This is a genomic window from Pseudomonas sp. FP597 (assembly GCF_030687435.1).
GTDB lineage: Bacteria > Pseudomonadota > Gammaproteobacteria > Pseudomonadales > Pseudomonadaceae > Aquipseudomonas > Aquipseudomonas lactucae.
Genome location: NZ_CP117432.1, coordinates 5,332,480 through 5,563,165, shown reverse-complemented (window position 1 = coordinate 5,563,165; position 230,686 = coordinate 5,332,480). Strand labels below are relative to the sequence as shown.

Here is a 230,686-nt window from a genome sequence, read left to right as displayed (position 1 = left end):
TCGTTGCGGTACGCGGTAGTGTTTTCTGAAATTGGGCTGGTCCGACGCTCCACCACATGACTCACGAAGAAACTCTGGACGATTGCACAACGAAAGATGCCCAAGCACGCCTATCGCGTACCGGTAGCACCCAGTTGTTTATTAGCGTGTATGCCGGCTCAGGCATGACACCGAATGAAGACGCATTTTTAGCCGCCCTGAGTGAATGACCCTAGCCTTTAGCAATCTCGCCGATTGGGTTTCTCGGTAGATCATGTCTAACCTAAACTCATGCTTTGCAGCATTTCAGGGAAACGCGTATGCGGTACCATCGAGCGGAAGAGCTGGAGAGGGAGTTCGAAGTCTTGATTGGACTGATGGCAGAGATGATCACAGCCCAGGCAGAGAAATACGACCCCACAGCCGACAACCCGACATGGATGTTCAGTCAGCATGATTTGGCCAAGAAGCTTTTTCGGCACATGTGCTCGGTGCGTACGCTTTTAGAGCCCTCGCCATTTCGTAACGAGACCATCCCGCCTTACAGCTTCATCGATCATTCATCAATGGCAGTGCTGACGCGCTCTGCGCTCGAAAACTACCTGGTGATGACCTGGCTTCTCAGCGGCAGTGATGAGTCATTACGAGCGTTCCGACATAACGTTTGGGAGTACTGCGGCTGGAAGAAGCGAAGCAAGATGGCTGCGACCACTGACGATGCGCGGGAGGCCCGCGAGAAAGCTGAGTCGGACGCAGCAGCACTGTGACCAGCTATTCATGGCTCGTCGCACTACCAACGTTACACAGCCCCACAGCAAGATCGCCTCCGCAAAGGAAGCTGGGATGTAGGGTGGCATTGGAACGATCTGGCCGTGGACGCAGGGCTACATAAAACCTACTTCACCTCCTACTACCCTTTCCTCAGCGGCCATGCACACAGCGATTTCATCGGTGCAATGCAGAGTGGTCAAGCGATCCACCTCGCTGATCAGTACATGCTTAGGTCGGGAAATCTGCAGGTGATCCTGATGTTGATCGGGCATTTCGCTCATCACTATGCGAGCCTCTTTCCTCCAGCCAACGAGGTGTTTCTCAACGCCGGAGCTGCCCGAGAAGCTGCGGAAAAGTGGAATTTCCGGGCAGAAGACATGGATTTCCTCTATCAGCCAGAACGCTGATTACCGGGGGCGCCACGGGAAAGCTGCGCCCCACGCGAGCGCCTGGTCAAGTCGATGCAAACGGGTGGTCACGTGGAATGCAAACAAGTGGTCAAGCCGAATGCAAACGAGTGTTCAAGTGACTGCAATTACGCAAGTACGCACAATTGCGCAATCATCTCTTCTTTTTAAGCTGTGAAACCGGCCGCTCCAACATCGACTGCGTCAGCCCATGCATATCCGCATTGGCTTGCCAGATCAAAAACCGGCTATGCATATCTCGAACAGCAGCTAACAGCTTCTGATTGGTAGCTGTCAGTTCCTCAATGCGCTCGTTGGCTGCTTGAATATCGGCAATCCAGCCCGGCTTTAGCTTCTTAGCCTTCAATGCCGCCTTGGAATTCTTCATCGCTAAATCCACGGCAGGTAGATTCATCAGGGACTGGCGAACACGACTGATACCCAGTTTTTCTTTGCAGGCCTCAACGAGCAAAGGCCAGGTTAACTTCGGGTCCGACCATTCCTCAATTAGCTTAATGATGCGTTTCTCATCCTTTGGCGTTAAATGCCCCATCGTTAGCCCTCGATCTCATCTAGCAAAGCCAAGACGTCATCCAACGATGGCAACGCCTTTTGCACCTGGTTCTCTTCAATTACTTTGACCTCGATCAGTCTCGACATAGCGGCGGCGTTCTTGTTCAGCGTCCAACCGTTATCGGCGTTCCACACAATGGCACCGTTTTCGAGCTCCGGGTTTTCCAGCATTTGGATGAGCGCCTCGCACTTAAAGAGCTTCTCACCCAGTTTTTTGGCCGACTCCGGCGCCCCAAACACACCCCGAGACTGCGCATCCAGGACTTTATCGAAACGGCGTTTAAGGTCGTCGCGTTCTTCCTTGAGGTTGGCCAGCTTCACGTCATCCCCCTTGACGCAGCCAAGCCGCCCGCATTCCAAACAGGCACCCATTTTCGGGCAGGGCTCGGACGCAAAGTTGTGCACACAGACGCCGACATGGGTTTGATGGATAATGCGGTCCTGCTCACCCTCGCGCAGTTCCCTTACATCAGCAAGATTCAGAGGCTGATTGGTTTTTACCTTGTCCAAACGCTGAGCAGCGGTGCTGTTCTTCGTTTTGGGGTGGTAAGCCGCAACTCGTTGGGTGCGCTCCTCGATGGTCTCGTGGTTGTAAACCGATCCCATCGTTGTGCGCCCGGAGAAGGCGTCAATCAGAAGCTGCGACAGACCGGCCTGTTGCATCCGCGTGTTCAATTCGTGTCGAAACGCATGCGTGTTGACCTTGACACCGGGGTAGCCATGGCGCTCGAACAGACTTTTCCTTGCCGCAGTGTTCGTACTGCCTAATTGTGCCTTCATTCGGTTAGGGTTCGCTGCGATCTCTACGCCAAACCCGTGCGTCACAGCAGTGCCACCTGCGTCTTCAGCCAGCGCTCCCGTGCGCACGGTGAACAAGGCATCACGAAACTTCACCCGCGCCTTGCCCTCCGTGTACGGCGTGGTGTAGGGAAAATCCTTTGGGAGATACTTCTCACGTAGCAGCACATTGAGCGTGCGCAGCGTGATCACACACCGATCGTCAAACTCAACACCCTGGACTCCTGGCTTGTCCTTCACGTATATCCGCGTCCCTTTACTGGCATCAAAACCATCGCGAATCTCGGCCAAGAGGACTCGGGCGGCGGGGCTGAGTGCTTTTTTCTGCTCCATGGGTTTTAGTAAACCCCTTTGGAATGTACTTCGCGGGTTGTGGTTCTCATGAACACTGAGTTTCAGCGCGGCACAGGCTTCGGCATAGGTGAGCGGTTCATCGGGCCCCTTCAGTGGCAGCCCTTCATGGGGCGGAAACTCATCGGGATGCTCTTCCAGCCAGGCGGCGTAAGCCCGCGCCTCATCGGTGATCGGTTTCAGTAAGGTGATGACCCGCTCGACGACCGGCTCCATCTCGGGCTTGATGACTGGCTTCAGCGTGACCTGGTTTGTCTTTTCCGAGTACCAGCGCAGGAACATGCGCCGGTTGCCGTGGGTATCCTCTTTGAACACGCGACAATCCAATTCAACATCCGCCAACTCACCCACGCGACTCGGGGCGCTCAGCAACAGCGCACAGGCGGTTGTCACAATGATATCCAGAGGGCGGGTCAATTCGTTAGTGAACACTTCCCCGAGCGCTTTGATCGCTTCGGGGTTGGGCAGTTTCTGTTCCCGATCCGCTTTTTGCTGCTTGAGCGTGCCACGCGGCTTCAACGTCAGCGGAGAGGTCCACCGAAAATCGGTCTTGAGCAGTTTTTTGGCCTGCATTAGGGTGATGAGGGCCTCAAGCGCCTTGCTGCTAGCGTATGCGTTGTTGCCTTTTGCCCAGTGACGACTCAGGTGCTCGCACGCTCTATTGCAGACAACGGCGGACACCTGCGTCACATCCCGCGTGCCGGTCAGCTCGACCAACGCGGCTTCCAGCACCCTCAGGGCACTCAGCCAGTCTCTAATTATCTTTTTCTGCAAATACACCCGTCGGTACACCATGATGGCCTTGGCGAACTCCGTGAAGGGTGCCTGTATCGCCCTTGGGGCTGCGTTGGTCGATCCCAACGCTGTGAAGCTACAGCTTTGGACGCCATGCTTGTGCCAACTGCCGTCCTCCCAGCAAATACTCGAGTGCACGCGACTGGGAATGCCTTTGGGCAGGGTTTGTTTTGCCCATTCGATAAACGCCGAGAGCTGAGCCTCCGCAGCCAGTTGGCTCCTGGACTTGAAATCAACAATGTTGTTCGTCGGTTCAGAATCAAACGCATCGGTCATTCGCCTTTCCTCCCTGATTGGAGCGTGGCCTCACAATCCAGAATCACCTTGCGGCATGCCAGAATGGCCCGATCCCAGAGCACGCCGGTCGTTTTATCCGTGGCAATGGTTTGCGCTCGCCGACGTTCCAATCGCTCAAGGACCGCGCGGTGATTGGCGTACAGAAGGGGTTGGAATTTTCCGCATGCGTAACAGGTAAAGGGCGTATCGAGATGGCAGGCGGCAGTGGCACCGCACACTGCCAGATCCTCGATTTGTCGATCCGCTCGGTCCCCGTTTTTTGCTGAGGTGCGATCCGTGACGATCATCCCGGTGAACGCATTCACAACCAAGGCCAGATGGTCGCTCATCTTCGCGTCGATCAAGGCCAGCAGCTCCGGCGACACCTGGCGGTACTTTCGCACTGTCCGAGTATTGTTGTGCATCAATGCGCTGGCCATCGTCCACTCATCCAGCCCGGCATTGGACAGGTCCGTGCCGAGGGTGTGCCTGAACCGGTGCCCCCGCGTCACTTTCAGCGGCTGATGAGTGCGAGGCGAAATCGGAAAGCCCTCCATCCGCTCGATGCGATCAAGCCATGCCTGAACCGTGCCTGCTCCAACATGAAATATTGGCTGCGCCGCCTCTTCGAGCGCTTTTTGCAGGGGGCTATCGAGTAAAACGGGGGGATTCACCCGATCCGGAAGTTTTGCTTCATTATCCAGCTTCCGACGAAAGAGCGGCAAATTCTCAATGGCTGCATCCCAGTCGGCGCGGACTGGATAGGTTTGCCAGAGTTGCGCCAGAACCATGGCCTTGTAGGCCTGCACGGTGTTGTACATGTCCTCATCCAGACTGAAGGTTTCGGACTTTGCTCGCCAACCCGCCTCGCCGTCCTTTTGCTTTGCCCAATGAAACCTGACCTTGCAGCCCTGATCGCTCTTCGTGAAATCACCAAAAACCATCATGCGCACCTGAGCGCCACGCTGCCCGTAAATCATCAACAGACGCAGATACAGGTATTGCTCGGGGTCTAGCTGACCCTGACAGAACTGCTCATGTATCCATTGGTGCAGCGCGTCCTGCTCCACTTGGGTGAGCGGGCCCTGTTCGGGGTCCAGGCTGAGGATCACATCGTGGCTGGATCTCTTTTTTCTGGGCAGTGCCTGGTAGGCCTCGATCAGGGATTGCGGCGGACGTTGTTCGAGGGATTCGCAGGCGCTCCAAAATGCCATGAAAGCGGCGAGCTGACTGAACTCGCTCACGTTAAAACGCTCCCGCAGAGCGATCAGGTGATCGTAGTTGAGCGGGTCGAGACCGGCCTGAGCAGCCCGCGACAACACACTGGCGACTTTAGCAACCGAGCTCGTTGCATGATCAGCCATTCGATAGGCAAGGGCGGCGTGCAACCAGGGTTGCCAATCCGGCGAGACGCAGGCAAGGGCCGCTTTCCAGTTGACTGGGTTTCTGGCCGATTTATCGGGTTTCCACATGGGGTGAGACGGTGTGAACACCTCCCCACATTTCGCCAGGCGAGGCGTGCTCAGCCATGCATCGAGGCTGTCCTTCGTGGGGGCCTGAAGTGCTTCGACGGCGATGTTCACGCTGAACCTCCTGGTGTCGTGCCGGCCAGCTGACGGCTGGACGTTAACCGCTCGGCCCGTTTCTGTATCGCTTTGTCTGCCTCCTCCTTCCAGAACTTTGCGCCGTAGAGGCCGGGCATGTTCGACTCGGGACTCCAGCCGAACATCCATGTCAGAGTCTTTTGAACTTGCGTGGTACGATCCTCCGGCGTGAGCGCTGCCAGTTCCTCACGCATGCTTTCCAGCATGGTGTAGACCGCGTCATGCCTGAGAATATGCGGGTGGACATGATCCAGTTCCGGCGCTATTACTCGAATCCTCGACAGAACGCCATCCACTGCCTTGATGGTCAGAGGCCCGCCCTCATTTCGCTTGTGCGCCACCAGAAAAAACGGATGCTTCCTTGCTTGCGATGTGCCGCTACGGGCCTTTCTGTGGCGATATTTCGATTCGTACTCAGTGATCGCGACATACAGGTCATCGGTCATCACCAGCATGCGCTCGTGGGTTTTGAATTGCGGGGCCGTGGTTCGTGGATCGATGCTCTCATCCTCCAGGTTGACCACCGCCAGTTGACGACTGTGCCAGTGAATATCTTTGGTCTTGATCAGCAGCATCTCGGAGCGCCGCAGCCCCATATCGAGACCCAACAGCAAAATGATGTAGTTACGCAGCCTGATGGCGTCATCTGAAAAGGGATTCTCGGCGCTATTCGGATGCATGATTTCCAGCAACCGCTTTCGCTCCTGGGCAGTAAGCCCCTTCATTTCGTCCGTTCGCGTTTTTTTCCACGCAGGGCTGGCCGCTTTGACCTTGCGGTTGATGCGCTTCTTCAGATCGTCAACCGCCTCATATCGTGTTGAGTGATCACCCAACTTGTCATAGATGAAGGCCAGGTAGTCGCGTACCGCCTCGATTCGCTGCCGCGCATGGACTTTGCCAACGGATTTGTAGGCGGTCGGATGCAAGCGGATCCCCGCATACTTCATGGCCAAGGTTTCCTTGCTGAACCCCGCGTCCGACACAAACCTGGAAAGCTCACTGTCTGTCAGGTACCGGCTGTGAGGGCGCTGTTCGATGCGAGGAATCAGATCAATAGAGGAGTAAGCGAGAAACTCCTCAAACACAGCCAGATGCTCAAGGTACTTCTTGGTCGTGTCGAGGGCTCTGCCTGAATGCTCCATGGTTATGTACAGATTGGGGTAGTACGCAGGGATGCAGTCTTGCACCAGCAGCTTTCTTCGAGCAGCATTCACCACCTGCTCTATGATCTGGAAACCCATTTTTTTCCCTCATAAAACATAACTTTTTCTAAGAATGGTCAGGGGTATCGGATGGTCGGCGCAAAACCTAACGTTTTACGTTCCAGAGTTTAGGCGTCTACCGTTACCCTTAACGCACTGAAAAAAACAGGATTAAAGGCGAGTAAAAACATGTCAAAAAGTGACAAAGCAGGAAAAACAGGCTCATACGTCTTCACCATGCATCGGCTGGGCAAAGTTGTCCCACCGAAGCGGGAAATCCTGAAAAACATCTCGTTGTCCTTCTTTCCGGGCGCCAAGATCGGCGTACTCGGCCTCAACGGTTCGGGCAAGTCGACGCTGCTGAAAATCATGGCCGGCGTCGACACCGAGTTCGAAGGCGAAGCCCGCCCGATGCCCGAGCTGAATATCGGCTACCTGCCGCAGGAGCCGCAGCTGGATCCTTCCAAGACCGTGCGCGAAGTGGTCGAAGAGGCCGTCAGCGTGATCAAGGACGCCCAGGCGCGTCTGGACGAGGTCTACGCCGCCTATGCCGAGCCGGATGCCGACTTCGACAAGCTGGCCGCCGAACAGGCCAAGCTCGAAGCCATCCTGCAGGCCGGCGACGGTCACAACCTGGAGCGCCAGCTGGAAGTCGCTGCCGACGCGCTGCGCCTGCCGGCGTGGGACGCCAGGATCGAGCACCTGTCCGGTGGTGAAAAACGTCGTGTGGCTCTGTGCCGCCTGCTGCTGTCGGCTCCCGATATGCTGCTGCTCGACGAACCGACCAACCACTTGGACGCCGACTCCGTCGCCTGGCTGGAGCATTTCCTTCACGATTTCCCAGGCACCGTGGTTGCGATCACGCACGACCGGTACTTCCTGGACAACGTCGCCGGCTGGATCCTCGAGCTCGACCGTGGCGCCGGTATCCCTTACGAGGGCAACTACTCCGGTTGGCTGGAAGCCAAGTCCGACCGTCTGGCCGCCGAATCCAAGCAGCAATCGGCCCACGAAAAAGCCATGAAGGAAGAACTGGAATGGGTGCGCAAAGGCGCCAAGGCCCGCCAGTCCAAATCCAAGGCCCGTCTGCAACGCTTCGAAGAAATGCAATCGCAGGAATTCCAGAAGCGCAGCGAGACCAACGAGATCTACATCCCGGCCGGCCCGCGCCTGGGTGACAAGGTCATCGAATTCAAGAACGTGTGCAAAGGCTATGGCGACCGCGTGTTGATCGACAACCTGTCGTTCTCCATGCCAAAAGGCGCGATCGTCGGCGTTATCGGCGGTAACGGTGCGGGTAAATCCACGCTGTTCCGCATGCTGATGGGCAAGGAAACCCCGGACTCCGGCAGCATCGAGATCGGCGAAACCGTGCAACTGGCGTGCGTCGACCAGAGCCGCGACGACCTCGACGGCAGCAAGACCGTGTTCCAGCAGATTTCCGACGGTTCCGATCAGATCCGCATCGGCAACTATGAAATCCCGTCGCGCACCTACGTCGGTCGTTTCAACTTCAAGGGCGGCGATCAGCAGAAGTTCGTCAAGGACCTGTCCGGTGGTGAGCGCGGTCGCTTGCACCTGGCCCTGACCCTGAAAGAGGGCGGCAACGTGTTGCTGCTCGACGAACCGTCCAACGACCTCGACGTTGAAACCCTGCGTTCGCTGGAAGAAGCCCTGCTGGACTTCCCGGGCGCCGCCATTGTGATCTCTCACGATCGGTGGTTCCTTGACCGCGTCGCGACCCACATCCTGGCGTACGAAGACGACTCGCAAGCGGTGTTCTTCGAAGGCAACTACACCGAGTACGAAGCCGACCGTAAGAAGCGCTTGGGCGACGCGGCGGCCCAGCCGCATCGCGTACGTCACAAAAAACTGGCCTGATTGGGCTGGTTTGAACAAACGGAGCCCTCGGGCTCCGTTTTTTTTGGGATATTTTCAGGAATACCGCGTTGAATTCATTCGCGAGCAAGCCCGCCCCCACATGTGATCGGGTTCCAACCTTGAAATGCGGTCGAATGTGGGAGGGCGCTTGCCCCCGATAGCGGTCTACCTCTTGGTGCGTCCCTCAGATTTTAAATCCCCTTTTAAGTGCATAAACCCAAGTAAAACTGGATACAGTTATATCCAATGCACCATTTAAATTCACAAAGGCGACATTTTGCCCTGTCGCGGTGCGAAACGAATTGATAAAGTCCGGCCCAATCTCTGTTTGACAACAATCAATTTGCCGAGACTGTTCATGACCGAATCCGTCGAATCCTTCCTCGCCCGCCTCAAGAAACGCGACCCCGACCAGCCGGAATTCCACCAGGCTGTAGAAGAAGTGCTGCGCAGCCTGTGGCCGTTTCTTGAAGCCAACCCGCACTACCTGAACTCCGGCATTCTGGAGCGCATGTGCGAGCCGGAACGCGCGATTACCTTCCGGGTGTCGTGGGTGAACGATCATGGCAAAGTCCAGGTGAACCGTGGTTTCCGGATCCAGATGAACAGCGCCATCGGCCCCTACAAGGGCGGCCTGCGTTTCCATCCGTCGGTGAACCTGGGTGTGCTGAAATTCCTCGCCTTTGAACAGACCTTCAAAAACTCCCTGACCTCGCTGCCCATGGGCGGCGGCAAAGGCGGCTCGGACTTTGATCCAAAAGGTAAGAGCGACGCCGAAGTCATGCGCTTCTGCCAGGCATTCATGAGCGAGCTGTACCGCCATATCGGTGCGGACGTGGACGTACCCGCCGGCGATATCGGCGTGGGTGCCCGCGAAATCGGCTTCCTGTTTGGCCAGTACAAGCGGCTGAGCAATCAGTTCACCTCAGTGCTGACCGGCAAAGGCATGACCTACGGCGGCAGCCTGATTCGCCCGGAAGCGACCGGTTTCGGTTGCGTGTACTTCGCCGAAGAAATGCTCAAGCGCGACGGCCTGCGCATCGAAGGCAAGCGCGTGGCGGTGTCCGGCTCCGGCAATGTGGCGCAATACGCGGCGCGCAAGGTGATGGACTTGGGCGGCAAGGTGATTTCCCTGTCCGACTCCGAAGGCACGCTGTACGCCGAAAGTGGCTTGACCGAAGCGCAATGGTCGGCGCTGCTGGAATTGAAAAACGTACAGCGCGGGCGCATCAGCGAACTGGCCGAGCGTTTCGGCCTTGAGTTCCGCCAGGGCCAAACGCCTTGGGAGCTGGCCTGCGATATCGCGCTGCCCTGCGCCACCCAAAACGAGCTGGATGCCGACGCTGCCCGCATCTTGTTGCGCAACGGCTGCATGTGCGTGGCTGAAGGCGCCAACATGCCCACCACCCTTGAGGCTGTGGATATCTTTATCGCGGCGGGCATTCTGTTCGCACCGGGCAAAGCGTCGAATGCCGGTGGCGTGGCGGTGAGTGGTCTGGAAATGTCGCAGAACGCCATGCGCCTGTTATGGACCGCCGGAGAAGTGGACAGCAAGCTGCATGGCATCATGCAGTCGATCCACCATGCTTGTGTGCATTACGGCGAAGCAGACGGCCGGATCAACTACGTGAAAGGTGCGAACATCGCAGGGTTTGTGAAAGTGGCCGATGCGATGCTGGCGCAAGGCATCGTTTAAACCTCGGGTTCGACACGCAGCACCTCGATCAACTGATCGCCGACGGGGCGTTTCCACAGTACCTCGTCGCCGACCTGGGCCCCGAGCAATGCGCGACCCAGGGGCGATCCCCAGTTGATCAGGCCGGCGTTGGCGTCAGCCTGGTCTTCGCCGACCAATTGAACACGCTGCTGTTCATCCTGTTCATTGGCAAACGTCACCCAACTGCCGATCTGCACCTTGTCGCATGAGGTCGCCGGCGGCACGACCTGAGCGCTTTGCACCCGTTGGTTGAAGTAACGCAAATCCCGCTCAAGATCCGCCTGGCGCTGCTTATCGGCCTTTTCGCCCTTGGCGGACTCGGCGCTGTACTCGAGTTGCAACTGCGCAACCTTGGCTTGCAACTGCGTCAACCCTTGCGCGGTGAGGCGATTGGGCTGCTCACTGACCTGGCGCTCCACCGGCTGATCGGCCTGGGCGGCGGCGTTGTCTTCATTTACAAAAGCTCGGCTCATGGTGTTCTCCCTCTATGGAGCTTGGGCCATGGTCGCCGCGCTTTAGTTTCGACGGATGTCTGAGAGCGACCTATTGCGAGCGATAGGCCCGCGCCGCATCTCGATCCTTCTCCTGCTGCCAGGCGCGTTCGCGGTCGTCCCAGTGGTTGTTCTTGTAGTCGCGCAGTTCCTCGTTCTCGCGCATGGCCTTGCACTGGCGGAAACCGTCCTCCCAGCCTTCGGCGTAAAGCCGGTCCTTCAGATAGCGCGGTACGTTCTTGCGAAACACCCCGGTAATCACTCCGGCTGCCTGACGGCCGCTGCTGCAACCGTCGTCAAAGCCATCGGCAAAAGCGGGTGGATAACCGCGGGCGAGTAATTCCTGATGGGTGGACTGGCAACCCGACAATCCCATCACCGCACACAGCAATACCGCATACCGCCACATGACGTACTCCCTGGCCGTTTCACGGCTGATAAGGGAAGTTTAGAAGGGGATTTGTCGGGAGGGTGTGAAGGCGAGGTGATAACGGTGTTGGGTCTACGCTGTTTTCGAAATCAACGCCGTACCTGTGGCGAGGGAGCTTGCTCCCGCTGGACTGCGCAGCAGTCCCATTCTTTCTAAACAAAGAGCGGGGCCGCTTCGCGGCCCAGCGGGAGCAAGCTCCCTCGCCACAGAGACCGTGTTGTTCCTTAACTTGCCCCCATAGCGGTGCGTCAGATACGCCGCAAACGCAGCCTCGCCAAGTTTGCGTCAGTAGTGATACCACTTCACTTCAAGCATCACTTCATTCACCGGTGTCGACAAGTGGCTGTACTCACGCTGGGCGCTCAGGCGCAGGCCGAGGTTACGCGACAGTTCCCACTGTTGGTTCAGGCTGAGGCTGCGTCGCACTTCGCCATTGGTGAAGAAATCGCCTTTGGCTTCCAGGCTCAGGTTGCCCAGCGGGTTTTTCCACAGCACGCCGGTGTTGAAGCCGGCGGCGGGGGAGATGGCTTCGCTGAAGTCGTTGTTGTGCTCCACACGCACGGTACCGAGGGCGAAGCCGAGCATGTCGTCGCGCAGTTGCCAGGTGCCGCCGGCGCCGCCGTTGACGTGGGCCACCAGCGTTTCGTCGTCGTGTTTGCCCGGCACACGTTCCAGGCCGCCGGTGACTTGCCAGGACCACGGCTGCAACAGGGCATTACGCGGCGTCAGGGAGCGGATGGTGGCCAGGTCCAATTGTTGCAGTTGCCAGTGGTTGCCTTCGTACTGGCGCAGCTTCATTTGCAGGATTTCGATCTGCGCGCCCAGGGGGAAGCCTTCGGCGTTGTCGTTGAGGTCGTGATAGGCCATGCGCAGGCCGTATTCGCCGAAGGCCTTGTCGCCACGGGTGCCGATGCCGGCTTGCCAGGTGCGTGATTCATGGCCGTTTTCCGGCAGGCCGGGGGGCGTGATCTTAAGGTCCGGCGCGGGGTTCTGGTTGATCGCACGCAACAGTTCGAAGCTTCGTTGGGAGCGTGCGGTGTCACGCTCAAGACCATTGGCGCGGTAGCGGCCCAGGCGATAGGCGGCGTCGATGATCAGCGCCTGGCGGTCGCGTGGCAGGGCCTTGAAGGCGGGCGCCTGCAATTGCGTCTGGTCGTCGCTGACCTTCAATACCCATTGTTGCTCGTCACCGTCCAGCGGCTTGGCGCGTTCCAGCAGTTCGCGCTCGCGTGAAGGCCGGTAGTCGATTCTCTCGACCAGGCCCGCATCTTTAACGGCTTTGACCGTGTCGGTCGGGATGGCGGTGAGCGGGAATTGTTCGGTCAGGCGCAGGCCGGGGCGGGCCACTTGCAGCAGTTCCAGCAGGCGATAGGAGCAGTTTTCGTCGAAGAAGAAGTAGTCGAACTGGATCTGCTTGAGCTCCCAGACGTGCTCGACCATGCGCTCGGTCTCGACCTGGGTGAGGTTGAGGCGGTATTCCCACAGATCGCGGTTTTCGAGGCTGCGGTACTCGGAAAGTTTTTCCTGGTACGGCACCAGCGCGAACAGGCCGGGGTAGCCGCCCATCAGGCCTTTCCAGGCGTAGAGTATGCTGTTGTCGGAGCCTTCGATGTAGGCGCCGAAGTTGATCGCGTAGCTGAGCAGCGCCGTGTTGTTGCTCTGCACGTCAGCCTGGTCGATACGCAGCAGGGTGTGGCCGAACATTGACGATGGGCTGTTGAGGTAGGCCGCCGGGAAGATCATCACCGCGCTGTGGGGGGCGACGTCCTTGAACCATTGCTTGAATTCTGTGCAGTCCACGGCCGGCAGGTCGGTCAGGTGCAACTGATCCTTGAGCCAACGGGTACGTGCGGGGTAAACGCATTGGGCGTGTTTTTCACCCAGGCTGGCCGGAGCGTAAAGCGCTTCAACGGTGGCCTTGAGTTCGGCGTCCGGATGGTGGGCACCCTCGGTGGCGAGGAAAAACTTCTTTTCGCTGACATAACTGCGCCAGCCTTTGAGCTTGCCGGCTTCGTAATGGCCCAGGGACAGCCAGAACGGATCGTTGGCCAGTTGCTGCAAACGTTGATCATCAAGATGCGGTGCCGCGTACAGCGGGGCGCAGGCGAAGAGTGCCATCCAGGCAAAGCGTTTGAGCATAGGGGCAACTTAAGTCGGAAATTAGAGAGACCCAAAGGGGGGGCGGGTCCAAAAATAAAACCCGCGCCTGGGGAGGCGCGGGTGGGTCGAGCTTAAGCCTGGGTGGCGTATTTCGCCAGACGGGCGTCACCTTTCAGTACTGCCAGGGTGTTGTTGTGCACATCATCAGCGGTTACGTCGGCCTTGCTGAAGATTTGCTGGAAGTGTTCGTGAGTCACGGCAGCAAAGTGCTCGCGATCTTCCGGCGCAACGCCCAGTACCACGGCGTAGGTGGTCAGTGCTTCACCATTACCCTTGGCCATGTCTTCGGACAGTTCGTTCATCATGCCATTCATGGCAATCCAGGACTTGCCGCCGTAGGTCAGCGCGCTGTTGGTGCTGCAACCGTTGGTGCCCGAGGTCATGCCGAAGGTGGCGTTACCCGAAGTGCCGTTGGTGGTGGACGCCAGGAAGTGAGCTGGGGTACCGCGCTGGCCTTCGAACAACATGTTGCCCCAGCCGCAGTTCGGGCCACCTGGTGATTCAGCCATTGCATTGAGGGAGACAACGGTGAAGAGAGTACCGAGAAGGATCCGTTTCATAGCTTTGTTCTCTTTGTGTGCAAACCAATGGACAAGGGTTCAGGCACTTTCATAGCGCCCTAGGGGCCAGTTATTAGTCCAACCCGCGCAGTTTGGAGTTTAGGCACGTTCCAAGGGTTCCGTGGTTTTTTATAAAACAATCAGCATTGTCGCGATTTTTTTGTAGGACGCATCCCGTGTCCAGGCTTTCCCAACGGCGCGCCTTGCCAGAGCGCGCAAGGGGGAGCCAGAATGCCGACATCTGCCCCGCCTGATGTAAGGAAGCCCGATGCCTGATCCTGTTGCTGCCAGCTTGCGTCTAGCGCCCGAAGCGCTGACCCGTCCTTTCTCCGCTGAACAGTTCAGCTTCTCGACCACCAATGATTTGGAGCCCTTTCGCGGTGTGCTTGGCCAGGAACGTGCGGTCGAAGCGTTGCAGTTCGGTGTGGCCATGCCACGCCCCGGTTACAACGTATTTGTGATGGGCGAGCCGGGAACCGGTCGCTTTTCGTTCGTCAAACGCTACTTGAAGGCTGAAGGCAAGCGCATGCAGACCCCGGCGGACTGGGTCTACGTGAATAATTTCGATGAGCCCCGCGAGCCCCGCGCCCTGGAATTGCCAGGCGGCGCGGCGGCGGCGTTCATCGCCGACATCAATGGCCTGGTCGACAACCTGGTCGCGACCTTCCCGGCCGTGTTCGAACACCCGACCTATCAGCAGCGCAAAAGCGCCATCGACCGCGCCTTCAACCAGCGTTACGACAAGGCCCTGGACGTGATCGAGCGCCTGGCCCTGGAAAAGGACGTGGCGCTGTACCGCGACAGTTCCAACATCGCCTTCACGCCGATGCTCGACGGCAAGGCGCTGGACGAAGCCGAGTTCTCGCAGCTGCCGGAAGCCGACCGCGAGCGTTTCCACACGGATATTTCCGAGCTGGAGGAACGCCTGAACGAAGAGTTGGCGAGCCTGCCGCAGTGGAAGCGCGAATCGAACAACCAACTGCGCCAGTTCAACGAAGAAACCATCACCCTGGCCCTGCAACCGTTGCTGGCGCCGCTGTCGGAAAAGTACGCCGAGAACGCAGCCGTTTGCGGTTATCTGCAAGCCATGCAGGTGTACTTGCTGAAAACCGTGGTCGAGCAACTGGTCGATGACGCCAAGACCGACGCCCAGGCGCGCAAACTGCTCGAAGAGCAATACTGCCCGAGCCTGGTGGTGGGCCATCCGGTCAACGGTGGTGCGCCGGTGGTGTTTGAACCGCACCCGACCTACGACAACCTGTTTGGCCGTATCGAATACAGCACCGACCAGGGCGCGCTCTATACCACTTATCGCCAGTTGCGCCCCGGCGCCTTGCACCGTGCCAATGGCGGGTTCCTGATTCTCGAAGCCGAAAAAATGCTCAGCGAGCCGTTTGTGTGGGACGCCCTCAAGCGGTCTCTGCAATCGCGCAAACTGAAGATGGAATCGCCTTTGGGCGAGCTGGGCCGCCTGGCCACCGTGACCCTCAACCCGCAGATGATCGCGCTGCAGGTCAAGGTGATCATCATCGGCTCGCGCCAGTTGTACTACGCGTTGCAGGACGCCGATCCGGACTTCCAGGAGATGTTCCGGGTGCTGGTGGACTTCGACGAAGACATCCCGATGGTCGACGAAAGCCTGGAGCAGTTCGCCCAGTTGCTCAAGACCCGCACTTCGGAAGAAGGCATGGCGCCGCTGACGTCGGACGCGGTGGCACGGTTGGCGACCTACAGCGCACGGCTGGCGGAGCACCAGGGGCGTTTGTCGGCGCGCATCGGCGACTTGTTCCAGCTGGTCAGCGAGGCGGACTTTATCCGTCACCTGGCGGGCGATGAGATGACCGACGCCGGCCACATCGAGCGCGCGCTCAAGGCCAAGGCCACGCGGACCGGGCGGGTATCGGCACGGATTCTCGACGACATGCTCGCCGGGGTGATCCTGATCGATACCGCCGGTGCGGCCGTCGGCAAGTGCAACGGGCTGACGGTACTGGAGGTGGGCGATTCGGCCTTCGGCGTGCCGGCGCGGATTTCCGCCACGGTGTACCCGGGCGGCAGCGGTATCGTCGACATTGAGCGCGAGGTCAACCTCGGCCAGCCGATCCACTCCAAGGGCGTGATGATCCTCACCGGCTACCTGGGCAGTCGGTATGCCCAGGAATTCCCGCTGGCGATCTCGGCGAGTATTGCGCTGGAGCAGTCCTACGGTTATGTGGACGGGGACAGTGCGTCCCTGGGCGAGGCGTGCACGCTGATCTCGGCGCTGTCGAAAACTCCGCTCAAGCAGTGTTTTGCCATCACCGGCTCGATCAACCAGTTTGGTGAAGTGCAGGCGGTGGGCGGGGTCAACGAGAAGATCGAAGGCTTCTTCCGCCTCTGCGAAGCGCGCGGCTTGACCGGCGAGCAGGGGGCGATCATTCCCCAGGCCAACGTCGCCACGCTGATGCTTGATGAGAAGGTGTTGCAGGCCGTACGCGCCGGGCAGTTCCATATCTACGCCGTACGTCAGGCGGACGAAGCCTTGAGCCTGCTGGTGGGTGAGGACGCCGGTGAGCCGGACGCCGAAGGGCAGTTCCCGGAAGGCAGCGTCAACGCCCGCGTGGTCGAGCGTTTGCGTGCAATTGCCGAGATGATCAGTGAAGAAGACTTGAAGGAGGCGGAAAAGGAGTTGGCGCAGCAGGCGTTGGCTGAGGCCAAGCCGAGCTGACGGGTGGCGGTGCTGATCGGGCTATTCGGTTAAAACACCGAATTTGCAGAATGAATCAGATCCCAATGTGGGAGGGGCGGTGCGACGATTCGACCTGCTCCCTCCCACAATGGAAACTCGGCGCTTCCAGGCCTGTGGCCGCCATAAAATTGACTCTGTTCTGGGGGCCGACACCGTTGGTCCCTACAGCCTTGGTTTGTCGTGTTTTTCTTCTATTCTTTACTTCAGGGATATCCACAGGAGTCGCTGGATAGAAACAGCCTCGCCATGGGCCGGGGTTGAACACCGATCTACCGAGGGTCGCCGCCATGTCGCGCAACCTCTGTCTTACCCGCCAGTGCTTAGGCCTGGTCACCCGTATCGAATGTTCCATTCGCCCGCTCGCGGGGGATACCGGAATGTGGACCTTGTTGTTTGCCGCCGGCATGTCCGGTGAACAGCCTTCCACCATCAAGTCCGAAGGTCCGTTTCATGGGCCCTTTGCGGCACAGGCCATTCTGGCATCCATCGTCGACAGCTTGACGATGTACGGCTATGAGCCGGCGTGCGATCCGCCGATCTGGTGCCTGCACATGCAGGCCCATCTACGACGGCTCAATGGCAACGCTGAGCGGCTTGCGCTGTAGGCCTGGTCATTTGCTTTCGGGCTTGTCCAACGTGACCTCGAAGCCATATTGCACGGTGCTCAGGTCGGTGCGCTGGTAGCTTTCCAGTGCCGTCGGCCGGCCGTAGAAATAATGCACGTCAAACATCGCCGTGCCGTATTCCTCTGCGCGGTGGCTGACGCCGAGGATTTCCTTGAGGTACTGGCCGCTGGCGTCCTTGGCGTAGAAGCGCCAGCTGTCGGCGGGGAACGCCTTCTGATCGACGATCAACGCGTTGTCCTTGATCGACAGGCCCTTGGGCAGCTTGGCCGCATCCATCTCGCCCTTCTCGATGGTTGCCAGGAACAGCGGGATCGAACCCACCACGAAGGCCGGGTTTTCCGGGAATAGATTGAGATCGTAGGTGAGCGTGCCGCGGGCCGGGTTCAGCTCGTAGGCTTCGGTGGGCAACTCGATGGGTTCACCGCGTTCGCCTTTTTCGTCGGCGGCAAAGAAGGTCACCGGCGATTCGCTGCTGTTGCGCTCGGCGCCCACCAAGTCATCGTTGAACGTGAACGGATGGTCGAACACGATATGCGCGGCGCTGGCATCGTCGATGGACTGGCTGATGGTGACGCTGCTTTTGAGTTGCTCTTCGGTCATGGACGCGTCTTTGAGCCAGCCGGCGGCGCTGTCGTCGTACACGGTCACTGGCATCGGCAGCGGTTGTACGGTCTTTTCCAGGCTGTTTTTGTCGAAGCGCCGCACCGGCAGGTCGAGGTCTTTGCGGGTCACGGTGGCGTTGGAAAAGTCCAGTACGTTGACCTGCAGGTTGTCGATCAGGCCGTTGAAGTAGACCTTGGCGTAATGGGTAGTCTGTGTGTGCTCGAAGGCTTTTTGCTCGTCGGAGAGCTGTTTTTCGAACGCGTCGGACCAGGCCTTCTGTTTTTGCATCTCGGCCAGTTGTTTCTCATAGAACGCCACCTGCGCGGCGCTTTCGTTGATCGAGCCCGAGCGTGTGAGAAATTGCCCGGTGGTGTCCCGTGCCTGAACCAACAGCGGGTTCGGCGATTCGTCGGCCACCTCGGGGGCGAGCGCGGCGCTATTGGTCAGTTCGATCTCGGCGTAGTTCTTTTCAAGCAGCAGCAAATGGACGGTGACATTGCCCTCGGTGCGTGGGTGGCCTACGTCTTTTTTCGACAGGTCGAACGTCAGCACCTTGCTCGGCGCGACCACTTCGACCACACCTTTAAGGTTGACCGGCTGCGGCTGGCTCTTGTTTTCCGTCTCGATGCCGTCGATGAACGGGTAGGTCACCGTCAGGTCATCGGGGTTGGTCAGGTTGGAGCTGCTGGGGCTCAACTGGATGCCGGGGTCGGTTTCCGACCATTCCGGCTGGAAGGGAATGACTTTGTTGTTGCTCAACGTGACTGACTGCCATTCCAGCCCGTGGGGGAAGGGGAACTGGTCCGGCATATTGAAGTTGAACGGGAAGACCGGCTGCAGATCCGTGAGGTAGTCAGAGTGCGAGTTTTTGCGCAGCACGAACAGGCCATTGATGTAGGTATCCACCAGCGCTTGCGGCGTGGGGTAATGCTTGAGCAGGGCCAGTGCATCTTCGCCGTACTCGGGTTCGATGGGCTTGGTGGCGAGCTTGCCCCGTGCGCGCTCCAGCAACAGCAGCGAACCGCCGAGGTCGGCGATGGCGTCGCGCAGCTTGGGGTCCTGAATGCTGTCCAGGGACTGTTCGAATTTGGTGGTTTTCTCTTCAAGGGTCGACTGTTTCTGCTCATCGCTGGGAGAGCAACCGCCACCCATCAACAATGCCGCACACAGGCCGATACCGGCCAAGGGAGAGCGCACATCCATCATCTGAGTTTTTTCCTGTCCGACATCATCGAGCCGAGTTGATGGGCTCGACACTAGCAGAAAAATTCTCTTACAGATGCCGCCCAGGTCAGTTTTCTCGTGATGACAGGCGTCTTGCGGCGGCTGGTATACTCGCCGCCATTTCTAGCCAAGCTGTGTGAGACCCCATGGAACGCTTTATTGAAAATACGATGTACGCTTCACGCTGGCTGCTGGCGCCCATTTATCTGGGGTTGTCCCTGGGCCTGCTGATCCTGGCGCTGAAATTCTTCCAGGAAATCATCCACGTGCTGCCCAACGTGTTTTCCATGCTGGAGGCGGACGTGATCCTGCTGCTGTTGTCGTTGATCGACATGGCGCTGGTCGGTGGCTTGCTGGTGATGGTGATGATTTCCGGCTACGAGAACTTCGTCTCGCAGCTGGACATCGATGACAACAAAGAGAAACTCAACTGGCTGGGCACCATGGACTCTTCGTCGCTGAAGATGAAAGTGGCGGCCTCCATCGTGGCGATTTCGTCGATCCACTTGCTGCGCATCTTCATGGACGCCAAGAACGTCGATCCGCAGCACCTGATGTGGTACGTGATCATCCACATGACCTTCGTGATCTCGGCGTTCGCCATGGGTTACCTGGACAAGCTCACCAAGCACTGATGCCCTGGGCCGGCCTTACTGCTCGACGAAGTAGTAAGGCTGGCGATTGATGGCCATCTGCTTGATCACCTTGACCTGAGGGTCCAGCCCATTGGTGTGGTCCAGCAACGCAACGTTGCCGGGCTTGGCGGCCAAGTAGTGTTGCAACTCGGCCTCGGTTTGCAGGATCGGCAGATAGGCCTGCAGGTAAAACACGCTGGCCCCGGCGATACGCTCATTGGGCTGAAACAATACGACTTCCTTGCCTTCATCCTTGAGCGCCTGTACCTGGCTGATCACCGGTACGAATGACTGGCGCACATCGGCCTTGGGCGCGAACCAGAACGCCGCGATCAGGTAGCAACCCACCGCCAGTGTGAACACGCCGCCCACCAGCGGCCTGTGGTGTTTGTAGAGTGAGGGTTTGCGAGCTTTCAGCCATTGCAGCAACACCCGCGCATATTCCGCGCCCAGCACCGCGGCGGCGGGGGTGAGTGCCATCAAGTACACCGTGCGTTTGCTCGACGCCAGGGTCAGCAACGTAAATTGCGCCACCAGCCAGACGCTGAAAAACAGGCGATAGCGGTCGCGTACCAGGCTTTTACGGAAATGCCACAGCCCCAGGTACACCAGGATGTTCCACGGCAGGAACGCCTCGGGCAGCTTGGCAATGTAGTAATAAAACGGCTCGTAATGCCCCGCCTCGACGAACGAGCCGCTGAACCGCCCGACGCTGTTGGTCCACAACACTTCGCCGACCGCCTGCATGCCGCCGCGCTGGAACAGAAAGCCCAGCCAGATCAGCAGCGGCACCAATGCCAGCAGCGTGAACACTGCCGGTTTGAGCCAGTCGCCAAGGCGCAGGCGCTTGTCCATCAGACTGGTGCTGGCCAGGTACACGAAGATCACGATGCCCGGCAGCGCCAGGCCCAGCACACCCTTGCTCAGGGTGGCGATCACCATGCCGGCGGTAAACAGCGCCCATGCACCGGTATTCGGACCTTCGCGCTCGGGTCTCACGGCCTGATAGAACGCCAACAGGGCCGTGGTCACGCCGAGGCTGAGCAATGAATCTTCACCCACGCCGCGCACGTTGCTCCAGTAACTGGCCATGGTCGCCAGCATCAGGGCCGCGCTGAACGCCAGCGTCTGCGGGCGTCCAAACCGGCGCAGCATCCCGTAGAACAGCAGCACACTGAACAATCCGGCAAACGCCGACGCCAGGCGCACGGCCCAGGTGGTCGCGCCAAACAGACGTATCGCCCCAGCGTCCAGCCACAGGCTCAAGGGCGGCTTTTCCAGGAAGGGCTCGCGGAACAACTGCGGCACCACCCAGTTGTTGTCCAGGTGCATGGCCATGGCGATCCCGGCGACCCGGGCTTCGGTGGAGCCTTGCAGTTCGTGGTTGCCCAGGGCAAAGAAGAACAATAGAGCGGCGAGCAGGAGCAGCAGGGAAACGGGGCGTGTCATGGGGTGTGGCTACCGAGGCAGTGGGCCGCTCGGGGGAGCGGCCGTGGCAGTCGGTTAGTATCTGTTGGTGTTTCTGAACGTTTCGTGAACGGGTGTTGGTTTTTTTGTTATTCAGGTATTACGGCGCCTTCAAGCTGGGCAGCGCCGCTTTACCCTGGGCGGTCAATACCGGTTCCAGTTGCTCCCAGGTAAAGGTCAATTCGTTGTCGCACCCGTCGCCGTTGGCGCGTGTCGAGAGCTGCATGCCCTGGGTGTTGAAACTCAGGTCGAACGTGGAATAGCTGGTGACCGCCGGGCATCCCTCATCGGTGCTGGTTTGCTTGGCCAGCCATGTCTTGAATGACGCTGGCAGCGTCACTTCGCCGGAATAGGCGTCATACCATCGCTGATGCCCGCCCAGCCAGGTCCAGGGATCAACCGACTCGCCCGTCTGCACGTTCCAGGAATGCAGCCCCCAACTGATGCCCCGGGCACCCATGCCTGCGGTCCAGCGGTAGAACTTCACGGTGATCCACTGCGACGACCAATACGTCGGCTCAACCGTGATTTCACTGGTGAGGGCCGAGCCGTTTCGGCCCAGGTACTCGCGACGTTCGCGCAAGTAGTCGACTTGATCGTCGTCATTGATGGCCAGCGCCGCGAGTTGCTGATTGATTTTCTGCACTGGCGCGCTATCTCCCTCAAGCTTGAGCGTGACGCGGGCACCTTGGGTCTTGAGCACATAGCGGTGATCGGCGAAGGATTTTTTCTCCGTCTTGACCGGCAGCGGCGCCGCCTCCAGAGGCGCGTTGTAGGCATCACTGCCGCAGCCGTCGCTTGGCGTGCCGACACGTTGCAAGGTGATCGGCAATGGCTTGCCGCCTTTCGTTTTGCTCCAAACGCCCGCCAGCGTATCGCCGGGGCGATTGTCCAGCGTCCAGAACCCGGTATTGCCTTCTTCGGCCCACGGCGCGTTGTCGCTGGCCTGGGTCAATTGAATCGGCGTGAGGATGCGCTGGTAGTAATAACTGCCATGCTCCCCGTCAGCGCCGTTGAAACAGGCGGTAATGGCGGACTTACCCAGGGTGCCGGTCCAGACGCCGGCCAGGTCGGCAGCGTTGGCGAGCAAGGGCGCGCAGGCGAGCGCGATGACAGCGAAGGGCTTGAACACGGGTATCTGACTTCCGGTTGTCTGATGGGGCGCTCAGGGTAATGGGAAGTCGGGTGGACTCCAAGGGGGGGAGGGGGTTGCGGCGTCTCGCCCCCTGGGGGTTTTAGGGGGGAAGAGCTTGGGTGTCAGTGAATGACTGGGTGTCCAGAATGCGGTTGATCAGCAGCTCGCTCAACACGATCAGTTGCTGAGTCCCCAGTAGTTTGTGACGGTGTGCGCCGTCGAGTTCGAAGGCCAGGTCGGTGGTCATTGCGTTCAGGGAGGCGAGGGTTTCGCTGGTTTGGACCAGCAGGGTTTCGAGCGGGACATCCGGTGCGACGGAGAAGAGGGTGGCTGAAGGCGGATTTGGTGTGATCTTTTTCATGGCTGAAACTCCTTGATTGATGGAGTCGCCAGACATCGCTGCTAAACGAAAAGGGTGGCGACTGTACGCGGGTTAGCAGACCAGGAATCAAGGAACCCAGCGCACCCGAAAGTGCCCCACGCACAGCCGCCATAACGCGAACCAGTCGACGCCATTGGCATCGTTGGAGCGGAGGGTGGCTTTGCAGGCCTTGATATTAACCGAGCTGCTAAACCCGGTCGCTGATTTTGCAGCGACCGGGGAAGGCTATCCGTGTCGGTCAATGCGCGCCAGTTCACCAGTGGCGCGACATCTTGAAGGAAAATTCTGAAGCGCCGTCCCTGCGGCTCCCAATCCCAAGTTAACCCACTCAAACCTGAGAAATAAACAGGCAGAGTCCGGCCGTAAAGCAAATACGAGTCTGCAATGATTTGAATTTCATGATGTTCCCGCCCACGCTCATAAAGCCAAAATAATCGGATGTCGACATTCCAGTGTCTTTGTATTCGCACGACTTATCGGGTCATCGGCTGCTTTGGCATTGGCATGCTGTACAGCGCTGTATATTGCTTAATGCGCTTTGGGTGCATCGTCGTCGAGCCATAAACGCTCGATATTTTTGAAACCATAACGTTGCGGCGGCACCCGCGCAATAATACGATCGGGTTGGTTAGGGGTGCTCAGGTCTATTATTTGGTGGGGGATATAGATATTTAACGCCGGCAGGAAAAACACTTTTATTTTTGGCGTCAATAATGAGTCGGCATGTTGTTCTATCACCACACCGATACCGCCGCTTTGCAATTGCACGATAGAACCGACGGGATAAATACCCACGGATTTTAAAAACGCGCGGAATACGTCATCGTCAAAATGCCCTTCCCATGTCGACATTTGCTGGATAGCGACGGCAGGGTCCCAGGCCTGGTTATACGAACGGTCCGAGGTAATTGCGTCGTAGACATCGCAGACCGCGGCCATCCGCGCAACAAGGCTAATCTGGTTACCGGACAACTGATGGGGATAGCCGGTGCCGTCGATTTTCTCGTGGTGATGCAGGCACACATCCACGACCATCTCGCACATCTGCGCAGTGGCCAATAGTGTTTTTTCACCTTCAAGCGGATGGGTTCGCACCACCTGTAATTCGTCATTGCTCAAGCGACCAGGCTTATTGAGGATGGCGCCGGGAATCGCCATTTTGCCGATATCGTGCAGCAACCCGGCCAGCCCTACATTGTGAATCAGGGCGGTGGACAGGCCCATCTGATTGCCCAGTGCGATCATCAACGCACACACGGCGACCGAATGCATGTAGGTGTAGTCGTCGATGCTTTTCAGGCGTGCCAGGCTGATAAAGGCATTGGGATGGCGTGCGATGGAGCTTGAAATATCGTCGACCAGCGCGCCGATATGCTCCAACTCCAGCGCCCGGCCCATGCGGGCATGGCCGAACATTTCGACCACCGCTGACTTGGCGCGGCCACAGATCGCCTGCGCGGCAATCAGTTCGTCTTTCATGGATGTTGGCGGCGCCAAGGTGGCCGGTTCTGCCGGGTCAGAGGCGGGTTGAACATCGCACTCCTGGGTGCAGGGGGCCTCCATGCGATCCCGCCAAAATGGCTTTGCCTCGCCGGGTGCTCGATCCTTGAGTTCATTGCCCTTCAAAATGGTATGCCTCTGCTGATGGACTTCTTATTACGCATCTAGAAGAGGATGCGCGCGCCTCGGATACTGGTGACCCCACCGATGTTGTTATAAGACTTTGGTAGTAAAGGTAGTGTGGGAGCAACGAATAACCTCCCGGGCCAGTTGAAGCGGCACTGGTGTCGTAATGACATTAGCATGGGTGTGGTATTTGAAGGGCATTTGAAAAAAAATAACGAGGGGGTTTATCGTTAAAGCAATGGGTGGTTTGTGTTTGTCTATCCAGTTGATGGGGTGGAATTGATAGTTCGCTAACTTGCTAGTTTGGATGTTGAGAATGATTAAGGTTGAAAGGGGGTTGTAATAAGTAAGACGTCCGTGGACGTCTTTAAATGTTAATTTGGCGGGCCTCTGTCTGCTGGCAATCCTTGATCAGATCGCCCGCTCGAGCAACTGCGCCTCGGCGATTTGGCCATCTTGATAACGCAGCAACACCTGGTGTTCACCTTGATTGAATAGCGATTGGTGCAACTGGCGGGTGTCGAATGGACCCTGCGCCAGCGTACCGGCAACGCTGTCCAATTGCGTCGTGAAGTTTTGGCTTAGCGAGGCGTCGAGACTGAAGACGCGTGAGCTGGTCAGTTCCATCTGCGAGCTGTACACACTGCGACTCTGGCTGGCGATAGCGTCGAGCGGCCCCAGACTTTCAAGTACCTTGGCTGCAGCGCTGCAGTGACGTTGCTGCGGATCAGCCATATAGCGCAAGGCGCTGCTCACAACCTGCAACTGAGTAGCTTGCAAGTATCCACTCACCCAACTTTCCATCTTCGTCAGGCTGCCTTTCAGCGCTTGGCGGGCACTGTCTGCCCCGAACAGCTTGTCGGCCTCGACAGCCTGGGCGACGTCCAGCTCTTCTTTCATTTTGCGGTCGAAGAATTGCCTCAGAGCCGTGATCTGGCTGTGCTGGCTTTCGAGGGTCTGCACAGCGTAGTGACTAATGCCGTCTTGCGCGTAGTGGTCGAGCAGGTCCTGGGTATAGTCGACCATTCCGGCGAGCGATTCCCAGCGGGCTTCGTCCAGTTCGTGCAGCACGCTGTCGAGCTGGCGTTTAATGGCGTTCAGCTTTTCGTTGATATCGTGCAAGTGCTTCTGCCCCACGGCTGAGGACACCGCGTTCCACACCGCGCCGCTGAGCAGTACATTCTGCAGGTCTTCAGGCAATGACAGGCTGGCCTGCTCGCTGATCTTGCTACCGGTACGCACGAAAGCTCTGACGCTGCCATCATTGTTGGCGTTTTTGGTCAGTGTCTCGAAGGGCAGGCTACACACTACATAGTTGCCCCTGGACACCTCTCCTAGCGCGGCAAGCCCCGGTAAATTGGCCAGCAACGGGCTGAGCGCGTTGATCTGGTCGGTGGGTAGCGCACGATGTACGCCTGCAGGTGGTCGCTGCAGCACGTTGAGTTTCAGCAGTGTTTCGCCTTGGCCGTTCTGCACGACCAGCTCCGAAGCGCCCGGCGTGGAGTCGGGGGCGACAGTGGTCGTCGCAGGTGAGCATGTCACAGGCGCTTCGTGGCGCAGGCGAATCCAGCCCATCTGGGCCACAAATGGCACGGTCACCCGGTAGGCTTCGGCAATGCTGCTATGCAGGCCGAAGCCTAACGTGGCGACGGCGCCTATGGGGTTCAGGCGAAACCCCGTAGTTGCCACAGTGAACAACGCCGCGCTGCTTGCCGCCGACAGACCGACTGCAGTGCCAGAACTGACTGAGAGCGCGTCCTTGAGGTTGAACAGCCCGGCCAGCACCTTGGTACTGGTGGCGCGCTCAAAGCGATCTTCGGGCGCCAACTCACGCCAACCGGCACCGAACAGCGCCAAGGCGATCTGACGTTCCTTGTCGGCGACGGAGCGGCTCGCTGCATCGCTGCCATTGAGCTTCTGAAAAACGTCGTTGACGATTTCGGCATAGGGCACAGCGGACTTTTTCAGGAAGCGGCGCGTCAGGTTCATCGCCGAGTGTCCGCCGAATTGCTGCAGTTCGTGTCCCAGCAGCTCGAGCTGCTGTTGTTCGTAGCCGGCAGGTCGGGAGCTGTGTTTGGCTTGTACCAGCTGCTTCTTGATGTCCGCGTCCAGACCGGCGCGGCCTCTTGAGAAGTCGGTGATGATGTCCACCAACATGTCCACTTCATCGGGCTTGGCGCTGAGCAGGCTGGCGAAGAGTTCGTCGTCGCAATCGATTCCTGTAGTTGCCATCGTGTTCTTGCCTCTCGGTGTCTAAATCAGGTTCAGGGGAGTCGCCGGCCAATATGAAGCGTGGGCTGGATTGCGCTAATTTGCCGTCGGCGGCTGCGTGGCCACTACCAGTTGAACCTCCACTCGACGGTTGAGGGCACTGGCGGGGTCTATGCCCGGTTTGGGGCGTGAGTCACCGTAGCCTGCCACCACCACGCGCCGTGCCTGCTGTGGCTCAATCGCCTGAATCAGCAGCTTGCGAGCCTCGCGTGCCCGTGCGGCAGACAGGGTGTAGTTGTCGTCATACACCGTGCAAAAACGCTCATAGTCGGTGACCGGGCGGGAAACCGGCAGGTTGTCGGTATGCCCCTCTACCAGCACTTGTCCCTGGCCGTAATCCTTGATGAAGGTGGCCACCCGTGCGCTGAGCAGGGTCAGTGCGCCCTGGGCGGCAGGGGTAATGCAGGCGCTCCCTCGAGCGAAGGCATTGTCGGGGAGGGTCAGACGGCGGTTCTGAATGTCGATGTCCACCAGATCCGTTTCGCCGGTGCGCTGCAGGTCCGACTGCATAGCGGCCAGCAGTTTGCTCAGGCTTGCCCGCTGGGCTACGTCGCCTTTGCTGCGCTCTTCTTGACGAGCGGCCTCCATCTGCTGCTTCTCAACTGCCATCGCAGCCTCGGCCGCTTTGTTTTGCAGCACCGACACCACAAGCATCAGCATCACTACGGCCATTACCCCAGCCATAAGGTCGGAGATCGAGACCCATTCATTGGGTTTTTCTTTCATGGCCGCCTCACGCTGTCAGAGGCTCGTCGGAAGGCTTGCGTGCCAGCGGCTGCTGGGCTTGATCGGCCATCTGCTGGAGCAGGGCAACCGTAGAGCCCGCCGCTTGCTGCAGGGGTTGCAGGTGGTTGGAGAACTGCTGCCCGACCTTTTCCGCCAGCGCTTGGGGCAGGTTGGCGGCCTGCTGCGTGCCTTGCTGCGTGCTGGTTGTCAGCGTCTTGAGTTGGGAGGACAGCTGCGCCAGGTTTTTCACCGCTTCGCTGAGCAGTTGGCCGCGCTGGTGCGGGTCGCTGCGCAGCTCACCTGCCAGTTTTTCGAGCACTAGCAGGGTTTGCGTGCCTTGGGCGAGTAGTTCCTGGAAATGCCCATGCAACTTGTCAAAGCTATCAGGCAGCTCTTTCAACTGTTCGAGCTTCTTGCCCGTGGCTCGCATGTTCCTATTACTCTCAGAGATATCAGTCAGCCCTTGAGTGATCTGTTCTCCCAGCGTCCTCATGTTTTTTTCCATCTGACTGATGGCGCCGTTGAGCTCGTCGTTGGTCGTCGTGAACATCGCGCTGGCGTTGGTCTGAGCCCTGTTGGCCCCTTCGATGTTGCGGCTCACGCTCGCCATCACCTCATTGACCTCGCCAGAGAGCCGGACCACGGCCTCGGAAATATTGTCAGTAGCCGATCGCAGGTTCTCCGACATCGTAGTGGTGTTGTGAGTAAAGTCCTGGCTCATCCGGTTGACGTTATCCATCATCCCGGTCTGCAGCTCGTTCATTACGTCACTCAGGCGTGAGATGTTGGCATCGAGACTGCCCTGCATCGTCTGCAGATGGGCATGGAAGTCATCGTTGAGCTTGTCGATGGCCGCACCGACGCTCTTCTCCATGGTTAATACGCTGCCTTCCAAGGCGCTTGCGGATTGGGCCAGCTGCTTCGCGGCTTTACCCATGGTAGTGCCGGCTTGCTCGAGCGTATTGAGGTTGTTGGTACTGGCGGTGACGAACAACTCCAGGCTCTGCTGGCTGGCTTGTGTATGCGCGCCAACTGCCTGTGTCGCTTCGATACCTTTAGTCGAAAGTGTGGCCAACTCATCAAACCGCTCTTGCAGATGAGTCGCCTGCGCGCGGTCTGCGTCGAGTTGCGCGCCATGCTGCTCAGTCAGGGTCGCCAGCAAGGTTTGGCTGTGGCGCTCACGGCGCTCACTTTCATCTCGCACGTGCTCCCATTGCAGGTTAGCGGTCTGTTGTAGGCGCTCCGTCAACTGGTGGCCGTGTTCGAGTGTTTGCCCCAGCCCGGTGAGCTGCTGGCTCGACTGTTCCAGTTGCGCCTGTAGGCGGCCGAGGCCAGCGTCGAGGCCCAACAGGGTTTCTCCTTGGCCCTCAAGCAGGTCCAGGCGCGGCAGGTGGGCGGCGTAGCGAGCCAGTGCCGCGAGATAACCTTCCGCTCCGCTGAGTTGTTGCAACTGCTGCAGTTGCCCCTCCAGATTGGCGGCGGTGCGCGCGAACTGCTCATCGCAGGTTTGTCCACGTTTCAACTCGATCAGCTTAAGCTGCTTGAGTTCATTGCCCAGCAATTGGCTCTGACCGGCAATGGCCTGTACCAGTTGCTCACCGACGGTTGCCAGGGCCTTCCGGGTGAGTTGGTCACGGAGCTCGGTTGCGTTCTTGTGCTGATCCCGGCGGTTGTCGATGTCGCGCTTCATGCGGTCGACGCACCAGCCGGTCCGGCGGCTTTCAGCGGACCAGCGGGCGGAGTCCCACAGTTTCAGCGCGATAAAAGCGATGATCCCCCAGGTCGAGGTTTTGAACTTGGTACCCAAGTCTTTCATCATGCCCGTGAGCTGGCCCAACGAGTCGCTCATTGCGTTCAGAGAATCGGCGTTTCCCTGAAGGATTCCAGAGGCTTTGTCCAAGGCCATGCCCAGGCCCAGGAAGGTTCCCAGCAAGCCGACGATTAACAGCAGCCCGGGCATATTGGCGACGATGCGTTCGGGTAGAGTGGCCACTGCCTGGTTCAACTCACCAAGTGCCCCGTGCTCAATGTCCAGCGCGCCCTTGTGCGTGCCGCCTTGCCAGTTGCGCTCCCAAGCCGGAGCGCGGCCGAACACCTCGGCGGTGATCAGTGAAACCAGCATGCCACCTATGATCACCGTGCAGAATACCAACTCCAACGGGTTCCCCAACGATGGCGATAGGAACTCCAGAACCGTGCCACTCACGCTGCCACCTCAACCTGGGTGAATTGCTCGGCACGCTTGCGGCAGTCGGCTTCGAAGATGTTGGCGAAGCTGATGATCAGCGATTGTTCCTCGCGCTTGAGGTTCTCCCACCTCTCGCCGTTTTGGGCGCAGCGAATCAGCAGTTCACCCACCTCAAAACCGTCGTCGATAAGGTATTCACGGTCCTGGTCGATCAGGCACTGCTCGTCATTTTCCAGTAATTGCAGGAAGCCCTCGGCTGCATAGACATAGTTGCGCTTGGCGAGGACATCGCTGGCAAGTTTGTCCAAACGGGCCTCGTCGGTAGGCAACAGTTTTTCGAGGTCGGTGAGCACCTTGGCCTCCTCGACCGGCAGTGGTTCCAGCTTCGCTAAATTGTTCAGGCGCTTGACGATCACCTGGTCGCGGGACACGCGCTTGCCCAACTCCTCCCAGGTGTCTTGATGCTGCTTTAGGTCCAAGCCCCACACGTTGATCATCTCTTCGAACACGAACGGGATCACCGGCTTGCCGAATCGAGCGGTGGTCAAGCCGTCGAGGCGCTCCATGGCATCGTCATCGAGTTCGGCGTGGCCTTCTATCAACTGGCTGGCGATCTGAATGATGAACAGCGGCTCATCCAGCACATTGTGAATTTCTTTAACGTGCTCCATCTGCTCTTCGTACAGGGGCAGCAGTTTCTGCACGGCTCGAATGCGCAGGTAGTGCTCGAAGTTGACGAACGCTTCATCCTCGACCAGTCGGCTGATCCGAGCACGAACCAGCTCGTAGCGGTTGCTCATGGCCAGGCCTTCGAGCGCTTGGCGTCCCGTTTCATCCACGTGCTCCATCGCGGCTTCGAGGTCGGCGGCACGCTGTTCGGCTTCTTTGACTTCCTGATCGTTAAGCAGATGGCGCTTGATGTCGCGGGCGCGGGCGATAACCCATTTGATCGCCGCATCGACCTTGGCTACAAGCGGATGGTTATCCAGATGCTCCAAGACAGCCAGTGCCTTGTCGAGCGCCATGCTGATGCCCTGAACCCAAGGGATTGGCACATTCGCCGCGATGGTTCTCAGTACCATACGGGCTTTGGAGATATAGGGCTTGGCGGCCTTGTATAGACGCTTGACTTCACCAACGAAGGTTTCGGCCTTGTCAGCCAGCCAGTTGACCGCCTCTACGACCTTCTCCTTGACCACCTGAACCGCTTTGCTGACAAAACCTTTGATCTTGCTCAACCAGCCCATTACCCGTCACTCCTTGAGTTCACGCCCAACAATTTGCGTGCGATATCGGTACGCCCGGTCTGTTCGCCAGGTGTAGAAACTTGTATGTCATTGCGTGCCAGGAGCAATTGCTCGATGGCGCCGAGCACATGCTCAGGCGTCAGCCGTCCACCGCCGCCTTCCAGCAAGGGTTTGGGTAACGCCAGACGCAGGCAGGTGCGGATTTCCCGGCCAGAGAGACCGGCAGAGGGCTGTACTAGCGCCTCAATCAGATCTTCGCGCACCAGGCTCAGAGGGATACCTTGGACCAGCAGCTTGGCCCAGATCGCTCGACGTTCATCATCACCTGGAAGCTCGAAATGAATATGCTGAGATATGCGGCTGACGAACGCCGAGTCGTAATTGCGAGCGAAGTTGCTGGCGAAAATCACGATCCCGGGGTGTTTCTCCAACTCGATCAGCAGGGTCGAGCGCATCGCGTTGACTTCATTGTCGATGCCCTGGGTCACTGAGGATAGGCGACGACCGAGCAGCGTATCGGCTTCATCGAGAAACAGCACCGCGTCCTCGTTGCGCGCTGCGGCAAACAGGCTGACGATGTTCTTCGAGGTGTCCCCCATGAACTTGCTTTCCAGGTCAGCGATGCTGGCATTGATCAGCCGCTTGCCGATACTGCCGGCGAACGCTTCGGCGGTGAGGGTCTTGCCGGTCCCTGGAGCGCCATGAAAATTGAGCAGCGTGCCTCTGCCGTTTGGGTCGACCTGCGCGAAACCCCAGGTCTCATAGATGACGTCGTGATAGCGAATCTTGACTAAAGCCTCATCCAGTTGCTGACGATTACTGGCCGAGAGCACCACGTCCCGCTCAAGGGTGAAGCGCGGTTCGCTGCTGCGTTGCGGTGCACACGCGTCAGCTAGGGCGTCGGGAGCGACGAGTTCAGGACGAAGGTTTTTGTACAGGTATTCTCTGGAAGACATGCTCAGCTCTGCCTCAGGTTAGGGGGCAGGCAGATGACCAGGCCTGAGGGCGAATGGCTGAGCAGAGCAAATGTGCGGCGCAGGGGAATGTTCACACGAGAATTCCATTTGTCGAGGTGATGGGTGCGAAATGAATTGTGGCCATTTGCCTGTATCGACCCGCTGCGACGGTACTTGAGGTGGATGTAAAAGAAAAGCGCGTCGGATTCTGAACAAAGCAGGGTTGTTGACTATCCCGAGCAAGGGCATGGTGCAAATCACCGACCGTGGTCGGCAAGCGCTGGCCAACGGCCCTGCGCGCATCACCGTGACTTGGCTGAAGCAGTTTCCTGAGTTCGCCGATTTCCATACCGCCAAACCCCAGACCACCGAGGTGCTGAGCGTGATGGGGGGGGGCTGTGGATCGCGCCGAAACGACCTCGGATGAGCAACTGGCTGATGCCCACCAGGCACTTATTCAGTCGCTCGCCGAAGACCTTCTGGCACAGGTGAGGGCTGCCAGTCCGATTTTCTTTGAGCAGTTGGTGGTCCATTTGATGTTGGCCATGGGCTATGGCGGCTCGCGTAAGGAAGCCGGCAAGGCAACCCAGGCTACTAATGATGATGGCATCGAGGGGATTATCCATGAGGATAAGCTCGGGCTGAACGTGATCTACCTGCAGGCCAAGCGCTGGAGCAATACAGTGCATCGGCCCGAGATTGATAAGTTTATCGGTGCGCTGACTCGGCAGCGGGCGCGTAAGGGGGTGTTTATCACCACCTCGGATTTTTCCGTGGGGGCCCGGGAGGCGACGCATGGGCTGGATATCAAAGTAGTGCTGATCGATGGGGTTGAGATGGCTCGGTTGATGGTTGAGAACAATTTGGGGGTTAGTGTTAAGTAGGTTTATGAGGTGAAGCAGCTGGATAGTGACTGCTTTTCTGGGGAGGCCGGGGTAATCTGAACTGATGGCCTAGCTAGTTGATTTAAAATAAAAAATATCGATTAAAAGATTCTTTGGAATACCATTTGGAATACCATTTGGAATACCTGGGCTTTTGGGTTGGCGGTGTTAAGGAATGGAGGATGTCCGTGTAATAGCAGTCGTTTCAGCGAGCCTACGATTCTGACGCAGAGTCGACATGGAGGCCTGCTTAATTGTTTACCTGTGCGCACGTCCAGCCTTGGTGACGGCGGGTCAGGGCCTAATGTGCGCGGAGAGCCGTAAATATGGGGCTAGAGCCTGACTATAATTATTGATCTGAACGATCGATGTCGATGCGAATAGAAGGATCCAGCAAATTGTATGAAACCTTCAAAATACTGGGGAGCAACGTTTGATGCGACGATGGATGAGTTGCTGAGTAAGCGACGGGCGTTGGCGCAGGATATGTTGAGTGGAGCTTCGGATATTCAGGTTTCGGATTTTGAGTCGTCACAGAAGGCGCGCCGAGCCCCGCCTGCTGAAAACCAGCACTGGGCGATATGTCTATTATGGGTACAGGTAAGCGGATCCTCAGCGTTGCAAATGATCAACAGCCAGCGAAGTGGTGCTTTCCTGGTGGCATAGTGGTATCGGTGCGTGAGCGGATTATTTATTTGTGCACACATCCAGTATTGGCGCCGAAAGCTCAGCGGATTATTGTGCGTGACATCCAAGTCTGCCGCCTACTTTCTGCGACTTCCCGGTTGATTGACTTGTGGTCGCGCGTGAAGACTAGAAATAAGGGCGAAATGCTAGCCCGACGAAACCGAAGTAGATAAGGTTCACCCATTAACCGCAGGTAAAGCTCCGCTTCGCTACAAGTATCTGTCGACCCCCGTCTGGCGTTGGCGCCATGGGTATTTCCCGAGGGCGTAACAGGGGGCGCCTGTGCACTTACTCTTTACTCCAGTCAGGATTGCCAATGGCCATCAAGAAATCCGATCTTTACTCCTCTCTCTGGGCCTCGTGCGACGAGCTGCGCGGTGGGATGGATGCCAGCCAGTACAAGGACTACGTCCTGTTCATGCTGTTTATCAAGTACATCTCCGACAAATACGGCAACTCGGATGACTTCGCGTCACCGGTCAACATCCCGGCGGGAGCCAGCTTTAAAGACATGATCGCCCTCAAGGGCAAGGCCAATATCGGCGATAAGATCAACACACAGATCATCCAGCCGTTAATCAATGCCAACACCCGGCTTGCGCGCAGTGACTTCCCCGATTTCAACGACCCGAGCAAGCTTGGCGAAGGGAATGACATGGTGGAAAGGCTTACCAATTTGGTGGCCATCTTCGAGAAGCCCGAGCTAGATTTCTCGAAGAATCGTGCAGACAACGACGACATCCTCGGCGATGCGTATGAGTACCTGATGCGCCATTTTGCAAGTCTGAGCGGGAAGAGCAAAGGGCAGTTTTACACTCCCTCCGAGGTCAGCCGTATCATCGCAAAGGTCATTGGTATCAACCCGGACAATGCAGTGGCTGCCACGACTGTGTATGACCCTACTTGTGGTTCAGGCTCACTGTTGCTGAAAGTGGCTGACCAGGCGGGCAAGCACATCACCCTGGAAGGGCAGGAGATGGACGTGACCACCGCCGGTCTTGCCCGTATGAACATGATCCTGCATGACTTTCCGACCGCAAACATTCTGCCGGGCAACACGTTGTCCTCGCCGAAATTCAAGGATGGCGAGCAACTGCGTACATATGACTACGTAGTGGCTAATCCGCCATTTTCGGTCAAGACCTGGAGCGTCGGCCTGACGCCTTCCAAAGATCCCTATCAGCGCTTTTCCTGGGGAGAGCCGCCGGCCAAACAGGGTGACTATGCGTTTTTGTTGCACATTATCCGTTCGATGAAAAGTACCGGAAAAGGCGCCTGCATTCTGCCCCACGGCGTGCTGTTTCGAGGCAATGCCGAGGGGGTGATCCGTGAGCAGTTGGTACGCTCTGGCTACCTCAAGGCCATTATCGGTCTGCCGGCCAACCTGTTTTATGGTACCGGTATTCCCGCCTGTATTTTGGTGCTGGACAAGGAGAATGCTAGCTCCCGCGAAGGCATTTTCATGATTGATGCCGCCAAGGGCTTTATCAAGGACGGCCCGAAGAACCGCCTGCGCGATCAGGATGTGCACAAGATCGTCGATACCTTTATCCGAATGGCCGACGTGCCGCGTTACGCACGCATGGTCTCCTTCAACGAGATCAGCGATCCGAAGAATGACTTCAACCTGAACTTGCCGCGCTATATCGACAGCACCGAACCGGAAGACATTCAGGACATCGACGGTCACTTGCGTGGCGGCATCCCGGAGCGTGATATCGATGCGCTCCATAGCTACTGGCAGATCATGCCAGCCCTGCGCGCGGCCCTGTTCAAACCGGCCAGTCACCCCGGTTATTTTGAGCTGGTCAGCCTTGGAGTGAAGCCGGTTATTTTCGGCCACCCGCAGTTCACAGCCTTCAAGGCTGGTGTGGATACCCTGTACCGCCAATGGCTTACCAGTAGCGCCCCGCAACTGAAAGGTTTTGCTGCCGATGAGGACAGTAGCCATCCTAAGGCGTTGATCGCCACGCTGTCCGAAGACCTGCTCAGCGCCTTTGCCAAAGCGCCCTTGCTCGACTATTACGACATCTACCAGCACCTTATGGATTACTGGGCCGAGACCATGCAGGACGACTGCTACCTGATCAGTGCCGACGGCTGGAAGGCCGGCGCTCAGGTGCGTGAAATCCTCAAGGTAAAAGATAAGAACAACAAGCTAGCCTGGGCCGAGAAACATGATTACTGCCAAGGCAAGCGCCGCTTTAAGTCCGACCTGATTCCGGTCGAGATACTGATTGCCCGTTATTTCATGGCCGAGCGCAGTGCCATTGAAGGCCTTGAAGCCCAGTTGGCCAGCGTTGAGCAGAGCATGAGTGAAATGCTCGAAGAGTATAGCGGTGAGGATGGCTCGCTTAGCGAGGTGATCGAGGGAGAGGGTGACAAGCAGAAGGTCACCGCAAAAGCGATTCGAGCACGTCAACGCGAGATCGGTAAAGATCCGGATTATGAGGATGAACTCAAAGTATTGGCCGAGTACGATGCGTTGCTTGATAAGCAAAGCATCCTCAAGGCCAGACTTAAAAAGGAAGAGGAAGGCCTGGACAACAAGATCCATGCTAAATACCCGCTGCTTCGCGAGGACGAAATCAAAACCCTGGTGGTGGACGATAAGTGGCTGGCTACCCTGGCCGTTACGGTACAGGGTGAACTGGATCGCGTTTCGCAAACTCTGACTGGGCGCATCCGCGAGCTAAGTGAGCGCTACGCCATCCCGTTGCCGCAGCTCACCGTTGAAGTCGCTATGCTGGCTAGCCGTGTGGAAGAACATCTGAAAAGGATGGGGGCTGTATGGCACTGAAGCCAGGCTATAAGAAAACAGAAGTGGGTGTCATCCCCGAGGAGTGGGAGGTGAGGGCTCTAGGTGAGCTCGCCGCTGTCACCGCAGGTGGAACACCTAGTCGGACGAATAGTCAATACTGGGGCGGTGATATTCCTTGGGTTACAACCTCAGAGGTTGATGCCTGCACGATCACTCATGTTGAGCAGTTCATTACTAAGGAAGGACTCAGCAATTCTGCAGCAAAGCTGCTGCCACGTGGAACGCTTCTGATGGCGCTATACGGTCAAGGAAAGACACGTGGAAAGGTCGGCATTCTTGGCATTGATGCCGCCACGAACCAAGCGTGTGCAGCCATTTCCCTACATTACGGAGTTTCTCGTGAGTTCATCTTCTACCTTCTTGCGAGCCAATACGACACCATAAGGAATCTCAGCAATACAGGGAATCAAGAGAATCTCAACGGATCACTCGTCCGTTCGATTTCTCTCCTTTTGCCAACTGAGGCCGAACAACAGGCCATCGCGGTAGCGTTGGGTGATGTGGATGCGCTGCTAGGTGCGCTGGAGCGGCTCATCACTAAGAAGCGAGACCTCAAACAGGCCACCAAGCAACAACTCCTCACCGGGCAAACTCGTCTCCCCGGTTTTAGCGGGGAGTGGGAGGAAACGACTTTGGGGGCGATTGGTGAGTGCATCATTGGTTTAACCTACGACCCGAATAATGTTGTCGAACATGGACTTCTGGTTTTGCGATCGTCGAATGTTCAAGGAGGACGACTGGCTTACGACAACAACGTTTATGTTGATATTGAAGTTAATGAGCGCCTCATCACGAGGCCAGGCGACATCCTTATTTGTGTGCGAAATGGCAGCCGAACGCTCATAGGTAAGAGCGCCGTGATCGACGAATACGCTGCGGGGACAACCTTTGGAGCTTTCATGACGGTGTATCGTACGTCGCATTGGCGATTCATTTCACACGCTTTTCAATCTGAAAATATTCAACGGCAGATTCGCGACAATATCGGTGCAACTATCAACCAGATTACGAACAAGGATATGAAGGCTCTTCGTCTGAAGCTTCCATCTTCCTGCGAGCAAACCGCCATTGCAGCCGTGCTGTCTGATATGGACGCAGAGCTTGCCATGCTGGAACGGCGCCTGGCCAAAACCCGCGCCCTCAAGCAAGGCATGATGCAAGAACTGCTCACCGGAAGAACCCGACTGCTATGACCAACCCGAGCATGGAAGCGATTCAAACGCCGCCGGCTATTGTACTATCGAGCAAGATCATCAGCGTTTACGAACTGCCCAAGGATTCTGCGCTGGATATCCCACAGTATCAGTACCCCTACAAGTGGGCTGGCAAGCATATCAATCAGTTGTTCTCCGATATTGCCATCCATAAGGACAAGTCTGCCTACCACTTGGTTACCATCTTGTTTCATCATGATCGTGAGATAAAAAACATCGTCGATGGCCAGCAGCGGACCATTAGCCTGCTGCTGGCGGCCCGTGCGTTGATTCAGCGGAACAAGGAAAAAAAGCTCGAACGCAAAGACTTGCAGGAGAGCTTGCTCACGCTTGAACAAGCGCTGGTAAACCCCTGCTTTACCAGCGAGATATCGCAGAAGAACATCCGTAGCAATTACCTTGAGGTGGCCCGCATTGTTTCCCGTGCGGACTTACCGAGGCGCATATCGACTTCTTCCTTAACAAGTGTCAGGTCGTGATCGTGGCGCTTAACGATATATCGGAAGCCTTCCAGTTTTTCGAATCGCAGAAAGCGCGTGGCCGGGACCTGGAGCCCCATGATCTGCTCAAGGCTTACCATATACGTGAGTTCAGTCAGCGTGACGAACAGTTGAAGGCGGCCACAGTAGCGCGCTGGGAAAGCAGTGATACCAATGTGTTAGTCGCGCTGTTCTCGCAGTACCTGTACCGTAAATCCTACGAATTCACCTTCCCTAGTTCGGTTGAGCATTACTATCCGCTGCATCCGCTAGATGGACAGATTCCTCCGGATGCTGACACGCTTAACTCGTTCGGCAATCTGTGCCAGATCAGCCACAGGAAGAATTTTCGCTTGAGAAATTTCGTGCCTGCGGCGAAGAAAGAGTTTTATAAGAATAACTCCATCGATAGCGTTAAACAGTATCTTATGATGGAAACAGAATCTTGGGGTGTCGGCGTCATACGTGCTCACTCCGAACAAATGAATAACGTATTGCTCAACAGTCTCGTCAGCAAACACGAGCCCGAGTAAACCCTGCAGGATGCATCTGATGACTCAACAACCTCGCTCCGAACGTCGCACCCAGAATCGTATTGTGGCCTTGTTTACGGATAAGTCGCGGTCTGATTGTCTTGATTACAACTACCTGGGCGAGTGGAGCAAGCGTGGGCAAAATCGCAACATTGAAGTTGAGCTGTTGCAGGCAAACCTGAAGCAGCGGGGTTACTCCGATGCGAAAATATCAGCAGCGTTGCAAAAGCTTATGACTGCAGCTGATTCCACTGGCATCACGCTGTATCAGGCTAATTTGCGTACCTACCAGCTGCTGCGTTACGGCGTACCGGTACAGGTAGCCGTTGGGCAAGCCCACGAAACGGTGCATCTGATTGATTGGGAGCACCCTGAGCACAATGATTTTGCCATTGCTGAAGAAGTGACTTTGCGCGGTGGCTATGAGCGCCGCCCTGATTTGGTGATTTACCTGAACGGTATCGCCATCGGCGTGATTGAGCTCAAGCGCAGTTCGGTAGAGGTGGCCGATGGTATTAACCAACTGATCACCAACCAGGAGGAAATCTTCAACAAGGGTTTCTTCAGTACAGTGCAGTTGGTCTTCGCTGGCAGTGACTCTCAGGGCTTGCGCTACGGCACCGCGACTACCCGCGCCGAGTTTTTTGTCGAGTGGAAGGCGCCTTCCCTGAACGCTGGGCCTGAAGAGCTGAATACCCTGCGGGAGATGCCTGCTCGCTACCAAGTACCAACGGGTGCAGAAGTGCCACGGTCTGGTTATTTGCTGGACGACCCGCTGGCACAGATGTGTGAGAAGTCTCGTGTTCTCGACCTGATTCGCAACTTCATCATCTTCGATGCGGGTATCAAAAAGGTGCCGCGCCCTCACCAATACGCTGCAGTGAAGGCCGCGCAGGATCGGGTTCGACGTAAAGAGGGGGGGGTTATCTGGCATACCCAGGGTAGTGGTAAGAGCATTCTGATGGTGCTGATCGCCAAGTGGTTGCTGGAGCATGATCCTGAGGCGCGCATTCTGGTCATCACGGATCGCGATGAGCTGGACAGGCAAATATCCGGGGTGATGCGTAATGCTGGGGTAATCGGTAACGACTCGCCCTCGCCACGCATTACCTCCCGCGCCGATCTTGTACAGAAGCTCTCAGCTGCCGCACCGCGTTTGCTTTGCGCATTGCTGCATAAGTTTGAGCCTGATTTGAGCGTACCGCCACCGCTCATGCATGGGTGCTTCTATGTATTCGTAGATGAATGTCACCGCACCCAGGGCGGTGACATGAACAAGCAAATGAAGCAGTGGCTGTCCAATGCCCTGTTTATTGGCTTTACCGGTACACCGCTGTTGCGTAAGGACAAACAGACTACGCGCGATGTATTTGGCACTTACATCCATACCTACAAATTCCACGAAGCCGTGGCGGATAAGGTCGTGTTGGACCTTAAGTATGAAGCGCGCGACGTACCGCAGCGATTGACTTCGCGGGACGGAATCGATGCGTGGTTTGAACGAGCAACCAAAGCGCTGAACAATTACCAGAAATCGATCCTGCGCAAACGATGGGCCACCATGGAGTCGCTCATGAGTGCTGGTGAGCGTAAGCAGCGCATCGTCGCTAGTATCATTGAGGATTTTGGCCTAAAGCCTCGACTGAACAATGACCGAGGGACGGCCATTCTGGTGGCCGCCAGCATCTACGATGCCTGTCACTACTTCCGGTTGTTTAAGAACACCTATTTCGGCACGTATTGCGGCATCGTTACGTCCTATGAGCCGAACCACAACGCAATTTCCCGCGAACCGAAGCAAAGCGATGAGCGTTACAAGTTCGATACCTACACGCAGTACGTGCTGAAGCCGAGCCAGACCACCACCGCTTATGAAGAAGAGATCAAGCGTCGCTTCATTGAGGAACCGGCCAACCTGAAGCTACTCATCGTGGTCAGCAAGCTGCTGACTGGCTTCGATGCACCTAGTTGCTCCTACATCTATCTGGATAACGAGCTGCGCGACCATAACCTGTTCCAGGCAATTTGCCGCACCAATCGGCTCGACGGTGATGACAAGGACTTTGGCTATATCGTCGATTTCAAAGAGCTGTTCGGCGACGTACAAGATGCCATTTCGGTGTACACCTCTGACGAGCTGGATGTCGACGCAGGCAGCGGGGGCAATAACAACGTTGAGTTGAAGAACTGGCTGGTCGAAGGGAAAAAGCAACTGGACGCCTCCCGCGAGGCATTGAGTTACTTGTGCGACCCCGTGGCACCACCGCGCGAGATTGAGCAGTTTATCCACTACTTCTGTGGTGTTGCCGCTAACACCAATGGGCTGGATGAGACCGAAGCACTGCGGGTGTCCTTCTACAAGGCGGTGGCTTCATTTGTGCGGGCGTTTGCCGACTTGGCGCAGAACCTCATCGAAGCCGGTTACTCGGCTGCTGAAGCCGGCATGCTTCAGACAGAAGTGCAGTTCTACGCTGACCTTCGTGAGGCTATAAAGAACCATTCCGGCGAGGAGCTGGACATCAAGCCTTTCGAAGCGGACATGCGGCATCTGCTCAATACCTATATTCAGGCAGACCCTGCCGACCCGATGAACACGGCCGATAATTTCTCACTGGTTGAGCTGATTGTTCAGACTGGCGTTCACGATGCCATCGCCAAAAAGCTCAACGCCAAAGGCAACCTCCCCAAGGGGGCGATTGCCGAAGGTATTATCAACAACGTACGGAAGACCATCATTCGAGAGCAACTGACAGACCCGAAGTTCTACGAGGGTATGTCCCGGTTGCTTGAGGATCTGATCAAACAGAGCCGTGACGATGCAGCCGCTTACGAGGAATTTTTGCGCAAGGCTGAGGCGCTGGTTAAACAGTTGGGACAGAAAGGGCCAGGTAACTCCCCAGCTGCACTTAACGGCCATCGGGAAGCGATTGTGCTTTTTAATAACCTGGACAGCATTGCAACGACCACCTTCCTGTGCCCGAAAGATGAAGGGGCAAAGGTGAAACTGGCTCTGGATATTGATCTGGCCATGCGCGGATCGGCTCCTGCATCCTGGCGGGGAGATCCTGCGCGGGAAGCGCAGGTTCTTAATGCGCTGTTCCCGCTGATGGGGCGTGACCGTGTAGCGACTTCGGCAATATTCGAGATCATCAAGAACCAACAAGGATATTGATGTACGAGATTATTGAGCTGGGTGACATTTCAATTTCTGTAACCAGGAAAGACATTAAGAATGTCCACCTGAGTGTGCACCCGCCCGAGGGGCGGGTAACGTTAGCCGCCCCAACAAGCACGCGGCTTGAAGTCGCTCGAGCTTATGCTATTTCTAGGCTAGGTTGGATTCGCGAGCAGCAGCGGAAACTGCAGGCGCAGGCGCGTGAAGCGCCGCGTCAGTTTGTGGAAAGAGAAAGCCACTATGTCTGGGGTCGACGCTACCTGATGGTGGTTAACAACCGGGACGCCAAACCATCAGTGGTGCTCGACCACAAACGCATTACCTTAACTGTTCGCCCAGGCAGCGATGCACAAAAACGCGCAGAAGTGATGCATGAATGGCAGAAGCTGCAAATGCACGCCGTTGTGCCTGCACTGATCAGGAAATGGGAGTGCAAGCTGAAGGTGAAGGTGGCTGGTTATTACCTGCAGCGGATGAAAACCAAGTGGGGCAGCTGTAACCATCAAGCAGGTAACATTCGACTGAACACCGAGCTGGTGAAGAAGCCGAAAGACCTGCTTGAATACGTGGTCGTCCACGAGATGGTTCACCTGCTCGAACCCACCCACAACGATCGCTTTATCTATATCCTAGGGGAGCATTTTCCAACGTGGCGTGAGGCCCGTGCCGAGCTGAATGAGTTGCCGTTGGCTGCTGAGGTTTGGAAAGAGTGAGGTTGCACCAGCCTGATTGTAAGTGCGACTGGTGGGCTAGGCTAGGACTCGCCGAATATCACATCGAGCAGCTCTCGAACTCTCCCTAATCGCTTCCAGAGCAATAGAGTTGTTAGTCGATAGTAATACCGGGCGGCGTCGGTATGTCTTTCAGGTGCTGAGTGAGAAACCAGCGCAAATGCTTGAGCTGCCAGGTCCAAGGATTATCTCGCTGCCATCGCTGTTGAATGGCAACTTGCATGATTCGGGCTTGTCGTAGGTGGCGTTGCTGAGTGGCATTGGAGCCAGTCAGTACGCCGCTCAGGAACAGCGCCATATCGAAGGGCTTGATCACGCCCGACCTCCAATGTAGGCCGAAACCACATCGATCCGGTTGTGTCCAAGCTCAAGGCTGATCTGTTGGCGCGCCAGTTGATCAAGGTCGCGGTCAACGCGATAGCAGTGGCCACGATTCACCGGGGCGGCAAGGCCCGTGAGCTGCTCGTAACGCTCGCAAGCGTAGGCCCTCGACCGGGGCAATCTGAATTGCCCCTTTATGCTTTTGATTATTATGACATTATTATTTTTGTATTTTTGTGGGAGTACCATTTGGAATACCTCGCCAGACAGCGGTGCCATGACCCGGCACCTACAATTTTGCTTCGTATTCATTATTAGCGATGATCTTTCGTTGCGGTCGTTATACACGCTGAGGTCGAAAAAAGCTCGAAGGTGGTGACAGGCCGTGGCGGACAAAGTTCGAACTTTCTCACAAAGCGGAACGAATATTTCGATTCGTTAAAATATCGATGTAATATATAAGAGTTACATATTTTGTGATCTTGTGTTATTTATTCAGAGCTTCACTAATGAGTGCTGTCGAGAAATAAATTCTAGTGTTTCAGTACTTAAATATAAAAAGCTCATTGGAAAACTGGATTTCTCATGTAGCGTTGTATTAGATCGTCTAGGCTCTCAATTGAGTTATACCCGGAGCTAAAATTCTGATTGATCATATCTAATTGTAAAAAACGACCGTCATCTGTTGTAACCCTGCCGAGCCCAGTAGTTCCGCTTCCCAGCTTGGTCAAGGTGTAACCACTTAATGAACGCTCAAATTCATCCTTTGATTCAGACGGCACTAAACAAGCGAGCTGCCAGTCTCCGAAACTGTAACACGCGTTCTCCACTTTAATCCCGTTACTAGATAAAAACTCTAAAAGCTCCTGCCGCAACGGCCATATAACATTTGAAGTAAGCTGAATGTCGAGTTGGTTAATCCGGGCGAGTTGGTATAGCGAGTTTGCGGGGCCGTCTGAGCAGTCCATACAAGCTACACTGAAGGGTAAGTTACTCAGTAGGCGACCTGCACTAACCTGTGGCACGGGAAAGCACATAGCTCTATCAATAGACGTAACTGTTTCACTTCGAAGATTTCCTGCACCATAACGATTCGCCACGACGGCAGCCCAAAAATCTCCGCATGGCCCGATGAGATACAAAAGAACGTCTTTAGAGGTGGTTTTTCTTGTGACAGGGTTCTTACCGGGAGTTCCAATAATAGTTCCCGTGGCAGAAAATCTTGTTGAGCTCTTAACGTTGCCGCCGTATAATTTCGCATCAACGCTATTTAACATTGACAAAAGACCATCCTGAAAGCCTTTTATGAAAGATACAGGCGTGTTATCAGGCATTTCTATCGATACCAACATTCCTAAGGGAGTGCCTCCAGAAGCAGCAATGTCCGATAGGTTGATCGCCGCTGTATAGCAACCCCAAACCTCCGGTGTTGCTTTACCAAACCAGTTCGCTACCGGTGTAGGACAAGGATCCATTGACCAGAGTAGTGTCTTTCCCGCCATAGTTAAGTGAGCGCAATCATCATTAAGGGAATTTTCACCACTGGTCACGCAGGGCAAAATTATCTCATTTAGCAATCTGATCTCGCCAAAATCTGAAACTGTTTCTATTCGCTCTCCCATATCCGCGCCCCCATCTTGGTTAGTCCAATTAACGTCCAAATTGGCTCCATCTCTACCATGCTACTAAGTCCCAAGGTCACTAAAAACATACTAGAGAAATAGTGAATGTCTACAGATTTAAATAATCCTTCATAGTGGTCATTGCAATATTGTTTAAGTGAGGCATTGGCGGCGCGTCTTATGGTTTTTATGCAAGTGTAAACTCTAGTTATGACGTGGATTTGCTCGTGATGTAAATAATTGAATTCGTCAAAAAAACTAGAAAAATCAGTTATGTCAGGCAGTGTCATTCCATGTTTGCAAAGATAGACTTCGAAAGCTTCATAAACGGACGGTGGGAGGTGTAAAGATTCTCTTGTTGTTTTGGTTCTTAGTGCCAAAAACTCATTCATTAACATGAGTTTAAGCGTCACTTCCATCAAAACATAGTCTTTAGCAGGGTGTCCATAATCCACCCATCCAAAATCAATTAACTCTGTCTTAGCAGGTTCATTGAAATTCACCATCAGGTTGCGAGCATGTAGGTCGCCATGGATTAGACACGGGGCAACATCGAAAACAAACATTTCTGAAATTTTCTTGTGCGCAGCTAGAATCTCTCCAGCCAGAATATCAATTCCTAAGCGGCTATCGCCTGATTTATACAGTGATTCAAGACGCTCTAGAGGTTTGTTTGATCTACTTACGTAGCGATTAAAGTCAACCAGGAATGATTTTTTAGGAGTTGCGTTGTTTAACTTAATTCCCATATCTCTAAATATAGATGCTAAGGCTTCCGCGCAATCCTCACTCGATTTGTCACTTAAGAAAAACTTTCTGAACTCGCAATGATTTCCTATTTTAGCTAGGTCGCAGATTAAAACTCCAAACTCGGTGTTTGAATCTATGTACTTGCTAACTGGCGGCACCCACTGGGCCCACATTGCATTGTGTGCGGCATCGTATTCTCGTTCAGTGTTTTTTATATTTTGAAATTTTGCGATGAATCGCCGTGGATATTGAATGCTGCTCGAGAAAACATCTAAGTAGAAAACTTCGCTTCCGCTTTTGCCTGCTCGCTCTACAGGGTAAAGTTGCAAAGAATCATATACTGTATTGGAGGGCGCTTTCTGTTGAAGTTCGTTTGCAAAAGCTGCCATAAGACCACGCCGGCTTTTTAAAGCATTCTCATGCTCTTCAGGATTAGAGCTAAATCTGTATTCAAAGCTGATAGTTTCTTCATGAGAGAGAGTGGACATTAGGCAAAATTCCTAGAAAGAAGCGATTGCATTTTTTCCTCTGAGCCAAATTTTCGCCAGTCCCATTCGAGTGCACCTAAGCAATTAGCGACATATTTACGTATTGTTTGGCTTTCCAGTGGCTTGGATAGTTGCCAGCGGTAGAAGCCCATTTCATTACTGCCGATTATGGCGTATGATTTTTCCGGCACGGTTTCATTATAAATCTTAAACAGATCCCACTCGTTGGAGTCGCTAGATTGCGAAAAAAGGTCTCGGCAATTTACATTCCCCGCATTTGGTAATACATGAAGGTGTGCATGATAGATTCCGCATCCTCCATGTTCTGCTCCATGAGCGCCATGCTCAAAGTATAAGCTTTGCTCTTGCCTCACATTAATGAATTTATGTGCTTCGGATAAGATTCTCTGTAGCTCATCCTTCAAGCTATTGGCCTTAAATAACGACTGAGCCATTGTGGCCTTATGAGTTTTAGGAATAACCAAAAAATGCCCATCTATTAATTGGCCAATGCATGGAAATGCAATAAAAGATTCTGTTTCAGCAATTACCCGGCTAGGCAGTTCAGGGTAAAGTTTCGCAAAATTAGTTTCCCTACTTCCATTGATTTCACGGCAGAAGACACATTCTTTAAGCATTACACCCTCCAAGGCTCAGAAACAGTTTCCTGTAGTGAGTGTAAAGAATAGACTAGCTAACCTCAATCCTCTAGAACATCACCTTCTAAGGGGGTGCGGCTGAGCAGATTCGCTTCGTGAGACAGCTCGAAACTGATCGGCAGGGTTCAGTCAGGAGCGGTCAGTGATGTACAGTCGATGTCGGTCAAAGCCATACCTTCGGCCTGCCTTGGAAATCAGGGGCGCCTTAGTCTTGTTCACTTCCTCGGCCGCATGAGGAGTAGCGCAGGCAGAAAGATCACAGAACGTATCCGTGTCCTTTTTCGAAGAATTGACTAATTTAGGCAGGGAGGCTGCGCAAGTTTCATGAGCCTAAAAAATGTATTCGAGCCGCCGCTTCTCAGCGAGGCTTCGTTCAGACGGTAGAGCCCATGCCAGACAAATACACGAGCTTTGTAGATCTCATGACATCCGAACCAGAAGGCTCCTATCGCATCGAAATGAGATCGGCAGGCACCGCTGTGGCCCTAATTGCACCTCACGCCGGCAAGATCGAACCGGGAACGTCTCAGATTTGTAGAAGCGTAGCTGGTGACGACCTCGCGTATTATTTGTTTGAAGGTTGCAAGGCGAACAACAATCGAGATCTACATATTACAAGTTCACGCTTTGACGAGCCGCAGGGTATCGGTATTGCTCAAGCGGCGCATGTGGTTGTGACGTTTCATGGCCAAACCGGTGAAGATCTTTTCGTCAACGTCGGTGGATTAGCTGACCAACTCTGTGCCTCAATGATTGAGCTTCTTAATGCTGCGGGCTTCTCCGCAAGTCGGCATAGCAATCCAGAGCTCCAAGGGCGCGACGCTAATAATATCTGCAATAGGGGCTCCAAAGGACAAGGACTTCAATTGGAGCTTTCTCGAGGTTTAAGAAATGCGCTGATAGCAGATCATCAAGCAATGGTTCGTTTCTCATCAACTGTTAGATTTGCACTGACTAGCATTACTTGGAACTAATATTTTGCATTGGGCCGATTGCACACAGGCGCGGCTGTCCGCCCCGGCCTGACACAAGGTGGCCCACCGGACGGATTGTTATATTGTTACCTTAGCCAATCTGCACTGCTTCATGCAGTCTGCAACGAACCTGAACCTCCAATCAATGCCGGAGCCAGTGTTTATTGTGGATGCGCTATCCTAAGGATGGGCAATCTGAATTTATTACGGTTGGCATGCCAGGCACGGGGCCTGTGTGAAAGGTCTACCTCGACGACGAACGGACGTCAGTTTACCGTCAAGACTGAAGCGCTAATATGGCTAGAAAAGTCAAGCTAATTCCCCTATTGTCCTCTAGTACGGTCATGTCGCTATGGGGATGGTCATAATGTTGACTAACTGACTGAAGTATAAGGTTTTCTAGGCTTAATAGTAAAAACCGTTAATCATGGAAGTTTGATAAAAATATATGGATCATCAAATTGAAACTACCAGATAGCGCTTCAAATTTCGTTGAGTCTGTGAAGTCAGACAGCCGCAACCTAATTAATCGTGGGTTGTGGGATGTACCCATGGCCCGTCTCGATAGTTGGCTGAATCAGTTTGTCGGTTCGGAAGAAGAGTTTTTCGCCGCTTGCCTGTTGGATCATTTGATTTTCCGAACTTCCTCCCAGTTTGAGGCTGGACTTAGGGCATTATTTCGCAGCAACCTTCAAGGTCAGATTTTCTCCGGTTGCGATGATGATGAGTTGATGGTCAAGCTGGCGGGGCGGCCTGAAATACACCTACGCGTTGTTCCTGTAATATGTGAAACAGATCCGCCAACAAAGTCAGGACCGCTGGTCCTTAGACGTCTTCAAAGAATAATGCACATTAGACATAAGTGGATATGCTGGCCATGGCAAGCTGCAGAAAATATTCGAAATTCTGAAATTAATACGGTGATATTCGTAGATGATTTTTTAGGCTCTGGAAGACAGTTCGAGAAGTTTTTCAATCAATGGGGATTCGGTGCGTTACGTGAGGGAGTTAATTATTATTACGCCCCAGTTGTCGCTCATGAAACAGGGTTGGAGTATTTAAAAAATAATTTATCTACAGTCAAAATAGTCTCCGCAGAGCAACTTGATAAAACACATGATTTCTTTTCTGAAGAAGTATGGGGGCGGCTAGGCCAGGGGGTTATATCCGCTGACGAAGCTAAAGAGTGGTATATGGCATTTGCTAAAGAGAAGGGGCTTGAGCCGAGGTCAACAGGAGCGCTGGGAACGGGTGATCTTTCATTGGCGTTCGGCTTCAGCCACTCCACGCCAAATAATTCACTTCCGATTTTTTGGTACGAGAACGAATCTACGGGCTGGCAGCCTTTATTGGAGCGTTAAGGATGATACAGAAGCTTCCCGAAATTTTTTCAAAAAATCGAAGTGAAGAAACTAAAGAGGATAATTGGTCAGACTTTGTAGTTCCGGGGTTCCTAAATGAACTTGAAATAAAGTCTCAGAGTAAGGCGCTTGCAATTATTGGCGGACGCGGCACGGGGAAGACGACTCTACTGCGGTACTTTTGCCATGCGACTCAATTTTCTTCAAGACGACCTTACCTGCCGGACGATATTCTGAAACATATCGGTCTTTATTGGCGAGCGGACACCAATTTCTTGAATTCTTTTGCAGGCGGAGAACAGTCCCCTGAGGTGTGGCGATCTGCGTTTGAACACATGCTGGCGTGTGAGTTCGGCAAAGAAATAATACGAGCGTTAAAGAACCTAAACTGCAATCCAGAGCGGCAGCAGCGATTTGGTTTGCCTTCTAGTTTAAATGTTTCGGTTCTCAGGGATTTTGATGAGGCTTTGGGCGAAACGATCTTCGACTTAGAGAAAAGTCTACAAAAAAGCCGAACTAGGCTTTCGATGTGGGTAAATAATCTAGATACCTTTCCTCGACCAATTTTTCTCCCGGCGGAAGCATTTTTAAAAGCCCTGATTGAAACGCTAAAGAACCAGTTGCCTTATTTGTCAGAGTCAACATTTGGGATTTTTATTGATGAGTATGAAAATCTTCGTGACGAGCAGCAACGATTTATCAACGGTCTTTTAAAACATGGATCGCCTCCTCTTATATATAATATTGCATTAAAACCTAAGGGTTGGCATACCGAGCAGACGATAGGTGGCGAATCGATTCAGGAGATATCCGACTATCGCGTGATAGATTTAGAGTCTCATATAGCAAAGGATTTTGATGTTTTTGCTGCTGAATTACTATTCTTTCGTCTGGCCGAACATGATCCTGAATTGCAGAATAAACTCCCCATAGTTCCTGAACACCTGAGATCAATAGATCATATCCAAGAACGATATGACAATCCTCAGTATCGCGAAGCTGTTGTTAACGCGGCTGAGCAAATGTTGCCTCGAGTTTCGTTGGGGGCGGCAGCAACGGTGGTATTGACGGATACAAAGCTGCGTGAGCGCTTAGCTAATAAACTTCGCCATGCATTACAAAAAAAAGGTAGCGATCTGGACCCAGAGTGCTTCATAGATATTGAGCATCCAGAAGTTTCCGTTATCATGCCCGCACTTATTAATAGAGATCGAGAAAATGCCGCAGCACTACTGAAGGAGTTTGTAGCATTTAAGCAAGGGGTAGGAGTCCGACTGTCCCCAAGGGGGACCTTAGTTGGGAATAATTTGTTTGGTTGTATAAACTCTATTTTTATGGATGCGAGGCGAACATCCATATTGTTTTCGGGATTTCCGGTGCTCATTATGATCGCGAGAGGAAATGTACGATACCTGCTAGAGCTTATTCATCGCATTTTCAAAGAGTATCAACCGATAGACGATGAAGTACTCCCTATTGTTCCCGCACCCGTTCAGGCTCACGCAATTTATATGGCTAGTGAGTCTATTATTAATACTGTTAGTGGATTTGGTGTGTATGGCCCACAGCTTTATGCACTGGCATTATGTTTAGGATCGATTTTCAGGCTGCGCCATAGAAGTGACAAACAGAGCGAGCCGGAAATTAACCATTTTACAATCGCAGGGGGAGAGCTTGGTGAGAGTCTGAATCGATACCTTCTTGAGGCGGAGAAATGGTCAGTTCTGTTTGTTTCAAGGGAAACAAAAATGAAAACGTTAGGGGTTATCGGCTCTGACTACACCCTCAATCCTATATTTTCGCCGTACTTTCAGATTTCATACAGAAAGAAGAGAAGTCTGCATTTTAACGCGTCCCAGCTTTTACAAATGCTCGAAGGTGAACAGCAAGTAAGAGATGCGCTTGTGAGGGAGCTCGGAAAGCAAGATTCAAGTGAGCCTGAGCAAATAGATTTATTTGGTGGGCCTAACTATGAATGATAGTCGGGATGGGCAGTACCAGTTTACATCCAGGATATCTTTGGATGCGCCTTCCAGCTTACAAAGTGTGGATGTAGCCTTCGTCGGTGGCGGAGTTGATCATCGTGGAGTTGCGAGCATTTCTGCACTGCAGGGCTTTGCCTCAACAGTTTACCGATTGAGATTTGATGCGGTAAATCAACAGACTTACATTAATGAAAAACCTGTGCTTAGGGAAGCTTTTACTAGGATCTTTCATCAGCAGAAACGCATTGTTCTAGATGCAACTACTCTTGGCCTCGGTGAAATTCTACAAGTATTACTTGTGGCCAAACGATTAAGGTGCCCTAGAGTTGAGTTTTTGTATGCGGAGCCAGCACGATATACTAGAAGAGAAGGTGCCGTCGACTATCGTATGCGAGACTTTAGCTTAACTCAAAATTGCCACTTTCAGTCAGTTCAAGGTTTTGCTCATGAATATGATCCTTCTATGAGGGCGGCTCATATTTTTCTCCTTGGTTTTGAACCTGGGCGTATACGCAATGCAATTGAGCAGCGCGGAGACTATGATCCGGATCGATATAGGTTTCAAATGGTAATAGGAGTGCCGGCGTTTCAGGCTGGATGGGAATCTAATTCAATTCGCCCCCATTTAGCTGTTTTGGAGGACTTAGAAATTTCCGAAAGATCTATTATATATTGCCAAGCCAATTCGATCCGAGAATCGTACTTGACGCTTTGGGACTTATATCGTCAATTAGGGGATGAGCGGGGGTGCTTCTTTGTTTCCCCCCTCGGAACAAAGCCGCATGCGGTCGGCGCAGCTCTGTTTCTGCTTGAAACTAAAGGCAACGAGATCTCTACGTCGCTTTATTACGATCATCCTGAACGTGTTATTAAGAGGAGCTCTGAAATCGCTGCCTGGCATCACGTAGATGTACAATTATCACATTAAAGTTTGGGGGGGTTATTAAGTGAAAGTAATCTTCATGTTTAGGATGCCGTCCATAGTGATGAAACTCGCGCCAACTCCATGGGCGATGCTCGCTAAATTTTCACGTCCTGTATTGCTGACCAAATAATCGAACACCCTATCCACATAGATAGGGTCTACTCGAAGCAAAAGCACGCAGTCAGTAATTATTATTGACCCTGTTTTCACTCTCCAAATTTTCTGATTAAGATTTCGGCCTACACGCGCAATTAAAATATCACCAGATTGAGCGAATACAAAATTTGTCTTCTCAACAATACTTCTATTTGTTATAAATTTTCGCGGCACGCTAAGCCGGTCATCCTCAAAGTCTGTAGTATGTAAAATATTTAAATTTAACTTCTTTCGCTCAACAGAATTTAATGTGCCTCTCTTTAAGACTTTTGTTATATCTTTTAGCTTTACTTCGCTTGTGGGTGCTGTCGCTCGTCGCATTGCTAGGTAAGAATAATCAAGTCTGGAGCTGGCCATCTCCGATGGCAGTTCAATTATCTTGGAAAGCTTGCCTGACGACTCAAGTTTTTGAATTTGGATGGTTTCACTTGGAGATAGATTTTTTGACAGAACCATAATATGCGCTTTTGCATCAGTATTTCGAAAAATACGTCTCGGAAGCTCAATAACTCGCTCTATTCGATGCGTCGTCGTAAGGGCTTCACGAAGCTTAAAGAACTTTTCACCAGAGATTATTCCATCAGGTAAAATTAAACCGAGTTTGCCGCCGACTTTCAAAAATCTGAGATTTTGCGCTATAAATAATACTTCTGCAGGCATGCATCCAAACTTCGGAAGTATGCTCTGAAGACCTGCTTCCTCTAAAATGCCACTAAAGTGTTGTCGCCATTTTGGCCGTATGTAAGGAGGATTGCAAACAGCGGAGTCGATGGTTCCAAAATCAACACCTATTTTTTGGTCGAGACCATACTCTAGCGCATCTCCTACATGGTGCTGGATGAGCTCGGGCGAAGAATTTAAAGGCAAATATTTCTTGGCGCGCTCATCAATGTCGACAGTAATAAATTTAGCACTTTTCCATTTTTGAGTTGCTTCACGTATAAGGGCACCATCTCCAACACCCAGCTCAATTACCGTTGTTGGGTACTCGACTGACATAGTTTGTATTAGCAGTCCAGCAACCTCCTGTACGGTATAGTATCGACCCAATTTGTCAGACGTTTTTGGGATTCGCGACAGTTGCATAGGGGCTTCGTTTACCTGAGAGGACATGGACGGTGTGATACGCGAATTAGCCAACGCAAAGGTATCTGATCAGGGCAGATGGTACAGCCACGACGATCATTTCAGTCGTCAGCATATGCCAGCGCTCGACCTAATGCGAGTCTGTCCCCATCAATGGATTACTGGTAGGGCAAATTTCATTAGTGAATATGAACTGCCGATGTCGGCAGGAGGCCGTCGGAGGCTGGCGCTTTCAAATCTGTGGGAGCCACCTTGGGCCGAGCGACTCCTTTCGGCAGGTTCTGTCTGTCGAGACCCTAGGCTGCGGAGAGAGCTGACGTCCGTTACGGTCTAAGGTGGTGGATGGAGCGTACTGTTGAAATTTGCGAACAGCCGCTGTAATTGAGATTCGGGCCTCATTAAATACGCGCTGGTCGGCGGGATGAATCGGTCGAGTGAAATGCTGTTTGATGGAAAGTTAGCAGGCCGCTTACATCGACTTGACCGAGATAACTTCCACAAACTTGAATTTTTTCCTGGCTATCTTAGTGGCTTCTTGCTCCGCAACGAGGAAGCTCAGTGTGTCGGCCTCATGCACCAAATCGTGCATCTTTCCTTCGAATTCATTTCCCACACGCAGCGTGACTCTCAGCCTAGGCGTAAAGGATTTTGAGACTTTCTTCTTCGCCGCTTTTACCGATTGCACCATCTCGACATCCCGAACGGTGCCTTGCAGGTGTGAGTTATTTGTTGGTGTAGGCGACTCAGGTTCACCGAATAGCGCCAGGCGCATTTCTTCTTCCATCAACTCTGCATTCATGCCTTTTCTCCTAAGGGCGTTGTGTCTAACGGGCCTAATTCTATCAGCAAGACCGGATTCCGTAGTGAAGAGAGTGAGGGGGACGCCTAAGGCGCTAAAGGCTCTGGATGCCGGCGAGCGTTAGTTTCTGCCAAGCGCTTTCATTCCAATGTGGTGCTTATTGACACTCATGCTTGTGTTGTTGCGGCTTCACATTTACGCTTTGCCCCGTCGCGGTCAATCCCGTGACCGGGTGTGACAACCTGAAGTGTTCGAGGCGCATGGCGCCATAGCCAGTACAAAGTGCTTACACAGGCTTAGCTGCTGCTTTTCTATGGTGGATCGTGCGGGGCAGGCTTACGCCTGGCCGGTACCCTCGGACGCCGGTTTGTCACCCCCGTACGGTCTGCCACCCAGCCGCGTGACAACGGTTGATGGCAGTTTTACTTGTCCGAGGAGATAAGGAAAATGGCATGCCCACCTTTTAAGCTCGCGCGCCACCCCGGGTATATGGTTCAAGCTGCGAACTATCTCGGAGGATTCCGCGATGTTTGATCTATCGCTTCTAATCGACCTCCCAAAACCCAATACCATCGATACTGCATCGCTTAGTCCTGAAGATGCAGCGATTAAATTGCGGCAAGCGGCCACGCTTCGGTTAAATGGAGCGCAGAGTATCCTGCTTCATTTTCCTCAAGACGTTGAGCTGGCAGTAGAGCTGTTGGATGACGCCGCCGTGTTGTACGACAAGGCGTTCCGGAGTCTAACTGGCATCCCAGCTCAAAGCGTTCATCAACAGATCCATGAATATGTCTCTGTCCCGTCCGCGGAAGGGTATCCCGCGATCCAAACGCCGTGGGGCGATGAGTTCGCTCCGGTAATCAAGGAGGGTGTTCGTTGCGCAGAAACTTGGCTTGAGGGCTCATCATTACCATTATGGTGGGCGCTGTCTCAGAGCCGAAAACGTCATCGTCCGGGGGACCCACAAGAGGCATTTGAAGCAGGTTTTTTGCTGCGGTTGCAGCAGGCGCTGATAATGCGCCGTGAGGCCGTCACTTCCCAATCAACCCGCTTTGATGCCTGAGTCTGTAATTGACGTTTGAGATTTGCTTTTCCCGCCAAACCCTCCGATCAAGCGATCTTTGATCGCGCCGATCGGAGGGTTCACTCGCTTTTTCTTGAAGCCGCCGCGTTCTACCCTCCCATGTTCAAATTTGATTAACGCCACGCTTGCTTTCACCCTTCGGTAATTCCCTGCAATCTCTAACGAGCGCAGCGCCATTTCAGTGTGTGTGCGAATCTTTTCGTTGGGCATGGAGGTAGGTGTGGCGACAGCGGCGACGCCGGCGACAACCCACATAGAGCATGGCCTGGAGCATGGCGACAAAAGTGGCGACAGTCGCCATTTTCTGAGCACTTCGGCCCTGACGCTTGACCGCCTTTTCGAGTGGGTATAAAAATTGGCGCACGGATCGCTGTCGTTGACAGCACCTGCCCAGGTAGCCAGAACCTTTAAGGCTACGCCACTTGCGTGGTGGTTCTTCCCCAAGTGCGATTAGCGTCCGGCGGCTCGCACGGTCACTCCCCAGGAGTGATGGATGCCCACTCGACCAATCTGCTCACTGCGGCAGACGATGGACCTACCTCGCTGCATTGTGGCAACCTCACCTCTTGGCACACTTCGCTGCGCCAGACCTCACCCGTCTCTTTCTCCCGGAAAGAGACGGGCGCTCGTACCACTGCTGCAAGCCACGTCGTACAAGGCATTGCCGCAACTCTCCGCGTGACAATTGGCCTGACAAATCTGATTTATCGCTATCCGCAACGACACAGATAGCCATAGCGATCGTGTAGAAGTCATCAACCTGCGCCCGCGTTTGGGCTTCGAACGCAACCATCGACCCGTTACGTGGTGTCGCGCGTTCGCCATTTAGAGGGCTATAGATGCAGAACGCCGTACCTAAGTCAGTCGTGCATTGGGTGAATAGAGCGCGTTCAGGATTGTGGTTGAGGGCAAGCAGCGTGATGCCTATCGCTGGATAGGTGACTTCGCTGGACGCTCATACTGCGGCCACTTAGCCTGCAAGAAGTCTAGAACCGTTGTATACCACCTCGAGTTGCCGGCCCTGTAGGGTCAGTGAGGTCGCTGCATAACACCGGGCCAAGCTTTCACTTCATAGGCGGTGATAGGTGCCGGGTGTGGCCTCCAAAGCTCGAACTGTGGTGAGCCATCCCAAGCCAAACCATGGCCTCTTTGAATAGAAATATACCGCTTTGAAGCGAGTCTCTGGTTTGCGTAGCTGAGGGGCATAATGGGCTTGTGCTTATTTGCGATGCAGGGCAATAACGTACTCGCAAGTTACCGGCGTGGCGTTTTCGAACGTGCAAGCCTCTTCAGGTAGGCCCAGCTGTAGGCAGTCGCCCTGTTCCAATATGTAGAGGGTAGCGCCTTTGGTAAACGTTAATGTGCCTTGCGTGATCCATACCTGCTGATGAAGAAATACGTAGGCGGTGGCAGGGTAGCTGACACGAACTCCCGGCGGCAGTTTCACGCTGATCAGCTCCAGTGGCCACCCCTCCCGCGGAGATATTTGCTGGCGTGTGTAACCCGTTTCCGGGTCCACCCAGCGCGGTTGCTCCGCGGCTCTTGAGAGAAGTCCCGAGCGCCCCTCGGCGCGATGCAGAAGGGTGGAGAGGGGCAAGCCGAAGGCTCCCGACAGCCGACCTAGAATCGTCGAGGTAGGGCTGACCTGGGCATTTTCAATTTTGCTAATCATTGCCTTTGATACACCGGAGAGCTGGGCTAGCTCGCTGATGGACCATTCGCGCGCGGTGCGCTCGGCTTTGAGGGTCAACGCGATATCAATGGGTTGATTGTTCACTATAAGAAAATTCCAGATGGAGAATATTTGACTCTAAGCTTAGCGTCCGATGTGCATTTGATTGGTGCAAAAAAATAAATAATGCTCTTCTTTAGTGCGTAAAATTCATTTTAGGTAATAGATCATTGATATTGATCGTAAAATTACATTTGTCGTTTTTTGTTTCAAAATAAATCTATTGCTCTTGGCGTCTTTGATTAGAAGTATTAATTTGTGCCCGCGGGTCGATTGTTTACTATATGAAACAGGTGGTGGCATTCTGTCACTGTCTTCTAAGCTACCTTATCGTATTTGGGGGTATCTATGCCGGCTCAGCAAATGGAACAAGGCTATCTGACGGGTGAGCAAATCATCCATTCGATTAAGGAAATGATCACGGCTTCGGGGATCAATACCAACGCATTCTATAAAACGTTTCGCCAGGCCCCGCTGCCTAAGGCAACGTTGAAAAAAGTATTCCAGCAGTACTTTTATTACATCCGTACTTTCCCGCAGATCCTGGCAGGTACTTCGCACCGCACCGACAGCGAAGTGATTCGAATGAAGTTGGCGCGCACGGTAGTGTCTGAGCTTGGTGATGGAGTGGGCGAAGCACACTTCATTATGTTTGAGCGTGTACTTGCCGGCGTCGGCATCACGTTGGATGACTGGAAGAAGGTTGAGTACATTCCCGAGGCCAGCGAGCTGGTCGATGGCCTGCGTCGAATTTTCCTCGAGGGTTCGACAGAGCATGCCATTGGTGCTCATTACGTTATCGAAGAGTTTGGCTTTCCGATGATCGCCAACCTTTACGAAGGCTTCCGCCTCTACAGCGGGTGGAAACACGAAGACTTCACCTACTTCTATCTGCACATGCTGGTCGAAACCGATCATGTGCAATGGATCAGTGATGCGGTCATGGAGGCCGCCCGGGACACTGACAACGGCAACGATATCCTGGAGGGCGCTGCCGATGTGCTGAACTTGTTGACCCGATTCTGGCAAGGACTCAACCGAGTAGCCACTCACGCTTGAACGATCAAGACAAGGGGGCGGGAAGCCATGGATGATTGGACATTGATTGGTCGAGTGGCGCCCTTCCGGGATGCCAGTGTATATGCAGCATCCTCAGGGGCCTTGAACCTGTCGCAAGGACTTCCCGAACCCCTGTTTGACAATGCCATGAATGCGGCGTTGGCCCGCCAGGTACGGGCGGGCTGGCAGTACGCCGACCCTCGCGGCGAAATGATCTTGCGCGAAAGCATTGCGGGCCACAATGCCGGCTATGCGCCCGACACCGAGGTTCTGGTGACCAGCGGCTGTACCGAGGCCTTGTACTTGGCCCTATACGCAGCTTCCACGCAATACGGCAGCAAGGTCACTTTTTTTGAACCCTTCTATCCCTATTACCCAGGAATGGCCACATTGTTGGGGTTGGAGTTTGTTGCAGTGCCGTTGTCGGTGGGGCATTCAATCGGTCCCGACTGGGCAATGCTCGAACAGCAATTGCGTGCCGGTGTTCGCATTTTGCTGCTCAATACGCCCCACAACCCGACCGGATGGTGCATGTCCGCCGATGATTGGCAGCATCTGGTGGAGTTGGCAAAAAACCATGACTTCATGGTGATTGTCGACGAAGCCTACCGTCACTATCAGTACGACGCCGACGCACCGACGCAGTACCCCCATCAACAGATTCCCATGATGGTGGCAGGCAGCGCTTCGAAGTTGTTGTCCATGACCGGAGTCCGGATCGGCTGGTTGTGCGCGCAGGCAACCTTCATGGCGCGAGCCTATGCCCATCACCTGTACCTGAGCTATTGCCAACCCACCCCCATACAGGCAGCCGTCGCGGTTTTGCTCGATGAGTTGACCATCGGGCGACTCGAAAGCCTGCGCGAGCACTACAAGCACAAACGCGATCGCCTGGCAGGTGCGCTGATGGCCGCCGGGCTGGATATCCAGTTACCGGCGGGCGGCCATTACCTCATGGCCGACTATTCACGGCGGGCGCCTTCATTGTCCCCGGTTGAATTCAGTCAACACCTGGCCGTTCGTTGCGGGGTCATGCCATTGCCCGCGACGCCCTTCTATCTGGGGCAGTGCCCCACCTATGTCAGATTTTCTTTCTCGGTAGCCAAACCCATTGTTGATCAAGCTTGTGCCCGCCTGGAGGATTTTTGAAATGGAGCAGCATGTGTTCGACGTCATTGTCGTAGGCGGCGGTCCCGCAGGGCTGAGCGAGTGTATCCGGTTGATCGATCTGGGCCTGAAAGTCGCGGTCATCAGCGATGTATTCGGGGGATGCATGGGCATGATGGGGGACCATCCATTGCAGTCGTACTGCAATGAACTGGAGATCGAAGGGGCCCCCTATCCCTTGCATCGGTTCATGCGCAAGTTGTGCGTCAGCCCCACTGGCGAGGAATACGCCGCCTATATCCGGAGCAACTTCGAAGCCTTGCCATTGACCAGGATCCAGCAACGGGTGGTCACCGTAAGCAAGGCGCAGGGGCTGTTCGAGGTAAACCTGGCCCCGGGTTCCCAGGGGCATCCCTTGCGTGCGCGGCAGATTATCATCGCGACCGGGATTCGCCCGAAGGCGCCGCCCTTCGAAATGCCCAATGCGCATTGGCTCAATTGCTTTGACGTCTACCAGATGGTTGCGCGGGGCCAGGTCCAGCGCTTCCTGCAGCAGGACGTCGTCATCTTCGGCAGCGGTAACAGTGCGTTCCAGATCGCACTGCTGCTTGCCCCGTTCGCCCGCAATGTGTCGATCCTGATCAAATCCTATCTGGGGCTGTATCCCCAGGAGACCGATGATCGGTTTGCCCTCAGGTCCCTGAGCCAGCGCACGCTGGAGATGATAGCCAAGACGTCGTCCAGTTCCTTTCAAGGGCCGCTCAACAGCGCCAACAGTACGGGCCGGGCCAATATCTGGCTGCATGCCTACAACAGCATTCGCCAGGAAGGCGACAAGGTCGTCCTGGATCTTCCGGCGTCACTCAACGGCAATTCGCTGCTCCAGGCTTCCTGCCGCAAGGCTCAAGAGGCCGGCCGGCTGGTCGAAGCCCAGGCATCCGAGGGGTATGAGCTGCACTTGGATATATCGGCGAAGGATCAATGCCTGGTTTCGGCCATCGGCGTCACCGCACAACTGCCCGCCACCGACTGGCCGCAACTGCTCAACCCACAGACCGGATTCACCTGCCACCAGGATGGGAAAAGCCCTGTCGCAGGCCTGTATTTCGCGGGGGCAGCCTCAGGTTATGCGTCGATCAACACGATGGTGCCCGCAGCAGCGGAAATGAGTGCCACGCCATCGCTGCAAGAAGGGCTGCGGTCATGGGCGTGAGGATGTTCCAGCCGCTGCGCATGGACCTTGGCGATGTGCTCGAGCAATCGACAGCGGAGCTCAAGCAGGCCATCGCCCGGGCCAAGGTGCTGGTCATCGCCAACCAGGACGTTAGTGTTGCCCCTTATGTGCAGTTGATGCGCAGGCTGGGTTCGCCTGTGCACCATGTGTTGGCCAAGTACTGCCTCGAGGATTATCGGGAAGTGCTGACCGTGACCAATCTCCATCGCAACGGCCAGGCCTTGGGCGTGCATGAAGGAGGCGGGTATTGGCACACCGACATGTCGTACAAATCGGCGAATACGGTGTTCACGTCACTGCTGTCCGTGCAGGTGCCGGACCAGCACGGCGAGACTCAATTCATCGATTGTGTCGCAGGCCTGCACCAGGTTCGCCAGTGGCTGGCAAGTCCGGGTTGCCCGCAGCACCTGAAGGGCCTCGACCTGGAAAACCTGCGGATTCACCACCGTTTCGGTAATCGCGACGCACTGCGCAATGCCGACGCCGCGGTGCAGCAGCTCAATTCCCAGGAGGCTGGCGCGCTGGAAGACACCGTGGTCCACCCCCTGGTGCTCAAACACCCGCTCTCCTGTACGACATCGCTTTATGCGCCGGCCGCCACGGCCATGCAAATAGAAGGGGTAACGCCTGCACTGTCCCATCGCATTCTCGACAGTCTGGTCGATTTTCTCGTTCAGCAGGCGCCGCGCTATCGGCATGCCTACCGCCCAGGCGACATCGTGATCTGGGACAACCTCTCAACGCTGCATAAAGGTCCGCCAATCCCCAAAAGTGAAGGGGGGGCCGATGCGCGCCTTCTCTATCGCATGAACGTCGACTTCCAGTGAGGCATTACCATGATCAAGACTATCGTTTTCCTGACGCCCCATTACCTGAACTTCGCCTCCGAGAAGGCCTTGCAGACGCTGGGACGAGACTGTCGCACCGTACTGATCGCCTATCATGCTGATGTCCTGCCGCCCGTGCTCGAGCGCAACGTCTCGCAGGTAGTGCGCGTCGATGCCGACCTGCAGCGCAACATTCGCCCGTTGCTCGATCATGACCAATGTCGAGATGTCATCAGCGATGAGTTGCGCGCCGTGCAGGGCAACACGTCGTCATTGCGTATTTTCTGCCAGGAAGAATGCCACGTTGAGCTGGCGGCCCAGTTACGCGAGGAGTTCGGATTAGAGGGCGATACACAGGCGATCGTGGCGAATTTTCGCGACAAGGTGCTGATGAAGCACGCCGTCAGCCAGAAGGGGATACGCATTCCCGAATTCGTACCACTGGATCACGTACGCCTATCGGCCGAGCCACAGGCTTACTACGCCGAGCTGACGGCGCGATTGGGCTTGCCCCTGGTCCTGAAACCGGTGAACGCGGCAGGCAGTTTCGAGGTGTCGATCATTCGCAACGAGGCCGAATTCAACAAGGCCCGCGAGCAAGTATTGGCGTCACCGTATCATTTCGATTATGAGGTGGACGAGTTCATCGACGGCGACATGTTCCAGTGTGATTCGTTTGTGGTTGACGGCCAAATCCGCTACTGCGGCGTCCTGGAACTGGGTTGCACCAACTTCGACTTTGTCCAGGGCAAGCCCTTGAGCGTGATTCCCGTGGCCGACCCTGCGCTCAGGGCGACCCTGGAAGCCTTCAACCGGGACGTGATCGCAGCCCTGAACTTTCGCAACGGCTCGACGCACCACGAGGTTTTTGTAGACCGCAAACGCGGTTATCCGGTGTTTCTGGAAATTGCCGCACGCGTACCTGGCGGCATCGGCGTGCCGTATCACGAGAAAAACAGCGACATCAACCTGATCGACGCCAATCTCTACCTCGTGGCCGGTGCCGCGGCGCTCGATGACATCAAGCCCAACGAGAAGAACAACGTGGTGTCCGCCTTGTTGCCCTTGCGCAAAGGCCGGATCAGCCAACTCAACGAACCACCCATTTCCAGTGCCTACGACATCGATTGGCGGGTCGCCCCGGGCATGGTGGTGGACTCCCGATCCCTGGCCGATACCGCAGGCATCCTGACGTTGTACAACGCGGATCCACTGGTACTGCGCGCCGACTTCGAAGCCTTGCAGCAGTACGTGCCAACCCAGGTGGAAGTGCTGGAGCCGGGAACCGCATGATCAATCCAGTGGGCGGCAGGCAACAGGTTTTTCTCAAGGAGCAGGCATGAAGACAGGAATACTCGGTGCCGTCAGCATGGCGGTCTACTGCATCTCGACGGCGCTCTCGGCCGTCTGGGTCATGGTGGCGTTCACCCGTATCAGTGGGGCGGCGCTGACATTCATTACCTTCCTGATGGCCTGGGCGGTATTTTTCCTGGTGCATACCTTGCGTGGTCATGACCCGTTTCGCCTGCTGCGCGAGGAGTGGCGCGGCGTGCTGCTGCTCAATGTGCTGACGCTGTTCAGTTGGTGGCTGATGTTCATGGCCCTGCAGCGCATCGAGGCGTCGGTGGAATCGGCCATCTATCAGGGCTGGATGCCGCTGGTGGTGGTGGTCTGCGAAATGCTGGTGGCGCGGTCCTCGGTCAGTCGTTCCCGGTGGCTGGGCGCGCTGCTGATCCTGTTATCACTGATGGCCCTGGTTCTTATGCGTCTCGCGCTGGGGGTCACCGCCCAGGTCAGTCTTGTCAATTTGCATGAGGGCATTGCCCTGGCCTCTGTCGCCGGGATCACTGGCGGGATCTACGTGTTCTGCTCGGCTCGACTGAACCGCGACAGCAAGTACAGCGCCATGGATATTCTGTGCGTCAGGTTCTTCCTGCTCTTGATTGTCACGGGATGGGTCGGCCGGGAAAACCTGCACCAGTTGCTCACGCTTGATACCGCCATGCTCGGCCAATTGATCAAGCTGGCATTCGTCAGCGTGCTGATTCCGGTGTTCACCCTGCAGTTTGCCATTCAACATTTGGGGGGCGGGCGGGTGTCCATTCTCACACCGTGCGTGCCGGTCATTGCCTTGGCGGCCGAGTTCGTGCTCTCCACCTGGCACAGCCCCTGGGTGCCGGTCCTGGTTACGGTGGTGTGCGTGGCGGTGTTGTTGTCCAACGTCTGGTTTTCGCGAGACAGGCAGGTTGTTCGCTCGGGCCCCATGCCTGTCGCCCTTCAAAAATAGACTTCGGTTTACTGGAGCATCCCATGACTCTTTCCTTGGCCTTCGCACAGGGGGCGGCAGACGCTTGCTCGAATGACGGCCGCAGCGTGCTCGCACGCACGTTGGAAATCGCACGAACCCTGATTGGTTTCCCTTCGGTCAGCGATCGTTCCAATCTGGACCTTATCGAATGGGTGAGCGGGTACCTGCACGGCGTCGGGGTGCAGGCCCAGATTCTACCGGACGTCACCGGGCGCAAGGCGAACCTGTTTGCCAGTCTCGGACCGCCGCGCCCCGGGGGCATCATCCTGTCCGGACATACCGACGTGGTGCCCGTCGCGGGCCAGGCCTGGGCGCAGGACCCGTTCAGCGCCCACCTGGACCACGGACGGCTGTACGGTCGCGGCAGTTCGGATATGAAAGGGTTTATCGCTGTCGTACTGGCGATGGCTCCCGAGCTGATGGCGTCTGCACGGCAAAGCTTTCACCTGGCCTTGTCCTATGACGAGGAGGTGGGCGCGATGGGTGCGAAACATCTGGCGCCCTTCATCTCGCAGGCACAGCTGGAGCCCGCCGGTTGCATTGTCGGCGAGCCGACTTCAATGGAGCTGGTGATCGGCCACAAAGGGCGTCATGAAATCAATTGCTGTGTCCATGGCAAAGTTGCGCACTCATCGTTGCCGAGTGAGGGCGTCAACGCCATCGATTATGCCGCGCGGGTACAGATGCAGCTTCAGCAAGTGGCCAGACGGCTTGCACAGGGGCCGTTGGACAGCGGGTTTGATGTCCCGTACACCACCGTCCAGGTCTGCCGGGTCAACGGTGGTGTCGCTGGCAATGTCATTCCTGGTCAATGCAGCTTCGACTTCGAGATTCGCTACCTGCCCGGCTGCGATGCCGAGCAACTGCTGGTACAGATCCAGGACGACGCCAAGCAGGCCATGCACGGTGAGATGAATGATCGCGCTGCGACGGCGTCCATCGAGTTTTCCCACACGTTGCATACCCCGGGGTTGGATGAGAAGGGCAACCAGGCCTTCGCGCAATGGGTCCGTGAGGCCAGTGCAATGGCCCATGACCGACAACGAGTGGCATACAGCACTGAAGCCGGGTTGTTCCAGGCCGCAGGAATTCCAACGATCGTCTGCGGCCCAGGGAGTATCAAGCAAGCGCACAAGGCGAACGAGTATGTGGAGCTGGCTCAGCTTGAAGCCTGTGAACAGTTCCTGCGCCGCCTGGCGTGTTGCGAGCCATTGCCCCCGATGCCCGCCGGGGGAGAGCAATGAGCGCCACAGCCCTGGATAGCCAGGGGCGCGAACGCAGGAAACTGGTTCTGGCGGTGAGCGTGGGCGCCGCATTGGAATGGTTCGACTTTACCCTGTTTGCAATCTTTGCCTTGCAGATCGCCGTCGCGTTCTTTCCGGCGTCCGACCCATTGATGTCGTTGCTCGCTTCCTACCTGGCGCTCGCCGTTGGCTTCGTGGCCCGCCCGTTGGGCGCGCTGCTGATGGGGCGCTATGCCGATCGCCGGGGGCGCAAGGCCGCGCTGACCCTGTCCATCATGTTGATGGGCGCCGGGACCCTGATCATGGCCGTATGCCCGACCTATGAGGCCATCGGATGGTGGGCGCCGTTGAGCATTGTCGTCGCGCGCATATTGCAGGGGGTGGCAGCCGGGGGGGAGATCGGCGGCGCGCTGGCCTATCTTGTCGAAACGGCACCTGCGAACCGCCGCGGTCTATTTGCGTCCAGCCAACAAGTGGCGCAAGCCGGATCATTCCTGCTATGCGGTGTAAGTGCGAGTCTGTTGTCGAGCGTGCTGACGCCCGCTCAGTTGGATGAGTGGGGTTGGCGCGTGCCCTACGTCTTCGGACTGCTGGTCGTGGTGGCAGGTTTGAAAATTCGTCGCAGCCTTGAGGAAAGCGAGCCGCTGCGTCGCTTTCTCGATAATCAAGACAAGCACGCGATGGCACGGAAGGGGCCGAGCCTTCGCCCTTATCTGCCCAATCTCGTGATGGGGGTGTTGATCGTCGTTCTCTGGACGGTCGCGACACAATTGATCAATTTCATGCCGACCTATGCATCGATGGTGCTTGAACTTCCGCGCAACAAGGCCTACCTGGGGTTGGTTTTGGTCGGCCTCATCACGCTGCTGTGCCCCTTGACGGCACTACTGTCGGACCGCATCGGGCGCTACACCGTCATGCTCATTGGTGCTGTGGGGATCGCGCTCTGTGCCTACCCGGGGTTCGTATGGTTGAACAACAACCCCAGTCTCCAGGCGCTGATCAGCTTCCAATGCGGGCTGGCAGTGCTGATGGTGCTTTACACCGGGCCGGCTTCGGCGGCATTGGCAGAGCTGTTTCCGGTGCAAGTCAGGGCGTTGGGCGTCTCGCTGGCTTATGCCTTATCGGTGACTATTTTCGGCAGTTCCACTCCGACGCTGACTACCCTGATTTACCGCCAGAGCGGGGATCCCTTAGCGGCCGCTCATTGGTTATTTACAGCGGCATGCCTGAGTGCGACACCGCTGGCCTGGATGTGCCTATCGAAAAGTCGGGCGAGTTCCAGCATGAGGATAGCCATCCAGAGAAAGTATGAGTGAACAAAAATTGTCTTGCCGGTCCCGATCCGCGCCTACTCGGTGATAAAAATCAGAAAGCAGGATTCGTAGTGAATAGTTCTGCGTTGCTGCTTGTGTGAGCTTGGGTCGGATCAGTGAGAGATTATTGTCCAATTACGCGTGGGATCCAGCGAGTCTCGGTGCTGGGCCTACCCCCTTGAAAGAAGGGGGGCTTGAGCTCACGTCCAACTCACCGTTGGGGCAGTGACCTCTCAATCAACCAGCTTTGATGCCTGAATCTGTAATTGACGTTTGAGTTTTGCTTTTCCCGCCAAACCCTCCGATCCAGCGATCTTTGATCTCGCCGGCCGGAGGGCTCACTCGCTTTTTTTGAAGCTGCCGCGTTCCACATTCTCATTTCAGATCTGATTGGCGCCGTTCCTTTGCCCATCAGCAATTTCCCACAATCTCTATCGTGCGCTGCGCAGTTTTCAGCGTCAGAGTCGAGCTCGTCGTAGTGCTATCTTTAAGGAGATGGCGACACTGGCGACACCTGCGACAACCCACGCAGAACGGGGCTTGGAGCGTGGCGACAAAACTGGCGACAGTCGCCAGTTTTTTGCGCGCCTTGGTCGTTAAGCTTGACCGCTTTTTCGAGTGGGTATAAAAATTGGCGCACGGACCGCTGTCGTTGACAGCACCAGCCCAGGTAGCTAGAACCTTTAAGGCTACGCCATTAGCGTGGTGGTTCTTCCGAAGTGCGATTAGCGTCCGGCGGCTCGCACGGTCACTCTCCAAGGGTGATGGATGCCTACTCGACTTATCTGCCCACTGCGGCAGACGATGGACCTTCCTCGCTGCGCTGCAGCAACCCCCTCCCTTGGCTCACCTCGCTGCGCCAGACTGCGCCCGTCTCTTTCTTCTGGAAAGAGACGGGCGCTCGTACCGCTGCTGCAAGCCATATCGTACAGGGCCTTGCCGCAACTCTCTTCGTGACAATCGGCCTGACAAATCCGATTCGTTGCCATCCGCAATAACACAGGCACCGGTGCCGCAGCCTAAAGAACGGCTGCACCTGACTGACAGTCAGGCATGCCCCAGGTGCCGATGTTGTTGCCTTCTCCCACCCATGATCTCCAGGTGCCGAACTCGTCAGTCGGCACAGCCTCCACCCGCCCGCATCTTCGGATGCGTCTAAGGAGGCCAGATTCATGGGGTTATGCCCTCGCTCCCGGTCGTAAGGAGCCGTTCGTTCCGCGTCAGTGAACACCTCACAGGCGGCAGGAGCCTTGATCCCTGATAACACTCAATAGCCGTGGCGGGACTACGTGAGGACAACTAGCAATGATCGAGGAGAGGGCCCATGCAGCAGTTAGATCCGAAGCTTGAACTACCACGACCACCTCGACCGCTGATTGAGTCGAATCCTCTGGCCCAGCCTTATCCGGTGCAGGCACTGGGTGGGATTCTTGGGCCTGCGGTTGAGCGCATGGCCGAGGTCATCGGCGTGCCCCAGGCACTGGCTGCGCAATCGGTGTTGGCCGCCTCGGCGCTAGCGACCCAAGGTCACGCGGGCTTACAGCTCGACGGGAGAAATTATCCCCTGTCGCTGTACTTGATCACTGTGGCCGCGTCAGGAGATCGCAAGACGGCGGCAGATCGATTTGCATTGCTGCCCGCACGGCAATGGGAGCGTGAGCAGTGGCAGCGCTATCGCGAACAACTCGCCCGGTACCGTGTCGCGCAGCGACAGGCGCAGCGTATCAACCCTGGCGATCCCAACCTCACAAACGGCGTACCGCTTGAAGCGGCGCCCTCTGCACCTAGGCTGATCACCATGGATCCGACTATCGAGGCCCTGATCAAGGGACTCTGCCATGACTTACCGAGCATGGGCCTGTTCTGTGACGAAGGAGGGCAGTTCCTCGGTAGCAGCACCATGAGTAGGGATAACCGTTTGAAGGCGGTCACAACCTTGTCGTCACTCTGGGACGGTAGCCCGATAGATCGCGCGCGCTCCATGGTTGGTGAAAGCTTGCGAGCTTACGACCGGCGCTTGAGCCTGCATCTGATGCTGCAACCATATTTAGCCATGCAGTTACTCAGTGACCCGTTGCTGCAGGGGCAAGGCATCCTCGGTCGCTGCCTGATGACCTGGCCTACCAGTCTGGCCGGACAGCGTAGTTACCAGGCCGTCGACTTGTCCAAAGACGCCGCACTAAACCGCTATCACCGCCGCCTTTCGGGCCTATTTCATCAACCGTGGTCACTTTCCGCTGACGGTGCTCTGCAACTGTCAACGCTGAGTCTCAGTCCGTTGGCCCGTCGTCGCTGGATTGATCTGCATGATGCTATCGAAGCCCAATTGGGTGAGTTTGGGGAGCTGGCCAGCGTACGGCCTAGCGGATCGAAGGCCGCCGATAACCTGCTGCGCGTCGCTGGTGTCCTGGCAGTCGTGGAGGAGAGCGGTGTTGTGGAGGTCGACCATATCCAGCGGGCCTCCGCTTTAGTCGGCTACTACCTCACCGAGATCCAGCGCCTGACCGAACAGGAACCGGTGTGCCGGGTAAAGGAGGAGGCGGACCGGCTGCTGCGCTGGCTGCAGGTCAAGGATTGGAAGCGCTTCAGTATTCGGGAGCTGAATCGCAACGGTCCTCGCTTTGCCCGCAAGAGCAGCCGTCATGCCGCCAAGCTGCTGGTCGAGTTGATTGATCATCAGTGGTTGATCACCGATGGCCAAACCTTCGAGGTGCGTCATGTTCAATCTTGATGAAGCGCTGCGTAACCATCTGGCTCAGCGCCAAAATGAACCGAAAGTGCAATTTGTCGCCGCGAGTGTCGCCACTTTGTCGCCACGCTCAAAGCCAGACAAGGCAAGGGTTGTCGCCGGTGTCGCCGGTGTCGCCACCATCGGTAAATCTATCACCTCGACGACAGCCATCATCCAATGGTTGAAAAAGGAGGGCGCGCATCTATACGTCGTCGGCAACACGCTGTGTTTTCGCCCGACTGATTGGGCCCAGTTCGCTATTGTGAATGCGCACTGGCGAGCCCTTTTGCATGATCTCGCGGCAGTCGATCAGGAACAGAAAAATGGCTCGGGTCGGTAAGCGGTCTGGGCGCAATTTCGGCTTCGGTCGCCAGCTCAGCTACGCTGGACCGCAAGCACTGAAAGATCTGTTTGGAGACGGCCATTTTGCGACCGTTAAAGCCCATAGCGATCGGTGGCAGGCCTTCGTGAATTGGTGTCGATCCGATGAAGGTCCGGAACTCAATGACGCGCGACAGATCGACCGTGAGATCCTCATGCGGTACGCCACGTATGTGCGTGAGCAGGTTGATGGGGGCAACATCGGCATTGCCACCGCGCAGAACCGACTGTCCAGCGTGAACCGAACGATGGCTGCGCTGCGCGGTGATCAGTACGTCAAAATCCCGAGTCCGAGCAAGGCGCTGGGTTTGCAGCGCTCAAGCGTACGCGGGGAGGCACCGCAAGGCCAAGATCGTGCTCAGATCGAATTGATTGCACGCGCGCTGTCAGAGCGAAGTCAGCAACGAGTGGCCGCAATAGTGCATTTGGCTCGGGAGACAGGTATGCGCCTGCGCGAAGCGATCCTGGCCGATCTGCCCCGACTGCAACGTGAGGTTCGGCAACTGGGCAAGATCAACATCCAGGACGGCACCAAAGGCGGTCGTTCAGGCGCATCTGCACCGCGTTGGATTACGGTCACGGATCAAGTCCGCGATGCCCTCGAGAGGGCCTACGAAGCGTCTCCTACTAGAAGTCGGAACCTGTTAGCCCCTGATGAAAGCTACAAAGATTTCTTACAGGCAGTGGTTCGACCTGCTCGGAACATTCTGCATGAGCATGGATTGAAAGGCTTTCATGAACTGCGAGCGGCTTACGCGTGTGAGCGCTATGAGCAACTGACTGGCTTTCCTGCACCCGTCAACGGCGGTCGTGTTTATCGAGAAGATCGAGAGCTTGATCAGCGTGCACGACAGCAGATCAGCTACGAATTGGGACATAACCGCATCGATGTGGTGAGTGCCTACATCGGAGGTCGGCGATGACATCCGAGTTCGACATGGCGTTGTTTCTGCGCCCCGTGCTCAAAGGTGCGCATTCCACGCAGCAGCGGCACATCAGGCAAGCAGAAAGGATGCACGAGGTAATTCGTGAGCGGTGGGGTTGTGCGACGCCTTGGTCCTGGAGAGAAAAACACGTGAGATGGTTTTTGGATCACTACCTGCGATGCTCAGCACCAGCGACCGTCTATTACTATGCGTTAACAACAGAGTTGATCCGCCGCAGAAAGGCAAAAGTCGTGGTTGCCCGATAGACCTTTAGGCGTGAGCCCCTGAGTATGGGAATGCGGAGCCTTCCCATACTCAGGGGCTTGGCTGAAGAAGCGCAGCCATGCGAGAGATTTATCCACCGTCGTCAATCTCGTCGCCCTGCTGCATGACACGGATTGTAACCGGCGTCGCGTACCTTGGATGCTCAGCGAATCGGTACGACGTTGCGGCCCCTGCCTTGATTGATGGCAGATGCCGAAAGGCTGCCAGTGGCCGCTTTTTGAATATGTTCACTCCACCAGGCCATCATCGGACGCCGGCGTTCGATGTAGTCCGCCCGGTTGTAGGCGCTACGAACTTCGTCCTTGTCGACATGCGCCAGTGCAACTTCGATTAGTTCCGGATCCCAGCCATGCTCATTCAGGATGGTGCTGGCCATGGAGCGCATTCCGTGGCTGACCAGCCGGTCTTGGAAGCCCATACGTTTCAGCGCCATGTTGGCCGTCTGGCTGTTGGCGTGGGTGCGGGGATTTCGGTCTGCCGGAAACACGTACTCTCTGTGTCCGCTGTGGGGCTTGAGTGCCTCCAGCAGTGCGAGTGCCTGTTCAGACAATGGGATGGTATGCGGACGACGCTTTTTCATGCGCTCCGGCGGAATGGTCCAGATACGCCTGTCGAAGTCGATGTCTGCCCATCGTGTGGTTGCCGCTTCGGCAGGACGGGTCATGGTGTGCAACTGCCATTCGATCAAGCAGCGGGTCGTTCTTTTGATGGCGGCGTTGGCGATTTCCAGCATGAGCTCGGGTAGCTCATCAGGGTGGAGTGCAGCCATGTTCTGTTTCTTGGGTTTCTTGAATACCGCGCGAATACCGCTGAGGGGGTTCGCGAATATGAGCCCGGAATTGACCCCATAGGTCATGATCTCATTGAGCCTTTGGCTCAACCGTTTCACGGTCTCGAGGCTGCCTTTTGCCTCGATTGGCCGAAGCAGTTCGATAATCATCGGTGCGGTAATTTTCGAAAGCGACGTTGTTTTCAGGTCCGGGAATACATGCAGTGTGAGCGACCGCCAAATGTCCTCGGCGTACGCTGGAGTGACAGCGTCCTTCTTCAGCTCAAACCAAGCTGTAGCGACGTTTTCGAATGTGTGTTCTGTCTCCGTTCGTTTGGCTTCAATCTGAATGTTGCGTTGCACCTTGGGATCTATGCCTTGTGCAAGTAGCTCACGTGCTTCAACAACTTTCTTTCGAGCATTTGCCAACGAGAGCTCTGGATAAGTGCCCAGTCCCATGTTGATACGGTTCTTGGTTATCGGATCGCGGTAGTTGAAGTTCCACAGCATTGAGCCGTTGCTCCTGACCCGGAGCTGGAGGCCGTCACCATCGCTGAGAACGTAATCCTTGTCTTTTGCCTTGACTGTCTTGAGCTGGCGGTCGGAAAGGCGGAGTGCTGGAGCGGGCATGAGAGCTACCTCTGACACCGTTTTGGTATTCCAAAAAATAGCACCGGATGCCTTGGAATACCATTTGGAATACAAAAAACTCTGGAACTCAAAAAACCTCGAAAGCCCCCGGTAGTCCTGAAACCCTTGTATTTACTGGATTTAAGGCACAAAAAAAGACGTCCGTGGACGTCTTTAGATGATGAAGTGGTGGAGCCGGGGGGATTTGAACCCCCGTCCGCCAGTACTCCGCTGTCGGTACTACATGCTTAGCCGTTTCTATTAAGTTAACCCTCAGCGACCCGAAGGGCAGGGTGCTTTGGGCGAGTTGTGTAAGTTTTAGCCGCTTCGTCCACAACGTACTGCACGGCGATTCTGTTCTATATGACAATCACTTTGGGTTTACAGACATCCCCTGGTGATTGCTGGACCCGAAGGTACCAGAAGCTCAGGTCTAAGGCTGCTTACGCAGCGATAGCGAATTCCTGGCCGTAGTTTTCGTCATTGGCAACTATAAGTAGTTGCAACAGTGGATTTACGAGTTCTGTTACCAACTCGGCATGCACCTAAAGTTTCGCGACCGGCGTCGAATCCTAAACGGCCCCGTGCTTGTAACTCGTTGTTTCTTAGTGAGTGACAAGCCTGTGCAGTGTACGCCAAATGCTCACGGAAGGCCAACCCGTAGGTTGGCCCTGGCGTTTACTGGCCGCCTTTCTCGTTGTTCTGCAGGTCCTGCAGGGCCTTGGAGGTGATCTCGATGCACTTCTTGTCGTCACCGGCGGCGTGGGCGGCCTTGGCCTGGGAGACTGCGGTGTCGATTTCGCCGCTTTTGCCACTGGTGTCGGTCGCGAGCAGTGCTTTGCCGTTGTTGATTTTGTCCAGGTTGATCTGGCACAGGTCTTTGTCGCCGGCCGCGAAAGCGGGGGAGGCCAACATCGCAGCGGTAATGAACAAGCCAGCAAAAGTGGAACGCTTCATAAGAATGTCTCCTTGCGAAAAAGGGCTCGACGTTGCTGGCGGTCATAAAGTTTGCCAGCGACATCACTGCTGAGCCCCGTTCGCCGGGGCCTATGCAAGTGACTGCGTTGGCGCGCTGGGGTTCTGTTTTTTTCCGGATTAATGGATACGAGGCTGGGTGACGCGGTCCACGAGGTATACCAGGCCGTGATAATCAATGCCGCCATGCTGGCTCAGGCCTATTTCGCAGGTGCGGCTGGTCGAGATGCCTTCGCTGCAATATTGCACCGCATCCTTGAGGGAGCGCAGTGCGTGGGCGTTGAGTTGCGGCGTGGTAAAGCCTTTGTCGCCGGCAAACCCGCAGCAGTGGATGCCTTCCGGGATGACCACGGTTCTAGCGCAGCGTCGAGCCAGGTCGATCAATGCCTGGCTTTCGCCCAGGTGTTGGGTGCTGCAGGTGACGTGTACCGCGATCGGCGCTTCTTGAGGTGTGAAATCAAGACGGTCCATCAGGTGTGTGCGGATAAAGCGCACCGGGTCGTAGAGGTCCAGGCGCGTGTCGCCGAGGTCTTGCGCCAGGCGCAAGGTGCACGGGCTGGTGTCGCAATAGATGGGGTCCAGGCCGCCGCGGCTGGCGTGGAGCAGGGCGCCGATCAGTTCCTGGCGTTTGTGCTCAGCCTGTTCGGCGTAGCCCTTGGAAGCAAAAGGTTGGCCGCAACATAGGCTGTCCTGGTTGTCTGGAACGACAACCTGGTAACCGGCTTTTTCCAGCAGGCCGCGGGTTTTGTCGTACAGCGACATTTGCTCTTTATCACTGGCGGCCGGGCCCATTGCCCGCGACACACAGGCTGCCAGGTAAACCACTCGCGGACGTTCGTCGGTCATCGGCGGGCTGAAGCGGATGGCTTTTTCCGGTTGTGGCATGGCGTTGGTCCACTGCGGGATTTGTCCTTTGGACAGTCTGCTCACGGTGGCCGACAGCTTCGTCAGGCGAGGGGCGCCCAGCAGCATGCGCGCACCGTTGGCGACATGCAGGGTAAAGCGCGCACCTTGCAGGGCGGTGGCGAAATGGGTGGCGAGCCAATCGGCGGTTTTCGTACGGTTGGCGTCGCGACTGCGTAGCTTTTTCACCAGGTCGCCGGTGTTGATGCCTACAGGACAGCGTTGGGCGCACAGACCGGTGGCGGCGCAGGTGTCGATGCCTTGATAGTGATAGGCCGCTTCCAGGTCCGTGGTGTCGACGCCAGCGCGTTTTTTCGCCTGGATATCGCGCCAGATCACGATGCGCTGGCGCGGGCTCAGGGTCAGTCCCTTGGACGGGCACACGGGCTCGCAGAAGCCGCACTCGATGCACTTATCCACCAGCTCATCGGCGGCAGGCAGTGGCTTGAGGTGCTTGAGGTGGATCTGCGGGTCTTCGCTGAGCACCACATCCGGATTGAGAATGCCGGTGGGATCGAGCAGGCGCTTGAGCTGCCACATCAATTGGTAGGCATCGCTGCCCCACTCCAATTCCACGAAGGGCGCCATATTGCGGCCGGTGCCGTGTTCGGCTTTCAGTGAACCGCCGAACTCCACCGCCACCAGTTGCGCTACGTCGTCCATGAACGCCTTATAGCGTGCGACTTCCTGCGCGCTATTGAAGCCTTGGGTGAACACAAAGTGCAGATTGCCTTCCAGGGCGTGTCCGAAAAGGATGGCTTCGTCGTAGTGATGTTTGTCGAACAGTTCGATCAGGCGGTTCACGCCGATTGCCAGTTGCTCGACCGGGAAGGTCACGTCTTCGATGATCACCGTGGTACCGGTTTTGCGCACGGCGCCGACGGCGGGAAAGGTGTCTTTGCGAATTGCCCACAGCCGCGCGTTTTCTATCGGGTCTTCGGTGAAGTCGACCTGTTTTTCAACCGGGAAAGCGGCCAGGGACGCCATGATCAGCGCCAGTTGTTCATGCAGTAACGAGGGCGACGCAGCGCGGGATTCGATCAGTAATGCGCAGGCATTTTCCGACAGTTGCTGTACGAAAGCGGGCATGCCGGGTTTGTTCTGCACTGAGCGCATGCTGCGTCGATCCAGCAACTCCACGGCCGATACTGGCTGGGTTTTCAGCACCGTGACCGCGTTGCAGCAGGTCTCGACGTCCGGGAACACGATCAGCGCCGACGCTTTGTTTGGGTGATCGACCACCGTGTTGTAAGTGACTGCGCTGATGAATCCCAAGGTGCCTTCGGAGCCCACCAGCAGATGACTGAGGATATCCAGCGGTTCATCAAAATCCACCAAGGCATTGAGTGACAGGCCGGTGGTATTTTTCAGGCGGTATTTGTGGCGTATTTTCGCAGCCAGCTCGGCGTTTGCCCGCGTCTCGCGACCCAATGTCGCCAGGCGCTCAAGCAGTACGCCATGCTGCTCACGAAAGGCCCTGACGCTGGCCGCATCTTCAGTGTCCAGGCGGCTGCCGTCGGCCAGCACCAGACGAATGCCCGCCAGGGTGTGATAGGTGTTTTGCGCAGTACCGCAGCACATTCCGCTGGCATTGTTGGCGACAATACCGCCGATTTTGCAGGCATTGATCGATGCCGGGTCCGGTCCGATCTTGCGGCCGAACGGTGCCAGCCATGCGTTGGCCTGCGCGCCGATGACGCCTGGTTGCAGGCGGATCTGCGTGCCTTTCCCGCGAATTTCGCGGCCGTTCCAGTTATCCCCCAGCACGATCAGCACCGAGTCGCTGATCGCCTGTCCGGACAGGCTGGTGCCGGCCGCGCGAAAGGTCACCGGCACGTGGTCACGTTGGGCCAGTTGCAACAGTGCGACCACTTCGTCTTCCGACTCTACGCGGATAACCAGCTGTGGGATCAGTCGGTAAAAACTGGCGTCAGTGCCGAATGCGAGGGTGGAAAGCGGATCATCGAAGCGCCGATCGTTCGGGATCAGCTGTGCGACGTCAGTCAGGAAAGCGGCAGGCAGGCTCATGGGTCCTCCAGAAATAGCTGACGCCGGAATAAGGGTCCAGCGTCGGTTCTTACCCTATTACGTGCGGGGCTCAGTGCACCAGCATGCCGGTAAACCAGTAGGCCTGGGCCAGGGTGATCAGCCCAACAATGGTGGCAAAAAACAGGCTGTGCTTGAGGGTGAAGCGGAACAGGTCGGATTCCTTGCCCACCAAACCGGTGGCGGCGCAGGCCACGGCGATCGATTGCGGTGAGATCATCTTGCCGGTCACGCCGCCGCTGGTGTTGGCGGCCACCAGCAGGGTGTCGTTGACGCCGATCTGGTGTGCCGTGGTGGCTTGCAGCGAGCTGAACAGGGCGTTGGACGAAGTGTCGGAGCCTGTCAGGAAAACCCCCAGCCAACCAAGGAATGGCGAGAAGAACGGGAATGCCGCACCGGTGCCGGCCAATACCAACGCCATGGTCGAGGACATGCCGGAGTAGTTGGTGACAAAGGCGAATGCCAGCACCATGCCGATGGATAGGATCGGCCAGCGCAGCTCGTAAAGGGTCTCTTTAAAAGTGGTAAGACCAGTTTTTACGTTGATCTTCAGTACCAGCATCGAAATCACGGCAGAGAAGAAAATCGCGGTGCCGGTCGCTGAAATCGGGTCCAGCTTGAACACTGCCGGAATGGCGGTCGGGTTGGTGACGATGGGTGCGACCTTGACCACCAGTTGGTCCAGGTGCGGGATCGCGAAATTAAACACCCAGCTGTACATCGAACCGCCCGCGGCAAACATGGCCTTGAACGGTTTGAGTGTCCAAATGGTGACCAGTACGGTGAGGATCAGGAACGGCGACCAGGCTTTGAAAATCTGCCCCAGGCTGTAAGGCGATGCAACGGTGCTGCGTGGCAAGCCGAAGCCGCCGGCGCTGGCGGTGATCGCTACGCCGGAGGTGGCGCCGGCAATCTGTGCGCCGGCGGTGCGCTTGGGTTGCCAGACTTTCAGGAACAGGGTCAGGGAAATCAGGCTGGCCAGGGCCGAGGTGATGTCCGGCAGTTCCGGGCCGATGAAGTTGGATGTGAAGTACTGGGTGACGGCAAAGCTCAAGCCGGCCACCAGTGCTGCCGGCCAGGTTTCGCGCACGCCGCGCAGGCCGTCCATCATGAATACCAGCCAAAACGGTACGAACAGCGACAGCAGGGGCAGTTGACGGCCAGTCATGGCGCCGATCTTGAACGCATCGATGCCGGTCACCTGGCCTGCAACGATGATCGGGATGCCCAGGGCGCCGAAGGCAACGGGTGCGGTGTTGGCGATCAGGCACAGGCCGGCGGCATACAGTGGGTTGAAACCCAGGCCTACCAGCAGGGCGGCGGTGATCGCTACGGGGGCGCCGAAACCGGCGGCACCTTCAAGGAATGCACCGAAGCAGAAGCCGATCAGCAGCACTTGCAGGCGTTGGTCGTCAGTGATCGACAAAACCGAGCTGCGAATGATTTCGAACTGGCCGCTCTTGACGGTGAGTTTGTAGAGGAACACCGCCGCGACGATGATCCACGCGATGGGCCACAGGCCATAGGCAAAGCCGTAAGCCGCGGCGGCGAACGCCATGTCCACCGGCATCTGGAACGCAAAGATCGCCACCAGGATCGACAGCGCCAGCGTGATGCTGCCGGCCACATGACCTTTGAGGCGAAACACGGCCAGGGCCAGGAAGAAGAACACGATCGGAATGACGGCGGCCAGTGCGGAAAGGCCGAGGCTGCCGAGTGGGCTGTAAAGCTGTTGCCAGGTTTGCATATGGGGTGGCCCCTGATTGTTGTTGTTTGGTCAGCTTGGTTAATTGGTAATACCAATTTACAATCGCTGTGGGCTAGGTTAAAAGCCTTCTGGGGATGTGTCAATTTGCCGCCTGCGAAACTTTGGTCGTAAGCCGGTGGCCGAAGGCATCTGATCGGGTAAAGCGAAGGCGTTCTGATAGGTGCTGGAAGGGCGGCGATAGGCCAGAATAGAGGCCCGGCGCGTGGTCGGGATGCGGGAGGGTGAGTGATGGGGTTTGATCTGGTGCGTCAGCGCCGTTTGTCTGACGATATTGTCGAGCAGCTTGAGGGCATGATCCTTGAGGGCACGCTGAAGTCGGGCGAGCGATTGCCGGCAGAGCGTGCGTTGGCTGAGCGGTTTGGCGTGTCGCGTCCGTCGTTGCGCGAGGCTATCCAGAAGTTGGCGGCCAAAGGGCTGCTGGTGAGTCGTCAAGGCGGTGGCAATTATGTTGCAGAGTCTTTGGGCTCGACGTTCAGCGATCCGCTGCTGCACCTGTTGGAAAACAATCCCGAGGCGCAGCGTGATCTGCTGGAGTTTCGACAAACTCTTGAAGCGTCCTGCGCTTATTACGCAGCCTTGCGTGCGACCGAGGTCGATCGCGAGCGGCTGACCGCTGCGTTTGATGCGCTGCAGGATTGCTACACACGCGTCGATGAGGTGAGCCGAGCGGAAGAGGGCGCGGCGGATGCGAGGTTTCACCTGGCCATTGCTGAAGCCAGTCATAACGCAGTGTTGCTGCACACCATTCGCGGCTTGTTCGACCTGCTCAAGCGTAACGTGGTGACCAACATTGGTGGCATGTACCAGCAACGTACGGAAACCCGCGACATGCTGATCAGTCAGCATCGGGATTTGTACCTGGCAATTATCGAGGGGCGGGCCGAGCAGGCGCGGGAGGTCTCAACACGTCACCTGGAATATGTGCAGGAAGTGTTGGAGGAAGTGCGTCAGGAGGTTCAGCGTGTGGCGCGTGCGGAGCGGCGCAAAGGGATGTAGCCGGGGAAAATTCCGAGGCTACACCGTTACAAGTACTACTCTTCCTTGCCTTTGTTGCGCACCGCGCGATGCAGTTCGCGGTTGGAATCACGCTCGCGCTCGGTATCACGCTTGTCGTATTCCTTCTTGCCCTTGCCCAGCGCAATCTCGCATTTAACCAGGTGCTTGCTCCAATACCAGGACAGGCAGATGCAGGCATAGCCCTTCTGCTGTACGGCGGCGGCGAGCTTTTCCAGTTCGCGTGCGTTGAGCAACAGCTTGCGCGTGCGTACCGGGTCGGCAATTACGTGGGTGCTCGCGGTGGTCAGCGGGGTGATATGACTGCCGAGCAGCCATGCCTCGCCATCCTTGAGCAGCACGTAGCTGTCGACCAGTTGCAGCTTGCTGGCGCGCAGACTTTTTACTTCCCAGCCGGCCAGGACCAGACCAGCCTCGAACCGATGTTCGATGAAGTAATCGTGTCGCGCTTTTTTATTTTGCGCGATGGTCCCTGTGGGGTGTTTCTTTTGTTTAGCCATAGGGGCGGCATTATAGGGAGTTGCGAGCGAGTCGGCTACGGTCAACCTGCGTGCTTGAGCGTGTTGGACGAATCCCGGACAATGCGGGCAGTTCTTTGGTTTTTTTCTCTCGCGAATCGGTCTGTTCTTTCGCGATGTTTGCTGCTCAGCTGTGGAAATAACGCACACATGACGACGCATATTCAACGTTCGGCCCTGCTGCCTTATCCGGCGCAGGCGCTCTATGACCTGGTCAACGACGTGGCGCGTTACCCGGAATTCCTGCCGTGGTGTTCCACGGCTGAAGTGCTGGAGAGCGGTGATGAGCACATGCGTGCCCGTGTCGGCGTGGCCAAGGGCGGGCTCAGCCAGCATTTTGTAACGCGAAATGTGCTGATCCCCGGCAAGTCCATTGAAATGAATCTGGAAGAAGGGCCGTTTACCGAACTGCACGGTGTTTGGGCATTCAAGGCACTGACCGACAAGGCCTGCAAAATCAGCCTGGACCTGTCATTCGATTACGCAGGGCCGATTGTTCGGGCGACGTTGGGGCCCTTGTTCAATCAGGCGGCCAATACGCTGGTGGATGCGTTTTGTCAGCGGGCCAAGCAACTGCATGGTTGAGATTGAGGTGGTGTATGCGGCCGAGGATCGTCAGGTTTTACTGGCGGTGATGGTGGCGCAAGGGACTAGCCTGCGGATGGCGGTGCAGGCGTCGGGGATAGCCGAGCACTTCCCTGGGGTGGATCTGGCTGATTGCCCTTTGGGTATATTTGGCAAGGTGGTCGCGGACGCCGAGGTGCGTGCCGTGCAGGCAGGTGACCGTATCGAGATTTACCGGCCTCTGTTGGCCGATCCTAAAGAGGTGCGCCGACTGCGCGCGGCCAAGGCGGCCCTGGCCAAGCAACAGAATTCCTAGGCCAGCCAAAGGGCAGGCAACAAAAAGCCCGGCGTGCCGGGCTTTTTGTTGAGCGCCGCAAGTTTACTGCGGGCTGGTGTCCAGAGGCTGTGGCGTCGGGACGGGAACTGTTTCTACGCCGTCGACGTCTTTCTGGATCTTGTCCAGCAATGAGCCTGGCTTGGCCGGCACTTCAGACTTCGGCTTCTCGCTTTCCTGCGCTGGCGCAGTCACGTTGGTGCCGTTGTCCTTGCCGAGCAGGGCGTCATCACGGCTTACGCCAGGCATGAAGTCACCCGACAGGCTGACCAGCTGGTCATTGCCATTGAAGATGACGCTGACGCGTTCCTGCTGGCGCTCACCGCCGCCAGGCTGGAGGCTGTAGAGATAATCCCAACGATCGGCATGGAAAGTGTCGGTCAGCAGGGGGTTACCCATGATAAACCGTACTTGCCGTCGGGTCATTCCCGGGCGTAACTGGTCTATCATGTCCTGCGTGACGACATTGCCCTGCTGGATGTCGATTTTGTAAACCCCGGGGAATGAACAACCGGCGAGTGCGAGCAGTCCCACAAAGGTGAAACTGGTTAGCAAGAGCTTGGTGTTTTGCATCGGTGGGCGACTTCCACTATCTTGGCTGGGACAACGTAAACGCCGATCATACCCGTATTAAGAGAAGCTGCGAAGCAGCATCCGCGAGAAAGCTAACCATGGTTGAAAATAGCGAACTACGCAAAGCCGGTCTCAAAGTGACTCTGCCACGAGTCAAGATTCTACAAATGCTCGATTCTGCTGAGCAGCGCCATATGAGTGCCGAGGATGTTTACAAGGCGCTGATGGAGTCTAACGAGGACGTCGGCCTGGCCACGGTTTACCGTGTGCTGACCCAGTTTGAAGCCGCAGGGCTGGTGGTTCGTCATAATTTCGACGGCGGTCATGCAGTGTTCGAATTAGCCGACGGTGGTCATCACGATCACATGGTTGACCTGGATACCAATGAGGTTATCGAGTTCACCAGCCCGGCAATCGAAAAGCTCCAGCACGAAATTGCCGAGGAGCATGGTTTCGATCTGATCGACCACAATCTCGTGTTGTACATCCGTAAGAAAAAGTAAAAAAACGCAGATTTGCGCTGCGAAACGATCGAAGGCGACCTCAGGGTCGCCTTCGTGCTTTCTAGCTAATGGGGAAAACTCGATTCAGGCCTTGGCAGCGACAACCATTTTCTTTGCGTGGGCCAAAGACTCCTTGGTTAAGTCAATGCCACCGAGCATGCGCGCCACTTCTTCCACGCGTTCCGACTTGTTCAGCTTGGATACCGCAGTGTGTGTTGCATCACTGCCTCTGACTTTATGTACAAACAAGTGTTGGTGCCCTTGGGCCGCCACTTGTGGCAGGTGAGTGACCGTGAGGACCTGGCCTCGGTCCCCCAGGCGGCGCAGCAGCTGGCCAACGATCTCTGCGGTCGGCCCGCCGATGCCGACGTCCACCTCGTCGAAGACCAGTGTCGGCACGCGGGAGGTTTGCGCGGTAATCACCTGGATTGCCAGGCTGATCCGCGACAGTTCGCCGCCGGACGCCACTTTAGCCAATGCCTTGAGCGGTTGCCCAGGGTTGGCGCTGACCAGTAGCTCGACCTGTTCCAGGCCGTGGGGCTGCAATTCATTGCTGGTGTTGGCGCGCAATTCAATGGTGAAGCGTCCACCCGGCATGCCCAGGCGTTGAATTTCCAGCTCAACGGCATTGGCCAGGCCAGTGGCGGCCTGTTGGCGCAAGTCGCTTAGCTCGCGGGCCTTCTCTTGATAGTGGCGGGCAAACGAGGCGAGTTCGTCGCCCAATCGCTCAATGGATTCGTCGTTGGCGTTCAGTGTCTCGATTTCATCCAGCAGTTTTTGCTGCATTGTTGCCACTTCGGTGGGCTGGATTCGATGTTTGCGCGCCAAGGTGTAGATGGTGTCCAGGCGCTCCTCGATTTCCTGCAGGCGTGCCGGGTCGGCATCGAAGTGGTCCAGGAAACGGTTCAGCTCACCGACGGCCTCCTCAACCTGAATCTGTGCGCTGGTCAGCAGCGTGGTGGCTTCACTCAGGGAGCCGGAGGCGTTGTTCACGCTGGACAGGCGATTGAGGCTGGCGGTGAGGGCGTTGAGCACATTACCGGAGTCGCTCTCGCTGCATTGTTCGACGACCTGGCGGCAGATGCCTAGGAGCGTCTCGGCATTGGTCAGGTTCTTGTGTTCCTGCTCGAGCTGCTCCAGCTCGGTTTCGCCCAGGCCCAGGCTTTCGAGCTCCTCAAGTTGATAGCTGAGCAGTTGATGACGAGCGCGCTGCTCATCGCCGGAATTGGAGAGGCGCTCCAGCTCCTGACGCGTCTGGCGCCAGCGCTGGGCGGCAAGTTGTACCTGGCGCGCCAGGTCGGTGGCGCCGGCGTATTCATCGAGCAGGCGGCGATGGGTATCGGTTTTGAGCAGCGACTGGTGCTCGTGTTGGCTGTGGATGTCGATCAGCAGTTCGCCTAATGCCTTCAGGTCGCCAAGGGGGCAGGGCGTGCCGTTTATATAGCCGCGGGAGCGTCCTTCGGCGGTGATCACCCGGCGCAGGATGCATGGCCCTTCATGATTGAGGTCGCGCTCGGCCAGCCAGGTTTCAGCCTCGGGAATGTCGGCCAGGTCGAACGTCGCCAGGATATCGGCTTTGTCTGCGCCGGGGCGTACCACGCCGCTGTCGGCGCGATCACCGAGCGTCAGGCCCAGGGCATCGAGCATGATCGATTTGCCGGCGCCGGTTTCGCCTGTGATTACGCTCATCCCGCGATCCAGTTCAAGATCCAGATGTTCAACGATGGCGTAATTATGTACGGACAGGTGCACGAGCATGACGGACGCTCCCAGGCTTTAGGTCTGTTTATTTATACAGTGTTTTGTTCGAGGCTGACAATCCTGATGCTTAGCTCGATTTGCTTGTATCGGCGCTTTTTTTAGCGCTACGAGGAATGAATCGGTAGGAATTGATCAGCGTCAATGGAAGACTTTTGGACACACTCGTGCCCTTGAACCTGAAAATTGTGGCCCCATATACCGGATCAGAAGCGCGAGTTGAGTTCGCGCATGATTTTGAAAGGAGAAATCTATGGCTGACGAACAGACTCAGGATACGCAAACTCCAGAAGCCAATCAGGCTGCCGGCGATGAACTGGCGACTCGTGTGCAAGTGCTCGAAGAGCAGTTGGCCGCTGCGCAGGATCAATCTTTGCGTGTTGCTGCCGATCTGCAGAACGTCCGCCGCCGTGCCGAGCAGGATGTGGAGAAAGCTCACAAATTCGCGTTGGAAAAATTCGCCAATGACTTGCTGCCGATCATCGACAGCCTGGAGCGTGGCCTTGAATTGTCTAACCCGGACGACGAAAACATCCGTCCGATGCGCGAAGGTATCGAGCTGACGCTGAAAATGTTCCAGGACACCCTGAAGCGTTACCAGCTCGAAGCGATCGATCCGCAAGGTGGCGAACCATTCAATGCCGAGCATCACCAGGCGATGGCCATGCAGGAAAGCCATGACCTGGAGCCTAACAGCGTATTGAAAGTATTCCAGAAAGGTTATCTGCTGCACGGCCGCCTGTTGCGTCCGGCAATGGTGGTAGTGAGCAAGACGCCTGCGCCTGTTGCACCTTCTATTGATGAGCAGGCTTGAAATCCGCCGCAAGGCCCCCATTTATAAGTCAAGCGTTTAAGTGCTACCGCAGTTAGCCACCACTGCTGCGGCAACCAAATTCAAGTTTCGGGAGAGTAAATCATGGGCAAAATTATCGGTATCGACCTGGGGACCACCAACTCGTGCGTCTCGGTCATGGAAAACGGCAAGGCTAAAGTTATCGAAAACGCTGAAGGCGCGCGTACCACGCCGTCGATCATTGCGTACGCCAACGATGGCGAAATCCTGGTTGGCCAGTCGGCCAAGCGCCAGGCAGTGACTAACCCACATAACACCCTGTACGCGGTAAAGCGCCTGATCGGTCGTAAGTTCGACGAAGAAGTCGTGCAGAAAGACATCAAGATGGTGCCGTACAAAATCGCCAAGGCTGACAACGGTGACGCCTGGGTTGAAGTAAACGGCAACAAGATGTCCGCGCCTCAGATCTCGGCTGAAGTCTTGAAGAAGATGAAGAAGACTGCCGAAGATTACCTGGGCGAAACGGTCACCGAGGCGGTGATCACCGTTCCGGCTTACTTCAACGACAGCCAGCGCCAGGCGACCAAAGACGCCGGCCGCATCGCGGGTCTGGACGTAAAACGTATCATCAACGAACCTACCGCGGCCGCACTGGCTTACGGTATGGACAAGGCCAAGGGCGATCACACTGTAATCGTTTATGACCTGGGTGGCGGTACCTTCGACGTTTCCGTGATCGAGATCGCTGAAGTCGACGGCGAGCACCAGTTCGAAGTGTTGGCCACCAACGGTGACACCTTCCTGGGTGGTGAAGACTTCGATATTCGTCTGATCGACTACCTCGTCGACGAATTCAAGAAAGAAAGCGGCATGAACCTCAAGGGTGACCCGCTGGCGATGCAGCGCCTGAAGGAAGCCGCTGAGAAAGCCAAGATCGAACTGTCGTCGAGCATGTCGACCGACGTGAACCTGCCGTACATCACTGCAGACGCTACCGGTCCTAAGCACTTGAACGTGAAGATTTCTCGCGCCAAGCTCGAAGCGCTGGTTGAAGACCTGGTTCAGCGCACCATCGAGCCTTGCCGCATTGCACTGAAAGACGCCGGCATCGACGTTGGCTCGATCAACGATGTGATCCTGGTCGGCGGCCAGACCCGTATGCCGTTGGTACAGCAGAAAGTCACCGAGTTCTTCGGTAAAGAAGCTCGTAAAGACGTGAACCCGGACGAAGCGGTTGCAATGGGTGCTGCCATCCAGGGCGCGGTATTGGCCGGTGACGTGAAAGACGTGCTGCTGCTGGACGTCAGCCCGCTGACCCTGGGTATCGAAACCATGGGCGGCGTGATGACCGCGCTGATCGAGAAAAACACCACGATTCCTACCAAGAAATCCCAAGTGTTCTCGACGGCCGACGACAACCAGGGCGCTGTGACCATTCACGTGCTGCAAGGCGAGCGTAAGCAAGCCGCGCAGAACAAGTCCCTGGGCAAGTTCGACCTGGCTGAGATCCCGCCAGCACCACGTGGCGTGCCGCAAATCGAAGTGACCTTCGACATCGATGCCAACGGCATCCTGCACGTCGGCGCGAAAGACAAGGCGACTGGTAAAGAGCAGAAGATCACCATCAAGGCCAACTCCGGTCTGTCTGATGAAGAAATTCAACAGATGATTCGTGATGCTGAAGCCAACGCTGATGCGGATGCCAAGTTTGCAGAACTGGCCGGCGCACGTAACCAGGGTGATGCGTTGGTTCACTCCACACGCAAAATGGTCGCGGATGCAGGCGATAAAGTGACCGCTGAAGAGAAGACCGCGATCGAAGCTGCCGTGGTTGCCCTGGAAGCTGCTGTCAAAGGCGACGACAAGGCTGCCATCGAAGCCAAGATCGAAGAGCTGTCGAAAGTCTCCGCACCGGTTGCTCAAAAAATGTACGCCGAGCAAGGCCAGCCGGCTGACGGTGCTGCGCAACAGGCAGAGCCTGAAGCCAAGCACGATGATGTTGTCGATGCCGAGTTCGAAGAAGTCAAAGACAACAAGTAAGTTGGTCGTCCGGTTGACCGCTCACAAGCGGTGACTGGTAGGATGTCGCCGCGCGGGAGCTTGCTCCCGCGTTGGTGTGTCTGGGGTACGCGAATTTTTACAGCATGCGACCGCGTTCGGGTGCTGGCGGTGTGATCGGAAATGCTCCTGCTTTTCGAGCAATAAATACCGCGTTTTTGGCCGGGTTCCTGGCTAAAAAGTAGTGATGACCAGGATCGTTGAATTGACGTGAGTTGGGTCCGGGCCTGTATTGGGGCTCAACGAGTTTGGCGAGGCTCAGGAGGGTCTGGCTGAACGTCCTTAAGAGTGCAAAGACTTATGGCAAAGCGTGACTATTACGAAGTGTTGGGTGTGGAGCGCGGCTCCAGCGAGGCGGACCTGAAAAAGGCTTACCGTCGCCTGGCGATGAAGCACCACCCGGACCGTAATCCGGACAGCAAAGAATCCGAAGAGATGTTCAAGGAGGCCAACGAGGCCTACGAATGCCTGTCTGATCCCAATAAGCGCGCGGCTTACGACCAGTATGGTCATGCTGGTGTCGACCCAAGCATGGGCGGCGGCGGTGCCGGCTTTGGTGGTCAGAATTTCTCCGATATTTTCGGCGATGTATTCAGCGATTTCTTCGGCGGTGGCCGTGGTGGTCAGCGTGGTGGTGCCCAGCGTGGCAGTGACTTGCGCTACACCCTGGAGCTGAACCTGGAAGAGGCCGTGCGCGGCACCAGCGTCAATATCCGTGTGCCGACGCTGGTCAATTGCAAGCCGTGCGACGGTTCGGGTGCCAAGAAAGGCTCCTCGCCGATTACCTGCCCGACCTGTGGTGGTATCGGCCAGGTGCGTATGCAGCAGGGCTTTTTCTCGGTGCAGCAGACCTGCCCGCGTTGCCATGGCCAGGGCAAGATCATTTCCGACCCGTGCGACGCCTGCCACGGCGAGGGTCGTGTGGAAGAGTACAAGACCTTGTCGGTCAAAGTGCCGGCCGGTGTGGACACCGGTGACCGCATTCGCCTGTCGGGCGAAGGCGAGGCGGGAACGCAGGGTGGTCCGACTGGCGACTTGTACGTGGTGATCAATGTGCGTGAGCACTCGATCTTCCAGCGTGATGGCAAGCATTTGTTCTGTGAAGTGCCGATCAGTTTTGTTGACGCTGCCTTGGGCGGCGAGCTGGAGATTCCGACGCTTGATGGGCGTGTGAAGCTCAAGATTCCTGAAGGCACGCAGACCGGCAAGCAGTTCCGTATTCGCGGCAAGGGTGTTGCGCCGGTGCGCGGTGGTGGCGCCGGGGACCTGATGTGCCGTGTGGCGGTGGAAACGCCGGTCAACCTGAATCGCCGTCAGCGTGAATTGCTTGAAGAGTTCCGCAGCTCGCTGGAGGGGGACGAATCCCACTCTCCGAAGACCACTGGCTTCTTCGATGGCGTGAAGCGCTTCTTCGGCGATCTGTAAGGAAGTGAATATGCGACGTATAGCCGTAATGGGCGCTGCAGGGCGCATGGGCAAGACGCTGGTCGAGGCGGTGCAGCAACGCTCGCCTGCTTCGGGGCTGACCGCGGCGATCGTTCGCCCCGGCAGCACCTTGATCGGTGCGGACGCCGGTGAATTGGCCTCGTTGGGGCGTATCGGCGTTTCGCTGTCCGGCAATCTGGAGCAGGTGGCTGACGAGTTCGACGTATTGATCGACTTCACGCTGCCGGAAGTGATGCTGAAAAACCTGGCGTTTTGCCGCAAGGCAGGCAAGGCCATGGTGATCGGTACGACAGGGCTGACGGCCGAGCAGAAGCAGGTGTTGGTGGAGGCGGGCAAGGATATCCCCGTGGTTTTCGCCGCCAACTTCAGTGTCGGTGTGAATCTGTCGCTCAAGTTGCTGGATATGGCTGCTCGTGTATTGGGTGATGAGGCGGATATCGAGATTATCGAAACCCATCATCGCCACAAGATCGACGCGCCCTCCGGTACGGCGCTGCGCATGGGTGAGGCTATTGCGGATGCGCTGGGTCGCGACCTGTCGAAGGTGGCCGTGTACGGCCGTGAGGGTCACACCGGTGCGCGTGCACGTGACACCATTGGCTTTGCGACCGTGCGCGGCGGCGATGTCGTCGGTGATCACACCGTGTTGTTTGCTACCGAGGGTGAGCGCCTGGAAATCACGCACAAGGCGTCCAGTCGCATGACATTCGCCAAAGGTGCGGTGCGTGCCGCGCTGTGGCTGGAAGGTCGTGAGCCGGGCCTGTACGACATGCGTGATGTGCTGGACCTGCACTAATCAGTAGCTAAACCGGGGCCTCGGGATTATCCTTAGGCCCCGTTTTTACCCGCTAAGCGACGTCCTGTCGCATTCTCCTGCCTTTAAGGCTTATTAGCGGTGGACCCAAAAAGCCTTTTTCTGTAAGCTACAGCTTTAGTGTGTCCACTAAAAGCGCGCAGAATAATTCAGTGAAGAAGCGGGGTGACGTGTCCATACGTCACTCCGCTTTTTTGCAACCTGCGATCGCCCTTTCAGGCTTTATTTACGGGAGGTCTTCTTGACTAAGCCAGCCATACTCGCCCTTGCTGATGGCAGCATTTTTCGCGGCGAAGCCATTGGAGCCGACGGTCAAACCGTTGGAGAGGTGGTGTTCAACACCGCCATGACCGGCTATCAGGAAATCCTTACCGATCCTTCCTACGCCCAACAGATCGTTACCCTGACCTATCCGCACATTGGCAACACCGGCACTACGCCGGAAGACGTCGAGTCTGATCGTGTCTGGTCGGCCGGTCTGGTGATTCGTGACCTGCCACTGGTTGCAAGCAACTGGCGTAACACGATGTCGCTGTCCGATTACCTGAAAGCCAACAACGTCGTGGCGATCGCCGGTATCGATACGCGCCGCCTCACGCGCATCCTGCGTGAAAAAGGTTCGCAGAACGGCTGCATCATGGTGGGTGACGCTATCTCCGAAGAGGCGGCGATTGCCGCAGCGCAAGGCTTCCCAGGCCTGAAGGGCATGGACCTGGCGAAAGTCGTCAGCACCAAGGAGCAGTACGAGTGGCGCTCCACTGTCTGGGACTTGAAGACTGACAGCCACGCGACCATCGAGTCCGCGGACCTGCCTTACCACGTGGTCGCTTATGACTATGGTGTGAAGTACAACATCCTGCGCATGTTGGTCGAGCGCGGCTGCCGCGTTACCGTGGTGCCGGCGCAAACCCCGGCCAGCGATGTGCTGGCCATGCAACCGGACGGTGTGTTCCTGTCCAACGGCCCGGGTGATCCGGAGCCATGCGACTACGCCATCCAGGCCATCAAGGACGTATTGGACACCGAAATTCCGGTATTCGGTATCTGCCTCGGTCACCAGCTGCTGGCCCTGGCCTCCGGCGCCAAGACCCTGAAAATGGGCCATGGCCACCACGGTGCCAACCACCCGGTGCAGGACCTGGACACAGGCGTCGTGATGATCACCAGCCAGAACCACGGTTTTGCGGTGGATGAAGCGACTTTGCCGGGTAACGTCCGCGCCATTCACAAGTCGCTGTTCGACGGCTCCCTGCAAGGCATCGAGCGCACCGACAAGAGCGCGTTCAGCTTCCAGGGCCACCCTGAAGCGAGCCCGGGCCCGAACGACGTAGCGCCGCTGTTCGACCGTTTCATCAATGAGATGGCCAAGCGACGCTGACTGAGCGGCTTGCGGGCGGCCCCGAACTCCGGTGGCTCCCGCGGGCTCTTCAAAGATTGTTCAAGACGGCTTGCCGACTGACCTGCGGATTTGAGTGACAAACCCATGCCAAAACGTACAGACATAAAAAGCATCCTGATTCTCGGCGCTGGCCCGATCGTGATCGGCCAGGCCTGCGAGTTCGACTACTCCGGCGCCCAGGCCTGTAAAGCCCTGCGCGAAGAGGGCTATCGCGTCATCCTGGTAAACTCCAACCCAGCCACCATCATGACCGACCCGGCCATGGCGGACGCGACCTACATCGAGCCGATCAAGTGGCAGACCGTTGCCAAGATCATCGAGAAAGAACGTCCGGACGCGTTGCTGCCCACAATGGGTGGCCAGACTGCTCTGAACTGCGCCCTGGACCTGGAGCGCGAAGGCGTACTGGAAAAGTTCGGCGTAGAGATGATCGGTGCCAACGCCGACACCATCGACAAGGCTGAAGACCGTTCGCGTTTCGACAAGGCTATGAAGTCCATCGGCCTGGCGTGCCCGCGTTCCGGTATCGCCCACAGCATGGAAGAAGCCAACGCGGTTCTTGAGACCCTGGGCTTTCCGTGCATCATCCGTCCGTCCTTCACCATGGGCGGCACCGGTGGCGGCATCGCGTATAACCGTGAAGAGTTCGAAGAAATCTGCGCCCGTGGTCTGGACCTGTCGCCGACCAAAGAGCTGCTGATCGACGAATCCCTGATCGGCTGGAAAGAATACGAGATGGAGGTTGTTCGCGATAAGAACGACAACTGCATCATCGTCTGCTCCATCGAAAACTTCGACCCTATGGGCGTGCACACCGGTGACTCGATCACTGTTGCCCCGGCACAGACCCTGACCGACAAGGAATACCAGATCCTGCGTAACGCCTCCCTGGCGGTGCTGCGTGAGATCGGTGTGGAAACCGGCGGTTCCAACGTTCAGTTCGGCATCTGCCCGGACACCGGCCGCATGGTCGTGATCGAGATGAACCCGCGTGTTTCCCGTTCTTCGGCGCTGGCCTCGAAAGCCACCGGCTTCCCGATCGCCAAGGTCGCGGCCAAGCTGGCTGTGGGCTACACCCTGGACGAGCTGTCGAACGACATCACCGGCGGCAAGACCCCGGCGTCCTTCGAACCGTCCATCGATTACGTTGTGACCAAGCTGCCACGCTTTGCTTTCGAAAAGTTCGCCAAGGCTGACGCGCGCCTGACCACCCAGATGAAATCGGTGGGTGAAGTCATGGCCATCGGCCGGACCTTCCAGGAATCCCTGCAGAAAGCCCTGCGCGGCCTGGAAGTGGGCGTTTGCGGCCTGGATGAGAAGCTCGACCTGAGCAATCCGGAAAGCATGAGCATCCTCAAGCGCGAGCTGACCGTGCCGGGCGCCGAGCGCATCTGGTACGTGGCTGACGCCTTCCGTGCCGGCATGACTGTCGAAGACATCTTCGGCATGAACATGATCGACCCGTGGTTCCTCGTGCAGATCGAAGACCTGATCAAGGAAGAAGAAAAGGTCAAGACCCTGGGTCTGGCCAGCATCGACCGCGACATGATGTTCCGTCTCAAGCGCAAGGGCTTCTCCGATCAGCGCCTGGCCAAGCTGCTGGGTGTGACCGAGAAAAACCTGCGTACCCATCGCCACAAGCTGGAGATCTTCCCGGTCTACAAGCGCGTTGATACCTGCGCGGCCGAGTTCTCCACCGATACCGCCTACCTGTACTCCACCTATGAGGAAGAGTGCGAAGCCGCGCCATCGGGTCGCGACAAGATCATGATCCTGGGTGGCGGTCCAAACCGCATTGGCCAAGGTATCGAGTTCGACTACTGCTGCGTACACGCCGCGCTCGCCCTGCGCGAAGACGGCTACGAAACCATCATGGTCAACTGCAACCCAGAAACGGTTTCCACTGATTACGACACCTCCGATCGCTTGTACTTCGAGCCGGTCACCCTGGAAGACGTGCTGGAAATCGTGCGCGTCGAGAAGCCAAAAGGCGTGATTGTGCAGTACGGCGGCCAAACCCCGCTGAAACTGGCGCGCGCTCTGGAAGCCGCCGGTGTGCCGATCATCGGTACCAGCCCGGATGCTATCGACCGTGCCGAAGACCGTGAGCGCTTCCAGCAAATGGTCGAGCGCCTGAACCTGCGTCAGCCGCCTAACGCCACCGTGCGCAGCGAAGACGAAGCCATCCGTGCAGCCAGCAAGATTGGCTACCCGCTGGTGGTGCGTCCGTCCTACGTGCTGGGCGGTCGTGCGATGGAAATCGTCTACGAAGAAGAAGAGCTCAAGCGTTACCTGCGTGATGCGGTGAAAGTGTCCAACGATAGCCCCGTGCTACTGGATCACTTCCTCAACTGCGCCATCGAAATGGACGTGGATGCAGTTTGCGACGGTACTGACGTGGTGATCGGCGCGATCATGCAGCACATCGAACAGGCGGGTGTTCACTCCGGTGACTCCGCTTGCTCGCTGCCGCCGTACTCGCTGCCGCTGCACATCCAGGACGAGATGCGCGAACAGGTCAAGAAAATGGCCCTGGAACTGGGCGTTGTCGGCCTGATGAACGTCCAGTTGGCGCTGCAAGGCGAAGACATCTACGTCATCGAAGTCAACCCGCGCGCTTCGCGTACCGTACCGTTTGTTTCCAAGTGCATCGGTGTCTCCCTGGCCATGATCGCTGCTCGCGTGATGGCTGGTAAGACCTTGAAGGAAATCGGCTTCACCAAGGAAATCATTCCGAACTTCTACAGCGTGAAAGAGGCGGTGTTCCCATTCGCCAAATTCCCTGGTGTGGACCCTATCCTGGGCCCGGAGATGAAGTCCACGGGTGAAGTGATGGGCGTCGGCGATACCTTTGGCGAGGCGTTCGCCAAGGCCCAGATGGGCGCCAGCGAAGTGCTGCCGACCGGTGGTACCGCGTTTATCAGCGTGCGTGATGACGATAAGCCACTGGTTGCAGGCGTGGCGCGTGATCTGATCAACTTGGGTTTCGAAATCGTGGCCACTGCCGGGACCGCCAAGCTGATCGAAGCGGCCGGCCTGAAAGTGCGTCGCGTAAACAAGGTAACGGAAGGTCGTCCGCACGTGGTCGACATGATCAAGAATGACGAAGTCACCTTGATCATCAACACCACCGAAGGTCGCCAGTCGATCGCGGACTCCTACTCCATTCGTCGTAATGCCTTGCAGCACAAGATTTACTGCACCACCACCATTGCTGCTGGCGAAGCTATCTGCGAAGCGCTCAAGTTCGGTCCGGAAAAGACCGTGCGTCGCTTGCAGGATCTACACGCAGGATTGAAGGCATGACCAAATACCCAATGACCGTCCAGGGCTTCAAGGCCCTGGAAGAGGAGCACGCCCATCTGACCAAGGTCGTACGTCCAAAGCTGAGCCAGGACATCGGTACGGCCCGCGAGCTGGGCGATTTGAAGGAAAACGCCGAATACCACGCTGCTCGCGAGCAGCAAGGTATGGTTGAGGCGCGCATCCGTGACATCGAAGGCCGCCTGCAGAACTCGGTGGTGATCGACGTGACGACCATTCCTCACACCGGTAAAGTGATTTTCGGTACGACTGTGGAAATCGCCAACGTCGAAACTGACGAAAGCGTGGTCTATCACATCGTTGGCGAAGACGAAGCTGACTTCAAGCTCGGCAAGATATCTGTGGGATCGCCGCTGGCCCGTGCCTTGATTGCCAAGGAAGAGGGAGATGTGGTGGCTGTCAAAACGCCAGGCGGCGTGATCGAGTACGAGATTGTCGAAGTTCGTCACGTCTGAAAGGCGGCGCCCGCTTCGTGCGGGCGCCATGCTTTGGCAGCTCTCCCAGATGCTTTGGGTGGGCGGCTTGTGGTTATTGCACATGGGTGTGCTTCCGGCGCTGGGCCTGATTGGCCTGGCGCCATTGCTCATCGATGAGCTGGACGGATTGCTGAGTGCATTGCTGGTGGGTTTTTCAGCAGCGTGCGTGACAATCCAGGCCGTGGTGCTGGTCAAGGCCGAGGGTTTGGGGAGTTTGTGGCGGGATATTCGCGGCCAACTGCTGTTGATGGCGCTGTATGCGTGCGCAATGTTTGGCGTCGTGCATGTCTGGCTGCCGGAAGCGTTGCGCTGGCAGTTATTCAGCTATCTTGTGCTAGGGTTCTCTGGTCTGGTGCTGGTCATGCAGCCTGCGCCGGGATGGAGTGGCGGGGCGCGCGAAGCACGCCCGTGACCCTTTTCATCATTTGAAGCGATGAACGTTCGACAATTGCTTGTTGACGCTGAAGTTCTTGCGATACAGCAGCGCCATCTTGCCGATGACCTGAACCAGGTCCGCCTTGCCCACCTTGCACAGTTCTGCAACGGCAGCCAGGCGTGCTTCGCGATCAAGGATATTGACCTTGATCTTGATCAGTTCATGATCATTGAGTGCGCGTTCAAATTCGGCTAACACACCTTCAGTCAAACCGTTGTCTGCCACAATCAGAACTGGTTTCAGATGGTGGCCAATGGATTTGTACTGTTTCTTCTGCTCTTGAGTGAGCGGCATAATCTGACCCCTGCGTCTGATCTTGTAAAAAGCGGCGGCCAGTTTACCCGAGCGAGTCCGGGACCGCCCAGTTAATCACGACCCGTTTTATTTTCGAGGTGGCCCGTGGCCCGTTCCAAAACCAGCCTTAAGTGGCTACAAGAGCATTTCAACGATCCTTACGTCAAAAAGGCGCAGAAGGACGGTTACCGTTCCCGGGCCAGTTACAAGCTGCTGGAGCTCCAGGACAAGGACAAATTGTTTCGCCCCGGTATGAGCGTGATCGACCTGGGCGCCGCCCCGGGTGGCTGGTCCCAGGTGGCCAGTCGTCTGATTGGCGGGCAAGGCCGGTTGATTGCTTCGGACATCCTTGAGATGGACAGCATCCCGGATGTGACCTTTGTGCACGGCGACTTTACCCAGGACGCGGTACTGGCGCAGATCCTGGAAGCCGTCGGAAATTCACAGGTAGACCTTGTGATTTCCGACATGGCCCCCAATATGAGTGGATTACCGGCTGTTGATATGCCGCGCGCGATGTTCCTCTGCGAGTTGGCGTTGGATCTGGCGGGTCGGGTATTGCGTCCGGGTGGTGATTTCCTGGTCAAGGTCTTCCAGGGTGAAGGCTTTGACGAGTATCACAAGAACATCCGCAAGCTGTTCGACAAGGTGCAGATGCGTAAACCTGACTCTTCGCGGGACCGGTCGCGTGAGCAGTATCTGTTGGCTCGGGGGTTCCGTGGCATCGAAGGCGCCGCCAGTGATGAGCGTCTTTGAAGGTTTGAGGTGAGTCGATAGGTTTTTTTATATCGCTTTCGTCACGAAGCTTTACGAATATTGTGTAGTCAAAGTTTCACAAAGGGTTACAGACGGCGCCTGCCAGTGTTGTAGGTAATGTAGTAAGTTAGGCCGGTGAATATCATGCGAAGCGCGCGCCACTAGCGGAGCTTGCTTCAGAGGGTAGTTAATTGAACGATATGGCAAAGAATCTGATCCTGTGGTTGATCATCGCGGCAGTCCTGGTGACGGTGATGAACAACTTCTCCAGCCCTAACGAGCCGCAGACCCTCAACTATTCCGACTTCATCCAGCAAGTTAAGGATGGCAAGGTCGAGCGCGTAGCGGTTGATGGCTATGTGATTACCGGCAAGCGCGTTGACGGCGATAGCTTCAAGACCATTCGTCCGGCTATTCAGGACAATGGCCTGATCGGCGACCTGGTGGATAACAAGGTCGTTGTGGAAGGCAAGCAGCCTGAGCAGCAAAGTATCTGGACCCAGCTTCTGGTGGCCAGCTTCCCGATCCTGGTGATCATTGCCGTGTTCATGTTCTTCATGCGCCAGATGCAGGGCGGTGCGGGAGGCAAGGGCGGGCCGATGAGCTTCGGCAAGAGCAAGGCTCGCCTGCTCTCCGAAGATCAGGTGAAGACGACCCTGGCGGATGTCGCCGGTTGCGACGAAGCCAAGGAAGAAGTGGGTGAACTGGTCGAGTTTCTGCGCGATCCGGGCAAGTTCCAGCGCCTGGGCGGTCGCATTCCTCGCGGCGTACTGATGGTCGGCCCGCCGGGTACCGGTAAAACCTTGCTGGCCAAGGCGATCGCTGGTGAGGCCAAGGTGCCGTTCTTCACCATTTCCGGTTCTGACTTCGTCGAGATGTTCGTCGGCGTCGGTGCCAGCCGTGTTCGCGATATGTTCGAGCAAGCCAAGAAGCACGCGCCGTGCATCATCTTCATCGACGAAATCGACGCCGTCGGTCGCCATCGTGGCGCCGGTATGGGTGGCGGTCACGATGAGCGTGAGCAGACCCTCAACCAATTGCTGGTGGAAATGGATGGTTTCGAGATGAATGACGGCATCATCGTCATCGCCGCAACCAACCGTCCGGATGTATTGGACCCTGCGCTGCTGCGTCCAGGTCGCTTCGACCGCCAGGTGGTAGTGGGCCTGCCGGACATACGCGGTCGCGAACAGATCCTCAAGGTACACATGCGCAAAGTACCAATGGGCGACGACGTGGCTCCGGCTGTGATTGCTCGTGGTACCCCGGGTTTCTCCGGTGCCGACCTGGCCAACCTGGTGAACGAGGCTTCGTTGTTTGCAGCCCGTACCGGCAAGCGCATTGTTGAAATGAAAGAATTCGAGCTGGCCAAGGACAAGATCATGATGGGCGCTGAGCGCAAATCCATGGTCATGTCCGAGAAAGAGAAGCAGAACACCGCTTATCACGAAGCCGGCCACGCCATTGTCGGTCGCGTTGTGCCTGAGCACGATCCGGTCTACAAGGTGTCGATCATTCCGCGTGGTCGGGCCCTGGGTGTGACCATGTTCCTGCCTGAAGAGGACCGTTACAGCCTCTCCAAGCGCGCATTGATCAGCCAGATCTGCTCGCTGTACGGTGGTCGAATTGCAGAAGAAATGACCCTGGGCTTCGACGGTGTCACCACGGGCGCTTCCAACGACATCATGCGTGCCAGCCAGATCGCACGAAATATGGTGACCAAGTGGGGACTCTCGGAAAAACTCGGTCCGTTGATGTATGCCGAAGAAGAGGGTGAAGTATTCCTGGGGCGTGGCGGTGGCGGTCAAAATGCGAGTTTCTCCGGTGAGACAGCCAAGCTGATCGACTCCGAAGTGCGCAGTATCATTGATCAGTGCTATGGCACGGCCAAACAGATCCTGACCGATAACCGCGACAAGCTGGATGCAATGGCTGACGCGCTGATGAAATACGAAACCATTGATGCCGACCAGATTGACGACATCATGGCAGGGCGCGAGCCGCGTGAGCCTCGCGATTGGGAAGGCGGTTCGGGCACCTCTGGCACCCCGCCAGTCATTCAGAGCGAACGCCCTGAAACCCCGATCGGCGGCCCTGCAGCTGACCACTAAGGTTTGAAATGACTTCAGTGTTGACCTCCACCCGGTTGCCTTGCGGCAACCGGGTTCTTGATTTGGCCCATACGCATGTCATGGGCATTCTTAACGTAACCCCCGACTCCTTTTCCGACGGTGGCCGCTTCAGTCAGCGGGATGCCGCGCTGCGTCATGCCGAGGCCATGGTTATGGCCGGCGCGACCTTGATTGATATCGGGGGCGAGTCGACTCGGCCGGGTGCTCGTGTTGTGTCTCCGCTTGAGGAATTGGAGCGGGTGGCACCGGTCGTTGAGCGTATTGCTCGAGAGCTGGATGTGATCATATCGGTTGATACCTCGACACCTGCCGTGATGCGCGAAGCTGCGCGCCTGGGAGCTGGGCTGATCAACGATGTGCGCTCCCTTCGACGAGAGGGAGCCCTGGATGCGGCGGGGGCCACTGGGCTGCCGGTGTGCCTCATGCATATGCTGGGTGAGCCCGGCAACATGCAAGACAGCCCCCACTATGATGACTTGGTCGGCGAGGTGAGTGATTTTCTCTCTGGTCGCATTGCTGCATGTGCAGCGGTGGGTATTGCGCCGGAAAAAATCATCCTTGATCCGGGGTTTGGTTTCGCCAAGACCCTGCAGCACAATTTAAGCCTGTTCAAGCACATGGAATCCTTGCATACCCTTGGTCGGCCCTTGTTGGTCGGTGTTTCGCGCAAGAGCATGATAGGGCTGGCCTTGAATCGCCCGGTGGGTGAGCGGCTGTATGGCGGGCTCGCACTCGCCGCTCTTGCGGTGACCAAGGGCGCGCGTATTCTGCGGGTGCATGATGTAGCCGAGACGGTGGATGTAGTACGCATGATTGCCGCAGTAGAATCAGCCGAATAAGAATGATGGAGCACCTATGACTAAAAAGTATTTTGGTACCGACGGCATTCGTGGTCGGGTCGGCGAATATCCCATTACTCCTGATTTCATGCTCAAGCTGGGTTGGGCGGCAGGTATGGCGTTCCGCAGCATGGGCGCCTGCCGCATCCTGGTGGGTAAGGACACGCGAATTTCGGGTTATATGTTTGAATCTGCGCTTGAGGCGGGTTTGTCTGCCGCCGGTGCTGACGTCATGCTGCTGGGGCCGATGCCGACGCCCGCAATCGCTTACCTGACGCGTACCTTTCACGCTGAAGCCGGTATCGTGATCAGTGCCTCGCACAATCCTCATGATGACAACGGCATCAAGTTCTTCTCGGGTCAGGGTACCAAGCTGCCCGATGAGATCGAGCTGATGATCGAAGAACTGCTGGATGCGCCGATGACGGTGGTTGAGTCCAGCAAGCTGGGCAAGGTATCGCGTATCAATGATGCGTCGGGTCGCTACATCGAGTTCTGCAAGAGCAGTGTGCCGAGCAGCACCAGCTTTGCCGGGCTCAAGTTGGTGGTCGACTGTGCGCATGGCGCGACCTACAAAGTCGCGCCGAGCGTATTCAAGGAGTTGGGCGCTCAAGTCACGGTGCTGTCGGCTCAACCTAATGGGTTGAACATCAACGAAAACTGCGGCTCCACCCATATGGAACAATTGCAGGCCGCTGTTCTGGCTGAGCATGCGGATCTGGGGATTGCATTCGACGGCGACGGTGATCGGGTCCTGATGGTGGATCACACGGGTGCGATTGTGGATGGCGACGATCTGCTTTTCATCATCGCGCGCGACATGCATGAGCGTAATAAGCTGCAGGGCGGCGTTGTCGGCACCCTGATGAGCAATTTGGGTCTGGAACTGGCCTTGGCGGACCTGGGGATTCCCTTCGTGCGTGCCAATGTCGGTGATCGCTATGTCATCACTGAGTTGCTTGAGCGCAACTGGCTGGTGGGCGGCGAGAACTCCGGCCATGTGGTCTGCTTCCAGCACACCACGACAGGTGATGCGATCATTGCCGCGCTGCAGGTGCTCATGGCCCTGCGTCGCCGCAATGAAAGCCTTGCCCAGGCGCGTCAGGCGTTGCGCAAGTGCCCACAGGTGCTGCTGAACGTGCGTTTTGGTGGCGGCGAAAACCCGATCGATCATCCGGCTGTCAAAGAGGCGTGCGAGCGTGTGACCCTGGCAATGGCGGGGCGTGGTCGGGTATTGCTGCGCAAGTCCGGTACAGAGCCTTTGGTGCGTGTCATGGTCGAAGGTGACGACGAAATGCAGGTTCGCGGCCATGCCGAAGACCTGGCAAAACTAGTAACTGAAGTTTGCGCCTGAATTCGGCTTGCCAGTAATGATGTGGTTGGGTAACATCTGCGCCCACTTTGACCGACGGGGTACAGCATGCGTCGCACTATGGTAGCTGGTAACTGGAAGATGCACGGTACCCGCGCCAGTGTCGCTGAGCTGATCAATGGCCTTCGTCACTTGGCCTTGCCTAGCGGTCTTGATGTTGCGGTTTTCCCGCCTTGCTTGCATATCACCCAAGTGGTTGATGGCTTGAAAGGCAAGTCGATTCAGGTCGGCGCGCAGAATTCCGCAGTGGAAGCCATGCAAGGTGCTTTGACCGGTGAGATTTCGCCGAGTCAGTTGGTTGATGCGGGTTGTTCCTATGTGCTTGTCGGGCACTCCGAGCGCCGTCAGATGATGGGTGAGCGGGATGGGACGCTCAATCGCAAGTTCGCAGCCGCACAGGCCAGTGGCTTGATTCCCGTGTTGTGCATAGGGGAAACCCTGGAGCAGCGCGAGTCGGGCAAGACTATTGAAGTTGTCTCGCGTCAGCTGGGCAGCATCATTGAAGAGCTGGGTGTTGGTGCGTTTGCAAAGGCAGTGATTGCTTACGAGCCGGTCTGGGCCATTGGTACCGGGCTGACTGCTACACCGCAACAGGCGCAGGATGTGCATGCAGCCATCCGTGCCCAGTTGGCGGCAGAGAATTCTGAAGTCGCACAAGGTGTGCGTCTTCTATACGGCGGCAGCGTGAAGGCGGCCAATGCGGTCGAACTGTTCGGCATGCCGGATATCGATGGGGGGCTCATTGGTGGAGCTTCCCTGAATGCAGATGAGTTCGGTGCGATCTGTCGCGCCGCGGGAAACTGAAAAAATGCTGGAAACAGTCGTAGTCGTTTTTCATCTGTTGGCTGCCCTGGGCGTAGTTGCCCTGGTTTTGTTGCAACAGGGCAAAGGTGCGGATGCTGGTGCGTCTTTCGGTGCAGGTGCTTCAAATACTGTGTTCGGAAGCCAAGGTTCCTCTACCTTTCTTAGTAAGTTTACTGCTATACTTGCCGCCGGTTTCTTCATAACCAGCTTGGGGTTAGGTTACTTTGCTAAAGAGAAAGCTCATGTGCTGACTCAAGTAGGTTTGCCAAACCCAGCAGTGTTGGAAGTACCAAAAGCAAAGCCGGCTTCTGATGATGTCCCGGTGCTTCAAGAGCAAAAGTCGGCTACTCCAGCGACTGACGTACCTCCAGCTCAAGAGCAGAAGTAAGAAGGGTTGTAAGCGCTGTATTGCCGAGGTGGTGGAATTGGTAGACACGCAACCTTGAGGTGGTTGTGCCCATAGGGTGTAGGGGTTCGAGTCCCCTTCTCGGTACCAATTATCAGGAGAGCCCGCTGTTGCGGGCTTTCTTGTAGGTGGAAGGTTACATTGACCCTGCAAGGGATCGGTCGTATACTTCCGCCCCAGCTTTGTCGCGGGGTGGAGCAGTCTGGTAGCTCGTCGGGCTCATAACCCGAAGGTCGTCGGTTCAAATCCGGCCCCCGCAACCAGTTTTAGCGGAGCCCCTTTTAAGGGGCTTTTTGTTAGCTGGACACTTTCAACGCCGCTGTTCGACGGCGTTTCAAGGATGGGCGTTTCGCCCATTTTTTTATTTTGCACAGCATGCACATACATGCACGAGGGGGTTCAGGTGTCGAGCAAGCTAGAAGAGTTGCAGGCCTTGCTGGCCCCGGTGGTCGTGGCCCTAGGCTATGAATGCTGGGGTATTGAGTTTTCGGCTCAAGGTCGCCACTCAATGTTGCGCGTTTATATCGATAAAGAGGGCGGTGTGCTGGTGGACGATTGTGCCATTGTCAGCCGTCAAATCAGCGGTGTGCTGGATGTTGAAGATCCAATCTCCGTTGAATACACCCTCGAAGTTTCCTCGCCAGGCATGGAACGCCCACTGTTCACTATTGAGCAGTTTGCAAAATTTGCCGGTGAACAAGTGAAGATCAAGCTGCGCTCCCCGTTCGAAGGGCGACGCAACTTTCAGGGCCTTCTGCGCGGTGTAGAAGAGCAGGACGTCGTGGTGCAGGTAGAAGACCATGAGTTCCTGTTGCCGATCGATATGATCGACAAGGCCAACATTATTCCCAGTTTTGACTGAGACGCGGATCCCGCGGATCCAATGGCTTGCGAAAGGCGAGGCGTACGATGAGCAAAGAAGTACTGCTGGTTGTTGAGTCGGTATCCAATGAAAAGGGTGTACCGGCAAGCGTGATTTTTGAAGCGTTGGAGCTGGCCCTGGCCACTGCCACCAAGAAACGTTTTGAAGACGAAGTAGATCTGCGTGTGGAAATCAATCGCCACACCGGTGCCTACGAGACTTTCCGTCGCTGGACGGTGGTCGAAGAGGACGATCTTGATGATCCGGCTATCGAAACCTGGCCAAGCAAGGTTGCACAAACGCATCCTGGCGCCCAGGTAGGTGATGTCGTCGAAGAAAAGATCGAGTCGATCGAGTTCGGCCGTATTGCTGCACAGACCGCCAAGCAGGTCATCGTGCAGAAGGTTCGCGAAGCCGAGCGCGCTCAAGTTGTTGACGCTTATCGTGAGCGCCTGGGCGAAATCATCTCCGGCACCGTGAAAAAAGTGACCCGCGACAATGTGATCGTCGACCTGGGCAACAACGCTGAAGCGTTGCTGGCCCGCGAAGACATCATCTCTCGCGAAACCTTCCGTGTCGGCGTGCGTCTGCGTGCGCTGCTCAAGGAAATCCGCACCGAGAACCGCGGCCCTCAGTTGATTCTGTCGCGTACCGCGCCGGAAATGCTGATCGAGCTGTTCCGTATCGAAGTGCCGGAAATCGCCGAAGGCCTGATCGAAGTGATGGCTGCGTCCCGCGACCCGGGTTCGCGCGCCAAGATCGCGGTCCGTTCCAAGGACAAACGCATCGACCCGCAGGGCGCTTGCATTGGTATGCGCGGTTCGCGCGTCCAGGCAGTGTCGGGCGAATTGGGCGGTGAGCGTGTGGACATCGTCCTGTGGGACGATAACCCGGCGCAGTTCGTGATCAACGCCATGTCGCCAGCTGAAGTGGCGGCAATTATCGTTGACGAAGATGCCCATGCAATGGACATCGCCGTTGGCGCAGACAATCTGGCTCAGGCCATCGGTCGTGGTGGTCAGAACGTGCGTCTGGCCAGCCAGTTGACCGGTTGGACCCTGAACGTGATGACCGAATCGGACATCCAGGCTAAGCAGCAAGCTGAAACCGGTGACATTCTGCGCAACTTTATCGAAGAGCTTGAAGTCGATGAAGAACTGGCGCAGGTGCTGGTGGACGAAGGCTTCACCAGCCTGGAAGAGATTGCCTACGTACCGGTGGAGGAGATGCTCAACATCGACGGCTTTGACGAGGATATCGTCAACGAGCTTCGCGCTCGGGCCAAGGATCGTTTGTTGACCAAAGCCATCGCTACTGAGGAAAAGCTGGCAGACGCCCATCCGGCCGAAGACCTGCTCTCGCTTGAGGGTATGGACAAGGATTTGGCGATGGAACTGGCGGTGCGCGGCGTAATTACCCGCGAAGACCTGGCCGAGCAGTCTATTGACGATCTGCTCGACATCGACGGCATTGACGATGATCGTGCCGGCAAGTTGATCATGGCCGCCCGAGCCCATTGGTTCGAGTAATTAGGCGCGGCCTGAGGAGAGAAGTGCATGACGCAAGTCACGGTGAAACAACTGGCCGATGAGGTCAAAACACCGGTAGAGCGCCTGTTGCAGCAGATGCGTGAGGCAGGTCTGCCGCACACCGCCGCCGATGAAGGTGTGAGCGATAGTGAGAAACAGTCTTTACTGACTCACTTGAAGAGCAGCCACAAGGCGAAAGTGGAAGAACCGCGCAAGATTACATTGCAGCGCAAAACCACCAGCACCCTGCGTGTTGCTGGTAGCAAGAGCATCAGCGTTGAAGTACGCAAGAAGAAAGTCTTCGTACAGCGCAGCCCGGAAGAAATCGAAGCCGAGCGCAAACGCGAACTGGAAGAGCGTCGCGCAGTAGAAAATGCTGCTCGTCAGAAGGCTGAAGAAGAAGCCAAGCGTCGCGCCGAAGAAGAAGCGCGTCGCCAGCCTGCTGCTGCGCAACCTGCTGCCACTGAAGCGGTCGCCGCTCCTGTAGAAGCAGTGCGCGAGACCGCTCCGGTTGCCGCCGCACCAGCGCCCGCCGCTGATGCGCGCAAACGCGAAGAGCCTCGTCGTCCGGACAAACCACGTGCCGACGATAACAATCGTCGTGGCGGTGGTGGCGATGGCGAGCGCAAAAACGCTCCGCATCGTGCTTCGGTCAAAGAGAAGGCGCCTGCGCCACGCGTTGCCCCACGTACTACCGACGAAGAAAGCGATGGCTTCCGTCGTGGTGGTCGCGGCAAGGCCAAGCTGAAAAAGCGCAACGCCCACGGTTTCCAGAGCCCAACCGGCCCTGTCGTGCGTGATGTCCAGATCGGCGAGACCATCACCGTTGGCGACCTCGCCAATCAGATGTCGGTCAAGGCTGCTGAAATCATCAAGTTCATGTTCAAACTGGGTACTCCAGCGACCATCAACCAAGTGCTTGATCAGGAAACTGCTCAGCTCGTGGCTGAAGAATTGGGCCACAAAGTGACCCTGGTCAGCGACACGGCCCTGGAAGACTCCCTGGCCGAGTCCCTGAAGTTTGAAGGTGAGACGTTCTCCCGTGCGCCAGTTGTGACTGTAATGGGTCACGTTGACCATGGTAAGACATCGCTGCTCGACTACATCCGTCGTGCCAAGGTAGCTGCAGGCGAAGCCGGCGGCATCACCCAGCACATCGGTGCTTACCACGTTGAAACCGAGCGCGGCATGGTCACCTTCCTCGACACCCCGGGTCACGCCGCGTTTACCGCGATGCGTGCCCGTGGTGCCAAGGCGACTGATATCGTGATCCTGGTCGTTGCAGCGGACGACGGCGTGATGCCGCAGACCATTGAAGCTGTCCAGCACGCCAAGGCTGCCGGCGTTCCACTGGTTGTTGCAGTGAACAAGATCGACAAGCCGGGCGCGGACCTGGATCGCATTCGTAGCGAACTGTCGGTTCACGGCGTGACTTCCGAAGAGTGGGGCGGTGATACGCCGTTCGTTTCGGTTTCGGCGAAAGTCGGTACTGGCGTAGACGAACTGCTCGAAGCGGTCCTGCTGCAAGCTGAAGTCCTTGAGCTCAAAGCAACCCCATCGGCGCCAGGTCGCGGTGTTGTGGTTGAATCGCGTCTCGACAAAGGCCGTGGCCCGGTTGCAACCGTACTGGTTCAAGACGGTACCCTGCGCCAAGGCGACATGGTGCTGGTCGGTTCGAACTATGGCCGTGTACGTGCCATGCTCGATGAGAACGGCAAGCCAATCAAGGAAGCCGGTCCTTCCATCCCTGTCGAGATCCTCGGCCTGGACGGTACCCCGGACGCTGGCGACGAGATGAGCGTGGTTGCGGACGAGAAGAAAGCCCGTGAAGTGGCTCTGTTCCGTCAAGGCAAGTTCCGCGAAGTCAAACTGGCTCGTGCCCACGCCGGTAAGCTGGAAAACATCTTCGAAAACATGGGCCAGGCAGAGAAGAAGACGCTCAACATCGTCCTCAAATCTGACGTCCGTGGTTCTCTCGAAGCGTTGAACGGCGCCTTGAACGGCCTGGGTAACGACGAAGTGCAAGTGCGAGTCGTGGGTGGCGGTGTCGGTGGTATCACCGAATCCGATGCCAACCTGGCGCTGGCTTCCAACGCTGTACTGTTCGGCTTCAACGTGCGTGCCGATGCTGGCGCTCGCAAGATCGTCGAGCAGGAAGGCCTGGACATGCGTTACTACAACGTCATCTACGACATCATCGAAGACGTCAAGAAAGCCCTCACCGGCATGCTTGGCAGCGACGTTCGGGAAAATATCCTGGGTGTTGCCGAGGTACGTGACGTGTTCCGTTCGCCGAAATTCGGCGCGATCGCCGGTTGCATGGTTATCGAAGGTGTTGTGCACCGTAACCGTCCAATCCGTGTACTGCGTGAAGACATCGTTATCTTTGAAGGCGAGCTGGAATCCCTGCGCCGCTTCAAGGATGACGCTTCCGAAGTGCGTGCCGGCATGGAATGCGGTATCGGCGTCAAGAGCTACAACGACGTCAAAGCTGGCGACAAGATCGAAGTCTACGAGAAGGTTCAGGTTGCTCGCAGCCTCTGACTCGCGCACTTCAGGAGCCACGCAGTGTGTGGGCATGCACATGCCCCGCGCCGCGTAAGGACTCTAAACGCAACGCCCGGTCTGGCTTTTGTCAGGCCGGGCGTTTGCCGCTTTCAGACCCCACGGGTTTCACCGTGTGGCAGTAACAGGTAACAAGACATGGCAAAAGAATACAGCCGTACCCAGCGTATCGGCGATCAGATGCAGCGCGAGCTGGCCCAACTGATCCGTCGCGAAGTCAAAGATCCGCGCGTCGGCCTGGTTACCATCACCGCTGTTGAAGTGAGCCGTGACGTAGGTCACGCCAAGATCTTCATCACCGTGATGGGCCAGGACAACAGCGAAGAAATCGCGCAGAGCATCAAGGTGCTCAACTCGGCCGCAGGCTTCCTGCGCATGCAGTTGGCCCGTGAAATGAAGCTGCGCAGCGTGCCTCAGTTGCATTTCCACTACGACGAAAGCGTCGTGCGTGGCGCGCATCTGTCAGCGCTGATCGAGCGCGCGGTGGCTGAAGACAGTCAGCACCCGTCCACACCTGAAGACGCCAAGGAGTAAGCGGTGGCTCAGGTCAAACGTATCCGTCGCAACGTCAGCGGCATCATTCTGCTCGACAAACCCATTGGTTTTACCTCCAATGCCGCCTTGCAGAAGGTCCGCTGGCTGCTCAATGCCGAGAAGGCCGGGCACACCGGCAGCCTCGACCCCCTGGCCACCGGCGTGTTGCCGCTGTGTTTCGGCGAGGCCACCAAGTTCTCGCAATACCTGCTCGATTCCGACAAGGGTTACGAAACGCTGATGCAACTGGGCAAGACCACCACCACGGCAGACGCCGAAGGTGATGTTTTGCAGGTTCGCGACGTGACCGTTGGTCGTGCTGATATCGAGGCGGCTTTACCCGCTTTTCGTGGGCAAATCAGTCAGATACCGCCGATGTACTCGGCGCTCAAGCGTGATGGACAGCCTCTTTACAAGCTGGCACGTGCAGGCGAAGTGGTGGAGCGTGAACCGCGTTCTGTTACTATTGCCCGGCTGGAATTGCTCGCCTGTGAGGGTGACACTGCCCGATTGGCGGTGGACTGCAGCAAAGGCACTTATATCCGTACCCTGGTGGAGGATATTGGTGAGCAACTGGGCTGCGGCGCATACGTTGCCGAACTGCGACGTACACAAGCGGGCCCTTTCACCCTGGCCCAGACGGTCACGCTGGAAGAGTTGGAAGCGGTACACGCCGAAGGCGGCAACGAAGCGGTTGATCGCTTCCTGATGCCTTCGGATAGCGGTTTGCTTGATTGGCCATTGCTGCACTTCTCGGAGCACAGCGCGTTCTACTGGCTCAACGGCCAGCCGGTACGCGCCCCGGATGCCCCGAAGTTCGGCATGGTGCGAGTACAGGATCATAACGGTCGCTTTATCGGTATCGGTGAAGTGAGCGAAGACGGGCGCATCGCGCCGCGTCGACTGATTCGGTCAGAATGACCGAACGAGTGTGGCTGTTAACAGGCATGGTCAACACTCATTTTTAGATACAGGGATTTGTCCCTGGCCTGTTGAAACTGTCCTTTGGGTGGTTTCCTGAAAAAAGGATTGCCTCATGGCTCTCGACGTTCAAGAAAAAGCACAAATCGTAGCTGACTATCAGCAAGCTGTTGGTGACACTGGTTCGCCAGAAGTGCAAGTTGCACTGCTGACCCACAACATCAACAAGCTGCAAGGTCACTTCAAGGCCAACGGTAAAGACCACCACTCCCGTCGTGGTCTGATCCGCATGGTAAACCAGCGCCGTAAGCTGCTGGACTACCTGAAAGGCAAGGATCTGGGTCGTTATCAGGCTCTGATCGGTCGCCTGGGTCTGCGTCGCTAATCAGCGATTGCGCTAGAGGTTGGTTGTCTGCCGTGTGTCATCGGGATTCCCGTTGGCCCATGGCAGGCTCCCAGCCTCAAGTTTTATCTGGATACACGTTTTACCCTGGACAAGGGTTGGGCCGATTCCCGACATTGCCCAAGAATTTCGCAAGAAGACAAGTTCCCCAAGAGCCACAAAGAAGGTAGGACACCGTGAACCCGGTTATCAAAAAATTCCAGTTCGGTCAGTCGACCGTTACCCTCGAGACAGGCCGTATTGCCCGTCAAGCCTCCGGCGCAGTGCTGGTTACCGTTGACGACGACGTGACCGTATTGGTGACCGTTGTTGGCGCCAAGACCGCTGATCCGAGCAAGGGCTTCTTCCCTCTGTCCGTTCACTACCAGGAAAAGACTTACGCTGCCGGTAAGATCCCTGGCGGTTTCTTCAAGCGTGAAGGCCGTCCTTCCGAGAAAGAAACCCTGACTTCCCGACTGATCGACCGTCCGATCCGTCCGCTGTTCCCAGAAGGCTTCATGAACGAAGTGCAGGTCGTCTGCACCGTCGTTTCCACCAGCAAGAAGACCGATCCGGACATCGCTGCGATGATCGGTACGTCGGCGGCCCTGGCCATCTCCGGCATTCCTTTCGATGGCCCGATCGGCGCCGCCCGCGTAGCTTTCCACGAAAGCACCGGCTACCTGCTGAACCCGACTTACGAGCAACTGAAAGCGTCGAGCCTGGACATGGTCGTTGCCGGTACCTCGGAAGCCGTACTGATGGTTGAATCGGAAGCCAAAGAGCTGACCGAAGACCAGATGCTGGGCGCGGTACTGTTTGCTCACGACGAGTTCCAGTCCGTGATCAACGCGGTTAAAGAACTGGCTGCCGAAGCTGCCAAGCCGACCTGGGCCTGGGCTCCACAAGCCGAAGCGACTGAACTGCTGGGTGCTATCCGCTCCGAGTTCGGCGCTGCTATCTCCGATGCCTACACCATCACCGTCAAGGCCGACCGCTACGCTCGCCTGGGCGAGTTGAAAGAGCAGGTTGTAGCCAAGCTGTCCGGTGAAGAAGGCCAGCCTTCCGCCAGCGACGTCAAAGCTGCATTCGGTGAAATCGAATACCGCACCGTTCGCGAAAACATCGTTAACGGCAAGCCACGTATCGATGGTCGCGACACCCGCACCGTGCGTCCGCTGAACATCGAAGTCGGTGTTCTGCCCAAGACTCACGGTTCGGCCCTGTTCACCCGCGGTGAAACCCAGGCGCTGGTCGTTGCGACGCTGGGTACTGCTCGCGACGCACAGCTGCTGGACACCCTGGAAGGCGAGAAAAAAGACCCCTTCATGCTGCACTACAACTTCCCTCCGTTCTCGGTGGGCGAGTGTGGTCGCATGGGCGGTGCCGGTCGCCGCGAAATCGGTCACGGCCGTCTGGCCCGCCGTTCGGTTCAGGCCATGCTGCCTGCTGCTGACGTGTTCCCGTACACCATCCGTGTTGTGTCGGAAATCACCGAGTCCAACGGCTCCAGCTCCATGGCTTCCGTTTGCGGTGCTTCCCTGGCCCTGATGGACGCCGGTGTGCCGATGAAGGCACCGGTTGCCGGTATCGCCATGGGTCTGGTTAAAGAAGGCGAGAAGTTCGCCATCCTGACCGACATCCTGGGTGACGAAGACCACCTGGGCGACATGGACTTCAAAGTAGCCGGTACCGCTAAAGGTGTTACCGCGCTGCAGATGGACATCAAGATCAAAGGCATCACCGAAGAAATCATGGAGATCGCCCTGGGCCAAGCCCTGGAAGCGCGCCTGAACATCCTCGGCCAGATGAACCAGATCATTGGTCAGTCGCGTACCGAGCTGTCGGAAAATGCTCCGACCATGATCGCGATGAAAATCGACACCGACAAAATCCGTGATGTCATCGGTAAAGGCGGCGCAACCATTCGTGCGATCTGTGAAGAGACCAAGGCTTCGATCGACATCGAAGACGACGGCTCGATCAAGATCTTCGGCGAAACCAAGGAAGCAGCTGAAGCAGCACGTCAGCGCGTTCTGGGTATTACCGCTGAAGCCGAGATCGGCAAGATCTACGTCGGTAAGGTTGAGCGCATCGTCGACTTCGGCGCATTCGTCAACATCCTGCCAGGCAAGGACGGTCTGGTGCACATCTCGATGCTGAGCGACGCTCGTGTTGAGAAAGTGACCGACATTCTGAAAGAAGGTCAGGAAGTGGAAGTGCTGGTACTGGACGTGGATAACCGCGGCCGTATCAAGCTGTCCATCAAGGACGTAGCAGCAGCCAAGGCTTCGGGCGTTTAATCACCCCGGCCTTACGCTGAAAAAGAGGACTCTTCGGAGTCCTTTTTTTATGGGCGCGGGAAAGTCCCTAAAAATCAGTCGCTTAAATAGACGCGAAAAACCGCAACTTGCATGCAGGCACGACCGGCTTCATGCAAGTTGCACGATTCCAAAAAACTGCCTAATTTATAACTTGTTGTTTTTTATAGGTTTTGTTTGTATTCGAGAGTTGGCACACCGCCTGCAATAACCCTGTTAACGCTGCAGCATCAAGGTTCACACGCCGCAGACTTTTAATAAAACAGGAGTTACTCGTATGAAGAAGTTCGCTCTCGCTACCGCCACTGCTACTGCCCTGACCCTGGCCATGGCTAACGCTGCCTTTGCCCAGCCTACCCAAGCGCCAATGACCCTGGCTGCTGGTGAAATGACCAAGGCCAAAGAGTCCACTTCCGATACCTGGATCACCACCAAAGTCAAAGCTGACCTGCTGACTGAAAAAGGCATCCCTGGTTCGGACATCAAGGTTGAGACCAACAAAGGTGTGGTTTCCCTGTCTTCGGACGTAGCTATCTCGGACTCGCAGAAAGCGACTGCTGTAGCCATCACCAAGAAAATCAAAGGTGTGACCGCGGTATCCGCTGATGGCCTGCTGGCTGGCGGCGCTACTAAAGCTGACGGTATCGACAAAACCAAAAGTGCAGCTCATGACGCTAAAGAAACCACCAGCGACACTTGGATCACTACCAAAGTGAAAGCTGACCTGGTGACCGAGAAGGGCATTCCTGGTACTGACATCAAGGTCGAAACCAACAAAGGTGTGGTGTCCCTTTCGTCCGCTACTGCTGTGACTGAATCGCAGAAAGCCACTGCTGTTGCGATCACCAAGAAAATCAAAGGCGTTAAGGCTGTATCGGCTGATGGCCTGAAAGCCGAGTAACGCTGGACAGTTCGTTTGAACAACTTAGCGGCGGCGGCGCGTGAGTCAGATATCCACTCAATGCACCTCTGAGGTTCATGCGACCGACCACACGGATGTGGTCATTACAGGCCCCGGCACTTGTGCCGGGGCCTGTTCTATTGTGGGCGGTTATTCGGCATCCAGATGCATCGGCGTCACCACCCGGCCATCTTTCTCAGCCTGGCCCAGGTTGGCATCGATGAAGTACACCCTGTCATCTTCCAGCTGCCCCTTGTCTACCAGGTAATCCTTGATCGTGCTGGCACGGTCCTGGCCGAGTTTGCGCAGCAGCACGTCGCTGTTGCTCCAGAACGCGATCACGCCGTTACGCAACTTGGCGCTGCGTTCATCGCTGCTCAGGTCTTTCCATTCTGCCGGTGGCTGTTGTTTCACGCGGGTACGGTAGATGCCCTCGAGCAATGGTGCTTTTTCGCGCTCCGGAACCTCCAGCAAGGAGGCTTGGGCAGGCACCTTATCGCCACGGCGCTGCAGGATTTTGTAATAGTTGTACTGGTATTCCCGTTCCAGGCGTTGGGCGGCCAGGAATGGGCCGTCGCTGCTGGCGGCCGCCGTCCCTTCAATTTCCAGGCGCAGGGCAGGGCGTTCTTTCAGCGCCTTGGCCAGGGTGTTCAGTGCGCCCTCGGCGTCTTTATCCAGTTCACTGGAACCTGCGGCAAACGACACATTGCCCAGGTCTTGCGCGCCGCCTCCGGTGACCAGCCCGCCAATGAACTTGAACGGTGCGGTGGCCGCGCGGACCACCAGGTTACGCAGGGTCTGCCATACAATCGGCATCACGCTGAATTGCGGGTTGTTCAGGTCGCCGGTGACCGGCAGTTCGATGGAAATCTTGCCGTCGCTGTCTTTGAGCAGGGCAACGGCCAGACGAATCGGCAAATCCACGGCATCGGCGCTGTCGACTTTCTCACCCAGTTGCAGTTGCTCGACCACCACTTTGTTTTCGGCCTTCAACTGCCCCTTGGTGATCACGTAGTGCAAGTCCAGGTTGAGCCGGCCCTTGCGGATACGGAACCCGGCGAACTTACCCGAGTAAGGGGTCAGGGTGGTCAGTTCGACCCGTTTGAAGCTGGTTGCGATGTCCAGGGCTGCCATCGGATCGAATGGGTTTACGCTGCCCTTGATAGTGACTGGCGCGTAGCGGTCCACCTTGCCTTTGATATCCACGCTTGCAGGTTTGGCCTGGCGGCTGTCAATCGTGCCGATCTGCCCGTTGAGCTGCTGAATCGCGGTGGCGAAGTTGGGGGTAAGGCTGAAGTCGGCGAAGTTGGCCGAGCCGTCATTGATTGCGATCTGCCCGATAAGAATGCCCAGCGGTTTTTCTTTGCTTGCGGTCTTTTGCGCCGGTGACTTGGCGCCACTGTCGGCCGGCTGCGGTATCAGCAAATCGTCGACGTTGGTGGTGCGGTCATCGTTGATCATGAAACGCGCATAAGGCTGCAGCAGGCTGACTTTGGCGATCGACAGGCTGTCGCCGTGCTGGTAGTTCAGCCCTTCTATCATCAGGCGCTGCCATTTGACGAAGTCGCGGGTCTTGAGGGTGTCGAGAGTATGCAGTTGGTCGACTTGTGCGCGGCCGGTGATCTGCAATGCCAACGGCTCGGTACTTTTGAGGTTCACATCGAGGTCGCTGCCGAGCATGCCGCTGCGCAGTTCCAGGCGGATAAACGGGCTGATGTAGGACTGGGCGACCCGCAGGTCGATGTCCTTGGTGTTCACTTTCAGCCTGGCGCTGACGGGGTTGAGGTTGACCTCGCCAGCAGCCTGGATCTTGCCCTGCTTGCCCAGGCCGCTGTCGACCTTGAGTGTAAAGGGGCTTGCGTTGAGGCTGTCGAAGTTCTGCACATCGACGTTCAGCGGGCCCAGTTCCAGCGCGACGGCCGGTTTGGCCTGACGGTCAGCCAGGTGAACCTGATAGTTGCGCAGTTGCACATCCTTGAGCAGTACCTGCCAGGGTTTGCTGGGCGCTGCGGGTGCAGGCTTGGGGGAGTCGGCGGTTGCCGGTGCGGTCGCCGGCGCCTTGCTCGGTTTGCTCGGTTGGCCGGCGAACAGTTTCTGCCAGTCCAATTGCCCATCGGCTTCACGGGCGGCCCAGGTTTCCAGCTTGTTGCTGCGGATTTTGCCGACCACCACGTGCTGCTTGGCCAGGTCTACCGTGGTCTCGCTGACATCCAGACGCTCCAGGCGCACCAACGGACGTCCGTCCGGCGCCTTGATGGCAAATGGCGCGATGCTGGCGGCGGTGTTGGTCAGGTTCAGTTCGGTTTCCTTGGCCAGGCTGAAGGTGTAATCGGTGCTGAAATTGAGCACGCCGTCTTCGAGCACCAAGGGCAGTGCGTCACGCACATAGGGCCACCAGGCTTTCATCTTGCCGTCGGTGACTTTCAGGGTGCCTTTTGAGGTGATGGGTATCAGGCTGAAATTGCCTTTCCAGTCAATCTGCCCACCTTCGGGGCCGGCTGCGACCAGGGTCATGTCGGCATTGTCCTCAGGCAGGGTGCTGAGGTTTTTCAGTTCAAAGTCGAGAGTGTCGTAGAGAAACTCGATGGGCTCGCTGGGACGCAAATCTTGAAAGTGGACGTAGCCGCCCGCCAGCTTGATGTTGTCGATGCGCAACGGGAACGGTTTGGCCTCCGGGTCTGTCGGAGTGGGTTCACTCGGCGGCAGTTTGAACAACTGCGCAAGGTTCAGTTGGCCTGATTTGTCGAACAGCAGTTCGGTCTTGGGCTGGTCCAGTTGTACATCGGCCAGGTGCAATGCGCGGGTCCACAGGCTGTCGATCTGCAGGTTGGCGTAGAGGCGCTCGAAACCCACCTGTTCCTTGCCAGGGTCGCCGATCTTCAAGCCCCATGCTGTCACTTCCAGGCTGAACGGGTTGAGTTCGATGCGCTCGATCCGTGCCGGCACCGTGGCGTAATGGGCCAACTGTTGGTTGGCGATACGAAGGGCAATGCCCGGCAGAATCAAGAAGCCCAGCAAGCTGTACAGGGCAAGGGCGGTCAACAGGGCGCCAACGGCGCGGATCAATCCTTTGGGCATGGGGCGGCGCCATCTATGTCGAACAGGAGTGCCTTGGAGTATGGCACGGGTTTTCGGTTCCGAAGAGCAGGGGCTTTCGGAAGTTACTTACAGTTGGAGTATCAACGTCTTCAACGGCGGCTGTTGATCCTGGGACGGGAAATCCGCGCCGGGTGTCATGATTTTCCAGTCGCGTACCGGGCGTCCGGCTTTTTCCGCACAGCGCAGCACCTGTTCGCGCCAATCTTCCATGCTGACCTTTGCCAGGTTGTTACAGCAGATCAGCACGCCATTGTCGGCCGTGGCGAGGAGCGCGGGCTTGAGCAGGCTCTGGTAGTCGCGCAGCAAGTCGACGGTGCCGAATGCGCTCTTGGCCCACGCCGGTGGGTCGAGCAATACCAGGTCGTATTGACGCTGCTCCAGGCGTGGATAGCTCGGCAATTTTTGCCCGCGGCGCTGGGTGATCGGCAGGCCGGCCAATTGGCGAATGGCCGGAAAATAGTCGGACTGAACGAACTGCATGGTGGGAAACGATGGATTGAGCAGGCCGTTCTCGCGACCGACCGCCAGGTTGCCCTCGGCAAAATCCAGGTTACACACCTCACGTGCGCCACCGGCGGCGGCGCTCAGGCCCACGCCACAGGTATAGGCAAACAGGTTCAGCACGCTTTTGCCGGCGCTGTGATCCTTGACCCAGCCGCGGGTATTGCGCAGGTCCAGAAACAGCAGCGGGTCTTGCCCGGCATGCCGCCCGCGCACACGGTAGTTCAGACCCCATTCGTGACCGATCAGATCTTCCAGCGCAGCCGGTTCGGCGCGGTATATCGAATCTTCGCGGTCGATGCGCGAGTTGCCGCGGGAGCGGTCGTTGTACACCAGCAGCAGCTCCAGGCCCATGTACTGATTGATCAGTTGATGCAGGTCCAGCAGATCGGCGGTTTCCAGCGACTGGTGGAAGCTTTGCACCAACAACTGCGGGCCGTAACGGTCGATGGTCAGGCCGCCGGCGCCTTCCTGGCTGCCGTGGAACAACCGGTAGCAGTCGGTGCCTTGGGCGTGCAGTTCGTTGATCAGGTCTTGGCGTTGATCGAGGGCGGCGCGCAGCGCCTGATTCAGGGAAGACATGGAGCGCGCCTTGCTGGGTAAGTGAGAGCAATAAGGCCGCGGAGTTTAACAGCTATGGGGGCGCTGCCTATATCAACCCCATCCGCCGGTGCGCGCGTTGTACCGAGCCGTTGCGCATCGCCCAGCGCAGGAGCGGCGCACTGCGCCTGACCCCGGCGCGGATCACTTGGCGTTGCAGCGGGCTTTGGTGTTGCTCAAGCATCGCGCTGGCCCAGTCCGGCAGCAGGTCGATCCCGGCTTGCATCATCAGCGCGCCAAAGGGCTTGGCCAAGGTGCTGGGGGAGGGCGCATTGAGCAGCAGCCGAAGTACTTCGCGGCTGCGCTCGTCGCACAGCAATTGCGGGCGGATGCGCGCCAGGTAATCAGAAATTTCCTGCCGTGAACGTGGCACATGCCGCGCGCCCAAGCGTTCTGCCACCACGGCGATTTCGCTGTAGTAACGGTCCTGGTCGTGACTAGAGAGGCGCGGGTTGCGATAGCGCAGGTGAGCGGCGAGAAAGTTGCTCACCTCCGCCACATGCACCCAGGTCAACAGCTCGGGATCGCTGGCCGCATACGGCCGTCCGTCAGGCGCGTGGCCGACCACCTGCAGGTGAATGGTGCGCACTTTTTCGATCAGCCAGTCGGCATCTTTGCGCGAGCCGAAGGTGGTGCCGGAAATGAATTGCGAGGTGCGGCGCAGGCGCCCGAGCATGTCCTGGCGAAAATTCGAGTGGTCCCACACGCCTGCCAGGGCCAGTGGGTGCAAGGCTTGCAGCATCAAGGCGCTGATACCGCCGATGAGCATGCTGCTGAAGTCGCCATGGACCTGCCAACTGACCGAATCCGGTCCGAACAGGCCTGGGTCGCCCTTGGGGTTTTCCAGGTCCAGCTGGCCCAGCGACAAACCGGTAAGGCTCATCAACTGGGTTTCGATACGGCTGCGGATAAATTCCATGGCGACTCGGGGGTTCCTAGCGGTTCAGGCGTTTTTCGATCAGGCCGTCCACCACGCTGGGGTCGGCCAGGGTCGAGGTGTCGCCGAGGCTGTCCAGTTCGTTGCAGGCGATCTTGCGCAAAATCCTGCGCATGATTTTGCCGGAGCGGGTTTTCGGCAGGGCCGGTGCCCATTGGATCAGTTCCGGCTTGGCAAAGCTGCCAATTTCCTTGCTGACCAACTCCAACAGGTGTTTTTTCAGTTCATCGCTGGGCTCCACGCCGTTCATCGGCGTGACAAAGGCGTAGATGCCCTGGCCTTTGACATCGTGCGGGTAGCCCACCACTGCGGCCTCGGCGACCAGATCATGCAGGACCAATGCGCTTTCCACCTCGGCGGTGCCGATGCGGTGGCCGGACACGTTGATCACATCATCGATGCGCCCGGTGATCCAGTAGTCGCCGTCCTCGTCGCGGCGGGCGCCGTCACCGGTGAAGTAGTAGCCAGGGTAGGGTTTGAAATAGGTGTCGATCATGCGCTGCGGATCACCGTAGACACTGCGGATCTGCCCCGGCCAGCTTGATTTAATGGCGAGTACGCCGCTGCCGGCGCCAGTGATGACTTTGCCTTGCTCGTCGAGCAGCACCGGCTGCACGCCAAACATCGGTTGGGTGGCGCAACCCGGTTTTATCCGCTGGGCGCTGACCAGGGGGCTGAGCATGATACCGCCGGTTTCGGTCTGCCACCAGGTATCCACAATCGGACAGCGCTGCTCGCCTACGGCGTTGAAATACCAGTCCCAGGCTTCCGGGTTGATCGGTTCGCCCACACTGCCTAAGAGCCTCAGGCTCGCGCGGGAGGTGTTCTGCAACGGGCCATGGCCCTCGCGCATCAAGGCGCGCAAGGCGGTTGGCGCGGTGTAGAAGATATTCACCTGATGCTTGTCGATCACCTGCCAGAAACGTGAGCTGTCGGGGTAGCTCGGCACACCTTCGAACATCAACGACGTCGCGCCATTGGCCAGCGGGCCGTAGACGATATAGCTGTGGCCGGTGACCCAGCCCACATCGGCGGTGCACCAGAACACTTCGCCATCACGGTAATCGAGCACGTACTTGAAGGTCATCGCCGCCTGCAGCAGATAGCCGCCGGTGGTGTGCAGCACGCCCTTGGGTTTACCGGTGCTGCCCGAGGTGTACAGAATGAACAGCGGGTCTTCGGCGTCCATCGGCTCGGGCGGGCAGTCGTCGCTGGCGGCGTTCAGGGCTTGCTGGTAGTGGAGGTCGCGACCTTCGCTCCAGTCCACGGCCGCACCGGTACGCTCCACGACCAGCACGGTGCTGACACTCGGACAACTGGCCAAGGCCTTGTCGACGTTCTTTTTCAAGGCCACTGGCTTGCCACCACGTACGCCTTCATCGGCGGTAATCACGGTGCGGCAATCGGCATCCAGTATGCGGTCGCGCAGGGCATCCGGCGAAAAGCCCCCGAACACCACCGAATGCACCGCGCCAATTCGCGTGCAGGCTAGCATGGCGTAGGCCGCTTCCGGGATCATCGGCATGTAGATGCAGACGCGGTCGCCCTTCTTCACGCCACGGCTTTTCAGCACATTGGCCAGACGACAGACGTTCTGGTGCAGTTGGCGGTAGGTGATGGTGGAGGATTTTGTCGGATCATCGCCCTCCCAGATGAAGGCCGGCTGATCGGCGCGTTGCGCCAGGTGACGGTCGATGCAGTTATAGCTGACGTTCAGTTGGCCGCCGGCAAACCATTGGGCGGCGCCGGTGTTGATATCCGAGCGATGCACGGTATGCCAGGGTGTGATCCAGTCGAGAAAGCCCTTGGCCTGTTCGGCCCAGAACGTATCGGGTTGCTCAATGGATTGACGATAGAGGCGCTGGTAGTCCTCTTGACTGAGTTGCGCAGCCCTGCGGACGGCATCGGCGGTAGGAAACGTGCTGATATCGAACATGAGCGTTCCTTATTCTTGTTTTTGCGACAAGTGATAAAGATGCACCCTGTGGAAGGAGGGTTCAAGACCAACGTCCAAACGGACGTTGGCCTTGCGTTACCGGTATCAGCCGCGGTGACGACCGCGGAAGTAGTTGATCAGGCCCTGGGTCGAAGCGTCTTCGGCCAGGGTTTCTTCAGCGCCGGTCAGACGGTTGTACACGCCCTTGCCCAGCTCCTTGCCCAGCTCCACGCCCCATTGGTCGAAAGCGTTGATGCCCCAGATCACGCTCTGCACGAACACTTTGTGCTCATACATCGCCACCAGCGCGCCCAGGCGACGCGGGCTGATGCGCTCCACTACCAGAGTATTGCTTGGACGGTTGCCCGGGATCACTTTGTGCGGGGCCAGCTTCTGCACGTCTTCTTCAGCGATGCCCTTGTCGCGCAGTTCGGCTTCGGCTTCGCTGCGGGTCTTGCCGAGCATCAGCGCCTGGCTCTGGGACAGGCAGTTGGCGTACAGCCACTGATGGTGGTCGGACACGGGGTTGAAGCTGACGATCGGCACGATGAAGTCAGCCGGGATCAGCTGGGTGCCCTGGTGCAGCAACTGGTGGTAGGCGTGCTGACCGTTGCAGCCCACGCCCCCCCAGATCACCGGGCCGGTGTCGGTGGATACGGGCTTGCCGTCCTGGCGCACGCTCTTGCCGTTGGATTCCATATCCAACTGTTGCAAGTGCTTGGTGATGTTACGCAGGTAGTGGTCGTACGGCAGGATCGCGTGGCTCTGCGCACCCCAGAAGTTGCCGTACCACACGCCCAGCAGGCCCAGCAGCACCGGCATGTTCTGCTCGAACGGCGCGTTCTGGAAATGCTGGTCCATGGTATAGGCACCGGACAGCAGTTCCTTGAAGTTGGACATGCCGATAGCCAGCGCGATAGGTAAGCCGATGGCAGACCACAGCGAGTAACGGCCGCCGACCCAGTCCCACATCGGGAAGATGTTTTCTTCGCGGATACCGAACGCCACGGCCGCCGCATTGTTGCTCGATACGGCGATGAAGTGGCGGTACAGCTCGGCTTCCGAGCCACCCTGGGCCAGGTACCAGGCGCGTGCGGCCTGGGCGTTCTTCAGGGTTTCCAGGGTGTTGAAGGATTTCGACGAGACGATAAACAGCGTGGTCTCGGCGCGCAGCTTCATGGTCAGCTCGTGGAACTCGCTGCCATCGATATTCGCCAGGTAGTGGCAGCGCACGCCTTTATGGGCGTAGGACAACAGCGCTTCGGAGACCAGCTCCGGGCCGAGGAACGAGCCACCGATGCCGATGTTCACCACGTCGGTGATTGGCTTCTCGGTGTAACCACGCCACAGGCCGTCGTGGATGCGGCCGACCAGGTCAGTGATCTGGTTCAGCACCTTGTGAACGTCCGGCATGATGTTCACGCCGTTCACCGACAGCTTGTCGCCCACCGGGCGGCGCAAGGCGGTGTGCAGGGCAGGGCGGCCTTCGGACGAGTTGACCGGCTCGCCGGCGTACAGCGAGTCGATCGCGTCTTTGAGACCCACTTCCTTGGCCAAGCCCACCAGCAGGTCGCGGGTTTCGCCGGTGATGAGGTTTTTCGAGTAATCGAGGAAAAGTCCGCAGCTGCTCAAGGTGAACTGGGAAAAGCGCTGGGGATCGGCATTGAACGCGTCGCGCATGCTGAAATCCTGCATGGCTTGGCGGTGTTGGTTAAGCGCTTGCCAGGCAGGCAGAGCGGTAACGTCATGAGGGGTGCGGTAGTACGCCATCGCTGCGGGTTTCCTTTTATTACGGGGACTGCCTTTAGGACACTTCAAATCCCGGAACATCCAGTCTTATATCAAGGATTGGGTTCCAGACAGCGCTAACCTTAGCGCCGGGCGATTACATTAAACCTAGCGTGTCGATATGTCTTGGCTTTGTCTGCGTTGTGGCCGGTACTTTTTTATACCGGCACAGCGTGAAGGGCAACAGGCGGGCTGTTCAGCGGGGGTTATTCGAGGTTCAGGTGCAGGTTGTCGATGAGGCGAGTGGCGCCCAGATACGCCGCGACCAGAATCACGATGTCCCGATCTTCGGCCGTGGCCGGCTGCAGGTGCACGCCTTGGCGGACTTCAAGGTAGTCCATGCGCAAACCGGCGGCTTCGATCTGGCGGATCTGTTCGGCACGCAGCTTGGCAAAATCGCGGTCACCGTCTTTGATCGCAGTCGCCATCTGGCTGAGCGCGCGGTACAGCACCGGCGCGATGGCGCGTTGCTCCTCGGTGAGGTAGCCGTTGCGCGATGACAGCGCGAGGCCATCCGCGGCACGCACGGTGGGCTCGCCGATGATCTGGATCGGCATGTTGAGGTCGTGGACCATGGCGCGGATCACCGCCAGTTGCTGGTAGTCCTTCTGGCCAAAAACGGCCATGTCCGGCTGGACCATGTTGAACAGCTTGCTGACCACCGTGGCCACGCCTTCGAAGTGCCCGGGACGGCTGGCGCCGCACAAGCCTTCAGACAGGTGCGGGACGCTGACGCGGGTCTGGCCGGTCATGCCGCCGGGGTACATCTCCTCGACGGTGGGGGCGAATAACAGGTTACAGCCGGCCTGCAGGAGTTTTTCCTGATCGGCGGCCAAGGTGCGGGGGTATTTGTCCAGGTCTTCGCCCGCGCCGAATTGCAGCGGGTTGACGAAGATGCTGGCCACGACGAAGTCCGCCTGTTGTGCGGCCTTGGTCACCAGCGTGGCGTGGCCGCTGTGCAGGTTACCCATGGTGGGCACGAAGCCGATGCGTTTGCCGGCCTTGCGGGCATGGGCGACGGCCGAGCGTAGTTCGCGTACGGTTTTTACGGTGTTCATGCAGAGAATCCGTGTTCGACACCTGGGAAAGTAACGGCTTTGACTTCGCTGACATAAGCGCCCAGGGCGGCATGAATGCTGTCCTGGCCAGCCATGAAGTTCTTCACGAACTTGGGCACGCGGCCGGTGATCGAAAGGCCGAGCATGTCGTGCAATACCAGCACCTGGCCATCGGTGTCCGCGCCTGCGCCGATACCGATCACTGGCACTTTTACGGCCAGGGTGATTTCGGCAGCCAGTTCGCTGGGCACGCATTCAAGCAGGATCATCGCCACGCCCGCTTGCTCCAGGGCGATGGCATCGGCGCGCATCTGGCGCGCCTGGGCTTCATTGCGACCTTGCACCTTGTAACCGCCGAGGATGTTCACCGACTGGGGCGTAAGGCCCATGTGCGCGCATACCGGCACGCCGCGTTCCGCCAGCAGGCGGATCGATTCGGCGAGCCATACCGCCCCTTCCACTTTGATCATGTGCGCGCCGGCCTGCATCAGTTTTCCGGCGTTCAGGAAGGTCTGTTCGAGCGTGGCATAACCCATGAACGGCAGGTCGGCGATGATGAAGGCGCCCTCGTTACCGCGCTTGACGCTGGCGGTGTGGTAGGCGAGTTCATCCGTGGTCACGGGCAGGGTGCTGTCATTCCCTTGAAGAACCATGCCCAGGGAGTCGCCCACCAACAACACTTCGACCCCGGCCTGGCAGCAGGCGTGGGCGAAGGTGGCGTCGTAGCAGGTCAGCATGGTGATTTTTTCACCTTTGAGCTTGAGGCTCTGCAAGGTGGTCAGGGTAATGTCTGGCATGAAAAGGGTCCTCATTCAGGCGCTTGGAAACAGCGAGAAACGCGCGTGAGTCTTTGTTTATACAGGCGCACTGTCTTGAAAGCAGTGCTTATAAGGCCTGATTGCGCCCTTTAGCGCCGGTTGGCGGCAGCGGGACGCCTATAGTCGTGAGGAGGACACGGGAAGTCAATTGGATGTGTTACCGCATTGTTACGATGACGGTGTTACCGCTGTTACTGATGCGATTCAGCAACGGGGAGCCGTTCCAGGCCGACAAACGGGCAGGCTTCAAGCAGGGCACTGAGGCGGTTGCCGTCCGGCAGTTGCAATGCCGCAGGCGCCAGTTCGGCCAGCGGATACAGCACGAACGCACGCAGGTGCATCTGATAGTGGGGAACCTTCAGGCGCGGTTCATCGATCAGGTGATCGCCAAATAGCAGGATATCCAGGTCAAGCGTGCGTGGGCCCCAACGTTCCAGGCGTTCGCGGCCTTGGTCGTTTTCGATCGCCTGCAGCGCGTCCAGCAGTGCTAGGGGCGCAAGGCTGCTGTCCAGGGCGGCAACCGCGTTGGTGTAGCGCGGTTGGCCCGGGAGCAGGGAGTCACTTTGGTAAAAAGCGGACACGCCAGCGAGGGTCGTGCCGGGCAATTGCGCCAGCGCTTGGAGAGCGCTGCGCAATTGTTGCTCCGGGGCGGCCAGATTGCTGCCCATGCCAATGTAGATACGTTCCACGTTTATTCGCCTGCGGCGCCCGAGGCATCGGCTGAGCTGCGTTTGCGCTTGGTGCCACTGCGGCGACGTTTTTTCGGCCCTTCGCCGGTTCCTTCACCCTTGCTGCCCAGCTCACGAATCATCTCGCGACGTCCGCTGTCATTGGCGTCCTGGTAATCAGTCCACCATTCGCCCAGGCCGTCGGTCTGCTCGCCGGCGCTTTCGCGCAGCAGCAGGAAGTCGTAGCCGGCACGGAAGCGTGGGTTGTCCAGCAGCAGGTCGGCGCGCTTGCCGCTGCGGCGCGGCAGGCGTTCCTGCATGTCCCAGATCTCGCGGATCGGCATGGTGAAGCGCTTGGGTATCGCAATGCGCTGGCACTGTTCGGCGATCAGCTCGTGAGCGGCTTCCTGCATGGCCGGGATCGGCGGCATGCCACGGTCCTGCAAACGCAGTACACGTTTGGGCAGGGCGGGCCACAACAGCGCGGCAAACAGGAACGCCGGAGTCACCGGTTTATTCTGCTTGATGCGCAAATCGGTGTTGATCAATGCCTCGCTGATCAACGTATGGGTATAGGTCGGGTTGTGTTCCAGTGCTTCGGCGCTGGCCGGGAACAACGGGTCGAACAACTGCAGGTCGACGAGCATCTCGAAGGTATCGGCGGCGTAGCCCGAGAGGAACAGCTTGAGCACTTCCTCGAACAGGCGCGCCGAAGGAATTTCGCGCAGCATCGGCGCCAGTTCGCGAATCGGCGCAGCGGTGTGTTTCTCGATACCGAAGTTCAGCTTGGCGGCGAAACGCACGGCCCGCAGCATGCGTACCGGGTCTTCCTGGTAACGCTGCGTCGGGTCGCCGATCAGGCGGATCAGGTTGTTGCGGATGTCGTGCACGCCGTTGGCGTAATCGAGGATGCGCTCGCTGACCGGGTCGTAATACAGGGCGTTAATGGTGAAGTCACGGCGCTGCGCGTCTTCTTCCAGGGTGCCATAGACGTTGTCGCGCAGGATGCGTCCGCTTTCGTTGCGGGAAGACTGATTAGTGTCTTCCTCTTCATCGTTTTGCGGATGGCCGGCGCGGAACGTTGCGACTTCGATGATTTCGCGACCGAAGTGGATGTGCACCAGCTTGAAGCGCCGGCCGATGATGCGCGCATTGCGAAACTCGGCGCGCACCTGCTCGGGCGTGGCACTGGTGGCGACGTCGAAATCCTTGGGGGTGATATTGAGCAACATGTCGCGTACGCAACCGCCTACCAGATAGGCCTGGTAACCGGCGTTCTGCAAACGCTCGACGATATTCACGGCATAACGGCTGAATTGAGCGCGTTGCAGCGAATGCTGGCTGCTGTTGAGCACTTCAGGCGTGCTGCGTTTGTGTTGCGTACGACGCAAGGGCGAACGGAATGACTGGAACAACTTCTTCAGCATGGGATGCACTGTTTGAAGGAATGTTCGGCCATAACGAAGAATGACCGCATGATGGGCCGGGATTCTAGCATTTAGTCGGGGGATGGTGTAGGAACAAGCTGCAGGCTTTGCGCCATAAGCTTTTGAGCAGCAAATCCTGTGAGGATCTATCGGAAACTACAAGGGGAGCCGAAGCTCCCCCAGAAGTAGTTGCGTGCTCTATTTTTATTATTGGTTTCGGGCTTCTTGTTTTTGTTGATCGCCCTCGCCATGAGCTTTGACCTTCATGGCACTCTCAATCGAGAGTCAAGAGCAAACGGATTGCTTTGGTCGCTGTGTTGCTGATCTACGATCCAACCAGTTCAGGCTCTGCCTTAGGGCAGTTTTTGTTGTTCTCGGCCTGGTTGCGGGGCAAGCCCCAAATGCAACGCCTCTCCAAAAGAATCAGTTAGCTGCGCCTCCGCCGTGTTGTTTTTGTTATGCGTGAGTCGATTCGTCTTATTTTTATTGTCTTGTACAAAGCTTGTTATTGTTTTTGTACTAAGCATATAGCAGGGTGCGTGCCAACTTTTGTGCCACCCAGTAAAACCGGGGGGTTGAGGCGGATTCGGCTTTTTGACGGGCGAAAAAAAGCCGGGGGTTCGTTACCGTAAGCCCCGGCTTTTGTTACGCAAAAAATCAGCGGTAACAGTTTTTTCACATCTGTGGGTGTTACCTGTGGGCGCGCGCCTCAGCTTTCGCTGGCCACACCGGTCTTGCGCCGTGGGATACCCAGGCGCTGACGGCGCTCCCACAGGCATTTACGGCTCACGCCCAGTTTGCGCGCCAGTTCGGTTTCGGTCATATGGTCCTGATGCTCCAGGACAAAATGCTGGAAGTAGTCTTCCAGTGACAGATCCTCGGTCGGCTCATGGCTGGTATTGCTACCGCCCTGTTGCGGGGCCAGGCCGATGAAATCGTCGTCCTCCAGGTCACTGAGTTCGATATCGATACCCAGCAGCTCGGCGGAAATCTCCGGGCTCTCGGACAGGATCACCGCGCGCTCGACCGCATTCTCCAGCTCCCGCACGTTACCCGGCCACGAGTAATGTCGGATTGCCTGCTCGGCGTCCGGGGCGAATTTCAGGTCGGTACGGTTGATACGTGCGCTCTGGCGCAGCAGGAACGCTTGGGCGATCTCGTTGACGTCGGCGCCACGCTCACGCAGGGCCGGCAGCTTGAGGGCGATCACGTGCAGGCGGTAATACAAGTCTTCACGGAACTGGCCGATCTTGGCCAGGCTCTTTAGGTCGCGGTGGGTGGCCGCGATCAGGCGAACATCGACCTTCTGCGATTGCACCGAGCCCACGCGGCGAATCTCGCCTTCCTGCAACACGCGCAGCAATCGCGCCTGCGCTTCCAGCGGCAGCTCGCCGATTTCGTCGAGGAACAATGTGCCGCCGTCCGCCGCCTCCACCAGGCCCGCACGCCCGGCGCTGGCGCCGGTAAACGCGCCTTTCTCGTGGCCGAACAGTTCGGACTCGATCAGGGATTCGGGAATCGCTGCACAGTTCACCGAGATCATCGGTGCCTTGGCGCGCTTGGACAGATTATGCAGCGCGCGCGCCACCAGTTCCTTGCCGGTGCCGGATTCACCTTGGATCAGCACATTGGAATCGGTTGGCGCCACTTTGCGGATCTTGCCGTACAGGTCCTGCATCGGCGGGCAGGAGCCGATGATGCCAATCTCGCCATTGCTGTTGTCGACGCCCGGCTTGTCGGCTGCGCTGGCGGTTTTACCGGCGGGACGTTGTTCGGCCGGTGCGCTGCTGGCCGACTGACGGTCGCGCAGGATGCGCGCCACGGCCTGAAGCATCTCGTCGTGGTCGAACGGTTTGGCGATGTAGTCCACCGCGCCCATCTTCATGGAGTCCACCGCCGAGCGCAGGCTGGCGTAGCTGGTCATGATCAGCACCGGCGTGCCCTGGCCAAGCTTGATCAACTCGGTGCCAGGCGCACCGGGCAGGCGCAGGTCACTGACAATCAGGTCGAACGTGGGAATGCTGAAACGCTCTTGTGCTTCCTGCACCGAGCCGGCTTCGCTGACCTGGTACTGGTTACGTTCAAGCAGGCGACGCAAGGCAGAGCGGATAATGGTTTCGTCTTCGACGATCAAAATGTGCGGCATTGATTCAATTCTCTCGACGGTCTCAGTTCACAGCGGACGTCGCTTCGACATGACGCGGCAAGGTCACCCGAATACGGGTGCCGCGTTGGCTTTCGGTGTCAGCCGGGCTGTCGATGGTGATTTGTCCATAATGCTCTTCAACGATGGAATAGACCAGTGCAAGGCCCAGACCGGTACCTTCGCCTGGGTCCTTGGTGGTGAAGAAAGGTTCGAACAGTCGGTCCATGATGTTCTGTGGAATACCGCTACCTTCATCTTCGACGATCAGATCGACCGTATGCTCGAAACCCTCGGTCTTGACACGTACCGCGCCACCGGCCGGCGTGGCGTCGCGGGCATTGGAAAGCAGGTTGATCAGCACTTGGGCAAGGCGTTGCGAATCACCGTCGACCCAATGGTCGGGGTCGCACAGGTTAAAGAACTGTACTTCGAAATTACGTCGGTTCAAGGCCAGCAGCCCAATGGCATCCTGCGCCACTTCGGCCAGGCACACCGCCTCATCGAGATTTTGATGGGCGCCGGCGTGGGCAAAACTCATCAGCGACTGCACGATCCGCGACACGCGCTTGGTCTGTTCGAGGATCTGCCCGCTGATTTCGATGATTTCACCGTCTTCTTCGCGCTCCTCCCGCAGGTTTTGCGCCAGGCAGGCAATGCCGGTAATCGGGTTGCCGATCTCGTGGGCCACGCCCGCCGCCAGGCGCCCGATACTGGCCAGGCGCTCTGAGTGCACCAGTTTGTCTTCGAGCATCTGGGTTTCGGTCAGGTCTTCGACCAGTAACACCAGGCCGCTGTTACCGGGGGCCAGGGGTTCGTCGATCGCGGCTTTGTGCAGGTTGAGCCAGCGGGTCTGGCCGTCGAGGGCCAGGTGCTGCTTGTGCAGATGTTCGTCGGGCAGGTTGATGAAGCCTTGCAACAATTCTTTCCAGGGCTCGCCCAAGGTATTCAGGCGCGACCCCACCACCCGCTGCGCGGCGATGCCGGTGAGTTCTTCCATGGCCTTGTTCCACATCAGGATCTCCTGATCCTTGGCCAGGGAGCACACCCCCATCGGCAATTCCTGCAGCGTCTGGCGATGGTAGCGGCGCAGGGCGTCGAGTTCGGCGGCAAGCCCGGTGAGGCGCGAGTGGTAGTCCTCCAGCCGGCTCTCGATGAAGTGGATGTCTTCGGTCACGTAGTTTTCGCCGCCGGCCTTGTAGGGCAGGAAGGTTTCCACCATGTCCTGGGACACGCTGGGGCCCATCAAACCGGACAGGTTGGCTTCGATGCGGTCACGCAGGCGGCGCAGTGCGTAAGGACGGCGCTCGTCAAAGGGCAGGTACAGATCGCGCAGCGCTTGTTCGACTTCCTTTTGCGCGGCCTTGGCGCCCAGCGGCTTGGCCAGTTGCGTGGCGAACTCCTGGGGTGAGGCGGCATGCAGTTCACGGCGTTGCGGACGGCGTACGTTATCCACGGCGCAGGCTTCGGCGGCGCTGGTTTCCTCGGGGCTGGCGTTGGTGAACAACGAAATCAGGGTGAACATCAGTACGTTGGCGGCCAGCGAGGCAATCGCGGCCATGTGCCAACTGGTGTCGTCCAGCACATAAATCATGTTCAGCAGTGGGATGTAGAAGCCCTGCAGGTTACCGACCAGCGGTAGCAGCATGGTCACGACCCACACCAGGATCCCCGCCAGCAACCCGGCGATGAAACCCCGACGATTGGCGGTCGGCCAGTACAGCACCGACAACACCCCCGGCAGGAACTGCAAGGTGGCGACAAACGCGACGATGCCAAGGTTGGCCAGGTCTTGTCCGGCACCCAGCAGCAGGTAGAAGCCATAGCCGGCCATGATGATCGCGACGATCAGCGCACGGCGCGTCCATTTCAACCAGCGGTAGATATTGCCTTCGGCCGGGGGCTGGTACAGCGGCAGCACCAGGTGGTTGAGCGCCATGCCCGACAGCGCCAGGGTGGTGACGATGATCAGTCCGCTGGCTGCCGATAAGCCGCCGACATACGCCAGCAGCGCCAGGGCCGGGCTATTGGCGGCAATGCCGATACCGAGGGTGAAGTATTCGGGGTTGGTGGTGGCACCCAGTTTCAGGCCGGCCCACAGGATCAGCGGCACCGCCAGGCTCATCAGCAGCAGGAACAGCGGCAAGCCCCAGCTGGCGCTGACCAGCGCGCGCGGGTTGAGGTTTTCGGTAAACGTCATGTGATACATGTGCGGCATCACGATTGCCGAGGCGAAGAACACCAGCAGCAGGGTGCGCCACGGGCCTTCCTGCAAGGGCGTATGCAAGGCGGCGAGGGCCGTCTGGTTTTGCAGCAGCCACAGTTCCAGCTGTTGCGGGCCGTCGAACACGCCGTACAGCGCATACAGGCCGACGCCACCAATGGCGATCAGCTTGATCACTGACTCAAAGGCAATCGCAAACACCAGGCCTTCGTGCTTCTCGCGGGTGGCGATATGGCGCGAGCCGAAGAAAATTGTGAATAAGGTGATCAGCGCACAGAAGGCCAGGGCGACGCGGTGCTGCACCGGCTCGCGGGTAAGAATGCTGATCGAGTCGGCCACGGCCTGGATTTGCAGGGCCAGCAAGGGCAGCACGCCAATCAGCATGAATACGGTGGTCAGCGCCCCGGCCCAGGTACTGCGAAAGCGGAACGCGAACAGGTCCGCCAGGGATGACAATTGGTAGGTACGGGTGATTTTCAGGATCGGGTACAGCAACACCGGTGCCAGTAAAAAAGCGCCGGACACGCCGAGGTAGCTGGACAGGAAACCGTAGCCGTACTGATAGGCCAGGCCCACCGTGCCATAGAAGGCCCAGGCACTGGCGTACACGCCGAGGGACAAGGTGTAGGTCAACGGATGGCGAATGATCGCCCGCGGAATCATTCCGCGCTCACTGATCCAGGCCACCCCGAACAACGCAGCCAGGTAGGCGGCGCTGATCAGCAGCATCTGGGTGAGGCTAAAGCTCATCGGCATCTTTTTGGCTCTGCAGGATGAAAGTCACGACGATCAGGATCAGCCACAGCAGATAGGGGCGATACCAGGCGCCCGTGGCGTCGATCCACCAATCCATGATGGCGGGGGAAAACAGGTAGATCCCGACGACCAGCAGCAGGACCAATCGATAGATGTACATGTTGGCCTCTGATTAAAAAACTGCGGCGATGGTAACGGATGCCCGGCAAGCTGCAAGCGCCTTCAGCTCAATTGCGCTTCGGCCAGTGTGAGTGTGCGCGGTATCTGCGCGGCATCCCAGTGACGGATGCCCCAATCCAGCAGTTCCCGCGGGCTGGCGTGAAGCAGCTCGGTGCCGGGCTGCTGGCCGAGGGCGCGCAGTGCTCTGACCAGCAGCGGCGTGGCCTGCTCCGGCATCAGCGGCGGCGAACGGTAGGATTTGCCCAACTTGTTACCGTCCGGCTGGACGATCAACGGTACATGCAAGTAGCGCGGTTGGCGCAGGCCCAGCAGTTCTTGCAGATACAACTGGCGTGGGGTGGAGTCGAGCAGGTCGGCGCCGCGCACGATATCGGTAACACCTTGCCAGGCATCGTCGAGTACCACGGCCAACTGGTAGGCGTAGAGCCCGTCGCGGCGACGGATGATGAAATCGCCGGCGTCACGCCCCAGGTGCTGTCGGAATACGCCCTGTACGCGGTCGGTAAAGTGGTATTCGAGTTCTGGTACGCGTAACCGGATGGCGGCATCCTGCTGATCGTGACCGGCATTGCGGCACAAGCCCGGGTAGATGCCGTGGTAAGGCTCCAGCTGTTTGCGTGAACAGGTGCAGGCGTAGGCCAGGCCATGGTTGAACAGGCCGTTCAACACATTGGCGTAGGCATCATGCCGCTCACTTTGTCGGACCACTTCCCCGTCCCATTCGAAGCCATAGCTTTCCAAGGCATGAAGGATCGCCGCCTGGGCGCCGGGCTCTTCGCGGGGAGGGTCGAGATCTTCCATGCGCATCAGCCAGCGGCCGTTGTTGGCGCGGGCGTCAAGGTAGGAGGCGAGGGCGGCGACCAGCGAGCCGAAGTGCAAGTGGCCGCTGGGCGTGGGGGCGAAACGTCCGATATAGGTAGAGGCTGTCATGGGCCGGATACTACTGGAAAATCGCTGAACGCCAGAAACAAAAATGGAGCGTTCGCACGCTCCATTCGTTCAGCCCGGCGGGATTATTTGCCGACCTGTTTTTCCTTGATTTCGGCCAAGGTCTTGCAGTCTACGCACAGGTCCGCGGTCGGGCGGGCTTCCAGACGGCGGATACCGATCTCGACGCCGCAGGATTCGCACCAGCCGTATTCTTCGTCCTTGATCAGTTGCAGGGTCTTGTCGATCTTCTTGATCAGCTTGCGCTCGCGATCACGGGCGCGCAGTTCGAGAGCGAACTCTTCTTCCTGGCTGGCACGGTCGGCCGGATCCGGGAAGTTGGCGGCTTCGTCCTTCATATGGTCAACGGTGCGGTCAACTTCCTGCATCAAGTCCTGTTTCCACTTGTTCAGGATCTTGGTGAAATGCGCGCGCATGGGCTCGCCCATGTACTCCTCACCTTTCGTTTCTACGTAAGGTTCGAAGCCGCTGATGTTTTGCTTGTCTTGGGTGGACATGAATAGACCGCCTCTCACTCTTCTAATCCATTGCGCAGGATTGCAACGTCACCGACACCTGCCGGCCCTGCGGCTGCAAGCGGGCGAACTTACCAGATAGATTCGGGGTGCGCCACTCCCGGTTGTCGAGCCTGTCGCGTCGGGGTTGCAAACTGCAGCAGCCCGTCGTGACTGGGTATGTCGCGTCTCGAATGTTGATTTTAGTCGTTTTGTCGGTGCTTGCCCGGACCGCAAAGCCGGCCGGGTAGGCAATAGAGCATGTTTTACCGCGCGGGTTCGGTAGAATCCTGATTTTGTTCTTACCGTTAAGGAAGGCCAATGGCTCAGCCCTACAGTGCGCGCAGTCGCGCCATCGAACCTTTTCATGTCATGGCGTTGCTGGCGCGGGCCAATGAGCTGCAGGCTGCGGGCCATGATGTGATCCATCTGGAAATCGGCGAGCCGGATTTTACCACCGCCGAACCGATCATCCAGGCCGGCCAGGCGGCGCTGGCCAATGGCAAGACCCGCTACACCGCGGCCCGTGGAGTGCCGGAGTTGCGCGAAGCGATCAGCGGTCTCTACGAGCAGCGCTACGGTTTGAACATCGATCCCGAGCGAATCCTGATCACCCCCGGCGGCTCCGGCGCCCTGCTATTGGCCAGCAGCCTGTTGGTGGATCCCGGCAAGCACTGGCTGCTGGCAGACCCGGGCTACCCGTGTAACCGGCACTTTTTGCGATTGGTGGAAGGCGCCGCCCAACTGGTGCCGGTGGGCCCCGAGGTGCGTTACCAACTGACTGCCGATCTGGTCGCCAAGCACTGGGACCAGGACAGCGTGGGCGCGCTGGTGGCCTCTCCGGCCAACCCTACCGGGACAATCCTCACGCGCGATGAGTTGGCGCAGCTGTCGAGTGCACTCAAGGCGCGCAATGGGCATCTGGTGGTGGACGAAATCTACCACGGCCTCACTTACGGCACCGACGCGGCCAGCGTGTTGGAAGTGGACGATGAAGCTTTCGTCTTGAGCAGTTTTTCCAAGTATTTCGGCATGACCGGCTGGCGCCTGGGGTGGCTGGTGGCGCCACCGGCAGCCGTCAGCGAGCTGGAGAAGCTGGCGCAGAACCTCTACATCAGCGCACCCAGCATGGCCCAGTATGCGGCGCTGGCGTGTTTTACCCCGCAGACCTTGAGCATTCTGGAGGAGCGCCGCGCCGAATTTGGTCGTCGTCGTGATTTCTTGCTGCCGGCTCTGCGCGAGCTGGGCTTCGGCATCGCCGTTGAGCCCGAAGGCGCCTTTTATTTGTACGCTGATATCAGCGCATTCGGCGGTGATGCCTTCGCGTTCTGCAGGCACTTCCTGGAAACGCAGCATGTGGCCTTCACCCCCGGGCTGGATTTTGGCCGCTATCAAGCCGGGCATCATGTGCGTTTTGCCTACACCCAAAACCTGGATCGACTACAGGAGGCGGTGGAACGTATCGCCCGTGGCTTGCGGAGCTGGCAAGGCTGATGCACTTTTATCCTCCCCTCGAAGAAGGCCGGTTGATCCGCCGTTACAAGCGTTTTCTGACCGATATCGAAACCGTTACCGGCGAGTTGCTGACCATACACTGCCCCAACACCGGCTCGATGCTCAATTGCATGGTGGAAGGCGGGCAGGTGTGGTTCAGCCGTTCCAGCGACCCCAAGCGCAAGTTGCCCGGTACCTGGGAAATCGCCGAAACGCCCCAGGGCCGGCTGGCGTGCGTCAACACGGCACGCGCCAACCAGCTGGTTGAAGAAGCCTTACGCGCCGGCGTCATTACTGAGCTCAATGGTTTCACTGCGTTGAAGCGAGAGGTGCCTTACGGCCAGGAAAAAAGTCGGATCGATTTTCGCCTGGAATACCCGGACGGTGCGGCGTATGTCGAAGTCAAAAGCGTCACCCTGGGTTTTGACGGTTCCAGTGTTGCCGCTTTCCCCGATGCGGTGACCCAGCGTGGCGCCAAGCATTTGCGGGAGTTGGCGCATCTGGCGCGTGACGGCGTGCGAGCGGTGCAACTGTATTGCGTCAATCTGTCGGGAATTGATGCAGTGCGCCCGGCAGTGGAGATCGACGCCGCCTACGCCGCCGCCCTGCGCGAGGCCAAGGCTGCTGGTGTGCAAGTGCTGGCGTATGGCGCACGCGTAACGTCGGACGAGATTTGCATCGACCGTCGATTGGACGTGCGGCTCGACTAGATCGCCACCCACAGGCCCTGTTCATCTTCGCGGCCGGGCAGGGCAACGAGGCTCTGACCGGCGCACGGGCCTGCGATGCATTCGCCGCTTTCGATCAGGAACAGCGCACCATGCGTGGCACACTGGATCAGGCTGGCGCTGTCGTCGAGGAAACGATCAGGTTGCCATTCCAGCGCGATGCCGCGATGGGGACAACGGTTGATATAGAAATAGGCAACGCCGTTGCGGCGCACGGCCAACAGCTTGCAGCCGTCGATATCAAAACCACGGCTGCTGTCGGGTATGAGCTCGTCGGAAGGGCAGAGAAACTTCATTACAATCCTTAAGTGCCTTGACGTTCAAATGCAAACAATTATCAAATGCCGGCTTCGCCCGTTTGCTGACCGGGTGCTCGGTTCGATGCCTGGCAGGGTTTTTCTGTCACATCCGTGAGTGCTCAAAAGCCCATGCACCTGGAAGGAAACCCTGTTATGCGCCTGAGTACCAGCGTTATTGCGCTTGTTGTCGGACTGCTGGTCAACCCGGGGGCGCAAGCCGCCGAACTGCCACAGCGCTGGGTAAGCGCCGGTGGGGCGCTGTCGGAATGGGTCACTGAACTGGGTGGTGAGTCGAAGCTGGTGGGGGTGGACACGACCAGTCAGTACCCGGTGTCCCTCAAGGCGTTGCCGAGTATCGGGTATCAGCGGCAATTGTCGGCCGAAGGCATTCTGAGCCTGCGCCCTGAGGTACTGGTAGGCACCGAAGAAATGGGCCCCCCGCCGGTGCTGGCGCAGGTTCGCAGCGCGGGCGTGCGGGTGGAGATGTTCTCGGCGCAGCCGGATTTGCCGACGCTGAAAGGCAACCTTCAGCACTTGGGCAAGCTGCTCGGAGACGAGCCCAGGGCCAACCAATTGTTTACCGGATATGAGCAGGCGCTTGTTGAACAACAGCGCTGGGTCGCCAAGGCCCAATCCACGCAAAAAGCTCCGGGTGTGCTGCTGTTGATCGGCCACGCCGGCGGCAAACCGTTGATTGCCGGTAAGGACACGGCTGGCGACTGGGTACTGCGGCAGGCGGGCGGGCATAACCTGGCGACACACACGGGCTACAAACCGTTTTCCGTTGAGTCGCTGGCCGGCCTGAGCCCGGATGTGCTGGTGTTCGCCGACCGTGCGCTCACAGGCGATGCCGCGCGCACGGCGTTGTTCAAGGAAAACCCGCTCCTCGCGTCGACGCCGGCGGCCAGAAGCGGGCGGGTATTCGAGCTGGACCCGACCCTGTTGGTGGGTGGCTTGGGGCCGCGCCTGCCGCAGAGCCTTGTAACGTTATCCGCCGGTTTTTATCCGGCCCAGGCTAAGCCTGCCCCATGACCACTCTGGTTAAACCGAAGACGCTGTTTATCGGGCTGGCACTGTTGTGCGTGCTGGCTACATGGCTCTCGTTGGCGCTGGGCCCCGTGAGCCTGCCGTTGCTTGATACGCTGAAGGCGGGCTTGCGTTTGCTGGGCGTGCCCATCGAGGCGCAGGGGCTGGAACAGGCTGAACTGATCCTGGGGCAAATTCGTTTGCCGCGTACGTTGCTCGGCTTGGCGGTGGGTGGCGTGCTGGCGCTGTCGGGCGTGGCCATGCAGGGATTGTTTCGCAATCCGCTGGCAGACCCTGGGTTGGTGGGGGTGTCCAGTGGCGCTGCTTTGGGGGCTGCCATTGCCATCGTTGGCGGTTCGTTTTTCGGTGGATTGCCGGAGGCGTTCGGGCCGTATCTGCTGTCGATCTGCGCATTTCTCGGTGGTCTGGGCGTCACGGCGCTGGTCTATCGCCTGGGGCGGCATAACGGCCAGACGAATGTGGCGACGATGTTGCTCGCCGGCATCGCGCTCACCGCGCTGGCCGGCTCCGCGGTGGGACTGTTTACCTACCTGGCCGACGACGCCACGCTGCGGACCTTGACGTTCTGGAACCTGGGCAGCCTCAACGGCGCGAGTTATTCGCGGTTGTGGCCGCTGCTGCTGGTGAGTGCTGGAGTGGCGCTGTGGTTGCCGCGCCGGGCCAAGGCGTTGAATGCACTGTTGCTCGGCGAGTCCGAGGCCTGTCACCTGGGAATCGATGTCGAAGGGCTCAAGCGCGAACTGGTGTTTTGCACCGCGCTGGGTGTGGGCGCTGCGGTGGCGGCGGCGGGCATGATTGGTTTCGTCGGGCTGGTGGTGCCGCATTTGGTGCGACTGCTGGCTGGGCCCGATCATCGCGTGCTGTTGCCGGCATCGGTGCTGGCGGGCGCGAGCCTTCTGCTGTTTGCCGATCTGGTTGCACGCCTGGCCTTGGCGCCGGCGGAATTACCGATCGGTATCGTCACCGCCTTTATTGGCGCGCCGTTTTTTCTTTACCTGTTGTTGCGAGGGCGAGCCTGATGCTGAGCGTGCAAGCGTTACAGATTCGCCGCAGTCACAAGACGGTCTTGGCGGATATCACCCTTGACCTGCTGCCGGGAGAAGTGCTCGGCGTGCTCGGGCCCAATGGCGCAGGCAAAAGTACGTTGCTGGGTGCGTTATGCGGTGAGTTGCCTCCTGATGAAGGCTCGGTGCGTCTGGATAAGCGCGCGCTGAAAGACTGGAGCGGATCGCAGCGCGCACAGCGACTGGCGGTGTTGCCGCAAACCTCGACGCTGGACTTCGGGTTTCGTGTCGACGAGGTGGTCGGGATGGGCCGCCTGCCTCACCGAACCGGGCAAGTGCGCGATGACGAGATTATACAGGCAGCCCTGCAGGCGGCGGATGTGGCGCACTTGAGTGGCCGCAGTTATCTCGCGTTGTCCGGCGGTGAGCGCCAGCGCGTGCACCTGGCGCGGGTGCTGGCGCAGCTATGGCCGGGCGAAGCGGGGCAAACGCTGCTGTTGGATGAGCCGACGTCGATGCTGGATCCTTTGCATCAACATACGACCTTGCAGGCAATCCGCACCTTTGCCGATCGGGGGGCGGCGGTGCTGGTGATCCTGCATGACCTGAACCTGGCGGCGCGTTACTGTGATCGTATCCTGCTGCTGGCGGGTGGGCGCCCGCATGCCCTGGACACGCCGGCACAGGTGCTGCGGCCCGAGCCGCTCAAGGCGGTGTTTGGTCTGGATGTGTTGGTGCAGTCGCATCCGGAACGTGGTCATCCGTTGATCATCGCGCGCTGAGCGCAGGGTTTTTGCAGGCAAAAAAAGACCCGGCAAGAGCCGGGTCAAATAACCGTGATTAGCCTGATGAGGAGATAATCTGAGAGTCCGAACCAATGGTCTTCCAGTTATCGGCTGATCTCGCGACCAGTTGTGATAATCATAACGATTCTCATTTGTGAGTCAATCTTTGGTTTGAATGGATCGGGTTTTTTCTCAAACGTTCGTTTGAAAGTCCCATGAACATTGAGTCTGCAGGCTCAGTTAATTTTTCTGGCGCGCCGAAATGGCGTCCAGTTGGCGGTTCAGCGCCTCTTTGCGTTCTGCAGGAATGTCGTTCCAATGCACGTCCATCAATGCCCCTTCGATTGCATACAACAGCACTTTCGAGGCTCGGAACCCACGACTCCTTACGGCTCGATAGGCATCGACCGCTCCCAACCGACGCAAATCGGACGCACTGTGGATGCCCACCGCGTGCAGCCACTGTGCTGACGTCTTGCCGAGGTTTTTCAGGTGTTGCAGCTCATCGTTCATCAAGCCTCCTTGCAACGGCCGAATGGTGCGGTGGGTATCGTGACCAGCAGACCTGAACAGGAGTGTAGCGCTCAGTAGGAAAAGTGTAGTTCTTTGCTCGGAAACGGTTCAAAAGCTTATAAGAATGGCGCGAAAATTTTGACGTGCGCACGCGCGTGCCCCAGGCATGCCTGGCGAGGCCTGGGGATGGAGCGTAGGGGTTACTTGGTGCGGTAGCGCAGGCGAGTCCCGAAATTGACCGACATGAGGATCTCATCGGCAGTCAATTCAGCCGGGAAGTAGGTGCCGGAAATCTGTGCATGGGCCAGACTGGCGCCTTCCAGCGAGCAGTCGCGCAAATCCAGTCCGCGCAAATCGGCGGAACGGAAATAGGCATCCGTGAAATCCACGCCTGTGGCATTCAATTCGCGCAGGTCCAGCCCGCGAAAATCGCCACCGCGCATGTCGATGGTGACGTCGTTCGGGCGCTCCTTGTTGAAGCCTCGGATATCGTCTTTGTGCAGGAGCGAGTAGAGCGGGGTATCAAGAAGCTTGGGGTGACTCATGATGACGAACTCCTGTTGGATTTATGACGCCATTATAGTGCCACTATTGCTGGGTCGTGCGCCCAGTAGACGACACGACCAAGAAATTTTTCTTACAGACCCGGCATGCGTTGGCGAATTTGCGCGACCAATGCATCGAGGGTACCGCTCTGATTGGTTTCGACGCGTTTGCTCAGTAGCAGTTCTTCGGCCGTCAGGGGGTCGCGATTGGCATGCTGTTCTTCGATAACGCTCAAGGTGGCGTCAGACGGATCGTTTTTATCTGCCTGACGTTGCGCCAGCCAACTGGTAATCACGGCGTGTGGCGCATTGCAATCGAGGATCAGGAAGGGCGCACCGGTGGCCTCGGCCACTTTGGCTGCGGCGTCGCGCTGTGCATGTTTGAGGAACGTGGCATCCAGTACCACCGGGTAGCCGGCGCGCAGCACGGTGTCGGCAATTTCGTTCAGGCGTGCGTAGGTGCGTGCGCTGGCATCGGCGGCATAGATGCCGGCTTGAGGTGTATTTTCCACCTGCTGCTCACCGAACAGGCGCTTGCGCTCCACATCTGAGCGTAGGCGCACGGCACCCAGTGCTTCTACCAGACGCATGGCGACGTGGCTTTTGCCCACCGCCGAAACCCCGTGGGTTATCGCCAGGAAGCGCGACGGGATGGTGCTATAGCTTTCCGCCAGGTTGGCGTAGTTGCGGTACTGGCGCAGCGTCGTGGCGCGTTGCACCGGGCTGGCTTCGCTCGGCATGCTGAACAGCGCGACCTTGGCACGCACGAGCGCACGGTAGGCTTTATAGAAGTTCAGCAGTTCAAGGCCCTGATAATCACCGGTCAGCTCCAGGTACTGACTGATGAAGCGACGAGCCAGGGACTTGAGGCCGCGGTCTTCCAGGTCCATGGCCAGGAAGCCGGTATCGGCATACACGTCGGTGAAGCGGAAAGGTTCGTTGAACTCGATGCAGTCGAAGATCACCACCTGGCCGTCAATCAACGTGGCGTTACCGAGGTGGATATCACCGTGGCACTCGCGGGTGAAACCGTCGATCTTGCGCTTTGCCAGCAACGGTTTAAGGCGTTCGAAGCTGCTCTCGGCCCAGGCTTGCAAGGCTTCCAGTTGCGCCAGGTCGGCCTTGTCGCTGAGGAACGGGCGGATCTGGTCGAAGTTCTGCCTTACCGGCGCCATCACTTCGCCCGGGGTGCCGGCGGGATGCTCCTGCGGGACTTTCGGCGCAGTGAGGTGGAAGTGCGCGATTTGCTTGGCCATCTCGTCAATGTGCGCACTGGTCAGTTCGCCATTGGCTTGCAAGGTACTGAGCAGTTGGCTTTGCGGGAACTGACGCATCTTCAGTGCGTACTCGATAACCGGCCCTTGGCCTCCCAGTTGAGGCGCTTCGGCCGTGCCGGTGATCGGCAATACTTCCAGATACAAATCCTGGGTCAGGCGCTGGTTGAGGCGCAGCTCTTCGTGACAGAAGTGACCGCGTTTTTCCAGATCAGTGAAGTCCAGGAAACCGAAGTTCATCGGTTTCTTCAGCTTATAGGCATACGGACCGGTCAGGACCACCCAGGAAATATGGGTTTCGATGACTTGGAACGCTTCAACCGGATGAGGATATAAAGCCGGGTTTTGCAGGGCTGCGATCAGGGACTGGCTCACGGGCGATCCTTCAGAGTCTGGGGAAAATCATGGCGGGCATTATGGCCGCTATGGCCGGTCGTGCAAACCGCTGTCCGGCTCATGTTGATCATCAATAAAGTGCGTATAATCCGCCGCCATGACTCGAACCCGATCTCCCCGCTCCCGTAAAAAACCTCCCTCCAGTGGCCTGCGTCCGTGGCTTGGCTGGGCGCTCAAGCTCGGCCTCGTGGGCCTTGTGGTGCTCGCAGGCTTTGCGGTGTACCTCGACGCCGTAGTCCAGGAAAAATTCTCCGGCAAGCGCTGGACCATTCCGGCCAAGGTGTATGCACGCCCGCTGGAGTTGTTCACCGGCCAGAAGCTGAGCAAGGATGATTTTCTCACCGAACTCGACGCCTTGGGCTACCGCCGCGAAGCCCTGAGCAATGGCCCGGGTGCGGCGGCGGTCAGCGGTAATACCGTCGACCTGAACACGCGTGGCTTCCAGTTTTATGAAGGCCTGGAAAAAGCCCAGCCGGTACGCGTGCGCTTTTCCGGTGATTATGTGGCCGAACTGTCGTCCCTCAACGGCTCGAAGCTGCCGGTGGTGCGCCTCGAACCGCTGATGATCGGCGGTATTTATCCGAAAAACCTTGAAGATCGCATCCTGATCAAGCTCGATCAGGTGCCGCCGTACCTGCTGGAAACCCTGGTTGCGGTGGAAGACCGGGATTTCTACAGCCATTGGGGCGTCTCGCCGAAGTCGATTGCCCGCGCCATTTGGGTGAACACCTCAGGCGGCAAGATGACTCAGGGCGGCAGTACGCTGACCCAGCAGTTGGTGAAGAACTTCTACCTGACCAATGAGCGCAGCCTGACCCGCAAGCTCACCGAAGCCATGATGGCCATGTTGCTGGAGTTGCACTACAGCAAACAGGAGATCCTCGAGGCGTACCTCAATGAGGTATTCGTCGGCCAGGATGGCCAGCGTGCGGTGCACGGTTTCGGCCTGGCCAGCCAGTTTTTCTTCGGTCAGCCGCTGTCTGAATTGAAGCTGCATCAGGTTGCCTTGCTGGTGGGCATGGTCAAGGGGCCTTCCTACTACAATCCGCGTCGCAACCCTGAGCGTGCGCTGGAGCGCCGCAACCTGGTGCTCGATGTGCTGGAGCAGCAGGGCGTTGCCACGGCTGAACAGGTCGCAGCAGCGAAGAAAATGCCGCTGGGCGTGACCACGCGCGGCAAGTTGGCGGACAGTTCCTTCCCTGGCTTTATCGATCTGGTGAAGCGCCAGTTGCGTGAAGACTATCGCGACGAAGACTTGACCGAAGAGGGTCTGCGGATATTCACCAGCTTCGACCCGATCCTGCAGATGAAGGCAGAGGCTTCAGTCAACGACACCTTCAAGCGCCTGACCGGCCGCAAAGGTTCGGACGAAGTGGAAGCGGCGATGGTGGTGACCAACCCGGAGACCGGTGAAGTCCAGGCCATGATCGGCAGTCGCCAGGCGAGCTTCGCCGGTTTCAACCGTGCACTGGATGCGGTGCGGCCGATTGGCTCGCTGGTCAAGCCTGCGGTTTACCTGACGGCTCTCGAGAAACCGAGCAAATACACGCTCACCAGTTGGCTGTCGGACGACCCGCTGTCGGTCAAGGGTGGTGATGGCCAGGTGTGGACGCCACAGAACTTCGATCGTCGCTCCCATGGCACGGTGTTCCTGTACCAAGGCCTGGCGCATTCGTACAACATTTCCACCTCGCGACTGGGGTTGGAAGTGGGCGTGCCGAATGTGCTCAAGACGCTGGCGCGACTGGGTATCACCCGTGAGTTCCCGGCTTTCCCGTCAATCCTGTTGGGCGCCGGTGCAATGACGCCGATGGAAGTCGCGACCATGTACCAGACCCTCGCCAACGGTGGTTTCAACACACCGATGCGTGGGATCCGGAGTGTGCTGACGGCCGAGGGTGAGCCGCTTAAACGCTACCCTTTCCAGATTCAACAGCGTTTCGATGCGGGCTCCATCTACCTGATCCAGAACGCCATGCAGCGCGTGATGCGCGAAGGTACTGGCAGCTCTGTCTATAAAGTGCTGCCTTCCAACCTGACGTTGGCGGGCAAGACCGGTACCAGTAACGACTCACGTGACAGCTGGTTCGCCGGTTTCGGTCAGGACGTGCTGGCGGTGGTGTGGCTGGGCCGTGATGACAATGGCAAGACGCCGTTTACCGGCGCTACCGGTGCACTGCAGGTCTGGACCAGTTTCATGCGCAAGGCCGATCCGTTGCCGTTGAACATGCCGCAGCCGGACAATATCGTGCAGGCCTGGATCGACCCGCATACCGGTCAAGGCTCCGATGCCAACTGTCCGGGCGCGGTACAGATGCCGTATATTCGCGGCAGCGAACCACCACCCGGTGCTGCGTGCGGGGGCGGTGCCCCGGCTGACGCGGAATCGGTGATGGATTGGGTCAAGGGCTGGATGAATTAAGCAAAGAGGGTTTCAAGTGAACAAGTGGTGTATTCCAGCGATTACAGCTCTGGCTTTGCTCAGCGGTTGCTCCAGCGTGCAGCGCGGCTCCATTCCCGTGGTGGATTCGAGCACGGCCGTTTCCAATAGCGATCGGATTTCGGCCAATGGCGGTTTCCGCCAGACCGTGACCAATCGTCCGGCGCAGGCCAAGCCTCAGGCCATGCCGCAGGATTCGGGCGTGGTGGTGATGGTGCCGGGCGCTGGCACTGCTACGTCGGCACCGATCAGTGCTGAGCCATGGACGCCGGGGCCGAGCAGCTCCGGGCCAATCGACGCGACACCGATTCAGACGGCGCCGGTCAATCAGGGCAGCTACAGCATGCCGTCGACGCCCAGCGGCATTCCATCGGCATCCAGCGCCGGAGGCCTGTCGGCTGACGAACAACTGGACGGTCCGGTACTGGCCTTGCTCACCACCGCTCAGCAACAACAGGCGGGAGGTGATTTGAACGGCGCCTCCTCAAGTCTTGAGCGTGCGCAGCGTGTTGCGCCGCGTGAGCCGCAGGTGCTGTATCGCCTGGCCCAGGTTCGCATGGCCCAAGGGGACGCGCCGCAGGCCGAGCAGTTTGCCCGTCGTGGCCTTTCACTGGCCAACGGCCGCCCCGACCTGCAAGCCAGCCTGTGGGCATTGATCGGTGATGCGCGCGCCGCCCAGGGCGATGCAGCCGGCGCCGCCCAGGCTCGTCAAAAAGCCAAGGTCAACCTCTGATGGATGCACGGTTGCCCGCGATAGCCGAACAGTTATTGCTGATCGAGCGCGAGTTGCGCGTGCAGGGCTGGTGGGACGAAGTGTCCCCCAGCGCCGAGGCGCTCAGCAGCGTCGAACCGTTTTCGGTGGACACCCTGGACTTTCACCAGTGGCTGCAATGGATTTTCCTGGCACGCATGAAGCAGATCCTCGAGCAGGACCTGCCGTTGCCCAATGTCTCGGGCATCCTCGAAATGGCGGAGATGGTCTACGCCGACCGACCACATGAGAGCCTTGGCTTGCGCAATGCGCTGAAAAAGTTCGATCAACTGATCGTCGGCGCTCGTTAATTGCCTGACTGCCGGTTTTTCCGGCAGTCTTGCGCACATTTCTACCGCTTGACGACATTCAGGCGAGTTTTATCCCTCCTCAAAGCCCTTTCTTCTACGTTCTCATGCGCTTAGTTGGAAAAAAGCGCAATTATTGCTTGACTTGAACGGCCTGAAACAGAAGAATCCAAAGTCCGCTGTATCGGGACTGCCAGAAGCAGGCCCGCTCAGCAGATCATGAGGCGCATATCCGCGCCGACCTGTTACACCCGCAACGCGTTACCTCGCGCTGGGTGGGAAAAGCCCGCAACACTTGGGACGATCCCAATACTTGCTCAGTCAGTGCTGACGTAGTCGGCGACCACCGTCGCTCATGCTCTGTTGAGAAGTAAACCTATTAAGACCCGTCGGTTTTCAACGGACGGTATTCTGGCGTTTTAGAGGTGAACAACGTGGAGCTTTTATCTGGCGGTGAGATGCTCGTCCGCTTTTTGCGTGACGAAGGCGTCGATTATATCTACGGGTACCCAGGTGGTGCTCTGCTGCATGTTTACGACGCACTGTTCAAGGAACCGGCTGTTACCCACATCCTGGTTCGCCACGAACAGGCCGCGACCCATATGGCTGACGGCTACGCCCGTGCCACCGGTAAAGCCGGCGTGGTACTGGTCACCTCCGGCCCAGGCGCAACCAATGCCATTACCGGCATCGCGACTGCGTATATGGACTCCATCCCGATGGTAATCATCTCTGGCCAGGTGCCTAGCACCATGGTCGGTACCGATGCATTCCAGGAAACCGACATGATCGGTATCTCCCGGCCGATCGTGAAACACAGCTTCATGATCAAGCACGCCTCGGAAATCCCGGAAGTCATGAAAAAGGCGTTCTACCTCGCACAGTCCGGTCGCCCGGGCCCTGTGGTGGTCGATATCCCGAAAGACATGACCAACCCGGCTGAAAAATTCGAATACGTCTTCCCTAAGAAGGCCAAGCTGCGCTCCTACAGCCCGGCTGTCCGTGGGCACTCGGGGCAAATTCGCAAGGCGGCGGAAATGCTTCTGGCAGCCAAGCGTCCAGTGCTGTACTCGGGCGGTGGCGTGATCCTGGGCGGTGGTTCCGCGCCGCTGACCGAACTGGCCAAGCTGCTCAACCTGCCGGTAACGAATACCCTGATGGGCCTCGGCGCATTCCCAGGTACGGACCGCCAGTTCGTCGGCATGCTCGGCATGCACGGCAGCTACACCGCCAACCTGGCCATGCACCACGCCGACGTGATCCTGGCCGTGGGCGCGCGGTTTGATGACCGTGTGATCAACGGCGCGAGCAAGTTCTGCCCGAATGCCAAGATCATCCACATCGACATCGACCCGGCGTCTATTTCCAAGACCATCAAGGCCGACGTGCCGATCGTGGGGCCAGTGGAAAGCGTATTGACCGAAATGGTCGCCGCGCTCAAGGACATCGGCGAAACGCCGAACAAGGAATCCGTTGCCAGTTGGTGGAAGCAGATCGACGAATGGCGCGGTGACCGTGGCCTGTTCCCTTACGACAAGGGCGACGGCAGTATCATCAAGCCGCAAACCGTAATCGAGACCCTGTGCGAAGTGACCAAAGGCGACGCCTTCGTGACCTCCGATGTGGGCCAACACCAGATGTTCGCCGCGCAGTACTACAAGTTCGATAAGCCTAACCGCTGGATCAACTCCGGCGGCCTGGGCACGATGGGCTTCGGTTTCCCTGCGGCCATGGGTGTGAAACTGAGTTTCCCGGACGCCGACGTTGCGTGCGTTACCGGTGAAGGCAGTATCCAGATGAACATTCAGGAACTGTCGACGTGCTTGCAGTACGGTCTTCCGGTGAAGATCGTCTGCTTGAACAACGGCGTGCTGGGCATGGTTCGTCAATGGCAGGACATGAGCTACGGTAGCCGTCACTCCCATTCCTATATGGAATCGTTGCCGGATTTCATCAAGTTGGTTGAAGCTTATGGCCATGTCGGCATTCGCATCACCGATCTGAAAGATCTCAAGCCGAAGATGGAAGAGGCGTTCGCCATGAAGGACCGCCTGGTGTTCATCGATATCAAGGTGGATACCAGCGAGCACGTCTACCCGATGCAGATCAAAGACGGCTCTATGCGCGACATGTGGCTGAACAAGACGGAGCGTACTTAATCATGCGGCACATTATCTCCCTGCTTCTGGAGAACGAACCCGGCGCTCTGTCTCGTGTTGTCGGTCTGTTTTCGCAACGCAACTACAACATCGAAAGCCTGACCGTGGCCCCGACCGAAGACCCGACCCTGTCGCGTCTGACGTTGACCACCGTGGGTCACGATGAGGTGATCGAGCAGATTACCAAGAACCTCAACAAGCTGATCGAAGTGGTCAAGCTGGTCGACCTGTCGGAAAGCGCTCACATCGAGCGCGAGCTGATGCTGGTCAAGGTCAAGGCAACGGGTGCCCAGCGTGCCGAGATCAAACGCACCACCGACATCTATCGCGGGCAGATCGTCGATGTGAGCGCCAGCGTTTATACCGTGCAACTGACCGGTACAAGCGACAAGCTGGACAGCTTCATCCAGTCGATCGGGACGGCCTCGATTCTGGAAACCGTACGCAGTGGTGTCACCGGCATTGCCCGTGGCGACAAAGTACTCAGCATTTAACCCAAATTAGTGAATGGCCTGATGGCCTGGATATATAGAGGAACCTCATGAAAGTTTATTACGATAAAGATTGTGACCTGTCGATCATCCAGGGCAAGAAAGTCGCCATCATCGGCTACGGTTCCCAGGGGCATGCGCAAGCGTGCAACCTGAAAGACTCCGGCGTTGACGTGACTGTTGGTCTGCGCAAAGGCTCGGCCACCGTTGCCAAGGCTGAAGCCCATGGCCTGAAAGTGACCGACGTGGCGTCCGCCGTTGCGGCTGCCGACCTGGTCATGATCCTGACCCCGGACGAGTTCCAGTCCGCGCTGTACAAGAACGAAATCGAGCCGAACATCAAGAAGGGCGCCACTCTGGCCTTCTCCCACGGCTTCGCGATTCACTACAACCAGGTTGTGCCACGCGCTGACCTGGACGTGATCATGATCGCGCCAAAAGCGCCGGGTCACACCGTGCGTTCCGAGTTCGTCAAAGGCGGCGGTATCCCTGACCTGATCGCGATCTACCAGGACGCGTCGGGCAACGCCAAGAACGTAGCCCTGTCTTACGCCGCCGGCGTGGGTGGCGGTCGTACCGGCATCATCGAAACCACCTTCAAGGACGAGACCGAAACCGACCTGTTCGGCGAGCAAGCCGTTCTGTGTGGCGGTACCGTCGAGCTGGTCAAAGCCGGTTTCGAAACCCTGGTTGAAGCCGGCTACGCGCCGGAAATGGCCTACTTCGAGTGCCTGCACGAACTGAAGCTGATCGTTGACCTCATGTACGAAGGCGGTATCGCCAACATGAACTACTCGATCTCCAACAACGCCGAATACGGCGAGTACGTGACCGGCCCGGAAGTGATCAACGCCGAGTCCCGTCAGGCCATGCGCAACGCCCTGAAACGTATTCAGGACGGCGAATACGCCAAAATGTTCATCAGCGAAGGCGCTACCGGCTACCCTTCGATGACCGCCAAGCGTCGTAACAACGCCGCTCACGGTATCGAAGTGATCGGCGAGCAACTGCGCTCCATGATGCCGTGGATCGGTGCCAACAAGATCGTCGACAAAGCCAAAAACTAAGTCGTACGCATCAACAGAAAACGCGGCTTAGGCCGCGTTTTTTCGTTTGCAGGGCGGGTTCTGGTATAAAGCTGCATCGTTTGCGGGCGAACGCGCACCGCATGTATTTGTCGAATTTTTTCAAACCGTTGCAAGGTAAAGTCCATGAGCGAACGTCCCGAAGAGCCAAACCAGGCTTCTGACGCCGAAAGCCTGCTGCCGATCGATGAACATGTCGAAGAAGGGCATGACGCGGAAGGCCGCAAGGTCCGGCATCGTGGCATCTATCTTTTGCCCAACCTGTTCACCACGGCGAACCTGTTTGCCGGGTTCTATTCCATCATCAACTCCATGAGTGCCCAGAGCGCGCTCGCGGCGGGTGATGCGGCGAGTGCCAGCAAGTATTTCGGCTTTGCCGCCATCGCCATCTTCGTGGCCATGGTGCTTGATGGCCTGGATGGTCGTGTGGCGCGCATGACCAATACCCAAAGTGCTTTCGGTGCCGAGTACGACTCGCTGTCGGACATGGTGGCGTTTGGTGTTGCACCCGCATTGCTGGCGTTTGCCTGGGCATTGGGTGATATGGGCAAGGTGGGTTGGATGGTTGCCTTCATCTATGTAGCGGGTGCTGCCTTGCGCCTGGCGCGCTTCAACACCCAGGTGGGCACTGCCGACAAGCGTTACTTCATCGGCTTGGCCAGCCCCGCGGCTGCGGGAGTGGTGGCGGGTATTGTCTGGGCATTCAGTGACTACGGCATCCAGGGGTCGAAAATGTCGTTCCTGGTGGCCTTGATGGTGGCGGCGGCTGGCATGCTGATGGTCAGCAACATCAAGTACAACAGCTTCAAGGAGCTCGACCTCAAGGGGCGGGTGCCGTTCGTGGCGATCCTGGTGGTGGTGTTGGTGTTCGCCGTGGTGTTCAGTGATCCGCCGCGGATTCTGCTGCTGGCATTCCTTGTCTATGCCGCTTCCGGGCCGATTCAATATTTGCTGCATCTGCGCCGGGACAAAACATTGCCTTAATGTAATTTCCCCCATACTCCGCAGTCTATTGGTGCATCAGTTCTCCAATGCTGCGGAGTTGCCATGTTAATCAAATTGCCTAAAGCGTCCGATTGCCACGAATCGGATGTCACACCTGAATCCTTCTATCTTTCTCGCCGCAGCTTGCTCGGCGGTGCGCTTGCCGGTATCGCTGCCAGCAGCTTGCCGCGCTGGGCCAGTGCGGACGAGGCTGCGCGTTATGCTGATGTTGAGCCGGGCAAGGCGCCGAATTGGTTTGCCGAGAAACTGCCCACAACGAAATGGCAGGCGGTAACGGTCAAGGACGAGGCGATCACGCCGTTCAAGGATGCAACCCACTACAACAACTTCTATGAGTTCGGCACCGACAAGGGCGACCCGGCGAAAAATGCGGGCTCACTCAAGACTGAACCCTGGAGTGTGGTGATTGATGGAGAGGTCGCAAAGCCTGGGCGTTATGCCTTGGAAGACTTTATGAAACCCTATCAGTTGGAAGAGCGGATCTACCGGTTGCGTTGTGTCGAGGCCTGGTCAATGGTTATCCCGTGGATGGGGTTTCCGATCTCCGCCTTGCTCAAGCAGGTCGAACCGACCTCCAAGGCCAAGTACATCCGTTTTGAAACGCTTCAGGATCCCAAGAGCATGCCGGGACAGCGTTCGAGTTTTGGCTTGATCGACTGGCCTTATGTAGAAGGGTTGCGTCTGGATGAAGCGATGAACCCACTGGCGATTCTGGCGGTTGGCATGTATGGGCGGGAGTTGCCCAATCAGAACGGCGCGCCGTTGCGGCTGGTCGTGCCGTGGAAGTATGGGTTCAAGAGCGTAAAGTCCATCGTGCGGATCAGTCTTGTCAGCGATCAGCCTAAAACCACATGGCAGAGCATTGCGGCGGATGAATACGGGTTTTATGCGAACGTGAACCCTACGGTCGATCACCCACGCTGGACCCAGGCGCGGGAACGTCGTTTGCCGAGCGGCCTGTTCAGCCCCAATGTACGCGAGACGCAGATGTTCAACGGCTACTCGGATGAGGTTGCCTCTCTCTATACCGGTCTCGATCTGCGGAAGAATTATTGATGCGTTACCCCATCTGGCGCATGGGTGTCTTTATCGCCGCCGCTCTGTGGCCGTTGTTGTGGCTATATGAAGCATGGAGTTTCGCCTTGGGACCTGACCCCGGCAAAGTGCTGGTTGATCGATTGGGCTTAGGCACGTTGATTCTGTTGCTGATCACCTTGTGTATGACGCCGCTGCAGAAGTTGAGTGGCTGGGCGGGGTGGATCGCAGTGCGCCGACAGCTTGGCTTGTGGTGCTTTGCCTATGTGGTGCTGCACCTGGCAGCCTATTGCGTATTCGTCCTGGGGCTTGATTGGTCGCAGTTGGGCGTGGAACTGCGTAAGCGGCCCTACATTATTGTGGGCGCATTGGGTTTCTTGTCGTTATGGGTGTTGGCCGTCACGTCTAACCGTTATAGCCAGCGACGGCTGGGCAGCCGATGGAAGAAGTTGCATCGCCTGGTCTATGTGATTCTGGGGCTTGGGTTGCTGCACATGTTGTGGATTGTGCGGGCTGATCTGAAGGAGTGGGCTATCTATGCTTCTATAGGTGCGCTGCTGCTGGTGCTGCGTATACCGTTCGTGACGCGGCGAATTCCTCGTCTTATTGCGAAAAAAGCGCCTTCTGCAACAAAAGCGTAATTAACCCTTGACCACAGATTCAGGGAGCCTATAATTCGCCCCACTTCCGGCGCAGTCGAAACGGAAAACTCCTTGGTAAACAATGAGTTAAGTAGTTTTCGACAGCAAGTCGCTTCAGTTCATCGAAGTCAAAAGGAAGTTGAAAAAGAGGTGTTGACAGCAGCGTGTAACGCTGTAGAATTCGCCTCCCGCTGACGAGAGATCGGAAGCGCAAGTGGTTGAAGTTGTTGAAGAAATCTTCGAAAGCTTCTGAAAATAACCGCTTGACAGCAAATGAGGCTGCTGTAGAATGCGCGCCTCGGTTGAGACGAAACATCTTAACCAACCGCTCTTTAACAACTGAATCAAGCAATTCGTGTGGGTGCTTGTGGAGTCAGACTGATAGTCAACAAGATTATCAGCATCACAAGTTACTCCGCGAGAAATCAAAGATGTAACCAACGATTGCTGAGCCAAGTTTAGGGTTTCTTAAAAACCCAAAGATGTTTGAACTGAAGAGTTTGATCATGGCTCAGATTGAACGCTGGCGGCAGGCCTAACACATGCAAGTCGAGCGGTAGAGAGAAGCTTGCTTCTCTTGAGAGCGGCGGACGGGTGAGTAAAGCCTAGGAATCTGCCTGGTAGTGGGGGATAACGTTCGGAAACGGACGCTAATACCGCATACGTCCTACGGGAGAAAGCAGGGGACCTTCGGGCCTTGCGCTATCAGATGAGCCTAGGTCGGATTAGCTAGTTGGTGAGGTAATGGCTCACCAAGGCGACGATCCGTAACTGGTCTGAGAGGATGATCAGTCACACTGGAACTGAGACACGGTCCAGACTCCTACGGGAGGCAGCAGTGGGGAATATTGGACAATGGGCGAAAGCCTGATCCAGCCATGCCGCGTGTGTGAAGAAGGTCTTCGGATTGTAAAGCACTTTAAGTTGGGAGGAAGGGTTGTAGATTAATACTCTGCAATTTTGACGTTACCGACAGAATAAGCACCGGCTAACTCTGTGCCAGCAGCCGCGGTAATACAGAGGGTGCAAGCGTTAATCGGAATTACTGGGCGTAAAGCGCGCGTAGGTGGTTTGTTAAGTTGGATGTGAAATCCCCGGGCTCAACCTGGGAACTGCATTCAAAACTGACTGACTAGAGTGTGGTAGAGGGTGGTGGAATTTCCTGTGTAGCGGTGAAATGCGTAGATATAGGAAGGAACACCAGTGGCGAAGGCGACCACCTGGACCAACACTGACACTGAGGTGCGAAAGCGTGGGGAGCAAACAGGATTAGATACCCTGGTAGTCCACGCCGTAAACGATGTCAACTAGCCGTTGGGAGCCTTGAGCTCTTAGTGGCGCAGCTAACGCATTAAGTTGACCGCCTGGGGAGTACGGCCGCAAGGTTAAAACTCAAATGAATTGACGGGGGCCCGCACAAGCGGTGGAGCATGTGGTTTAATTCGAAGCAACGCGAAGAACCTTACCAGGCCTTGACATCCAATGAACTTTCTAGAGATAGATTGGTGCCTTCGGGAACATTGAGACAGGTGCTGCATGGCTGTCGTCAGCTCGTGTCGTGAGATGTTGGGTTAAGTCCCGTAACGAGCGCAACCCTTGTCCTTAGTTACCAGCACGTTATGGTGGGCACTCTAAGGAGACTGCCGGTGACAAACCGGAGGAAGGTGGGGATGACGTCAAGTCATCATGGCCCTTACGGCCTGGGCTACACACGTGCTACAATGGTCGGTACAGAGGGTTGCCAAGCCGCGAGGTGGAGCTAATCCCACAAAACCGATCGTAGTCCGGATCGCAGTCTGCAACTCGACTGCGTGAAGTCGGAATCGCTAGTAATCGCGAATCAGAATGTCGCGGTGAATACGTTCCCGGGCCTTGTACACACCGCCCGTCACACCATGGGAGTGGGTTGCACCAGAAGTAGCTAGTCTAACCTTCGGGAGGACGGTTACCACGGTGTGATTCATGACTGGGGTGAAGTCGTAACAAGGTAGCCGTAGGGGAACCTGCGGCTGGATCACCTCCTTAATCGACGACATCAGCTGCTCCATAAGTTCCCACACGAATTGCTTGATTCATTGAAGAAGACGATAAGAAGCAGCCTAAATAGGGTTGTAGCTTAGTTGGTTGGAGCGCACCCCATGCTCTGTGGTAAAGAGCAGGGTGAGGTCGGCCTTAGCAGCTCGAAATTGGGTCTGTAGCTCAGTTGGTTAGAGCGCACCCCTGATAAGGGTGAGGTCGGCAGTTCGAATCTGCCCAGACCCACCAATTTTGTGTGGGAAACGCCTGTAGAAATACGGGGCCATAGCTCAGCTGGGAGAGCGCCTGCCTTGCACGCAGGAGGTCAACGGTTCGATCCCGTTTGGCTCCACCACTACTGCTTCTGTTTGTTGAAAGCTTAGAAATGAGCATTCCATTGTGATGATGGTGAATGTTGATTTCTAGTCTTTGATTAGATCGTTCTTTAAAAATTTGGGTATGTGATAGAAAGATAGACTGACCGTTACTTTCACTGGTAATGGATCAGGCTAAGGTAAAATTTGTGAGTTCTCTTAACGAGAAATTCGAATTTTCGGCGAATGTTGTCTTCACAGTATAACCAGATTGCTTGGGGTTATATGGTCAAGTGAAGAAGCGCATACGGTGGATGCCTTGGCAGTCAGAGGCGATGAAAGACGTGGTAGCCTGCGAAAAGCTTCGGGGAGTCGGCAAACAGACTTTGATCCGGAGATGTCTGAATGGGGGAACCCAGCCATCATAAGATGGTTATCTTGTACTGAATACATAGGTGCAAGAGGCGAACCAGGGGAACTGAAACATCTAAGTACCCTGAGGAAAAGAAATCAACCGAGATTCCCTTAGTAGTGGCGAGCGAACGGGGACTAGCCCTTAAGTGGCTTTGAGATTAGCGGAACGCTCTGGAAAGTGCGGCCATAGTGGGTGATAGCCCTGTACGCGAAAATCTCTTAGTCATGAAATCGAGTAGGACGGAGCACGAGAAACTTTGTCTGAATATGGGGGGACCATCCTCCAAGGCTAAATACTACTGACTGACCGATAGTGAACTAGTACCGTGAGGGAAAGGCGAAAAGAACCCCGGAGAGGGGAGTGAAATAGATCCTGAAACCGTATGCGTACAAGCAGTGGGAGCCCACTTGTTGGGTGACTGCGTACCTTTTGTATAATGGGTCAGCGACTTATTTTCAGTGGCGAGCTTAACCGAATAGGGGAGGCGTAGCGAAAGCGAGTCTTAATAGGGCGTCTAGTCGCTGGGAATAGACCCGAAACCGGGCGATCTATCCATGGGCAGGTTGAAGGTTGGGTAACACTAACTGGAGGACCGAACCGACTACCGTTGAAAAGTTAGCGGATGACCTGTGGATCGGAGTGAAAGGCTAATCAAGCTCGGAGATAGCTGGTTCTCCTCGAAAGCTATTTAGGTAGCGCCTCATGTATCACTGTAGGGGGTAGAGCACTGTTTCGGCTAGGGGGTCATCCCGACTTACCAAACCGATGCAAACTCCGAATACCTACAAGTGCCGAGCATGGGAGACACACGGCGGGTGCTAACGTCCGTCGTGAAAAGGGAAACAACCCAGACCGTCAGCTAAGGTCCCAAAGTTATGGTTAAGTGGGAAACGATGTGGGAAGGCTTAGACAGCTAGGAGGTTGGCTTAGAAGCAGCCACCCTTTAAAGAAAGCGTAATAGCTCACTAGTCGAGTCGGCCTGCGCGGAAGATGTAACGGGGCTCAAACCATACACCGAAGCTACGGGTATCACGTAAGTGATGCGGTAGAGGAGCGTTCTGTAAGCCTGTGAAGGTGAGTTGAGAAGCTTGCTGGAGGTATCAGAAGTGCGAATGCTGACATGAGTAACGACAATGGGTGTGAAAAACACCCACGCCGAAAGACCAAGGTTTCCTGCGCAACGTTAATCGACGCAGGGTTAGTCGGTCCCTAAGGCGAGGCTGAAAAGCGTAGTCGATGGAAAACAGGTTAATATTCCTGTACTTCTGGTTATTGCGATGGAGGGACGGAGAAGGCTAGGCCAGCTTGGCGTTGGTTGTCCAAGTTTAAGGTGGTAGGCTGAGATCTTAGGTAAATCCGGGATCTTAAGGCCGAGAGCTGATGACGAGTCGTCTTTTAGACGACGAAGTGGTTGATGCCATGCTTCCAAGAAAAGCTTCTAAGCTTCAGGTAACCAGGAACCGTACCCCAAACCGACACAGGTGGTTGGGTAGAGAATACCAAGGCGCTTGAGAGAACTCGGGTGAAGGAACTAGGCAAAATGGCACCGTAACTTCGGGAGAAGGTGCGCCGGTGAGGGTGAAGGACTTGCTCCGTAAGCCCATGCCGGTCGAAGATACCAGGCCGCTGCGACTGTTTATTAAAAACACAGCACTCTGCAAACACGAAAGTGGACGTATAGGGTGTGACGCCTGCCCGGTGCCGGAAGGTTAATTGATGGGGTTAGCTAACGCGAAGCTCTTGATCGAAGCCCCGGTAAACGGCGGCCGTAACTATAACGGTCCTAAGGTAGCGAAATTCCTTGTCGGGTAAGTTCCGACCTGCACGAATGGCGTAACGATGGCGGCGCTGTCTCCACCCGAGACTCAGTGAAATTGAAATCGCTGTGAAGATGCAGTGTATCCGCGGCTAGACGGAAAGACCCCGTGAACCTTTACTATAGCTTTGCACTGGACTTTGAATTTGCTTGTGTAGGATAGGTGGGAGGCTTTGAAGCGTGGACGCCAGTTCGCGTGGAGCCAACCTTGAAATACCACCCTGGCAACTTTGAGGTTCTAACTCAGGTCCGTTATCCGGATCGAGGACAGTGTATGGTGGGTAGTTTGACTGGGGCGGTCTCCTCCTAAAGAGTAACGGAGGAGTACGAAGGTGCGCTCAGACCGGTCGGAAATCGGTCGTAGAGTATAAAGGCAAAAGCGCGCTTGACTGCGAGACAGACACGTCGAGCAGGTACGAAAGTAGGTCTTAGTGATCCGGTGGTTCTGTATGGAAGGGCCATCGCTCAACGGATAAAAGGTACTCCGGGGATAACAGGCTGATACCGCCCAAGAGTTCATATCGACGGCGGTGTTTGGCACCTCGATGTCGGCTCATCACATCCTGGGGCTGAAGCCGGTCCCAAGGGTATGGCTGTTCGCCATTTAAAGTGGTACGCGAGCTGGGTTTAGAACGTCGTGAGACAGTTCGGTCCCTATCTGCCGTGGACGTTTGAGATTTGAGAGGGGCTGCTCCTAGTACGAGAGGACCGGAGTGGACGAACCTCTGGTGTTCCGGTTGTCACGCCAGTGGCATTGCCGGGTAGCTATGTTCGGAATAGATAACCGCTGAAAGCATCTAAGCGGGAAACTAGCCTCAAGATGAGATCTCACTGGGACCTTGAGTCCCCTGAAGGGCCGTCGAAGACTACGACGTTGATAGGTTGGGTGTGTAAGCGCTGTGAGGCGTTGAGCTAACCAATACTAATTGCCCGTGAGGCTTGACCATATAACACCCAAGCAATTTGCTGACCTGAGAAGGCGCCAGATTGCGGTGTGTGAAGACGAGATGAACCGAAAGTTCGACGCTCACAAAACACCGACAGCTGTCACATACCCAATTTGCTGAAGCGAGACCATCAGGTCACGACTCAGTACCCGAATTTCTTGACGACCATAGAGCATTGGAACCACCTGATCCCATCCCGAACTCAGAAGTGAAACGATGCATCGCCGATGGTAGTGTGGGGTTTCCCCATGTGAGAGTAGGTCATCGTCAAGATTAAATTCCGAAACCCCATTTGCGAAAGCAGGTGGGGTTTTGTTTTGGGCGCTCGGAAAGTGTCGGCACGCTCATCGCAGGCGCCTTCAGTGCTAAAGTCCATGCCTCGATTTTGCTTTTCCCAAGGAAGCCGTTATGCCGGATGCGACGTCTCTCAGTCCTGGATTCATGGTGGTTCACGGCAACCGCCTGGACGAACTGCGCAGCCTGGTGGTGAGCTGGATGCGTCGTTATCCACTGGCGCCCCTGGAAAACGAAATTGCTCTGGTGCAAAGCAATGGCATTGCCCAATGGCTCAAACTGGCGTTGGCCGAAGATCCGCAGGACGACGACATGGGTGGCTGCGGCATCGCCGCAGCCATCGACGTGCAACTTCCCGGCAGCTTCATGTGGCAGCTCTATCGCATGGTCCTGGGCCGTGATGAGATCCCCCCCAAGTCCCTGCTCGACAAAGCCCCGCTCACCTGGCGTCTGATGCGCCTGCTGCCGGAACTCATCAATCAGCCGCACTTCGAGCCGCTGCAACGTTTCCTCACCAGCGACACGGACCTGCGTAAGCGCTATCAACTCGCCGAGCGCCTGGCGGATCTATTCGACCAATACCAAGTCTATCGCGCCGACTGGTTGGAAGATTGGGCGGCCGGGCGGCACCAATTGCGCAGTGGCCGAGGCGAATCCAAGCCCCTGGACCCAGCCAACTGCTGGCAGGCCGAATTGTGGCGTGCGCTCCTGCTGGATGTCGGTGAAGAGGGCATGGCCGAAAGCCGTGCCGGCGTTCACCAACGCTTTATCGAACGCATCAATACCCTTGAGGACGCTCCTCGTGGTCTGCCTTCTCGCGTGATCGTTTTCGGGATTTCGTCGCTACCCGCCCAAGCCCTGGAAGCCCTGGCCGGCCTGGCCCGTTTCAGCCAAGTGCTGCTGTGCGTGCACAACCCTTGTCGCCACCACTGGTCCGACATCGTTGCCGACAAAGACCTGCTGCGTAACGAATATAAACGCCAGGCGCGCAAGGCCGGCATGCCGGTCACCCTCGACCCCCAAACCCTGCACCAGCATGCTCATCCGCTGCTGGCCGCCTGGGGCAAACAAGGTCGTGACTACATCAGCCTGTTGGACAGCTACGATGACCCCAACAGCTATCGCGCCGCCTTTCGCGATGGGCGCATCGACTTGTTCAGTGAAAGCGAACCCACCTCACTGCTCAATCAACTCCAGGACGATATCCTCGAGTTGCGCCCACTCAATGAGACACGTGAACGCTGGCCTGCTGTTGAGCTGGAACATGACACATCAGTGCGCTTCCACATCGCCCACAGCGCCCAACGCGAAGTGGAGATTCTCCACGACCAACTGCTCCAGCGTTTCAGCGCCGACCCTGCGCTACGCCCGCGGGACATCATCGTCATGGTCCCTGATGTGGACAGCTACGCGCCGCACATTCGCGCAGTGTTCGGCCAGTTGGACAGAAGCGATCCGCGCTTCATTCCTTTCACCCTGACCGACCAGGGCCAACGCGGTCGCGATCCCTTGCTGATCGCTGTCGAACACTTGCTCAAACTCCCCGATAGCCGCTTCCCGGTCAGTGAAATTCTTGACCTGCTCGACGTTCCCGCGCTGCGTGAGCGTTTTGCCATCAAGGAGCGCGACCTGCCCACGCTGCACCGCTGGATCGAAGGCGCCGGCATTCGTTGGGGGCTCAACGCCGAACAACGCGCCGGCCTCGGTCTGCCGGGAGACTTGGAGCAAAACAGCTGGCGATTTGGCCTACGCCGCATGCTTCTCGGGTATGCCGTCGGTACCGGCGTCGCCTGCAACGGCATTGAGCCTTACGATGAAATCGGCGGCCTCGACGCGGCGCTGATCGGCCCCCTGGTGGCCTTGCTCGACGCCTTGCATGACGCGCATCAAGCCCTCTCACAACCGGCCGCCCCGCAGGAATGGGGCGAACGTCTGCAACGCCTGATGCAACTGTTCTTTCTGCCCAGCAGCGAACACGACGACTACTTGCTGGGCCAACTCGAACAACTCCGGGAAACCTGGCTGGAAACCTGCGAATCCGTTGGCTTGCAGGACGAGCTACCGCTCACTGTCGTCCGCGAAGCCTGGCTGGCCGGGCTGGACCAGGGCCGTTTGTCTCAACGCTTCCTGGCCGGTGCTGTCAATTTCTGCACGCTGATGCCCATGCGCGCCATCCCCTTCAAGCTCGTTTGCCTGCTCGGCATGAACGACGGCGACTACCCACGCGCGCAACCGCCGCTGGATTTCGACCTGATGGGCAGCGACTACCGCCCCGGTGACCGTTCCCGCCGTGAGGACGACCGCTATCTGCTGCTCGAAGCCCTGTTGTCCGCCCGCGATCAGCTTTATATCAGCTGGGTCGGTCGCAGCATCCGCGATAACAGCGAACGTCCGGCATCGGTACTGATTGGTCAACTGCGCGACCATCTCGCCAGCGGCTGGCATAACGCCCAAGAACAGCCGCTGCTGGAAGCAATGACCCAGGAACACCCGCTCCAACCTTTCAGTGCCCGTTACTTCCACGAAGGCGACGCATTATTCAGTTACGCCCGCGAGTGGCAGCTACTCCACGAGGCGGTGGATGCCGTCCCGACAGAAGATGAATTGCCGCCGCATCAACAGGAAGAGCCCCTGAGCCTGGGCCAGCTACAAGACTTCCTGCGCAACCCGGTCAAACACTTCTTCAGCCAGCGTCTGAAAGTATTTTTCGAGGCGGCCGACGTGCCCCTGGCCGATGAAGAACCTTTCGTTCTCGATGCTCTGCAACGCTATAGCCTGAGCGACAGCCTATTGAGCGCCGCACTGTCCCAGCCGGCTGATCTCGACCAGGCCCTTAACGCCCAAGCCCTGCGTTTGCAAGGCAGTGGCCTGCTGCCGATGGTCGGTTTCGGCGAGTGCCTGCGTCACGAACTGATTGAGCCCTTGCCCGATCTGCTGCAACGTTACCAACAACTGCTGGCCCTTTGGCCAACCCCGCATACGGGTGCCGAACCCATCAGTTTCGAGCATCAAGGCATCGCATTGGAAGGCTGGGTCAGTGGCCTGCATCGACGCGGTGATGGCGCATTGCTAAGCGTCACCACCATTCCCAACAGCATCGGTTCGATCAAGACCCGCAAATGGCACCGCCTGATTCGCCCGTGGGTCAATCATGTGGTGGCCTGCGCCTGCGGCCTGCCGCTGAGCACCGGCCTGGTCGCCAGCGACGACACCTTGCTGTTGGCCCCGCTGGATCAATCCGCCGCCCAGGAAACCCTTGCTAACCTGCTACTGGCCTGGCAACACGGCATGCAAAAACCGCTGCCGGTAGCCGTCAAAACCGCTTTCGCCTGGCTCAGCCAAACCGACCCGGCTAAAGCTCACGCCGCCGCGAGCAAAGCCTACGAAGGCGATGGCCTGACCACCGATGGCGAGCGGCGTGAATCTGCGGCGCTCACCCGCCAATTTCCCGATTACGCAGCCCTGGTCGCCAGCGAAGAATTCGAAGGCTGGTGCGAAACCCTGTATCGCCCACTGATCAACGCCCCTTGGCGATCACTCACAGGCGAGGAGGCCGGCGCATGAGCAGCAAACCCTTGGCCCTGGCGTTCCCGCTAAAAGGTAGCCAGCTGATTGAAGCCAGCGCCGGTACTGGCAAGACCTTTACCATTTCTGCGTTGTACCTGCGCCTGGTGCTTGGCCACGGCGGTGAAGTGTCCGGTTTTGGTCGCGAATTGCTACCTCCGCAAATCCTGGTGGTGACCTTCACAGATGCCGCCACCAAGGAGCTGCGTGAACGTATCCGCATTCGCCTGGCCGAAGCAGCGCGGTTTTTCCGCGACGAAATCGATCAACCGGATGCGCTGATCGCGGATCTGCGCGAGGAATATCCTGCCGAACAATGGCCCGCCTGCGCCAACCGCCTGGACATCGCTGCACAATGGATGGACGAAGCCGCCGTCTCGACCATCCACAGTTGGTGTCAGCGCATGCTGCGCGAGCACGCGTTCGACAGTGGCAGCCTGTTTACCCAGACCCTCGAAACCGACCACAGTGACCTGCTGGGCGAAGTGCTGCGCGACTACTGGCGACTGTTCTGCTACCCGATGCACGACGACGCGCTCAACTGGGTGCGCAATAACTGGGGCGGCCCGGCCACGCTGATGCCGAAGGTGCGCGCATTGTTCGGCAGCGAGCGGCCCACGGATGAAACCCGTGAGCCCGCCGAGCTGATCAACGCCTGCCTGCAAGAGCGTCGCGAAGCGCTGATCAACATCAAGGCGCCCTGGCAGCAATGGGCCGCCGAACTGCGCGACATCTGTCTGCAGGCCGTGGCCGCCAAAGCAGTGGACGGGCGCAAGATGCAAGCTCGTTACTTCGAACCCTGGTTCGAAAAGATCAGCCTCTGGGCCGCGGACGAAACCCTGGAACACCTCGACATCGGCACCGGCTTCAGTCGCCTCACCCCCGACGGCATGGCCGAAGCCTGGAAGGGCGACCCGCCGCAGCACCCCGGCATCGACGCCATGGCCCGCCTTAAAGCCAGTCTCGACGCCCTGCCGACCCCCGATGCCGCCGTGCTGCAACACGCCGCCGGCTGGGTGGGCAAGCGCTTCGAAGAAGAAAAGCGCCGTCGCGCCGAAATGGGCTTCGACGACATGCTGACCCGCCTTAACGCCGCCCTGCAAGCCGACGGCGGCGAGCGTCTGGCCAGCGTGATCCGCGAGCAGTTCCCGGTGGCTCTGATCGATGAATTCCAGGACACCGACCCGGTGCAATACAGCATCTTCGACAGCATCTACCGCATCGACGAAAACCACCTCGACAGCGGCCTGTTCCTGATCGGTGATCCCAAGCAGGCGATCTACGCCTTCCGTGGCGCCGACATCTACACTTACTTGCGCGCTCGTAAATCCACGCTCGGCCGCCACCACACCCTGGGCACCAACTTCCGTTCCAGCCACGCCATGGTCGAGGCGGTAAACCATGTGTTCCAGCGCGCCGAAACCGGCCGCGGTGCGTTCCTCTTCCGCGAACCCAATGGCGATAACCCGGTGCCGTTCCAGCCGGTGCTGTCCCAAGGACGCAAGGAACAACTCCAGGTCGACGGCCAAACGCTGCCGGCGATGAACCTCTGGCACCTGCCCACCGACCAACCTGTGTCCAACGCGGTGTACCGACAACAACTGGCCTCGGCCTGCGCCACGCAGATTGTCGAGTTGCTCAACGGCGGCCAACAGGGCAAGGCCGGTTTCCGGCAACCGGACAACAGCTTCAGAGGCGTACTGCCATCGGACATCGCCATCCTCGTACGCGACGGCAAGGAAGCCCAAGCCGTGCGCGCTGAATTGGCCGCCCGTGGCGTGCGCAGTGTGTACCTGTCCGACAAGGATTCGGTGTTCGCCGCCCAGGAAGCCCACGACCTGCTGGCCTGGCTCAAGGCCTGCGCCGAACCGGATGTCGAACGCCCCCTGCGTGCCGCCCTGGCCTGCGTCACCCTGGATTTGTCACTGCCGGAACTGGAGCGTCTGAACCAGGACGAACTGGCGTGGGAATCGCGCGTGATGCAGTTCCGCGGCTACCGCGTCATCTGGCGGACCCAAGGCGTGCTACCGATGCTGCGTCGCCTGCTTCACGACTTCAAGTTGCCGCAAACCCTGATCGCCCGCAGTGACGGCGAGCGCGTGTTGACCAACCTGTTGCACCTCAGCGAACTGTTGCAACAAGCTGCCTCGGAGCTGGACGGCGAACAGGCGCTGATCCGCCATCTCGCTGAGCACTTGGCGTTGTCGGGCCAGGCCGGCGAAGAACAGATCCTGCGCCTGGAAAGCGATGAGCAACTGGTCAAAGTGGTGACCATCCACAAGTCCAAGGGCCTGGAGTACGACCTGGTCTTCCTGCCGTTCATCTGTTCGGCCAAGCCGGTAGACGGCAGCCGATTGCCGCTGCACTACCACGATGAACACGGCAAATCCCAGGTCAGCCTGCGCCCCACCGCCGAGTTGATCGCCCAGGCGGACGATGAGCGTCTGGCCGAAGACCTGCGTTTGTTCTACGTCGCCCTGACCCGCGCCAAGCACGCCTGCTGGCTTGGAGTTGCCGACCTCAAGCGCGGCAACACCCACAGTTCGGTGTTGCACCTGTCGGCGCTCGGCTATTTGCTCGGTGGTGGAGCATCGCTGGGCGAACCCGCCGGCCTGGCACACTGGCTGCTGGATCTGCAGCAAGGCTGCCCGGCCATCCACTACGCCCACGTACCCGAAGCGCAAGACAGCGTGTTCCATCCGCCGCGTAACCAGGCCACCTTGCTCGCGCCGTTATTGCCCAAGCGCAAGGCCGCCGAGAACTGGTGGATCGCGTCCTACAGCGCCTTGCGCATTGGCGACAGCATGAGCGTCGCCAACCTCGAAGCGCCGGAAAGCCCGCAAGCGCAAAAGCTGTTCGATGACGAACGCCTCGACCCCGATGCACCGCGTGAAGTGGCGGCGTCCGGCGGCGATATACATCGTTTCCCACGCGGTCCCAACCCCGGCACCTTCCTCCACGGCCTGTTGGAGTGGGCGGGCGAGGAAGGTTTCAACGCGACGCCGCAGGCCATCGAAAACGCCGTAGGTGCCCGCTGCAATCGTCGCAACTGGGAAGGCTGGATCAACACTCTCAGCGGTTGGCTGGGCCATCTGTTGCAAGCGCCGCTGCCGGTGGATAACGCTCAAGTCGCCCTCAGCAGCCTGCAGCGGTACCAGGTCGAAATGGAATTCTGGTTCGCCAGCCATAAAGTCGACGTGCTCGCCCTCGACAAACTGGTGTGCCAGTACACCCACCACGGAGTCTCCCGTGTGGCCGCCGAGCCGGTGCTGCTCAACGGCATGTTCAAAGGTTTTATCGACCTGACCTTCGAACACGACGGCCGCTATTACGTGGCCGACTACAAATCCAACTGGCTCGGCCCTGACGATTCGGCCTACACGATGGAGGCCATGGAGCAGTCGATCCTTGAGCATCGGTATGACCTGCAATACGTGCTTTACCTGCTGGCCCTGCACCGCCAGCTCAAGGCCCGCCTGCCGGACTACGACTACGACCGTCACATCGGCGGTGCGCTGTATGTGTTCCTGCGTGGCAGCCAATCCGCGAGCCGGGGCGCGTATTTCACCCGGCCGCCACGGGAATTGATCGAAGGCCTCGACCTGTTGTTCCAGGGCAAGCCCATCCCGCCCAAGGTTGAGCCCGCCTGGGAACAAGGAGTGTTGTTATGAGCCTGTCGCCGCTACCGCTTGAGGCGCTGGAACCCCTGAGCCGGGCCACTGATCTGCTGCAGTTGCTGGAGCGCTGGGTGGACCGGGGCTGGCTGCGCGCATTGGACAAAGCCTTTGTCGGCTTCCTGTACGAGCTCGACCCGCAGGCCGATCCGCGCGTGTTATTGGCGGCGGCCCTGACCAGTCACCAACTGGGCCATGGCCATGTGTGCCTCGACCTGTTCGAAACCCTCAAGGCGCCGGACTTTGCCCTGTCCTTGCCGCCTGAAGGCGACCTGCAAACCGGCGCCATGCTGCTGCCCTCGCAACTGCTCGACGGGCTGGACGGCGCCCACTGGTGCCATGCCCTGGTGGCCAGCCCTTTGGTTGCCCTGGCAGTCGACGGCAGCGACGCCGCAAAAAGCCGTCCGCTGGTGCTGTCCGGCAAGCGTCTGTACCTGCGCCGCTACTGGACCTACGAGCGACGCATCGACACCGCCCTGCGCCTGCGCCTGGCTACCCAGGAAACCGTTGCCGCCGACTTGCCCCAACGCTTGAACGGCCTGTTTGACCAACCGACGCCCGAGGGTGTGATCGACTGGCAAAAACTCGCCTGCGCCCTGGCCACCCGAGGTGCCTTCAGCATCGTCACCGGTGGCCCCGGCACCGGCAAGACCACCACCGTGGTGCGCTTGCTGGCGCTGTTGCAGGCGCCCGCCGTAGAGGCCGGCAGCCCGTTGCGCATTCGCCTGGCCGCGCCTACCGGCAAAGCCGCCGCACGCCTCACCGAGTCCATCAGCCAACAAGTGCTGTCGCTCAAAGTGCCGCAAAGCGTGAAGGACAAAATCCCGACCCAGGTCACCACCGTTCACCGCTTGCTGGGCAGCCGCCCAGGTACCCGGCACTTCCGCCATCATTTGGGCAACCCGTTGCCTCTGGACGTATTGGTGGTGGACGAAGCCTCAATGATCGACCTGGAAATGATGGCCAACCTGCTGGACGCGTTGCCGGCCCATGCCCGCTTGGTGTTGCTGGGTGACAAGGACCAGCTCGCCTCGGTGGAGGCCGGTGCCGTACTCGGCGACTTGTGCCGCGACGCCGAAGCCGGGTGGTACAGCCCCCACACCCGCCAATGGCTGCAAACCGTCAGCGGTGAAGACCTCAGCGCCAGCGGCCTGCACGAAGACATCGACGGCAGCCACCCCCTGGCCCAGCAAGTGGTGATGCTGCGTTACTCGCGGCGTTTCGGCGAAGGCAGCGGCATCGGTCAACTGGCGCGCTGGGTCAACCAGCAGAACGCCGAGGAAGCGCGCAAATTGCTGGCCGCGCGCACCCACAGCGACCTGTTCTGCGTCAGCCTCAAGGGCGAGCACGACCACGCCTTGGAGCGTCTGGTATTGGACGGGCACGGCGAGGGTGCCGAAGGCTATCGCTACTACCTCAATCTGCTGCACAGCGCGCGCCCCGCGCTCGAAACCCCGCGAGAAGACCTTGCCTGGACCCACTGGGCGCAACAATTGTTGCAAGCCTTCGATGCATTCCAGCTGCTCTGCGCCGTGCGCAAAGGCCCCTGGGGCGTGGAAGGGCTGAACCTGCGCATCACGGCAGCCTTGCGCAAGGTGCGACTGATCGAGGGCGACGAGCAATGGTACGAAGGCCGCCCGGTGCTGATGACCCGCAATGACTACGGCCTGGGTCTGATGAACGGCGATATCGGCATCGCCCTCAAATTGCCCGAAAGCGACGGCGGCCCCCAGGTGCTGCGCGTAGCGTTCCCGCGTAACGATGGCCAGGGCGGCGTGCGTTTTGTCTTGCCCAGCCGTCTCAACGATGTGGAAACCGTGTACGCCATGACCGTGCACAAATCCCAGGGTTCGGAGTTCACCCACACTGCGCTGATCCTGCCGGATGCCTTGAACCCGGTGTTGACCAAAGAGCTGATCTACACCGGTATCACCCGCGCCAAGCGTTGGTTCAGCCTGATCGAACCGCGTGGCGGCGTGTTTGAGGAGGCCGTGCGGCGCAAGGTCAAGCGATTGAGTGGGTTGATGCTGGAGCTGGGTCAGGAGCCGGGAATAGCTGATTGAATGGTCATTTAATCTGGTTGAGTTGTGGGCATTTTCTGAAAAAATAGCAGGACCCTTCGAGGTGGCGCCTCACGGGGTTTTCTTGCCGTGTGCTATCGTTGCGGCATCATTCCGATAAGATCGAAGAGAATCGCTGCATGAACGTGGCTGTCTCGCCTGTAGGCCGTAGCTTGAGCTGGAGACGCGTGTTGCGGGTGGCGATTCTCTGCCTGCTGGCACCGTGCGCGTTTGCCGAGGCGCCGAGCGCTGCGGATCAGCGCGCCCAGGCGGTGACCCAGGTGGTGCTCGGCATTCTCAGCTATGCCCGCTGGCCGGTGGAACCCGAACAACTGCACCTGTGCATCGTCGGCCCCACGCAATACACCGACGACCTGATCAAAGGCACCACCCAAGCCACTGGGCGTGCGGTGGTGGTGCGGCGTCTGCTGGCCGACCATCCCGATATCGCCAACGGCTGTGATGCGGTGTACATCGGCAAGCTCAGCAATGACGAACGTAGCCGCCTGTTTACCTCATTGATCGGCCATCCGGTGCTCAGCATCAGCGAAGGTGGCGACCAGTGCACCGTGGGCAGTTTGTTCTGTTTGCGAGTGGGCGATGAGCAAGTGTCGTTTGAGGTCAACCTCGACTCGGTGGCGCGCAGCGGCGTGCGCATTCATCCCAGTGTGCTGCAGCTGTCACGTCGTCGGGCACCTGTCCCATGATCGCCATCAAAGCGCGACCGACCCTGCGTTCCGTGATCGGCCGAGGGCACCTGATCCTGGCGCTGGTGGCGGTGATCCTGGCCAGTGTGTCCCTGACGCTGCTCGGCGTATTGGCGCTTCGGGTCTACGCCGAACACAACCTGCACCTGATCGCGCGCTCCATTAACTACACCGTGGAAGCGGCGGTGGTGTTCAACGACCGCGCCGCCGCCACCGAAGCCCTCAGCCTGATCGCCTCCACCGAAGAAGTGGCTGAAGCCGAGGTGTTCAATGCCAATGGCCAGTTGCTTGCGAACTGGGAACGCCCGGAAACCGGCATGCTCTCGCGGGTCGAGCTGGCGCTGGCGCATACCCTGCTCGAACAGCCGATCAACCAGCCGATCCTGCACCAGGGCCGCGCCATCGGCAGCATTCACCTGACCGGTCACGGCGGCAGCTTGCTGCGCTTCCTGCTCAGTGGCCTGGCCGGGATTCTGGTCTGTACCGCCCTCAGCGCCTGGGTCGCCCTGCACTTGGCGCGACGCCTGTTACGTGGCATCACCGAGCCGCTGCAAAGCCTTGCCGCCGTGGCCCACGCCGCCCGTAGCGAGCGCGACTTTGACCGTCGAGTACCGCCGGCGCGCATTGCCGAACTCGACAATCTGGGCAGCGACTTCAACGCCTTGCTCGGTGAGATGGGCGTCTGGCAAAACCATCTGCAAAGCGAAAACGAAACCCTGGCCCACCAGGCCAACCACGACAGCCTCACCGGCCTGCCCAACCGGTCGTTCTTCGAAGGCCGCTTGATCCGTGCCTTGCGCAGCGCCGCCAAGGCCAAGGAGCGGCTGGCAGTGCTTTACCTCGACAGTGACCGTTTCAAAGAAATCAATGACAGCTTTGGTCACGCCGCCGGTGATGCCGTCCTCGTCGCCGTCGCCAACCGCGTGCGTGCGCAGTTGCGTGAGGATGACCTGGTGGCGCGCCTGGGCGGTGATGAGTTCGCCATTCTGCTGGCGCCGTTGCACTCGCTCGAAGATGCCCGGCGCATCGCCGACAAGATCATCGCCAGCATGGACGCACCCATCGCTGTGCCCGGCAGCGCCCAGGTATTGACTTCCCTCAGTATCGGCATCGCCCTCTACCCCGATCATGGCGCCACTCCCGGCACCTTGCTCAACGCCGCCGACGCGGCGATGTACCAGGCCAAACGGTTTGCCCAGGGCGGCCAGCAAACGGCGGAATCGGAGCATTCCGCCGTCAATGTTCAACACAGGAGTTGATCCCTTGTTCTCGATTGCGCGCGCTATGTTCTTCACATTATTGATGGCACTGCTGGCCCTTGGCGGCTGCCAGACACCTCCCCCCAAAGGCCTGACGCCCGCGCAAGTTGCCGTCCTCAAACAGCAAGGCTTCGAACTTACCGACGAAGGCTGGGCATTCGGCCTGTCCGGCAAAGTGCTGTTTGGCAGCGACGTCGAAACCCTCAACCCACCCAGCACCGAGATCGTCCAGCGCATCGGCAAGGCCCTGCTGGGCGTGGGCATCGAACGCGTGCGCGTCGACGGCCACACCGACGCCTCGGGCAAGGAAATCTACAATCAGCAACTCTCCCTGCGCCGCGCCAAAAGTGTGGCCACCGTGCTGACCGGGGTGGGCATGAAAGAACAAAACGTCCAACTGCGCGGGTTGGGCAGTGGCGAGCCGGTGGCGTCCAACGACACGGCGGCAGGGCGCACCGAGAATCGGCGGGTGTCGATCGTGGTGATTGCTGACTGACTGGAATCATCCCGCCCCAATCTGAAATGCAATCCAATGTGGGAGGGGCGGTGCGACGATTCGACTTGCTCCCACATTTACACCGCCGGGTGCTGGCCTTTAGTCCGCAAACCGCATCTCCCGCGTCTCCCCCATCAACAACCCCTGGTTCTGCTCCGTCACCTGCCTGATGTAATCCCACAACAACGTAATCCGCTTCAGCTTCCTCAAATCCTCCCGGCAATACATCCAGAACTGCCGCGTAATCGCAATCTGTTCACCCAACACCGGCAACAACCGCGAGTCCTGCGCCGCCAAAAAGCACGGCAATATCGCCATCGACCGTCCTTGCTGCGCCGCCACGTACTGTGCGATCACGCTGGTACTGCGCAGGCTCGCACTGGCGCCGGGCACGACGTTGGCCAGGTAGAGCAACTCCGAGCTGAACGCCAGGTCATCCACATAGCTGATAAACGGATGCTCGGCCAAATCCGCCGGGCGTTGGATCGGTGGGTGTTGGTCGAGGTAGTCCTGGGTAGCGTACAGCTGCAGTTTGTAGTCGCACAGTTTGCAGCACACGTAGGGCCCGTGTTCCGGACGTTCCAGGGCGATGACGATGTCGGCTTCGCGCTTGGACAGGCTGATGAAGTGGGGCAGGGGCAGGATGTCTACCGAGATCGCAGGATAAGTGTCGACGAAGTGGCTCAACTGCGGCGTGACGAAGAAGCTGCCGAAGCCTTCGGTGCAGCCCATGCGCACATGCCCGGACAGCGCCACGCCGGAGCCGGAGACTTGCTCGCAGGCCATGTGCAGGGTGCTTTCGATGGACTCGGCATAGCCCAGCAAACGCTGGCCTTCGGCGGTGAGCACAAAGCCGTTGGTCCGGGATTTTTCGAACAGCAGCGTGCCGAGCGACACTTCCAGTGAGCTGATGCGTCGCGACACGGTGGTGTAGTCCACCGCCAGGCGCTTGGCGGCGACGCTGGCCTTGCGGGTGCGGGCCACTTCAAGGAAAAACTTCAGGTCATCCCAGTTCAGGGAGCCCAGCGATGTGATGTTTTTTTGCATGTTGGACCGGCTTTTATGTGCGTTCTTATTAGAGATTTGCACATCTATACTCCAAAAACCGTCCGAACGCCTCATTCTTCAAGGCGATTCACTCTCTGTATAACAACAAGATTCTGGAGACCCCATGAACGCATCTGCCGACATTTCCGTACAACAGGTCAAATTGCTGATCAACGGCGAGTGGGTCGAGTCCAAGACCACCCAGTGGCAAGACATCGTCAACCCGGCCACCCAGCAAGTACTGGCCAAAGTCCCGTTCGCCACCGCTGATGAAGTCAACGCCGCCATCGACGCCGCCCACCGCGCCTTCCAGACCTGGAAGCTCACGCCGATCGGCGCGCGCATGCGCATCATGCTCAAGCTGCAAGCCTTGATCCGCGAACATTCCAAACGCATCGCCGCAGTCCTCAGCGCCGAGCAGGGCAAGACCATTGCCGACGCCGAGGGCGATATTTTCCGTGGCCTGGAAGTGGTGGAACACGCCTGTTCCATCGGCACCCTGCAAATGGGCGAGTTCGCCGAGAACGTTGCCGGTGGCGTCGACACCTACACCCTGCGCCAGCCCATCGGCGTGTGCGCCGGCATCACGCCGTTCAACTTCCCGGCGATGATTCCGCTGTGGATGTTCCCGATGGCCATCGCCTGCGGTAACACCTTCGTCCTCAAGCCATCCGAGCAGGACCCGCTGTCGACTCTGCTGCTGGTGGAGCTGGCACTGGAGGCCGGTGTTCCGGCGGGTGTGCTCAACGTGGTGCATGGCGGCAAGGACGTGGTGGATGCGCTCTGTACTCACAAAGACATCAAGGCCGTGTCCTTTGTCGGCTCGACGGCGGTCGGCACTCACGTTTATGACCTGGCCGGCAAACATGGCAAGCGCGTGCAATCGATGATGGGCGCCAAAAACCACGCCGTGGTGCTGCCGGATGCCAATCGCGAACACACCCTAAACGCCCTGGTGGGTGCCGGTTTCGGCGCTGCGGGCCAGCGTTGCATGGCCACCTCGGTGGTGGTGCTGGTGGGCGCGTCCAAGCAATGGTTGCCGGACCTCAAGGCGCTGGCGCAAAAGCTCAAGGTCAACGCGGGCAGCGAAGCCGGTACCGACGTGGGGCCGGTGATTTCCAAGCGCGCCAAGGCACGCATCCTGGAGCTGATCGAAAGCGGCGTGAAAGAAGGCGCCAAGCTGGAGCTGGACGGTCGTGACATTCAAGTGCCGGGCTTCGAGCAGGGCAACTTCGTCGGCCCGACCCTGTTTTCGGGCGTGACCACGGACATGCAGATCTACACCCAGGAAATCTTCGGCCCGGTGCTTGTGGTGCTGGAAGTCGACACCCTTGACGAGGCCATCGCGCTGGTCAACGCCAACCCGTTCGGCAACGGCACCGGCCTGTTCACCCAGAGCGGGGCGGCGGCGCGTAAGTTCCAGAGCGAAATCGATGTGGGCCAGGTCGGCATCAATATCCCGATCCCGGTACCGGTGCCGTTCTTCAGCTTCACCGGTTCGCGTGGCTCCAAGCTGGGGGATCTGGGGCCTTACGGCAAGCAAGTGGTGCAGTTCTATACCCAGACCAAAACCGTCACCAGCCGCTGGTTCGATGACGACACGGTCAACGATGGCGTCAACACCACCATCAACCTGCGCTGAACCCGGGAGACGACCATGAAAATTGCATTTATCGGCCTGGGCAACATGGGTGCGCCCATGGCCCGCAACCTGATCAAGGCCGGCCATGCGCTGAACCTGTTCGACCTGAACCAGACCGTGCTTCAGGAACTCGCTGAACTGGGCGGCAGTATCAGCGATTCCCCGCGTGATGCGGCTCAAGGTGCCGAGCTGGTGATTACCATGCTGCCGGCCGCCGCCCATGTGCGCAGCGTCTGGCTGAATGAGGACGGCGTGCTTGCCGGCATCGGCAAAGGCGTGCCGGCGGTGGATTGCAGTACCATCGACCCGCAAACCGCTCGCGATGTGGCGGCGGCTGCCGCCAAACACGGCGTGGTGATGGCCGACGCACCGGTCTCCGGCGGCACCGGCGGTGCACAGGCCGGCACCCTGACCTTCATGGTCGGCGCCACCCCGGCACTGTTTGCAACCCTGCAACCGGTGCTGGCGCAGATGGGCCGTAACATCGTGCACTGCGGTGAGGTCGGCACCGGGCAGATCGCCAAGATCTGCAACAACCTGCTGCTGGGCATCAGCATGGTTGGCGTCAGCGAAGCCATGGCGCTGGGCGACGCGCTGGGCATCGACACCCAAGTGCTGGCCGGCATCATCAACAGCTCCACCGGGCGCTGCTGGAGTTCCGACACCTACAACCCGTGGCCGGGCGTGATCGAAACCGCGCCGTCATCGCGCGGCTACACCGGCGGGTTCGGTGCGGACCTGATGCTCAAAGACCTGGGGCTGGCCACCGAAGCGGCGCGCCAGGCCAGGCAACCGGTGATTCTTGGCGCGGTGGCCCAGCAGTTGTATCAATCGATGAGCCAGCGTGGGGAAGGGGGCAAGGACTTCTCGGCGATCATCAACAGCTATCGCAAGCCCAAATAACCCGTCGGGGTGGGCGGGCTTGCCGTAGCAAGCCCGCCCACTACACAACAGTTTCAGGCAAATACAAAATACTTACGTACCGTCTCGACCACTTCCCACGTCCCCTTCATCCCCGGTTCCACCACAAAGATATCCCCAGCCCGCAGGTGGATCGGCGCCATCCCTTCAGGGGTAATGATGCAGTAGCCTTCCTGGAAGTGGCAGTATTCCCACTTCACGTAGTCCACGTACCACTTGCCCGGGGTGCAGATCCAGGTGCCCATGATCTTGCTGCCGTCTTCGCTGGTGTAGGCGTTGAGGTTGACGGTGTGCGGGTCGCCTTCGAGCTTTTCCCATTTGCAGGCATCCAGGACCGGCAGGGGATGGGTGTCGCGCAGTACGGTGATGGGGGTGGACATGATGACTCCGAGGCAGTGAATGCAAAGCTGCACCCTAAGGCCTTGGGCGCCGGGCCAGTGGTCTGAACTCGACATCGGGATGCCCAGAAGCGCAGGCGATACCGTTCTACTGGCACATTGATCTTCGATAGCCGAAACTTTTGAGCGTGAATCAGCCATTTCCTCGCAGTAAGTGCGAAAGAAATCACTCTCGCCGCAGGAATTCGCAAGAAAATTCACGTCTGGCCCTCGTATCATTCACCCGCGTAACGAGTGAGAGCCTTGCAATGAACCCAATAAAAACGTGGTGGGATATCAGCCCGCCCTTGAGCACGGCGACCCCGACCTGGCCGGGCGATACGCCGTTCCAAGAGGAGCGTGTGTGGCAGTTCGGTCCCGAGTGCCCGGTGAATGTCGGGCGCATTACCCTGTCGCCGCATACCGGCGCCCATGTGGATGCGCCGCTGCATTACAGCGCCGACGGTGCGCCGATCGGTGAGGTGTCGCTGGATGTGTACATGGGCCCCTGCCGCGTGCTGCATTGCCTGGCCAGCGGCGCGCTGGTGCAGCCGCACCAGCTGCAAGGGCGTGTGGATAACTTGCCGGAGCGTGTGCTGCTGCGCACTTATCCACAAGCGCCGCTGACCGAATGGGACTCGAATTTCACCGCCGTCGCGCCGCAGACCATTGAGCTGCTCGCCAGCCTGGGCGTGCGCTTGATTGGCATCGATACCCCATCCCTGGACCCGCAGCAGTCCAAGACCATGGATTCCCACAACGCCGTAGCCCGCCATGGCATGGCGATTCTCGAAGGCATCGTGCTCGATGACGTAGCGGAAGGTGATTACGAACTGATCGCCCTGCCGCTGCGCTTCGCCAACCTGGATGCCAGCCCGGTCCGCGCAATCCTGCGCCCGCTTTTGGAGCCCACGCGATGAGCCAATGTCCCTTCTCTGCTGACTACCAACCCCCGGAAGAATGGCATAACGCCGAACTGAATTTTTCCGAGTCCATGAGCTACGGCGACTACCTGGACCTGGGCAAAGTGCTCAGCGCCCAGCATCCGCTGTCGCCGGACCACAACGAAATGCTCTTCATCATCCAGCACCAGACCTCCGAGCTGTGGATGAAACTGATGCTCCACGAACTCAAGGCTGCCCGCGAACACGTGCGCCTGGGCGAGTTGCCGCCGGCGTTCAAGATGCTCGCGCGGGTCTCGCGGATCTTCGACCAACTGGTGCACGCCTGGGCGGTGCTGGCGACCATGACGCCGTCGGAATACAAGGCGATCCGCCCGTTCCTGGGGCAGTCGTCGGGGTTCCAGTCGTTCCAGTACCGCGAGATCGAATTTATCCTCGGCAATAAAAGCGCGGCGCTGCTGCGCCCGCATGCCCATCGGCCGGAGCTGTTGAACGAGTTGAAAGTGGCGATTGCCACGCCGTCGCTGTATGACGAGGCGATCAACCTGATGATCAAGGCGGGCCTGGCGATTGATCCGCAGCGTGCCGAACGCGACCCGACGGCGGCCACGGTGCATGATGAGTCGGTGGAAGCGGCATGGCGCGAGGTGTATCGCGATCCGAACCGGTATTGGGATTTGTATCAGTTGGCCGAGAAGTTTATCGACCTGGAGGACTCGTTCCGTCAGTGGCGCTTTCGGCATGTGACCACCGTGGAGCGGATTATCGGATTCCAGCCGGGTACTGGCGGCACCGAAGGCGTGGGCTACCTGCGCAAGATGCTCGACACGGTGTTGTTCCCCGAGCTGTGGCGAGTGCGCTCTACTCTGTAAACAAAAAGCCCCGGATCACCGGGGCTTTTCATTTGCACTGCAATTACATGTGGGTTATTGCGCGACCGCAACTTTCGCGTTTCGGCTCCGCAACCGGTAGGCCACATAGATAACCCCCACCCAAATCGGCATCGCATACACCGACTCGCGAATCCCCGGAATCGCCAGCATCACGCTGATGATCATCAGCATGAACGCCAGGCACAGGTAGTTGCTGAACGGGAACCAGAAGGTCTTGAACGACGGCGTCACGCCTTGCTCGCCCATGGCCTTGCGGAACTTGATGTGGGTGATGCTGATCAGCGCCCAGTTGATCATCAGCGAGGCAACCACCAGCGCAAACAACAACTCCAGGGCGCTTTGCGGCGCGACGTAGTTGACCACCACGCACAGCATCGTCACCAACGCCGAGATCGCCAGCGCCCGCAGCGGTACGCCTTGCTTGTTGAGTTTCATCAGCGCCTTGGGCGCATCGCCTTGCTCGGCCAGGCCGAACAGCATGCGGCTGTTGCAGTACACACCGCTGTTGTACACCGACAGCGCCGCGGTCAGCACCACGAAGTTGAGGATGTGTGCAGCGGTGTCGTTACCGATCAGCGAGAAGATCTGCACAAACGGGCTGCCGCTGTAGGCATCGCCCGAGGCGCCGAGGGTTTGCAGCAGTTGGTCCCAGGGATACAGCGACAGCAGCACGGTCAGGGCGCCGACGTAGAAGATCAGGATGCGGTAGACCACCTGGTTGATCGCCTTGGGAATCACCTTGCGCGGCTCGCTGGCTTCGGCGGCGGTGATGCCCACCAGCTCCAGGCCGCCGAACGAGAACATGATGAACGCCATGGACATCAACAGCCCCATGCCGCCGTTCGGGAAGAACCCGCCATGGCTCCACAGGTTGCTGATGGACGCCTGCGGGCCGCCGGTACCGCTGAACAGCAGGTAGCAACCGAGCACGATCATGCCGACAATCGCTACCACCTTGATGATCGCGAACCAGAACTCGGCTTCACCGAAGAACTTCACGTTCAGCGTGTTGATCAGGTTCACCGCGACGAAGAACACCAGCGCGCTGACCCAGGTTGGGATCTCGGGCCACCAGAACTGGATGTACTTGCCCACGGCCGTCAGTTCGGCCATGCCCACCAGCACGTACAGAACCCAGTAGTTCCAACCGGCCAGAAAGCCTGCGTAACCGCCCCAGTATTTGTGCGCGAAGTGGCTGAAGGACCCGGCCACCGGCTCTTCGACGATCATCTCGCCAAGCTGGCGCATGATCAGGAACGCAATGAAACCGGCAATCGCGTAACCGAGGATCATCGACGGCCCCGCCGACTTGAGTACCCCGGCCGAGCCGAGGAACAACCCCGTACCGATCGCCCCTCCCAAGGCGATCAGCTGAATATGCCGGTTCTTCAGGCCACGCTTGAGGCCCACCGGGTTAACCATGTCATCCGCCATAAGGTTCCCTTTTACTTGTTTTTCTTGGGGTTGATTGCACGCCGCACCAGCCCCTCAGAAGTGCTGAGGGGTCAGATATTACTCTGGGTAAACTTTTCGTAATACAGCTGAACGCCATCAAGTGCCTGATCCGCCAGCCATTGTTGGATCGACTCGACCATCGGCGGCGGGCCGCACACGTACATATCCGCCGATCTGTCCCGTAATTCGGCCAGGTCGAAATGTTCGGTGAGGTAACCGCGCTTGCCGGCCCACTCCGGTGAGGCGTCGCTGAGCACCTCGGTGTAGCGAAACCCCGGAATTTTTGCGGCATAGGCGGCGATGCGCGCCGCCTCGCATAAGTCCTCGGCACCGCGCACGCCGTAATACAGGTGCACAGGTTGCTCGCAGCCCGTGGCGACCAGTTCGTCGAGCATGGCCAGCAATGCCGACAGGCCGGTGCCGCCCGCCACCAGCACCAACGGCCGAGCGACGTGGCGCAGGTAGAACGCGCCCAGCGGCGCCTCCATCAGCAGCGCATCGCCGACCTGGCAGCGTTCACGCATATAGTTGCTCATCACCCCGTCCGGCAACAGGCGGATCAGGAATTGCAATTGATTGCCCGGCTGATTGGCGAAGGAGTATGAGCGCCAACTGGAGGTGCCCGGCACCGCCAGCCGCGCATATTGGCCCGGCAGAAAATCCAGCGGTGCGTCCAAACGCACCTGCAGGATCGCGGTACTGGCCGACACCACCTGCACTGCGCTGACCGTGCCGCACACTTGCACCGGCCCTGGCGCATTGCACAGGCTCGAATCGAAGTCGAAGTAGAACGTGGCGTCGGACTTCACCCGCGTCTGGCAACTGAGCATCTTGCGCTGTTGCAGGTCGAGGCTTGAGAGCGCTTCGTCGTCCACATAATCCTGGCTGTAATCGCCCGACTCGCAGCGGCCCTGACAGGTGCCGCACACACCTTCGCGGCAGTCCAGGGGGATCTTGATGCCGTTGCGCAGGGCGGCATCCAGCAGGATTTCATTGGCACCCACCGGAAAAAACAGGGTCTTGCCGTCGGCAAAACTGAAGGCCACTTTGTGATTCATCTACACGACTCCGTATCACTGTGGTGATGGGCTAAAGGTGATAGAAATCCAGCACCGAGTTGATGGTGTCGTTGAGCAGCAAGGCGTGCTTGCGCGTGATCAGCCAGCTGCCGCCGTCGGGCTTCAGGGTGTAAGTCGCGTGCCCATAAAACTGCTCCGAAGTCGCCAGCCGATAGAACAACGTGTGCCAGTTCAGCTTCACTTCCAGCGTGCCATCCGCCTGCTCGGCAATGCGCACGTTATTGATCAGGTGCAGCGTGCGCGGCATCGGCGTGGCCGACGCGGCCTTGCCGGTGCGTAAACGGAATACGCGGTCTTCCAGGCCAGAACGGTTGGCGTAGTAGATCAACGACATTTCGCGCTTGGGGTCGCGGGTGTACACGTGTTCCGAGTCCCATTGCGGCAGGTGGAATTCGCTCAGCGGGTCGAACAACTGCACATAGGCGTCCCAGTCCTGGGCGTCGCACAGCTCGGATTTACGGTAGAAAAACTGCTCGATCCGGTACTGCAACTCGGCATTCATCATTCCACCTCCCGCAGTGTCAGTGCTTGTCGGTCCAGGCCCTTGAGCAGGAACTGCTGCCAGTTGCGGTGCTGGTTCACATACAACCCTTCGTGGGTGAATTCGGTGCCGGTCATGGCCGGTTGAATGCCGATGGCTTCGCTGTTCGGCGTCGGCCCGGTCTCCCAGCGATGGCTGCCGCGGGAGATGTCGCTCCAGCGCTCCAGGCGGCCCTGGAAACCGCGCTGGGCTTCACGGAACTCCACCAGATCATCCGGCGTGCCCATGCCCGACACGTTAAAGAAATCCTCGAACTGGCGAATGCGGTTTTCGCGGTCGGCGTCGGACTCGTTCTTCACCCCCAGGCACTGGCTGATGATCTCGGTCTTGTTCCACGCCACCGGGCGGATAATGCGCAGTTGCGAGCTGATCTGGTCGAGGAAGAACAGGCTCGGGTAGATGTTCAGGTTGCGCAGGCGGTGCATCATCCATTCGGCTTTTGGCTGGCCGTGCTCTTCCACCAGGCGCGGCATGATGGTGGCGTAGCCGGAGCGCACGCTGGGGTTGGGCATGTCGCTGAACAGCAGGCTGTGGCCATTGTTGAAGGCGAACCAGCCGTCGTCGGTATCCGCATCGCCCGCGCCGAGTTTGCTGTAGTCCAACGTGCTGCTTGAGCCCGTGCCGTTTTCGGTATTCACCTGTTGGCGATGCTGCACCGTGGCCACGTAGTTGTAGTGCACCGTGCTGACGTGATAACCGTCCAGGCCATTTTCGTTCTGCAGCTTCCAGTTGCCGTCGTAGGTGTAGGCGGACTTGCCCGGCAGCACTTCCAGTTCACCGGTGGCGGACTGCGCGACCATCATGTCGAAGAACACTTTGGCATCGCCGAGGAAGTCTTCCAGGCTGTCGGTGCCGTTCACGTCCAGGCTGATAAACACAAAGCCCTTGTAGCTTTCGATGCGCGCCTTTTTCAGGCCGCGCGAGGCTTTGTCGAAGCCTTCCGGGTATTCCCCCGGTGCCTTGACCTTCACCAGCCGGCCATCGCTTTTGTAGCACCAGGCGTGGAAGGGACACGTGAACGTGGACTGGTTGCCCTTGCCAACGCGGGTGAGGGTGGTGCCGCGATGCTGGCAGGCGTTGATCAACGCGTTAAGGCGGCCCTCGCCGTCGCGGGTGATGATCATCGGCTGGCGGCCTGCGCGCATCGTCACGAAGTCGTGGTTATTGGCCAGCTCACTTTCGTGGCAGGCGTAGATCCAGTTCTTCTCGAAGATCAGTTCCATCTCCAGGTCGAACAGTTGCGGCTCGGTGAACATGTCGCGGGCGATGCGGAACACTTCATCGGCCGGGCGAAAATCCAGGCAACTTTCGATAAAGCTTTTCCACTGCTCGACGCTTCTTGCACCACTCATGGGAGGCACCTTTTTTTGATGGGGCTGATCGGTGGTTCATTAAAGGCAGCCGGGCGGGGCGCGGGCTATCCGCTTAATGGGGGAAGATGGGCCGCAAAGTTGGGCAGCAAATACTCACAACGGTGCAGCGCGGTGACGCCATGCGCTACCGTCCTGCGGGATGGTTGTGGGAAACGTCTGGGTTTTATCCACATAGTCGACCGTTGCTATCCACCCGGTTGCAATACCAGCGGCGTGGCGTGGAACTTGCTGTCCAACACCGATAGACGCGCCGCCAGAGCGCGCAAACGCCTAACCGCCGTGGGTGCACCCTGATGAGTAGCCAGACACGCGATATCCGTATTCAACGCTTCGACCTTGAAGGCGCCCGCAGCTGGATGTCCGGCATCTGCGGGCCGCATCGCCTGGCGACGAGCACGCCGGAACGCCTGCGCTTTCATCACAGCGCCAACGTGTTCAAGTCCCGCGCCACCACGTTGGGGGTGATCGAATACGGCACCGACGTGACCATCGACATCGAAGACGCCGAGCACTTCAGCAGCTACAGCCTGAGCCTGCCGCTGGTGGGCGAGCAGGAGCTGTGCAAGAACGGAGAGCGCCTGAGTTCCAACCGTGACCAGGGTGTGATCATTTCGCCCCATGAACACCAGGTGCTGGCGATTTCCGGGGACTGCCGCAAGCTGCAAGTGGTGATCACGCGGGCGGCGATGAGTGAGTCCCTGGAAGGTCTGCTGCAACGGCCAATCGATGCGCCGCTGCGCTTTGAACCGGTGATGGATGCGGTGGACGGCGCGCCGGCCTCGTGGTGGCGCATGGCGCGCTACTTTATCGCCGAGCTGGAACGCAGCAGCGAATTATATGAGCAGGCCGCGTTCACCCGCGACCTGGAAAGCTCGCTGATCAAGGGGCTGATCCTGGCCCAGCCGAACAATTATTCTGAAGAACTGCGTGATGTACTCGGGGTGAAACTGCCGCACTATTTGATTCGTGCGCGCCAGTACATTCACGACAATGCACGCGAGGCGGTGCACCTGGAAGACCTGGAAGCGGCTGCGGGCGTGTCGCGTTTCAAGTTGTTCGATGCGTTCCGCAAGTACTTCGCGCTGTCGCCAATGGCCTATTTGAAGAAATACCGACTGGGTGGTGTGCGCCAGGACATTCTCGAACAGGGTTCCACGAGTACCATCTCCGAGATCGCCCTGGGCTGGGGGTTTACGCACCTGGGGCGGTTTTCGGCGGAGTACAGAAAGCTGTTCGATGAATCCCCCAGCCAGACTTTGCAGCGCAAGCGCCTGCGCAGTCTTTGAAAGCAATGAAGATCAAAAGGTGGGAGAGGCGGTGCGACGATTCGACTTGCTCCCGATAGCGGTGGAACAGCCAACTTATGCATCGACTGACACACTGCTATCGGGAGCAAGCCCCATCCCGCAGGGTATTTGTGGTGTTTGGACGACCTTAGATCAGTTCTTCAACCAACTGCAAACAATGCCTCAATCCCGGCGACTGATCATTCACCCGTCGACTCAAAATAATCGGCGAAGTCGCCGTGGCCTCCACCACCGGCGTGTAGCCGATATCCGCCCGATGCAGCACCTGCACCGACGCCGGTACCAGCGTCACGCCCATGCCTGCACCGACCAGGCCGATCGCGGTCTGCAGTTCGTTGGTCCATTGCGCGACCTTGAGGCTCAAACCGTGGGCATCGAACAGTGCGATCACATGGTCTGCATAGCTGGGGCGCGGGTTGCCGGGGTACAGCACAAACGGCTCGGCGGCCAATTGGGCGAGGGTGGCGGGCGCGGCGAGCAACGGATGACCGGCGGGCAGCACCGCCACCAGACGATCCTCCACCAGCACGCGCTGGACGATGGCCGGGTCGTCGATGCGAATTCGTCCGAAACCCACATCGATACGCCCGGCCTTGAGCGATTCGACCTGCTGCAGGGTGGTCATCTCCGACAGCCCCAATTCCAGCTCCAGCGCCTCATGGGTACGCAGCCGTCGAATCAGCTCCGGCAATACGCCATACAGGGTCGACGGCGCAAAACCGATGCCCAGCCAGGTTTTTTCACCTTGGCCGATGCGTCGCGTGCTGTCGCAGACCTTGTTCAACTGTTCGAGCAACACATTGGCGTGTTCGTAGAAAAACCGTCCGGCCTCGGTCAGCCGCAACGGCCTGCCGCGCTCCAGCAGGATCACCCCCAGTTCCTCTTCCAATTGCTGGATCTGCCGGCTCAGTGGCGGCTGGGCGATGTGCAGGCGTTCGGCGGCGCGGGTGAAGTTGAGGGTTTCGCCCAGCACTTGGAAGTAGCGCAGGTGACGCAGTTCCATGACGGCTCCTTCTATACCTTTAGGGTATTGCTCAAGACTAATTCTATATTGGAAGCCCGCAAAGATGCAGCACAGAATCAGCCAAGACCTATAAAGAACCCAGCGGGTATTGCCATGCCGATTTGCGCCATCGAGTCGATCGAGACGATTATCGTCGACCTCCCCACCATCCGCCCGCACAAGCTGGCGATGCATACCCTGCAAAACCAGACCCTGGTGATCATCCGCGTGCGCTGCGCCGACGGTATCGAAGGCATCGGCGAGTCCACCACCATTGGCGGTCTGAGCTACGGCAACGAAAGCCCCGACAGCATCAAGATCAACATCGACCGCCACTTCGCGCCGCTGTTGATCGGCCAGGACGCCAGCAATATCAACGCCGCCATGCTGCGCCTGGAGCGCAGTATCCGCGGCAATACCTTTGCCAAGTCCGGCGTGGAAAGCGCCTTGCTCGATGCGTTGGGCAAACGCCTGAATCTTCCCGTGAGCGAACTGCTCGGCGGCCGTGTGCGTGACGCCTTGCCGGTGGCCTGGACCCTGGCCAGCGGCAACACCGAGCAAGACATCGCCGAAGCCGAGAAGATGCTCGACCTGCGCCGCCATCGCATCTTCAAGTTGAAGATCGGTGCCGGTGAAGTGAGCCGCGACCTGGCCCACGTGATTGCGATCAAAAAGGCCCTGGGTGAGCGTGCCAGTGTGCGCGTCGACGTCAACCAGGCCTGGGACGAAGCCGTGGCGCTGCGGGCCTGCAAGGTCTTGGGCGATAACGGTATCGACCTGATCGAGCAGCCGATCTCGCGTAACAACCGTGGCGGCATGGCGCGGCTGAACCTGTCGAGCCCGGTGCCGATCATGGCCGATGAATCCATCGAGTGTGTCGAAGATGCCTTCAACCTGGCCCGTGAAGGTGCGGCGTCGGTGTTTGCGCTCAAGATCGCCAAGAACGGTGGCCCGCGTGCGGTGTTGCGCACGGCGGCGATTGCCGAGGCGGCCGGTATCGGTTTGTACGGTGGCACCATGCTCGAAGGCGGCATCGGCACCCTGGCCTCGGCTCACGCCTTCCTGACCCTGAACAAACTGGCCTGGGACACCGAGCTGTTCGGCCCGCTGCTGCTCACCGAAGACATCCTCAGCGAGCCGCTGGTGTATCGCGACTTCCAGCTGCATGTCTCCACCGCGCCGGGCCTGGGCCTGGCCATCGATGAAGAGCGCCTGGCGTTCTTCCGTCGTGATAAACACTAAGAGGCGCCCGCCATGTTGTTCCACGTAAAAATGACCGTGAACCTGCCCGTCGACATGAACCCCGAGCGCGCCGCCCGCCTCAAGGCCGACGAAAAAGCCCTTGCGCAGCAGTTGCAACAAGCGGGCAAATGGCGCCACCTGTGGCGTATCGCCGGGCTCTACGCCAACTACAGCGTGTTCGATGTCGACAGCGTGCAAGAGCTGCACGACCTGCTGATGCAACTGCCGCTCTACCCCTACATGGCCATCGAAGTGAACGCCCTGTGCCGGCACCCTTCGTCGATCCATGAGGACGACCGTTAAGCCTGTCCTACACCTGATAATTACAAGATGAGGAGTGCACCATGTCCATCCGACTGTCCCAGACTGCCCACGCCCAACAGTTTCTCGAAGAAGCCAGCGGCAACCTGAATGACGGCGGTAACCCGCGCACCAAAGCGCTGGTCTACCGCATTCTGCGCGACACCGTGAACATCATCGAAGACTTGGACGTGACCCCGGAAGAGTTCTGGAAGGCGGTCAACTACCTCAACGAACTGGGCAAGAACCAGGAGGCCGGGCTGCTGGCCGCCGGGCTGGGTCTGGAGCACTACCTGGACATGTTGATGGATGCCGCCGACGAAGAAGCCGGTAAATCCGGCGGTACTCCGCGCACCATCGAAGGCCCGTTGTATGTGGCCGGTGCGCCGCTCTCCCACTACGAAGCGCGCCTGGATGACGGGACGGATGCAGCGGTGCCGCTGTTCATGCGCGGCCAGGTGCGCGACACCGATGGTAAACCGCTGGCCGGAGCGATTGTGGATGTGTGGCAGGCCAACACCGGCGGTACGTATTCCTGGTTTGACAGCAGCCAATCGGAGTTCAATCTGCGCCGCCGCATCGAGACCGATGCCCAGGGCAACTACCGGTTTCGCAGCATCGTGCCGTCGGGCTACGGCTGCCCGCCGACCGGTCCGACCCAACAGTTGCTCGATCAACTGGGGCGCCATGGGCAACGGCCGGCGCATATCCACTTCTTCATCTCGGCACCGGGATATCGTCACCTGACCACCCAGATCAACCTGTCCGACGACCCGTACCTGCGTGATGATTTTGCGTACGCGACACGTGACGAATTGATCGCCGAAATCCGCTTCAGTGACGATCAACAGCTGGCGCGGGAATTTGGGGTGCAAGGGCGCTTTGCGCAGATAGATTTTGACTTTGAGTTGCAGGTGGCTGACGCACCGCTGGAACAGAAACGCATGCAGCGAGTGCGTGCCCTGGAGGACTGATCAACGCAGTCAAAATGTGGGAGGGGCAAGCCCCCTCCCACATTTGATCTTTGTTGTAGTCGCTATTTGCGAACGACCAGATCCAGCACCTCATCCCGATCCTTGATCTTCTGCAATACAATCTCCGACCGTATATCCATCACCCCCGCCGTGCGGTTCAGGTGGTTCACGATAAAGTCCGAAAAGTGCTTGAGGTTCCTCGCCTGCACCCGCAGCACATAGTTGCTGGCACCGGTGATCACGTAGGCGCTGGCCACCTCCGGCCAGCCCTGGACCTTCTTGATGAACGTCTCATGCCAATCCTCGACATCCTGGCGCAACGACAGGTGCACGATGGCCTCCAGCTCGATGCTCAGTTGCTCGGCGTTCAATACCGCGCGGTAGCCGCTGATGATTCCCTCGCTCTCCAGCAGGCGCAAACGGCGCAGGCAGGCGGACGGGGACAGTGCGACTTTTTCCGCCAGTTCCTGGTTGCTGATACGGCCATCCTGTTGCAGGAAATGCAGGAGGCGCAGGTCGGTGGCGTCGAGAATCATGATTAGAATAAATCCGCGTGTTCTGAAGGTAAATTCGAATTTCCTACAGCTTAATTAGCCTGTTACCCACCACTTTGCACGAAAATTCTGTAAATCTTCGTTCATTATTTGGTCCATCTTCACTGATAAACACCAGGACCCGCCATGACCTTCCGAAGCCATTGCCAAACCCTCGATGCCCAGGACCCGCTGGCGCCTCTGCGCGATCAGTTCGCGCTGCCTGTGGGCGTGATCTACCTCGACGGTAACTCCCTCGGCGCGCGGCCCGTGGCATCGTTGGCGCGGGCGCAACAGGTGATTGCCGAGGAATGGGGCAATGGCTTGATTCGCAGTTGGAACAGCGCCGGCTGGGCGGGTTTGTCGCTGCGCCTGGGCGATCGCCTGGCACCGCTGATCGGCGCAGGCGAAGGCGAAGTGGCGATCACCGATACCACCTCGATCAACTTGTTCAAAGTGCTCAGTGCCGCATTGACCGTGCAGCACCAACGCGAACCCGCGCGCAAGATAATCGTCAGCGAAGCGAGCAACTTTCCTACCGACCTGTACATCGCCGAAGGCCTGGCCGACTTGCTGCAGCAGGGCTATTCCCTGCGCCTGGTGAACGGTCCGGACGAACTGCCCCAGGCTATCGACGACGACGTGGCGGTGGTGATGCTTACCCACGTCAACTACAAGTCTGGCTATATGTACGACATGCAGGCGCTCACCGCCCTGAGCCACGAGTGCGGCGCGCTGAGCATCTGGGACCTGGCGCACTCGGCCGGCGCGGTGCCCATCGACCTGCACGCCGCCGGGGCGGATTACGCGATTGGCTGTACCTACAAATACCTCAACGGCGGGCCCGGTTCCCAGGCGTTCGTGTGGGTTAACCCGGCGCTGGTGGACGTGGTCCGCCAGCCGCTGTCGGGCTGGTTCGGGCACACCCGGCAGTTCGCCATGGAGTCCAACTATGCACCGAGCGCCGGCATCGCCCGCTACCTGTGCGGCACCCAACCGATCACCTCGCTGGCCATGGTGGAAAGCGGCCTGGAAATTTTTGAACAGACCGACATGGGCAGCTTGCGCAGCAAATCTCTGGCGCTGACGGATATGTTTATCGAGCGGGTTGAAGCCCGCTGCGCCGCCCACGGTTTGAAACTGATTACCCCGCGTGAACACGCTCGGCGCGGCAGTCATGTGAGCTTTGAGCATCCTGAAGGTTACGCGGTGATCCAGGCGTTGATCGCCCGAGGCGTGATCGGCGATTACCGTGAGCCGCGCATCATGCGGTTCGGTTTTACGCCGTTGTACACGAGCTTCACCGAAGTGTGGGACGCGGTGGAAATCCTCGGTGAAATCCTCGATGAGAACACCTGGGACCAGCCGCAGTTCAAGGTCCGCCACAGCGTCACCTGAATAAAACACCGATCAAAACGTGGGAGGGGATCTGCGACAACAGCAAAAACAGTGCAATCACAATAATAAGGGGCACACCAACGTGACTACGCCAGACCAAGGCTTTGCAGAAATCACCCACCGCGAACTGGGCCTGCGGCGCCAGCTCACCTCCGGCCAGATGAGCATGATCGCCATCGGTGGCGCCATTGGCACCGGGCTGTTCATGGGCAGCGCCTATGCCATCGGTTATGCCGGGCCCAGTGTGCTGGTGAGCTATGCCATCGGCGCGTTGATCACCTTGCTGCTGATGGGCTGCCTGGCGGAGATGACGGTGGCGCATTCCACCTCGGGGTCGTTTGGCGCCTACGCCGAGTACTACATCAGCCCGCTGGCCGGGTTTCTGGTGCGTTATGCGTATTGGGCGGCGATTGTGCTGGCGGTCGGCGCCGAGGTCACGGCGGTGGCGATGTACATGAAGTACTGGTTCGCCAACGTGCCGGAGTGGGTATGGATCGTGTCGTTTTCCAGTGTGCTGATTGTGCTCAACGCCATCAGCGTGAAGACCTTCGGCAACTTCGAATACTGGTTTTCCACGATCAAGATCAGTGCCATCGTCGGCTTCATCATCCTGGCGGTGTATGTGGTGTTCGGTTCCGGCAATCCGGAATACGGCGTGCATAACTACACGGCCCACGACGGCTTTTTCCCACACGGGTTGAGCGGCATGTGGATCGCGGTGATCGTGTCGATCTTCAGTTACCTGAGCGTGGAAATGATCGCCGTGGCCGCCGGTGAGGCCGCCGACCCGGAGCAGGCGGTGAAAAAAGCCTTTCGCGCGACCATCGTGCGCCTGGTGGTGTTTTACCTGCTGACCCTGGCGCTGATGCTGGCCATCGTGCCGTGGAACCAGGCCGGGCAGACCCAGAGCCCGTTCGTCACGGTGATGCAGACCATCGGCATCCCGGGCGCTACCGGGGTGACGAACTTCGTGATCCTGATCGCCGCGTTGTCGGCGATGAACAGTCAGCTCTACATCACCACGCGCATGATGTTCAGCCTGTCCCGCGCGGGCTTTGCGCCCAAGTCCATGGGCGCCCTGAGCAAGAGCGGCATCCCGCTGAACGCGTTGCTGTTGTCCAGCTCGGGCATCGCGCTGGCGACCTTGCTCAACGTGGTGTACCCGGAAAGTTCGTTCACCCTGATGATGGCGATCTCGATGTTCGGCGCGATCTTCACCTGGTTCATGATCTTTCTGACGCACTTGTTTTTCCGCCGTTATCGCAAGCGCCATGGCGGGCCGAAATTGTCGTTCCAACTGCGCTTGTTTCCCTACAGCACTCTGCTGGGCCTGGTGCTGATGGGCGCGGTGATGATCACCACCTACTTCACCGAGGCGTTCAAGATGACATTGGTCTTCGGCGTGCCGTTCCTGCTGTTTCTGAGCGCGGTGTACTACGGGTTTTTCCGCAAGGGCAGGGCCAAGGCGTCGAACAAGGCTTTGGCGTAACCCGGCAACTGCTCGAACGAACGCGCGCACAGTAACAACTGGCGGCAGGCCCAGTCTTCTCGCAGAGGCTGGGCCTTGAAGTGGCGCGGCAACGGCCAGCGCTCCAGCGCCGCCTGGGGCACGATGCCCAGGCCGGCCCCTCGGGCGACCATGCGAATCACACCATCAAAGCTGTCGGCGCGGATGCGCGTCTGCAAGCGAAAGCCTGCGTGTAATGCCTGCTCCTCGAGGTATACCGCCAGCGCGCTATGAGCCGCCAGGCCGACGTAATCGTGTTGCAGACTGTCGATAAAACTTACCGTTTCATTCGCCAGCGGATGCTCCAGCGGCAGGATCAGCACCAGCGGGTCGTCGCGAAAGGGCAGGGTCTGCAAGCCGTGGGTGTCGACGGCGCCGGAAATAATCCCCAGGTCTGCCGTGCCCTGGCGCAACGCCTGGGTGATGCGCAGGCTGGGCCACTCCTGCAGATCGATCTCAAGGTTGGGTTGTTCGCGCAGAAAATCCGCCAATGGTTCCGGCAGATATTCACTCAGCGCCGTGCTGTTGCACAGCAGGCGCACCTGGCCTTTGATGCCCTTGGCGTACTCGGCCAGGTCCTGTTGCAGATGGTCGGCCTGTTGCAGCAGCAGGCGGGCGTGGCGAGCCAGTGCCTTGCCGGCGGGGGTTGGGGTGACGCCACGGCGGCCGCGCTCAAGCAGCTCGATGCCCAGCGAGGCTTCCATGGCACGAATGCGCGCACTGGCCGCGGCCAGGGATAAATGGCTGCGGCCGGCGCCGGCGGTGATGTTGCCGGTGTCGAGGGTGTGCAGGTAGAGGCGCAGGTCGATCAGGTCAAAGTGCATGGCTGGAGTTCTCGAGTGGCTTCACTGGCGCCCGATTAGGCCCTCAGCCTCACACAAAACAAGAGGCTGCCTCAGTATATGGTGAATTTCCAGCTTCGCTCCAAGCCCGCACAATCACCCAATGAATACCTTCCTAACCTTCTACCAAAACCTCGGCCCGACCCTGACCCTGCTGGTGATCGCCACCTTCCTGCTGGCCGGCGCCGTCAAGGGTGTGATCGGCATGGGCTTGCCTACTGTGGCGATGGGCCTGCTCGGCCTGGCTATGTTGCCGGCGCAGGCTGCGGCGTTGCTGATCATTCCTTCAACGGTGACGAACCTGTGGCAATTGGCGTTCGGCGGCCACCTGAGTGCCTTGCTCAAGCGCCTGTGGCCGATGTTGTTGCTGATTTTCCTCGGCACCGGGCTTGGCACGGTGTGGCTGGGCATGGATGGCGGGCGTTGGGTGGTGCGCGCCTTGGGCGGGGCGTTGCTGGTGTACGCGTTGAGTGGATTGTTCATGCCCACCTTCAAGGTAAAAACCTCCACTGAACGCTGGTTTGGACCGGTGTGTGGGCTGATCACCGGCCTGATCACCTCGGCCACTGGCGTGTTCGTGATTCCTGCGGTGCCGTACCTGCAAGCGCTGGGTTTGAATCGCGATCAACTGGTACAGGCGCTGGGGTTGTCGTTCACGGTGTCGACGCTCGCCTTGGCCGCCGGATTGGCCTGGCGGGGTACGTTGGGCGGTGGTGAAGTCACTGCTTCATTGCTGGCGCTGGTGCCGGCGTTGCTGGGTATGTGGCTCGGCCAGGCGCTGCGCCAGCGCATCAGTGCCGTGCTGTTCAAGCGGATATTTTTCATCGGCATGGCGCTGTTGGGCGCTCATCTGCTGATCAGTGGTTAACAATGTGCTCGGTATTCGTGCTTTTTGCTCAAAGGTATTTTGTTGCGCGGATGCTTATTCCGAGGGGCTGAGGTCGATAGTCTGCATCCAGACATTTCAACCTTCTGGATGCCCTCTTATGAAAAAAGTACTCCTGCTCAACGGCGGTAAAAAATTCGCCCACTCCGATGGCCGCTACAACAACACCCTGCATGACACCGCTTTGGCCGTGCTGGACCGTGGCGGCATCGACGTCAAGGTCACGCATATCGACCAGGGCTACGACGTGGCCGAAGAGGTCGCCAAATTCCTCTGGGCCGACGTGATCATCTACCAGATGCCCGGCTGGTGGATGGGCGCGCCGTGGATCGTCAAGAAGTACATCGACGAAGTCTTCACCGAAGGTCATGGCAGCCTGTACGCCAGCGACGGTCGTACCCGCTCCGATGCCTCGCAGAAATATGGCAGCGGCGGCCTGATCCAGGGCAAGCAGTACATGCTGTCGCTGACCTGGAACGCGCCACGGCAAGCCTTCGACGACCCGAGCGATTTCTTCGAGGCCAAGGGGGTGGACGCGGTGTACTTTCCGTTCCACAAGGCCAATCAGTTCCTCGGCATGACCGGCCTGCCGACCTTCCTCTGTGTGGACGTGATGAAAAGCCCGGCGATCGAGGCTGACGTGGCGCGTTACGAGCAGCATCTGGCGCAGGTCTTCAGCCTCTCGGTGTAAGCTGCGCGGAACCGATTGCGAGGACCGCCTGTGAAAGCCCGATCCGATGAGTTACAGATCTTCGTCAGCGTCATCGAGTGCGGCTCGATTTCGGCCGCGGCGGAGCAGGTCGGGCAGACGCCGTCGGCGGTCAGCCGCACCTTGTCGCGCCTGGAGGCCAAGCTCGACACCACGCTGATCAACCGCACCACGCGGCGCATGGACCTGACCGAGGAGGGCAAGTACTTCTTCGAGCAGGCCAAGCTGATCCTGGCGCAGATGGATGAGCTGGAAGAGCGCTTGTCATCGCGCCAGAAGAACCCCGCCGGGCGGTTGCGCATCAACGCTGCGGTGCCGTTCATGCTGCATGGGATCGTGCCGTACATCGCGGAGTTTCGCAGCCTCTATCCGGATATCCAGTTGGAGCTCAATAGCGATGACCTGATCATCGACTTGCTGGAGCAGAGCACCGACATCGCGATCCGTATCGGCGCCCTGGCGGATTCCACCCTGCACGCGCGTTCACTGGGCTGCACCCCGCTGCATATCCTCGCCAGCCCCGATTACCTCAAGCAGTACGGCGCGCCGCAGACCGTCGCCGACCTGGCGAAGCACACCTTGCTTGGCTTCACCCAGACCGAAACCCTCAACCACTGGCCGCTGCGCCATGTGGAGGGCGACCGTTGGCTGATCGAGCCGGGTATTGCCGCGTCCAGCGGCGAAACCCTGCGCCAGTTGGCACTGCAAGGGCAGGGTATTTGTTGCCTGTCGAACTTCATGACCAGCGCCGATATCGACGCCGGGCGCCTGGTGCCGGTGCTGGAAACGTTCAACAGTGGTTATCGCCAGCCGATCCATGCGGTGTTCTATCGCAATTCGCAGTTGGCGTTGCGCATCCAGTGTTTCCTGGATTTTATCCAGGCCAAGCTGGCGCGGTATGCGTGCTGAATGGGTGGGGCTCGCGAAGAGGGCTATCCGGTTTAACTGTCGTTACACATTACTGGCCCCACCGAGCGCAATTTCGTACCATTCCCCGCCTAATCCCCCGCAATGCCCTGGTACCTCATGAATCTCTCCCGTCTGCGCGCCGATGCCCTGGCCGGCCTCACCACGTCTTTCGCGCTGCTGCCCGAGTGCATCGCCTTTGCCTTGGTCGCCCATCTCAACCCGCTGATGGGCCTGTATGGCGCCTTTATCATCTGCACCCTCACTGCGTTGTTCGGTGGTCGTCCGGGCATGGTCTCGGGGGCGGCGGGATCGATGGCGGTGGTGATCGTCGCGCTGGTGGTGCAGCACGGCGTGGAGTACCTGCTGGCAACGGTGTTGTTGGGCGGGCTGATCATGATGACGTTCGGCCTGTTGCGCCTTGGCAAGCTGGTGCGCATGGTGCCGCACCCGGTGATGCTGGGGTTCGTCAACGGCCTGGCGATCATCATCGCGTTGGCGCAGCTGGAGCATTTCAAGAACGCTGAACAATGGCTCAGCGGCGCGCCGTTGTATGTGATGAGCGGGTTGGTCGCGGCGACCATGGCCATCGTCTACCTGCTGCCGCGCATCACCCGCGCGGTGCCACCGGCCCTGGTGGCGATCCTCGGCGTGGGCCTGGCGGTGTACCTGCTAGGCTTGCCCACCCGCACCCTCGGCGACATGGCGCACATTGCCGGCGGCCTGCCGAGCTTCGCGTTGCCGCAGATCCCCTGGACCCTGGAAACCCTGGGCATCATTGCGCCTTATGCGTTCCTGATGGCGATGGTCGGCCTGCTGGAAACCCTGCTGACCCTCAACCTCACCGACGAAATCACCGAGACCCGTGGCTACCCCGACCGCGAAAGCGTGGCCCTGGGCGCGGCGAATATGGTCTCGGGCCTGTTCGGCGGCATGGGCGGTTGCGCGATGATCGGGCAAACCGTGATCAACCTCAGTTCCGGCGGGCGCGGGCGTTTCTCCGGGGTGTTTGCCGGGGTGATGATCCTGCTGTTCATCCTGTTTCTATCGCCGCTGATCGAGCGTATTCCGCTGGCGGCGCTGGTGGGGGTGATGTTCGTGGTGTCCCAGCAGACCTTCGCTTGGGCTTCATTGCGGGTGATCAACAAGGTGCCGGTCAATGACGTGCTGGTGATTATCGCGGTGACGGTGATCACGGTGTTCACTGACCTGGCCACCGCGGTACTGTGCGGGATCGTGATCGCAGCGCTGAATTTTGCCTGGCAGCAGGCCCGTGAGTTGTATGCCGATGAACACCTGGAGGCCGATGGCAGCAAGCTCTATCGCCTGCACGGCACCTTGTTCTTTGCCTCGACCACGCCGTTTTTGAACCAGTTCGACCCGGCCAATGACCCGGCCGAGGTGACGCTGGATTGCCGCCATCTGAGCTTCGTCGACTACTCGGCCATTGCCGCGCTGATGACCCTGCGCGAGCGTTACACCAAGGCCGGCAAGCACCTGCGCGTGCTGCATTTGTCGGAGCGCTGCCGGAAGCTGCTCAAGCGCGCTCGTGTGCATCACGAATAAGTGATCAAGGCCCGACCAGGTCTTCCAGTTCCTGGGCTCGCGCCTGGGTCATATCGAGTACGCAGCCGGTGCCATTGACTTGGTCGATGGTGCCGCCGGTGGCCGAGCCGATAAATTGGCAATTGGCATCGCGGTACTTTATCCACAGGCGCTGCACGTCTTGCAGCTGCTGCTTGCGATTGCCTTCCTGAGCCGCGAGGGCCGTCTGGTAGGCCTTGTTCAGGCGCGTGTCCTGCACCTTGGTTTCCTTGATGTTGCAAGTGACCATGTCGGCGGTGGTGTCGGCGCCATCCATGCACTTTTTCAACGCCGGGTTCTCGGCGGCGGCAGCGGTGCCGCACAGGGCGAGCAGCAAGACGCTGACGGCGAATGTCGTACGAATCATGTCCGTTTTTCCTGGGCAATCAAGGGATGTGAATTTTAAGACTCAAGCGCGTCCGTTGAGTTTCCGACCTTTCTGATCTTCATGTAAGAACCCCCCTCGAATTTTCATACACAGGTGTTGGGCATATCCCGACGCGACAACCCTTATCCGTGGGCGAAAATTACTTTCATAAAAATTGAAAACGCTCCTTGGTAATGATTTATGAGTTTCACAACCAATTCGACGTGACCCTTTTCCGAGGAGTACCGCATGGCCGCATCACCGGGCTTCGGGCTATTGGCATACGCTGCCATCGCCATCATTGCTTTGATCGTGCTGATCGCACGTTACCGGCTCAACCCGTTTATCGTCATCACCCTGGTGTCCATCGGCCTGGCGCTGATGGCCGGGATGCCGGCGGACACCATCATGGGGTCCTATGAAGCCGGCGTCGGCAAGACCCTGGGGCATATCGCACTGGTGGTGGCGCTGGGCACCATGCTCGGCAAGATGATGGCCGAGTCCGGCGGGGCCGAGCAGGTGGCGCGCACGTTGATCAACCGGTTTGGCGAGCGCAATGCCCATTGGGCCATGGTGTGCATCGCGTTCCTGGTGGGGCTGCCGCTGTTTTTCGAAGTAGGATTTGTGTTGCTGGTGCCGATCGCCTTTACCGTGGCACGGCGTGTGGGGGTGTCGATCCTGATGGTCGGCTTGCCGATGGTCGCAGGCTTGTCGGTGGTGCATGCGCTGGTGCCGCCGCACCCGGCGGCGATGATGGCGGTGCTGGCGTATAACGCGTCAGTGGGGCAGACGGTGCTCTATGCGATCCTCATCGGTATCCCGACGGCGATCATCGCCGGCCCGGTGTACGCCAAATTCATTGTGCCGCGTATTCACCTGCCGGCGGAAAACCCGCTGGAACGCCAGTTCATCGAGCGCGAACCCCGTGAGCGTTTGCCGAGCTTTGCACTGACCATGGGCACCATCCTGTTGCCGGTGGTGCTGATGATGATCGGCGGTTGGGCCAACGTGATTTCCACTCCGGGTACGGGCTTCAACCAGTTCCTGCTGTTTATCGGCAACTCGGTGATCGCGCTGCTGGTGGCGACCCTGGTGAGTTTCTGGACCCTGGGCCTGGCGCAGGGCTTCAACCGCGAGTCGATCCTCAGGTTCACCAATGAATGCCTGGCGCCGACCGCGAGCATCACCTTGCTGGTGGGCGCGGGTGGCGGGTTGAACCGGATATTGGTGGACGCTGGCGTTACCAATGAAATTCTCGGCCTAGCCCATACCTTCCACTTGTCGCCGCTGGTGATGGGCTGGCTGTTCGCGGCGTTGATGCGGATTGCGACGGGCTCAGCCACGGTAGCCATGACTACGGCTTCGGGCGTGGTAGCCCCGGTCGCCCTGGGCCTGGGTTATCCACATCCGGAATTGCTGGTGTTGGCCACCGGCGCGGGCTCGGTGATTTTTTCCCACGTCAATGACGGCGGCTTCTGGCTGATCAAGGAATACTTCAATATGACGGTGATCCAGACCTTCAAGACCTGGACCGTATTGGAGACCCTGATTTCGGTGGTGGCCTTCGCTCTGACCTACGGTCTGTCCTGCCTTCTGTAACCCGGAGCCCCCATGGACATCCTCTACCAGATCCGCGCCCGCCAGGCGTCCTTCAGCGCCGGCGAAGGGCGTATCGCCCAGCTTATGCTCGATGATGTGGGCTTTGCCGCATCGGCCAGCCTGGAGGAATTGTCCCAACGGGCCGAAGTCAGCACGGCGACCTTGTCGCGCTTTGCCCGCAGCGTCGGTTGCCGCGACCTGCGTGATTTGCGCCTGCAACTGGCCCAGGCCAGTGGTGTCGGCAGCCGCTTCCTCGACCCTGCCGGGTTACCCGAACAGTCGGCCTTTCACCGGCAGATTCTCGGTGATATCGAGGCGACGTTGCGTCAGCATTTGTCGGGATTCAGCCAGGCAAGTTTTGTCGATGCGGTCAGCCTGTTGGGCAAGGCGCGGATGATCCATGCCTTCGGCATGGGCGGCCCATCGAGCCTGTGCAGCGATGAGTTGCAGGTGCGCCTGGTGCGCCTGGGCTACCCGATTGCCGCCTGCCATGACCCGGTGATGATGCGCGTCACCGCCGCCACTTTGGGCCCGGACCACGCGTTGATCGTATGCTCGCTCACCGGCCTCACCCCGGAGTTGCTGGCGGTGACGGAGCTGGCGCGCAACTACGACACGCGCATCATCGCCATCACCCTGACCGATTCGCCTCTGGCGCAATTGGCCGATGTGCTGCTGCCGCTGCAGCCGGCCGAAACCAGTTTTATCTACAAGCCCACGGCGGCGCGCTACGGCATGCTGCTGGCCATTGACCTGCTCGCCACCGAGCTGGCGTTGGCCCTGCCGGACGACAGCCAGGAACGCCTGCGCCGGATCAAGCTGGCCCTGGACGATTATCGCGGCGGCCCCGATAGCCTGCCGCTTGGAGACTGATATGGAGTACGACACGCTGATTCGCCAGGCGCTGGTGATTGATGGCAGCAACACGCCGGGGTACGTCGCCGATGTGGGACTGCGCGAGGGCCGTATCGAGGCGATTGGCGACTTGTCCACAGCCGTGGCCGAGCAGGTCATCGACGCCCGGGGCCGCGTGTTGGCGCCGGGCTTTATCGACGTGCACACCCACGACGATACTGTGGTGATCCGTTATCCGCAGATGCTGCCCAAGCTCAGCCAGGGTGTGACTACGGTAATCGTCGGCAATTGCGGCATCAGCGCGTCGCCGGTCAGCCTGCGCAACGATCCGCCGGACCCGATGAACCTGCTGGGCACGCGCGAGGCGTTTATATATCCGCGTTTCAGCGATTACCGCATCGCCGTCGAACACGCCCATCCGGCCGTCAATGTCGCGGCGCTGATCGGCCACACGGCGCTGCGCAGCAACCAGATGGACGACCTGCATCGTACGGCCACCCCGAATGAAATCGCCGCCATGCGTGTGCAGTTGCAAGAGAGCCTTGAAGCCGGCGCGCTCGGTTTATCCACAGGCCTGGCTTATGCCAGTGCGTTTAATGCCGAGACCGATGAAGTGCTGCAACTCAGTGAGGCGCTGACCGCATACGGCGCGGTGTACACCACCCATCTGCGCAGCGAATTCGAACCGGTGCTGGAGGCAATGGACGAGGCGTTTCTGATCGGCCGGCATGCCAGGGCGCCGGTGATTATTTCCCACCTCAAGTGTGCCGGTGCGGGGAACTGGGGACGTAGTCCGCAGCTGCTGGCGGCGCTGGAAAATGCCGCGAAAACCCATCCTGTGGGCTGCGATTGTTATCCCTATGCGGCCAGCTCATCGACTCTGGACCTCAAGCAAGTGACCGATGCGTTTCGCATCACCATCACCTGGTCCACACCGCACCCTGACATGGGCGGGCGTGATCTGCAGGATATCGCTGCCGAGTGGGATGTTTCGCTGATGGACGCCGCGCGTCGCCTGCAACCGGCGGGCGCGGTGTATTACGGCATGGACGAGGCGGATGTGCGACGCATCCTGGCGCATCCATTGTCGATGGTGGGCTCCGATGGCTTACCGGAAGATCCGTTTCCGCACCCACGGTTGTGGGGCGCGTTTCCACGAGTGTTGGGGCATTTCAGCCGGGATGTCGGGTTGTTCCCGCTGCACACGGCAGTGCACAAGATGACCGGCTTGTCGGCGGCGCGTTTCGGTCTGTCGCAACGCGGAGAAATTCGTGAAGGGCATTGGGCGGACCTGGTGTTGTTCGATCCTTTGCGGGTGCGGGACGTGGCGGATTTCAAAACGCCGCAACGCGCGGCAGAAGGCATCGATGGGGTATGGGTCAATGGCGTGTTGAGCTACAGCGACGGGCAGGCGAATGGCGAGCGGGCGGGGCGGTTTCTGCAACGCAGTGGGGATTTGCGGGGTGGGTTTTCGCCTTTATAGTGGGCGATCTCATACACGGAGCGGTCGCCATGCACTTAGGAAAAGTCACCCCCATCCTGCGAATATTCGACGAGGCCAAGGCGCTGGAATTCTACGTCGACTTCCTCGGGTTCAAGGTCGATTGGCAGCATCGATTCGAAGCGAATTTCCCGCTGTATCTGCAAGTGTCGTTGGGCGAGTGCGTGCTGCATTTGTCCGAACACCATGGCGATGCCTCACCCGGCGCGGCGGTGCGGATTCAAGCGCAGGGCGTGGACGCGTACCAGCGGCAATTGCAGGGCAAGGATTACCGTTACGCCAAGCCTGAGGTTGAGCAAACGCCTTGGGGTTCGCGGGAGATGAGCATCAAGGACCCGTTTGGGAACCGGGTGGTGTTTGTCGAGGAAGGCGAGGGCTGAGAGGTAAATCGCAGGCAATAAAAAACCGCCTTGGCAGATAATACCAGGCGGTTAAGGGCGAGCCCTGTACCTGTGGCGAGGGAGCTTGCTCCCGTTGGGCCGCGAAGCGGCCCCGCTCTTTGTTTTATAAAGAAGGGACTGCTGCGCAGTCCAACGGGAGCAAGCTCCCTCGCCACGGTGATTTTGCCGGTTTTTAAACGCGGAAATGACTGACCATCTGCTGCAACTGGCTACCCAAACGCGCCAGTTCCACACTCGACTTGGCCGTCTCTTCACTGGCGGTGGCGGTCTGCTCCGACACATCACGCACATTCACAATGCTGCGGCTGATCTCTTCAGCCACCGCGCTTTGCTGTTCGGCTGCAGCGGCGATCTGCTGGTTCATCGACTGGATGTTCGACACCGTACGGGTGATGTTTTCCAGGGATACGCCGGCCTTGCGTGTCAGCTCGACGCTGCTGTCGGTGAGGCTGCGGCTGTTGTTCATCACGTTGGCCACTTGCTGGGTGCCATTCTGCAAACCGGCGACCAGGCCTTCGATTTCTTCGGTGGATTTCTGCGTGCGCTGGGCCAAGCCACGCACTTCGTCGGCCACCACGGCAAACCCGCGGCCGGCTTCACCGGCACGTGCCGCTTCAATCGCCGCGTTGAGCGCCAGCAGGTTGGTCTGTTCGGCCACGGCCTTGATCACGTCCATCACGCTGCCGATCTTGTTGCTCTCTTGTTGCAGATGGCTCATGGCGTCGGTGGAACGCGCCACTTCAGCGGCCAGGCGTTCGATCTGGGCGATGGCCTCGGCCACCACTTTGTCGCCTGCGCGGGCCTGGCCATCGGCATCCGCCGCCGCCAGCGAAGCCTGTTCGGCGTTGCGCGCCACTTCCTGGACGGTGGCGGTCATTTCGTGCATCGCGGTGGCGACTTGATCGGTCTCGATCTTCTGGCTGTTCACCCCGGCGCTGGTTTGCTCGGTTACGGCCGACAGTTCTTCGGCGGCGCTGGCGATCTGGGTCACGCCGTCACGAATCCCACTGATCAGTTCGCGCAAGGTGCTGCCCATGCGCTGGATGCCTTGTTGCAGCACGCCCAGTTCATCACGGCGGGTGACCTGGATGTTGTGGCTCAGGTCGCCCGAGGCAATACGCTCGACCACGGCCAGGGTGTCTTGCAATGGACGGGTGATCTGGCGAGTGATCACCAGCGCGGCGATGATGCCGACCAGCAGTGCCAGCAGGGTGCTGATCAATTGCAGGCTACGGGCCTGGGCGCTTTCGGCGTCGCGGCGGTTGAGCTGGATCTCGTAGAGCTTGTCGCTGATGGTGACGATATCCGCGCCCTGGGTGGTCATTTCCGCACGAGCGGCGACGATGTTGGCGTTCGCCACCTTGTAGTTCTGCACGGCGGTGCGGTACGCGCTCAGGGCGGTTTCCAGCGCGCTCAACGCGCTTTGCTGGCTGGCGCCGAAGGCGGCACTGAGGTCTTTCAAGCCACTGATGGTTTTTTCAATTTGCGCGGCTGCGCGGGCTTCGGTGTCCGGGTTGACGTTACCGGTGTAGCCGCGCACTTCGTAGCGGGCCGACAGAAACTCGAACTTGGCATTGGTCACGGCCTGGAACTGAGCGAAGCGCTCGGGGCTCTCGGGCATCCGTTGCACCGTCGCATCCAGCGCGTTGATCTGCGCGTTGGCGATGTCGGCCTTGTCGCCCATCACCTGGCGCGAGGCGTTGCCGTTACGGTAAGCCTCGCGCATTTTGTTCAGTGATTGCTGGTAAGCGGTGATGACCGCTTTCTGCTCGTTGAGCAGCTTGACGTTTTCCGGGCTCTTGAAACTGTCGAGCAGTTTCTGTTGTTGGGCCGCGAAGGCGTCCAGGCTGCTCTGTACGTTCTGCGCCACGGCTTCATCGCCGTTGGCCAGCATGTACTGCAGGCGCACGATCCGCAGTTTGGTCAGCGAGGCGTTGAGCTGGGTGATGTCGCTCATCCAGTTGCTGCGGTCGATCAGGCTGCCCAGGCTGGTCCAGCCGGTGAGAGCCAGGATCGAGGTGAGGACAAGTACCAGGCCAAAGCCCAGGCCCAGTTTGAGGTTGACGCTGATGTTACCGAACCAGCTGTTCATCTAATGCTCCACAAGAATGATGTCTGTTTGCTGGGCGGTATTGTTTTTTGAGCCAGCCAAGGTGTAGGCCGTTATCGGCGGCCGGGTGTGAATCTGAAGGGCTTAATTTGGGGGTGCGACAAAGGGTCATCATCGCGGTGCGGCGATGGCGACCCGGATGGATTACAGCGTTGCAGGGGCTCATCACGACCCGGTCTTGTGTGCTAGTCTGCGGGCCCTTTTAGTTTTGGACGGCGCGGTTAATCGCGTTGTCCTGCAGCGGAGCCTCTTCATGTCCGAAGTTAATCTGTCCACCGACGAAACCCGCGTCAGCTACGGTATCGGCCGTCAGTTGGGCGACCAACTGCGCGACAACCCACCACCGGGCGTGAGCCTGGACGCGATCCTGGCCGGCCTGACCGACGCATTCGCAGGCAAGCCAAGCCGTGTTGACCAAGAGCAAATGGCCGCCAGTTTCAAGGTCATCCGCGAAATCATGCAAGCCGAAGCGGCTGCCAAGGCTGAAGCGGCCGCAGGCGCCGGCCTGGCGTTCCTGGCTGAAAACGCCAAGCGTGATGGCATCACCACCCTGGCTTCCGGCCTGCAGTTTGAAGTGCTGACCGCCGGTGACGGCGCCAAGCCGACCCGTGAAGACCAGGTGCGCACCCACTACCACGGCACTCTGATTGACGGCACTGTGTTCGACAGTTCCTACGAGCGTGGCCAGCCTGCAGAATTCCCGGTGGGCGGCGTGATCGCCGGCTGGACCGAAGCCCTGCAACTGATGAATGCCGGCAGCAAATGGCGCCTGTACGTGCCGAGCGAATTGGCCTACGGCGCTCAAGGCGTTGGCAGCATCCCGCCGCACAGCGTTCTGGTATTCGACGTCGAACTGCTCGACGTTCTGTAAGACCTGCTGTTACCTGTAGGAACGAGCTTGCTCGTTCCTACAGTGTTTTGCCGGTGTACTCATGGATGGAACTTGCCATTGAGCTCCGTCGCCGGGCGCAACGCCCGGGCATAGCAGAACAGGAACAGATTACGCACCACTTCTTTCAGCACACCGGGTTCGCTTGAACTCAGGCCATTGACGTCCAGGTCGCCTTGGTCCTGTAGTTCAGTCAGCGCTTCTTCTTCCAGCACCGCACAGACTTCACCGGTTTCCCGATGCAGGATTCGTAGGTAAGGATGGGGGCGGTCCAGCCAGGCATCGATCAAATAAGTCATGGTCGTTCTCCTTGATGAGTTTCAATGAGAATAATTCTTATTCGTGGAATAGCAAGTGCCTATTGGCGGTTTCTGGTTTTTTCTGTGTGGGTATTGAGAAAGGTCAACGGGGAGGGCAAAGCGCCATCCCGCGGCGGGCGCGGGATGGAAACAGCAGGTTCAGACTTTGCGCACGAATTCGGACTTGAGCTTCATCGGGCCGATACCGTCGATTTTGCAATCGATGTCATGGTCACCGTCGCACAGGCGGATGTTCTTGACCTTGGTGCCGACTTTTACCACCAGGGAAGTGCCCTTGACCTTGAGGTCCTTGATCACGGTGATGGTATCGCCGTCCTGCAGGACGTTGCCCACAGAGTCTTTCTTCACGGTTTCATCGCCGGCCACTTCGGCCTCGCCACTGGCGGACCACTCATGGGCGCATTCCGGGCAGATCAGTTGGGCGCCGTCTTCGTAGGTGAATTCGGAATTGCATTTCGGGCAGGGTGGCAACGTGCTCACTAAAGCTCCTCGGGAGTCAGGGATGGCTAAAAGTCGCACATTATATAAGGTTTTTGGCTCAGGGGCGCCCTGGAATTGGCAATACAACCTAAATGTGGAGGGGCGGCGCCCCTCCCACATGCAAGTATTTTAGTGCGTACGCGCGACCGCGAACTCACTCAGCTCAACCAGGGCGTCCCGGTATTCGCTGGCCGGCAGGGCTTCCAGGCATTTGATTGCACGGGCCACATAGTCACGCGCCAGTTGCGCGGTGTAGTCCAGCGAACCCGAAGCTTCCACGGCAGCGCGGATGCTTTCCAGGTCCTCGATGCCGCCTTTCTGGATCGCCTTGCGCACCAGGGCGGCCTGTTCCGGCGTACCTTCGCGCATGGTGTAGATCAGCGGCAAGGTCGGTTTGCCCTCGGCCAGGTCGTCACCGACGTTCTTGCCCAGGGTTTCGGCGTCGCCGCGGTAGTCCAGCAGGTCGTCCACCAGCTGGAACGCCACGCCCAGGTGATCACCAAAGGTGCGCAGCGCTTCGGCCTGTTCGGCGCTGGCGCCACACAACGCGGCGGCGCTATGGGTCGAGGCTTCGAAGAGCATCGCGGTCTTGCCGCGAATCACTTCCATATAGGTTTCTTCGGTAGTGCTGGCGTCACGCACCTTCGACAGTTGCAATACTTCGCCTTCGGCGATGATGCGCGTGGCCTGTGAAAGGATCTTCATCACCGGCATCGAGCCCAGCTCGACCATCATTTCGAACGAGCGCGAATACAGGAAGTCGCCCACCAGCACGCTCGGGGCGTTGCCCCACATGGCATTGGCGGTTTCACGGCCACGGCGCATGCCGGACATGTCGACCACGTCGTCATGCAGCAGGGTGGCGGTGTGCAGGAACTCGATGGTAGCGGCGAGCAGGCGCAGGTCATCGCCTTCGCGGCCCAGGGCCTTGCCACACAGCAACACTAATAAAGGACGCAGGCGCTTACCGCCCGCCGACGTAATGTAGTCGCCAATTTTGGAGACCAGCGGCACTTTAGACGTCAGCTGCTGCTTGATGATGCCGTCGACGGCGCTAAAATCGTCCGCGACCGCGCGGTAGAAAGCTTGGGGTTGCATCAGCGACAGTCGCTCCAGAAGGGTTGCGCGGCATGCTAGGACCCTGACCCCGCAGTGTCAAGGCGCGATAGACGGCCCCTTGCAAGCCTTCCACAGCTTGCGTACAATCGCGCACCCTGAACTTCCTGGGCAGCACCTGCCTTACGCAATTGCATTCGGGACGTCCATCCCATGCAGCCATGCCAGCCAATACCTCTTCTTATAAAGCGCTGGGTGAGCAGGATTATCGGAGAAATACCATGTCGTACGCAGTAATTGTTACTGGTGGCAAGCAATACAAGGTCGCCCCAGGTGAATACCTGAAGATCGAAAAACTGGAAATCGCTACCGGCGAATCCGTTACTTTTGATCGCGTTCTGTTGGTCGCCAATGGCGATGACGTGAACATCGGCGCTCCAGTTGTTGCTGGCGCTACCGTTGTGGCTGAAGTGATCTCCCAAGGTCGTCACGATAAAGTCCGCATCATCAAGTTCCGTCGTCGTAAGCACCACATGAAGCGTATGGGCCACCGCCAGTGGTACACCGAGATCAAAATCACCGGTATTCAGGCTTAATTTCAGCCTAATTCCTCACTAGGAGAATTGACTCATGGCACACAAAAAAGCTGGTGGTAGTACCCGTAACGGTCGCGACTCAGAAGCCAAACGCCTTGGCGTTAAGATGTATGGCGGCCAGAAAATCATTCCGGGCAACATCATCGTGCGTCAGCGCGGCACCCAATTCCACGCCGGTTACGGTGTTGGCATGGGTAAAGATCACACCCTCTTCGCGAAAATCGAAGGCGTGATCAAGTTTGAAGTAAAAGGCGCGTTCAACCGCCGTTACGTGAGCGTTGTCGCAGCTTAATTGCGAGATCGCTGGAAAAGCCCTGTCTTGCGACGGGGCTTTTTCGTTTGTGGAGTGAGTCTCTTGCAAAGCTGTTTGTAATGAGCTCAGGCGCTGGATAGGCGGTCGCTGTTTGAGGTCGCTGCGCTCATTTTTGCAAGAGTCTTATGTCTTGGTTTTTTAAGCTCGTCCGTGCGGCGAGAGGCGTTTTGTTATGAAGTTCGTTGATGAAGTTTCCATCCGAGTAAAAGCAGGCGACGGCGGTAACGGTTGCATGAGTTTCCGTCGCGAAAAATTCATCGAAAACGGTGGCCCCAACGGCGGTGACGGCGGTGACGGCGGTTCCATCTACATGATGGCCGACGAAAACCTCAACACCCTGGTCGACTACCGTTACACCCGCCACTTCGATGCCGAGCGTGGCTCCAACGGCGGCAGCACCGACTGCACCGGTAAAAAAGGCGAAGACCTGGTACTGCGTGTACCGGTCGGCACCACGATCATCGACTCCGCCACCCAGGAAGTGATCGGCGACCTGACCAAGGCCGGCCAGAAGCTGATGGTGGTGCAGGGCGGCTGGCACGGTCTGGGTAACACCCGATTCAAGTCCAGTACCAACCGTGCGCCACGCCAGACCACGCCGGGCAAGCCGGGCGAGCAGCGTGACCTCAAACTGGAAATGAAAGTACTGGCGGACGTCGGCCTGTTGGGCCTGCCGAACGCCGGCAAAAGTACCTTTATTCGCTCGGTCTCGGCCGCCAAGCCGAAAGTCGCCGACTACCCGTTCACCACCCTGGTACCCAACCTGGGCGTGGTCAGCGTCGATCGCTGGAAAAGCTTTGTCATCGCCGACATTCCCGGCCTGATCGAAGGTGCTTCCGACGGCGCAGGCCTGGGGATTCGCTTCCTCAAGCACTTGTCGCGTACCCGTTTGTTGCTGCACCTCGTCGACATGGCGCCGCTGGATGAAACCAGCGCAGCGGATGCCGCCGAAGTGATCGTCAGCGAGCTGACCAAATTCAGCCCGGCCCTGGCCGAGCGTGATCGTTGGTTGGTGCTGAACAAATGCGACCAGATCCTCGAAGAAGAGCACGAGGAACGCGTCAAGGAAATCGTCGACCGCCTGGAGTGGACCGGCCCGGTCTACGTGATCTCGGCCATCGCCAAAGAGGGCACCGAGCGCCTGACCCGCGACATCATGCGCTACCTCGAAGACCGCGCCGACCGCCTGGCGGCCGACCCGGTGTACAAGGCCGAACTCGCCGAGCTTGACCAGCAGATCGAAGACGAAGCCCGTGCTCAGTTGCAGGCCCTGGACGACCAGCGTGCCCTGCGCCGCAGCGGCGTGAAGTCGGTGCACGACATCGGCGACGACGATTGGGACGAAGAAGACGTGGATGATGAAGACGGTCCGGAAATCATTTACGTGCGCGACTGATCCGTTGCGATAAACTTGAACGCCGCTCCCTGGAGCGGCGTTTTGGTATCCGGGTATAACGTTATGGGCGGCGCTGGGTCGCGCGGCCCTCACTCTAAGGTTGAAGATGATGCGGAGCAAAGTGACAGGTGCGCAGCGCTGGGTCGTAAAGATCGGCAGTGCGTTGTTGACGGCGGATGGCAAGGGGCTCGATCGCGCAGCCATGAGCGTCTGGGTCGAACAGATGGTGGCCCTGCATGAAGCGGGCGTGGAGTTGGTGCTGGTGTCGTCCGGGGCGGTTGCCGCCGGGATGAGCCGCCTTGGCTGGACCGCGCGACCCAGCGCGATGCACGAACTGCAAGCCGCCGCCGCCATCGGCCAGATGGGCCTGGTGCAAGCCTGGGAATCGAGCTTTGCCGAGCACGGCCGCCACACCGCGCAGATCCTGCTCACCCACGACGACCTGTCCGACCGCAAGCGCTACCTCAATGCCCGCAGCACTTTGCGTGCCCTGGTCGAGCTCAAGGTGATCCCGGTGATCAACGAGAACGACACAGTGGTCACCGACGAAATCCGCTTCGGCGACAACGACACCCTGGCCGCCCTGGTGGCCAACCTGGTGGAAGCCGACCTGTTGGTGATCCTCACCGACCGCGACGGCATGTTCGACGCCGACCCGCGCAACAACCCCGATGCCCAGTTGATCTATGAGGCGCGTGCCGATGACCCGGCACTGGACGCCGTGGCCGGCAGCGTGGGCGGCGCGCTGGGCCGTGGCGGCATGCAGACCAAGCTGCGCGCTGCGCGCCTGGCCGCGCGTTCCGGTGCCCACACCATCATCGTTGGCGGGCGCATTGAGCGCGTGCTGGATCGTCTCAAGGCCGGTGAGCGCATCGGCACGTTGCTGTCGCCGGAGCGCGGCATGCTGGCGGCGCGCAAGCAGTGGCTGGCCGGGCACCTGCAGACCCGTGGCACTCTGGTACTCGATGATGGTGCCGTGTCGGCCTTGTCCCAGGGCAACAAGAGTTTGTTGCCGGTGGGCGTCAAGTTGGTACAGGGCAGCTTCCGTCGTGGCGAGATGGTGGTGTGTGTCGCGCCCGACGGTCGCGAGATCGCCCGTGGCCTGGCCAACTACAGCGCCCTGGAAGCGCAGAAGATTATTGGACAATCGTCGGATGCGATTGTCGGACTCTTGGGTTATATGGCCGAACCGGAACTGGTTCACCGCGACAACCTGATCCTGGTTTAACCATAGGAAGTACACGATGCGCGTGATGAAGGGATTGCTCGGCCTGCTGCTGGCCATGCCGCTGCTGGCTTCGGCCGAGGAAATCGGCCAGGTGTCGACGGTGTTCAAGTTTGTCGGCCCCAACGACCGGATCGTTGTTGAAGCGTTCGATGACCCCAAGGTCGACGGTGTGACCTGCTACCTGTCGCGTGCCAAGACCGGCGGCGTCAAAGGCGGCCTGGGCCTGGCCGAAGACCGTGCTGAAGCATCGATTGCCTGCCGCCAGGTCGGGCCGATTCGCTTCAAGGGTGAACTCAAGGACGGCGACGAAGTGTTCAAGGAGCGCACCTCACTGGTGTTCAAGACCATGCAGGTGGTGCGTTTCCTCGACAAGCAGCGCAACACTCTGGTCTACCTGGTCTACAGCGACCGCCTGATCGAAGGCAGCCCGCAGAACGCGGTGACCGCCATCCCGATTTTGCCGTGGCCGACCGCTCAGTAACCCGCAGGCGAGTTTTGTCATCGGCGTCTATGATTGCAGGCTTGCGGGTTGTAATCTCCAAGCATCGTAATGCAAAGAACATGGAATATCTGGAGTTCGTCATGAGTGCTTTCCACGACCTGAAACTCAAAGCGTTGGACGGACAAGAGCTGCCGCTGGCCCCCTTCAAGGGGCAAGTCGTGCTGGTGGTCAATGTGGCGTCCAAGTGTGGCTTGACCCCGCAATACGCGGCGTTGGAAAACCTCTATCAGCAATACAAAGGCCAGGGATTTACCGTGCTTGGCCTGCCGTGCAATCAATTTGCGGGCCAGGAGCCGGGTACCGAGCAAGAGATTCAGGAATTCTGCAGCCTGAACTACGGCGTGACCTTCCCCCTGGGCAGCAAGCTTGAGGTCAACGGCCCTGACCGTCATCAGCTGTACCGCTTGCTGGCGGGCGAGGGTGCCGAGTTTCCTGGGGACATCACCTGGAATTTCGAGAAGTTCCTACTGGGCAAGGATGGGCGGGTGCTCGCACGCTTTTCCCCGCGTACTGCGCCGGATGATCCGACGATCGTCCAGGCCATCGAAAAAGCCCTGGCCTGAAGACCTCCAGGAGGCTTTTGTGGTGAGCGGGCAAGCCCGCTCACTACAGGTCAGCGGCAACCGGGTTGTGCCACTTTTACCCCTTAATCACCCAGATCAATAGTGCTACCCAGCACCTTGCGCTCCCCATATTATCCACGTCATAAACCCCGTCTTTCGTGGAGTGCCCCATGCCCGTCCAAGCCTTGTTCAAACCCTTCCAGCTCGGTGCGTTGCAACTGTCGACCCGCGTCGTCATGGCACCGATGACCCGCTCGTTCTCGCCGGGTGGCGTTCCCAACTCCAAAGTCATCGAGTACTACCGTCGCCGTGCCGCTGCCGGCGTAGGCCTGATCATCACCGAAGGCACCGTGGTCGGTCATCAAGCCTCGAATGGCTACCCCAATGTGCCGCACTTCTACGGTGAAGCCGCCCTGACGGGCTGGAAGAAAGTCGTCGATGCGGTACACGCCGAAGGCGGCAAGATCGTCCCGCAGTTGTGGCACGTGGGCAGCGTGCGCCGCATCGGCACCGAGCCCGACGCCAGCGTGCCGGCCTATGGCCCGATGGAAAAACTCAAGGATGGCACTGTGGTGGTGCATGGCATGACGCATCAAGACATCAAGGAGGTGATCAACGCCTTCGCCCAAGCCGCCAAGGATGCCCAGAGCATCGGCATGGACGGCGTTGAGATCCACGGCGCCCATGGTTATCTGGTCGACCAGTTCTTCTGGGAAGGCAGCAACCAGCGTACCGACGAGTACGGTGGCAGCTTGGCCAACCGGTCGCGTTTCGCCATTGAGTTGATTCAGGCCACCCGCGCTGCCGTCGGTCCGGACTTCCCGATCATCTTCCGGTTCTCCCAGTGGAAGCAGCAGGATTACACCGCGCGCCTGGTGCAAACCCCCGAGGCGCTGGGCGAGTTCCTCAAGCCGTTGTCCGACGCCGGCGTGGATATTTTCCACTGCTCCACTCGCCGTTTCTGGGAGCCGGAATTCGAAGGCTCCGACCTCAACCTGGCCGGCTGGACACGCCAGCTCACCGGCAAACCGACCATCACCGTCGGCAGCGTCGGCCTGGATGGCGAGTTCCTGCAGTTCATGGTCAACACCGACAAAGTCGCGCAGCCGGCCAGCCTGGAGAAACTGCTGGAGCGCCTGAACAACGATGAATTCGATCTGGTCGCCGTGGGCCGCGCGCTGCTGGTTGACCCGGATTGGGCGGTGAAGGTGCGTGAAGGTCGTGAGGGCGACATCCTGCCGTTCAGTCGTGAAGCGTTGACGACCCTGGTCTAAGCGGCGCTTGCCCGCGCTTGATCCGACGGCCCATCAAGCCCGTCAGATCAAGCGCGACGCCCCTGCAATCGCAGGCTGCTCGCCGCACGCCCCACGGAGTTGATGTTCGAACTGCTCGATAATCGCCGGCCAGCCCTGGCGGCTGGCATGTTGGCGGGCATTCAAGCGCGCCCTGCGCAACGTCTCCCGTTCTTCCAGCAGCCAAATGGCCGCATCGCAAAACGCGTTTTCATCCCCCGGCATCGCCAATACGCCGTTGTAGCCATGGCGGATATGCTGGGTGGCCGCCGCCTGGTCATAAGCCACTACGCCCAATCCTGAAGCCATCGCTTCCAACACCACGTTGCCAAAGGTTTCGGTCAGGCTGGGAAACAGGAACAGATCCCCCGAGGCGTAATGCCGTGCCAGCTCCTCGCCGCGCTGAGTGCCGCAGAACACCGCATCGGGCAGGTCGCGTTCCAGCAGCGGGCGTTGCGGACCATCGCCGACGATGATCAGCTTCATCCGGCGTTGTGGGTACGTTGCCTGCAGGGCATCGAAGCAGCGTTTGAGCAGCGCGAGGTTTTTCTCCTGGGCCAGGCGCCCAACGTGCAGCACGCCAATATCATCGTTTGCCAAGCCCCAGCTATCACGCAGGGTGTTGTCGCGCTTGGCCGGGTGGAACAGCTGGCTGTCGACCCCGCGTGACAACATCCCCAGACGTTCGAAATGCCGCCGCTCCAGTTCCAGGCGCTGGCTGGCGCTGGGCACCAAGGTCAACGTGGAACGGTTATGAAACCAGCGCAGGTAATGCGTGACCAGGCGGCTTAACAGGCTCAAACCGTACTGGTTGGAGTACTGCTGGAAATTGGTATGAAAACCGCTGACCACGCTGATCCCCAAGCGCCGCGCCGCACGCAGTGCCGACAGCCCCAGCGGCCCCTCGGTGGCGATATACAGCACGTCCGGGCGCTGCCGTGTCCAGCGCCGCAGCAGCTTGTGCATCGACGACTGGCCCCATTGCAGGCCCGGGTAACCGGGCAATGGCCAGCCACGGCACAGCAGTAATTCGTCGTCGCTGGGGCGGCTCTGGTCGGCGCCCTGGCGTGGGCGTACCAGTTCGACTTGATGGCCACGCGCACGTAATCCTTCGCACAAGCGGCCAAGGGTATTGGCCACCCCGTTGATCTCTGGCGGGAAGGTTTCGGTGATGAGGGTGATGTGAAGCAAAGCGGTCGTCATGACCCACAGTGTCGCTGTGGGCCATGTCGCCATTGTGTCATGCAGATGATGGATTTATGACCGGGTCACTTTCGGCACGGCCATCGCCTCGGCGCCTTGCTCACGCACCCAGAACAACGTAGCCCCGGCCACCGCCGCCGGCATCATCAGCAGGTTGACCACCGGCACCAGCAGCACCAGGTAGACGACGCCGCCGAAGCTCATGCTCTGCCAGCGCTTCTGGCGCAGCCAGGCGAGCATTTCGTTCCAGCCCAACTTGTGGTTGTCGGCCGGGTAGTCGATGTATTGGATTGCCATCATCCACACGCCGAACAGCAGCCACAACGGCGCCGCGATCAGGTTGACCACCGGGATGAACGACAGGATAAACAGGCCGATGGCTCGCGGCAGGAAGTAGCCCAGTTTGCGCAATTCACGGGCCAGCGTGCGCGGCACCATGGCGATCAACTCGCCCCAGCTGAAGGCCGGGAAGTCATCGGTGCCGCGTACCACCACTTCAACCTTCTCCGAGAGAAAGCCATTGAACGGCGCCGCGATGATATTGGCGAGCATCGTGAAGGTGAAAAACACCATCAGCACCACCAGCACCACAAATAAAGGCCAAAGCAGGTAATTCAGAAAACTCAGCCAATTGGGCAGGGTCGGCATCAAATGGTCGACCCACAGGCTGAATTGATGGCCGGCAAAATAGATCAAACCGACGAACAGCACGAGATTGATCATCAGCGGCAGCAGCACAAACAGGCGCAGGCCAGGGCTCAACACCAGTTTGAGGCCTTCACGCAGGTACTGCGGGCCGGAAAGAGCGGGGGCGGGCATGGAGAACTCCGAGCAAAGGGGCGAACGCGCCGACCTTACCGGCTTTGTATCCCAGGCGAAAGCGGCGACATCAGCGGTAACAAACCCATCGATTGAACGGGGTGACTGCATAGAGACCACCTATGAGCTGGATTGTTATTCCGTATTTCCTTAATCTTGCCCCCCTCTATACGCTGCACCCATTATTTTCAGGATCCGCGAGTTCAAGCCTTCCCCAAGTGCTTCGCGGTCCTTTTTTATTCCAGCCGTCTTGTAGTCCGGGCGGTCGATAGGAGCGAGTCATGTCTGATACCCGTCATTCGCGAGTGATTATTCTCGGTTCCGGCCCTGCCGGTTACAGCGCTGCCGTCTACGCTGCCCGGGCCAACCTCAAGCCGCTGCTGATCACCGGCATGCAGGCGGGCGGTCAGTTGACCACCACCACCGAAGTCGACAACTGGCCTGGCGACGTCCACGGCCTGACCGGCCCGGTGCTGATGGAGCGCATGAAAGAACACGCCGAACGCTTTGAAACCGAGATCGTGTTTGATCACATCAACAAAGTCGACTTCTCCAAGAAGCCTTACAGCCTGACCGGTGACAGCGGCGTCTACACCTGCGACGCGCTGATCATCGCTACCGGTGCCAGCGCCCGCTACCTGGGCCTGCCGTCCGAAGAAGCGTTCATGGGCAAGGGCGTTTCGGCCTGCGCGACCTGCGACGGGTTCTTCTACCGCAATAAGCCGGTCGCTGTTGTCGGCGGCGGCAACACCGCCGTGGAAGAGGCGCTGTACCTGGCCAACATCGCCAGCACCGTGACCCTGGTTCACCGTCGTGAGACGTTCCGCGCCGAGAAGATCCTGATCGACAAGCTGCACGCCCGTGTGGCTGAAGGCAAGATCATCCTCAAGCTCAACGCCACCCTGGACGAAGTCCTGGGCGACAACATGGGCGTGACCGGTGCCCGCCTGAAGAACAACGACGGCAGCTTCGACGAGCTGAAAGTCGACGGCGTGTTCATCGCCATCGGCCACACCCCGAACACCTCGTTGTTCGAAGGTGTGCTGGAAGCCAAGGACGGTTACCTGGTGGTGCAGGGCGGCCGCGAAGGCAATGCGACTGCCACCAACATCGAAGGCATCTTCGCCGCCGGTGACGTGGCTGACCACGTGTATCGCCAGGCCATTACCTCCGCCGGCGCCGGTTGCATGGCGGCCCTGGATGCCGAGCGGTACCTGGACGGTCTGCAGAACGCTTCGTTCTGAACCCGTTGAATTAAAAAAAACCGGCTGCGAGGCCGGTTTTTTTATGAGTGCAATTTAAAGGTGGGAGGGGGCTTGCCCCGGTGGCAATGTACCAGTTGATGAATAGTTGGCTGACCCACCGCTATCGGGGGCAAGCCTCCTCCCACATTTTGATTTGCATTTGACTCAGGATTTGCGGGTCAGGGGTTGTGCCGCAAATTTCACACCTGCCAGCCCGTGGGCAATCAACGCGCGAATATTGCCGTGGTCACTGCCCTGCGGCGTGGCCACCACCGAACGGTAATGTTCACCAAACGCCAGCAGCGCTTGCTGGTCGCTCAAGCCTTCCAGCAGCGCCAACCCCAAGGTCTTGCACGAACCTTCGTTTTGCCCGGCAGCGTTTTCCACGCCGCCGTTGGTGAAGCCTTGAGGCTGGTAGTCGTAGCCGGCAGCAACAAAGGCCAGGGTATCGGCAAACGCGTGTTCACCGCTGTTGAGGCTGGTGAGCAGGGTGTTCAAGTCAGTCATGATTTCTGCAGCCTTACTACTGTTATGTGAGTTTTATCGTTCATAAATCAATCATTTACCGGATGCAATTTTTTTGCGATTTTTAACTACCGAAGGATTAATCGCCCCGGACGTTCCAGCACTTCTTTTGTCGCCTGACCGGTGCGCTGGTCGGGAAAAGCACGTCGCTCGGCCGAAAGCGGGCGATACCACAGGCGGCGGCAATGCGCTGGCGTTGCAGGCCCCCGGCAAGCGCTTGCTTGAAACTGCTTTCGCTTTGAGGCAACCCCAGTATGTAGCCGACGCCTGTCTGGAAATCGCCTTCATGAGCCTGCCACCAGACGGCGATTGACTGCGGGTCGGGCCAGGGCAGGTTCTCATCGGGGTCCATGACGACATTGGAGTCCTCGGCGTCGTCGTTCGGGCCAGCATCGAAATCCGGCAACTGCTGCAGTTCCAGATTGAGCAGCGCAAGGTCTACGCCGGTCATCAGGCTGAAGGCTTCGCCGGCGACGCGGGCATAAGGCAGGTCGCTCATCTGCTGGATCAGCCACGGCACGCCGACGGGATTACCCAGCAGCCCAATGGCCTGAATGCCGATGCGGCGCTGCTCAGGGTTCTGTATCAACTGGTGTATCCAGGCGATGCTGTGCTCAGGATGTTGCCAGGCCAACAGGACGCAGAGCGCGCGGTACTGGAACTCGCCCGGTTGCTCGGCGAAGGGGCGCAGTGGCTCCAGGGCGTACTCATCGCCCATTTGTGCGGTGGCCCAATTGACCCAGAAGCGCGTCGCTGCATCTTGATGTAGACGGTGGGCACGAATGGTCGGCATCAGGTCATGCCGACGCAGCTCGCCGGCCGTGCGGGCGGCACGTGCCAGTACGCTGGGGTCGGCTTGCGAAAGCTCCGTAAGCAGCGCAGCGCCGGGATTGTGGCGATGCATACCGCAAGCGGCAAGGCCGAGGCGGCGGAACAGGGGCTTGGGGGAGGCGAGCATGCGGTCGATCCAGGGCGCTACCCACTCCCAATCGAGCCACCCCAAGGCCATCAGGTAACCTCGCTCCGTTTCCACAGCCTCTCTCACGTGCTCGCTGAGCTGCGCCAACCCGTTCGTATTGTGTGTCTCGAAGGCCAGGACCACGCCAGCGAACACCTCGCCAACCGTATGTGGGCCGAGTTGGGCCAGCAAGGTTTCCAGGCCGGCGGGGCCGGCGATACGCAGGCCATCGAGATGAGCGTCGATACGGTCTTCCAGTTTGCCGAGATCGTCCAAGTCGTAATGTGGCGCGCGTAATGCGTAGTCACGCAGGACAGCGAGGAAGCTGGCTTCTTCAGCATGCAGGTCAAGGACGACGGGAAGTGTGTTCATCAGTCGTCGCTCCTGATGCAAGGGCAGGGCAGGAGCGTTGGGTTAGTCAATTCGCAGGCACCGCGTCCAGGTCGAACCATCGAACTGCATGACATCCTTGGGCCCGATGGACCACATGATCCCGTCGGCCGCGCTCAGGTGATAACAGGTCAGTGGAACGTCGTCACCGAAGTCGACGGGCTTGAGTTTGCCGTCCTCGAGCCGGTAGACGAAATGCGTGGAAGACACATAAAGCTGTCCATTGAAAACTTCCATGCCCCAGAGGTCCTCCTCCGTGCTTTCATGTTCGATCATTTCCCACTGATCATTGCGTCCGCGAAGCAAGGTCCCGAGCTGGCCGCAGGCGTAGACGAAGCCGTCCGGCGCGCAGCGAACCTTGTAGAGCGCCAGGTTGGTCGGGCTGTTCTGCTGGGTGAAGCGGGCGCCGTCGTATTGCCAGATTTCCCCTTCCCAACCGACGGTATAGATTTCCTGTTCGCTGAAGCCATCGATGGATTCGAAGCTGGTGTCGGTGATCGGGGTGTCACCGACCTGGGCGCTCTGGTCGATGCATCGCCACTGGTCTTCGTCTTCGCGAACATAGGCTTGCCGACAGGTGCCTACGGCATAGGCTCGACCTTTGGCGATGCCACGGATTTCACGCAGAGGGCCGCGTTTTTTGGGGTCTACGCCGCAGTTGGCGATGGGGGCTTCTTCCTTTACCTCGCCACCGCCACTGGCTTCTATAGATCCATCAATGCCCAATGCCAGGAAGCGCTCAGCCGGGATATGACAGACCGTTCCTGAACAGGCAAGCCATGGCACTGTCCCTGCGTACCAGTCTCCACAGTCCAGGTTGAACATTATCGAACCGGTGTAGCCTTCGCTGATAGAAAGGTCGTTCGTAGTAATCAAATAGCTGAGATCTGAGTAGCGAACGACCCCAGTACCAATGCTGAGGCCGCGGAATGCTGGGTCTCGAGTGTCCATGTTGGTCTCCTGATGTGAGTAAATTAACGGCCACGCCTGATAGGCTTCATCTCGGCCTGAGCCTTATTGCGCTCGTCTTGATTACTGGTCATCGACGCGCAGGCATTGATCGGTTTTTCCTTGCCTGGATCCTTTACTTTGTCGTGATACTTGTTCAACTGAGCTTCCAGACATTCCTGACTGCAGTCGGAGTCCGGAAAGGTTTTCTTGGCCGCCAAGGCCCCAGTCTGCGTGGCCCTTGCCCTTGGCCACTCACCCTTTGTATCGGCTTCATGCAAGGCCACCACCCCACGCCGTGTATGCATCTGGCCGTGGGTGGCGGTGGTCTGATTGGGCCCCTCTGCACACATCACCGGGGCTTTGTCGGTCCGGTATTTGCTCCAGCCGGCTTTGGTGGGGTGCTTGCTTCTGGGTTGGCCGGGAAAGGCCGGTCCGTCGGTAAAGGACGCCGAATCGATCAGGTGGTCGCCGGTTTGTCCCGGGCAGCATCTGTTGGGTTTGAACGGCGCAAGAAAACAGCGCATCGCCTTTTGGCACGCGTCGCTGTTGATGGTCTTGGCCAGGGTCGAATACTTGCCCTGGACTTCGGCATGTTTGCCCGCATAGGCCGCATTATCTTTAAAACCGTCGCCTGCCGCGTCTTTAGCGGCTTTCCTGGCTTTGGTCGCGGCCAGTAGTGTGGTGATATCCGGGCAGATCATTTTTTGCTTGGTATCCCCGCAAGCGTCTTTTGCCCGGTCTCGTTCTCCCTCGCATTGGGACAAATCCTTGGCCAGTGCCATTCGGTCCGTGTAGGTCCAGGGCATGGTGTTGCCCGGTTGGGAGGCGTGGTTGTGGGTGGTCAGGTCCATGTGTCGGACAACGTTCTTCCCTTCGTATTTCACATCCATCGACCAGGAGGTGAAATACACCTTGCCCTTTATCTTGCTGGTGATGACGCCTTTTTTGGGGGCGTTCCCAGCCTCATCCCCATAGCTGGTCTTGAAGTAGCTCTGGTCCTTGAGCATGATTTCCTTACCACTGATCTTCACCGTCCGACTGCCCTTGGTCGTGTCCTTGGCCATGCCGGTGTTGGGGTAGGGGATGGGCACACCCAGCGGGGTAGGCGGGGCCACGGGGGGGGTGAAGCAGACATCCGGAAAGCAGGCGATCGACTTGCCGTCGGCCGATTTGCAGGACACTTCCATATTGTTGGCAAATACTTGGTTGGCCATCAGGCAGCCCTCACGGTCTGGTAGCTGAGCAGTGCGACGGCGCGTTGGCCGGCGTCGTTGCCCAGATGGCAAAAAATGTTCGGTCCTTCGCCATAGCCCTTACGGCTGGCGGCCAGCGCTACGGCGAGCATCGCCGGGCCGATGGCGGCGCCGACTTCGCCGATGCAGTCGGCCGGGTGCCAGAGATGGAAGAACTCCTTGCGTACCCGCAGGTTGCGGCTCAGGGCCAGGGAGGCTTCCTTGAAGTAATACTGTTCGCCGGAAATATCCGTCAGGCGATAATCCATCTGCTCCAACCCGCAACCGGCTTCGCTCAGGGCCGCGCGCACGGCCTGGGTCAGGCCTTCGGCGCGTAGCGGGATGTCTTCGGACTCCACCGTGGCCTGTTCCGTGCCGAAACCCAGGCCGATGCAGGTCAATTGCGGCTTTTCACTGGCAACGAGGGCGGCCAGCACCACGGCTGCAGCCCCTTCGCCGGGGATAAAACCGTTGGAGTTCTGACGGGTGAGCAGGCGCTCGCGTTGTTCGAAGGCGGTCAGCGTTGGTCCGCTAAGGAAGGAGTCGACGCCGGCAATCAGCACGTGGCGATGGCCACCCTGGTAGATCAGCGTGCGTGCATCAAGAAGTGCCACGGCGGCACTGACCCGGCCATGGGCGATGATGCTGGAGGCGGGATGAAAACGCAGGCCCAGTTCGTCTTCGATGGCGTGCAGCAGCCCTTTATCGAGACCCTCGAGGCGGCCGGGGCGCTCGAGTTCTGCCAGCCCCAGCAGCAGCGGGGTCTTTTCCGGGTCGATGTTGGGGGTGCTGTGCAGCGCCTCGGCAATGGCTCGGGCGGCCATCTTGATCAGCTTGGTGCGGCCGCGCCAGGGCTGTTCCAGCGGCACGCTGGCGGCAATGAGCCATTCACCGCCGCGATCGATAAAGCGGGTTTCCTGGAAGTTGTCGATGGCGCAGCGGATCGCCGCGCAGCTGGCCGGTGCACTGAGGCCGACAGCGCTGACCATGCCGGAGCCGATAATGCTCAGCGCACGCATCAGTGCGTTTCCTCTGGGGCGCGCCTGGCGTTTATCAGGGCGCGCAGCGACGGGTAGTAATCTTTACCCAGTTCTCGGGCGCGCCACCAGCCGGTGGACATCGTGCCGACCAGCACCTGGGCAATCTCGAACATGTTGCGCCGTAGCGGACGGGAGATACGCCAAGTCAACTGCACCTGGCGAGCGTCTGTGTCGATCAGCAGGGTGTCGATCACCGCTGACACCGTTTCATGGCCGCCTTTTTTCAGGAAAAAGGTCACCGGCACCTCCATTTCAGGGATGCGAAAGCCCGCCTGCTCCTGGGCGGTGAGGTTTAGCAGTCGTACATCCTCGCCGCCGCGCAGGTATTCGATCTGCTGGTCCTCAGGGGCGGCCTGAAAGTAGCGGGTGTCGAAGTCCGCTGGCAGAAACGGAAAGCAGTCGGCCTTCCAGGCATCGTCGTAGGTACCGGCGAAGCGCGCGCGTTGCGGCCAGCTACGAGCGATGGGGCCGAGGGCCATAGGGCGAAAATCACCACAGGGGTTGTCGATCGGTTTGCCCACTTCCTCGGTGTTGGGCATTGGCCTGCCGACGATGTAGGCGTTATCAAGGCCGCGCGGGTACCAGCCACAACCGCTTGGGTTGTCCCGGTAACCGTCACGCATTTCGGGGGCGTTCACCATAGGATGGGAGCCACCGTAGGCCTGGGCATAGGAGATGCTCTGTTCGGTAAAAGGTTGCGGCGAGCCGGGAGATATACCCAGTAGTCCCAACTGCCAGTGCCGCGGGCCAAGGACGGAAAAAGCCTTGCTCACCCGACCCACGCGAATACCCGCCGTCAACTGCGTTACGGGCCGCCCGCCGGGCGCGTAGGCCTTGCCACACACCAGCACATCGCAGAAGGGCTTGACTGGGGCGAAGTCCATTTCCTGCAGCGGGGCGCTGAGGCCCGGCTCGCCGAGGAAGGTGTCTGCCATCAATAGCGGTTGCTGACTGTCTGCGAGGGTCAGGGCGCGGCCGTCCAGCGGCAGATTAAAAGTGCCTTTGGCCACCACCACCAGGGATTCGCGCCCATCGCGGCCCATGCCCAAGGTATAGGCAGTCATCAGTTTGCTGGCATTGAGCAATTCCATCGTGCGACTACCTGCCTAGTTGATTTGCACCGAACCGCCCTTGATGCGGTTGACTCCGCTGGAGCGACTGGACAGGTAGGCGCCCTGGATAATCACTTTGCCGGCGCGGGTCAGGGTGATGCTGGCTTTGCCGCAACGCAGCACAATCTCGCGTTCTGCGCTCAACTCCAGGCACTGCTCATCCAGCCGCACGCTGGCGACGGGAGCCGGTGCGGCCTGTGCGCCAAGCAGAAGGCCGATCACCAGAGGGCGTACCGGGTCGCCATCTTCGAACATGAGCGCCACCGGGCTGCCGATATCCGCCGGGCTTAGCCGTGCGGTGCAACGAGCGACGATGCCGCTGCTGTTCGGGCAACCTGGGTAGGTGACCGTGGGCGCGCCGGCAGTCGGCAGGTCGAGCAGGGTGCCGATGACTACCCCGTCGATGCGGGCCTGGGTGGGTAGCGGGTAATGAACCGTCATATACATACCTCCATGTCCTAGTTCTGCAGGATCTTCTGCCCTTTGATCACCACGTTCTTGTTGGCCTTGATGTTGATGGCGCCGGAACCGTCGATGATGATGTTCTTGCCGCGAATCGTGATGGAGCCGTCCTTCTTCATGGTGATGCTGGACGCGCCCGTGGTCAGGGTAATGGAGTCGCCGGCGGTGAGGGAAAAGTGCTTGCCAACGTCCAGGCTGTCGTTCTGCTTGATGCTTGTGGTTCGGTTCCGGTCGACGTCACGGGATTCGTTCTGGCCGATCTGGGTACTCTGGTTGCCGTTGATCTCGATCCCTTCGTTGCCGTTGACCGTTTCATTACGGTTGCCCGTGATGTCGATGGTCTCGTTGCCACCTACCTCTTCGGTGCGGTTGCTGACGATGGTGATCTTTTCGTTGGCACCGACCTTTTCCGTGCGGTTTGCACCGATGGTGATGGTCTCGTTGCTGCCCACGTGCTCGGTGCGATTGACACCGATGCTGATTTTCTCGTTATTACCCACATCTTCGGTACGGTTCACGCCGATGGAGATGGTTTCGTTGTTGTCCACCGTTTCTGTGCGGTCGTGTTTGACGTGCACGGTTTCATCGTTATCGATGGTCTTGCTGCGGTCATGGCCGACCCAGTGGGTCTCGTCGTTCTCGACCTCGATGTCCTGGTTCTTCTCGGCGTGGATAAACAGTTGCTCCTCGCCTTTTTTGTCCTCCATGCGGATTTCATTGAAGTTGGCGGGTGAGCCGTCTTTGCTTGAACGGCTTTTCACACCGCTCTGGGTGGCATTGGCCGGCAGCTTGTAGGGCACCGTTTGTTCGGCGTTGTAGACACGACCTGTGATGATCGGCCGATCCGGATCGCCTTCGAGGAAGCTGACGATCACTTCCTGACCGATCCGCGGGATCTGCATGGCTCCCCAGTTCTTGCCGGCCCAGGCCTGGGATACGCGAATCCAGCAAGAGCTGTTTTCGTTGGATTGGTCATGGCGGTCCCAGTGGAAGTGCACTTTGACCCGGCCATACTGGTCGGTCCAGATCTCCTCGCCACTGGGGCCAACCACCACGGCGGTCTGCGGCCCGCGGACGATGGTCGTGGGGGTCAAGGGAAGGGGGCGGAAGGCCTGGCTGGCATCCATGCAGTCCAGCTCACTGATGAACTGCTCGGCCAGTTCCAAGTGCCCGCTTTCATAGAGTTCCTGGCGGATCTGATAGCGTGCGACCACCACCAGGTATTCGCGGTTCTGGTCCTCACGGTTGTAGCCAGTCAGTCTGAATAAATGGCCGGAGCCCAGGCCGCGGGCGCAGCCGCGCAACTGCACGCGCTCGAACTGGCTATGAATGGCTTCGATGCGGGTACGCGCGTAGTGCTCGCCATCGTTACTCTGTACGTATTCACCGGGATAGTCGTAGAGCGGGTAATCGGCGTTGCTGTGGTTGCGCGGCACACTGGAGCGCACATCAAGGCTGGCACGGGGGCGCTGGAAGTCATAGTCGTTCAGCGCCAGCGAACCGGATTGCACTTCCCGCGCCAGTTGCCAATCGTAGAAATGATCGCGCTCGCGCATTTGCCGATCGGGGGGGTAGAAAGGCACCGAGGCGTAGTCTGCCGCTGTGGAATGGGCACCGTAGGCGTCGGCCAGCACCAGTACGTGGCGCGCCTTTTCATGGCGAAAGTAGTAATAGATGCCTTCCTGCTCCATCAACCGGCTGACGAAGTCGAAGCTGGTTTCGCGGTACTGCACGCAGTATTCCCACTCGTGATAGCTGCCGCTCAGGCTGTCTTCGAAGTCGGAGAAACCGAGGTCGCGAAATACCTGCTTGATGATGTCCGGCACTGTCTTGTTCTGGAAAATCCGGCAATCCGAGGTGCGTGTGAGCAGCCAGAACCAGGGCCGCAGGCTGACGCGGTAGCCCGCGAACTGGCCATGGCCGGTCAGCTGTCGGCAACTGCCGACAATGCCGTGAAAGTGGCGACGGCCACCCTCGAACAGTTCCAGGCTCAGGCCCATCGGCTTGCCCAGCAACTGGTCGAACTTGATCGCCTGATCTTCGGACGTGAGGTCCAATTCGTAGTGGAACAAACGCCCCAGCTCTTCACTGCCGGTCATGCTCTGCAGCAGCAGGACATCGCCGCCGAGGGGGCTGTCCACCTGCACCCAACGGGTGTTTTGCGTTATTGCCATAAGTTGCCTTCCAAGCTGGCTTAGCACTTAGAGTTTTAGCGTATCTGGCCGCAGAATAAAATGTTCGGTTGCGATTCAACGTCAAGGGTGGGACGAGGGTGAGGGAAACGCGCCTCAGGATCCAGCATGAACATTTCTAATTAACGCTCGGCAAGCGCCTAATCATGGGGTTTTCCTTTGGCGAACGCCGCTTGTTGCTCGGCGCTGGCTTCTTTCTGGTATTGGGCTTTCCACTCGGCGTACGGCATGCCGTACACCACTTCACGGGCGTCATCGAGACTGACCTCGATCTGGCGTTCGTCGGCTTCGGCCTTGTACCACTTGGACAGGCAGTTGCGGCAGAAGCCGGCTAGGTTCATCAGGTCGATATTCTGCACATCCTTGCGGCTGTCCAGGTGGGCCACCAATCGGCGAAAGGCGGCGGCTTCGAGTTCGAGGCGTTGTTGGTCGTTCATAGGGCTCACTTACTATCAGCGGCTGGCGGCCAGAGTGATCGAAACCGACTCGGCAAAGCGCAGCGCGTGGGGCTTGTCCACTTCGACTTCGGCGTACAGCACCGATTCGTTGCTCATCACCAGGTCCAGCAATTCCTGGGTCAGGCGCTCCAGCAAGGCAAAGCGATTGCCTTCCACGTGGGCGATGATTGCCTTGGTGATGGTGCGGTAGTTCAGGGCATGGTCGATGTCATTGTCGCGCACGGCTTCCTGGGCGGCATACAGGATGGTCAGGTTGATCAGCACATCCTGCTTGTTGAGGATCTCGTCCTCATTGATGCCGATATAGGTGCGCAGGCACAGGTCCTTGACCCGGATGCGCGCCATGCCTGGTTGAAGTTGTGGCATTGCTACTTGCTCCGTCCAATCAGTTGCAGAAACTCCATGCGCGTGGTGTTCGACTCGCGGAAGGCGCCGAGCATCACCGAGGTGTTCATGGTTGAATTCTGTTTTTCCACACCGCGCATCATCATGCACATGTGCCTGGCCTCGATCACCACCGCTACACCGGCGGCCTGGGTCACGTCCTGGATGGCATCGGCGATTTGCCGCGTGAGGTTTTCCTGGATCTGCAGGCGTCGGGCGAACATGTCGACGATGCGCGCCAGCTTCGACAGGCCCAGCACCTTGCCGGTCGGAATATAGGCCACGTGGGCCTTGCCGATAAAGGGCAGCAGGTGGTGTTCGCACAGCGAGTACAACTCGATGTCCTTGAGAATCACCATCTCGTCATTGTCGGAAGCGAACAGTGCGCCGTTGACGATGGTTTCCAGGTTTTGCTCATAGCCATGACACAGGTATTGCATGGCCTTGGCGGCGCGTTTGGGCGTATCGAGCAGACCTTCGCGCTCCGGGTCTTCACCCAAGCCCTTGAGAATCTCACGGTAATGGTGGGGCAGGGATAAAGTCATACAACATCCTCACAAACGGCTTACTTGATATGCCGCCCGCCGTTGACGGTCAGGGTGGTACCGGTGACATAGGGGTTGTCCAGCAGGTAACGCACGCTCTGGTAGATCACCTCGGGGCCGGGCTCGATGCCCAGGGCCGACTTGGCCAGGACCTTGGCGCGGTAGGCCGCGTCGTCGTCTTCGTTGAACATCACCATCGCCGGGGCGATGCCGTTGACCTTGATTCGCGGCGCAAACTGCGCGGCAAACGAAAGCGTCAGGCTGTCGAGCCCGGCCTTGGTGGCGCAATAGGCGATGTGCTGACGACTGCCCTTGCGCACCACATCGTCGCTGATGTGCACGATGTCGGCAGGTGATGAGCGTTGCAGCAAAGGTGAACAATGCAGGTTGATCAGGTACGGCGCAAGCATGTGTACGCTGAACATGTCGGTAAACGCGCGACTTTCGTCGCCAGGCGTTTCCGCGACCCAGGCTGAGGCGTTGTGGATGATTGCACGCAGGCTTTGAGCATGGGTGTTCAGTTCAGCGATGAACGCCAGTATCCCGGCCTCGCTGGAGAGGTCCGCAAAGATGCCGACAGCGCCACGTTCGCGCAGGGCCTGCACGCCGCGGCGTTCGCTGCGGTAGCTGAAAATCACCGGCTGGCCCTCGTCCAGCAGGCGCAGGGCGCAATGCAGGCCGACACGCTGGCCGGCGCCGGTGATCAGGATCGGGGCGTTCGTTGCAGTCATGGGAGGCTCGCATCGCTGGCAGGCTCGAATGATACCAGCGACGGGCCGCCCCTGTACTCACGCCGCCGCTTCGGCGGCCTTGCGTGTTGCCGGCGCGGGGTGCAGCCAGTTCGCCAGCAGATGCGTCGACAGCGGAATAAACAGGTAAACCATCAACGGCGTGAGCGCGAGGGTGCTGACCAGCACGCGAGGCACCAGGTCCAGGTGATTGAGCAACGGGCCCAGCACGAAGTTGAACAGCAGTGACACCGGGAAAAACGCCAGCCAGATCGCCACCGCCTGCTTCCAGCGTGGCGGCCTTGCGCCCACTGCACCGAACCAGCCGTCGATGCCCCGCACGCGGTGCTCGGACGGGTCGGCAAACAGCTCGCTGCCGCGGCTCAACCAGGCACTGCGGGAGGCGGAAAACTCCCAGGCATGCAAGGTCTTTTCATCGGCGAAGCGGAAAATGATCTGGAATTCATCATCATGGGGCGGCGGTGCGAGCACGCCCGAGCCCAGGTAGCCGGGAAAGTCCGTGGCCAGTTGCTCGCCTTCGCGCAGCCAGGCCATCAATTCTTCGTAGCGTCCTTTGGCGACGCGACGCGCAACCATCAGGGTGACGGGTGAGGTAGACATTATGTATCTCCAGATGTACAGATGCGCGCAACCGGGTAAGTGGCGCATGGACGAGGCTGCGGGGTGGTGCAGCGACGTTGCTCTTTTTCACAGGAGCAGACAGGCAAGAATTATTCCTTTTTTTGCGCAATACGCCAGCGACATTGGTCCGAAATGCAACAGGCTTGAAAAAGACAGGTTTAAAGGCGTTAAATGACCCCCCAATCAGCGCTGGTTTTTGGTACCCATGCCCGTGACACATGCCACCGTTAGCAGCGATTCGCATCTGGAATCAGACGATTCCGAGCAACTGTATCCGATTCGTGAAGTCTCCAGATTGACAGGTGTAAACCCGGTCACTCTGCGTGCCTGGGAGCGACGTTATGGGCTGATTCAGCCTGTGCGCACCGAAAGCGGGCATCGTCTGTACTCCAAGACCGATATCGCGACCGTGGATCGTATCCTCGACTGGATCGAACGCGGGGTGGCGGTGAGCAAAGTGGGCAAGATTCTCGCCCGCGACGATCAGCAGGCCGAAGCGGTGCGTATCGAGCGTGACACAATCGAGCAAAACGAATGGTCGCAGTGGCGCACACGCCTTTTGAGCGCGATCACGGCGTTCGATGATCGGCAACTGGAGAGCCTCTACGGGCGGATTGTTGCCACTTACCCCCTGAGCGTTGCGTTCCAGGACATTCTCATGCCGCTCTGGAACGAGCTGCTGCGCCATCAGGGGCGTTTCGGCCAGGCCAGCGAATGGCTGTTTTTCGATGCCTTCCTGCGCGTACAGACCTTTTTGCGCCTGCACGTCGCCAGCGCATCACCGGCGCCCAGGGTTTTGTTGACGGCCATGCCGGGCGAGTGCCGCAAACTGGAACTGCTGGTGGCAGCGCTGTTGCTGAGTCGCGAAGACCTGGCCGTGAAGGTGCTGGGCATGGGCCAGCCGCTGGATGAATTGACACTGGTCTGTGAAAAGATCCGTCCCCAGGCACTGGTCATCTATTCCAACCATTCGCACAACAATGATCTGGTGGGGCGCTTGAGCCGTTTGGCATTGACCCTCGATTGCCCGGTGTTTCTGGCCGGCGCGGCGTCAGACCTGGCCCAGGCAGAGTTGGCGGGCTCTTCGATCGGCTGCCTGGGCAATGAAGGGCGCCTGATGCAGCGCCGTCTGCAACAGTTCCTCAGTGGTAGCCTGGATACCTGAGCGTCAGGCGTGCACGTGGGGATGGATCAGGCGGTGCTGATGCAGGATGAACTGGCGCAGACGCTCGGTTTCATCCGCATCGCCCTGGCTCAGGCGATAGGCGAACAGGCCACGCGCGGTTTCCCGCTCCAGCGTCCCGCGCACCGCAATGCGTTCGTAACCGGAAGGGCTGAACCACAGGGAAAAGGTTTTCGGCGGCTTGATGCGGCCGCGAACCTCAATCAGCACACCCTTGAATGACACTTCATGTACCCACAGTGCGCTCGAGTTGCCTCTGACGTTCTCTAACGCCACGGGGGCCTCAAGCGCCAGACGCCATGGGCGGATCATCGGCCCGTCCTCGAAAATGCTCGGCACGCCCAGGCGCAGGTGCATCGCATTGAACTCATCTTCCACCAGGTGCAGAGGGAAAGTCAGTTGCTGGTTTTCGAACTGCGCCTGGATGGTGAGGTGATCGTGGGCGGCCAGGCGGGTGAGCAAGTCGCGAATCTGTACGCCGCCGTTGACGGTCAGGCTCGACGAAGCATCCCGCTGGTTCAGTTGCGGGTTGTGCTGCATGCTCTGAATGAAATCCAGCTCATCCTGGGTGAGAAGCGCGTTGCGTGGCATCACGATGGCTCAAGTGGGGTATTAAAATGCCATTATCCCCTCTGGTGATTCATTTATCTAAATTTTGTTGGATCCGCTGGTCGACTTGAGCGCCGCCAGCTCAGCCTTGACTCCGGCCAGTTCCGCTTCCAGCTGTGTAACCCGTTGCTGGGCCTTGACCTGAAGCGTGACGTCCTTTTGCACACCGACGAAATACGTCTGCCTGTCGGCCGCGTTATACACCGAAGACAGCGACAGTTCGTTCCAGAAGTGGCTGCCATCCTTGCGGTAGTTGCGCAGGATTTCGCGGCAGGAACCGCCATCCTCCAAGGCTTCGCGAATCGCCATCAGGGCCGGCTGGTCGCGGTCGCCGGACTGCAGGAAGCGGCAGTCCTGATAGAGGATTTCATCCAGCGTATAGCCGGTCAGCCGTTCGAAAGCCGGGTTGACGTAAATCAGCGGCTTGTCCTTGCCTTCGCGTTCGGCGACCACAATGCCATCGTTGGAAGCGTTGACGACCATTTGCATCAGCTTGGCGTTAATCATTGAGCGTTCCGTGGCTTTTATGTGCAAAGGAGCAGTTTATGGCAACTTCGGAATCTTGCACGACGGGCCCCGAAAATATTTGCGTCGCTGTTAATATCCCAGGCTTTCACTCAACTACAGGATCAGATTGATGAAAGTCGCCATTCTTTCGGGCTCGGTGTACGGCACGGCGGAAGAAGTTGCCCGCCACGCCGCAGGCATCCTCACTCAGGCCGGTTTTGAAACCTGGCACAACCCGCGCGCCACCTTGGCCGACGTGCAGGCTTTTGCCCCGGACGCCCTCCTGGCCGTGACCTCCACCACCGGCATGGGTGAGTTGCCCGACAACCTGCAACCTCTGTATTCGACGATTCGCGATCAGTTGCCCGCCGCCTGGCGCGGCCTGCCCGGAGCGGTGATCGGCCTGGGTGACGCCAGCTACGGGGATACCTTCTGTGGCGGCGGCGAACAGATGCGCGAGCTGTTCGGCGAGTTGGGCGTGCGTGAAGTGCTACCGATGCTGCGCCTGGATGCCAGCGAAAGCGTCACCCCGGAATCCGACGCCGAGCCTTGGCTGATGGAACTGGTCACGGCCCTGCGTGGGTGACCGGACCGGCTGATGATTGACGGCGTTTCTCTGACGCCGTTTATGCAGATTTAAACTATCCTCAAGGCTGACCCGCACGGTCATCAAGCTGGCTGCGAAGGCAACTCCTTGGGCCTGGATGTCTGACTAGACTGGGCCCACCACTCGAAAAACAATAATAAAGTGCGTCAAGGAGATTCATCGTGAGCATAGCCCCCGTTCTATCGCCACAGAATGTCAAAGACCAGGTCAGCGCTGCCGAATGGCAAACCCGTGTCGACCTGGCGGCTTGCTATCGCCTGGTGGCGATGCATGGCTGGGATGACCTGATCTTCACGCATATTTCGGCCAAGGTGCCGGGCACCGATGATTTTTTGATCAACCCCTACGGGCTGATGTTCCACGAAATCACGGCGTCGAGCCTGGTCAAGGTCGACCAGGCGGGTAACAAGTTGATGGACAGCCCTTACGAGATCAACCCGGCCGGCTACACGATCCACAGCGCCATCCACGAGGTGCGTCACGATGTGACCTGTGTGCTGCACACCCATACCGCCGCCGGTGTTGCGGTGGCCGCGCAAAAGCAGGGCGTGTTGCCGATCAGTCAGCAATCGATCTTCGTGCTGTCGAGCCTGGCCTATCATGCCTACGAAGGTGTGGCACTGAACCATGAAGAGAAGGCGCGCCTGCAGGCCGACCTGGGCGAGAATAATTTCCTGATGCTGCACAACCATGGCCTGCTGACCTGCGCCAGCACCATCGCCGACACCTTCCTGATGATGTTCACGTTCCAGCGCGCCTGCGATATCCAGGTGCTGGCGCAAAACGGCGGCGCTGAATTGATTGCCATCGGTCCGCAGATTCTGGCGGGCGCCAAAGCCATGGTGGCGGCTGTCACAAAGAGTGCTCAAGGTATGGGGGGCGCGCTGGCCTGGCCGGCGTTGCTACGCAAATTGGATGCTCAAGACCCTGGGTATAGAAGCTGATGCCACTCGCCGAGATCCCGCTCAGAGCCTGGCGCAAACGCGGCCAGAGTTTCGACTTTCGCGGCCGCACCATCCGTTATTGGGTGGCGGGGCAGGGTGAGCCGCTGCTGCTGATCCATGGCTTCCCCACCGCCAGTTGGGACTGGCATTACCTGTGGCAACCGTTGGCTCAGCATCACCTGGTCATCGCCTGCGACATGCTCGGTTTTGGCGATTCGGCCAAGCCGCTGGACCATGGCTATTGCCTGCTGGAGCAGGCGGATTTGCAACAAGCCCTGCTCGAACACCTGCGGGTCGAGCAGCCGGTGCATGTGCTGGCCCATGACTACGGCGACAGCGTCGCCCAGGAACTGTTGGCTCGTCACTATGAGGGCCGGTTCCAGATGGCCAGTGGTGTGTTTCTCAACGGTGGGTTGTTCCCTGAAACCCATCGCCCGGCGCTGGTACAAAAGCTCTTGCTCAGCCCGCTGGGCTGGATGATCGGGCGTGCCTTTGGGCGCAATGCCCTGGCGAACAGCTTCAACGAGATTTTTGGTCCCGATACCCGCCCCAGCGAAAGCGCTCTGGATGATTTCTGGAGCCTGATCGAGTGCAACGACGGCACGCGCATCCTGCATAAGTTGATTGCCTATATTCCCCAGCGCCGGCGTCTGCGTGACCGGTGGGTGGCGGCGATGCAGCAGGACGAAGTGCCGCTGCGCGTCATCGCGGGTGAGGTCGACCCGATTTCCGGTGCGCATACGGTCGAGCGATACCATCACCTGGTGCCCGATGCTGATACGGTGCTGCTGGCCAATATCGGTCACTATCCGCAGATCGAGGCGCCGGTACACGTGCTCAAGCACTACCTGGCATTTCGTGATCGCATCCGCAAGGTTGAGTCGCGCATGGCTTATTCCTGAGCCGCAGGATCATCCCCCAGCCTTATCGAGCACCATTCAGCTCTGGTCGACTTTATTGTGACCGGCGGCTGCGTGCCTGACACTCGACCCATTCCCATCGTCGCCATTGGAGTTCGGTATGAGTGAGTCAGTGCAGTTCCAGGATAAGGTCGTGATCGTCACCGGTGCCGGCGGCGGATTGGGCCGGGCCCATGCGCTGCTGTTCGCCAGGTACGGGGCCAAGGTGCTGGTCAACGATCTCGGTGGTTCTACCCAGGGCGAAGGCGCCAATGCGTCGGCGGCTGATCGGGTAGTGGCTGAGATCCGCGCGGCGGGCGGTATCGCTGAGGCTAACCATGACTCTGTCACCGAGGGTGACAAGATCGTACAGCACGCCCTCGACGTGTTTGGTCGCATCGACGTAGTGGTCAACAATGCCGGCATCCTGCGCGACAAAACCTTCCACAAAATGGATGACGCTGACTGGGACCTGGTTTACCGAGTGCACGTCGAAGGCGCTTACAAAGTCACCCGCGCCGCCTGGCCCCATCTGCGTGAGCAAGGCTATGGCCGCGTGATTTTCACCGCGTCCACCTCGGGTATCTATGGCAACTTCGGGCAGTCCAACTACGGCATGGCCAAGCTTGGCCTGTATGGTCTGACACGTACCCTGGCGCTGGAAGGGCGCAAGAACAACATCCTGGTCAACGCCATCGCGCCTACCGGCGGCACGCGCATGACCGAAGGCCTGATCCCGCCGCAGGTCTTCGAGCGTCTCAAGCCGGAGCTGGTCAGCCCGCTGGTGGTGTACCTGGGCAGCGAGGCGTGCCAGGAAACTTCGGGTCTGTTTGAAGTGGGCGGCGGTTGGATCGGCAAGACCCGCTGGGAGCGCAGCCTGGGCGTGGGCTTTGATCCCGAGGCCGGCTTTTCGCCCGACGAAGTGGCGGCACACTGGCAGCAGATCTGTGACTTCGACGGCGCGGCTCATCCCAAGGACAACATTGAAGCGTTGAAGGAGATGATGGCCAACTTGCAGAAATACAGCCTGTGATCGTTGCTTGAACACCATTGAATCTAACGGGGCGCTGAAGGCGCCCCGTTTTATTTTTGGCATAAAAAAGGCCGCTGCAAACGCAGCGGCCGAAGTAAGACGTTGGATCAAGGAGCGACAAATCAACGTCAGTGAACAGCGGTAACAGATTGAAAAAAAGCATCAATCCATTTGAGTCTGGCTTTTCTTCCGGTGTCGAAAGCGGGCGGTTTGCCCTGAAAGCCCGGCCAGAATAGTCGCTTGTCAGCGAATGAGTAATAGCCGTTCGGGACAAGGACTGTTACTGAAACGGCAACAGTCGTGGGCGGCGCCATCCATTCCCCTGATAACCCGCTATCCAGCCGATGCATGTCATCGCCCAGACCCAGGCCAGAGCGCCCGGTAATCCTTTCGAGCGACAGCACGAATCCCTCCTTGGTGCGCTTATCGCTCCCGGTGCGCGGCAGTAGGGTGAAGCCTTCTGTCACTCACCGGGGAAGACGCATGACAAAAACAACAATGCGCGCCATCTTCACGCCACAGGCGCTGGCCGCTGCGGTTGCGTTGGGTTGCTGTGCCCAGGCACAGGCTGTTTCGTTCAACATTGGCGAGATCGAAGGGCAATTCGACTCCTCGCTGTCGGTGGGCGCGAGTTGGGGCATGCGCGATGCCGACAAGAGCCTGGTCGGCACCGTCAACGGCGGCACGGGGCAGGCGTCCACCGGGGATGACGGGCGTCTGAACTTCAAGAAGGGCGAGACCTTCTCCAAGATCTTCAAGGGCCTGCACGACCTGGAGCTGAAGTACGGCGACACCGGTGTGTTCGTACGCGGCAAGTACTGGTACGACTTCGAACTCAAGGACGAGGACCGCGAGTTCAAGCAGATCAGCGACCACAATCGCAAGGAAGGCGCCAAGTCCAGCGGTGCGCAGATCCTCGATGCCTTCGTCTACCACAACTACTCCCTCGGCGATCTGCCGGGCACCGTGCGCGCCGGCAAGCAGGTGGTCAGCTGGGGCGAAAGTACCTTCATCGGCAACTCCATCAACAGCATCAACCCGATCGACGTGTCGGCGTTCCGTCGGCCAGGCGCCGAGATCAAGGAAGGCCTGATCCCGGTGAACATGCTGTTCGCCTCCCAGAGCCTGACCAACCAATTGACCGTGGAAGGCTTCTACCAGCTGGAATGGGACCAGACCGTACTGGACAACTGCGGCACCTTCTTCGGCGGTGACGTGGCGGCAGATGGCTGCACCGGCAACTACACGGTGGGCAGCCCGGGGATTGCGCCGCTGCAACCGATTGCCGCCGCCCGTGGTCAAGGCTTCGTGGTGACCCGCGAAGGCGTGGTGGTGCAGCGTGCCGGCGACCGTGATGCACGGGATTCCGGCCAGTTCGGCGCCGCCTTGCGCTGGCTGGGTGACGACACCGAATACGGCCTGTACTTCATGAACTACCACAGCCGTACTCCGACCGTGGGCACCATTACCGCCAATACCAACCTGGCGACCATCGGCGCGATCAGTGCGGCCACCCCGGCGGCCTTCCGTGGCGCCCTGGCCCAGAGCACCATGCTTGGTCGTGGCCAGTACTATCTGGATTACCCGGAAGACATCCGCCTGTTCGGTGCGAGCTTCTCCACCACCTTGCCCACCGGCACCGCGTGGACCGGCGAGATCAGCTACCGGCCCAACGCCCCGGTACAACTCAACACCACCGACCTGACCCTGGCACTGGTCAACCCGATCGCCAACCAAACGGCCTCGCCCATCCGCAGCAATTTCGGCAGCGACAACAAAGGCTATCGCCGCAAGGAAATCACCCAGATCCAAAGCTCCATGACCCAGTTCTTCGACCAGGTGCTGGGCGCCGAACGCCTGACACTGGTGGGCGAAGCGGCCGTGGTGCACGTGGCCGGCCTGGAAGACAAATCCAAACTGCGTTACGGCCGCGACTCGGTGTACGGCGCTTATGGCTTCGAGGGGGACACCGACGGTTTCGTCACCTCCACCTCCTGGGGCTACCGTGCGCGGGCAATCCTCGACTACAACAACGCGATCGCCGGGGTGAACCTCAAGCCCAACCTGTCCTGGTCCCATGACGTGGCCGGCTACGGCCCCAACGGTCTGTTCAACAAAGGCGCCAAGGCCATCAGCGTCGGCGTGGATGCGGATTACCGCAGCACTTATACCGCCAGCCTCAGCTACACCGACTTCTTTGGCGGCGACTACAACACCCTGACCGACCGTGACTTCCTCGCCCTCAGCTTCGGCGTGAACTTCTGATTTGGCTTAAAGAAGGACAAGAACCTATGCGTAAGACAATTGCAGTGCTGGCCCTGAGTCTGTTGGCCGCCCACGTGATGGCGGCGGTGTCGCCGGAAGAAGCCGCCAAGCTGGGCACCACCCTCACGCCGGTCGGTGCCGAAAAGGCCGGCAACGCCGACGGCTCGATCCCGGCCTGGACCGGCGGCATCCCCAAAAACGCCGGCGCGGTGGACAGCAAAGGCTTCCTGGCCGACCCGTTCGCCAGTGAAAAACCGTTGTTCGTGATCACCGCCGCCACCGTCGACAAGTACAAGGACAAACTCTCCGACGGCCAGGTGGCGATGTTCAAGCGCTACCCCGAGACCTACAAGATCCCGGTGTACCCAAGCCATCGCACGGTCAACCTGCCGGCGGATATCTACGAGTCGATCAAGCGCAGCGCGCTGAACGTCAAGGCAATCAACGACGGTAACGGCCTGGAGAACTTCACCGGCAACCGTTACTACGCGTTCCCGATTCCGAAGAACGGCGTGGAGGTGCTGTGGAACCACATCACCCGTTACCACGGCGGCAATCTGCGCCGCATCATCACCCAGGCCACCCCGCAGACCAACGGCAGCTACACGCCGATCCGCTTCGAAGAAGAAGTGGCCGTGCCGCAAGCGATCCCGGATATCGACCCGGCCAAGGCCGCCAACGTGCTGAGCTATTTCAAGCAATCGGTCACCGCCCCGGCGCGCCTGGCGGGCAACGTGCTGTTGGTGCATGAAACCCTCGATCAGGTGAAAGAGCCGCGCCTGGCCTGGATCTACAACGCCGGCCAGCGCCGCGTGCGGCGGGCGCCGCAAGTGTCCTACGACGGCCCGGGCACCGCATCCGACGGCCTGCGCACCACTGACAACTTCGACATGTTCTCCGGCGCCCCCGACCGCTATGACTGGAAGCTGGTGGGCAAAAAAGAGATGTACATCCCCTACAACAGCTACAAGCTCGACTCGCCAACGCTCAAGTACGACGACATCATCAAGGCCGGCCACATCAACCAGGACCTGACCCGCTACGAGTTGCACCGAGTGTGGGAAGTGGTCGGCACGGTCAAGCCCAGCGAGCGGCATATCTACGCCAAGCGGCACATGTACATCGACGAAGACAGCTGGCAAGTCGCGCTGGTGGATCACTACGACGGCCGTGGTCAGCTGTGGCGGGTTGCCGAAGGCCATGCGCAGTTCTACTACGATCACCAGGTACCGGCCTACACCGTCGAAACCCTGTATGACCTGATCGCCGGGCGCTACATCGCGCTGGGCATGAAGAACGAGGAGAAGAGCAGCTTCGTGTTCGGCTTCGCGGCCAAGGCGGCGGACTACACCCCGGCGGCCTTGAGGGCTGAAGGCGTACGCTGAGCCCAACCTGAAATGTGCCATCCACTGTGAAATGCAATCCACTGTGGGAGGGAGCAAGCCCCCTCCCACATTGGGTTGTGTGTACATTCGGTTTTGTGCATGGCCTTCAATCACCCCGCTGAATACTTCTTCAACAACCGCCCACCACAGGACTAGGGTACGCATCAGGTTGCATAACAATAAAAACGCAGGATGCAGCAATGACCGCCATGACACGCTGCCTGGACCGTCCTGGATTCATGCCTCGGCTGTCCGCCCACCATTTGCTGCGCCCGCGCCTGGCCGAGCCTTTGCTGGCGTCGCAGGTGCGGGTCAAGTTGTTGTGCGCGCCCGGCGGCAGCGGCAAGAGTGCCTTGCTCGCCGAATGCGCGTTGCAGGCGCCGACGGGCTGCCAGGTGTACTGGCTGCCGCTCAATGGCGCTGTCCTCAGCCCGCTCGATCTGTGCCAGCGCCTGGCGCAGAACCTGGGCCTGACGTTTATCGATGAAGCCACCTTGCTGCTCGACCTCAGCCGCTGGCAAGCGCCGGCCTGGCTGTTCCTCGATGATTTCTGCCGCCTGCCCGCCCCCGACACCGATGCCTTGCTCGACCACCTGCTCACCGCCAGCAGCCCGGCGCTGACCTGGTGGCTGGGCGCGCGACGGCGGCCGGTGTGTAACTGGCCGCGGCTGCTGCTCGACGATGAACTGCTCGAGTGTGGCGCCGAACTGGCGTTCACCCCGGCGGAAATCCAGCCGCTGCTCAACCACGCGCCCGGGCAATCGGTCGACAGCGTGCTGCAGTTCAGCGCCGGCTGGTGCGCCGGTGTGCGCATTGCCTTGCTGGGTGACGGCCATCCCGACAAAACCCTGCTCGACTATCTACAACACGAACTTTTCAGCACGTTGCCGCCCGAACTGGCACAGGCGTGGCAGGTGCTGGCCCATTTGCCGCGTTTTAACGTCGGCCTGTGCGAGTACCTGTTCGGTGCGGGGGAGGGTGACCAGTATTTGCGCGATCTGCAGGTACTCGGTGCGTTTATCCAGCCGTGGGAAGACACCGACTGGCTACAGGTTTTCCCGCCGCTGGCGCGGTTGATGCGCGATGCTCCCTGGCCGGCCAAGCGTTCGTGGCATCGACGAGCGTGCCAGTGGTTCTGTGCCGAACAGGATTGGCAGGCCGCCTTCGAGCAGGCGCTGCTGGCCGAAGAATATGAAATGGCCGTGAGTCTGTTGCAGCACTTCAGTTTTGAGGACCTGTTCCGCCAACACAACGCGGCGCTGTTGCTGCATCTGCATGAACAACATGGCGATGAATTGATGCTCGGCTCGGCGCAATTGGTCGGGCTGGTGACCGCGGCGTTGCTGTTTGCCGGACGCTTTGACCAGGCGGCGGTGTGTATTGATCAGCTCTCGCGGTTTGCCCCGCAACCGACAGCGGCCAAGCAGCGACACCTGCTCGCGCGTTGGCAGGCGCAGTGGGGCTGGTTGTTGCACCTGGGCGGCGACGCCGAACGCTCGCGCGTACAGTTTCTGGAAGCGCTGCACGCCTTGCCCGACAGCGCCTGGACCTCACGCCTGATGTGCCTGTCGGGGCTGACCCAGCAAGCCTTGCTGCGTGGTGAACTGGACGTCGCCCAGGGCCTGAACCGTGAAGCGTTGTGCCTGGCCCGTGCCCATGGCTCATTGTTGTTGGAGGCCCTGCTTGAGCTGGATCACGCGCAGTTGCTGGAACAGCGCGGCGCGCCGTATCGGGCGCAAAGCCTGCTGGAAGGGGTGCAGGCGATGTTGCTCAAGCAACGGCTTGACGCGGGGCCGCTGGTGGGACGTATCGCGCTGCGCCGTGGGCATCTGGCGCTGCGCCAGGGGCAGGACAGCCTGGCCGTCGAGTGTTTCGAGAGCGGCATGAAGATGTGCCTGCATAGCCAGGACAAGCGCGTGCTCTATGGGTTTCTGGGCCTGGCGCTGGTGGCGGCCAATCATGGCGATTACGCCCAGGCCTTTTTCCAACTGCGCGAGGCCGAACGGCTGATGCAGCAACGTCAGGTGCCGGACACGGTGTACCGCGCGGTGCTGTTGTTGGTCAGTGGGCACTTCTGGTTGCAGCAGGGCCGCGCCGAATTGACCGTGGAAGCGGTGCGCCGCGTATTGCGCCACTTCCGTGGGCCCCAGGCCAAACAGGCACCGCCGGCCACCCTGGAATTGATCCCGCGTCTTGAGTACCTGTTGGTGCTGGCGGAGGTCAAGCTGGGCTGCGCCGAGCAACCGCTGGCGCGGCTCGGCGCGCTGCTGGAAACCACACACCAGCGCGGCATGCTCTGCCTGGAAACCGAACTGCACCTGGTGCTCGGTGAAGTGGCCTGGCAATTGGGCGACCCCGGCCTGGCGCGGCGCTCACTGCAAACCGGGCTGGAGCTGGCGGCGCGTTGCCAGGTGCAGCAGGCGATTCGCGAGCTGCGTTTGCGCGCGCCGGGGCTGCTCAGTGAGCTGGGCATGGAACCCCAGGCGTCGACCGCGGGCGTGGTGGAAAACCCCTTGAGCCAGCGAGAACTGGAGGTGTTGCAGTTGATCGCCCTGGGCAGCTCCAACCTGCAAATTGCCGACCGGCTGTTTATCTCCCTGCACACCGTCAAGACCCACGCGCGGCGTATCCACAGCAAGCTCGGTGTGGAGCGACGCACCCAGGCGGTGGCCAAGGCCAAGACCCTGGGCTTGATGGTTTAGCTGAAGGCTTGGCGGTAATCGCCAGGCGTGGCGCCCATGGCCTGGCGAAAGCGATGGGTGAAGTGGCTGGCGCTGGAAAAACCGCACAGCAGGGCGATCTCGCCGAGGGGCAGGGCACCGCCGCGTAACAGGTGCTGCGCGCGGGTAAGCCGGCGCGCCAGCAGGTACTGGTGGGGCGGCAGGCCGAAGCTTTGGCGGAACATCCGCGCAAAATGGTATTCCGACAG

General features: G+C 58.5%; 197 protein-coding genes, 4 tRNA genes, 3 rRNA genes, 1 other RNA gene and 5 pseudogenes (1 of these 210 cut by a window edge). 121 read left to right on the top strand and 89 right to left on the bottom strand.

Features of this window, described 5'->3' with window-relative positions; translation table 11 throughout:
- Positions 1 to 299 precede the first annotated feature (299 nt).
- Positions 300 to 746, top strand: a complete 447-nt coding sequence (locus PSH66_RS25485) for a hypothetical protein (RefSeq protein ID WP_305427863.1) — start codon at positions 300 to 302, stop codon at positions 744 to 746.
- A 105-nt stretch (positions 747 to 851) separates the two neighbouring features.
- On the top strand, positions 852 to 1,157 hold the full coding sequence (locus PSH66_RS25480; protein ID WP_305427862.1) for a hypothetical protein: 306 nt from the start codon (positions 852 to 854) through the stop codon (positions 1,155 to 1,157).
- A gap of 154 nt (positions 1,158 to 1,311) precedes the next feature.
- Here PSH66_RS25480 and PSH66_RS25475 read toward each other — a convergent pair whose 3' ends face one another.
- The 4 genes from PSH66_RS25475 to PSH66_RS25460 are packed head-to-tail and all read right to left on the bottom strand — an operon-like array spanning position 1,312 to position 6,795.
- Positions 1,312 to 1,710, bottom strand: coding sequence for a hypothetical protein (locus PSH66_RS25475; RefSeq protein WP_305427861.1), 399 nt, complete (start codon positions 1,708 to 1,710; stop codon positions 1,312 to 1,314).
- A 2-nt stretch (positions 1,711 to 1,712) separates the two neighbouring features.
- The gene (locus PSH66_RS25470) at positions 1,713 to 3,950 is read right to left on the bottom strand and encodes a hypothetical protein (RefSeq protein WP_305427860.1); all 2,238 of its coding nucleotides are present in this window, start codon (positions 3,948 to 3,950) and stop codon (positions 1,713 to 1,715) included.
- Complete coding sequence (locus tag PSH66_RS25465; RefSeq protein ID WP_305427859.1) at positions 3,947 to 5,533, bottom strand: tyrosine-type recombinase/integrase; 1,587 nt, start codon at positions 5,531 to 5,533, stop codon at positions 3,947 to 3,949. The genes PSH66_RS25470 and PSH66_RS25465 overlap by 4 nt, the downstream gene beginning before the upstream one ends.
- Entirely contained in the window at positions 5,530 to 6,795 is a 1,266-nt protein-coding gene (locus PSH66_RS25460) for a site-specific integrase (protein WP_305427858.1), read from the bottom strand. The genes PSH66_RS25465 and PSH66_RS25460 overlap by 4 nt, the downstream gene beginning before the upstream one ends.
- Before the next feature lie 150 nt (positions 6,796 to 6,945).
- On the opposite strand from PSH66_RS25460, the gene ettA reads away from it, so the two are divergent.
- Complete coding sequence (gene ettA / locus PSH66_RS25455) at positions 6,946 to 8,637, top strand: energy-dependent translational throttle protein EttA (RefSeq protein WP_305427857.1); 1,692 nt, start codon at positions 6,946 to 6,948, stop codon at positions 8,635 to 8,637.
- A gap of 358 nt (positions 8,638 to 8,995) precedes the next feature.
- Entirely contained in the window at positions 8,996 to 10,333 is a 1,338-nt protein-coding gene (gene gdhA / locus PSH66_RS25450; RefSeq protein WP_003176196.1) for an NADP-specific glutamate dehydrogenase, read from the top strand.
- Here the strand turns inward: gdhA and PSH66_RS25445 are convergent.
- The 4 genes from PSH66_RS25445 to PSH66_RS25430 all read right to left on the bottom strand — a co-directional run bounded on the left by PSH66_RS25445 (position 10,330) and on the right by PSH66_RS25430 (position 13,995).
- The gene (locus PSH66_RS25445) at positions 10,330 to 10,827 is read right to left on the bottom strand and encodes a GreA/GreB family elongation factor (RefSeq protein WP_003176195.1); all 498 of its coding nucleotides are present in this window, start codon (positions 10,825 to 10,827) and stop codon (positions 10,330 to 10,332) included. The two genes, gdhA and PSH66_RS25445, sit on opposite strands and share 4 nt — an antisense overlap.
- Before the next feature lie 70 nt (positions 10,828 to 10,897).
- Positions 10,898 to 11,254 (bottom strand): hypothetical protein, encoded by a 357-nt coding sequence (locus PSH66_RS25440; protein WP_305427856.1) that lies wholly within the window; start codon positions 11,252 to 11,254, stop codon positions 10,898 to 10,900.
- A 306-nt stretch (positions 11,255 to 11,560) separates the two neighbouring features.
- Positions 11,561 to 13,414, bottom strand: coding sequence for a DUF4105 domain-containing protein (locus tag PSH66_RS25435; RefSeq protein ID WP_305427855.1), 1,854 nt, complete (start codon positions 13,412 to 13,414; stop codon positions 11,561 to 11,563).
- A 92-nt stretch (positions 13,415 to 13,506) separates the two neighbouring features.
- Positions 13,507 to 13,995, bottom strand: coding sequence for a DUF3015 domain-containing protein (locus tag PSH66_RS25430; protein ID WP_003176192.1), 489 nt, complete (start codon positions 13,993 to 13,995; stop codon positions 13,507 to 13,509).
- A gap of 268 nt (positions 13,996 to 14,263) precedes the next feature.
- Between PSH66_RS25430 and PSH66_RS25425 the strand changes: the two genes are divergently transcribed.
- Together PSH66_RS25425 and PSH66_RS25420 are read left to right on the top strand one after the other, a co-directional pair.
- Positions 14,264 to 16,702 (top strand): Lon protease family protein, encoded by a 2,439-nt coding sequence (locus tag PSH66_RS25425; protein WP_003176191.1) that lies wholly within the window; start codon positions 14,264 to 14,266, stop codon positions 16,700 to 16,702.
- A 308-nt stretch (positions 16,703 to 17,010) separates the two neighbouring features.
- Complete coding sequence (locus PSH66_RS25420; RefSeq protein WP_003176190.1) at positions 17,011 to 17,328, top strand: hypothetical protein; 318 nt, start codon at positions 17,011 to 17,013, stop codon at positions 17,326 to 17,328.
- Positions 17,329 to 17,334: 6 nt separating this feature from the next.
- Here the strand turns inward: PSH66_RS25420 and PSH66_RS25415 are convergent, their stop codons facing one another.
- Complete coding sequence (locus PSH66_RS25415) at positions 17,335 to 19,158, bottom strand: hypothetical protein (RefSeq protein WP_305427854.1); 1,824 nt, start codon at positions 19,156 to 19,158, stop codon at positions 17,335 to 17,337.
- Between the two features lie 164 nt (positions 19,159 to 19,322).
- Between PSH66_RS25415 and PSH66_RS25410 the strand changes: the two genes are divergently transcribed.
- Entirely contained in the window at positions 19,323 to 19,811 is a 489-nt protein-coding gene (locus PSH66_RS25410) for a TIGR00645 family protein (RefSeq protein WP_003176188.1), read from the top strand.
- 15 nt (positions 19,812 to 19,826) lie between these two features.
- Here PSH66_RS25410 and PSH66_RS25405 read toward each other — a convergent pair whose 3' ends face one another.
- The 9 genes from PSH66_RS25405 to PSH66_RS25365 form a co-directional block, all read right to left on the bottom strand.
- Positions 19,827 to 21,260: a glycosyltransferase family 39 protein gene (locus PSH66_RS25405; protein ID WP_141063474.1), complete on the bottom strand. Its 1,434-nt coding sequence runs from the start codon at positions 21,258 to 21,260 to the stop codon at positions 19,827 to 19,829.
- 118 nt (positions 21,261 to 21,378) lie between these two features.
- Positions 21,379 to 22,410, bottom strand: a complete 1,032-nt coding sequence (locus PSH66_RS25400; RefSeq protein WP_305427853.1) for a hypothetical protein — start codon at positions 22,408 to 22,410, stop codon at positions 21,379 to 21,381.
- A 103-nt stretch (positions 22,411 to 22,513) separates the two neighbouring features.
- On the bottom strand, positions 22,514 to 22,774 hold the full coding sequence (locus PSH66_RS25395; protein WP_305427852.1) for a DUF6124 family protein: 261 nt from the start codon (positions 22,772 to 22,774) through the stop codon (positions 22,514 to 22,516).
- Positions 22,775 to 23,323: 549 nt separating this feature from the next.
- The gene (locus tag PSH66_RS25390) at positions 23,324 to 24,421 is read right to left on the bottom strand and encodes an HD-GYP domain-containing protein (RefSeq protein ID WP_305427851.1); all 1,098 of its coding nucleotides are present in this window, start codon (positions 24,419 to 24,421) and stop codon (positions 23,324 to 23,326) included.
- Between the two features lie 411 nt (positions 24,422 to 24,832).
- The gene (locus PSH66_RS25385; protein ID WP_305427850.1) at positions 24,833 to 26,653 is read right to left on the bottom strand and encodes a hypothetical protein; all 1,821 of its coding nucleotides are present in this window, start codon (positions 26,651 to 26,653) and stop codon (positions 24,833 to 24,835) included.
- A 75-nt stretch (positions 26,654 to 26,728) separates the two neighbouring features.
- Positions 26,729 to 27,418: an OmpA family protein gene (locus tag PSH66_RS25380; RefSeq protein ID WP_305427849.1), complete on the bottom strand. Its 690-nt coding sequence runs from the start codon at positions 27,416 to 27,418 to the stop codon at positions 26,729 to 26,731.
- A gap of 7 nt (positions 27,419 to 27,425) precedes the next feature.
- Positions 27,426 to 29,576 carry a hypothetical protein gene (locus PSH66_RS25375; RefSeq protein ID WP_305427848.1) on the bottom strand — a complete coding sequence of 717 codons (2,151 nt, stop codon included), beginning with the start codon at positions 29,574 to 29,576 and terminating at the stop codon, positions 27,426 to 27,428.
- A 44-nt stretch (positions 29,577 to 29,620) separates the two neighbouring features.
- The gene (locus PSH66_RS25370; protein ID WP_305427847.1) at positions 29,621 to 30,853 is read right to left on the bottom strand and encodes a hypothetical protein; all 1,233 of its coding nucleotides are present in this window, start codon (positions 30,851 to 30,853) and stop codon (positions 29,621 to 29,623) included.
- Positions 30,853 to 31,809 carry an ATP-binding protein gene (locus PSH66_RS25365; protein WP_003176177.1) on the bottom strand — a complete coding sequence of 319 codons (957 nt, stop codon included), beginning with the start codon at positions 31,807 to 31,809 and terminating at the stop codon, positions 30,853 to 30,855. The genes PSH66_RS25370 and PSH66_RS25365 overlap by 1 nt, the downstream gene beginning before the upstream one ends.
- A 226-nt stretch (positions 31,810 to 32,035) precedes the next feature.
- Here PSH66_RS25365 and PSH66_RS25360 point away from each other — a divergent pair, with 226 nt between their 5' ends.
- From PSH66_RS25360 to PSH66_RS25320, 9 genes are all read left to right on the top strand, one after another.
- Entirely contained in the window at positions 32,036 to 32,236 is a 201-nt protein-coding gene (locus PSH66_RS25360) for a hypothetical protein (RefSeq protein ID WP_305427846.1), read from the top strand.
- Positions 32,208 to 32,693, top strand: a complete 486-nt coding sequence (locus tag PSH66_RS25355) for a restriction endonuclease (protein WP_305427845.1) — start codon at positions 32,208 to 32,210, stop codon at positions 32,691 to 32,693. Before PSH66_RS25360 ends, PSH66_RS25355 begins: the two co-directional genes overlap by 29 nt.
- Before the next feature lie 402 nt (positions 32,694 to 33,095).
- Positions 33,096 to 33,359: a hypothetical protein gene (locus tag PSH66_RS25350; protein WP_305427844.1), complete on the top strand. Its 264-nt coding sequence runs from the start codon at positions 33,096 to 33,098 to the stop codon at positions 33,357 to 33,359.
- 337 nt (positions 33,360 to 33,696) lie between these two features.
- Positions 33,697 to 36,180: a class I SAM-dependent DNA methyltransferase gene (locus PSH66_RS25345; protein ID WP_305427843.1), complete on the top strand. Its 2,484-nt coding sequence runs from the start codon at positions 33,697 to 33,699 to the stop codon at positions 36,178 to 36,180.
- Complete coding sequence (locus tag PSH66_RS25340; RefSeq protein ID WP_305427842.1) at positions 36,171 to 37,394, top strand: restriction endonuclease subunit S; 1,224 nt, start codon at positions 36,171 to 36,173, stop codon at positions 37,392 to 37,394. Before PSH66_RS25345 ends, PSH66_RS25340 begins: the two co-directional genes overlap by 10 nt.
- Positions 37,391 to 37,894, top strand: coding sequence for a DUF262 domain-containing protein (locus PSH66_RS25335; RefSeq protein WP_305427841.1), 504 nt, complete (start codon positions 37,391 to 37,393; stop codon positions 37,892 to 37,894). Before PSH66_RS25340 ends, PSH66_RS25335 begins: the two co-directional genes overlap by 4 nt.
- Positions 37,895 to 37,896: 2 nt before the next feature.
- A complete protein-coding gene (locus tag PSH66_RS25330; RefSeq protein ID WP_305427840.1) occupies positions 37,897 to 38,427 on the top strand; it encodes a DUF1524 domain-containing protein in 531 nt (176 codons plus the stop codon).
- Between the two features lie 19 nt (positions 38,428 to 38,446).
- Positions 38,447 to 41,599 (top strand): type I restriction endonuclease subunit R, encoded by a 3,153-nt coding sequence (locus PSH66_RS25325; protein ID WP_305427839.1) that lies wholly within the window; start codon positions 38,447 to 38,449, stop codon positions 41,597 to 41,599.
- On the top strand, positions 41,599 to 42,315 hold the full coding sequence (locus PSH66_RS25320) for a M48 family metallopeptidase (RefSeq protein WP_305427838.1): 717 nt from the start codon (positions 41,599 to 41,601) through the stop codon (positions 42,313 to 42,315). Before PSH66_RS25325 ends, PSH66_RS25320 begins: the two co-directional genes overlap by 1 nt.
- 41 nt (positions 42,316 to 42,356) lie before the next feature.
- Here PSH66_RS25320 and PSH66_RS25315 read toward each other — a convergent pair.
- From PSH66_RS25315 to PSH66_RS25295, 5 genes and pseudogenes are all read right to left on the bottom strand, one after another.
- Positions 42,357 to 42,649: pseudogene (locus PSH66_RS25315) on the bottom strand (hypothetical protein).
- Positions 42,646 to 42,819, bottom strand: a pseudogene (locus PSH66_RS25310) (integrase); the annotation flags it as partial. The pseudogenes PSH66_RS25310 and PSH66_RS25315, both read right to left, overlap by 4 nt.
- Positions 42,820 to 43,217: 398 nt before the next feature.
- Positions 43,218 to 44,276, bottom strand: coding sequence for a thiamine-monophosphate kinase (locus PSH66_RS25305; RefSeq protein ID WP_305427837.1), 1,059 nt, complete (start codon positions 44,274 to 44,276; stop codon positions 43,218 to 43,220).
- On the bottom strand, positions 44,261 to 45,514 hold the full coding sequence (locus tag PSH66_RS25300; RefSeq protein WP_305427836.1) for an aminoglycoside phosphotransferase family protein: 1,254 nt from the start codon (positions 45,512 to 45,514) through the stop codon (positions 44,261 to 44,263). The genes PSH66_RS25305 and PSH66_RS25300 overlap by 16 nt, the downstream gene beginning before the upstream one ends.
- The gene (locus PSH66_RS25295) at positions 45,514 to 46,152 is read right to left on the bottom strand and encodes an HIT family protein (RefSeq protein WP_305427835.1); all 639 of its coding nucleotides are present in this window, start codon (positions 46,150 to 46,152) and stop codon (positions 45,514 to 45,516) included. The genes PSH66_RS25300 and PSH66_RS25295 overlap by 1 nt, the downstream gene beginning before the upstream one ends.
- Before the next feature lie 410 nt (positions 46,153 to 46,562).
- On the opposite strand from PSH66_RS25295, the gene PSH66_RS25290 reads away from it, so the two are divergent.
- From PSH66_RS25290 to PSH66_RS25275, 4 genes are all read left to right on the top strand, one after another.
- Positions 46,563 to 47,147, top strand: coding sequence for a poly-gamma-glutamate hydrolase family protein (locus tag PSH66_RS25290; RefSeq protein ID WP_305427834.1), 585 nt, complete (start codon positions 46,563 to 46,565; stop codon positions 47,145 to 47,147).
- A 551-nt stretch (positions 47,148 to 47,698) separates the two neighbouring features.
- Positions 47,699 to 48,508, top strand: a complete 810-nt coding sequence (locus PSH66_RS25285) for a hypothetical protein (protein WP_305427833.1) — start codon at positions 47,699 to 47,701, stop codon at positions 48,506 to 48,508.
- Positions 48,509 to 48,510: 2 nt separating this feature from the next.
- On the top strand, positions 48,511 to 50,487 hold the full coding sequence (locus PSH66_RS25280; RefSeq protein WP_305427832.1) for a hypothetical protein: 1,977 nt from the start codon (positions 48,511 to 48,513) through the stop codon (positions 50,485 to 50,487).
- Between the two features lie 40 nt (positions 50,488 to 50,527).
- Positions 50,528 to 51,421 carry a hypothetical protein gene (locus tag PSH66_RS25275; RefSeq protein ID WP_305427831.1) on the top strand — a complete coding sequence of 298 codons (894 nt, stop codon included), beginning with the start codon at positions 50,528 to 50,530 and terminating at the stop codon, positions 51,419 to 51,421.
- A gap of 15 nt (positions 51,422 to 51,436) precedes the next feature.
- On the opposite strand, the gene PSH66_RS25270 is transcribed toward PSH66_RS25275, so the two are convergent.
- Entirely contained in the window at positions 51,437 to 52,660 is a 1,224-nt protein-coding gene (locus PSH66_RS25270; RefSeq protein ID WP_305427830.1) for an N-6 DNA methylase, read from the bottom strand.
- A gap of 469 nt (positions 52,661 to 53,129) precedes the next feature.
- Positions 53,130 to 53,459 carry a hypothetical protein gene (locus PSH66_RS25265; RefSeq protein WP_305427829.1) on the bottom strand — a complete coding sequence of 110 codons (330 nt, stop codon included), beginning with the start codon at positions 53,457 to 53,459 and terminating at the stop codon, positions 53,130 to 53,132.
- Between the two features lie 526 nt (positions 53,460 to 53,985).
- On the opposite strand from PSH66_RS25265, the gene PSH66_RS25260 reads away from it, so the two are divergent.
- Positions 53,986 to 54,522 carry a LasR-specific antiactivator QslA gene (locus tag PSH66_RS25260; RefSeq protein WP_305427828.1) on the top strand — a complete coding sequence of 179 codons (537 nt, stop codon included), beginning with the start codon at positions 53,986 to 53,988 and terminating at the stop codon, positions 54,520 to 54,522.
- Here PSH66_RS25260 and PSH66_RS25255 read toward each other — a convergent pair.
- From PSH66_RS25255 to PSH66_RS25245, 3 genes and pseudogenes are all read right to left on the bottom strand, one after another.
- Positions 54,502 to 54,798, bottom strand: coding sequence for a hypothetical protein (locus PSH66_RS25255; RefSeq protein ID WP_305427827.1), 297 nt, complete (start codon positions 54,796 to 54,798; stop codon positions 54,502 to 54,504). The genes PSH66_RS25260 and PSH66_RS25255 overlap by 21 nt on opposite strands.
- 727 nt (positions 54,799 to 55,525) lie before the next feature.
- Positions 55,526 to 55,739: pseudogene (locus tag PSH66_RS25250) on the bottom strand (LysR family transcriptional regulator); the annotation flags it as partial.
- A 23-nt stretch (positions 55,740 to 55,762) separates the two neighbouring features.
- On the bottom strand, positions 55,763 to 56,320 hold the full coding sequence (locus PSH66_RS25245; RefSeq protein WP_005733013.1) for an XRE family transcriptional regulator: 558 nt from the start codon (positions 56,318 to 56,320) through the stop codon (positions 55,763 to 55,765).
- 303 nt (positions 56,321 to 56,623) lie between these two features.
- Between PSH66_RS25245 and PSH66_RS25240 the strand changes: the two genes are divergently transcribed.
- The 12 genes from PSH66_RS25240 (at position 56,624) to PSH66_RS25185 (ending at position 69,674) form a co-directional block, all read left to right on the top strand.
- Positions 56,624 to 57,334, top strand: a complete 711-nt coding sequence (locus PSH66_RS25240) for an iron-containing redox enzyme family protein (protein WP_044310846.1) — start codon at positions 56,624 to 56,626, stop codon at positions 57,332 to 57,334.
- Between the two features lie 27 nt (positions 57,335 to 57,361).
- Positions 57,362 to 58,483: a pyridoxal phosphate-dependent aminotransferase gene (locus PSH66_RS25235; RefSeq protein ID WP_305427826.1), complete on the top strand. Its 1,122-nt coding sequence runs from the start codon at positions 57,362 to 57,364 to the stop codon at positions 58,481 to 58,483.
- Position 58,484: 1 nt separating this feature from the next.
- Entirely contained in the window at positions 58,485 to 59,654 is a 1,170-nt protein-coding gene (locus PSH66_RS25230; RefSeq protein WP_305427825.1) for an NAD(P)/FAD-dependent oxidoreductase, read from the top strand.
- Complete coding sequence (locus PSH66_RS25225) at positions 59,645 to 60,502, top strand: TauD/TfdA family dioxygenase (RefSeq protein ID WP_305427824.1); 858 nt, start codon at positions 59,645 to 59,647, stop codon at positions 60,500 to 60,502. The genes PSH66_RS25230 and PSH66_RS25225 overlap by 10 nt, the downstream gene beginning before the upstream one ends.
- Positions 60,503 to 60,511: 9 nt before the next feature.
- A complete protein-coding gene (locus PSH66_RS25220; protein WP_305427823.1) occupies positions 60,512 to 61,795 on the top strand; it encodes an acetyl-CoA carboxylase biotin carboxylase subunit family protein in 1,284 nt (427 codons plus the stop codon).
- Positions 61,796 to 61,841: 46 nt separating this feature from the next.
- Positions 61,842 to 62,789 (top strand): EamA family transporter, encoded by a 948-nt coding sequence (locus tag PSH66_RS25215; RefSeq protein ID WP_005733019.1) that lies wholly within the window; start codon positions 61,842 to 61,844, stop codon positions 62,787 to 62,789.
- Positions 62,790 to 62,812: 23 nt separating this feature from the next.
- On the top strand, positions 62,813 to 64,054 hold the full coding sequence (gene argE / locus PSH66_RS25210) for an acetylornithine deacetylase (RefSeq protein WP_305427822.1): 1,242 nt from the start codon (positions 62,813 to 62,815) through the stop codon (positions 64,052 to 64,054).
- Positions 64,051 to 65,373: an MFS transporter gene (locus PSH66_RS25205; RefSeq protein ID WP_305427821.1), complete on the top strand. Its 1,323-nt coding sequence runs from the start codon at positions 64,051 to 64,053 to the stop codon at positions 65,371 to 65,373. Before argE ends, PSH66_RS25205 begins: the two co-directional genes overlap by 4 nt.
- Positions 65,374 to 66,694: 1,321 nt before the next feature.
- Positions 66,695 to 68,101, top strand: coding sequence for a YfjI family protein (locus tag PSH66_RS25200; protein WP_305427820.1), 1,407 nt, complete (start codon positions 66,695 to 66,697; stop codon positions 68,099 to 68,101).
- The gene (locus PSH66_RS25195; protein WP_305427819.1) at positions 68,088 to 68,441 is read left to right on the top strand and encodes a hypothetical protein; all 354 of its coding nucleotides are present in this window, start codon (positions 68,088 to 68,090) and stop codon (positions 68,439 to 68,441) included. The genes PSH66_RS25200 and PSH66_RS25195 overlap by 14 nt, the downstream gene beginning before the upstream one ends.
- Complete coding sequence (locus PSH66_RS25190; protein ID WP_305427818.1) at positions 68,425 to 69,405, top strand: integrase domain-containing protein; 981 nt, start codon at positions 68,425 to 68,427, stop codon at positions 69,403 to 69,405. Before PSH66_RS25195 ends, PSH66_RS25190 begins: the two co-directional genes overlap by 17 nt.
- Entirely contained in the window at positions 69,402 to 69,674 is a 273-nt protein-coding gene (locus PSH66_RS25185) for a hypothetical protein (RefSeq protein WP_305427817.1), read from the top strand. The genes PSH66_RS25190 and PSH66_RS25185 overlap by 4 nt, the downstream gene beginning before the upstream one ends.
- Positions 69,675 to 69,835: 161 nt before the next feature.
- Here PSH66_RS25185 and PSH66_RS25180 read toward each other — a convergent pair whose 3' ends face one another.
- The 5 genes from PSH66_RS25180 to PSH66_RS25160 form a co-directional block, all read right to left on the bottom strand.
- Positions 69,836 to 71,092, bottom strand: coding sequence for an integrase domain-containing protein (locus tag PSH66_RS25180; RefSeq protein ID WP_305427816.1), 1,257 nt, complete (start codon positions 71,090 to 71,092; stop codon positions 69,836 to 69,838).
- Between the two features lie 187 nt (positions 71,093 to 71,279).
- Positions 71,280 to 71,676: a transfer-messenger RNA gene (gene ssrA, locus PSH66_RS25175) on the bottom strand.
- A gap of 94 nt (positions 71,677 to 71,770) precedes the next feature.
- Entirely contained in the window at positions 71,771 to 72,049 is a 279-nt protein-coding gene (locus PSH66_RS25170; RefSeq protein WP_003176165.1) for a hypothetical protein, read from the bottom strand.
- A 138-nt stretch (positions 72,050 to 72,187) separates the two neighbouring features.
- The gene (locus tag PSH66_RS25165; protein ID WP_305427815.1) at positions 72,188 to 74,998 is read right to left on the bottom strand and encodes an FAD-binding and (Fe-S)-binding domain-containing protein; all 2,811 of its coding nucleotides are present in this window, start codon (positions 74,996 to 74,998) and stop codon (positions 72,188 to 72,190) included.
- A 70-nt stretch (positions 74,999 to 75,068) separates the two neighbouring features.
- The gene (locus PSH66_RS25160; protein ID WP_003176163.1) at positions 75,069 to 76,763 is read right to left on the bottom strand and encodes a lactate permease LctP family transporter; all 1,695 of its coding nucleotides are present in this window, start codon (positions 76,761 to 76,763) and stop codon (positions 75,069 to 75,071) included.
- 249 nt (positions 76,764 to 77,012) lie between these two features.
- Between PSH66_RS25160 and PSH66_RS25155 the strand changes: the two genes are divergently transcribed.
- Entirely contained in the window at positions 77,013 to 77,780 is a 768-nt protein-coding gene (locus PSH66_RS25155; protein ID WP_003176161.1) for an FCD domain-containing protein, read from the top strand.
- 35 nt (positions 77,781 to 77,815) lie between these two features.
- Here the strand turns inward: PSH66_RS25155 and smpB are convergent, their stop codons facing one another.
- Positions 77,816 to 78,298 (bottom strand): SsrA-binding protein SmpB, encoded by a 483-nt coding sequence (gene smpB, locus PSH66_RS25150; RefSeq protein WP_003176160.1) that lies wholly within the window; start codon positions 78,296 to 78,298, stop codon positions 77,816 to 77,818.
- A gap of 168 nt (positions 78,299 to 78,466) precedes the next feature.
- On the opposite strand from smpB, the gene PSH66_RS25145 reads away from it, so the two are divergent.
- Together PSH66_RS25145 and PSH66_RS25140 are read left to right on the top strand one after the other, a co-directional pair.
- The gene (locus PSH66_RS25145) at positions 78,467 to 78,901 is read left to right on the top strand and encodes a type II toxin-antitoxin system RatA family toxin (RefSeq protein WP_042945295.1); all 435 of its coding nucleotides are present in this window, start codon (positions 78,467 to 78,469) and stop codon (positions 78,899 to 78,901) included.
- Complete coding sequence (locus tag PSH66_RS25140; RefSeq protein WP_003176158.1) at positions 78,894 to 79,196, top strand: RnfH family protein; 303 nt, start codon at positions 78,894 to 78,896, stop codon at positions 79,194 to 79,196. Before PSH66_RS25145 ends, PSH66_RS25140 begins: the two co-directional genes overlap by 8 nt.
- A 63-nt stretch (positions 79,197 to 79,259) precedes the next feature.
- On the opposite strand, the gene PSH66_RS25135 is transcribed toward PSH66_RS25140, so the two are convergent.
- Positions 79,260 to 79,787, bottom strand: a complete 528-nt coding sequence (locus PSH66_RS25135; protein WP_003176157.1) for an outer membrane protein assembly factor BamE — start codon at positions 79,785 to 79,787, stop codon at positions 79,260 to 79,262.
- A 98-nt stretch (positions 79,788 to 79,885) separates the two neighbouring features.
- On the opposite strand from PSH66_RS25135, the gene fur reads away from it, so the two are divergent.
- Complete coding sequence (gene fur / locus PSH66_RS25130) at positions 79,886 to 80,290, top strand: ferric iron uptake transcriptional regulator (protein WP_003176156.1); 405 nt, start codon at positions 79,886 to 79,888, stop codon at positions 80,288 to 80,290.
- A gap of 84 nt (positions 80,291 to 80,374) precedes the next feature.
- Here fur and recN read toward each other — a convergent pair whose 3' ends face one another.
- The gene (gene recN, locus PSH66_RS25125) at positions 80,375 to 82,048 is read right to left on the bottom strand and encodes a DNA repair protein RecN (protein WP_078826067.1); all 1,674 of its coding nucleotides are present in this window, start codon (positions 82,046 to 82,048) and stop codon (positions 80,375 to 80,377) included.
- A gap of 253 nt (positions 82,049 to 82,301) precedes the next feature.
- Between recN and grpE the strand changes: the two genes are divergently transcribed.
- The 8 genes from grpE to PSH66_RS25085 all read left to right on the top strand — a co-directional run bounded on the left by grpE (position 82,302) and on the right by PSH66_RS25085 (position 92,770).
- Positions 82,302 to 82,862 carry a nucleotide exchange factor GrpE gene (grpE, locus tag PSH66_RS25120; protein ID WP_305427814.1) on the top strand — a complete coding sequence of 187 codons (561 nt, stop codon included), beginning with the start codon at positions 82,302 to 82,304 and terminating at the stop codon, positions 82,860 to 82,862.
- A gap of 102 nt (positions 82,863 to 82,964) precedes the next feature.
- Positions 82,965 to 84,881 carry a molecular chaperone DnaK gene (gene dnaK / locus PSH66_RS25115; RefSeq protein ID WP_003176153.1) on the top strand — a complete coding sequence of 639 codons (1,917 nt, stop codon included), beginning with the start codon at positions 82,965 to 82,967 and terminating at the stop codon, positions 84,879 to 84,881.
- Between the two features lie 318 nt (positions 84,882 to 85,199).
- On the top strand, positions 85,200 to 86,324 hold the full coding sequence (dnaJ, locus tag PSH66_RS25110; RefSeq protein WP_078826065.1) for a molecular chaperone DnaJ: 1,125 nt from the start codon (positions 85,200 to 85,202) through the stop codon (positions 86,322 to 86,324).
- 10 nt (positions 86,325 to 86,334) lie between these two features.
- Positions 86,335 to 87,141, top strand: coding sequence for a 4-hydroxy-tetrahydrodipicolinate reductase (gene dapB, locus PSH66_RS25105; RefSeq protein ID WP_003176151.1), 807 nt, complete (start codon positions 86,335 to 86,337; stop codon positions 87,139 to 87,141).
- Between the two features lie 259 nt (positions 87,142 to 87,400).
- The gene (gene carA / locus PSH66_RS25100) at positions 87,401 to 88,537 is read left to right on the top strand and encodes a glutamine-hydrolyzing carbamoyl-phosphate synthase small subunit (RefSeq protein ID WP_003176150.1); all 1,137 of its coding nucleotides are present in this window, start codon (positions 87,401 to 87,403) and stop codon (positions 88,535 to 88,537) included.
- A gap of 105 nt (positions 88,538 to 88,642) precedes the next feature.
- The gene (gene carB / locus PSH66_RS25095; protein WP_003176149.1) at positions 88,643 to 91,864 is read left to right on the top strand and encodes a carbamoyl-phosphate synthase large subunit; all 3,222 of its coding nucleotides are present in this window, start codon (positions 88,643 to 88,645) and stop codon (positions 91,862 to 91,864) included.
- Complete coding sequence (gene greA / locus PSH66_RS25090) at positions 91,861 to 92,337, top strand: transcription elongation factor GreA (RefSeq protein ID WP_003176148.1); 477 nt, start codon at positions 91,861 to 91,863, stop codon at positions 92,335 to 92,337. The genes carB and greA overlap by 4 nt, the downstream gene beginning before the upstream one ends.
- A gap of 28 nt (positions 92,338 to 92,365) precedes the next feature.
- Complete coding sequence (locus PSH66_RS25085) at positions 92,366 to 92,770, top strand: hypothetical protein (RefSeq protein ID WP_042945291.1); 405 nt, start codon at positions 92,366 to 92,368, stop codon at positions 92,768 to 92,770.
- A 9-nt stretch (positions 92,771 to 92,779) separates the two neighbouring features.
- Here PSH66_RS25085 and PSH66_RS25080 read toward each other — a convergent pair whose 3' ends face one another.
- Positions 92,780 to 93,088, bottom strand: a complete 309-nt coding sequence (locus PSH66_RS25080) for a YhbY family RNA-binding protein (RefSeq protein WP_003176146.1) — start codon at positions 93,086 to 93,088, stop codon at positions 92,780 to 92,782.
- A 105-nt stretch (positions 93,089 to 93,193) separates the two neighbouring features.
- On the opposite strand from PSH66_RS25080, the gene rlmE reads away from it, so the two are divergent.
- The 16 genes from rlmE (at position 93,194) to PSH66_RS25000 (ending at position 109,412) form a co-directional block, all read left to right on the top strand.
- A complete protein-coding gene (rlmE, locus tag PSH66_RS25075) occupies positions 93,194 to 93,844 on the top strand; it encodes a 23S rRNA (uridine(2552)-2'-O)-methyltransferase RlmE (RefSeq protein ID WP_003176145.1) in 651 nt (216 codons plus the stop codon).
- Positions 93,845 to 94,044: 200 nt separating this feature from the next.
- Complete coding sequence (ftsH, locus tag PSH66_RS25070; protein WP_078734690.1) at positions 94,045 to 95,955, top strand: ATP-dependent zinc metalloprotease FtsH; 1,911 nt, start codon at positions 94,045 to 94,047, stop codon at positions 95,953 to 95,955.
- A gap of 8 nt (positions 95,956 to 95,963) precedes the next feature.
- Positions 95,964 to 96,815 carry a dihydropteroate synthase gene (folP, locus tag PSH66_RS25065; RefSeq protein ID WP_305427813.1) on the top strand — a complete coding sequence of 284 codons (852 nt, stop codon included), beginning with the start codon at positions 95,964 to 95,966 and terminating at the stop codon, positions 96,813 to 96,815.
- Between the two features lie 16 nt (positions 96,816 to 96,831).
- Entirely contained in the window at positions 96,832 to 98,169 is a 1,338-nt protein-coding gene (gene glmM, locus PSH66_RS25060) for a phosphoglucosamine mutase (protein WP_003176142.1), read from the top strand.
- Positions 98,170 to 98,235: 66 nt separating this feature from the next.
- Positions 98,236 to 98,991 carry a triose-phosphate isomerase gene (tpiA, locus tag PSH66_RS25055; RefSeq protein ID WP_305427812.1) on the top strand — a complete coding sequence of 252 codons (756 nt, stop codon included), beginning with the start codon at positions 98,236 to 98,238 and terminating at the stop codon, positions 98,989 to 98,991.
- A 4-nt stretch (positions 98,992 to 98,995) separates the two neighbouring features.
- Positions 98,996 to 99,379 (top strand): preprotein translocase subunit SecG, encoded by a 384-nt coding sequence (secG, locus tag PSH66_RS25050; RefSeq protein WP_010206600.1) that lies wholly within the window; start codon positions 98,996 to 98,998, stop codon positions 99,377 to 99,379.
- 22 nt (positions 99,380 to 99,401) lie between these two features.
- Positions 99,402 to 99,487 (top strand) — tRNA-Leu (locus PSH66_RS25045).
- 96 nt (positions 99,488 to 99,583) lie between these two features.
- Positions 99,584 to 99,660 (top strand) — tRNA-Met (locus tag PSH66_RS25040).
- A gap of 140 nt (positions 99,661 to 99,800) precedes the next feature.
- Entirely contained in the window at positions 99,801 to 100,259 is a 459-nt protein-coding gene (rimP, locus tag PSH66_RS25035) for a ribosome maturation factor RimP (protein WP_038843818.1), read from the top strand.
- Positions 100,260 to 100,306: 47 nt separating this feature from the next.
- Positions 100,307 to 101,788, top strand: a complete 1,482-nt coding sequence (nusA, locus tag PSH66_RS25030; protein WP_003176139.1) for a transcription termination factor NusA — start codon at positions 100,307 to 100,309, stop codon at positions 101,786 to 101,788.
- A gap of 27 nt (positions 101,789 to 101,815) precedes the next feature.
- A complete protein-coding gene (gene infB / locus PSH66_RS25025; RefSeq protein ID WP_003176138.1) occupies positions 101,816 to 104,332 on the top strand; it encodes a translation initiation factor IF-2 in 2,517 nt (838 codons plus the stop codon).
- A 159-nt stretch (positions 104,333 to 104,491) separates the two neighbouring features.
- Positions 104,492 to 104,887 carry a 30S ribosome-binding factor RbfA gene (rbfA, locus tag PSH66_RS25020; protein WP_003176137.1) on the top strand — a complete coding sequence of 132 codons (396 nt, stop codon included), beginning with the start codon at positions 104,492 to 104,494 and terminating at the stop codon, positions 104,885 to 104,887.
- A gap of 3 nt (positions 104,888 to 104,890) precedes the next feature.
- On the top strand, positions 104,891 to 105,808 hold the full coding sequence (gene truB, locus PSH66_RS25015) for a tRNA pseudouridine(55) synthase TruB (protein ID WP_003176136.1): 918 nt from the start codon (positions 104,891 to 104,893) through the stop codon (positions 105,806 to 105,808).
- Between the two features lie 115 nt (positions 105,809 to 105,923).
- The gene (gene rpsO, locus PSH66_RS25010) at positions 105,924 to 106,193 is read left to right on the top strand and encodes a 30S ribosomal protein S15 (protein WP_003176135.1); all 270 of its coding nucleotides are present in this window, start codon (positions 105,924 to 105,926) and stop codon (positions 106,191 to 106,193) included.
- Positions 106,194 to 106,387: 194 nt separating this feature from the next.
- The gene (pnp, locus tag PSH66_RS25005; protein WP_003176133.1) at positions 106,388 to 108,493 is read left to right on the top strand and encodes a polyribonucleotide nucleotidyltransferase; all 2,106 of its coding nucleotides are present in this window, start codon (positions 106,388 to 106,390) and stop codon (positions 108,491 to 108,493) included.
- 295 nt (positions 108,494 to 108,788) lie between these two features.
- Positions 108,789 to 109,412, top strand: a complete 624-nt coding sequence (locus PSH66_RS25000; protein ID WP_003176132.1) for a BON domain-containing protein — start codon at positions 108,789 to 108,791, stop codon at positions 109,410 to 109,412.
- Positions 109,413 to 109,562: 150 nt separating this feature from the next.
- Here the strand turns inward: PSH66_RS25000 and PSH66_RS24995 are convergent, their stop codons facing one another.
- The 14 genes from PSH66_RS24995 to dksA all read right to left on the bottom strand — a co-directional run bounded on the left by PSH66_RS24995 (position 109,563) and on the right by dksA (position 128,992).
- Positions 109,563 to 112,490: a DUF748 domain-containing protein gene (locus PSH66_RS24995; protein WP_305427809.1), complete on the bottom strand. Its 2,928-nt coding sequence runs from the start codon at positions 112,488 to 112,490 to the stop codon at positions 109,563 to 109,565.
- Between the two features lie 87 nt (positions 112,491 to 112,577).
- Complete coding sequence (locus PSH66_RS24990) at positions 112,578 to 113,594, bottom strand: class I SAM-dependent rRNA methyltransferase (RefSeq protein WP_003176129.1); 1,017 nt, start codon at positions 113,592 to 113,594, stop codon at positions 112,578 to 112,580.
- A 67-nt stretch (positions 113,595 to 113,661) separates the two neighbouring features.
- A complete protein-coding gene (locus PSH66_RS24985; RefSeq protein ID WP_305427808.1) occupies positions 113,662 to 114,531 on the bottom strand; it encodes an oxygenase MpaB family protein in 870 nt (289 codons plus the stop codon).
- Positions 114,532 to 114,547: 16 nt separating this feature from the next.
- On the bottom strand, positions 114,548 to 116,485 hold the full coding sequence (acs, locus tag PSH66_RS24980; RefSeq protein ID WP_305427807.1) for an acetate--CoA ligase: 1,938 nt from the start codon (positions 116,483 to 116,485) through the stop codon (positions 114,548 to 114,550).
- A gap of 105 nt (positions 116,486 to 116,590) precedes the next feature.
- Positions 116,591 to 118,255, bottom strand: a complete 1,665-nt coding sequence (gene pgi, locus PSH66_RS24975; RefSeq protein ID WP_003176125.1) for a glucose-6-phosphate isomerase — start codon at positions 118,253 to 118,255, stop codon at positions 116,591 to 116,593.
- A gap of 224 nt (positions 118,256 to 118,479) precedes the next feature.
- The gene (gene panC / locus PSH66_RS24970) at positions 118,480 to 119,331 is read right to left on the bottom strand and encodes a pantoate--beta-alanine ligase (RefSeq protein ID WP_141063494.1); all 852 of its coding nucleotides are present in this window, start codon (positions 119,329 to 119,331) and stop codon (positions 118,480 to 118,482) included.
- Positions 119,328 to 120,128, bottom strand: a complete 801-nt coding sequence (gene panB / locus PSH66_RS24965) for a 3-methyl-2-oxobutanoate hydroxymethyltransferase (RefSeq protein WP_305427806.1) — start codon at positions 120,126 to 120,128, stop codon at positions 119,328 to 119,330. The genes panC and panB overlap by 4 nt, the downstream gene beginning before the upstream one ends.
- A gap of 212 nt (positions 120,129 to 120,340) precedes the next feature.
- Complete coding sequence (gene folK, locus PSH66_RS24960; RefSeq protein ID WP_003176122.1) at positions 120,341 to 120,838, bottom strand: 2-amino-4-hydroxy-6-hydroxymethyldihydropteridine diphosphokinase; 498 nt, start codon at positions 120,836 to 120,838, stop codon at positions 120,341 to 120,343.
- Positions 120,839 to 120,840: 2 nt separating this feature from the next.
- The gene (locus tag PSH66_RS24955; RefSeq protein ID WP_003176121.1) at positions 120,841 to 122,244 is read right to left on the bottom strand and encodes a polynucleotide adenylyltransferase PcnB; all 1,404 of its coding nucleotides are present in this window, start codon (positions 122,242 to 122,244) and stop codon (positions 120,841 to 120,843) included.
- A 709-nt stretch (positions 122,245 to 122,953) separates the two neighbouring features.
- Positions 122,954 to 124,390, bottom strand: coding sequence for a sigma-54 dependent transcriptional regulator (locus PSH66_RS24950; protein ID WP_003176120.1), 1,437 nt, complete (start codon positions 124,388 to 124,390; stop codon positions 122,954 to 122,956).
- 22 nt (positions 124,391 to 124,412) lie between these two features.
- Complete coding sequence (locus PSH66_RS24945; protein WP_176156673.1) at positions 124,413 to 127,367, bottom strand: sensor histidine kinase; 2,955 nt, start codon at positions 127,365 to 127,367, stop codon at positions 124,413 to 124,415.
- Entirely contained in the window at positions 127,351 to 127,527 is a 177-nt protein-coding gene (locus PSH66_RS24940) for a hypothetical protein (protein WP_003176118.1), read from the bottom strand. Before PSH66_RS24940 ends, PSH66_RS24945 begins: the two co-directional genes overlap by 17 nt.
- Before the next feature lie 62 nt (positions 127,528 to 127,589).
- Positions 127,590 to 128,477, bottom strand: a complete 888-nt coding sequence (gluQRS, locus tag PSH66_RS24935; protein WP_003176117.1) for a tRNA glutamyl-Q(34) synthetase GluQRS — start codon at positions 128,475 to 128,477, stop codon at positions 127,590 to 127,592.
- Positions 128,478 to 128,560: 83 nt separating this feature from the next.
- Positions 128,561 to 128,992 (bottom strand): RNA polymerase-binding protein DksA, encoded by a 432-nt coding sequence (gene dksA, locus PSH66_RS24930; RefSeq protein ID WP_003176116.1) that lies wholly within the window; start codon positions 128,990 to 128,992, stop codon positions 128,561 to 128,563.
- A 318-nt stretch (positions 128,993 to 129,310) separates the two neighbouring features.
- Here dksA and PSH66_RS24925 point away from each other — a divergent pair, with 318 nt between their 5' ends.
- Together PSH66_RS24925 and sfsA are read left to right on the top strand one after the other, a co-directional pair.
- Entirely contained in the window at positions 129,311 to 130,483 is a 1,173-nt protein-coding gene (locus PSH66_RS24925) for a pyridoxal phosphate-dependent aminotransferase (protein ID WP_305427805.1), read from the top strand.
- Positions 130,483 to 131,193 (top strand): DNA/RNA nuclease SfsA, encoded by a 711-nt coding sequence (sfsA, locus tag PSH66_RS24920; RefSeq protein ID WP_003176114.1) that lies wholly within the window; start codon positions 130,483 to 130,485, stop codon positions 131,191 to 131,193. Before PSH66_RS24925 ends, sfsA begins: the two co-directional genes overlap by 1 nt.
- Here the strand turns inward: sfsA and PSH66_RS24915 are convergent.
- Positions 131,190 to 131,507, bottom strand: coding sequence for a Rieske 2Fe-2S domain-containing protein (locus PSH66_RS24915; protein ID WP_003176113.1), 318 nt, complete (start codon positions 131,505 to 131,507; stop codon positions 131,190 to 131,192). The genes sfsA and PSH66_RS24915 overlap by 4 nt on opposite strands.
- A gap of 156 nt (positions 131,508 to 131,663) precedes the next feature.
- Here PSH66_RS24915 and PSH66_RS24910 point away from each other — a divergent pair, with 156 nt between their 5' ends.
- From PSH66_RS24910 to PSH66_RS24900, 3 genes are read left to right on the top strand one after another with little or no spacing between them, the layout of a single operon-like run.
- On the top strand, positions 131,664 to 132,542 hold the full coding sequence (locus PSH66_RS24910; RefSeq protein WP_305427804.1) for a hemin ABC transporter substrate-binding protein: 879 nt from the start codon (positions 131,664 to 131,666) through the stop codon (positions 132,540 to 132,542).
- Positions 132,543 to 132,592: 50 nt separating this feature from the next.
- On the top strand, positions 132,593 to 133,576 hold the full coding sequence (locus tag PSH66_RS24905; protein WP_181408590.1) for an iron ABC transporter permease: 984 nt from the start codon (positions 132,593 to 132,595) through the stop codon (positions 133,574 to 133,576).
- Positions 133,576 to 134,343, top strand: a complete 768-nt coding sequence (locus PSH66_RS24900; RefSeq protein WP_305427803.1) for a heme ABC transporter ATP-binding protein — start codon at positions 133,576 to 133,578, stop codon at positions 134,341 to 134,343. The genes PSH66_RS24905 and PSH66_RS24900 overlap by 1 nt, the downstream gene beginning before the upstream one ends.
- A 243-nt stretch (positions 134,344 to 134,586) precedes the next feature.
- Here PSH66_RS24900 and PSH66_RS24895 read toward each other — a convergent pair whose 3' ends face one another.
- The 3 genes from PSH66_RS24895 to PSH66_RS24885 all read right to left on the bottom strand — a co-directional run bounded on the left by PSH66_RS24895 (position 134,587) and on the right by PSH66_RS24885 (position 137,053).
- Entirely contained in the window at positions 134,587 to 134,859 is a 273-nt protein-coding gene (locus PSH66_RS24895; RefSeq protein WP_003176109.1) for a TfoX/Sxy family protein, read from the bottom strand.
- Between the two features lie 200 nt (positions 134,860 to 135,059).
- Positions 135,060 to 135,404 (bottom strand): pentapeptide repeat-containing protein, encoded by a 345-nt coding sequence (locus PSH66_RS24890; protein WP_003176108.1) that lies wholly within the window; start codon positions 135,402 to 135,404, stop codon positions 135,060 to 135,062.
- A gap of 92 nt (positions 135,405 to 135,496) precedes the next feature.
- Positions 135,497 to 137,053, bottom strand: coding sequence for a bifunctional aminoglycoside phosphotransferase/ATP-binding protein (locus tag PSH66_RS24885; protein ID WP_141063497.1), 1,557 nt, complete (start codon positions 137,051 to 137,053; stop codon positions 135,497 to 135,499).
- 118 nt (positions 137,054 to 137,171) lie between these two features.
- Here PSH66_RS24885 and mrcB point away from each other — a divergent pair, with 118 nt between their 5' ends.
- From mrcB to PSH66_RS24785, 20 genes are all read left to right on the top strand, one after another.
- The gene (gene mrcB, locus PSH66_RS24880) at positions 137,172 to 139,496 is read left to right on the top strand and encodes a penicillin-binding protein 1B (RefSeq protein ID WP_305427802.1); all 2,325 of its coding nucleotides are present in this window, start codon (positions 137,172 to 137,174) and stop codon (positions 139,494 to 139,496) included.
- A gap of 16 nt (positions 139,497 to 139,512) precedes the next feature.
- A complete protein-coding gene (locus PSH66_RS24875; RefSeq protein WP_141063499.1) occupies positions 139,513 to 140,247 on the top strand; it encodes a M48 family metallopeptidase in 735 nt (244 codons plus the stop codon).
- On the top strand, positions 140,247 to 140,576 hold the full coding sequence (locus PSH66_RS24870; RefSeq protein ID WP_003176104.1) for a YqcC family protein: 330 nt from the start codon (positions 140,247 to 140,249) through the stop codon (positions 140,574 to 140,576). The genes PSH66_RS24875 and PSH66_RS24870 overlap by 1 nt, the downstream gene beginning before the upstream one ends.
- 431 nt (positions 140,577 to 141,007) lie before the next feature.
- A complete protein-coding gene (locus PSH66_RS24865; RefSeq protein ID WP_003176103.1) occupies positions 141,008 to 142,732 on the top strand; it encodes an acetolactate synthase 3 large subunit in 1,725 nt (574 codons plus the stop codon).
- A gap of 2 nt (positions 142,733 to 142,734) precedes the next feature.
- Positions 142,735 to 143,226, top strand: a complete 492-nt coding sequence (gene ilvN / locus PSH66_RS24860; protein WP_003176102.1) for an acetolactate synthase small subunit — start codon at positions 142,735 to 142,737, stop codon at positions 143,224 to 143,226.
- A gap of 47 nt (positions 143,227 to 143,273) precedes the next feature.
- Positions 143,274 to 144,290, top strand: coding sequence for a ketol-acid reductoisomerase (gene ilvC / locus PSH66_RS24855; protein ID WP_003176099.1), 1,017 nt, complete (start codon positions 143,274 to 143,276; stop codon positions 144,288 to 144,290).
- A gap of 144 nt (positions 144,291 to 144,434) precedes the next feature.
- On the top strand, positions 144,435 to 145,292 hold the full coding sequence (gene pssA, locus PSH66_RS24850) for a CDP-diacylglycerol--serine O-phosphatidyltransferase (RefSeq protein ID WP_003176097.1): 858 nt from the start codon (positions 144,435 to 144,437) through the stop codon (positions 145,290 to 145,292).
- A gap of 63 nt (positions 145,293 to 145,355) precedes the next feature.
- Complete coding sequence (gene msrP, locus PSH66_RS24845; RefSeq protein WP_003176096.1) at positions 145,356 to 146,369, top strand: protein-methionine-sulfoxide reductase catalytic subunit MsrP; 1,014 nt, start codon at positions 145,356 to 145,358, stop codon at positions 146,367 to 146,369.
- A complete protein-coding gene (gene msrQ / locus PSH66_RS24840) occupies positions 146,369 to 146,989 on the top strand; it encodes a protein-methionine-sulfoxide reductase heme-binding subunit MsrQ (protein WP_305427801.1) in 621 nt (206 codons plus the stop codon). The genes msrP and msrQ overlap by 1 nt, the downstream gene beginning before the upstream one ends.
- 488 nt (positions 146,990 to 147,477) lie before the next feature.
- Positions 147,478 to 149,014 (top strand): 16S ribosomal RNA (locus PSH66_RS24835).
- A gap of 163 nt (positions 149,015 to 149,177) precedes the next feature.
- Positions 149,178 to 149,254 (top strand) — tRNA-Ile (locus PSH66_RS24830).
- A 30-nt stretch (positions 149,255 to 149,284) separates the two neighbouring features.
- Positions 149,285 to 149,360 (top strand) — tRNA-Ala (locus PSH66_RS24825).
- Positions 149,361 to 149,606: 246 nt separating this feature from the next.
- Positions 149,607 to 152,497: ribosomal RNA gene (locus tag PSH66_RS24820) — 23S ribosomal RNA — on the top strand.
- Positions 152,498 to 152,654: 157 nt separating this feature from the next.
- A 5S ribosomal RNA gene (gene rrf, locus PSH66_RS24815) occupies positions 152,655 to 152,770 on the top strand.
- Together the 16S, 23S and 5S rRNA genes with 2 tRNA genes alongside form the textbook arrangement of a ribosomal RNA operon.
- A 135-nt stretch (positions 152,771 to 152,905) precedes the next feature.
- Positions 152,906 to 156,355 carry an exodeoxyribonuclease V subunit gamma gene (gene recC / locus PSH66_RS24810; protein ID WP_305427800.1) on the top strand — a complete coding sequence of 1,150 codons (3,450 nt, stop codon included), beginning with the start codon at positions 152,906 to 152,908 and terminating at the stop codon, positions 156,353 to 156,355.
- On the top strand, positions 156,352 to 160,026 hold the full coding sequence (gene recB / locus PSH66_RS24805) for an exodeoxyribonuclease V subunit beta (RefSeq protein ID WP_305427799.1): 3,675 nt from the start codon (positions 156,352 to 156,354) through the stop codon (positions 160,024 to 160,026). Before recC ends, recB begins: the two co-directional genes overlap by 4 nt.
- Positions 160,023 to 162,092, top strand: a complete 2,070-nt coding sequence (recD, locus tag PSH66_RS24800) for an exodeoxyribonuclease V subunit alpha (protein ID WP_305427798.1) — start codon at positions 160,023 to 160,025, stop codon at positions 162,090 to 162,092. The genes recB and recD overlap by 4 nt, the downstream gene beginning before the upstream one ends.
- A 137-nt stretch (positions 162,093 to 162,229) precedes the next feature.
- Positions 162,230 to 162,796, top strand: a complete 567-nt coding sequence (locus PSH66_RS24795; protein ID WP_305427797.1) for a YfiR family protein — start codon at positions 162,230 to 162,232, stop codon at positions 162,794 to 162,796.
- Positions 162,793 to 164,055 carry a diguanylate cyclase domain-containing protein gene (locus PSH66_RS24790; protein WP_141064778.1) on the top strand — a complete coding sequence of 421 codons (1,263 nt, stop codon included), beginning with the start codon at positions 162,793 to 162,795 and terminating at the stop codon, positions 164,053 to 164,055. Before PSH66_RS24795 ends, PSH66_RS24790 begins: the two co-directional genes overlap by 4 nt.
- 4 nt (positions 164,056 to 164,059) lie before the next feature.
- Complete coding sequence (locus PSH66_RS24785; protein ID WP_003176089.1) at positions 164,060 to 164,551, top strand: OmpA family protein; 492 nt, start codon at positions 164,060 to 164,062, stop codon at positions 164,549 to 164,551.
- Positions 164,552 to 164,650: 99 nt separating this feature from the next.
- Here the strand turns inward: PSH66_RS24785 and PSH66_RS24780 are convergent, their stop codons facing one another.
- Positions 164,651 to 165,598 carry a LysR family transcriptional regulator gene (locus tag PSH66_RS24780; protein WP_305427796.1) on the bottom strand — a complete coding sequence of 316 codons (948 nt, stop codon included), beginning with the start codon at positions 165,596 to 165,598 and terminating at the stop codon, positions 164,651 to 164,653.
- A gap of 124 nt (positions 165,599 to 165,722) precedes the next feature.
- Between PSH66_RS24780 and PSH66_RS24775 the strand changes: the two genes are divergently transcribed.
- Complete coding sequence (locus PSH66_RS24775) at positions 165,723 to 167,240, top strand: CoA-acylating methylmalonate-semialdehyde dehydrogenase (RefSeq protein ID WP_003176086.1); 1,518 nt, start codon at positions 165,723 to 165,725, stop codon at positions 167,238 to 167,240.
- A gap of 15 nt (positions 167,241 to 167,255) precedes the next feature.
- A complete protein-coding gene (mmsB, locus tag PSH66_RS24770) occupies positions 167,256 to 168,143 on the top strand; it encodes a 3-hydroxyisobutyrate dehydrogenase (protein WP_003176085.1) in 888 nt (295 codons plus the stop codon).
- A 53-nt stretch (positions 168,144 to 168,196) separates the two neighbouring features.
- On the opposite strand, the gene PSH66_RS24765 is transcribed toward mmsB, so the two are convergent.
- A complete protein-coding gene (locus tag PSH66_RS24765; protein WP_003176084.1) occupies positions 168,197 to 168,541 on the bottom strand; it encodes a cupin domain-containing protein in 345 nt (114 codons plus the stop codon).
- A gap of 266 nt (positions 168,542 to 168,807) precedes the next feature.
- Between PSH66_RS24765 and kynB the strand changes: the two genes are divergently transcribed.
- Together kynB and kynA are read left to right on the top strand one after the other, a co-directional pair.
- Positions 168,808 to 169,458 (top strand): arylformamidase, encoded by a 651-nt coding sequence (kynB, locus tag PSH66_RS24760; protein ID WP_042945284.1) that lies wholly within the window; start codon positions 168,808 to 168,810, stop codon positions 169,456 to 169,458.
- Complete coding sequence (gene kynA, locus PSH66_RS24755; protein WP_003176082.1) at positions 169,455 to 170,312, top strand: tryptophan 2,3-dioxygenase; 858 nt, start codon at positions 169,455 to 169,457, stop codon at positions 170,310 to 170,312. Before kynB ends, kynA begins: the two co-directional genes overlap by 4 nt.
- A gap of 54 nt (positions 170,313 to 170,366) precedes the next feature.
- Here kynA and PSH66_RS24750 read toward each other — a convergent pair whose 3' ends face one another.
- The 4 genes from PSH66_RS24750 to antA all read right to left on the bottom strand — a co-directional run bounded on the left by PSH66_RS24750 (position 170,367) and on the right by antA (position 174,760).
- The gene (locus PSH66_RS24750; protein WP_141064780.1) at positions 170,367 to 171,767 is read right to left on the bottom strand and encodes an amino acid permease; all 1,401 of its coding nucleotides are present in this window, start codon (positions 171,765 to 171,767) and stop codon (positions 170,367 to 170,369) included.
- Between the two features lie 71 nt (positions 171,768 to 171,838).
- Positions 171,839 to 172,846 (bottom strand): anthranilate 1,2-dioxygenase electron transfer component AntC, encoded by a 1,008-nt coding sequence (gene antC / locus PSH66_RS24745; protein ID WP_003176080.1) that lies wholly within the window; start codon positions 172,844 to 172,846, stop codon positions 171,839 to 171,841.
- 31 nt (positions 172,847 to 172,877) lie between these two features.
- Positions 172,878 to 173,369, bottom strand: coding sequence for an anthranilate 1,2-dioxygenase small subunit (antB, locus tag PSH66_RS24740; RefSeq protein ID WP_003176079.1), 492 nt, complete (start codon positions 173,367 to 173,369; stop codon positions 172,878 to 172,880).
- On the bottom strand, positions 173,369 to 174,760 hold the full coding sequence (gene antA, locus PSH66_RS24735; protein WP_003176078.1) for an anthranilate 1,2-dioxygenase large subunit: 1,392 nt from the start codon (positions 174,758 to 174,760) through the stop codon (positions 173,369 to 173,371). Before antA ends, antB begins: the two co-directional genes overlap by 1 nt.
- Positions 174,761 to 175,074: 314 nt before the next feature.
- Between antA and PSH66_RS24730 the strand changes: the two genes are divergently transcribed.
- Entirely contained in the window at positions 175,075 to 176,067 is a 993-nt protein-coding gene (locus PSH66_RS24730) for a helix-turn-helix domain-containing protein (protein WP_003176077.1), read from the top strand.
- A 148-nt stretch (positions 176,068 to 176,215) separates the two neighbouring features.
- On the opposite strand, the gene PSH66_RS24725 is transcribed toward PSH66_RS24730, so the two are convergent.
- Positions 176,216 to 177,091 carry a LysR family transcriptional regulator gene (locus PSH66_RS24725; protein WP_141064782.1) on the bottom strand — a complete coding sequence of 292 codons (876 nt, stop codon included), beginning with the start codon at positions 177,089 to 177,091 and terminating at the stop codon, positions 176,216 to 176,218.
- Positions 177,092 to 177,205: 114 nt separating this feature from the next.
- On the opposite strand from PSH66_RS24725, the gene PSH66_RS24720 reads away from it, so the two are divergent.
- Genes PSH66_RS24720 through catA form a run of 3 tightly spaced genes read left to right on the top strand, consistent with a single transcriptional unit; the run spans position 177,206 to position 179,607 of the window.
- Positions 177,206 to 178,333, top strand: coding sequence for a muconate cycloisomerase family protein (locus PSH66_RS24720; RefSeq protein WP_078826032.1), 1,128 nt, complete (start codon positions 177,206 to 177,208; stop codon positions 178,331 to 178,333).
- Between the two features lie 12 nt (positions 178,334 to 178,345).
- Positions 178,346 to 178,636 carry a muconolactone Delta-isomerase gene (gene catC, locus PSH66_RS24715; protein WP_003176074.1) on the top strand — a complete coding sequence of 97 codons (291 nt, stop codon included), beginning with the start codon at positions 178,346 to 178,348 and terminating at the stop codon, positions 178,634 to 178,636.
- Positions 178,637 to 178,677: 41 nt separating this feature from the next.
- A complete protein-coding gene (gene catA / locus PSH66_RS24710; RefSeq protein WP_141064783.1) occupies positions 178,678 to 179,607 on the top strand; it encodes a catechol 1,2-dioxygenase in 930 nt (309 codons plus the stop codon).
- A 62-nt stretch (positions 179,608 to 179,669) separates the two neighbouring features.
- Here the strand turns inward: catA and PSH66_RS24705 are convergent, their stop codons facing one another.
- Positions 179,670 to 180,143: an Lrp/AsnC family transcriptional regulator gene (locus PSH66_RS24705; protein WP_305427795.1), complete on the bottom strand. Its 474-nt coding sequence runs from the start codon at positions 180,141 to 180,143 to the stop codon at positions 179,670 to 179,672.
- Positions 180,144 to 180,287: 144 nt separating this feature from the next.
- On the opposite strand from PSH66_RS24705, the gene kynU reads away from it, so the two are divergent.
- A complete protein-coding gene (kynU, locus tag PSH66_RS24700) occupies positions 180,288 to 181,538 on the top strand; it encodes a kynureninase (RefSeq protein WP_305427794.1) in 1,251 nt (416 codons plus the stop codon).
- 82 nt (positions 181,539 to 181,620) lie between these two features.
- Positions 181,621 to 183,027 (top strand): amino acid permease, encoded by a 1,407-nt coding sequence (locus tag PSH66_RS24695; RefSeq protein WP_305427793.1) that lies wholly within the window; start codon positions 181,621 to 181,623, stop codon positions 183,025 to 183,027.
- Here the strand turns inward: PSH66_RS24695 and PSH66_RS24690 are convergent.
- Complete coding sequence (locus tag PSH66_RS24690; protein ID WP_042945281.1) at positions 182,973 to 183,869, bottom strand: LysR substrate-binding domain-containing protein; 897 nt, start codon at positions 183,867 to 183,869, stop codon at positions 182,973 to 182,975. The genes PSH66_RS24695 and PSH66_RS24690 overlap by 55 nt on opposite strands.
- A 121-nt stretch (positions 183,870 to 183,990) precedes the next feature.
- On the opposite strand from PSH66_RS24690, the gene PSH66_RS24685 reads away from it, so the two are divergent.
- From PSH66_RS24685 to PSH66_RS24670, 4 genes are all read left to right on the top strand, one after another.
- Complete coding sequence (locus PSH66_RS24685) at positions 183,991 to 184,755, top strand: sulfite exporter TauE/SafE family protein (RefSeq protein WP_305427792.1); 765 nt, start codon at positions 183,991 to 183,993, stop codon at positions 184,753 to 184,755.
- A gap of 118 nt (positions 184,756 to 184,873) precedes the next feature.
- Positions 184,874 to 185,464: an NAD(P)H-dependent oxidoreductase gene (locus PSH66_RS24680; RefSeq protein ID WP_305427791.1), complete on the top strand. Its 591-nt coding sequence runs from the start codon at positions 184,874 to 184,876 to the stop codon at positions 185,462 to 185,464.
- 30 nt (positions 185,465 to 185,494) lie between these two features.
- Positions 185,495 to 186,391, top strand: coding sequence for a LysR family transcriptional regulator (locus tag PSH66_RS24675; RefSeq protein ID WP_003176064.1), 897 nt, complete (start codon positions 185,495 to 185,497; stop codon positions 186,389 to 186,391).
- A 117-nt stretch (positions 186,392 to 186,508) separates the two neighbouring features.
- On the top strand, positions 186,509 to 187,954 hold the full coding sequence (locus PSH66_RS24670; RefSeq protein ID WP_003176063.1) for a SulP family inorganic anion transporter: 1,446 nt from the start codon (positions 186,509 to 186,511) through the stop codon (positions 187,952 to 187,954).
- A 4-nt stretch (positions 187,955 to 187,958) separates the two neighbouring features.
- Here the strand turns inward: PSH66_RS24670 and PSH66_RS24665 are convergent, their stop codons facing one another.
- Positions 187,959 to 188,339, bottom strand: coding sequence for a lysozyme inhibitor LprI family protein (locus PSH66_RS24665; protein WP_003176062.1), 381 nt, complete (start codon positions 188,337 to 188,339; stop codon positions 187,959 to 187,961).
- A gap of 249 nt (positions 188,340 to 188,588) precedes the next feature.
- On the opposite strand from PSH66_RS24665, the gene PSH66_RS24660 reads away from it, so the two are divergent.
- From PSH66_RS24660 to PSH66_RS24645, 4 genes are read left to right on the top strand one after another with little or no spacing between them, the layout of a single operon-like run.
- Positions 188,589 to 189,938 (top strand): gluconate:H+ symporter, encoded by a 1,350-nt coding sequence (locus PSH66_RS24660; protein ID WP_305427790.1) that lies wholly within the window; start codon positions 188,589 to 188,591, stop codon positions 189,936 to 189,938.
- Between the two features lie 12 nt (positions 189,939 to 189,950).
- Positions 189,951 to 190,811 (top strand): MurR/RpiR family transcriptional regulator, encoded by an 861-nt coding sequence (locus tag PSH66_RS24655; RefSeq protein ID WP_305427789.1) that lies wholly within the window; start codon positions 189,951 to 189,953, stop codon positions 190,809 to 190,811.
- Between the two features lies 1 nt (position 190,812).
- The gene (locus tag PSH66_RS24650; RefSeq protein ID WP_305427788.1) at positions 190,813 to 192,276 is read left to right on the top strand and encodes an amidohydrolase family protein; all 1,464 of its coding nucleotides are present in this window, start codon (positions 190,813 to 190,815) and stop codon (positions 192,274 to 192,276) included.
- Positions 192,277 to 192,305: 29 nt separating this feature from the next.
- Positions 192,306 to 192,674 (top strand): glyoxalase superfamily protein, encoded by a 369-nt coding sequence (locus PSH66_RS24645; protein ID WP_042945279.1) that lies wholly within the window; start codon positions 192,306 to 192,308, stop codon positions 192,672 to 192,674.
- Positions 192,675 to 192,867: 193 nt separating this feature from the next.
- On the opposite strand, the pseudogene PSH66_RS30275 reads toward PSH66_RS24645, so the two are convergent.
- A pseudogene (locus PSH66_RS30275) lies at positions 192,868 to 193,461 on the bottom strand (methyl-accepting chemotaxis protein); the annotation flags it as partial.
- A gap of 309 nt (positions 193,462 to 193,770) precedes the next feature.
- Positions 193,771 to 194,787: pseudogene (locus PSH66_RS30270) on the bottom strand (methyl-accepting chemotaxis protein); the annotation flags it as partial.
- 271 nt (positions 194,788 to 195,058) lie between these two features.
- Here PSH66_RS30270 and PSH66_RS24635 point away from each other — a divergent pair.
- Positions 195,059 to 195,676 (top strand): FKBP-type peptidyl-prolyl cis-trans isomerase, encoded by a 618-nt coding sequence (locus tag PSH66_RS24635; RefSeq protein ID WP_003176055.1) that lies wholly within the window; start codon positions 195,059 to 195,061, stop codon positions 195,674 to 195,676.
- A 59-nt stretch (positions 195,677 to 195,735) separates the two neighbouring features.
- Here the strand turns inward: PSH66_RS24635 and PSH66_RS24630 are convergent, their stop codons facing one another.
- From PSH66_RS24630 to PSH66_RS24620, 3 genes are all read right to left on the bottom strand, one after another.
- On the bottom strand, positions 195,736 to 195,993 hold the full coding sequence (locus PSH66_RS24630) for a hypothetical protein (protein ID WP_003176054.1): 258 nt from the start codon (positions 195,991 to 195,993) through the stop codon (positions 195,736 to 195,738).
- A gap of 159 nt (positions 195,994 to 196,152) precedes the next feature.
- Positions 196,153 to 196,494 (bottom strand): zinc ribbon domain-containing protein YjdM, encoded by a 342-nt coding sequence (locus PSH66_RS24625; RefSeq protein ID WP_042945274.1) that lies wholly within the window; start codon positions 196,492 to 196,494, stop codon positions 196,153 to 196,155.
- Between the two features lie 129 nt (positions 196,495 to 196,623).
- The gene (locus tag PSH66_RS24620; protein ID WP_003176052.1) at positions 196,624 to 197,592 is read right to left on the bottom strand and encodes a polyprenyl synthetase family protein; all 969 of its coding nucleotides are present in this window, start codon (positions 197,590 to 197,592) and stop codon (positions 196,624 to 196,626) included.
- A 239-nt stretch (positions 197,593 to 197,831) separates the two neighbouring features.
- Here PSH66_RS24620 and rplU point away from each other — a divergent pair, with 239 nt between their 5' ends.
- The 7 genes from rplU (at position 197,832) to PSH66_RS24585 (ending at position 203,422) form a co-directional block, all read left to right on the top strand.
- A complete protein-coding gene (gene rplU / locus PSH66_RS24615; protein ID WP_003176051.1) occupies positions 197,832 to 198,146 on the top strand; it encodes a 50S ribosomal protein L21 in 315 nt (104 codons plus the stop codon).
- A gap of 34 nt (positions 198,147 to 198,180) precedes the next feature.
- Positions 198,181 to 198,438: a 50S ribosomal protein L27 gene (gene rpmA / locus PSH66_RS24610; RefSeq protein ID WP_003176049.1), complete on the top strand. Its 258-nt coding sequence runs from the start codon at positions 198,181 to 198,183 to the stop codon at positions 198,436 to 198,438.
- A 193-nt stretch (positions 198,439 to 198,631) separates the two neighbouring features.
- A complete protein-coding gene (cgtA, locus tag PSH66_RS24605) occupies positions 198,632 to 199,855 on the top strand; it encodes an Obg family GTPase CgtA (protein WP_003176048.1) in 1,224 nt (407 codons plus the stop codon).
- Positions 199,856 to 199,964: 109 nt separating this feature from the next.
- Complete coding sequence (proB, locus tag PSH66_RS24600; protein ID WP_003176047.1) at positions 199,965 to 201,083, top strand: glutamate 5-kinase; 1,119 nt, start codon at positions 199,965 to 199,967, stop codon at positions 201,081 to 201,083.
- Between the two features lie 16 nt (positions 201,084 to 201,099).
- Entirely contained in the window at positions 201,100 to 201,564 is a 465-nt protein-coding gene (locus PSH66_RS24595) for a CreA family protein (protein WP_003176046.1), read from the top strand.
- Positions 201,565 to 201,665: 101 nt separating this feature from the next.
- The gene (locus PSH66_RS24590; protein ID WP_003176045.1) at positions 201,666 to 202,148 is read left to right on the top strand and encodes a glutathione peroxidase; all 483 of its coding nucleotides are present in this window, start codon (positions 201,666 to 201,668) and stop codon (positions 202,146 to 202,148) included.
- A gap of 170 nt (positions 202,149 to 202,318) precedes the next feature.
- Positions 202,319 to 203,422, top strand: coding sequence for an NADH:flavin oxidoreductase (locus PSH66_RS24585; protein ID WP_003176044.1), 1,104 nt, complete (start codon positions 202,319 to 202,321; stop codon positions 203,420 to 203,422).
- Positions 203,423 to 203,464: 42 nt separating this feature from the next.
- On the opposite strand, the gene PSH66_RS24580 is transcribed toward PSH66_RS24585, so the two are convergent.
- Complete coding sequence (locus PSH66_RS24580; RefSeq protein ID WP_003176043.1) at positions 203,465 to 204,643, bottom strand: glycosyltransferase family 1 protein; 1,179 nt, start codon at positions 204,641 to 204,643, stop codon at positions 203,465 to 203,467.
- A gap of 54 nt (positions 204,644 to 204,697) precedes the next feature.
- Positions 204,698 to 205,462, bottom strand: a complete 765-nt coding sequence (gene cysZ / locus PSH66_RS24575) for a sulfate transporter CysZ (RefSeq protein WP_003176042.1) — start codon at positions 205,460 to 205,462, stop codon at positions 204,698 to 204,700.
- Positions 205,463 to 205,743: 281 nt separating this feature from the next.
- Here cysZ and trxB point away from each other — a divergent pair, with 281 nt between their 5' ends.
- The gene (gene trxB, locus PSH66_RS24570) at positions 205,744 to 206,706 is read left to right on the top strand and encodes a thioredoxin-disulfide reductase (RefSeq protein ID WP_003176041.1); all 963 of its coding nucleotides are present in this window, start codon (positions 205,744 to 205,746) and stop codon (positions 206,704 to 206,706) included.
- A gap of 165 nt (positions 206,707 to 206,871) precedes the next feature.
- On the opposite strand, the gene PSH66_RS24565 is transcribed toward trxB, so the two are convergent.
- The 13 genes from PSH66_RS24565 to PSH66_RS24505 all read right to left on the bottom strand — a co-directional run bounded on the left by PSH66_RS24565 (position 206,872) and on the right by PSH66_RS24505 (position 218,304).
- The gene (locus PSH66_RS24565) at positions 206,872 to 207,213 is read right to left on the bottom strand and encodes a HopJ type III effector protein (RefSeq protein ID WP_078826018.1); all 342 of its coding nucleotides are present in this window, start codon (positions 207,211 to 207,213) and stop codon (positions 206,872 to 206,874) included.
- Between the two features lie 97 nt (positions 207,214 to 207,310).
- On the bottom strand, positions 207,311 to 208,561 hold the full coding sequence (locus PSH66_RS24560) for a TIGR02270 family protein (protein WP_003176039.1): 1,251 nt from the start codon (positions 208,559 to 208,561) through the stop codon (positions 207,311 to 207,313).
- Between the two features lie 42 nt (positions 208,562 to 208,603).
- A complete protein-coding gene (locus PSH66_RS24555; RefSeq protein ID WP_003176038.1) occupies positions 208,604 to 209,530 on the bottom strand; it encodes a hypothetical protein in 927 nt (308 codons plus the stop codon).
- 23 nt (positions 209,531 to 209,553) lie between these two features.
- On the bottom strand, positions 209,554 to 210,744 hold the full coding sequence (locus tag PSH66_RS24550) for a PAAR-like domain-containing protein (RefSeq protein ID WP_305427787.1): 1,191 nt from the start codon (positions 210,742 to 210,744) through the stop codon (positions 209,554 to 209,556).
- The gene (locus PSH66_RS24545; protein ID WP_141064792.1) at positions 210,744 to 211,784 is read right to left on the bottom strand and encodes a hypothetical protein; all 1,041 of its coding nucleotides are present in this window, start codon (positions 211,782 to 211,784) and stop codon (positions 210,744 to 210,746) included. Before PSH66_RS24545 ends, PSH66_RS24550 begins: the two co-directional genes overlap by 1 nt.
- Positions 211,781 to 212,893: a DUF2169 domain-containing protein gene (locus PSH66_RS24540; RefSeq protein ID WP_305427786.1), complete on the bottom strand. Its 1,113-nt coding sequence runs from the start codon at positions 212,891 to 212,893 to the stop codon at positions 211,781 to 211,783. The genes PSH66_RS24545 and PSH66_RS24540 overlap by 4 nt, the downstream gene beginning before the upstream one ends.
- A 15-nt stretch (positions 212,894 to 212,908) precedes the next feature.
- Entirely contained in the window at positions 212,909 to 213,355 is a 447-nt protein-coding gene (locus PSH66_RS24535) for a DUF6484 domain-containing protein (protein ID WP_305427785.1), read from the bottom strand.
- A 17-nt stretch (positions 213,356 to 213,372) separates the two neighbouring features.
- Positions 213,373 to 215,550, bottom strand: coding sequence for a type VI secretion system Vgr family protein (locus PSH66_RS24530; protein ID WP_078826013.1), 2,178 nt, complete (start codon positions 215,548 to 215,550; stop codon positions 213,373 to 213,375).
- A gap of 158 nt (positions 215,551 to 215,708) precedes the next feature.
- Positions 215,709 to 216,005: a DUF1244 domain-containing protein gene (locus PSH66_RS24525; RefSeq protein WP_003176030.1), complete on the bottom strand. Its 297-nt coding sequence runs from the start codon at positions 216,003 to 216,005 to the stop codon at positions 215,709 to 215,711.
- A 15-nt stretch (positions 216,006 to 216,020) separates the two neighbouring features.
- On the bottom strand, positions 216,021 to 216,392 hold the full coding sequence (gene folX / locus PSH66_RS24520) for a dihydroneopterin triphosphate 2'-epimerase (RefSeq protein WP_003176029.1): 372 nt from the start codon (positions 216,390 to 216,392) through the stop codon (positions 216,021 to 216,023).
- A gap of 2 nt (positions 216,393 to 216,394) precedes the next feature.
- Entirely contained in the window at positions 216,395 to 216,955 is a 561-nt protein-coding gene (gene folE / locus PSH66_RS24515; protein WP_003176028.1) for a GTP cyclohydrolase I FolE, read from the bottom strand.
- A gap of 20 nt (positions 216,956 to 216,975) precedes the next feature.
- Positions 216,976 to 217,686, bottom strand: coding sequence for a dihydromonapterin reductase (gene folM / locus PSH66_RS24510; protein WP_141064795.1), 711 nt, complete (start codon positions 217,684 to 217,686; stop codon positions 216,976 to 216,978).
- 57 nt (positions 217,687 to 217,743) lie between these two features.
- Entirely contained in the window at positions 217,744 to 218,304 is a 561-nt protein-coding gene (locus PSH66_RS24505) for an antibiotic biosynthesis monooxygenase (RefSeq protein ID WP_141064796.1), read from the bottom strand.
- Positions 218,305 to 218,530: 226 nt separating this feature from the next.
- Between PSH66_RS24505 and PSH66_RS24500 the strand changes: the two genes are divergently transcribed.
- Positions 218,531 to 219,490: a MerR family transcriptional regulator gene (locus PSH66_RS24500; protein ID WP_050784889.1), complete on the top strand. Its 960-nt coding sequence runs from the start codon at positions 218,531 to 218,533 to the stop codon at positions 219,488 to 219,490.
- Positions 219,491 to 219,493: 3 nt separating this feature from the next.
- Here the strand turns inward: PSH66_RS24500 and PSH66_RS24495 are convergent, their stop codons facing one another.
- Positions 219,494 to 220,099 (bottom strand): hypothetical protein, encoded by a 606-nt coding sequence (locus PSH66_RS24495; protein ID WP_003176024.1) that lies wholly within the window; start codon positions 220,097 to 220,099, stop codon positions 219,494 to 219,496.
- 57 nt (positions 220,100 to 220,156) lie between these two features.
- Positions 220,157 to 220,624, bottom strand: a complete 468-nt coding sequence (locus PSH66_RS24490; RefSeq protein WP_003176023.1) for a PAS domain-containing protein — start codon at positions 220,622 to 220,624, stop codon at positions 220,157 to 220,159.
- Positions 220,625 to 220,754: 130 nt separating this feature from the next.
- Here PSH66_RS24490 and PSH66_RS24485 point away from each other — a divergent pair, with 130 nt between their 5' ends.
- The 4 genes from PSH66_RS24485 (at position 220,755) to PSH66_RS24470 (ending at position 224,107) form a co-directional block, all read left to right on the top strand.
- The gene (locus PSH66_RS24485; RefSeq protein WP_305427784.1) at positions 220,755 to 221,210 is read left to right on the top strand and encodes a flavodoxin; all 456 of its coding nucleotides are present in this window, start codon (positions 220,755 to 220,757) and stop codon (positions 221,208 to 221,210) included.
- A 182-nt stretch (positions 221,211 to 221,392) separates the two neighbouring features.
- Positions 221,393 to 222,175 carry a class II aldolase/adducin family protein gene (locus PSH66_RS24480; RefSeq protein WP_003176021.1) on the top strand — a complete coding sequence of 261 codons (783 nt, stop codon included), beginning with the start codon at positions 221,393 to 221,395 and terminating at the stop codon, positions 222,173 to 222,175.
- Complete coding sequence (locus tag PSH66_RS24475) at positions 222,175 to 223,077, top strand: alpha/beta fold hydrolase (RefSeq protein ID WP_003176020.1); 903 nt, start codon at positions 222,175 to 222,177, stop codon at positions 223,075 to 223,077. The genes PSH66_RS24480 and PSH66_RS24475 overlap by 1 nt, the downstream gene beginning before the upstream one ends.
- A gap of 118 nt (positions 223,078 to 223,195) precedes the next feature.
- Positions 223,196 to 224,107 (top strand): SDR family oxidoreductase, encoded by a 912-nt coding sequence (locus PSH66_RS24470; protein ID WP_003176019.1) that lies wholly within the window; start codon positions 223,196 to 223,198, stop codon positions 224,105 to 224,107.
- 128 nt (positions 224,108 to 224,235) lie between these two features.
- Here the strand turns inward: PSH66_RS24470 and PSH66_RS24465 are convergent, their stop codons facing one another.
- The gene (locus PSH66_RS24465; RefSeq protein WP_141064797.1) at positions 224,236 to 224,511 is read right to left on the bottom strand and encodes a hypothetical protein; all 276 of its coding nucleotides are present in this window, start codon (positions 224,509 to 224,511) and stop codon (positions 224,236 to 224,238) included.
- Positions 224,512 to 224,590: 79 nt separating this feature from the next.
- Here PSH66_RS24465 and PSH66_RS24460 point away from each other — a divergent pair, with 79 nt between their 5' ends.
- From PSH66_RS24460 to PSH66_RS24450, 3 genes are all read left to right on the top strand, one after another.
- Positions 224,591 to 226,372 (top strand): DUF1302 domain-containing protein, encoded by a 1,782-nt coding sequence (locus PSH66_RS24460; protein ID WP_003176015.1) that lies wholly within the window; start codon positions 224,591 to 224,593, stop codon positions 226,370 to 226,372.
- A gap of 26 nt (positions 226,373 to 226,398) precedes the next feature.
- Positions 226,399 to 227,757, top strand: coding sequence for a DUF1329 domain-containing protein (locus PSH66_RS24455; protein ID WP_003176014.1), 1,359 nt, complete (start codon positions 226,399 to 226,401; stop codon positions 227,755 to 227,757).
- 200 nt (positions 227,758 to 227,957) lie between these two features.
- Positions 227,958 to 230,459, top strand: a complete 2,502-nt coding sequence (locus tag PSH66_RS24450) for a LuxR C-terminal-related transcriptional regulator (RefSeq protein ID WP_305427783.1) — start codon at positions 227,958 to 227,960, stop codon at positions 230,457 to 230,459.
- Here the strand turns inward: PSH66_RS24450 and PSH66_RS24445 are convergent.
- Positions 230,456 to 230,686, bottom strand: partial view of a helix-turn-helix domain-containing protein gene (locus PSH66_RS24445; RefSeq protein WP_003176012.1) — the 3' end only. Its footprint extends 642 nt past the window's final position; 231 of the gene's 873 nt are visible here — the last part of the coding sequence; the start codon falls outside the window, past its right edge — the gene reads right to left on this strand; it ends in the stop codon at positions 230,456 to 230,458. The genes PSH66_RS24450 and PSH66_RS24445 overlap by 4 nt on opposite strands.

Coding starts and splice junctions, on each gene's coding strand:
- PSH66_RS25485 (WP_305427863.1), top strand. CDS start 300: ATGCGGTACCATCGAGCGGAAGAGCTGGAGAGGGAGTTCGAAGTCTTG.
- PSH66_RS25475 (WP_305427861.1), bottom strand. CDS start 1,710: ATGGGGCATTTAACGCCAAAGGATGAGAAACGCATCATTAAGCTAATT.
- PSH66_RS25470 (WP_305427860.1), bottom strand. CDS start 3,950: ATGACCGATGCGTTTGATTCTGAACCGACGAACAACATTGTTGATTTC.
- PSH66_RS25460 (WP_305427858.1), bottom strand. CDS start 6,795: ATGGGTTTCCAGATCATAGAGCAGGTGGTGAATGCTGCTCGAAGAAAG.
- ettA (WP_305427857.1), top strand. CDS start 6,946: ATGTCAAAAAGTGACAAAGCAGGAAAAACAGGCTCATACGTCTTCACC.
- gdhA (WP_003176196.1), top strand. CDS start 8,996: ATGACCGAATCCGTCGAATCCTTCCTCGCCCGCCTCAAGAAACGCGAC.
- PSH66_RS25445 (WP_003176195.1), bottom strand. CDS start 10,827: ATGAGCCGAGCTTTTGTAAATGAAGACAACGCCGCCGCCCAGGCCGAT.
- PSH66_RS25440 (WP_305427856.1), bottom strand. CDS start 11,254: ATGTGGCGGTATGCGGTATTGCTGTGTGCGGTGATGGGATTGTCGGGT.
- PSH66_RS25435 (WP_305427855.1), bottom strand. CDS start 13,414: ATGCTCAAACGCTTTGCCTGGATGGCACTCTTCGCCTGCGCCCCGCTG.
- PSH66_RS25430 (WP_003176192.1), bottom strand. CDS start 13,995: ATGAAACGGATCCTTCTCGGTACTCTCTTCACCGTTGTCTCCCTCAAT.
- PSH66_RS25425 (WP_003176191.1), top strand. CDS start 14,264: ATGCCTGATCCTGTTGCTGCCAGCTTGCGTCTAGCGCCCGAAGCGCTG.
- PSH66_RS25420 (WP_003176190.1), top strand. CDS start 17,011: ATGTCGCGCAACCTCTGTCTTACCCGCCAGTGCTTAGGCCTGGTCACC.
- PSH66_RS25415 (WP_305427854.1), bottom strand. CDS start 19,158: ATGATGGATGTGCGCTCTCCCTTGGCCGGTATCGGCCTGTGTGCGGCA.
- PSH66_RS25410 (WP_003176188.1), top strand. CDS start 19,323: ATGGAACGCTTTATTGAAAATACGATGTACGCTTCACGCTGGCTGCTG.
- PSH66_RS25405 (WP_141063474.1), bottom strand. CDS start 21,260: ATGACACGCCCCGTTTCCCTGCTGCTCCTGCTCGCCGCTCTATTGTTC.
- PSH66_RS25395 (WP_305427852.1), bottom strand. CDS start 22,774: ATGAAAAAGATCACACCAAATCCGCCTTCAGCCACCCTCTTCTCCGTC.
- PSH66_RS25385 (WP_305427850.1), bottom strand. CDS start 26,653: ATGGCAACTACAGGAATCGATTGCGACGACGAACTCTTCGCCAGCCTG.
- PSH66_RS25380 (WP_305427849.1), bottom strand. CDS start 27,418: ATGAAAGAAAAACCCAATGAATGGGTCTCGATCTCCGACCTTATGGCT.
- PSH66_RS25370 (WP_305427847.1), bottom strand. CDS start 30,853: ATGGGCTGGTTGAGCAAGATCAAAGGTTTTGTCAGCAAAGCGGTTCAG.
- PSH66_RS25365 (WP_003176177.1), bottom strand. CDS start 31,809: ATGTCTTCCAGAGAATACCTGTACAAAAACCTTCGTCCTGAACTCGTC.
- PSH66_RS25350 (WP_305427844.1), top strand. CDS start 33,096: ATGAAACCTTCAAAATACTGGGGAGCAACGTTTGATGCGACGATGGAT.
- PSH66_RS25345 (WP_305427843.1), top strand. CDS start 33,697: ATGGCCATCAAGAAATCCGATCTTTACTCCTCTCTCTGGGCCTCGTGC.
- PSH66_RS25340 (WP_305427842.1), top strand. CDS start 36,171: ATGGCACTGAAGCCAGGCTATAAGAAAACAGAAGTGGGTGTCATCCCC.
- PSH66_RS25335 (WP_305427841.1), top strand. CDS start 37,391: ATGACCAACCCGAGCATGGAAGCGATTCAAACGCCGCCGGCTATTGTA.
- PSH66_RS25325 (WP_305427839.1), top strand. CDS start 38,447: ATGACTCAACAACCTCGCTCCGAACGTCGCACCCAGAATCGTATTGTG.
- PSH66_RS25320 (WP_305427838.1), top strand. CDS start 41,599: ATGTACGAGATTATTGAGCTGGGTGACATTTCAATTTCTGTAACCAGG.
- PSH66_RS25305 (WP_305427837.1), bottom strand. CDS start 44,276: ATGGGAGAGCGAATAGAAACAGTTTCAGATTTTGGCGAGATCAGATTG.
- PSH66_RS25300 (WP_305427836.1), bottom strand. CDS start 45,514: ATGTCCACTCTCTCTCATGAAGAAACTATCAGCTTTGAATACAGATTT.
- PSH66_RS25295 (WP_305427835.1), bottom strand. CDS start 46,152: ATGCTTAAAGAATGTGTCTTCTGCCGTGAAATCAATGGAAGTAGGGAA.
- PSH66_RS25290 (WP_305427834.1), top strand. CDS start 46,563: ATGCCAGACAAATACACGAGCTTTGTAGATCTCATGACATCCGAACCA.
- PSH66_RS25285 (WP_305427833.1), top strand. CDS start 47,699: ATGGCCCGTCTCGATAGTTGGCTGAATCAGTTTGTCGGTTCGGAAGAA.
- PSH66_RS25280 (WP_305427832.1), top strand. CDS start 48,511: ATGATACAGAAGCTTCCCGAAATTTTTTCAAAAAATCGAAGTGAAGAA.
- PSH66_RS25270 (WP_305427830.1), bottom strand. CDS start 52,660: ATGCAACTGTCGCGAATCCCAAAAACGTCTGACAAATTGGGTCGATAC.
- PSH66_RS25265 (WP_305427829.1), bottom strand. CDS start 53,459: ATGAATGCAGAGTTGATGGAAGAAGAAATGCGCCTGGCGCTATTCGGT.
- PSH66_RS25260 (WP_305427828.1), top strand. CDS start 53,986: ATGTTTGATCTATCGCTTCTAATCGACCTCCCAAAACCCAATACCATC.
- PSH66_RS25255 (WP_305427827.1), bottom strand. CDS start 54,798: ATGTGGGTTGTCGCCGGCGTCGCCGCTGTCGCCACACCTACCTCCATG.
- PSH66_RS25240 (WP_044310846.1), top strand. CDS start 56,624: ATGCCGGCTCAGCAAATGGAACAAGGCTATCTGACGGGTGAGCAAATC.
- PSH66_RS25235 (WP_305427826.1), top strand. CDS start 57,362: ATGGATGATTGGACATTGATTGGTCGAGTGGCGCCCTTCCGGGATGCC.
- PSH66_RS25230 (WP_305427825.1), top strand. CDS start 58,485: ATGGAGCAGCATGTGTTCGACGTCATTGTCGTAGGCGGCGGTCCCGCA.
- PSH66_RS25225 (WP_305427824.1), top strand. CDS start 59,645: ATGGGCGTGAGGATGTTCCAGCCGCTGCGCATGGACCTTGGCGATGTG.
- PSH66_RS25220 (WP_305427823.1), top strand. CDS start 60,512: ATGATCAAGACTATCGTTTTCCTGACGCCCCATTACCTGAACTTCGCC.
- PSH66_RS25215 (WP_005733019.1), top strand. CDS start 61,842: ATGAAGACAGGAATACTCGGTGCCGTCAGCATGGCGGTCTACTGCATC.
- argE (WP_305427822.1), top strand. CDS start 62,813: ATGACTCTTTCCTTGGCCTTCGCACAGGGGGCGGCAGACGCTTGCTCG.
- PSH66_RS25205 (WP_305427821.1), top strand. CDS start 64,051: ATGAGCGCCACAGCCCTGGATAGCCAGGGGCGCGAACGCAGGAAACTG.
- PSH66_RS25200 (WP_305427820.1), top strand. CDS start 66,695: ATGCAGCAGTTAGATCCGAAGCTTGAACTACCACGACCACCTCGACCG.
- PSH66_RS25195 (WP_305427819.1), top strand. CDS start 68,088: ATGTTCAATCTTGATGAAGCGCTGCGTAACCATCTGGCTCAGCGCCAA.
- PSH66_RS25190 (WP_305427818.1), top strand. CDS start 68,425: ATGGCTCGGGTCGGTAAGCGGTCTGGGCGCAATTTCGGCTTCGGTCGC.
- PSH66_RS25185 (WP_305427817.1), top strand. CDS start 69,402: ATGACATCCGAGTTCGACATGGCGTTGTTTCTGCGCCCCGTGCTCAAA.
- PSH66_RS25180 (WP_305427816.1), bottom strand. CDS start 71,092: ATGCCCGCTCCAGCACTCCGCCTTTCCGACCGCCAGCTCAAGACAGTC.
- PSH66_RS25170 (WP_003176165.1), bottom strand. CDS start 72,049: ATGAAGCGTTCCACTTTTGCTGGCTTGTTCATTACCGCTGCGATGTTG.
- PSH66_RS25165 (WP_305427815.1), bottom strand. CDS start 74,998: ATGAGCCTGCCTGCCGCTTTCCTGACTGACGTCGCACAGCTGATCCCG.
- PSH66_RS25160 (WP_003176163.1), bottom strand. CDS start 76,763: ATGCAAACCTGGCAACAGCTTTACAGCCCACTCGGCAGCCTCGGCCTT.
- PSH66_RS25155 (WP_003176161.1), top strand. CDS start 77,013: ATGGGGTTTGATCTGGTGCGTCAGCGCCGTTTGTCTGACGATATTGTC.
- smpB (WP_003176160.1), bottom strand. CDS start 78,298: ATGGCTAAACAAAAGAAACACCCCACAGGGACCATCGCGCAAAATAAA.
- PSH66_RS25145 (WP_042945295.1), top strand. CDS start 78,467: ATGACGACGCATATTCAACGTTCGGCCCTGCTGCCTTATCCGGCGCAG.
- PSH66_RS25140 (WP_003176158.1), top strand. CDS start 78,894: ATGGTTGAGATTGAGGTGGTGTATGCGGCCGAGGATCGTCAGGTTTTA.
- PSH66_RS25135 (WP_003176157.1), bottom strand. CDS start 79,787: ATGCAAAACACCAAGCTCTTGCTAACCAGTTTCACCTTTGTGGGACTG.
- fur (WP_003176156.1), top strand. CDS start 79,886: ATGGTTGAAAATAGCGAACTACGCAAAGCCGGTCTCAAAGTGACTCTG.
- recN (WP_078826067.1), bottom strand. CDS start 82,048: ATGCTCGTGCACCTGTCCGTACATAATTACGCCATCGTTGAACATCTG.
- grpE (WP_305427814.1), top strand. CDS start 82,302: ATGGCTGACGAACAGACTCAGGATACGCAAACTCCAGAAGCCAATCAG.
- dnaK (WP_003176153.1), top strand. CDS start 82,965: ATGGGCAAAATTATCGGTATCGACCTGGGGACCACCAACTCGTGCGTC.
- dnaJ (WP_078826065.1), top strand. CDS start 85,200: ATGGCAAAGCGTGACTATTACGAAGTGTTGGGTGTGGAGCGCGGCTCC.
- dapB (WP_003176151.1), top strand. CDS start 86,335: ATGCGACGTATAGCCGTAATGGGCGCTGCAGGGCGCATGGGCAAGACG.
- carB (WP_003176149.1), top strand. CDS start 88,643: ATGCCAAAACGTACAGACATAAAAAGCATCCTGATTCTCGGCGCTGGC.
- greA (WP_003176148.1), top strand. CDS start 91,861: ATGACCAAATACCCAATGACCGTCCAGGGCTTCAAGGCCCTGGAAGAG.
- PSH66_RS25085 (WP_042945291.1), top strand. CDS start 92,366: ATGCTTTGGCAGCTCTCCCAGATGCTTTGGGTGGGCGGCTTGTGGTTA.
- PSH66_RS25080 (WP_003176146.1), bottom strand. CDS start 93,088: ATGCCGCTCACTCAAGAGCAGAAGAAACAGTACAAATCCATTGGCCAC.
- ftsH (WP_078734690.1), top strand. CDS start 94,045: ATGGCAAAGAATCTGATCCTGTGGTTGATCATCGCGGCAGTCCTGGTG.
- folP (WP_305427813.1), top strand. CDS start 95,964: ATGACTTCAGTGTTGACCTCCACCCGGTTGCCTTGCGGCAACCGGGTT.
- glmM (WP_003176142.1), top strand. CDS start 96,832: ATGACTAAAAAGTATTTTGGTACCGACGGCATTCGTGGTCGGGTCGGC.
- tpiA (WP_305427812.1), top strand. CDS start 98,236: ATGCGTCGCACTATGGTAGCTGGTAACTGGAAGATGCACGGTACCCGC.
- secG (WP_010206600.1), top strand. CDS start 98,996: ATGCTGGAAACAGTCGTAGTCGTTTTTCATCTGTTGGCTGCCCTGGGC.
- nusA (WP_003176139.1), top strand. CDS start 100,307: ATGAGCAAAGAAGTACTGCTGGTTGTTGAGTCGGTATCCAATGAAAAG.
- infB (WP_003176138.1), top strand. CDS start 101,816: ATGACGCAAGTCACGGTGAAACAACTGGCCGATGAGGTCAAAACACCG.
- rbfA (WP_003176137.1), top strand. CDS start 104,492: ATGGCAAAAGAATACAGCCGTACCCAGCGTATCGGCGATCAGATGCAG.
- rpsO (WP_003176135.1), top strand. CDS start 105,924: ATGGCTCTCGACGTTCAAGAAAAAGCACAAATCGTAGCTGACTATCAG.
- PSH66_RS25000 (WP_003176132.1), top strand. CDS start 108,789: ATGAAGAAGTTCGCTCTCGCTACCGCCACTGCTACTGCCCTGACCCTG.
- PSH66_RS24995 (WP_305427809.1), bottom strand. CDS start 112,490: ATGCCCAAAGGATTGATCCGCGCCGTTGGCGCCCTGTTGACCGCCCTT.
- PSH66_RS24990 (WP_003176129.1), bottom strand. CDS start 113,594: ATGTCTTCCCTGAATCAGGCGCTGCGCGCCGCCCTCGATCAACGCCAA.
- PSH66_RS24985 (WP_305427808.1), bottom strand. CDS start 114,531: ATGGAATTTATCCGCAGCCGTATCGAAACCCAGTTGATGAGCCTTACC.
- acs (WP_305427807.1), bottom strand. CDS start 116,485: ATGTTCGATATCAGCACGTTTCCTACCGCCGATGCCGTCCGCAGGGCT.
- pgi (WP_003176125.1), bottom strand. CDS start 118,255: ATGGCGTACTACCGCACCCCTCATGACGTTACCGCTCTGCCTGCCTGG.
- panC (WP_141063494.1), bottom strand. CDS start 119,331: ATGAACACCGTAAAAACCGTACGCGAACTACGCTCGGCCGTCGCCCAT.
- panB (WP_305427806.1), bottom strand. CDS start 120,128: ATGCCAGACATTACCCTGACCACCTTGCAGAGCCTCAAGCTCAAAGGT.
- PSH66_RS24955 (WP_003176121.1), bottom strand. CDS start 122,244: ATGCTGAAGAAGTTGTTCCAGTCATTCCGTTCGCCCTTGCGTCGTACG.
- PSH66_RS24950 (WP_003176120.1), bottom strand. CDS start 124,390: ATGCCGCACATTTTGATCGTCGAAGACGAAACCATTATCCGCTCTGCC.
- PSH66_RS24945 (WP_176156673.1), bottom strand. CDS start 127,367: ATGCCGATGAGCTTTAGCCTCACCCAGATGCTGCTGATCAGCGCCGCC.
- PSH66_RS24940 (WP_003176118.1), bottom strand. CDS start 127,527: ATGTACATCTATCGATTGGTCCTGCTGCTGGTCGTCGGGATCTACCTG.
- gluQRS (WP_003176117.1), bottom strand. CDS start 128,477: ATGACAGCCTCTACCTATATCGGACGTTTCGCCCCCACGCCCAGCGGC.
- dksA (WP_003176116.1), bottom strand. CDS start 128,992: ATGTCCACCCAAGACAAGCAAAACATCAGCGGCTTCGAACCTTACGTA.
- PSH66_RS24925 (WP_305427805.1), top strand. CDS start 129,311: ATGGCTCAGCCCTACAGTGCGCGCAGTCGCGCCATCGAACCTTTTCAT.
- sfsA (WP_003176114.1), top strand. CDS start 130,483: ATGCACTTTTATCCTCCCCTCGAAGAAGGCCGGTTGATCCGCCGTTAC.
- PSH66_RS24915 (WP_003176113.1), bottom strand. CDS start 131,507: ATGAAGTTTCTCTGCCCTTCCGACGAGCTCATACCCGACAGCAGCCGT.
- PSH66_RS24910 (WP_305427804.1), top strand. CDS start 131,664: ATGCGCCTGAGTACCAGCGTTATTGCGCTTGTTGTCGGACTGCTGGTC.
- PSH66_RS24900 (WP_305427803.1), top strand. CDS start 133,576: ATGCTGAGCGTGCAAGCGTTACAGATTCGCCGCAGTCACAAGACGGTC.
- PSH66_RS24895 (WP_003176109.1), bottom strand. CDS start 134,859: ATGAACGATGAGCTGCAACACCTGAAAAACCTCGGCAAGACGTCAGCA.
- PSH66_RS24890 (WP_003176108.1), bottom strand. CDS start 135,404: ATGAGTCACCCCAAGCTTCTTGATACCCCGCTCTACTCGCTCCTGCAC.
- mrcB (WP_305427802.1), top strand. CDS start 137,172: ATGACTCGAACCCGATCTCCCCGCTCCCGTAAAAAACCTCCCTCCAGT.
- PSH66_RS24870 (WP_003176104.1), top strand. CDS start 140,247: ATGGATGCACGGTTGCCCGCGATAGCCGAACAGTTATTGCTGATCGAG.
- ilvN (WP_003176102.1), top strand. CDS start 142,735: ATGCGGCACATTATCTCCCTGCTTCTGGAGAACGAACCCGGCGCTCTG.
- ilvC (WP_003176099.1), top strand. CDS start 143,274: ATGAAAGTTTATTACGATAAAGATTGTGACCTGTCGATCATCCAGGGC.
- pssA (WP_003176097.1), top strand. CDS start 144,435: ATGAGCGAACGTCCCGAAGAGCCAAACCAGGCTTCTGACGCCGAAAGC.
- msrP (WP_003176096.1), top strand. CDS start 145,356: ATGTTAATCAAATTGCCTAAAGCGTCCGATTGCCACGAATCGGATGTC.
- msrQ (WP_305427801.1), top strand. CDS start 146,369: ATGCGTTACCCCATCTGGCGCATGGGTGTCTTTATCGCCGCCGCTCTG.
- recC (WP_305427800.1), top strand. CDS start 152,906: ATGCCGGATGCGACGTCTCTCAGTCCTGGATTCATGGTGGTTCACGGC.
- recB (WP_305427799.1), top strand. CDS start 156,352: ATGAGCAGCAAACCCTTGGCCCTGGCGTTCCCGCTAAAAGGTAGCCAG.
- recD (WP_305427798.1), top strand. CDS start 160,023: ATGAGCCTGTCGCCGCTACCGCTTGAGGCGCTGGAACCCCTGAGCCGG.
- PSH66_RS24795 (WP_305427797.1), top strand. CDS start 162,230: ATGAACGTGGCTGTCTCGCCTGTAGGCCGTAGCTTGAGCTGGAGACGC.
- PSH66_RS24790 (WP_141064778.1), top strand. CDS start 162,793: ATGATCGCCATCAAAGCGCGACCGACCCTGCGTTCCGTGATCGGCCGA.
- PSH66_RS24780 (WP_305427796.1), bottom strand. CDS start 165,598: ATGCAAAAAAACATCACATCGCTGGGCTCCCTGAACTGGGATGACCTG.
- PSH66_RS24775 (WP_003176086.1), top strand. CDS start 165,723: ATGAACGCATCTGCCGACATTTCCGTACAACAGGTCAAATTGCTGATC.
- mmsB (WP_003176085.1), top strand. CDS start 167,256: ATGAAAATTGCATTTATCGGCCTGGGCAACATGGGTGCGCCCATGGCC.
- PSH66_RS24765 (WP_003176084.1), bottom strand. CDS start 168,541: ATGTCCACCCCCATCACCGTACTGCGCGACACCCATCCCCTGCCGGTC.
- kynB (WP_042945284.1), top strand. CDS start 168,808: ATGAACCCAATAAAAACGTGGTGGGATATCAGCCCGCCCTTGAGCACG.
- kynA (WP_003176082.1), top strand. CDS start 169,455: ATGAGCCAATGTCCCTTCTCTGCTGACTACCAACCCCCGGAAGAATGG.
- PSH66_RS24750 (WP_141064780.1), bottom strand. CDS start 171,767: ATGGCGGATGACATGGTTAACCCGGTGGGCCTCAAGCGTGGCCTGAAG.
- antC (WP_003176080.1), bottom strand. CDS start 172,846: ATGAATCACAAAGTGGCCTTCAGTTTTGCCGACGGCAAGACCCTGTTT.
- antB (WP_003176079.1), bottom strand. CDS start 173,369: ATGAATGCCGAGTTGCAGTACCGGATCGAGCAGTTTTTCTACCGTAAA.
- antA (WP_003176078.1), bottom strand. CDS start 174,760: ATGAGTGGTGCAAGAAGCGTCGAGCAGTGGAAAAGCTTTATCGAAAGT.
- PSH66_RS24730 (WP_003176077.1), top strand. CDS start 175,075: ATGAGTAGCCAGACACGCGATATCCGTATTCAACGCTTCGACCTTGAA.
- PSH66_RS24725 (WP_141064782.1), bottom strand. CDS start 177,091: ATGGAACTGCGTCACCTGCGCTACTTCCAAGTGCTGGGCGAAACCCTC.
- PSH66_RS24720 (WP_078826032.1), top strand. CDS start 177,206: ATGCCGATTTGCGCCATCGAGTCGATCGAGACGATTATCGTCGACCTC.
- catC (WP_003176074.1), top strand. CDS start 178,346: ATGTTGTTCCACGTAAAAATGACCGTGAACCTGCCCGTCGACATGAAC.
- catA (WP_141064783.1), top strand. CDS start 178,678: ATGTCCATCCGACTGTCCCAGACTGCCCACGCCCAACAGTTTCTCGAA.
- PSH66_RS24705 (WP_305427795.1), bottom strand. CDS start 180,143: ATGATTCTCGACGCCACCGACCTGCGCCTCCTGCATTTCCTGCAACAG.
- kynU (WP_305427794.1), top strand. CDS start 180,288: ATGACCTTCCGAAGCCATTGCCAAACCCTCGATGCCCAGGACCCGCTG.
- PSH66_RS24690 (WP_042945281.1), bottom strand. CDS start 183,869: ATGCACTTTGACCTGATCGACCTGCGCCTCTACCTGCACACCCTCGAC.
- PSH66_RS24685 (WP_305427792.1), top strand. CDS start 183,991: ATGAATACCTTCCTAACCTTCTACCAAAACCTCGGCCCGACCCTGACC.
- PSH66_RS24680 (WP_305427791.1), top strand. CDS start 184,874: ATGAAAAAAGTACTCCTGCTCAACGGCGGTAAAAAATTCGCCCACTCC.
- PSH66_RS24670 (WP_003176063.1), top strand. CDS start 186,509: ATGAATCTCTCCCGTCTGCGCGCCGATGCCCTGGCCGGCCTCACCACG.
- PSH66_RS24665 (WP_003176062.1), bottom strand. CDS start 188,339: ATGATTCGTACGACATTCGCCGTCAGCGTCTTGCTGCTCGCCCTGTGC.
- PSH66_RS24660 (WP_305427790.1), top strand. CDS start 188,589: ATGGCCGCATCACCGGGCTTCGGGCTATTGGCATACGCTGCCATCGCC.
- PSH66_RS24655 (WP_305427789.1), top strand. CDS start 189,951: ATGGACATCCTCTACCAGATCCGCGCCCGCCAGGCGTCCTTCAGCGCC.
- PSH66_RS24650 (WP_305427788.1), top strand. CDS start 190,813: ATGGAGTACGACACGCTGATTCGCCAGGCGCTGGTGATTGATGGCAGC.
- PSH66_RS24645 (WP_042945279.1), top strand. CDS start 192,306: ATGCACTTAGGAAAAGTCACCCCCATCCTGCGAATATTCGACGAGGCC.
- PSH66_RS24635 (WP_003176055.1), top strand. CDS start 195,059: ATGTCCGAAGTTAATCTGTCCACCGACGAAACCCGCGTCAGCTACGGT.
- PSH66_RS24630 (WP_003176054.1), bottom strand. CDS start 195,993: ATGACTTATTTGATCGATGCCTGGCTGGACCGCCCCCATCCTTACCTA.
- PSH66_RS24620 (WP_003176052.1), bottom strand. CDS start 197,592: ATGCAACCCCAAGCTTTCTACCGCGCGGTCGCGGACGATTTTAGCGCC.
- rplU (WP_003176051.1), top strand. CDS start 197,832: ATGTCGTACGCAGTAATTGTTACTGGTGGCAAGCAATACAAGGTCGCC.
- rpmA (WP_003176049.1), top strand. CDS start 198,181: ATGGCACACAAAAAAGCTGGTGGTAGTACCCGTAACGGTCGCGACTCA.
- cgtA (WP_003176048.1), top strand. CDS start 198,632: ATGAAGTTCGTTGATGAAGTTTCCATCCGAGTAAAAGCAGGCGACGGC.
- proB (WP_003176047.1), top strand. CDS start 199,965: ATGCGGAGCAAAGTGACAGGTGCGCAGCGCTGGGTCGTAAAGATCGGC.
- PSH66_RS24595 (WP_003176046.1), top strand. CDS start 201,100: ATGCGCGTGATGAAGGGATTGCTCGGCCTGCTGCTGGCCATGCCGCTG.
- PSH66_RS24590 (WP_003176045.1), top strand. CDS start 201,666: ATGAGTGCTTTCCACGACCTGAAACTCAAAGCGTTGGACGGACAAGAG.
- PSH66_RS24585 (WP_003176044.1), top strand. CDS start 202,319: ATGCCCGTCCAAGCCTTGTTCAAACCCTTCCAGCTCGGTGCGTTGCAA.
- PSH66_RS24580 (WP_003176043.1), bottom strand. CDS start 204,643: ATGACGACCGCTTTGCTTCACATCACCCTCATCACCGAAACCTTCCCG.
- cysZ (WP_003176042.1), bottom strand. CDS start 205,462: ATGCCCGCCCCCGCTCTTTCCGGCCCGCAGTACCTGCGTGAAGGCCTC.
- trxB (WP_003176041.1), top strand. CDS start 205,744: ATGTCTGATACCCGTCATTCGCGAGTGATTATTCTCGGTTCCGGCCCT.
- PSH66_RS24565 (WP_078826018.1), bottom strand. CDS start 207,213: ATGACTGACTTGAACACCCTGCTCACCAGCCTCAACAGCGGTGAACAC.
- PSH66_RS24560 (WP_003176039.1), bottom strand. CDS start 208,561: ATGAACACACTTCCCGTCGTCCTTGACCTGCATGCTGAAGAAGCCAGC.
- PSH66_RS24555 (WP_003176038.1), bottom strand. CDS start 209,530: ATGGACACTCGAGACCCAGCATTCCGCGGCCTCAGCATTGGTACTGGG.
- PSH66_RS24550 (WP_305427787.1), bottom strand. CDS start 210,744: ATGGCCAACCAAGTATTTGCCAACAATATGGAAGTGTCCTGCAAATCG.
- PSH66_RS24540 (WP_305427786.1), bottom strand. CDS start 212,893: ATGGAATTGCTCAATGCCAGCAAACTGATGACTGCCTATACCTTGGGC.
- PSH66_RS24535 (WP_305427785.1), bottom strand. CDS start 213,355: ATGACGGTTCATTACCCGCTACCCACCCAGGCCCGCATCGACGGGGTA.
- PSH66_RS24530 (WP_078826013.1), bottom strand. CDS start 215,550: ATGGCAATAACGCAAAACACCCGTTGGGTGCAGGTGGACAGCCCCCTC.
- PSH66_RS24525 (WP_003176030.1), bottom strand. CDS start 216,005: ATGAACGACCAACAACGCCTCGAACTCGAAGCCGCCGCCTTTCGCCGA.
- folX (WP_003176029.1), bottom strand. CDS start 216,392: ATGCCACAACTTCAACCAGGCATGGCGCGCATCCGGGTCAAGGACCTG.
- folE (WP_003176028.1), bottom strand. CDS start 216,955: ATGACTTTATCCCTGCCCCACCATTACCGTGAGATTCTCAAGGGCTTG.
- folM (WP_141064795.1), bottom strand. CDS start 217,686: ATGACTGCAACGAACGCCCCGATCCTGATCACCGGCGCCGGCCAGCGT.
- PSH66_RS24505 (WP_141064796.1), bottom strand. CDS start 218,304: ATGTCTACCTCACCCGTCACCCTGATGGTTGCGCGTCGCGTCGCCAAA.
- PSH66_RS24500 (WP_050784889.1), top strand. CDS start 218,531: ATGCCCGTGACACATGCCACCGTTAGCAGCGATTCGCATCTGGAATCA.
- PSH66_RS24495 (WP_003176024.1), bottom strand. CDS start 220,099: ATGCCACGCAACGCGCTTCTCACCCAGGATGAGCTGGATTTCATTCAG.
- PSH66_RS24490 (WP_003176023.1), bottom strand. CDS start 220,624: ATGATTAACGCCAAGCTGATGCAAATGGTCGTCAACGCTTCCAACGAT.
- PSH66_RS24485 (WP_305427784.1), top strand. CDS start 220,755: ATGAAAGTCGCCATTCTTTCGGGCTCGGTGTACGGCACGGCGGAAGAA.
- PSH66_RS24475 (WP_003176020.1), top strand. CDS start 222,175: ATGCCACTCGCCGAGATCCCGCTCAGAGCCTGGCGCAAACGCGGCCAG.
- PSH66_RS24470 (WP_003176019.1), top strand. CDS start 223,196: ATGAGTGAGTCAGTGCAGTTCCAGGATAAGGTCGTGATCGTCACCGGT.
- PSH66_RS24460 (WP_003176015.1), top strand. CDS start 224,591: ATGACAAAAACAACAATGCGCGCCATCTTCACGCCACAGGCGCTGGCC.
- PSH66_RS24455 (WP_003176014.1), top strand. CDS start 226,399: ATGCGTAAGACAATTGCAGTGCTGGCCCTGAGTCTGTTGGCCGCCCAC.
- PSH66_RS24450 (WP_305427783.1), top strand. CDS start 227,958: ATGACCGCCATGACACGCTGCCTGGACCGTCCTGGATTCATGCCTCGG.